The organism is Massilia sp. PAMC28688 (genome assembly GCF_019443445.1).
Classification (GTDB): Bacteria; Pseudomonadota; Gammaproteobacteria; order Burkholderiales; family Burkholderiaceae_D; genus Telluria_A.
Genome location: NZ_CP080378.1, coordinates 1,315,779 through 1,545,014 on the forward strand (window position 1 = coordinate 1,315,779; position 229,236 = coordinate 1,545,014).

The window sequence follows — 229,236 nt, forward strand, 5'->3', positions numbered from 1 at the left end:
GCTTGGCGTCCAGGTTCGAGAGCGGCTCGTCGAACAGGAACACGCCGGCCTCGCGCACCAGCGCCCGGCCAATGGCCACGCGCTGGCGCTGACCGCCCGAGAGCTGGGCAGGCTTGCGGTTCAGCAGCGGCTCCAGATGCAGCATCTCGGCGGCCCGCTGCACGCGCCGCGCGATCTCCGCTTTCGGCAGGCCGGCGATACGCAGGCCAAACGACATGTTCCTCTCCACCGTCATGGTGGGATACAGGGCGTAGGACTGGAACACCATACCGATGCCGCGTTCACTCGGATCGGCATATGTCATGTCGTCGCCCTTGATGGCGACGCTGCCGGAGGTGACATCGATCAGTCCTGCAATGCTGTGCAGCAGGGTCGACTTGCCGCAGCCGGAGGGACCGAGCAGGACGAGGAATTCGCCCTCCTCCACTGTCAGGTTGAGGTCCTTGATGATCTCGTTGCCACCGAGGTTGATGCACAGGTCCCGCAAACACACATTCGACATGAATTAACCTTTGACCGCGCCGGCGGCGATACCGCGCACGAACCAGCGCCCGGAAATGAAATAGATCGCCAGCGGCACCAGCGATGTGAGGATGGTGGCCGCCATGTTGACGTTGTACTGGCGCGTGCCGGTGGTGGTATTGATGACGTTATTGAGCTGCACCGTCATGGGCGCATTGTCGCTGCTCGCAAAGACCAGGCCCAGTAAATAATCGTTCCACACACCGGTGACCTGCATGATGGCTGCAACGACGATGATGGGCAGCGACATGGGCAGCATCACGTGGGCAAAGATCCGAAAGAATCCCCCGCCATCGATGCGCGCAGCCTGGAACAGTTCATGCGGCACGCCCGCGTAGTAATTGCGGAACAGGAGCGTCATGACCGGCATCGCAAAGATCATGTGGACCGCCACGATGCCGTACAGGGACCCGAACAGCCCCACCGCTGCCAGCGCCCGCACCAGCGGATAAATCATGACTTGCAGCGGAATGAAGGCACCGACCATCAAGATGCCAAACAGCAGGCCCGCGCCGCGCGGGCGCCAGAATGAGAGCGCATAGCCATTGATGGCGCCGAGCAGGATCGGCAGCACGGTGCTGGGCACCGCAATGGCGACCGAATTCCAGAACCCGCCACGAATGCCTTCACAGCTCATGCCGGTGCAGGCGCCGCTCCACGCCTGCCGCCACGGTTCCAACGTTACATCGAGCGGAAGCGCAAAGATATTCCCGGCGCGGATCTCTTCCATCGGCTTGACCGAAGTGGCCAGCATCACGTATAGCGGCAGCAGGAAAAACAGCGCTGCGGTAAGCAGAAAGGCATAGATGCCGATGCGCGCCGGGGTCAGGTGGCGCCTGTGCCTCATGGCCGCCCCTTGCGCTGCGCCTGGCCAAGGCTGCGTGCGTAGATGTAGGGCGCCACCAGCGCCAGCACGGGCAGCAGCATGACAATGGCGCCGGCCGAGGCCAGCGCAATGTTGGCGCGCCCGAACAGATGGTCCATGATGAATTTGGCCGGCACTTCGCTGGCGGTGCCCGGCCCGCCCTGGGTCATGGCCACCACCGCGTCGAACAGCTTGACCACGGCGGTGGAGAGCAGCAGCAGCACCGTGGCTACCGTCGGCCACAGCATGGGCAGCACAATGGAGAGGTAGACACGCCAGGCCGGGATGCCGTCAAGACGGGCCGCCTTCCAGATATCGCCGTCAATGCCGCGCAGCCCGGCCAGCATCATCGCCATCACCAGCCCGGCAGCCTGCCACACGGTGGCGATGACGATGGTGTACATGACCATGTCCTGGTCCACGATCCAGTCAAAGGTAAAGTCGGCGAAACCCAGCTGCACGGCAGCCTGCTCGATGCCGTTGCCAGGCGTGAGAATCCATTGCCACACCAGGCCCGTGGCCACGAAGGACATCGCGTAGGGATAAAGGAACACGGTGCGCAGCACGCCTTCGCCGCTGACATTCTGGTCAATGAACACGGCCAGCAGAAAACCGATCACCAGGCAGGCGCCGATGAACAATACGCCATACAGGGCCAGGTTCGACAGCGACAGCAGCCAGCGTTCGTTCTCGAACAGGCGCGTGTACTGGGCCAGCCCGACAAAGGTATCGGACGGGAAGCTGCGCGCATTGGTCAATGAGGTACGCAGCGACCACAGTACCGTGCCCAGGTAGCCGACAATGACAGTGAGCGCCATCGGCAACAGGGCGGCGAACGGAATTATTCTGCGCAGCGAACGCCGGCGAGCTGGGGCCATGGAGTCTCCTGATAGGCGGCATGCATCAGTCCCGCCTTATTGGAAACGTTCCCAATGCCATGTGCGAAATATAACACTCCAGGATTTTGAGTGTCAACGCATTCCGAAAAAGAGTACTGGACCGGGTTTAGCCGCCGTAGGTCATGCCGGACGCGCGGACGATATCGAACCACAATGGCTCCTGCCCTTCGAGGCTGCCAGTGCGCTTGTTGGGTGTGCTGAGAACGCGCATTGACACGTGCATGGGCACACCATAATTGGCAAGGTAGGCTGCAGCGGCACGCGTCGAGACTTCCCGTTGGACTTTCAGTCCCATTTCAACCCGGTACGCCATCAGCCGGTTTTTCCGCTCTTGAACCATTGCATCCTCCGTAGACAGCCAATATACACACCCCTGTCCAGTTTCACAATTGCTGGATCGCAACAGCAAATGATGCAGCGCGGCGCCTTGCGGGCTGGGGGCGCGCCGGTACGAAGCGGCGGGCACGCATGATATGCTTTCGCCATGACCAATACAATCAAGGGCGAGGCCCCGCTCGCGCCCCAGACACCCGGCGACTTCGGCAAGCCCCTCAGTGGCTGGCGGCGCCGGATCTACACCATCATTTTCGAGGCCGACACCCGCGCCGGCAGGCAGTTTGACGTGTTCGTGGTGGTGGCCATTCTGCTGAGCATTTTCGTGGTGGTCATCGGCAGCGTGCCGCGCATCGAGCGCAGCATTGGTGCCCAGCTCACCCTGATCGAGTGGGGCTTCACGATTCTGTTTACCGCCGAGTACATCGCACGCCTGTGCTGTGTGCGGCGCCCGGCCCGCTATGCGCTCAGCTTTTTCGGCATCATTGACCTGCTGTCGATCTTGCCGACCTATTTTTCGCTGTTCGTCCCGGAAGCGAGCGCCTTCCTCGACATTCGCATCCTGCGGCTGCTGCGCATTTTCCGCATTCTCAAGCTCACCCTGTATGTGGCCGAATACGTGCGGCTCGGGCAGGCCCTGCGCGCGAGCGGACGCAAGATCCTGATCTTTCTCTCCGTGGTGCTGATGGCGGTACTGATCTTTGGCACCATCATGTATGTGGTGGAAGGGCCGGAAAACGGCTTCACCAGCATCCCCATCGCCATGTACTGGGCCGCGGTCACCATGACGACAGTGGGCTACGGCGACATCACCCCGTATACGACGCTGGGACGCTTCATCGCCTCATTCATGATGCTGCTCGGCTGGGGCGTGCTGGCGGTGCCGACCGGGATTGTCACTGCCGAGATGACGTCCCAGCGCCTGTCGCAAAAGCCGACCACCCGCACCTGCGAAGCGTGCCTTAGCGAAGGGCATGAAGCAGACGCGCACTATTGCAAGGATTGCGGCGAGCCGCTGCCGGTCTACCGGCACGACTAGCGCCCGCCGCTGCGATCCTTATCCGCGTTTACACGCCGCCACGGGCGTCGGCGTCACCACGAATGCATGATGGGCGCCGTATTCGCCGCGAATGGGCTGGGTGCCGGAAGCGCCGGCATTCGGTCCGATGATGTAGGTGTTCGCCTTTGGAATGCCGGCATCGGCGTAAGCACCGATGTCGGTGGTGGCGTTGCCATATGCGCGGATGATGTTCAGGCCCACGACGTTGCGCAGGTAGCGCACATAATCGGTCTTGAACTGTTGCGTGTTCGGTGGAATGGGGCCGCCACTGTACGGGTTGGAATGGTAGTGCCAGGGGCCGATGCGCTGGATATTGAGCCACTCGCGTCCATCCTTGGTCACCCAGTACGGCCGCGCGGTCAGGTAAATGATCTGATAGCCCTTTTGCCGGTAGGTGTTCACGACCTCGGACGCATAGTAATACGGCGTTGCTGTCTTGATGCCAAGGTAGTCCGCGGCCGCTTCAAAGTCGTTGATGGTAAGGGTGCCGTCGATATCAAACAGCACCGCATCGCGACCGGGATCGACCACGCTCACGTAGCCGGACGTGGTACTGAGGTCGCCCTCGACCACGAAGCGCACCACATAGTCGCCAACGCGCCGCGCGCCGAGCGGCACGGCGATCTTGCCGTCGCTGTTGGTGACATAGCTGCCCACATACTCCCACCCTGCCATGCCGGTGCCGTACAAATAGGCATGCACACGCTCGCCCTCCAGGTCCTTGTGCAGGACCGCGTCATAATCGAACTTCGCTTCCATGGTGGCGCCGGAACCGGCCTTGACGATCACGTCGTGCGCCATATGCCAGGGTTTGTACCAGCTCGATAACAAGGTATTGCCAAACTTGGCAAAGTTCTTCTTGGCGGGGCCCGACAAGGTGGGCGGGTTATACGCGCTGACGTAATCGGGACATGCAGCATGGGCAGACAGGGCAGCAAACGCAGACAGCAAGGCGCCGGCAACGGACTTGAGCATGGAACTCTCCTGAGTAAAGGTTGTTTAATATCGTATATACAACCTTTCCATTGTAGTCACAGATTGTGGCACTGTAATGACAGCCGCCCGACAATATTTATTTTGCGCACGATTGGAGAAGATATTGCGAGCGCTCGCTCGTGATGGTAGCGACTCGGTAAATTCGCGTGCAACAACCCGGGACGGCCCGGGTTGCTGCGATTTTCCGATCAGGGCAGCGACTTCAGTGAGGCCTTGACCGGCACCGAGAAGTTGTAGCCGTCATGCTTGTCCCAGTTGATCGACCAGGTCATCACGCCGCGGAAGTCCGGATAGGCCTTGAGCGGCTTGATGGTCCCGCAGTTCAACAGCTGGGTCAGGCACTTGAGCGCATTGTTGACGTCCGCCGTGGTGGTAAAGCCCGAACCTGCCGAACTGCGGCCGGACGGCACGCCAAACCCTACCTGATCAGGCCGCAAACCAGCGAAGGTGTTGCCACCGTAAGTAAAGCCTTCAATCAGCATTTTTGCCGTGCCCACCAGCTGATCTGCGGAGCCGGCCTTTAGCGGCGCAGCGGCATACGGCGTGTAGACGTCGCCGTTGTTGTAGTACTGCGGGTGGAGCACAGTGAGCTCATTGCGCAGCGCATTGATCAGCGGGATGTAGGCGCCCCAGATCGATCCATAGCTCGTGTAGCCGCCCTCCACGTAGACCCATTCCGGCGCCATCGAGAGGTAGAAATTCGGTCCTACTTTCGCCTTCAGATTCTTGACAGCGATCGGCAGATAGGTCTGGATGGCCGCGCCCTGCGATACGCCGTTTTCCAGGTCAATGTCGATGCCGTCAAAGCCAAACTTCTGGATGATGGCGTACAGCGAATTGGTGAAGTTGGCCGCTTCGGCCGCCGAGCCAACCGATACAGAACCGTTCTGGCCGCCCAGCGAGAGAATGACCTTCTTGCCGGCCGCGCGCTTGGCCTTGATGTCGGCGATGAACTGCGCTTCAGTGCCTGCACCGGGGTCCACGGTCAGGCTGACGTTGCCGCCACCGGCATTGTCTGCGAAGGAAACGACGATCACATCCCAGTCGTCACTCACCTGGCTAATCGGATAGGTGGGGCCGCTCGGGTTGGTGAAATTGTGCCAGTAGCCGATCAGCGCGTGCCTGGCCAGGCCGGGTGTCGGTGTCGGTGTCGGCGTTGGTGTCGGGGTTGGGGTTGGTGTTGGTGTCGGTGTCGGCGTCGGTGTAGGCGTTGGGGTGGTACAAGTACCGCCGACGCTCCACAAAGTAGGCGAGTCCTTCGGATTCCAATTGGCGCCAACGTGGGCGGTATGCGTGACCAGTGCCTTGTACGACACACCAAGATAGCTCACCACCTGGCCGGCGGCATAGGATTGACCTTCCGTCCAAAGCGCGCATGCGGGCGCTGGCGTCGGTGTTGGTGTCGGTGTTGGTGTCGGTGTCGGTGTCGGTGTGGGTGTGGGCGTGGGCGTCGGGGTGGGTGTGGGCGTGGGCGTCGGGGTTGGCGTTGCGCCGCAGGCACTGGAGACAGTCCATGGTTTGCCGCTTCCCGCAGCGCCGTGACTGGTAGATGGATTGTCCCCCTGCGTCCAGTAGGCGGCCGTGTAATTCACACCGTTATAGCTTACGGTATGACCGCCGCTATAGGCAGTCGCGCTGTTCCACGCGGCGTGGCACGCAATCGTGGCGGCGAGCAGTTTGGGCTGTTGGCCGGAAGCGGTGGCAGGACTATTGCTGCCTCCGCATGCTGAAAGCGCGCCTCCCAGCAAGCTGACGATAAGGCCATTCATGACAGTTCGATTCATCATTACTCCGGAAAAAGTAGTTGGAAACCTGGGGCGTAGCGCCGAGGCCGGACACACTTGGCCGAAATAATGTTGAAAAGGCACTACTCAAGTACCAATATAACACCGGTTCGTAATTTTAAATACCAAAAGACGATTTGTTAAATACCAAAATAGACCACTGAGGGCGTCTTTACGCCACCCATGCTGGATGTGCGGTCACTCGATTTCGGGGGGGTAGATACGCGAAGTGCCCTGCACAAGCCTGCAACCGGCAGGCGTGACAGGGCATACTTATCAGGAAAACTGCGAAAAATCCGGCTTGCGCTTTTCAAAAAAGGCGGTGAAGGCTTCCTTGGCTTCCGGTGCCAGCAGCATGGCACCAAACAGCTTGTTCTCGGCGGCCATGGCCTCGTCTACCGCTGCAGTTCTGGTGCGCTTCATCAAGGCCTTGGTGGTGCGGATGGACGCAGCCGGCAGCGCCACCAGCTTGGCCGCCTGCTTCTGCGCGTAGGGCATCAGCTCGGCCAGCGGCAGCACTTTCGACACCAGTCCCATTTCATATGCTTCCTGGGCCAGGAATGCTTCGCCAAGCAGCAGCTTTTCCGCGGCGCGCGGATAGCCGGCCAGCTGCGGCAGCAGCAGCGACGAGGCAAATTCCGGGCACAGGCCCAGCTGCGCGAACGGCATGGAAAACTTGGCATTGTCAGCCGCGTAGACCAGGTCGCAGTGCATCAGCAGCGTGGTGCCGATGCCCACGGCGGCGCCGGAAACGGCAGCGACGACCGGCTTGGTACTGCCCGACAGCGCGCGCATGAACTGGAAAACAGGACGCGCTTCTGCCGGCACACCTTCAACCGGCCGTGAATTCTTCATGAAGTCTTCCAGATCGTTACCGGCGGTGAAAATTTCCGGTTTGCCGGTGATGAGGATGGCGCGCACGCTGCTGTCGCTTTCAGCCGCCACAAGGGCGTCTGCCATGGTCTGGTACATCACTGCGGTGATCGCGTTCTTGCGCTCCGGGCGGTTGAATTCGATCGTCAACACGCCGTCCGCAACGGTCGTCACAATTTCCATGCACTGCTCCTGAAAAGATAAGGAGCGCCGGGGGATACCGGCGCCCTGATGCCAATATTTTAACCGAACCCCTCTGTGCCAGTGCAGGCCGGCGGCATCAAACGACGACGAGCACAGACTGCATGGCAGCGCGGGGGACTAGAAGCGAAAAGTGGCTTTCACGCGCCGGGACATCATCATGTAGGGAACCCACACACATAAGGCGAACATGGCGCGAAACATTTCCTTTCTTGTTTCCGGGTCCATGACCGGCAAGTCCGGCCGCACCACTTGCAAGCCCAGCGAGTCCACGACCACGACCACCGGCGCGGCCACGTGGGCCCAGATGAACCACTTGGGGAATGCCTTTTTCTTGGAAAATAGCAGGTGGATCATGTAAGTCCAGGCCAACACCAGAGCAACATTGATCACGATTTCGCTCACCAGAAACGGGCCCCAGAACGGGTGAAACACGTCCGAACCCGGCGTGGTCAGAGCCTGCCAGGTACCCTCGCCAAAAATCGCCCCATAGTTCTTGTACATATCCCAAGCCATCCTGAAGGGCGAAATGACCACGCCCAAGGCCACCAGGATCAGCCAGCCGCGAATGCCTTCAAGTGCGGGGTCTGCCGGGGCGAGCGCGACCGGGGCTACCGGCGCAGCCACCGGAGGATCATAGGGGTTCGAGAGATTCATGGAAATGGCGGATTGATTGGCGGGAAGGTTGCAATGAAGGCCGGCATAAGCAGCGGCGCCAAGGCGGCTGCGTTTGTTAACAAATGGAAACAACCGTTAGTATAGCCCATCACGGCGCGCACCTTGACGCTGAGGGGAAGACGCGCCGGAATAAAAAACGCCGCTTCACCAGCGGCGTTTCTTCGGTACGGGCAGGAATCAGACGCGCTCGAAAATGCCTGCCGCGCCCATGCCGGTACCAACGCACATGGTCACCATGCCGTACTTGAGGTTATTGCGGCGCAGTGCGTGGATCACGGTGGCCGCGCGGATGGCGCCGGTCGCGCCCAGCGGGTGGCCCAGTGCAATCGCGCCGCCCATCGGGTTGACCTTGGCCGGATCGAGGTTCAGGTCGCCCATCACTGCCAGCGCCTGTGCAGCAAACGCTTCGTTCAGTTCGATCCAGTCCAGCTGGTCCTGGGTGATGCCGGCTGCGGCGCAGGCCGCAGGAATGGCCACCTTGGGACCGATGCCCATGATTTCCGGCGGTACGCCGCGCACGGCAAACGACGAGAACTTGGCCAGCGGGGTCAGGTTATGCTCGCGCAGGATCTTCTCCGACACGATCAGCAGCGCGCCCGCGCCGTCCGACATTTGCGAGCTGTTGGCAGCGGTCACGGTGCCCTTGGCGGCAAACACCGGCTTGAGCTTGCCCAGCGACTCCAGGGTCGAATCGGCACGTGCGCCTTCGTCGGTGTCGACGGTGCGGCGGCTGATGTCGATCTGGCCGGTGGACAGGTTGGGCGTGCGGGTGATGATTTCAACCGGGGTGGTCTCATCCTTGAAGAAGCCGGCCTGCTGGGCGGCGATGGCGCGGCGGTGCGACTCCACCGAGAACGCATCCTGCTGCTCGCGGGTGATCTTCCACTGCTTGGCCACGTTCTCCGCGGTCAGGCCCATGCCATAGGCCATGCCGACGTTTTCGTCGGTGAACATCTCCAGGTTCATCGATGGGTGGTGGCCCATCATCGGCACCATCGACATCGATTCCACGCCGCCGGCCAGCATCACGTCGGCTTCGCCCACGCGGATGCGGTCAGCCGCCATCGAAATGGCGGTGATGCCGGACGCGCAGTAACGGTTCACTGTCACGCCGCCCACGGTCTTCGGCAGGCCGGCCAGCAGCACCGCCATGCGGGCAATGTTGAAGCCCTGCTCCGCTTCCGGGAACGAGCAGCCGATGACGGCGTCCGTGATCAAGGCCGGGTCAAGGCCTGACGCCTGCGACATGGCCGACTGGATGGCACGCACCAGCAGGTCGTCCGGACGGGTGGTGCGGAACATGCCGCGCGGCGCCTTGCCGATCGGGGTGCGGGTTGCGGAGACGATGTAGGCGTCGGTAAGTTGTTTGCTCATGTTGTTCTCTCAAATATTCTGTGGTTCGAAATGGGATGACCGGATGCCGATGTGCTTACCGCTTTTCAGACAGATACCAGTCGACCTGCACCTGGGCCGCCAGCGTTCCCTGCTCGTCGTAGACATCGACTTCGACAGGAAACGCGATCTTGCCTTCAGCTTTCAGCGTGGCCTTCAGGGCCGCGATATCGCCAGGTACCCGGCCTTCGGCGCGCGTCGCACCCTTGGCCACTTTCTGGTACTGGATGCGTGACTCCTTGGCCACCGGGCGCAATCCCATGATCAGGTCAGCAAAGCCGCCTGCCATGGCCGCGCCCGAAGCCGTTTCGGCCAGCGTGAACAAGGCCCCGGCGTGCGGCGTGCCGAGGTGGTTGTTCAGCTTTGGGTCGGCCGGCATCGACACACGGCTGGTGCCGTTGCCGATGTCGTCGATACGAATCCCCAGCAACTGCGTGAATGGCAGGGTTTCCATCATTTGCTGCTTGATACGGTCATACACCATGCTTGGCCTCACGCGCAGTAATAACTTGAATGCTAAGCGGCCGATGCTTCGGGATGCAATCGACATCGCGGATACTTAATTGCGAACCGGTTTACCGGTCTGCATCATGCCCATGATCCGTTCCTGCGATTTCGGATGGTTCAGGAGCTCCAGGAAAGCCTTGCGTTCCATGTCGAGGAACCACTGCTCGGACACCACGCTGCCCTGGTCCACATTACCGCCCGATACGATCTCGGCGATCATCTCGCCCAGCTTGAAGTCGTGCGCGGAGATGAAGCCGCCGTCACGCATGTTCACCAGCTGTGCCTTGATGGTGCCGTAGCCGTAGCGGCCCGTCACGGTCACCGGCTTTTGCAGTGGCGGACGGTAGCCGGCGTCGAACATCGAACGCGCCGTTACCTTGGCCACGTGCAGCAGCTCGTACGGGTTGAAGACGATAATGTCGTCTTCCTTAAGGTAGCCCATCGCTTTTGCTTCCAGTGCCGACTTCGACACGTTGGCGGTAGCCGCATTGGTGAAACCGGTCTTGAGGAATTGCAGGATGTCGGTGCCCTTGGCTTCGTTGGACGCGCGTACTGCCGCTTCCTTCAAGCCGCCGCCCGCTGGAATCAGGCCCACGCCCACTTCCACCAGGCCGATGTACGACTCGATCGATGCCACGCGCTTCGATGCGTGCAGCGCCATTTCGCAACCACCGCCCAGTGCCAGGCCAGCCACTGCGGCCACTACCGGCACGTTCGAGTACTTCATGGCCATGAAGGTGTCCTGCAACAGGGCGATGCCAGGCTCCATGGCCTTGGCGCCGCCCTGCATGAACAGAGGCAGTGCCGACTGCAGGTCAGCGCCGGCCGAGAAAGCGCCACCGTCAGCGGCGTCGGTATTCCAGATGACCAGGCCCTTGAAGTTCTTTTCCGCTTCGGCTTGTGCCATCTTCAGGCCGTTGATCACGCCTTCGCCGATGACATGCATCTTGGTCTTGAGCGAGATGACCAGCACTTCGTCGTCCATGTGCCAGATGCGCACGGAGTCGTCTTCGTGGAAGGTGGTACCGGCGGTCTTGCCGTCAATGGCGCCGGCACCGAGCACTGGTGCACGGAACGGCTGACGCTCGTACACCGGCAGGGTCGAACGGGGCACATAGGCGTTGGCCGACGCGGAGAACGAGCCTTCGGCAGTGTGAACACCTTTCTCGGCCACAGGACCTTCAAACACCCATGCCGGCAGCGGGGCCGAGCACAGTGCGTTGCCGGCGTCGATGTCTTCCTTGACCCAGTTGGCGATCTGCGTCCAGCCGGCACTCTGCCACGTCTCGAACGGGCCGACCTGCCAGCCGAAGCCCCAGCGCATGGCAAAGTCGATGTCGCGCGCATTGTCGGCGATCGAACCCAGGTGCACGGCGATGTAGTGGAAAGCGTCGCGGAAGATCGCCCACAGGAACTGCGCCTGCGGATTGGTCGACTCGCGCAGAGCCTTGAATTTCTTGACCGGGTCTTTCTCTTTCAGGATGCGGCCAACGATGTCGGCAGCCTTGCCGCCACCGGCGACGTATTCGCCGGATGCGAAGTCCAGGCGCTGGATCTCCTTGCCAACCTTCTTGTAGAAGCCTGCGCCGGCCTTCTGGCCCAGGGCACCGGCTGCGACCAGCTTGGCCAGCACTTCCGGCGTCTTGTAGACGGCGAAGAACGGATCATCGGCCAGGTTGTCCTGCATGGTCTTGATGACATGGCCCATCGTGTCCAGGCCCACCACGTCAGCGGTGCGGAAGGTGCCGGACTTGGCGCGGCCAAGCTTGGCGCCAGTCAGGTCGTCGACCACATCCACCGACAGGCCGAATTTTTCAGCTTCGTGGATGATGGCCAGCATGCCGAAGATGCCGACGCGGTTGGCGATGAAGTTTGGCGTGTCCTTGGCGCGTACCACGCCCTTGCCCAGCGTCGTGGTCAGGAAGCCTTCGAGCTGGTCGGCGATTTCGGGGCGCGTGGCAGCGGTCGGGATGATTTCGACCAGGTGCATGTAGCGCGGTGGATTGAAGAAGTGAACGCCGCAGAAGCGCGACTTCAGCTCGTCGTCAAAGCCTTCGGACAGCTTGGTGATCGACAGGCCCGAGGTGTTGGTGGCGAAAATGGCGTTTGGCGCGATGTGCGGCGCGACCTTCTTGTACAGGTCGTGCTTCCAGTCCATGCGTTCGGCGATTGCTTCGATGATCAGATCGCAGCCGGCCAGCAGTTCCAGGTTGTCTTCGTAGTTGGCGACCTGGATCAGTGCCGCGTCATCCTTGTTGCCCAGCGGCGCAGGCGAGAGCTTTTTCAGGTTCTCGATGGCGCGCAGCACGATGCCATTCTTGTTGCCGTCCTTGGCCGGCAGGTCGAACAGCACCACCGGCACGCGCGCATTGGCGCAGTGGGCAGCGATTTGCGCACCCATCACGCCGGCGCCCAGCACGGCCACTTTTTTAACGATGAAATTGGTCATATTCTTATCCTCGTGTCTTAGAACAGATCGGCGTCGAGAGCCATCAGGTTGGCCGAGCCCGAACGCGCCTGGCGGATCAGGGTGGCGGTTTCAGGCTGCAGGCGCGCAAAATAGAAGCGTGCCGTGGCCAGTTTAGCTTTGTAGAAGTTGTCGCCCGAATCTTCCTTGGCCAGCGCGATCTTCGCCATCTGCGCAAAGAAGTAGCTGTAGATCAGGTGACCGACCACGCGCAGGTAAGGCACGGCTGCGGCGCCCACCTCGTCCGGATTCTGGAACGCCTTCATGCCGATTTCCATGGTCAGCTTGGTGACCTTGTCGCCCAGGTCGCCCAGCGGCGTGATGAACTCGGACAGCGCTTCATCGGTGCCGTTTTCTTCGACGAAGGTCTTGATCTTCTCGCCGAACTTGCGCAGCTTGGCGCCGTTGTCCATCAGGACCTTGCGGCCCAGCAGGTCAAGCGACTGGATGGTGTTGGTGCCTTCGTAGATCAGGTTGATACGCGCATCACGCACGTACTGCTCCATGCCCCACTCCGAGATGTAGCCGTGGCCGCCGTAGACCTGCATCGCTTCCGAGGTGGCGATCCAGGCGTTGTCGGTGATGAAGGCCTTGATCACTGGCGTGAGCAGCGCAACTTCATCGGCCGCTTCCTTGCGCACTTCTTCGTCAGGGTGATTCAGTTCGCGGTCGATCTGCAGTGCCACGTACGACGAGAAAGCGCGTGCGCCTTCGGCGTAGGCTTTGCCGGTCAACAGCATGCGGCGCACGTCGGCGTGCACGATGATCGGGTCGGCCTGCTTTTCAGGCGCCTTGACACCCGACAGGCTGCGCATCTGGATGCGGTCCTTGGCGTACACCAGCGCGTTCTGGTAAGCCACTTCGGTCAGGCCCAGCGACTGCATGCCCACTCCCAGGCGGGCGGCGTTCATGAATACGAACATGGCGTTCAAGCCCTTGTTCGGCTGGCCGATGATCCAGCCACGGGCGCCGTCCAGGTTCATCTGGCAGGTCGAGTTGCCGTGGATGCCCATCTTTTCTTCGATGGCGCCGCAGGTGATGTTATTGCGCTCGCCGATGGTGCCGTCTGCGTTTGGCAGGAACTTCGGCACCAGGAACAGCGAAATGCCTTTCGAGCCTTCCGGTGCGTCCGGCACGCGGGCCAGCACCAGGTGGATGATGTTCTCGGACATATCGTGCTCGCCGGCCGAGATGAAGATCTTGGAGCCGGTGATCAGCCACGAGCCGTCTTCCTGTGGCAGCGCTTTCGAGCGCAGCATGCCCAGGTCGGTGCCGCAGTGCGATTCGGTCAGGCACATGGTGCCGGTCCAGTCGCCCGATACCAGCTTTGGCAGGTAAGTCTTTTTCTGTTCGTCGGTGCCGTGCTCCAGCAGGCACTCGTAGGCGCCGTGCGACAGGCCAGGGTACATCGACCAGGCCTGGTTGGAGGAGTTGAGCATCTCGTAGAACGAGTTGTTCACCACGATCGGCAGGCCCTGGCCGCCGTATTCAGGGTCGCACGCCAGCGCTGCCCAGCCGCCTTCGACGTACTGCTTGTACGCTTCCTTGAAACCTTTTGGCGTGGTGACCGACTTGGTCGCGGCATCATAGTGGCAGCCTTCACGATCGCCCGAATGGTTCAGCGGGAACAGGACGTTCTGCGTGAACTTGGCGCCTTCTTCCAGTACCTGGTTGATGATGTCGGCATCGACGTCCTCGAACTTCGGCATCTGCTTCAATTCGTCGGTAACGTTGAGGAATTCGTGCAGCAGAAAGTGCATATCCCGAAGTGGTGCGACGTATTGACCCATGATTTATCTCCTGACGAACGTATGATTGAAACCCGGACGGCAACAGCGCCGTACCGGGCAGGTGTTTATTCCTGTGATGGCTTGCTTTGATTCTGATAATTTTCGATGAGGCGTTCGAATCCCGTGCGGGCCCGGTCGACGCTGCCCGGCATGCGCAGGAAGCGCGCATCGTGGTGCAGTGCCAGGATCAGGCCATACATCTCGTAGACCATCTGGTGCGGATCGGTACCGGCCTTGAGGTCGCCGATTTCGATGGACTGCTCGACACAGCGCAGCAAAGCGCCCTGCCAGGCACGCACCATCGATACCAGTTCCTCGCGAATCGGACCCGGGCGATCGTCGTACTCCACTGCGCCGCTGATATAAATGCAGCCGGAGGCAATTTCGACACTCACGCGCTTGATCCAGCGCGCATACATCGACGTCAGACGTGCAATCCCGCGTGCCTCTTTCACACTGGGGAAAAATACTTCCTGCTCGAAGCGGTGGTGGTACAGCTTGAGCACTTCCATCTGCAAGTCTTCGCGCGAACCGAAATGCGCGAACACGCCAGATTTACTCATGTTCATTTTGTCGGCGAGCAGGCCAATGGTCAGGCCTTCCAGACCCTCGCGGCTGGCGAGGTCCAGTGCAACGTCAAGGATGGCTGCCCTGGTGAGCTCGCCCTTGCGCATGAATTTGGCTGAAGTGTTGATAGTATTACCCACGTGGTTGAAAGTCGCAGCGCAAATGAAATATGAACGCTCGTACTATTATCCACTACCGGGTAAATGTCAAACGGGAACTTAGAAGTGAAGTTCTATTGGTGCGATGCACCAAATTACCGAGCATTTGTACGGCAAAACCAGGGCAAAAACTTGTCTTCTGCACTAGCATTTCCGCGAATCGCAGTGTTTTATTCGCTCGCCTTGCTGATGGCACGCCGGTCACGCTTGGTGGGGCGCCCCTTGATGGTGGTGCCCGGTTCGCGGTACAGCTTGCGCGCCTCCTGGTCATTCTCGCGCTTGGTCACGCTGGCCGATGTTTCTTCGTACAGCAGGCGGGCGACCGGGGCCGGGCCGCGCACATCCGATATGCCCAGCACAATCACTTCCCAGACCTCGGCGCCGTTATCGACCAGTAGCTTTTCGCCGATCTTGACGGTCCGTGCCGGCTTGATGCGCTCACCGTCCACCCGCACCCGGCCCGTATCGACGGCATCGGTTGCCAGCGAGCGGGTCTTGAAAAAACGGGCGGCCCAGAGCCATTTGTCGATGCGAACGTTGTCCATGTGCGAATGAGTTAAGTCAGGCGTAGCCGATGGCGAATACGCGCATGGCCATTCTATAGAAAAAATACGCGGTGCCGTACCCGGTTCGCCTGATCCAGCCCACGTTCTCGAAGTCGTTCAGGCAAATCTCCACGCCGTCGCCGATGCCATGCAGAATGTGCTCGCGCATGCTGGCCGCAAAGGCGGCATCCTTGACCACCACGTTGGCCTCCTGGTTGAGAAACAGCGACAAGCCGTCGCAGTTGCTGGAACCGACGGTTGACCAGTCATCGTCCACCACCGCCACCTTGGCATGCAGCTGGGTCTTGCGGTACTCATACACGCGCACGCCGCTGGCAAGCAGTTTGGGATAAAAGGAGCGGGCCACCATATCCTGCAGCACGATCTCGCCGACGCCGATCAGGAGCTTGACTTCCACGCCACGCTGGGCGGCCGTGGCCAGGGCGCGCCTGAACTTGTGGCCGGGCGCGAAGTAAGGGTTGACCAGCAGGACGCTCTTTTTGGCGCGGCCGATCGCCTGCAGGTAGGCACGCTGGATGGTGCGGCGGTTGCGCAGGCTGTCGCGCACGACGAAACCGGCCAGCATCGGCTTGTCGCCCGCGCTGGGCTGCTCGCGCATGCGCATCTCGCGAAACAGGCCGATACGCTTGATCAGTCCCAGGCGGCCCACGCGCGCCCACTGAGCCTGCACTTCCTGCACGATGGGCGAGAGCAGCGGCCCCTTGACCTGCACCGCAAAGTCCCAGCGCGGGGCGGGCAGGCGGCGGCTGATATCGTAGTCGCAGAACCAGTCGTCATTGATATTGATGCCACCGACAAAAGCCACCTCGCGGTCGACCACGGTGATCTTGCGATGGGTGCGGGCGACGCCGCGCCGGAACCAGCGGTTGAAGACGCGATAGCGCACGCCTGCTTCGGCAAAGGCCAGGCCCAGGCGCGTGCACTGGCCTTCGCCCGTGCCCCACCAGTCGGTCACCACGCGCACCCGCACGCCGCGCTGCGCCGCGGCGATCAGGGCTTGCTCCACCATGCGGCCGGTGTCGTCGTCGGCAAAGATGTAAGTCTCGAAGTAGATCTCGTACTGCGCCTGCGCGATCGCCTCCAGCATCGCGGGGAACAGTTCGAGTCCGGTTTCGAGCAGCGTGACCTCGTTATTGGATAGAAAGTTGACCGTGCGCATACAGCTTCAGGTAGGTCGCACGCCTCAGGCTAACTTGAGCGATGCGACGATGGGGGCGTGATCGGACAGCTTGGCCCATAAGGTACCGTGCAGCACCTGCGCCGTCTCCACCTTGAAGCCGCGCACATAAATGCGATCCAGCCTGAACCATGGCAGCGCTGCGGGAAAGGTGCGCGCCGGTGCCAGCGGCTTTTCGCGCCGTGCCAGGCCGCGTACCAGGTCGCCGATCTTGGAACGGGTTCCCAGCTCGTCAAATACTTCCACCACCCCCAGGGCCGTGCGCAGGCGGTCGCTCAGGGTATTGCGCCAGTCATTGAAGTCGCCGGCGATGATGACCGGCTCGCCATTGGGCGCGGACGCATTGACGCAGTCAATCAGTGCCTGGTTCTGGCGCCCCCGACCTGCCTCGAACAGGCCAAGATGGACGACAAAGCAGTGGATCGCCACGCCGCCGTTATTGACCACGCAATGCAGGATACCGCGCTGCTCGTATGCATGGTCAGAAACGTCGTGGTTGTGGCTTTTGTCGATGGGAAAGCTGCTCAGCAGGGCATTGCCGTGGTGACCATGGTCGTAGACCGCATTCATGCCATAAGCGGAATGCTCGTGACGCGAGTCGCCGCAGAAAAACTCGTGTTGCGACCGTTCCGGCCAGTGATGGTGCTCGCCATGGCTGGTGGTACCGTATTTGCCGTGGAAGCGGTCGTGGCGTCCCTGCACTTCCTGCAGAAACACAATATCGGCCTCGAACTGGGCGATGGCCTTCTTGAGGGCCACGACACGGGGCGTGCTCCGGATGGTGGAGACACCTTTGTGGATGTTATAGGTTGCAACTCGAATCTTCATGGGAACATTCTAACCCCACGTCGCTAGCCGTTTGACAAGTAAATCTATCGTGCGCTGAGCGCGGGCGGAGAATCCCTTCGCTGCACGGCATAAAACGGGGGACTTTGTCGGAAAATCTTACAGCCGGATACCGCAAAAATCACGGTCAGGGGCTTGCGTTTGCCGATGCTGTCGTGATTTCCACCCTCCGTCAGCCAGGCATCCTCCGCAACTGCCCAGCAGAAGAGCAACTGTCGAAATTCTTTACATCAGGCAAAAATCATTTCTCTGAAGAATTTCAGCAAGTGCTTGATTCATATCAATTTTAGTGCTTCCGGGCATTGCTGGCACAAGTATTGCTTAAAGACATTATCACTTACTTTAAACCAATGGATTGATCAATGTTCCCTACTCTTGCCAAATTTGCCGCCGTGACCGCTACCGTATCGAGCTTACTGCTGAGCAGCACCGCCGTCGCCGCTCCGTGGGAATTCACGACCACGGGAACCATCAGCTATGGCTATGATTACTCTGGCGTTTTCGGCAGCGCCGATCTGACCGGCCAATCCTACTCGCTGACGACCATGATCGATCCCTCGTCCTACTCAAATGGTTATGGCTATCAGGACAGCGTGGTCAACAGCCAGTACGGAAGCGTGAACGCTGCCGTGACCCAGAAAGTGACCATTGGCGGCGTCACCAAAAGCTACTCGTTCGACCTCACCGAGTACACCTGGGGCCACTCCTACCTCAATGACAGTGCCAATTTCAACCAGGCTTACCAGTATGTCAGTGGCACGACCACCGGCGCCGAGACCCTGACCGCCTATTCCTCTGTCTATTCGTACGCGAACAACTTCCTGACGACCCTGGACTTTGCACAGAACATGTCGTACACCGCTGCAACTACCGATTACGGCTACGCGTACTTCAACCTCATCGGCAACCGGGGCCAGACCTATTTCCAGGCTACGCCATCGACGGTGTCGATCAATGCTGCCGATGTGCCCGAGCCGGCGCCGCTGGCCCTGTTCGGCCTGGGGCTGGTTGCTCTGGCATACGCGCGCCGCAAAAGCGCCTGATTGCAGTCAGCGCGCCGAACACGCCTGCAAGGTTGACGCCTTGCAGGCGTTTTTCATGGCCTGTCAGGAAGGCGCCGGGCTCGCACCAGCCGGCGCTAGCGGCGCGCCGGCGCGTTGCTGTAGTTGTACCTGCGCTCGATGGCGGCCGAGATCCCCTCGCTGTTCATGGCGCGCAGCGCTGCATTCATCCGGATGATCAGCACATCGGGCACGGACCGGTTGCAGGCCAGGTAGAGGTCGGTGCGCCGGAAGGTCAGCACGGGAACGATTTTCCCGGTCCAGCCGTTCTCAGCCACGATGCTGCTTCCCACGCGCATGCTGGAAGCCCACAGGTCGATGCGGTTCACCAGCAGCTTGCGCGGGTTGGACAGTTTGTCCTGCACCGTGTCGACAATGAAGCCCTGGGCGATCAATGCTTCGCTGCGCACATCGCTGTTGTAGGCGCCAATGCGGTAGCGGCGCGCATCCTCGATGGTCGTGATGTAATAGTTGCGATCGGCCCGGCCAAACAGGGTCCAGTCGTTTTCGTGGGTGGGGCCCACCCACTTGAACAGGGCCTCGCGTTCCGGCACCCGGGTAGTGGAGTAGACGCAGGTATCGCCCCGGGTCTGGGCCGTCAGGTAGGCGCGCTTCCACGGCACCATGTCGATGTCATAGTCCACCCCGGCGCGCTCGAGCATCATGCGGATCTTGTCGGTGGCAAAACCGGTAATCCCATGCTCGCCCATCATGGCCGACGGCGGCGAACTTTCGGTCACAATGTGCAGGCGCGGGCGCGCCTGCACACGCATGCACAGCAGGACAAGGAGAGCAAGCAGAAGCAGTGGCCGTTTCATCAACTACTAGGATAGCGCATGGACCCGGCCGCGGCCAGCGGATTTACGGCGGCCCGATGGTGCCGGCCCGTTGCGGCAGCTGCAAGATCGCTTCCGCGTTGGAGGCCGAAAAGCAGCGGTCCGCCGCCTCCACATATGGCAGCCACGCATACTGCACATGCTCGCGCGGGCTGAGGATAATGGGAGTATCACGCGGCACACACACGCCGAACACGTTCTCGGTGTTGTACATCACGCCCGGACCATAGCGGTGGCGCCAGACCGGATAGATCTCATAGACATTCGACAGGTGCCAGTCGCTCAGCACAATGGTGCTGCCGTCGGCGATGATGCCGGTTTCCTCGCGCAGCTCGCGCGCGGCGGTTTCGATCAGGGGTTCGTCAGGTGTATCGATGGACCCGGTGACCGACTGCCAGAACCCGGGCCTGTCGGCGCGCTCGATGAGCAGCACCTCCAGCTCGGGCGAGTGGATCACGACCAGGACCGATTGAGGAATCTTGTACATGAAGGCTCCCGGGGCCGGCGCAGGACAGCACCGCCCCCGGGCATGGCCGTTTTCAGGAAACGACCTTTGGCTCGGCGTTGCGCAGGCGAATATGCAATTCGCGCAGCTGCTTCTCGTCCACTTCCGACGGTGCGTTGGTCAGCAGGCACTGGGCGCGCTGGGTCTTGGGGAACGCAATGACGTCGCGGATCGAGTCCGAACCGGTCATCATGGTCACGATGCGGTCCAGGCCAAAGGCCAGACCACCGTGCGGCGGCGCGCCGTACTGCAGGGCGTCGAGCAGGAAGCCGAACTTGAGCTGCGCTTCTTCAGCATCGATCTTGAGAGCGCGGAATACCTTGCTCTGCACTTCTTCGCGGTGAATACGGATCGACCCGCCGCCCAGTTCCCAGCCATTGAGAACCATGTCGTAGGCCTTGGCCAGGCAGGCACCCGGATTGGTCTCCAGCATGTCTTCGTGGCCGTCCTTCGGTGCCGTGAACGGATGGTGGGTCGCGGTCCAGCGGTCCGACTCTTCATCGTAGTCGAACATGGGGAAGTCGACCACCCACAGCGGGCTCCAGACGTCGTCGAACAGGCCGGCCTTTTTGCCGAAGTCGGAGTGGCCAATTTTCACGCGCAGCGCGCCCAGGGCGTCGTTGACGACCTTGGCCTTGTCGGCCCCAAAGAAAATCAGGTCGCCGTCTTCGGCGCCGGTCAGTTCCACGATCTTTGCCAGCACCTCCGCAGGCAGGAACTTGACGATCGGCGACTGCAGGCCTTCCGCGCCCTTGGCCTTCTCGTTGACCTTGATGTAAGCGAGGCCCTTGGCGCCGTAGATGGCCACGAACTGGGTGTAGGCATCGATTTCCGAACGGGGCATGTTGCCGCCCTGCGGTACCCGCATGCCAACCACGCGCCCTCCCGCCATGTTGGCGGCGGCGTTGAAGACCTTGAACTCGACCGACTTCATTTCTTCGGTCAGGTCGGTGAACTGCAGCTTGACGCGCATGTCCGGCTTGTCCGAACCGTACAGGCCCATGGCGGTGGCAAAGTCCATGACCGGGAACGGGTTGGGCAGGTCGATATCGAGGGTGTTCTTGAAGACGATACGGATCATGTCCTCGAACAGGTCGCGGATTTCCTGCTCGGTCAGGAACGAGGTTTCGCAGTCGATCTGGGTAAATTCCGGCTGGCGGTCGGCGCGCAGGTCTTCGTCGCGGAAGCACTTGGTGATCTGGTAGTAGCGGTCGAAGTTGGCCACCATCAGCAGCTGCTTGAACAACTGTGGCGACTGCGGCAGCGCGAAGAAGTTACCGGCGTTCACGCGCGACGGCACCAGGTAGTCGCGCGCGCCTTCGGGCGTGGACTTGGTGAGCATGGGCGTTTCGATGTCGATAAAGCCCAGCTGGTCGAGGTATTTGCGTACTTCCATGGTGACCTTGTAGCGCAGGCGCAGGTTGTTCTGCATTTGCGGACGGCGCAGGTCGAGCACGCGGTGGGTCAGGCGCGTGGTTTCGGACAGGTTGTCGTCGTCCAGCTGGAACGGCACCGGCACCGAGGCGTTGAGCACTTCCAGTTCGGTGGCAACGACTTCGATCTTGCCCGACTTGAGGTTGTTGTTGATGGTCGACTCGGTGCGGGCCGTGACCACGCCGGTGATGCGCAGGCAGTACTCGTTACGCACCGCTTCGGCCACCTTGAACATGTCTGCCTGGTCGGTATCGCAGACCACCTGCACCAGACCTTCGCGGTCGCGCAGGTCGATGAAAATCAGCTTGCCGTGGTCGCGGCGGCGATGCACCCAGCCGCACAGGCTGACGGTTTGGCCCAGCAGTTCTTCGGTGACGAGGCCGCAGTAGTTGGTACGCATGGAGGACATATTATTTTCAGTCTAGGTTAATTATTTGGTTGGCAGATGCTCGGGAGCGACAACGCCCATCGAGACAATATATTTGAGGGCGGCGTCGACCGACATGTCGAGTTCGATCACGCGGCTGCGCTCCATCATCAGGAAAAATCCGGACGTAGGGTTGGGCGTGGTGGGCACGTAGACACTCACGAAGTCGCCCGTCAGGTGGTTCTTGACGTCCCCGCCCGGCACCCCGGTGAGGAAACCGATGGTGTAGCTGTCGGCATGCGGATACGGCAGCAGCACGGCCTTGCGAAAGGCATTGCCGGACGACGAAAACAGCGTGTCCGAGACCTGCTTGACGCTGCCGTAGAGCGAGTTCACCACCGGAATGCGGTGCAGCAGGCGCTCCCACAGGCGCACCAGGTAGTTGCCGATCAGGTTGTTTGCCAGCAGGCCGGTCAGGAACACGATGGCAATGGTCAGCACCGTGCCCACGCCCTTGATGTGGTAGCCCCCAATGGTGGGGTTCTGCCATTGCTGGGGCAGCAAATACAGCGACTGGTCCATGGCGGTGATGATCGCATTGAGGACCCATACCGTAATGGCGAACGGGACCAGGATCAGCAAACCGGTGATGAAATATTTACGCATGTCGACTTTCGATGACGTGTCCAGCGGCCCCGGCTTCAATCGGAACCAGTGGCAGGCGCAGCCGCTGCCGGGGCGCTCGCGGCGCCATCCTTGGCCGCTGCCGGCGCGGCGGCCGCCGTCCCCGGTTCGGCCGGCGCCGGAGGCACCACGGTCGACGGCGCAGCCCCGCCACGGAAGTCAGTGGCGTACCAGCCCGTGCCCTTGAGCTGGAAGCCCGCGGCAGTTACTTGTTTCTTGAAAGCAGGCTTGGCGCAACTGGGGCAGACTGTCAGAACGGGGTCTGAAATTTTCTGCAGCACATCCTTGGCAAAACCGCATTCATCGCAGCGGTAGGCGTAAATCGGCATTGAATACTCCGCAAAAATCGTCAAAACCCTGAATTATAAGCCTTTTTTAAGCCCTCCAGCATAAAGTCAGCGCTACGGCTGATGCATTCCGCTGTCAAGCTGGTAAGATGCGCCCTGCTGCGTCGGCATGAGCCGGGCTAACTTAAAAAAAGGAAACTAACGATGTTGATGAAGTCTCGCGTTTTGATGGTTGGCGCCGCCTCTGTGCTGGCTCTGGCTGCCTGCACCAAAAAAGAAGCCACCACGGTGACCACGGCCGGTACCGCCAAGACCACCGCCACCGCCACCTCCAACGAAGTGGCAGCGACCGTGAACGGCACGCCGATCTACAAGGATACGGTCGATATCATGGTCAAGGAGCGCATGGCCCAGGGCCAGCCGGATTCGCCGGAATTGCGCAAGGCCATCATCGACAATCTGGCCATGCAGACGCTGGTGGCCAATGAAGCGGTCAAGAAGGGCCTGGACAAGCAGCCGGAAACAGCGCGCCAGATGGAGATGCTCAAGCAGTCGCTGCTGGCCCAGGCCTACGTGCAGGACTACATCAAGAACAATGCCGTGACCGACGAGATGGTCAAGGCGGAATACGACAAGATCAACGCCAAGGCCGGCGGCAGCGAGTACAAGGCGCGCCACATCCTGGTGGCCACCGAAGCGGAAGCCAAGGACATCATCGCCAAGCTGCAGAAAGACTTGAAGTCATTTGACAGCCTGGCCAAGTCCAAGTCGATGGATCCCGGCTCGAAGACCAATGGCGGCGACCTGGGCTGGTTTAACCCGGCCGGCATGGTGCCGGAATTTGGCGCCGCTGTGGCCAAGCTGGAAAAAGGCAAGTTCACCACGGAGCCGGTCAAGTCGCAGTTTGGCTACCACGTGATCGTGCTGGACGATTCGCGCCCGATCACCCCGCCGCCAATGGAACAGGTCAGCGACCAGGTCAAGCAGGGCCTGCAGCGCCAGAACCTGAAGGCCGTGTTTGACAAGATGAAGGCTGAAGCCAAAATTGACATCAAGGGCGAGCCAGCCGCGGCACCGGCACCGGCCGCGCCTGTCGCACCGGCACCAGCACCGGCCCAGTAATTCGGGCACGGCTGATCAAGCCCGCTTCGGCGGGCTTTTTTTATGCGCGTTCGTCATCATCTGCCACGTTTCCCCAGCTCGTCACCTTAGGCTAACAAGACTAGACTCGACTAACTGCACGGCTACAGGGGCGCAGGATGTTGACAGTAAACATACATCAGGCCAGGACACAACTTTCACCTTCGATCGCATTCTCTTGGCGCAGGCTACGGTAGAGGGCCTCACTTTGCTCTGCTCCCTGCCCGCACTGAACCCGGCGTAAGAAACCCCCGTCTGAACATCAGCCAGCGACGGGGCGACCATTGCGGCGCCAGACCTGCCAGCGCTCCTTGCCCGCGAAAACGGCAACCGAGTCGGACACCGCAACGTCTTCCACGCAATCGAAATGTGGCGCCATCAGTGTGCGCAACCGTTCCTGTGTGATGCCAAACGGCGGGCCCTTGGGCGCGTCATCAAGGAAAAAATAACCCGCCAGCAGAGCACCCGGCGCGAGCAACTCGGCCCAGCGCGCGGCGACCCGGTCCCACATGGCGCGCGGCAGCGCGCACAGGAAGGCGCGTTCATAGATCAGCTCCAGCGGCTGGGCGGACGTCCAGTGAAAGAAGTCTGCCTCGACCACGCGACTGTGCCAGGGCCCGACGGCGCGGCGGGCCGCGGCAACGGCCGCCAGCGAGAAATCGATGGCTACCGCATCCCACCCGGCCTGCGCCAGGTAAGCCAGCTCGTAGGCCGATCCGCAACCGGGAATGAGCGTGCGCAGTGGCCGCTGCTGGCTGTCGGCAAACGCGCGCAGCTGCTGCGGGACCCCGCCCCGGTCCCAGGGCGTGAATCCCTGCTCAAAGCGCTCATCCCAGAATCCTGGCGACAGCGGATCGCGGCTGGAAAACGCCGGCACGGATCAGCCGAGATACCAGCGCAGGTACACCTGCAGGCCAAGCACGGAAATACCGGCAGTGGCAATGAAGTACACGAAGAACGTCAGCATCCGGTTGGTCCTTTGCTGTTCGATGACGAGCAGGCGCAAAAGTTCATCGTTGACCGACGTCGGCTCGGCAGCCTGGCCGAGTGCCCGGTGAATCAGGCGCGGCAGCTGCGGAATGATGTGGGTATAGCGCGGCGCCTCGTCCTTGAGGCGCTCGATCATGCCCTGGATGCCCACCTGCTCGCCCATCCACCGTTCCAGGTAGGGCTTGGCCGTCTTCCACAGGTCAAGATCGGGATCAAGCTGGCGGCCCAGGCCTTCGATATTGAGCAGCGTCTTTTGCAGCAGCACCAGCTGGGGCTGGATTTCAACATTGAAGCGGCGCGAGGTCTGGAACAGGCGCAGCAGGATCTGGCCGAAGGAAATATCCTTGAGCGGGCGGTCAAAGATCGGTTCGCACGTGGCGCGCACGGCGGACTCCAGTTCGTCAACCCGTGTCTCGCGCGGGGCCCAGCCCGATTCAATGTGCGCCTCGGCTACGCGCTTGTAATCGCGGCGGAAAAAGGCGAGGAAGTTTTGTGACAGGTAATCCTTGTCAAAGTCGTTCAGCGTTCCCATGATGCCAAAGTCGAGGGCGATGTAGCGGCCCATCGTTGCCGGCGCCGTGGACACCAGGATATTCCCGGGATGCATGTCCGCATGGAAGAAGCCATCACGAAAGACTTGGGTGAAAAAAATTTCCACCCCATCGCTGGAAAGCTTTTTCAGGTCGACGCCGGCTGCCGCCAGGCGCTCGATTTGCGACACGGGAATGCCATGCATGCGCTCCATCACGATCACGCTGCTGGAGCAATAGTCCCAGTACATTTCCGGCACCATCAGCAGGTTGGACCCGGCAAAGTTGCGCCGCAGCTGGCTTGCATTGGCCGCTTCGCGCATCAGGTCCAGCTCGTCGTGCAGGTATTTATCGAACTCGGCCACCACCTCGCGCGGCTTGAGCCGCTTGCTGTCGGACCAGATGCGGCCGATCCAGTCAGCAGCAATGTGCATCAGCGCCACGTCTTCGTCGATCAGCTTTTTCATGCCGGGACGCAGTACCTTGACCGCCACTTCCGTGCCATTTTTCAAGGTTGCAAAGTGCACCTGGGCGATGGAAGCGGACGCCACCGGGGTGCGCTCAAAGGTGGCAAACAAGTCGTCCGGATGGGCGCGCAGAGACTTGGTGATCTGGGCAATAGCCAGCTCGGACGGGAATGGCGGCACGCGGTCCTGCAGCCGGGCCAGCTCGTCGGCCATATCGGGCGGAATCAGATCGCGTCTTGTCGACAGGACCTGGCCGAACTTGACGAAAATCGGACCCAGCTCTTCGAGCGCCATGCGCAGGCGCTCGCCGCGCGGGGCGGAAATGTCGCGCCAGAAAATGACGGTGTCGATCAGCTTGGCGGTACGGGGAACCTTGAGGCCGGAAATGGCGATCTCGTCGAGGCCGTATTTGGTGGCCACGCGCAAGATTTTGAGCAGGCGCTTGAATTTCAATATCATCAAAGGTCCAGATGTTGTTGTCCGGCCTTGCCGGTAGTCGTGTCAGTGGCCGCGCCGGGGGCAGTGCCGGGCGCCGCCTTGGGAGCGAGCAGCTTGTCGAGCCGGGCGATGCGCTTGGCGGTGCGCTCCACGTCGTCGCGCAGGCGGCTCACTTCGCCGCCAAATTCCTCCACCATGGCCGGCCGTACCAGCAGCGGTTGCTCGTCAATAAAATATTCGGCCACGTTCTCGGCCAATTTGCGCTGGGTGGCACGCGCTGCATCGACCACTCCGCGCGCGCCGCCCACCAGCCGGCTGGCGGCCATGGGGCCGATGAAACGCTCCAGGTCGTGCTCGGCTTCCCAGCGCAAGCCCTTGCTCAGCTGCGAGATGGTATTGGCAAACTCGGCGTCGCCTTCGATCTTAACGTAGGAAAACGCACGCTCGCGTTGTTGCGCCATCAATGGCAAGTCAGCCAGCTTGAAGCGGATCGTCACGTTCGCCACCGTGTCGGCCTGGCTTGCCTCCACCATGCCGCCCGCGGCTACGCGCAGGCGCACGCTCAGGGTGCCGGCATCGATCACCGCCTCCTTGCCTGCATGCATGGCCAGCGCATCCCGGGCCCAGGCTTCCTGGGCCAGCAAGTGATTGATGGCGGCGACAACGGGCGCGAGAACGGCGGACTGCGGCGTGAACGGTATGGAAGATGGCATGGGTTGGCTACGCTAAAAAAACAAAACCGCCCGGGATGCGGGCGGTTCGATCTTACCAGTTTGCCGGGTACATTTCCGACAGCACAAACACTTTCCTGAAGATTATTAGGAAAGCTGCTGGATTCCCGCCAGCAGCCAGCCCGAGCTGCCATCCAGCGGCTTGGCCAGGTTCCACACTTCCGCAAACGGCTCGGCCATGGCGTTGGGGGTGGACTTGATCATGCCATTGAACTTGACGCTGGCCAGGTAATGGTCGCCCATGGTTTCGATGCCCAGCATTTCCGCGCTGATGGACACCACTTCGGTCTGGTCCGGGCTGGGCCCCTTGGCCTGCACCTGTACCGACAATTCGGCAAACACCTGGGGCGTGGTGAACTTTTGCAGGTCAGTCGTATCAGCCTTGTCCCAGGCTGCCTGCATGCGCACAAAGCTCGACTTGGACTGGCGCAGGAAGGTTTCCATGTCGAAGTCGGTCGGGCCGCCCCACTTGGGTGGCGGTGGCGCAGCTGGCGCCGGAGCCGGCCTGGTGGCGGGGTTGGGTGCGGGTTTGAGGGCTGCCTTGGGCACGGCATTGGCTGGCGGCTTGGGCGCGGCCGTCTTGGGCGCGGCCGCAGGCTGCTTCGGTGGCAGCGGCTGGGTCTTGTTAGCCGGCAACGATGGATTGGCCGGGGTATCCTTGTTCTTGACCATGCGATACACGAACAGGCTGGCGCCGGCGATGATGACCACCATCAGTCCGCTGGCGACAAGTCCGGCCGCGTCCGGGCTCAGGCCCATGCTGGTCAGCAGGCCGCCCAGACCCAGGCCCAGCAGCGGCCCGCCGAAGGTGCTTGACACGGGCGCCGCCGTGGCCGCCGCCGCATCCAGCATCACCAGCATCGAGGACATGGTGATCAAGGTACTGCCATAACTTCTGCTCAACTTCTTGCTCATATTATTTTTCCTTTGAAAGCGGGACGCTTACAGCTTGATGCCGGTGTGCAGGGCGGCAACGCCGGCCGTCAGATTGAAGTACTGCACGCGCTCGAGGCCGGCCGTTTCCATCATGGTCTTCAGGGTCTCCTGGTCAGGATGCATGCGGATGGATTCGGCCAGGTAGCGATAGCTGTCGGCGTCGCCGGCAATTTTCTGGCCCAGCCACGGCAGCACCGAGAAGGAGTACACGTCATACGGTTTCTGCAGGGGCGCGGCCACCTTGGAAAACTCCAGCACCAGCAGCTTGCCGCCCGGCTTGAGCACGCGGTGCATTTCGGACAGGGCCTGGTCCTTGTGGGTCATGTTGCGCAGGCCAAAGGCCACGCTCACGCGGTCAAAGTAATTGTCGGGAAATGGCAGCTTTTCGGCATCGCACAGCATGGTCGGCGTGACCAGGCCGGCATTGAGCAGGCGGTCGCGGCCCACGCGCAGCATGGATTCGTTGATATCGGTAAGCCACACTTCGCCCGTCTTGCCCGCCTGTTTGGCAAAGGCCTTGGCCAGGTCGCCCGTGCCGCCCGCGATATCGAGCACCTTGAAGCCTGGCCGCACGCCGGCGTTGGCGATGGTGAACGTCTTCCATAGCCGGTGCAAACCGCCCGACATCAGGTCATTCATGACATCGTATTTGGATGCGACCGAGTGGAAAACCTTGGCCACCTCGTGGACTTTGTCGTCCTCCGAGACGGTCTTGTAGCCGAAATGAGTGCTGTTGGTCATAGTGGTGACGTCGTTTGAACTGCATGCATTATACAAGCGACATCGTTAACCCGGCGCGCAGGCGGCACCGGGTTTTTCCACTACGCCGGCAGGCTAGGGCTCCTTGACGTAGCGGCCGCGTATGGCAGTGTCCCCGGTTGGTACCAGGGCGCCTTTTTCCCGCTTCAGCTCCATACTCGCAAAGCCATTTTGCAAGACCTGGGGATTGGAGACAGCGAAAGCGGCGATGCGCGCTTTGCTGCGCGCAGCCGGGACATCCATCCACTGATACTGGCCGCTGGTGCCCTTGGGCCGCAGGCCGGCGCGCGCCCAGGTCTCGCTGGCGGGCATGTCGACGATGGCGTCGCCATTGGGCAAGGATGTGGCGGTGGCCGATTTGCCGGACTTCGCTTCAAAGCGCACCTCCACATCCGCTACCGGCCCCTGATGCGGCACGCCCACCACGGCCACCCACACGCCCGGCTTGGGCTGCTTCTTGAAGGTCAGCTCTTGTTCCGTGAACGGGCGGAACTTGACCGGTTCCCGGCGCGACGTCAGCAACACGTTCTGACCCTTGACTTCCCATACCCCGGCGCTGGCCAGGTCCTGGTTGCCGTAACTCATCATCCACTGGTACGTGCCATCCTTGTGCAGCGCCAGCAGGGACCCGACCTCCGTGGCGCCCTGGAGCGAGTAATTGCCAACCAGGGCGGCTTTGTCAGGCGCGGCGTGCGAAGCCGGTGAGAACAGGCAGAGCGAAAGCAGAGCGGTACGGAGCAGTGCACGCATGGAACCTCCTCGGGTCATTGTGCCAATTTGGCAATGTAGCCATATTAGCACCGCCACACGGGAGGTCAATGCACAATCAATGATTGTGGCCGCAACCTTTTGCCGCCGTGGCGCCGCCGGCCAGCACGGCGCCCGGCGCCCGGCCGCTGTCGCCTTCAAATCCGGCTGCCTGCAGGCGGGCAAGATAGTCGGCCCACAGCGTGGCCTGCTCGCTGCCGAGCTTGTAGAGGTAATCCCAGGAATACAGGCCCGTGTTGTGGCCGTCGGAGAAAGTGGGCTGGATCGCGTAGTTACCGACCGGCTCCACACCCGTGATCCCCACCTCGCGCTTGCCGACCTGGAGCACTTCCTGTCCCTGGCCGTGGCCGCGCACCTGCGCCGATGGCGAAAACACGCGCAGATATTCGAAAGGCAGAGAAAATTCGCGGCCATCGTCAAAGGCGATATCGAGCACGCGCGACTTCTGGTGGACGGTCAGGGCAGTAGGATTCAATTCAGGCTCCGAAGCGGCGCACGATGGCCGTTCTCAGTTGGGGCAGCAGCGCGCGGCGCTGCGCCAGGATGGCGTCGCCGGTGGTGCGGGCTGCTGCGGCCCACACCGGCGCAGGAAAGTGCGCATCGTCGGCAAAGCGCGGGATCACGTGCCAGTGCAGGTGCGGTACCACGTTGCCCAGGCTTGCCACATTGACCTTCAGCGGCTGCATCGTTTCGCGCAGCGCCTCTTCCACCTTCCACACGGCGTCATTGAGCAGCAGGCGGTCGTCCTGCGCCAGGTCGCTCATTTCCTTGATATGGTCGTGCCAGATCACCCGGCAAAAACCGGGATAGGCCGCGTCGTCCACCAGGATGACCGCGAATTTATCGTTGCGCCAGACCGGTTCGATCGCCAGATGACACAGCTCGCAGGTCATACCAGCACCCGCTCGATGCCGCCGCTGTTGGCACGGGCCACATATTCCGGCAGCCAGTTCTCGCCCAGCAGGTGGCGCGCGATCTCGATCACGATATAGTCTGCCGTGGTGCCGGCATCATCGTTGTAGCGCGACAGGCCCTGCAGGCATGACGGGCAGCTGGTCAGGATCTTGACGTCGCCGGTAAAGCCGTCGGCGCGCAGCTTGTCGGCCCCCTTCTCCATTTCGCCTTCCTTGCGAAAGCGCACCTGGGTCGCGATGTCGGGGCGCGACACGCCAAAGGTGCCGGACTCGCCGCAGCAGCGGTCATTCTTTTCGATCTTCACGTTATCCACCGTCGACACCAGCGCGTTGACCGTCTTGACCGAATCCTGCAGCTTCATCGGATTGTGGCAAGGCTCGTGATACATGTAGCGCGTGCCGTTGACGCCTTCGAGCTTGACGCCCTTTTCGAGTAGGTATTCGTGGATGTCCATGATGCGGCAGCCCGGGAAAATCTTCTCGAATTCATAGGTTGCCAGCTGGTCGTAGCAAGTGCCGCAGGAGACCAGCACCGTCTTGATGTCCAGGTAGTTGAGCGTGTTGGCCATGCGATGGAACAGCACGCGGTTATCCGTCATCATCTTGTCGGCCTTGTCGTACTGGCCGGCGCCGCGCTGCGGATAGCCGCAGCACAGGTAACCCGGCGGCAGCACGGTCTGCACGCCCACTTCCCACAGCATGGCCTGCGTGGCCAGGCCCACCTGCGAGAACAATCGCTCGGAGCCGCAGCCCGGGAAGTAGAACACCGCTTCCGTATCGGCCGTGGTCAGCTTGGGATTGCGGATGATCGGAATGACCTTGTCGTCCTCGATATCGAGCAGCGCGCGGGCCGTCTTCTTGGGCAGGTTACCGGGCATCTTCTTGTTGATGAAGTGGATCACCTGCTCGCGCACCGGCGGCTTGCCCGTGCTTGGCGGCGGCGCCTTGGTCTGCTTTTTCGCCAGCTGGCGGAACACGCGGTTGCCAAAGCGCTGGGCCTTGAAGCCCCAGCCGGCCATCACCTGGCGCGTGGCGTTGATGGTGGTCGGATCGGTCGCATTGAGGAAGAACATGGCCGCCTTGTTGGCCGGCTTGAAGGACTTCTTGTTCATCTTGCGCAGCAGGTTGCGCATGTTCATGGACACGTCGCCAAAGTCGATATTGACCGGGCACGGCGTGACGCACTTGTGGCATACCGTGCAGTGATCGGCCACGTCCTCGAACTCTTCCCAGTGCTTGATGGAGACGCCGCGGCGGGTCTGCTCTTCGTACAGGAAGGCTTCGATCAGGGCGGAGGTGGCAAGGATCTTGTCGCGCGGCGAATACAGCAGATTGGCGCGCGGGACATGCGTGGTGCAGACCGGCTTGCACTTGCCGCAGCGCAGGCAGTCCTTGATGCTGTTGGCGATCTCGCCAATGTCGCTTTGCTGCATGATCAGCGACTCGTGCCCCATCAGGCCGAACGATGGCGTGTAGGCGTTGCGCAGGTCGGCCTCGTATTCGGGCAGGTTCAGGAGCTTGCCCTTGTTGAAGCGGCCCTCCGGATCGATGCGCAGCTTGTAGTCGCGGAAGTCGCCGATTTCTTCCTCGGTCAGAAATTCCAGCTTGGTGATGCCGATGCCATGCTCGCCCGAGATGACGCCATCGAGCGAACGTGCCAGCTTCATGATGCGGCCCACGGCTTCGTGGGCATCCTGCAGCATGGCGTAGTCGTCGGAGTTGACCGGCAGGTTGGTGTGCACGTTGCCGTCGCCGGCGTGCATGTGCAGCGCCACGAACACGCGCGAACGCAGCACGCGCTGGTGGCGCGCCGATATCTCGTCGAGAATCAGCTTGAACGCCCCGCCGTTGAAGATCTGGCGCATCTGGGCGCGCACTTCCAGCTTCCACGAGATGCGTACCGTACGGTCCTGAACCACATCGAACAGGGTGGCATCGGGCTGCTGCGCCAGGCGCGCATCGAACACGACGTCGAGGCGCTGCAGGCCCAGTGCGTACAGGCGTTCCCTGGCCTCGGCCAGGGGCATGTCCAGGTTGGCCAGGATGAAGGTCCAGCGCGCACGCGTGGTGGCCAGCACTTCCTGCGCCTGCGGTACGCGGTCGCCCAGCATTTCCTGGTCGCCGATGCCCTCGCCCGCCGCGTCATCGCTTTTCGCGACCGGCAGATGGCCGGCGGCAAAGAAGTCGATCATCTGGTCGGCGAACTGCAGCTTGTTCTTGATCGACAGCTCGATGTTGATGCGCTCGATGCCGTCGGTGTACTCGCCCATGCGATTGAGCGGGATGACCACGTCTTCATTGATCTTGAAGGCGTTGGTGTGCTTGGCGATGGCTGCGGTGCGGGCGCGATCGAGCCAGAACTTCTTGCGCGCCTCGGCGCTGACGGCGACAAAGCCTTCGCCCACGCGCGTGTTCGCAATGCGCACCACCTCCGACGCGGCCTGCGCCACGGCGTTTTCATCATCGCCCACGATGTCGCCGAACAGCGCCATCTTGGGCAGCACGCCGCGCTTGGACTTGGTGGCGTAACCGACGGCGCGCAGATAACGCTCGTCCAGGTGCTCCAGGCCGGCCAGGCGGATCGTGGCAAAAGCGGGGCCGCCCTTGGCCGGCAGACCGTCGAGGTAATCCTTGATTTCCACGATCGATGGAATGGCGTCGCGCGCCTGGCCGAAGAACTCCAGGCATACCGTGCGCGCATGCGCCGGCAGCTTGTGCAAGATCCAGCGGGCCGAGGTGATCAGGCCATCGCAACCTTCCTTCTGGATGCCGGGCAGGCCGGAGAGGAACTTGTCGGTGACGTCCTTGCCCAGGCCTTCCTTGCGAAAGCGCTTGCCTTCAACGACCAGCATTTCAGTCTTGAACGGTGCATCTTTCGCTTCGCCGCGTGCGTTGGGATGGGTCCATTCGAGCTTGAAGGTGGCGGTCGGCGCGTCGTGGATCTTCGACAGGTTGTGGCCGATGCGGGTTACTTCCAGCCAGTCGCCGTTGGGGTCGACCATCTTCCACGATGCCAGGTTGTCGAGCGCGGTGCCCCACAGGACCGCCTTCTTGCCACCGGCATTCATGGCGATGTTACCGCCGATGCAGGACGCTTCGGCCGAGGTGGGATCGACCGCGAACACGAAGCCCGCCTTGTCGGCCGCATCGGACACGCGCTTGGTGACCACGCCAGCGCCGGAATAGATGGTCGCGTATTCGCGGTCCACGCCGGGCAGCGTGACCATTTCCACTTCGCCCAGCTGGATCAGTTTTTCGGTATTGATCACGGCCGACATGGGCGTGAGCGGAATGGCGCCGCCGGTGTATCCGGTGCCGCCGCCGCGCGGGATGATCGTCAGGCCAAGCTCGATGCAGCCCTTGACCAGGCCTGCCATTTCATCTTCGGAGTCAGGCGTGAGGACCACGAAGGGATACTCGACGCGCCAGTCGGTGGCGTCGGTCACGTGCGACACGCGCTTCATGCCATCGAAGCGGATGTTGTGCTTTTCCGTATAGCGGCCCAAGACCTTCATGGTGCGCTTGCGCAGGTCCCAGGTGGTGCGGAACTCGTTGCCAAAGTCTTCCACGGCCTTGCTGGCGGCCTTGAGCAGCTTTTCCACGTTGGCGCTGCGGCGTTTTGCTTCTTCCGAATCGGGAGCGACGCCGTCGGCCGCGTCAATCGTCATGCGGCGCTTGTCCACTTCCGCCAGGCGGTGATGGAGCGCGTCGATCAGTTCCTGGCGGCGCTTAGGGTTATCCAGCATATCGTCCTGCAGGTACGGATTGCGCCGCACCACCCAGATATCGCCCAGCACCTCGTACAGCATGCGCGCTGAACGGCCGGTCTGGCGCGAGCCGCGCAATTCGTCGAGCAGCTCCCACGACGACTCGCCCAGCAGCCGGATCACGATTTCGCGGTCGGAGAAGGACGTGTAGTTATACGGGATTTCGCGCAGGCGGGTGGCTGCGTGGCCGTTCGGCGTATCCGCCAGCAAGGCGGTGATTTGTGCGGGGGCGTTCATGTGGTGTGGACTCGGTGGACTGACCCTGTGGGAGGTCCATTCTAGCGTATTGCGCTGCACAACGTTGCCCGGCGGGGCATTTCAACATAGACAGAAGCAATCATCCCGCCACCAATTATTTGCCTGACTATCCAATCGGTCGAACAAATTTTGCCATTTACCAATTTGACATCGTACTTATTTGCCTGATTTCATCGAAAGGCAAAGCTTGTACAGTATCCGGCTGCCAACATCACACACCTGCCCATCCACCGGATTAATTTCCTTATACCAGGGTCAGACCACTTAAACGAGGCGAAAACAATGTTTTGGGCGACACAATTGGTGTTCATGCCCCGGCGCCGCAGCGGCGGTAAGCATTCCTACCTCTCGACTCAGCCTTTTCCGCCAAGTGGTCTGACCACTGCGTCAGTCCCGCCCGTCCCCAAATTAATTTCCTTATACCAGGGTCAGACCACTTAAACGAGGCGAAAACAATGTTTTGGGCGACACAATTGGTGTTCATGCCCCGGCGCCGCAGCGGCGGTAAGCATTCCTACCTCTCGACTCAGCCTTTTCCGCCAAGTGGTCTGACCACTGCGTCAGTCCAAGTGGTCTGACCACTGCGTCAGTCCATTACGTCATGGCTTGCATGGTCGAAACTGGCGGGCAGGAGTGACAGTGTCGCGCCGCACTTAGCGCTACCTGCGCCCGTCTTAGCCACCCAGCAGACGCGCCAAGTCTTTCCAGAAACCGTCGGGGATATAAAGCAGCGCGGAGGTCATGGTGAGATAGCGCATGAATTTGCCGATGGCCATGTAGCCCACGCTGGGCCAGAACGGCAGGTGCAGCCAGCCGCCCAGCGTGCACAGAGGGTCGCCAATCCCGGGCAGCCACGACAGCAGCATGGTCTTGGCGCCATAGCGCGCCAGCCAGCCAAACCAGCGGCTTTCGCGCTCCTTGGCAAAAGCCTTTTTGGCGCGGTAGCCAATGAAGTAGTCGAGCGCCCCGCCAAGAGTGTTGCCGAGCGTTGCCACCAAAATCGCCGGCCAGAACATGGCGCTGTTGCCCTTCACGACCGCAAACACGGCCGGCTCCGATCCCAGCGGCACCAGGGTGGCCGACACGAATGAAATGACAAAGACGGAACTGAGCCCTACTGCTGGCGCCGAGAGCAGCTTGAGCAGCCACAGGACAGCGCTTTCAATCATGGCAAGGCACGTGCTGCACGGGCACGGCAAAAAACGGCATGGTTGAAGGGAATTTGAACATGGCTGCTTCGGTGGCAACAGGACCGGTCCATTATAATGAGGAAAATGTATAGCATCGACACGATTCGTCCCGCCCGCCACCCGGGCTGGCGCATCGCACTGCACGCCTCGGTCATCAGCCGACAATTCAGTCCAGCGTCAACAACATCGCGATCCGGCTACGCCGGCCCAAGAATCACATTGTTCAGCAGACTATGACTATCGACTACCTGAAGAAAATCCTGACCGCGCGCGTGTACGACGTGGCATCCGAAACGCCGCTGGAATTGGCGCCGCAGCTGTCGCAGCGCATTGAGAACCGCATTTACTTCAAGCGCGAGGACATGCAGGATGTCTTCAGCTTCAAGATTCGCGGCGCCTACAACAAGATGGCCAACCTGCCGCCGGCGCAGCTGAAGCGCGGTGTCATTTGCGCCTCCGCCGGCAACCACGCGCAGGGCGTGGCCATGTCGGCCGCGCGCCTTGGCTGCCGCGCCGTGATCGTCATGCCCACCACCACGCCAAGCGTGAAGGTCGATGCCGTCAAGTCCTTCGGCGGCGCGGCGGTGGAAGTGATCCTGCATGGCGACTCGTACACCGACGCCTACAACCACGCGCTCACGCTGGAAAAGGAGCAGAAGCTGGCCTTTGTCCATCCCTTCGACGACCCGGACGTGATCGCCGGCCAGGGCACCATCGGCATGGAGATCCTGCGCCAGCATTCGGGTCCGATCCACGCCATCTTTGTCGCCATTGGCGGCGGTGGCCTGATCAGCGGCGTGGCCACCTACGTCAAGCAGATCCGGCCCGACATCAAGATCATCGGGGTGCAGTCGTTGGATTCGGATGCCATGGCGCGCTCGATCAAGGCTGGCGAGCGCGTGACACTGCCGGACGTGGGCCTGTTCGCCGACGGCACCGCGGTGCGCCTGGTGGGCGAGGAAACCTTCCGGTTGGCGCGCCAGTACGTGGACGAAATCATCATCGTCGATACCGATGCCATCTGCGCTGCCATCAAGGACGTGTTCCAGGATACGCGCAGCATCCTGGAACCATCGGGCGCGCTGGCCGTGGCCGGTGCCAAGGCATACGTCGAGCGCTCTGCGCTGTCGAAAAACCCGGTGCGCAACGAGACGCTGATCGCGGTGGCGTGCGGGGCCAACATGAATTTCGACCGCCTGCGTTTCGTGGCCGAACGCGCGGAGCTGGGCGAAGCGCGCGAAGCGGTATTCGCGGTGACCATTCCCGAGCAGCGCGGCAGCTTCAAGCGCTTTTGCCAGCTGATTGGCCCGCGCAATGTCACCGAGTTTAATTACCGGGTGAGCGATGCGCGCGAGGCGCACGTGTTCGTCGGCGTGCAGATTGCCAGCCGCGGGGAGTCCGGCGTGCTGGCACGCACCTTTGAAGAGAATGACTTCAAGACGCTCGACCTCACCCACGATGAACTGGCCAAGCTTCACATCCGCCACCTGGTGGGCGGCAAAAGCGCGCTGGCACAGGACGAGCTGCTGTATCGTTTCGAGTTCCCCGAGCGGCCCGGCGCCCTGATGCGCTTTTTGGCCAGCATGGCGCCGAACTGGAATATCTCCCTGTTCCACTATCGTAACCAGGGCGGCGACGTCGGACGCATCCTGGTGGGCCTGCAAGTGCCGCCCGCCGAAATGGATGCCTTCCGCCTGTTCCTGACCACGCTCGGCTATCGCCACTGGGATGAGAGCGCCAATCCCGTGTACAAACTGTTCCTGGGCAATTCATAAGTCAAGAAAGCACCACGCATGAGCAATACCGCTGATCAATCGCCACTGGGCAAAACCGCCGCGTACCAGACGTCTTACGCGCCGGAATTGCTGTTCCCTATTCCGCGCCAGCAGAAGCGCGATGAGCTGCAGCTGACGGGCCGCCTGCCGTTTTTCGGCGTCGATATCTGGAACGCGTATGAACTGTCATGGCTGAACATGCGCGGCAAGCCGCAGGTGGCCATTGCCACCATTACCGCGCCGGCCGACTCGCCCAATATCATCGAGTCCAAGTCGTTCAAGCTGTATCTCAATTCCTTCAACCAGACGCGCCTGGCCAACACGGACGCCCTGCTGGCCCTGCTGCGCGAAGATTTGTCGGCCGGCTTTGGCGCGCCGGTGCACATTGTGCTCACGCTGCCAGAAACGTTCGACAGGGTCCGCATGGGTGAACTCGAGGGCACCCTGATCGACCGCCTCGATATCGATATCGACCAGTACTCGCCCTCCCCGTCCCTGCTGAGCGCAGCCAGTGACGAAGCGCCGGTGGAAGAAACGCTGGTATCGCATCTGCTCAAGTCCAACTGCCTGGTCACGGGACAGCCGGACTGGGCCAGCATATCCATTTCCTACGTGGGACCGCAGATCAATGAAGAAGGCTTGCTGCGCTACCTGATCGGCTTTCGTGAACATAACGAATTTCACGAGCAATGCGTGGAGCGCATTTTCGTCGACATCATGCGCCAATGCGCGCCCACCAAGCTGGCCGTGTATGCCCGCTACACGCGGCGCGGCGGACTGGACATCAATCCCTGGCGCAGCAACTTCAGCGGCCCGCCACCGGCTAATCTGCGCACGGCAAGGCAATAGTTGAGGAGACTCAAGCACGACATCACGCACGCTTGACGGGATTGCCGCACAGGAATATGTTAGGCAGGAAGATGGGGTGTGATTTACAATAAAACAACGCCGTCGGACATTCAGCCTGCGGGGGTTTCCTTCCGGGGAAAATCCGGTCCGCGTGCGAATCTACTGGCGATTGTATTGTAGAACATGGAGATAACCGGGTTTTTGCGAGTGACAGTGCCGGGCGAGGCCTGATTCGCTTGTCGTGTTACCCGATTTGCCATGCATCTTTCAAAAGAACAATCTGCGTGCCAGAGCGCGAGCGACGAATTTGAATGTCAGTGACGAAAAACAGGCCTATAATTCTGGCTCGCAAGCACCTTTGTGCGTCGCACCATACGACTTAGTGTTATGACTAACCTCAGCAAAATCCTGTCGCTTGAGAACGTGTTGCTCGATCTCGAAGTGTCCAGCAAGAAGCGCGCCTTTGAACAGGCGGGTCTTATTTTCGAGAACAACTGCGGCATTGCCCGTTCCACGGTCTCCGATAATTTGTTCGCGCGCGAGCGTCTTGGCTCAACCGGGCTCGGCCATGGCGTCGCGGTCCCGCACGGCCGCATCAAGGGCAGCAAGAGCCTCAAGTCGCCGCTGGGTGCCTTCGTGCGCCTGGCCGAACCGATCCCCTTCGAGTCGCCCGATGGCCAGCCCGTCAACCTGCTGTTTTTCCTGCTGATTCCCGATCATGTGACGCAGCAGCACCTGGAGATTCTGTCGGAAATTGCCGAGATGTTTTCGGATGATGCCTTCCGCACAGCCTTAACCAATGATCCGGACCCGAAGTCGGTCCATGCGCGCATCACCAATTGGCAACCAAGCCTGCAGGCCTTGGGTTAAACTTTGCGTGCCGGGCGGCACCGCCGCCTTCACTCTCTGAAAAAGCCCGTCCATGCTGCAAACCCCGCTGACCATTCAACGTCTGTACGACGATAATCGCGAGAGCCTGCAGCTGGGCTGGTTCGCCGGCTTTCCGGGCGGCGAACGCCTGATCTCGGGGGACGTTGCGTCCGCCGCCGACCAGGTCGGCCACCTGAACCTGATCCACCCCGGCCGGATCCAGGTGTTTGGCCATCAGGAGCTCACTTATTATCACCGCCTCAAAAGCGGTTCGCGCAGCCATGTGATTGGCGAATTGATTGCAGGCGGCCCGCCCGCACTGATCATTGCGCAGGGTCTGGAGACGCCTGCCGACATCCTGGCCATCTGCGACGAGCAGAACATTCCCTTGTTTTCCACGCCCCTGCCGGCGGCGCAGGTCATCGACTTCCTGCGCGTGTACCTGTCCAAAAAACTGGCCCAGCGCATCATCATGCATGGCGTCTTCATGGACGTGCTGGGGGTCGGGGTACTGATCACGGGCGACTCGGGTCTGGGCAAGAGCGAGCTGGGACTGGAACTCATCTCGCGCAGCCATGGCCTGGTGGCCGATGATGCGGTGGAGTTTTCGCGCATTGCGCCCAACATGATCGAGGGCCGCTGCCCGCCATTGCTGCAGAACCTGCTGGAAGTGCGCGGGCTGGGACTGCTCGACATCAAGGCGATCTTTGGTGAAACGGCAGTCAGGCGCAAGATGCGGCTCAAACTGATCGTTCATCTGGTGCGGCGCAGTGCGCTGGAAGAGGAAGTGGAACGGCTGCCGTTCCTGTTCCCGACGGAAGACGTGCTGGGCCTGCCGGTGCGCAAGGTGGTCATTCCCGTGGCTGCCGGCCGCAACATCGCGGTGCTGCTCGAAGCGGCGGTGCGCAACACCATTTTGCAGTTGCGCGGCATCGATACGCTGCAGGAATTCATGGAGCGCCAGCGGCAGGCGATGTCGGGGGATTAGCGGCAGGCTAAGTTGGGCGACGAATCGTCCCGGAGGCCAGTGGACTGATGAGATGTCCGCGGCCTCAAGTTTCCAGCAACGATTTACTTGTAATCAGTGGTACAAATATAATTGCAAATCTTATCGCTGATCTTGGTCTTTGCTGTCGTACATTTTAAAAAGCAGTGAAGGTCCCACACTTTCGCTGCCTGTGCCGCTGATGCAGAGCCGCAAGTAATAACGATCACCATTTTTGCAAAAAACTGACGGTTCATATTGAATTCCATTCTTGAGTTAAGGGACCTTCATAATGATCGTATCAGCGTTTCCGACATTAATCTCCCGTAAGAATTAGTTCATAGTCGTGCAATCAGCGCTATTTGCTAATGAACGGCTCGCAAATCCGATTACATTCGGCCCTATCTTTTACTTCCGGCATGCATCGCTTAACACAAGCATCAAATTCTGGCTTCCCCGCTTGTGCCGTCACCGTCGCGACACTGAAGATGACTAAAAAAGGTACAAGATATTTTTTCATGACCATTCCTATCGTAGTTTTAAAGAGCTTCAGCGACTTACCAACCGGTCGTAAGCCGCGGCGTTATAGCCGATCAGCAATTCGGTTTTTGATACCAATATCGGCACGCTGCGCTCGCCGAGCTTTTGATACATTTGCTTTGCAGCATCTGATTGATCAATAACCTGGTCATTAAATGGAATGCCGGCTTTGACTAAATGCGCCCGGGCATGCGCACAGGCTGGACAAGTTGTGGTGCCATACAGCGTGAGCCTGTGCCGATGCTGCGTGACGTGCTGGGCGAAGTCGCCGCGGCGCTCATTGTCCATTCCCTGAAATTTTTGATACAGTGACGGCACCTGCCATCCGACCGCGATGGCGGCAGCAATGGTGGCCGCCATCGCCACCGCGTCCAATAGCACGCGCTTGGTTTTGCTTGTCATGGTATTCCTTGTGGCGAAGTATTGATTACAGACTGCTCTCGAACTGCACGCGTATGGTGGAAAATCTACGAGAGTCATCGTAGCGGCTGACGCGCTCATCATTAGTAATATATTGATGAATGGTGTGGCGGGTCCGTGGCGAAGCAGAACGCATTCCCACAATCAAGCGGCGATCCGGCGTCATCTGCCATTTGGCACTGGCCTCGAAAGTGAAGACCCGCGCAACATAGATTCTCTCCACGGCGCTTGTGCGGATCCACACCGAAGGGGCCCACGATGCATCGGCATCGAACGTAATCGGGAAACCTTCCATGCTGTAGCTGCTGCCCAGCTTTGCATTCCATGGTGTTTGCCGATCCAGCTTGTTTTCCGGACCCGGTACGTTCGACACCGTCGATTCTGCGATCCCCGCACTGCCGCGGATGGCCAGTTTGGGCGCCTCTGCGGCAATGTCGCGCAGCGCCAGCTCCATCTCCACGCTCAGCCCCAAACTACGGGCATCACCAAGATTGGCCGGCCGGATGACATGGCGGGGATCCGCCGACCAGGGGACACTCAGCAGGATAATTTCCTTGCCCATCTTGTCATCGATCTGGCGGCTGTACAGCTCCACATTGACATGGCTGCCGGCGCCAATGGCATGCTCGTATGATGCGGTCATACCCAGGGCCCGCTCCGGGCGCAAAATGGCGTTTCCCACCTTGTCAGCCGTCGCTGCTGAATTGGGGCCACAGGAGGCAGCCGAAATGCACGGTGCGAGCGGGTGAATTTCCGGATGCGCAGACAAATCGTCTTCTTCCACTTCCTTGAAACTGCGCGCGATGCTCAAGCGTAGGTGATTGGCATCGTCCTTGCCAATCTTGCGCGACAAATGCAGGGAGGGCGAGAGTATCCGCGATTCATTCCTGACCTGATAGCGATTCTCGCTTACCTGGATATCGGTGGCCTGGGCCGACATACCGGCATTGACATCGACCTTCTCGCTCAGTTCCCACTCATCCTGCACAAACACGCGAAAGCTGCGGTTGCGCCATGCGCTGCGCGCGCCGAGCAGATCGAAAGCAGATGCGCGGGCCCCATCAAGTTCGTACCGATGACGGATGACCTGTCTCATATGGCGAATTGTCGAACCCAATTTCACGTTGTGCCCGTTCGCCAGACGCGTTCGGTACGACATGTCGAGCGCTTGACTGCCACCGCGTCGCTTGTCCAGGCTAAGCCACTCGGATCCTCGCGCGCCTGCAATTGCATCGATTCCGCTGCTTGCACTGTTCGACCGGATAAAGGCGGTCATTACCGACACGTCGGCTTTGCTGGTACTTGACAGCTTGGATTCCCATCGCACCGGCACCCGCAACATGTCCAGCCGTATCCGGTCCCAAGCAGTGTCGGCGGATTCGACGCCACTAGCCGGCAGACGAATATCGCGCGCGGCATTCTTGTCTATCATGGTGGCAATCGAAGGCGACAGCGTCAGCGTTTCGTCATCGGCGCGCTGCCAAATCACGTCCATCGACCCGGACAGCATTTCCTGGCGCGACTTGCCGTCGCTTTGACCATGCCAGCGTAGCTGGTCGGACTGACCGCGAACGGCAATGGACTCGCTGATGTTGCTGCGCTCCAGCCCGGAGCCCGCTTCTGCGGAAAGCTGAAAACTGTACCGCAATGGCGATCCCTGCACTGAGCTGTTGCGCGACAGGTCCATCGTCACCTTGGGCTCGCCACCCGTGGTTTCAATGCCGGCAGCAATCTCGGTCTCTGTCTTGCGCGTCGTCTTGCGGGTGATGATGTTGATTGTCCCTGCAACGCCAAAGGGTCCGTACTCCGCCATGCTGGATTTGACAATTTCGATCTTTTCGACACTGACCAGGTCAAGCTCGGTGGGGGAACGCCCGACCGGCGCCTGCCCGTCGAGCAGTATCTGGGTATAGCCGGGCATGTTGAGAAGACCGATGCGCCCGTCACTGCTTACGGTCACGGCCGGTTCGCGCCGGAGCATGTCCTCGACCTTGCGGACGCCACTTTCCTCGATGCGCTTGCGCCCGATAATGATCTTCCCGGCGACGAACTGGCGCCGTGCCTCTGCATCACTTTGCGCGCCCGTCACCTGCACCACCGGCACCGCGGCCCCTGAAGCGTCATCGGCCCACACGGCAGCAGGCTGGCTAGCCAACAGCACAATGGCGATCGATCGATGCGTTATATTCACAGACATTTCCCCATTGTCGTTTGTGCACCCAGGCCGGCTCAAGCGCCAACGCCACGCCCGTCGATGCCGAGGGGAAATACTAGCAGCGGGAAAATCGTGAAACTTTGCGGCAAACGAGATTGGCATGCGGTTTCAGCCTCGCTACAACAGCTTCGCCGCTGCGATGACTAGCATGCTGCGGTTCGGTGCCGACACAGTGGACCGATCGGCCGACAGTTGCACGCGCAAGCGAAGCGCAATTGTCACGATAATCAACACCCTGCTTGCAAGACACGGGCCCCAGGCGCTCGCGCGGCGTCCAAACAGAAAATGGCCGCATGCGGTATCATCAAGGGCATGCGCATTGTTCTCATTACAGGTATTTCCGGTTCAGGTAAGTCAGTAGCTGTCAGGGTACTTGAGGACTCTGGATACTACTGCGTTGACAATCTCCCGCCCGCCCTGCTGCCAAGCCTGGTAAGCGCGCTCATTGCCGACGGTACCGAGTCGCTGGCGGTGGCAGTCGACGCCCGCAGCGCGCAATCGCTGGTCGAGCTGCCGGCCAATATCCGCATGCTTAAGGACGATGGGCACGACGTCAAGGTCATGTTCCTGACCGCCAATACCCATTCGCTGGTAGCGCGCTTTTCCGAAACGCGGCGTAGCCATCCCCTGTCGCACCAGCTGCGGCCCGACGAAAATCCCGCCTCGCGCCGCACCCTGATCGAATGCATCCTGGAAGAGCGCGAACGGCTGTCCGCCATCGAGCAGCTGGGACATGTGATCGACACCTCCGAACTGTCGGCCAACAAACTGCGCGCCTGGATCAAGGAGCTGGTGGCCATTGAGCGCGCGCCCATCACGCTGTTCTTCGAGTCGTTTGCATTCAAGCTGGGCGTGCCGCTGGACGCGGACTTCGTGTTTGACGTGCGTGCGCTGCCCAATCCCTACTACGACCTCACGCTGCGGCCGCTGACCGGCATGGACGCGCCGGTGATTGCCTTCCTCGACGCGCAGCCCAGCGCCGCCGAATTGCTGGAAGATATCCGCGCCTTTATCGCCAAGTGGCTGCCGTCATTTAAGACCGACAACCGCAGCTATCTGACGGTGGCGGTAGGGTGTACCGGCGGGCAGCATCGCTCGGTGTACATGGCCGAAAGGCTGGCCGCCTACTTCAGCCCGACCGAGCGCGTGGTACTGCGTCATCGCGAACAGAGCTAGTCCGCCCGCCACAGTCCGCAGGGGCCGCCCCCTTGAAGATCAGCCTTGCAAGTGCCGCAGCGGATGCGCGCTGTCCGGCCACACCGGCATGAAAAAGCGCGCCACCATGTCCTCGCTCACCTGCTCCAAAGTCGGCGGATTCCACTTCGGCGCATTGTCCTTGTCAATCACCAGCGCGCGCACGCCTTCCAGCACTTCGCCGTGTTCAAAGTTGTGCCGCACCATGGTGCGTTCCATGCGCAGGCAGCCCGCCACATCGAGGCCGGCACCGCGTACCAGCAGTTCGCGCGTTACGCACATCATCAGCGGTGAACGCTGGCGCATGGCGGCCAGCGCCTTTTGCGCGAAGGCACTGTCGTCGCCTTCGAGCGACAGCATGATGGCGGCGACCGACGGGGCGCCGAAATGGCGGTCGATGTCAGCGCGCGCTGCTGCCAGTTCACTGCTGCCAGACTGTCCAGCAAACGGCGCCGCAAAATTGCTGATCGCCTCGCGCAGCTGCGCCCCTGGCGTGGCGTCGATGAGCGCGCCAAGCGCTGCCATCTGCTCGTGCGGCACGAACAGGTCGGCCAGTCCCACGTACAGCGCATCGGCCGCACCGATGGTCAGCCCCGTCAGCCCCAGGTAGTTGCCCAGCTGCCCCGGCGCACGGGACAGGAAGTAGCTGCCCCCCACATCGGGAAACAGGCCGATGTTCACTTCCGGCATGGCCATCTTGGTTTTTTCAGTCACGATGCGGATGCGGCAATCCGGGCCGCCCTGCGCAATGCCCATGCCGCCCCCCATGACCACGCCATCCATCAAGGCCACGTAAGGCTTGGGATACAAGTGGATCAGGTGGTTGAGTGCGTATTCCTCGGTGAAAAAGTCTTCCAGCAGCGCGCTGCCTCCCATGGGCGTGGCATGACCGCACTCATGGAAAAAGCGGATGTCGCCGCCGGCGCACAGCGCCTTGGGACTGCTGCTGCCGATGACCACCGCATCGATCCCGGCGTCGTCACGCCACGCCTCCAGGATGGCGGTCAGGTCGCGCACCATCTGCAGCGACAGCGAATTGAGGGCCTTCGGGCGGTCGAGGGTGATGATGCCGGTTCGGTCGGCAACGCGATGCAGGACGTATGTGCTCATGGCAGGCAGTAGGAAAGAGAAAAGAGCGCTATTTTACCGCCGCACTGGAGCGCCACCAATTGCTTCCGGCAAGCCGCCCGGGCCCGCACCTGACCAGGGCGCCGGATGCTGACCGCGAACAGCAAAAAGGCGCCCTCGCGGACGCCTTTGGCTGTGGAACCCGGTGCAGTTACACCGCTTCCGGGCTCTGCTCTTCAGGCATGTGCTTGATGGCCTGGTGATTGTGGTCCTGGACCTTGCCCTTGTACTTCATGACCTGGCGGTCGAGCTTGTCGACCAGGCAGTCGATGGCCGCGTACAGGTCGTGGGAGAGGCTTTCCACATAGACAGTTTTGCCGGACAGGCGCAGATTGATTTCGGCCTTCTGGCGCTTTTCTTTTTCAGTGAGATTGTCGACGGTGAGAATCACGGCGATATCGATCACCTGGTCGAAATGGCGCTTTACGCGCTCGAGCTTGGCTTGTACGTATTCACGGATGGCTGGTGTCACTTCGAGATGATGTCCGCTAATTGTGAGATTCATACACACTCCTAAAGATGGTGTCACTTTCAGTTCATGCGCGTGCGCAGAGGAACAAGGCTTACCACCTGGCATTGCCAGGCAATACTGCAATCTACAGACACTTTCGGAGACTGACGGGCGGGATTTTGAGCGCTTCCCGGTATTTGGCAACGGTCCGGCGCGCAATGACCATACCCTGTTCCCCCAGCATGTCCGCAATCTTACTGTCGGATAATGGATTTTTAGGGTCTTCTGCTCCTGTCAATTGCACAATCAGCGCGCGAATCGCCGTCGAGGATGCTTCTCCCCCCGCTTCGGTGGCGACGTGGCTGCCGAAAAAGTACTTCAACTCAAACATGCCGTGCGGGGTCAGCATGTATTTCTGCGTGGTGACACGAGAGATGGTGCTCTCGTGCAGACCAAGTGTATCAGCAATTTCGCGCAGCACAAGTGGGCGCATGGCAACCGCCCCGTGCGAAAAGAAATTGCGCTGGCGCTCAACAATTGCCTCCGAAACACGCAGGATGGTGTCGAAACGCTGGCGCATGTTTTTGATCAGCCACTTCGCTTCCTGCAGCTGCGCGCTCATCTGTCCTTCGCCCTTGCCCTGCTTGAGCAGGCTGGCATACATATTGTTCACCCGCAGGCGCGGCATGACTTCATTGTTGAGCGATACCGACCAGCCGCCCTTGGCCTTGCGCACGATCACGTCCGGCACCACGAAGTCCGACACGTCCGACGCGAACACGGCGCCCGGATGCGGATTGCACTGGCGGATCACGGCCTGCGCCTCGCGCAGGTCTTCGTCATCGCAGTCGAGGGCCTTTTTCAGCTTGTTGAATTCGCGCTGCGCGAACCAGGCCAGGTGCTTGTCGACGATGGCCAGGGCCATGCGCCGCGTGACCAGCGGTACGCCCGGCATGGCCTTGATCTGCAGGCACAGGCACTCCGAGGCCGAACGCGCCCCCACGCCCACCGGGTCAAAGCTTTGCAGCAGCGCCAGCGCGGTCTTCATTTCGTCGAAGTCGATCTCCAGTTCGGCCGGCAGGCGTTCGTGGATCTCTTCCAGCGTTTCGGTCAGGTAGCCATTGTCGTCGAGCGCATCGATGATCAGCTCCACCAGTGCGCGGTCGCGCCCTTCGCTCACCGTTACCCGCATCTGCTCCATCAGGTGCTCGCGCAGCGTGGTCGACGACGCTTCCAGCTGCGGGCGCGAGTCTTCATCGTCCGAGCCCTTGGCACGGGTCTGTTCGCCCCAGTCGGCGTCGCCTTCCGGTCCCTGCGGCGCTTCGCTGTCCGGCGCATCGCCACCCTCCGCTTCGGCCGGCGCCGGTGCATCCTGGGCGCCCGGCTCCGGCGCCGCTTCGCCCGGCGTGGCATTGCTGCCGATGGCGCCGTCGGCCAGCAGGCGTACCGAGTGGTCAAGCGGATCGTCCAGGCGTTCGAGCAGCGGATTGTCGGTCAGCAGCTGCTCCAGTTCCTGGTGCAGCTCCAGCGTGGACAGCTGCAGCAGCCGGATCGACTGCTGCAGCTGCGGCGTGAGCGCCAGGTGCTGCGAGGTGCGTAGTTGAAGTGACTGTTTCATCGCTTACATGCGGAAGTGTTCACCAAGGTAGACGCGCCGTACCGATTCGTCCGCGATGATGTCGTCTGGCCGTCCCGACGCCAGCACCGCACCCTGGTTGATGATGTAGGCGCGGTCGCAGATGCCAAGCGTCTCGCGCACATTGTGGTCGGTGATCAAGACGCCGATGCCGCGCTCTTTCAGGAAGCGCACGATGCGCTGGATCTCGATGACGGCAATCGGGTCGACGCCGGCAAACGGCTCGTCGAGCAGGACAAAGCGCGGGTTGGTCGCCAGCGCGCGCGCGATTTCCACGCGCCGCCGCTCGCCGCCGGAGAGCGACATGGCCTGGCTCTCGCGCAGCTTTTCAATCTGCAGGTCGGCCAGCAGGTTGTCGAGGCGCTCGTTGATCTCGGTCTTGGAGAGCGATTTGCCATCCACCTTTTGCAGTTCGAGCACGGCGCGGATGTTTTCTTCCACTGTCAGGCGCCGGAACACCGAAGCCTCCTGCGGCAGATAGGACAGGCCGAGCGTGGCGCGGCGATGAATCGGCATGGTCGAAATATCGACCCCGCTGATATCGATACTGCCCGCGTCCGACGGCACCAGGCCCACGATCATGTAGAACGAGGTGGTCTTGCCGGCGCCGTTGGGGCCCAGCAGGCCCACGACCTCGCCGCACTCCACCTGCAGCGAGACGTCGCGCACCACCAGCTTTTTGCCATAACTTTTCTGCAGCCCGCGAACGATCAGCGTGCTGCCGCAGCGTTTCGGTTCCATGCTCAGGTCCCCGGCGACTGTGACGGAGCCGGAGCCGGAGCCGGAGCCGGAGCCTGCGCAGGCGTCTCCGTTGCGGCGCGCGGCCGGCGCGGGGCGATGATCAATTGTCCGCGGCCGCCGCCAGGCTTGCTGGCGCCGCTGGCATCATTGCGGGCCGTGAATACCTCGCGCAGACTGTCGTAGGAAATGTATTCGCTCTGGATTTCGTCAGTCAGGCGCGTGCCTTCCAGCTGGCGAATGCGGGCGCCGGAAAACAGCTTGACCAGGGCGCTGCGCTCGTCGTACTCGATGCGCGCCGCCTCCCCTTCCACCCACAGATTGGGGCCACCGTCGCGCTTCTGGCGGAAGGTCGCAGGCTTGCCACCGTTGCTGGTCATGGTGATCTGCATGTAGTCGTCGGCCGTGCGCTTGATGACCACCCGTTCGGCGCGCAGCACCAGCGTGCCCTTGGTCACAATGACGTTCCCGGTCAGGATGGTGGTCTGGTTGACTTCATCGACCACCAGGTCGGTGTAGTCGATCACGGCGGTCTTGCCCGCGTCTGCCTTTTCGGCCGAGGCGGACAGCATGGCCAGCCCCATGACGGCGATTGCGATAATTTTTTTCATGTTCTTGTCAGTCTGTTTGTTTGGTCTTGCCCGATGCTAGCGCGCCGCCGGTGGCGGATACACCATCCTGCCGCGGCCCATCGTGATCTGGCGCGTGGCGTCGTTGGCCTGCATTCCCATGCCGGTAATGGTGGCGCTGCCCATTGTCATCTTGACCTGCTGGTCCGTTTTCATGCGGTCTTCGTCCGGCAGCACTGTCAGCGCCTCGGTCTGCATCTGCATTGCGCGCGTGGTGGCCGATGCCGGACGGCTGATATCGACATTTCCCAGCAGGTCCACCTCGTTGTCCTGGTGCCGGATGCGCGCGCTGTTGGCCCTGGCCGTCATGGGCGGCGCGCCCGGGGTCAGGTTCTTCAGGATCGGCCGCTCGACGATGGACACGTCGCTGTGCGGCCGGTGCGTGAGGCGCTCGCCATGGAACAGGTAGCGCGGCTTGCCGTCAGGAGTCATGCGCACGAAGCTGAATTTTTCGATGATGTAATCCGGCTCGTCGCCCGCATCGGGGTTGAAGCTCACATCCGGCCGGTTCATGACCTGCACCAGCCAGAACGAACCGGCGGCCAGGAACACCCCGGCCGTGATCATCGCCAGCAGCGGCCAGCGGTGGGCTGTGCGCTTGTGTTTATCCATCAGGCGAAATACGGCGCCAGCGCCGCCTCGTACGTACCCTGGGCACGCATCACCATGTCGCACACCTCGCGCACGGCGCCGCGCCCGCCCCCCGCGCGCGTGACGTAATGGGCGCGGTGCTGCACCTCCGGGTGGCCGGTTGGTACGGTGACGGCAAAGCCCACCTGCAGCAGCAGCGGCAGGTCGATCACGTCGTCGCCGATATAGCCGCACTGGTCGGCCGTCAAGCCGGTTGCCTCCAGCAGGCGCGCAAAGGCCACCCGCTTGTCGTGGATGCCCTGGTGCACGTGCTGTATGCCCAGGTCGGCCGCGCGCCGCACCACGATCGGCGAATTGCGGGCACTGATGATGGCGGTCGCCACCCCGCTTTTCTGGAGCAGCTGGATGCCCAGGCCATCGAGCACATTGAAGGTCTTGGTCGCTTCGCCATCCGGGCCGTAGGTAAGGCTGCCGTCGGTCAGTACGCCGTCGACGTCAAAGATCATGACCTTGATGGCCGCAGCGCGGCGCATGTGCGCAAGTTCGGTGCGGGGACGCTCTGCCGCGATGTTGTTCGGGTCAGTCATCAGATCACCTTTGCGCGCGTGAGGTCGTGGATGTGCAGGGCGCCCACCAGGCGATCTTCATCATCGACCACCAGCATCTGGTTGATGCGGTTTTCTTCCATCACGTGCACCGCGTCCACGGCCAGCTGCTCCGGCCGCACGCGGCGCGGATTGGCGTGCATGACGTCGCGAATGACGATCTTGGTGAAGTCCTGGACCCGTTCGATGAGGCGGCGCAGGTCGCCGTCGGTGAACACGCCGATCGGGTGGCCGGCTTCATCGACCACCGCCGTCATGCCCATGCCTTTCTGGGTGATTTCAAGCAGGGCCGTGGCCAGCGGCACGTCGGCCAGCACGCGCGGCACCGCCTCGCCGCTGCGCATCACGTCGCGCACGTGGGTCAGCAGGCGCCGGCCCAGGGCACCACCGGGGTGGGAGCGCGCGAAGTCTTCTTCCTTGAAACCACGCGCGTCCAGCAGAGCCACGGCCAGGGCGTCGCCCAGGGCCAGCGTGACCGTGGTGGAAGCGGTGGGTGCGAGGTTGAGGGGGCAGGCTTCCTTGGCCACCGAAACATCGAGGTGGACGTCGGCCAGCAGCGCCAGCGAGGACTTGGGATTGCCCGTCATGGCGATCAGGGGCGCACCCATGCGCTTGATGATGGGCAGGATCGACATCAGTTCTGCCGTTTCGCCGGAATTGGAAATGGCGATAAAGGCATCCTGCGCCGTGACCATGCCCAGGTCGCCGTGGGCAGCTTCTGCCGGATGGACAAACATGGCCGGGGTACCGGTGGACGCCAGGGTGGCGGCGATCTTGCGCCCGATGTGGCCGGACTTGCCGATGCCCGACACCACCACCCGGCCACCGCAGGCAAGCAGCAGGCCCACAGCCTTGCCCACGCTGTCGTCGCCGAGCAGGCGCCGCTGGAGCGCGTGCATGGCGTCGACTTCGATGTCGAGCGTCTCGCGCGCCATGTCCATGGCCCGTTCGAGCGCTTGCTGGTCAAAACGGTCAAAAGCTTTCAGCATTGTTTTTTCATCGGTTACACTCATGGAAAGCAGTATAAACGAATTGCGAAAGCAAAAAACTTGCCAGACGTAACAAACAACGATTTCCGCGTACGCGGTCCCCACATTACTTCATTGGCAAAGCATGGTGTCAGGTCTCGAACAAACGCTCTTATTGCTGGGCAGCGCAGTGCTGGGCGTAGTCGCTTTCCGCTCTCTCCACCTGCCTCCCATGCTGGGCTACCTGGCCGTCGGCATCCTGATTGGTCCCCACGCGCTGGGGCTGGCCGAAAATAACGACACCACCCACACCCTGGCCGAATTCGGTGTGGTCTTCCTCATGTTTTCAATTGGCCTGGAGTTTTCGCTGGCCCAGCTCATGGCCATGCGGCGCGTGGTGTTCGGCCTGGGGACGGCGCAGGTTGTATTGACAATCGCCTCCACCATGATATTCGGCTGGCTGCTTTCCACCCAGCTGCCGCCGGCCTACCAGGTCAGCTGGCAGGCGGCTTTTGCCCTGGGCGGGGCGCTGGCCATGTCCTCCACCGCCATCGCCGTCAAGATGCTCACCGAGCGGCTGGAACTGGAAAGCGAACATGGGCGCAAGATCATCGGCATCCTGCTGTTCCAGGATCTGGCCGTGGTGCCGCTCCTGATCATGATCCCGTCGCTCGGCAAGCCGCCCGAGGAACTGGCCGAGACGCTGGCCTGGGCCGGCCTGAAGGCCATTGGCGTGCTGGTGCTGCTGCTGTTCATCGGGCAGAAAATCATGCGCAAGTGGTTCACGCTGGTGGTCAAGCGCCGCTCGCAGGAGCTGTTCATGCTCAACCTGCTCCTGATCACCCTGGGCGCGGCCTGGATCACCGAGCGCGCCGGCCTGTCGATGGCGCTGGGCGCTTTTGTGGCCGGCATGCTCATTTCGGAAACCCAGTACAAGCATCAGGTGGAAGAAGACATCAAGCCGTTCCGCGATGTGCTGCTGGGGCTTTTCTTTATCACCGTGGGCATGCTGCTCAACGTCCAGCTGGTGATTGCGCACTGGTGGCTGGTGCTGATCCTGCTGTGCGGCCCGGTGCTGGTCAAGTTTGCTCTGATCGCGGCGCTGACCAAGTTGTTTGGTTCCTCCGACGGGGTCTCGATCCGCACCGGCCTGGCGCTGGCGCAGGCCGGTGAATTCGGCTTCGTGCTGTTGACGCTGACCTCGGGCGCGAACCTGATCGATCCTTTCATCATCCAGCTGGTGCTCGCCTCCATGGTGCTGTCGATGCTGGTGGCGCCCTTCCTGTTCGAGAAATCGGACCGGATCGTGATGAAGCTCTCGTCCAACGAATGGATGCTGCAGTCGCTGCAGCTGACCCAGATCGCTTCGCGCACCATGGCCGCGCAAAAGCACGTGATCATTGCCGGCTTCGGCCGCAGCGGGCAGAGCCTGGCCACCCTGCTGTCGGATGAAAAAATCGCCTACCAGGCGCTGGACCTGGACCCGGAGCGGATCCAGGAAGCGCAGGCCGCCGGTGCCAGCGTGTCGTACGGCGACGCGGGCCGCAAGGAGAGCCTGGTGGCGGCGGGCCTGTATCGCGCCAGCGCCCTGGTGATCACCTATGCCGACACGGCGTCGGCGCTGCGCGTGCTGCACCTGGTCCACGAGCTGGCCCCGGCCCTGCCGGTCATCGTGCGCAGCTACGACGACACCGACCTGGATTTGCTGAAGAAAGCTGGCGCCGCCGAAGTGGTGCCGGAGGCGCTCGAGGGCAGCCTGATGCTGGCCTCGCACGCCATGGTCATGATGGGCGTGCCGCTGCGGCGCGTGGTGCACCGCGTGCAGCTGGCGCGCGACGAGCGCTATGCCTCGCTGCGCGGCTTCTTCCACGGCGCCGGCGACGCGGGGGACGATCCCGAGCACACCTACGTGCGGCTGCATTCGGTGATCCTGCGCGACGATGCCGGCGCCATCGGCAAGCGCGTGGAAGAACTGGAGCTGCACGAAGTGGGCGCGGAAGTGACCACCATCCGACGCGGCAAGGACCGGGTGGAGGTCAAGCCCCGCACCGAATTCAAGATGGGCGACGTGGTGGTGCTGCGCGGCTCGGCCGACGCGGTGGACCGGGCCGAGAGCCGCCTGCTGCATTAGGCACGCGCGCAGCACGATTGCGGCGGGGCCACGCAAAATTGGTTAGGATGGGCGTGACGGGAGCCGTGCCGTCCCGGCTCTTCTCCGCCACCCAGGACCCGCCCTTCCATGAAACTGCATCAGGAACTTATCGCCACCAACGGCATCAAGCTCAATGTCGCGAGCGTGGGCGCCGGTGCGCCCATCGTGCTGCTGCACGGTTTTCCCGATACCCACACCAGCTGGCGCAAGCAGGTGGCGGCACTGGTCAATGCGGGCTACCGCGTGATCATGCCGGACCTGCGCGGTTATGGCGCCAGCGATGCGCCGCCGGGAACCGATGCCTATCACGTCAAGGTGCTGTGCGCCGACATCATTGGCCTGCTGGACGCCATGCAGCTTGAGCGCGTCTACCTGGTGGGCCACGACTGGGGCGCCGTGGTGGGCTGGCACGTGTGCATGGCGGCGCCGCAGCGGGTGGAGCGGTTTGCCGCGCTGTCCGTGGGCCACCCCAACGCCTACGCCGGGGCAGGCATCGCCCAGAAACTGAAAGCCTGGTACGCCGGCTTGTTCCAGCTGCCGGGCGTGGCCGAAGCCATGGTCCGGGCCGGCGACCTGATGGCGCTCAAGCCGCAGGCGGTGGACGAGGCGCAGCTGGACGACTGGCGCGCCAACTTCAGCGGCGAAGGACGGCTCACGGCCGCCCTCAATTACTACCGCGCCAACAGGCATCTGGCACTGGGGGCAGAGTACCCGCCGGTCACCGTGCCGGTGCTGGGCGTGTGGAGCGAAGGCGACCCGGCGCTGACCGAGGCGCAGATGCAGGATTCGGCAGCCTGGGTCGCGGGATCGTTCCGCTACGAGCGCCTGGACGGCGACATCGGACACTGGCTGCAGCTCAAGGAGCCGCGCCGCGTCAACAAGCTGCTGATTGGTTTCGGCGCGGCCTGACGGCCCCTATTCGCCGGCAATGACGCGGTTGCGCCCCGCTTCCTTGGCCTTGTACAGGGCGCTGTCGGCCTTGGCCAGCAGGGCCTGGCCCGCGCCTTCGGCCGCGTTGTCGCGCGCAAAGTCGTCCAGCGCGGCAACGCCAATGGACACCGACACGGTCTGCGTATTGCCGCTTGAGAGGGCAAACGGGCGGTTGAAGATGCTGGTGCGAATGCGCTCAGCCACCACGCTGGCGTCTGCCAATTCGGCATTGATCAGCAGGACCACGAATTCCTCGCCGCCGAAGCGCGCCAGGGCATCGGAAACGCGCAACTCAGCCTTGATGCGGGTGGCCACTTCACGCAGCACTTCGTCGCCGCCCTGGTGGCCCATGGTGTCATTGACCTGCTTGAAGTGGTCGATGTCGATGTACATCACCGAAATGCGGTACTGCTGGCGGCGGGCGCGCGCCACCTCTTCGGTCAGGCGGCGGTCGATGTAGCGGCGGTTGTAGACGCCGGTCAGCGAATCGGTCAGCCCGATGTACTTGAGCATTTCGTTGCTGATGACGTTTTCGAGGCAGATGGCGATAATCGAGGCCATGTGCTCCACAAAGTCGGTCCCCATGGAGGGCGTGAAACGGGTGCCGTCCAGGCTGCCCAGGTTGAGGCTGCCAATGAGGCGCTTGTTGCGCAGCAGGGGGACCAGGGCAATGCTTTGCAGGCCGGCCGGGGCATGCGGGAACATGGGCTGGTGGCTGGCCGGAATGTACGGCCCCAGCAAGGGACGGGGCGGCCCGGTGAGCAGGTCGCTGCGCGATGGCACAAACCCCAGGGCCGGTGCATTTTCCACGAACACCAGGTGCGGGTAATCGTCGAAATCGACGCCAAGGCGCGTCATGACGGTGCGGATATCTTCGCCTTCATCAATCAGGCACAGGCTGACAATGTCGAGCTCGGAGATCACGGGCAGGCTGCGGAAAATGGTGCTGATCAAACTGGGGAAACTGTCGGAGCCCACAATTTCCAGGTCGAACGCCTGATGCCGGCACATGATGCCGTGGTTGCGTTCGGCCTGCTCCATCATGTGCGCCATGCTCGCGCGCAGCGATTCGTTTTCTTCCGTCAGATCGCGCCCTGCAACGCCCGCGTCGTGCATATCGTTCCTTCCCGTTTCATCTTGCTGGTACGTGTATCACATTACGCCATCCTGGCGCGAATGAAAATGAAAATTGGCAACAACGTGTCGTTTGTCGCGCATTATTATGCACCGGGAGGGTGGGCGCCGCCGCCCTGCTGAATCAGGCAATCCCAGCCGTGGCTCTCAGAACGCGAGCGTCATGGTGACCGGCATGCCCACGTACAGGCGCTCGCCGTCACCGGCGGTAATGATGCAATTCATGCCGAAACAGATGGCGTCATTCATGGCAGGCCGGGTTCGAAAGCTGCGCATGATATCGAGCGGATCGGGACCGGGCACACCGGTGGCCTGGTCGACGGCAGGAATGGGGCAACGCCCGCATGGCTTGACCGGCTTGAGCTGCGCCGCGCCGAGGGCAAAGTGGTCGGCAAAGTCTTCCTCAAAGGCGCCGATGCCGTCGATGACGACGTTGGGACGGAGACGGTTCATGGGCAGTGGCGCACGTCCTGCCGCCACCATCTTGTCGTTGAGCTCGGCCAACGAGGCCGAGCCGGCCAGCAGCACCGGGTATCCGTCCGAAAACAGGGTGGGCGCTTCGATACCGCCGGTCCACTTGGTGCTGGTCACGCGCGAGGCGCCGGCATGGAAGCGTACCAGCCGGCACGGCGCGCCAATGGCGCTGGAAAACCAGGCCGCCGTCAGGTCGTCGCAATCGTAGGCCAGCACCTTGTCGTCCCAGATCGACACTTCCAGCGTGCGTTCGTGTTCCGGATCGGGCAAGCCAAGCGGAATTTCCAGGCGCAGCATGCCGGGCGCGCGCACTTCCAGCGTCTCGCTGCGAAGACGCGGCGCGATGAGGGCCATGCGCGGATGTTCGCGCTGGGTCAGGTAGCAGCCCTGTTCATCGACCAGCATCCACTCGCGGTCATACACGGCATCGACCGACAGGCCGGCCGTGGTCAGCGTTGCTTCCTTGACCGAAATACCGGCACAGGATTTGATCGGATACAAAGTCAGTTCGGACAAAATCGCCATGCTGTGCTATTTCTTGAGAGGAAGTTGGCCGCCAGTATGCCTCAGATCTCACGGGCGGAATAAGTGGGAATTGTCGCCGAAACGGTTTAATATCCGCAATGTTGAATTTTTAATAAAGAATGGGATGGTTTCATGTTCAAGCTTCGTATGGCCGCCGCTGCCAGCGCCCTGCTGGTGTCATCGTTCACGCACGTCATGGCCGCGCCACCGGCTGGCGTAAAAGGCGCGCTCGACGGCGAGCGTATCGGCCTTCTGCCGTCGGAAAACTTCCGGCTGCGAGACGGCAAATGCGCAGACTGCGCCACTCTGCCCCAGGCGCTATGGTATTTCAGGGATGACGTGCTGGCTGTTCCCCAGCCGGCCCAGCCTATCTCGGGTTTTGGCAGCTACACCGGCATTGCGCAGGACGTGAAGGCGTGGTCGACCTCCCAGCCCGCCCTCAAGCTCGAGAACCCGGGCCTGGTCTGGCTGGGTGCACCGCACATTTTCGACGATGCCACCTTGCTGCCGGACGGGCGCCAGGTGCGCGCCGCAGACGGCAGTGTCAGCCCGCTGGCCCTGGTGCCAAAGATCCCCGCCAACCTGTCGTACTGGAACGACAAGACCAGCGCCTTTTTTGCCGCGCGCCAGGTACGCATGCGCGGCACGCTCAAGGAGGTCGATGGGCAATCTGCCTTCGTTGCCCGCACCGTGTGGCCCAAGGATTTTGCCATTGACGGGCCGTCCATGGTAGCCCGTCCGCTGGCTGCCAACGAGACGCTGGCATCGTTCGTGCAGGAACACGGGGGCGGGGCCAGCAGCCCGTTTGCCACCCGCCTGCTGTGGGAGCGCAACGCGAGCAAGGCGCGCGCGTGGCAGGACAAACCGGTGATCGGCATCATGCTCAACGGTGCCCAGGGCGACGATGATGAAGCCTATGGCGGCCACTTTGCCATCGCCACCGGCACCATGGGCAAGCAGGGCCAGTGGTCGGACTGGCTCGTGAACAATTTCTACAATCTTGATTCGTTCAGCGAAAAGGGCATTGTCGCCGCGCCGGTGCCGATGGATAACTACCTGATGGACTTGAACAGCGGCCAGCAGTATTACCGGCCGTCCTACATGCTCGTTGCGGTGCTGAACAATCCGCGCACGGCGGCGGCCTACCAGGGTGGTGTGCAACGCGTGTTCAACCATTTTTACCGGCATGATTTCACCTACCGCCATGCAGCCGCCAACTGCGCCGGCATCAGCATGGATGTGTTCAAGGGCCTGGGCTGGCATGTGCCGGAACGCGGTCCCACCAGCAGCCTGAAGGCCATCGGCGCATACGGCTACGTGGCGGGCAAGGAGCAGAGCCTGACCAAGGGGCGCCAGATCTATGACTACCTGACCGAAGAGCAGGTGCGCCTGTATCCGGCGGTGGCGTTCGAGGCGGCCGGCAACGACCTGATGCAGCTGGTGGGCGCAACGCCCGTGAAAAGCCCGCGCGAGCTGACCAGCTATGAAAAGCAGTTGCGCGACGATATCGAAGCGCTGGTGCTGGTTCGCATTCCACAAGTGCCGTCGAGCCGCGTCATGGGATCGAATCCCGTATTTTCATTTGATGAATTCATGGCCCGCACCCCGCCCGACCAGAAGGACTGGAAGATCGTGCCGGTCGGCCCCCGCCCCTTCCCCAAGGAGCTGCGCGGCAACGTACCGGAAGTGGCATCGCCAAGCCCGGTGCCGCTGCCGGTGGCCGGCATTGGTGCGCTGGGGCTGGTGGGAATTGGCGCGCTGGTGCGCCGGCGGGCCAGGAAGAAGTCGGCACGGTGAGCGGCTATCCCGCCTGAAGAACGAGAATCGCCGCCTGCAAGATGGATGCATGGCGGTGCTGGTGACGGTCGCATCGTTCTGGATCTCGAACAGTGCGACATTTGCTGTGCAGCCCTTCAGCCGGATCGTCTGCATCTTGTTGGATCCTGATGCATGTCGTCAGTGCAGGAAGGGCAAAAAAAAATCGCGCCAAAAGCGCGATTTTTTTCATTCTTGGTCAGCCCGGCCGCAACGACAGAGCGGCAAAGCCATCAGACGTTGAACAGGAAGTTGAGCACGTCACCGTCCTTCACCACGTATTCCTTGCCTTCGGCGCGCATCTTGCCTGCTTCCTTGGCGCCGGACTCCCCCTTGTACGCAATGTAATCGTCGTAGGCAATGGTCTGGGCGCGGATGAAGCCGCGCTCAAAGTCGGTGTGGATCACGCCGGCCGCCTGTGGCGCCGTGTCGCCGATGTGGATGGTCCAGGCGCGCACTTCCTTCACGCCCGCCGTGAAGTAGGTCTGCAGGCCCAGCAGCTTGTAGGCGGCGCGGATCAGGCGGTCAAGGCCCGGCTCTTCCATGCCCATGTCGGCCAGGAAGGCGCCCTTGTCGGCGTCGTCCAGATCGGCAATCTCGCTTTCGATCGCCGCGCAGATGGCGACGATGGGCGCGTTCTGCTCCTTGGCGTAGGCGGTCAGCTGGTCGAGCAGTGGATTGTTGGTGAAGCCGGTATCGGACACGTTGGCCACGAACATGGCCGGCTTGGCCGTGATCAGGCACAGCGGCTTGATGAGCGCCATTTCGTCGGCATCCAGGCCCATCGAACGCACCGGCTTGGCATCGTTGAGGAAGGGCATCATGCGCTCCATCACCGCGACCAGCTTGGCGGCATCCTTATCGCCCGAACGCGCCTTTTTGTTTTCGCGGTGGATGGCTTTTTCCACGGTGCCCATGTCGGCCAGGGCCAGTTCGGTCTGGATGACTTCGATATCGTCCAGCGGGCTGATCTTGCCAGCGACGTGGATCACGTTGTCGTCTTCAAAGCAGCGCACTACGTTGACGATGGCATCCGTTTCGCGGATGTGGGACAGGAACTGGTTGCCCAGGCCCTCGCCCTTGGACGCGCCCGCCACCAGGCCGGCGATGTCGACAAACTCGACAATGGCGTTGACCATGCGTTCCGGCTTGACAATGTCAGCCAGCGCGGCCATGCGCGGATCCGGCACTTCGACCACGCCCACGTTCGGCTCGATGGTGCAAAACGGATAGTTCTCGGCCGGAATGCCGGCCTTGGTCAGCGCATTGAAAAGGGTGGACTTGCCGACGTTAGGCAGGCCGACGATGCCGCATTGGAGACTCATGGGAAAACTTTCAGATTCGGTGAACAGGGGCACGCAAGACGCAAGCGGCCCGAAACCCCGTATTGTAACCTCGGCGGGGGGCCAGGGCGCTTTTTTGTTGGGGTGGCAACTGCGATATCGCCGTCGCGTGCGCCCGCGAAAGGACGCGCACTAGCCAGGCTAAGCCGCGTAACTATTCCACAATGTCGGTAAACTGCCTCGCGACAAGGACTGCGCCACAGGCCGTTTTCATGCCGGCCACGGCGACGCCTTTCCCATAAAGGGTCGTTGTCATCACGCCTTCCACAATGGGGTATGTACCCTTGCACTGCGGGCACTGGGTCTTGTGACCGATGTATGCGATGGGCTTGCCCATGCAGATATCGGTTTGCGACCCTTCCAGTACGGTGCCGCCGTGGCTGGTCTTGTCGCCCATCCGAATTATTTCGCCTGCCATGCTCTTCTCCTACGATACCGGCCATCGGCCCGAATGGGCAGGCGCGGAATGATGCAATATTATACAGCTTACAATATGATAAACATCATCAATCCCAACGCTGGAATATCGCCTACAGGGACTGAAGCCGGCTCATGTCCGGGGCCTGCACAAATGCTGCCAGCTCGTCGCGCAGGCGCCCGCCTTCGCCAATGGCATGCCGCCAGTTGCTGATGCGTGCATCGTGGTCAGTGCCATGGAACTTGAAGTCCTTCCGGTCAGGCAGCTTGCCGCGCGGGAGGGTGCGCAAAAATTCAGGCGTTGGCGCTACGATCAGCACATTGTCCATCCACCCGCGATTGGGGCCGCGTCCGGCCCAACGCCAGGGCATCGACTTATCGAGCCAGCCCGGCACAATGTGCGGCGTGAAATGCGGATACAGCACAATTTCCTGCTCGTCCAGGCGGGAATACGGCAAGGCCAGGTGATAGTCGATGATGCCACCATCCCAGTAACTGCCCTGCGGGGCATCGGCCAGCGAGCGCACCGGCGCCATGATCAAGGGCAGCGTGCCTGACGCGAGCAAGGCCGTGCCCAGGTTGTTTTCGGTGAGGGGTGCAAAGTGGGTAGTGAACTTGTCGAAGCCCGATTGCATCCAGTGCGGCGCCCCGCGTAGGTCGCTGACGACTACACGCTCAAGCAGGTGTGCAAGGCGCTCGCGCGAGGCAAGATTGAGCAGCGATGCCACGGCAAACCCGGTCAGTTCTGCGCGCGCATGGGGCGGCGCGGCCAGCGCGCGCAAACCTCGCACGGTCAGCAAATGCAGGCGGTAATCCGGGTGATTGACCACTTCGCGCTCGTAGCCACCGATAAAGTCGGCAAGCAGGCGCTGGCACACCCTGTCAATTTCCTGGCGGTCAGGCTTGGCGCTGTAGCGTTGATTGGTATAGAGCTCGCCCAGCCGGGCAAAAGCAGCGACCGGATCGGCGTGGCAGGCGGCGGCCATGCGCCAGGCCCCGATGGAGGAGCCGATCAGCGAGCGTTCGCGCGGCGAGGCCGGTAGCCACGTGCCGAACAGCCATTGGTCCAGCGACTGGAAGATCAGCCCTTTCGGGCCACCGGCAGCGGCCGGGACCACCGCCACATCGGCGGCGCGCAGGCCATGAGCTCGGATATGCGCCAGCGCCCGCGGACCAGCATGGAAGGATAAAGCGTTCATCGTTCAATTATACGGGCGGCACGGTGCCCTTGCGCCGACGCCGCTTTGTCGCGATTACCCCGGGTTGTTACGCCGCTGACCCATCCGTGGTCATTAACGAATATGCGCAGCTCCTTGCCATCATCCAGAGGAGAGCCGAAGCCGGGGACCAGCTGGTCGGGCGCCACACCTTGTTGCGCCACACGCCACTGCTTCCATTAAAAGACGTCAGGCAGTATGCAGCTGCATGGTCGCGATATCAAACTTGCCTTCAATGGCCAGCGCCAGCACGCGCAGGCTTTTCTCGATCGATTCTTCGATCAGCACCTGCTCTTCCTTGCGCGGGCGGTGCAGCACGAAGTCCGCCACCGGCTGCTGCAAGCCCATGGTGCGCGGGTGGCCAATGCCGATGCGCAAGCGCCAGTAATCCTGGGTGCCGAGCGCGGCAGTAATGTCCTTGAGGCCATTGTGGCCGCCTGAGGAGCCACCCTTCTTCATCTTGACCACGCCGGGCGCCAGGTCCAGCTCGTCATGCACCACCAGCACTTCGTCCGGATTGATCTTGAAAAAGCGCGCCAGCGCGCCCACCGACTGGCCGGAGCGGTTCATATAGGTTTGCGGTTCCAGCAGCCACACTTCCTGGCCCTTGATCACGCTCTTGGCGACCAGGGCATTGAAACGCGATTCGCGCTGCAGGCGGCAACCAGGCAGGCTGTTGGCGAGGTTGTCCACCAGCCAGAAGCCGGCATTGTGGCGGGTCAGTTCATATTCGGGGCCGGGATTGCCCAGGCCGACGATGAGGCGGATTGGCATGGAAGTGGTCATCGAAAAAAGAGTGTGCAAGGATAACAGACGTTAAAAAACCCGCGGGGCAACATGCCGCGCGGGTCCTCGTGCGCACCGTCCCGCAGGGACGGCGGCGACTATTACTTCTTGCCTTTTTTGGCAGGCGCAGCTGCTGGTGCTTCAGCAGTGGCTTCAGCCGACACCACGCCAGCCGGTACCGAAGCGGTAGCGATGGTGATGTTCTTGCTGGCCTTGAGCGGGGTCACGCCGTTTGGCAGCTTCAGGTCGTTCAGGTGGATCGAGTGGCCAACGTCGATGGTCGACAGGTCAACGGTGATGAACTCTGGCAGGTCGTTGGCCAGGCAGGACACGTCCAGCGACTCCATCACGTGCGAGATGGTCGCGCCGTGCAGCTTGACGGCTGGCGACACGTCGGCGTTCACGAAGTGCAGGGCGATCTTCTTGTGCACCTTGCTGTTGGCGTCAACGCGCTGGAAGTCAGCGTGCAGGACCAGTTGCTTGAACGCGTGCATCTGGAAGTCGCGCAGCAAAACTTGCTGGCTGGCGCCGTCGATTTCCATCTCGAGCACGGAACCGTGGAAGGCTTCTTTTTTCAGCGCGTGGTACAGGGCGTTGCCGTCCAGGGCGATCAGTGCCGGGGCTTCGCTGCCACCGTAGATGATGCCAGGCGCCTGGCCCGAATTACGCAGGCGGCGGCTCGCTCCGGACCCCTGCAAAGTGCGATTGAATGCGATAACTTTCATGTGTTGCTCCAAAAATTGCAGGGCTTGATTGCCCTGCGGGGTGAGTTCCCCCGCGACCAGGGGAACTCGTGGTTGAGTGCGAACATCGCACCCAAGAAAACTGCACGCACGGAAAAAGCGCAAGGCCCGGCGCCCTTGAAGGACTGCCGAGCCTGCATGTTCACCGTGCGCGGTGTAGCAACTACGCTACCAAATTCTGTATGACCGTACTGCCTGCATCGCCTCAGTCAATGAACAGCGACATGACCGAGTCGCCCTTGCTGATGCGCTTGAACGTTTCAGCCAGCAGCGGGGCACAGGTCAGCTGGCGGATCTTGCCGCAGGCCTGGCCGGCGGCCGACAGGGGAATCGTGTCGGTCACGACCAGTTCATCGAGCGGCGACGCGCTGATGCGCTCGATGGCCGGGCCGGACAGCACCGGGTGGGTGCAATACGCCACCACTTTCTTGGCGCCGCGCTCCTTGAGCACTTCGGCTGCCTTGGTCAGGGTGCCGGCGGTGTCAACCATGTCATCCATGATGACGCAGTTGCGCCCTTCCACTTCACCGATGATGTTCATCACTTCCGACACGTTCGCCTTTGGGCGGCGCTTGTCGATGATGGCCAGGTCGCAGCCGAGGCGCTTGGCCAGGGCTCGGGCGCGTACCACGCCGCCCACGTCCGGCGACACCACCAGCAGGTCGTCGTAATTGCGCTTTTGCAGGTCGCCCAGCAGGATCGGGGAAGCGTAGATGTTATCTACCGGAATATCGAAAAAGCCCTGGATCTGGTCGGCATGCAGGTCCATGATCAGGACGCGCTCGACGCCGGCCTTTTCCAGCATGTTGGCCACCACCTTGGCCGAAATGGCCACGCGGGCCGAACGGGGACGGCGGTCCTGGCGGGCGTAGCCAAAGTAAGGGATGGCGGCCGTGATGCGGCCGGCGGACGCGCGCTTGAGCGCGTCAACCATCAGGATGATTTCCATCAGGCTGTCATTGGTCGGCGCGCAGGTCGACTGCAGGACGAAGACATCCTTGCCGCGCACGTTCTCGTTGATTTCCACCATGACTTCGCCATCCGAGAACTTGGACACGACTGCCTTGCCAAGTGGGATGCCGAGATTTTTTGCGACTCCTTCTGCCAGCGCGGGGTTAGCGTTGCCGGTAAAAACCATCAGGTTTTCGTAAGCCATGGGAGTCCCAAGAGGTAAGCGTTGATTTTCTGGAATGACGACTGCTGGTGAAGGCTGCCGCTTGTCGTTCAAAGATGACTCGCGAGAGCGAGGCCATCGAGTCCGCCTGCTGGACGCTGACTTCGCATCGACAGACCAGGCAAAACGAATGGCAGGGGAACAAGGATTCGAACCTTGGTATGCTGGAATCAAAATCCAGTGCCTTAACCAGCTTGGCGATTCCCCTACGCAACTGACTGCTTGTCGTCACACTTGACATTTTATCGTCAAATCCAACGCCAGGCCAAATTCTATTCTATAACGCCACCAACTTGCAACACGACTTGTAAGGGGTGCCGCGCCAGCGCTTGTGCTTTCCAGGCGGTCCAGATGCCAGGCATTGCTGCCAGTACTGCATCGGCTTCGCGTTCACTGGAAAACGCGCAAAACACACACGCTCCGGAGCCAGTCATCCTGGCGTCGCCATATTGACCCAACCATTCAATCGCCTGTGCCACCGGCGCAAACAGCTTTGTCGCTACAGCCTGCAAATCGTTTCTGCCAAACCCGCTCATGTCTGTTCGACCGCTGAGGTGTCTGGAAAAGTCCGTTATTCTGACGGGTTTCGTGTTCCTTGTCAAATCCTCGGCACAAAAAATTGCGGGGGTCGGCACCGCGACGCCTGGTTCGATCACGACAAACCAGCACGCCGGCGTATCCACCGCTTGCAGATCCTCGCCCACCCCTTCGGCAAAGGCATTTTCGCCAAAGATAAAAAACGGAATGTCCGCTCCCAGCGGCAAAGCCAGGGCCATCAGTTCCTCGCGCGCCAGGCCGCTGCCCCACAGGGCATTGGCCACCATCAGCGCCGTGGCGGCATCGGACGAACCGCCGCCCAGGCCGCCGCCCATGGGCAGGCGCTTGTCGATGGCCACATCCATGCCCGGGGGCAGCGCACCGTGGCGGGCCAGGTGGGCCGTTTGCAGCAGGCGCAGGGCACGGATGATGAGGTCCTGCTCTTCCGGCACCCCGGGGACATCGGTCGTGCGGCACAGGCGCTCGTCATCGCGCAGGTCAAAATCGAGCACGTCGCCATGGTCGATCAGCTGGAACACCGTCTGCAGCAAGTGGTAACCGTCGGCGCGGCGGCCCGTCACGTGCAGGAAGAGATTGAGTTTGGCCGGCGCCGGGCAGCCATGCAGGGAACGCACCATCGTCTTCAGCCTGGCTGATCGATCACGATGCGCAGCGCCAGTTCGCTCACGCCGGCCGTGGCCACGCGCTGGGCATCAATGCGCCTGGGCACGGGCTGGCCGGCCATTCCCTCTTGCCAGTTGACAAAGGTCAGGCGCCAGCCATCGCGCGTGGTGACGGTATTGTTGGCTGGCGAGGCGGCGTAGCGCTGGCCGTCGGCGGCCACTGCATAGCCCTGCAGCCAGTCGCGCAAGCCCGACACCGGCAGCGACCAGCCCAGGGTCTGGGCCGTCAGGCTGTCGATATCGCGCGCTGTGCGCGGCGCCTTGCCCGACTGGGTCAGCGTTGCCGACAGGGGGGTGACGGCAATGGTGGCAATGGTCTGGCCGAGCGGCGAAATCAATTCCACATCCACATCGCCCGCGCGCTGGTTCCAGGTGAATTTTCCCGACAGCGTTTCCTGCCTGCCATCCTTGTCGTAGTTGACGGACAGGCGCCCGGCCAGCTCAATCACGTCGCGGTAGGCAGCCACGGTCGCTTCCGACGGCGGCGTGGCAGGGGTGGTGGCGCACGCCGACAGGAAGGCGCAGGCGCTGGCCAGCACCACGTTGCAGAGCAGCTTGGTATTCTTCATGTGCGATCTCGGTAAAACGGGCAAGGCCCCGGGATGCGCATTATCGCGCATCCGGGTCGCATCGACTTACAAGCTCAGCTGCAAGCGTGACAGGGTACTGCGCAGCGCATCGTTGGTGGGGTCCTTGGCGCGCGCCTCGCGCAGCACCTTCCGGGCTTCTGCCTTGTCACCCTTGTGCCACAGCACCTCGCCGAGGTGGGCAGCAACATCGGCGTCGGGCCGCATGGCATAGGCGCGGCGCAGGTAGGATTCCGCTTCGGCCATATTGCCGAGCCGGTAATGTACCCAGCCCATGCTGTCCATGATGAAAGGGTTGTCTGGCGCAATCTGCAGCGCCTTGGCAATCAGTTCCAGCGCCTCATGCAGGCGCACATTGCGTTCGGCCAGGGAATAGCCCAGCGCATTGTAGGCGTCGTGGTTGTTGGGCGCCTGCTTGATAATGGCGCGCAAGGTCTTTTCCATCACGTCCCAACGGCCCGTCTTTTCGGCCACCAGGGCAAAGTCGTACAGCAGCTCATTGCTGGCCGGATAGCGCCGGGCGCCCTCGGCCAGCAGCTTGTAGGCAGCCTCGAGCTGGCCGGCGCCGCGCAGGATCTGGCTTTCCACCAGCACCATCTGGGCCCGCGATGACGGCGCCTCCGGCGTCAAGGCCGCAATCAGCTTGCGCGCCCGGCCAAGGTCGCCCTGCCTGGCCACCAGCGTGGCCCGCACCAGCTGCGCAGCAAAGTACAGCTCAGCATCGCGCTCGCTGATCTTTTCTACCCACCGCAGCGCCGCCTGGTGGTCGCCACGGTCGCTGGCCAGCTGGCTGAGCAACAACAGCACCCGGCCCAGCTCGCGCTCCTCACCCCCGCCCTGCTCCCCCTGTTCCATCACGGCGACGTAATGCGCCAGATGGCGGTCGGCCGCCACACGGTCACCCATTTCCACTGCCACCAGTCCCAGGCCATACAGGGTGCCCGGGTGGTCCGGCTGCGCTGCCAGCAGCGTCATGAATTGCTGGCGCGCCGCGTCATAGTGCTTGTTGGCCAGCAGCACACGCGCATGGGCCAGCCGCACTTCGCGCGAGCCGGGATTGGCCGCCAAAAAATCCGTCAACACGGCATTGATCGCCTGGGGATCCTTGCTGACCTGTGCCAGCGTCAGCACGGCCACTTCGGAATCCGGTTTCAGCCGCAGCGCCGTGCGGGCATGCTCGGCTGCCATGGCATTGTCGCCGCGCGCGTGGGCGTTTTGCGCGAGCAGCACACGCGCCTCGAAGGTCGCGGCATAGGGCTGCAGCAGCCTGTCGAGCAGGGCCGTGGCGCCCTTCCTGTCCGGCGCGCGCATGAGCAGCTGCTGCGCCTGGTACATTGCCATGCCCCGTGCCTGCGGTGCAGCCTGTTGCAGGCGCCGCGCCAGCAGCGGCTCGGCCTGGGCCAGGTCGCCGCCCATCACCGCCAGCGCCAGCATGTACTGGCCCGCATCTTCCGCCCCCGGCGCCAGCTCGCGCCACAGCTTGACCGCCGCCAGCGCTTCCCCTTGCTGGCGCGCGTGCACGGCCAGTTCCGCGGCGCGGCGCGCCAGGCGCGGATCGCGCGTCTTTTTAGCAAGCGCCAGCAACCCCTTGTAGCCTGCCTGCGTGTTGCCCTTGCGGATGTCGAATTCGGCCTTCAGCAATTGGTACAGCAACGCGCTGGTCAGCTCCACCCGCGGCAGGCTCGCTTCCTGGGCCGCGTCTTGCGCCGCCTCGGTAATGGCCAGGGGCCCTGGGTCGGAAGCCTCCTGCGCCGGCAGCGGTTCAGCGGTGTTGCTGACCGGGGGCAATTGCTGCTGGGGAGGCACAGCGCACGCCGTCAGCAGCCCGCTCAAGGTTACAATGGCGAAAGCGTTTTTCAAGGCATTTCCATAATGACAGCGCAGCCAATTCCGCGCCTGTTCTCCAATTTACACCAAATCGCCTGTTCCATGCCTGAACTGCCAGAAGTCGAAGTTACCCGGCGCGGCGTCGCGCCCCATCTCGAAGGCCGCGTGGTCGAGCGCGTGCTGCTGCGCCGCGCCGGCCTGCGCTGGCCTTTCCCAACAGAATTGTCGAGCATTCTGGCCGGTCACCGCGTCGTGTCCACTTCGCGCCGCGGCAAATACCTGCTGCTCAACTTTGAGCACGGCACCCTGATCATCCACCTGGGCATGTCGGGCCACCTGCGGGTACTGCCGCCCGAAACCGCAGTGAAAAAGCATGATCATTTCGATCTCGTGGTCCATGGCCCGGAGGGCAAGCAAGTCCTGCGCCTGAACGATCCGCGCCGCTTCGGCGCTGTGCTCTGGCATGGTGTCAACGATGGCGAACTGGCGCGCCACGAATTGCTGCGCGGCCTGGGCGTCGAGCCGCTCGAAGAAGGCTTTGACGGCGCCCTGCTGTACCGTGCGACGCGGCGCCGCGCCGCCCCCATCAAGCAAGTCTTGCTGGCTGGCGATATCGTCGTCGGTGTGGGCAATATTTACGCGTGCGAAAGCCTGTTCCGTGCCGGCATCAATCCGAAGACTTCGGCCGCTCGCATCGGGCGCGCACGCTATGACAAGCTGGCTATTGCCATTCGTGACATTCTTGCCGAAGCGATTGTGCAAGGAGGCAGCACTTTACGTGACTTTATTGCCGTCAACGGCCAATCGGGCTATTTCCAACAGACATATTTCGTCTATGATCGTGCTGGAGTACCTTGCCGTCTATGTGGCTCGGAAATACGTCAGATCAAGCAGGGACAGCGGTCTACTTTTTATTGTGTCATTTGTCAAAAATGACAACCATGCCGGGTGAGCAAAGCTCCCCGGCGCGTGAGGTGAATTTTGAGCATCATGGTTGAGGATTTCAAACAGTACACGTCCTGGCGCCAGGCCGTCGTAGGGGCGCTGGAAAACTACCAGCGCTGGGTAGCGTCGGCCGAACTGACCGATGCCGCCACCGACCAGCGCATCGCGCGCGCACTGGCACGCCTGGCCGACGACAAGCTGTCGGTCGCCTTCGTCGCTGAATTCTCGCGTGGCAAGTCGGAACTGATCAACGCCCTGTTCTTTGCCGACTACGGCCAGCGCATCCTGCCGTCCGCGGCCGGGCGTACCACCATGTGCCCGACCGAACTGATGTACGACGCGTCGCTGCCGCCCTCGCTGCGCCTGCTGCCGATCGAAACGCGCGCCTCCCACCAGTCCACCAGCGACTTCCGCGATGATCCCAAGGCCTGGACCGTGCTGCCGCTGGCGCTGGACGCGGGCGATGAAATGAGTGAAACGTTCAAGCAGGTCAGTGCCACCAAGATGGTCACCATTGCCGAAGCGAAGACCTACGGCCTGTACGACGAGACCGATCCCGATGTCGCCGCCACGCTCGACGACCAGGGCATGATTGAAATTTCGCTGTGGCGCCATGCCATCATCAATTATCCGCACCCGCTGCTCAAGCAGGGCCTGGTCATCCTCGACACGCCGGGCCTGAACGCCATCGGTACCGAGCCGGAACTGACGCTCAACCTGATCCCGAGCGCGCACGCGGTGCTGTTCATCCTGGCCGCCGAAACGGGTGTGACCAAGAGCGACATTGAAGTGTGGCGCACCCACATCGGCCCTGGCGCCGGGCGCATCGTGGTGCTCAACAAGATTGACGCCATGTGGGACGAGCTGAAAAGCGAAGCGCACAACAATGCCGAGATCGTGCGCCAGCAAACGAGCGTGGCGCACATGCTGGCGCTGGAGCCGCGCCAGGTATTCCCGGTGTCGGCCCAGAAGGCGCTGGTGGGCAAGATCAACCAGGACTTCGCGCTGCTGGAAAAGAGCCGCCTGGCCGCGCTCGAAGGCGCCCTGTTTAACGAAATGATCCCGGCCAAGCAGGAGATCATCCGCAAGCAGCTGGCCGACGACCTGGGCGCCCTGGTGGCCACCCAGCAGGGCATGCTGGCCGCGCGCGTGCGCGACATCGTCGAGCAGCTGCAGGAACTGAAAAGCCTGCGCGGCAAGAACAAGAGCGTCATCTCGCACATGATGAAGCGGGTGGAAGTGGAAAAGAAGGAATTCGACGGCAGCCTGTTCAAGCTGCAGGGCACGCGCTCCGTGTTTGCCAAGCTCTCGACGGAACTGTATACCACGCTCGGCATGGACCTGATGCAGCAGGAGATCATCAAGGTGCGCGAAGCCATGGAAGCGACCCGCTTTGCCACCGGCATGCGCGGGCCGGTCAAGGAGTTCTTCGAGCAGGCCCGGGCCAACCTGGACGCCTCGTCGGTCAAGATCGGCGAAATCAGCGCCATGATGGAAACCATGTACAAGCGCTTCGCGGCCGAGCATGGCCTCACCCTGGCCGTGCCGATGGCTTTTTCGATCGACAAGTACCGGCGCGAGATCGACAAGATCGAAGAGGTCTACCAGAAGCAGTTCGGCACCACCACGCTGCTGGTGACAAGCCGCAGCTCGATCGTGGAGCGCTTTTTCGATTCGATCGCCTCGCGCGTGCGCCGCACCTATCGCGCCGCCAACGCTGACGTGGAAGCGTGGCTCAAGGTGATCATGGCGCCGCTGGAAGCGCAGATCCGCCAGCACAAGGACCAGCTCAAGCACCGCCTGGCTTCGATCCAGCGCATCCACGAAGCGAGCGACTCGCTCGAGACCAAGATCAGCGCCTTTGAAACCAGCCAGGCCGAGGTGGAACAGACGCGGCGCCGCCTGACCGAACTGGCCGACGCCGTGACCGCCGCCATGAACGTGCGCGCGGTGGCACTGCACGAAGTGGCCTGACGCCGATCAGGAGAAAACGCGGAACACGTGAAGCAGCTGATCGAATTCGACACCCTGGCCGACCCTTCGTTTTCCAGTGCCGTCATCACCTGGCAGAAAAGCCATGGCCGCCACGCGCTGCCATGGCAAAACACGCGCGACGCCTACCGCATCTGGCTCTCCGAGATCATGCTGCAGCAGACCCAGGTCGCCGCCGTGCTGGGCTACTATGCGCGCTTCCTGGAGCGCTTCCCTACTTTGCATGACCTGGCCGCGGCACCATCGGAAGACGTGATGGCCCAGTGGAGCGGGCTTGGCTACTACACCCGCGCGCGCAATCTGCATGCCTGCGCCAGGCGCGTGGTGGCGGAATACGGCGGCGTGTTCCCGAGCGACCCGGCGCTGCTGGCCGACCTGCCGGGCATTGGCCGTTCGACAGCGGCCGCGATCTCGGCGTTTTCGAGCGGCACCCGGGCGGCGATTTTGGACGGCAACGTCAAGCGCGTGTTTGCGCGCGTCTTTGGCGTGGACCAGTATCCTGGCGAAAAGCGGGTGGAAGACGCGCTCTGGCGGCGCGCCGTGGCCCTGCTGCCGGAGCAGGACATCGAGTCCTATACCCAGGGGCTGATGGACCTGGGCGCCACGCTGTGCACGCGCAGCCGCCCGGATTGCGCGCGCTGCCCGCTGCAGGAGCGCTGCGTGGCCTACGCCACCGGCCGTACCGAGGAGCTGCCGGTGCGCAAACCGAAAAAGACGATTCCAGAAAGGCAGGCCGCCATGCTGCTGCTGGTGCACGGCGACGAAGTGCTGCTCGAACAGCGCGCCGACAGCGGCATTTGGGGCGGCCTCATGTCGCTGCCGGAAGTGGGCGGCCATGGCGCGCGCGGCGCCATCGATGAACATGCGCTGGTGACGGCGGCCGGCCGTTTCGGCGACGTGGACGAGATGTCCGCCCTGCTCCCGCTGGTCCACGTGTTCACCCATTACAAGCTGCACATCGCGCCCTACCGCGTGGCGCTGACCGCGCGCGGCGAGCCGGTGCCGGGCCACCTGTGGTGGAAAATGAGCGCCATCGAACAGGCGCCGCTGCCGGCCCCGGTCAAGAAGCTGCTGGCCGAACTGGCCCGGCCCACCCTTTTTAGCTGACGCGCCGTTCCGGCTAGAGGTCTTCGAGCGAGAAAATGCGCCGGTGTTCGCGAATGGCGAAGCGGTCGGTCATGCCGGCGATATAGTCGGCAATCTTGCGCGCCTGCTTGGAGACGTCGCCTGTCCGGTCCTGGTAGTCCGGCGGCAGCAGCACCGGTTCATCCATGAATGCCTGGTACAGCTCGCGCACGATGCGGCTGGCCTTGACGCGCATGCGGTTGACCTTGTAATGCCGATACAGGTTGGCGCGCAAGAAGCGCTTCAGTTCCGTGGCATCCTTGCGCATCGGGTCGGAAAAGCGGATCAGGGGAGCACTGGCACGCACCGCTTCCACATCGGCCGGCGCGGCGTCGGCCAGCAACGCGCTGGAGGTGGCGATCAGGTCGTCGGCCAGCATGGTGATGAGGCGGCGCAGCGTTTCGTAAATGGCGCGCCGGCCCGACAGGCCCGGGTAAGTGGCTTGCACGTCATGCCACAGGCGGCCGAAAAATGCGACTTCTTCCAGCTGGGCGATGGTGATCAGGCCCGAACGCAGGCCATCATCGATATCATGGCTGTTGTAGGCGATTTCGTCGGCCAGATTGGTTAGCTGCGCTTCCAGCGTGGGCTGGGTACGGTCGATGAAGCGCTGCGCCACGGGACCGAGCTCGCGCGCATGCGCCAGCGAACAGTGCTTGAGGATGCCTTCGCGCGTGTCGAACATCAGGTTCAGGCCATCAAAGGCGCCGTAATGCTCTTCCAGCGTATCGACCACGCGCAGGCTTTGCAGGTTGTGCTCGAAGCCGCCGTGCTCGCGCATGCAATCGTTCAGCACATCCTGGCCCACGTGGCCGAAAGGCGTGTGCCCGAGGTCATGCGCCAGCGCCAGGGCTTCCACCAGGTCTTCATTGAGGCGCAGATTGCGCGCCATGGAACGCCCTACCTGCGCCACTTCCAGGCTGTGGGTCAGGCGCGTGCGGAACATGTCGCCCTCGTGATTGAGGAACACCTGAGTCTTGTATTCAAGGCGCCGGAACGCCGAGCAGTGGATGATGCGGTCGCGGTCACGCTGAAACTCGCTGCGCGAGGCGTGCGCCACCTCCGGGTGGCGCCGCCCGCGCGCCGTGTGCGATTGGGCCGCGTAGGGCGCCAGGTGCGCGTCCGGGGTCATGGCGTCAGCGCGCGGTCCACGCATGCGTCCAGGGTGGCCAGCAGCAGTTCCTGCGGCACGCTCTGGATGCTGGGACTGCCAAGGGGCTTGAGCAGGATGAACTTGATCGCCCCGCCTTCATTTTTCTTGTCCACTTCCATCAGCTCCAGCCAGCGCGCCGTGCCCAGGTCAGGCGCGGCGGTCGGCAGGCCGGCGGCGGCCACCAGTGCCTTGACGCGCGCCACGCTGGCCGCGTCGATCAGGCCGGCGCGCTGCGACAGGTCGGCCGCCATCACCATGCCGCAGCCTACCGCCTCGCCGTGCAGCCAGGCGCCATAGCCCATGCCCGCTTCGATCGCGTGGCCGAAGGTGTGGCCGAAGTTGAGGATGGCGCGCAGGCCGCCTTCACGCTCGTCCTGGCGCACCACATCGGCCTTGATTTCGCATGAGCGCGCAATGGCGTGCGCCAGGGCGGCCGGGTCGCGTGCCATCAGGCGCGCGATGTTCTGTTCGATCCATTCAAAAAACGCGGCGTCGATGATGGCGCCATGCTTGATCACTTCGGCCAGGCCGGCCGACAGTTCGCGCGCCGGCAGCGTGGCCAGGGTATCGGTGTCGGCCAGCACCGCGCGCGGCTGGTAGAAGGCGCCAATCATGTTCTTGCCCAGCGGGTGGTTCAGGCCCGTCTTGCCGCCCACGGAGGAGTCGACCTGCGACAGCAGCGTGGTGGGAATCTGCACAAACGGCACGCCGCGCATGTAGCTGGCGGCGGCAAAGCCGGTCAGGTCGCCCACCACCCCGCCGCCCAGCGCCACCAGGGTGGTCTTGCGGTCGCACTTGTTGGCCAGCAGTGCATCGAAAATCTGCATCAGGCTGGACCAGTTCTTGTGTTCTTCGCCATCCGGCAGCACCACCTCCACGACTGCGCGCCCGGCCTCGCGCAAGGGCGCGGCCACGCGTTCCAGGTACAGGGGCGCGACGGTGGTGTTGGTGACGATGGCCGCGCGGCTGCCGCCCACATGCTGGAGCAGCTGGGCGCCGTCGGCAAGGATGCCGCGGCCAATGGCGATCGGGTAGCTGCGCTCGCCCAGGTCAACGTTCAGGTAAAGAGGAGAAGGCTCGGTCATTGCGGTGCGGTTGGCTGTGGGGGGTCTGGTGCGCGCAGGCCGGGCGCGGGATTGCTCCAGGGCCGCGAGCTGGGCCAGGATGGTCTGCACCATCGATTGTACGTTAGGACGGCCGGTATCGATGACCAGGTCCGCGATCTCGCGGTACAAGGGCTCGCGCTGGGCGGTCAGTTCTTCGAGTTTCTTGCGCGGATCGGCAGTTTGCAGCAGGGGGCGGTTCTTGTCGTGGGCGGTGCGCAGCAAGATGCTGTGCACATTGGCACGCAGGTAGATCACGCGGCCACGCGATTGCAAGTATTGTCGATTCTGGGAGTTGAGGATGGCGCCGCCGCCGGTGGCCAGGACAATGCCCTGCTGGGCGGTGAGGTCGCGGATGACTTCCGCTTCGCGCCGGCGAAAGCTTTCTTCGCCTTCAATTTCGAAGATCCAGGGAATCGAGGCGCCGGTACGGGCCTCGATTTCATGGTCGGAATCGATGAAGCGTTTTCCTAATTTTCTGGCCAGGAGGCGACCGATTGTTGTCTTGCCCGCCCCCATCAGCCCTACCAAAAAAACGTTCTCCATCGATTCCTGTCACTGGTTCGCCAATATGGGGACTTCGTCCGCAAACTCATGGCGGCCGCTGCCAATCACGTGGCATGGCGCGTCCGGCGAAACAGTATATCCCACATGGCTGGCACACGAGCAAACGGACTCATCCTGGAACGATTATCCAGGCAGACATGCGTGGCAAGATTGTCGGGGTGAAGATGCAAGGCCCCTTGCATCAGGATCGCAAGCTGTAAGTGGCGCGGGACCGGGAACACCAAGTTTCCCGATCCCGCGCAGCTACAAAAACGCAATAAGGCGGCTGGTGGAACTGCATCTCCACCCGCCCTGGCTGGCCTACATCACGGCGCCGTGAAATTGTAGGTGTACTTGACGTCGCCGCCGCCGGCCGCCGTTGTCGTCAGGACCACGGCGAACGAACCCTTGCTGCAATCGGTCGCCGGCTTGATCAGCACGTGATGGATAGTGCCCCCCACGGCAGCAGTCGATGGCACCACGTTAGGCGATGGGGTACTCGTGCTGACTTTGTTCAGTTCACCGGTCTCCACCTTTGTCTTATGGGGCAAAGGATTGTTGTTGACGTCAGTCAGACGGAAGCTGAGCAATTTCGGGGCCGGGCACGAGCCTGGCGCACCACCGGTGAGGCCGCTGATTTCATTGACGTTACCATCGGCCACAGTCCAGTCGCGGCAGCTTGCGCCATCGCAGTTCAGACGCGTCAAGGTCGGCTCGTCGTCGCTGAAAGTAATTTCCGTCGTTGCGCGGATATAGTTCAAACCCCACTTGCCGTTGCCCGTGCCGCTGTAGGTGCTGCGGTTGTAAGGGAATGGCAGGTCGCCCTCAGCAGCATCGTAAGAGCCGTCAAAGGTATTGAAACGGTTTTGATACTGGAAGCCGGTGGTCGCGCCCTTGAAACCGACGTCGAGGAATGGATCACCCATATCACTGAATGGTTCGCCACCACCGTTACAAATGTCAACCAGGGGACGATACACCACAGGCACCGTCCCATCAGGGGAGACGAAATTGGTGCAGCTGTACTGGCCATCGCCATTGCTGTCGATGAAGTCCTCGATGCCCTGGACATAGGCCAGCACGGTGACCCGGCCATTGAGCGGACGGAAGTTCTGGCTCTTCAGGGTGACGCTGCAACCGCCATTGGAGGTCGTGCAGCCGCCCTGGGCCGAGGTGCCAATCGCACCACCCTCGGTCACGAAATTCACGGCGGTGCCGTCAGAAATAGGATTGCCGTACTGGTCTGCCATGCGTACCGTGACGTTGGCGATCACGCCGTCTTCGTCGGCACCCTTGATATTGTAGCTATCGACGCTGAGCGACATCGATTTCTGGATCGGCAGGCCAGTCGAAATGATCACGGCGTCCGACAAGCCGGTAATGATCTTGCCGTTGCGGGTGGCTTGGGCCAGCACCCGCACCGGCGTCGGGATGGTGCCCGACGACACGGTGGTGGTGACCGCGCCGGTGGCATCGGTGACGCCGCTGGTCGGCTGCACGGTCAGGCCACCGGTCGAGGTGGAAGGCGCGAACGTGACGTTCACGCCGGCCAGACCGGCATTGCGCTCGTCGAGCACGCGGAAGGTCAACAGGGCCGATTCCTGGCGGCCCTGGCCGCCGGAACCCTTCAGCACGATCGACTGGTTGGCCGGGCTGGAGCCGGCAAACTGAATGGTACCGATGGAGGCGGCATCCACGCCCACGCTGGTGCTCATGCTGGAGCCGCCGACCGTGGCGGTAATGACGTCCGTGCCCCGGCCGCAACCCTTGTTGACGTAGGTGGCAGTCTGGACACCATTAGTCAGTGTGCCGAGGGTCAGTGAGGCCGCGCCATCGTTGACGCACAGCGAGCTGAGGACCAGACCGTCCGCGGCGGCGGCAGGCCGGCCACCGGCGGTGAGGCCAACATTGAGCGAGGCCGTACTTTCAGCCGGCAGGGAACCGGTCGGCGCAGGCGAGAATGCAATACTCGAGACGGTCAGCGGCGCAGCCGAGACCGACAGGTTGGTGGTCGACGCCGTGGTCTTGCCGGCAACCACGGCAGTAGCGGTCACGGCCACAGCGCCAGCCGACGCAATGCTGGCTGGCACGATCACGATCTGGGCCACGCCTTCGGCATTGGTCAGTGCCGATCCCGATTGCGGCGTAAATTTCAGCAGTGGGCTGCTGAGGGTGTACTGAACAATGACGTTCGGTGCGATGTTTCCGTTGCTATCCTTGATCAGGCTGCGTACGGTGGCGCTCTGGGTGCCCGACAGCGTACCGACCGGCTGGCCCGACTCGTCCAGGACCGACAAGGTCGTGGTCGGCTCAAACACCACGCTGCCCGGGCCTACGGCCAGGTTGGTGCTGGCCGTCACGGCTTGGGTGCCAACGGTGGTGGTAGCGGTAATGGACACTGCACCGGCAGAAGCGCTGGTAGCAGGCTTGATGGAAATGACGGCCACGCCATCGGCATTGGTCAGTGCCGAGCCCGATTCTGGGGTGAAGGTCACCAGGCTATCCGATGCACTGAACTTGACAATGACGTTCGCTGCAGGTGCGCCCGCCGCGTCCTTGAAAGTGGCGCGCACGGTACCGGTGCTGGTGCCGGCAATCGACGTCATGGCGCTCCCGTCGGCATTGGTCAGCGTCAAGGTGCCGCTGGGCGCCGGCACCGGGGTGGTGGGCGTGGTCGGCGTGCCCGGCGTGCCCGGCGTGCCGGGATTGACGGTGTTTCCGGTAGCCCCAGGGCTGCCCCCGCCGCCGCCGCAAGCGGCCAGCGCCAGCGTCAGCGAAGTGACCAGCGCCAGACGCGCGGGGTGCGCCGCGGCGCGGCGAAAAGTGTTGGACGACATGATGAGTTTTCCTGAAATTGTTTTTGAATTTTGTATTAACGCGTCGAGATGCGCTCGGCGATGATCTTGGGCGTAATAAATACCAGCAACTCCTGCTTGCTGTTATTGCGCGACGAGGTCTTGAACAGATTGCCCAGCACCGGCAGGTCGCCCAGGAACGGCACCTTCGCCACATTGCTGGTCTCGGTCTGCTGGTAAATGCCGCCCAACACGACCGTGCCGCCGTTTTCAACCATGACCTTGGTTTTCACGCGCTGGTTATTGATGGCAAAACCGGCGCGCGTCTCTTCACCCTTGGAATCCTTGGTCACGTTCACGTCCAGCATGACGTTGCCGTCAGGCGTGATCTGGGGCGTCACTTCCAGGCGCAGGTTGGCCTTCTTGAAGCTGATCGAGGTCGCGCCGCTGCTCGATGCTTCCTGGTACGGCAGTTCCACGCCCTGCTCGATGATGGCGACATTCTTGTCTTCCGTCACCACGCGCGGGCTGGAAATGATCTTGCCCTTGCCGTCCGCTTCCAGTGCCGACAGTTCCAGGTTCAGGAAGCGGTTGGCCGCGGCCGAGAACAGGCTCGCTGCCAGCGTGCCGGGGCTGTTGCCGCCGATCGGGTTGGCCGGCAGATCGATCATGGTGGTATTGGAATAGCCGTCCTCGTCGGCGCCATCGGCCTGCCGGGTCACCTGGCCAATGCCAAGCAGATTGCCGCCAATGGCGAGGCGGTTGTTGCCACGCACCTGGTATCCCGCGTCGCCGCCGCGGATGCCGCGCAGGTCGGCAAAGCCAAGCTTGGCGCCGAGATTGCGCGAAAAGCCATCGTTCGCTTCCACCAGGCGCGCTTCGATCAAGACCTGGCGCGATGGAATGTCGGTCTTGGCCACCAGGCGGCGGATGTCATCGAGGCGCGACGGAATGTCGGTAATGAACATCTGGTTGGTGCGCGGATCGATGATGGCGCTGCCACGCTTGGACAGCACGCGGTTCTGGCTGGCGCCACCGCCGCCTTCCAGGCCAAACACGGTCCGGAAGGACTCGACTTTCTGATAGTTCAGCTGGAAGATTTCCGAGCGCAGCGGTTCCAGGTCGGCGATCTGCGCCTTTTGTTCCAGTTCCAGCTTTTCCTTGGTCAGCAGTTCTTCCTTCGGTGCAATCCACAGCACGGTGCCATTCTTGCGCATGTCCAGGCCCTTGGCCTGCAGCACCACGGCCAGCGCCTGGTCCCATGGCACTTCCTTCAGGTTCATGGTCAGGTTGCCGGAGACCGAATCGCTGGTGATGATGTTCAGGCCAGAAATATCGCCGATGGCTTGCAGGGCGGCGCGCACTTCCACGTTCTGGAAGTTGAACGATACTTTCTCGCCGCGGTAGCCCTGGGTGCCCTGCACCAGGGCATTCGGGTCTTCCTTGATCGGCTTGACATCGATGATCAGCTGCGACTCGCTCTGGTACATGCTCTGTTCCCACAGGCCGCGCGCTTCAATCGTCATGCGCACATTGTCGCCCTGGGGCACGGTGGTGATCTGGGCCACCGGGGTGCCGAAGTCGGTCGTGTCGAGGCGGCGGCGCAGCGTTTCCGGCAAGGCCGTCTTCATGAAGTCCACCACGATCGCATTGCCCACCTGGCGCATGTCCACCGCCACCTGGTTGTTGGGCAGGTCGACCACGACCCGGCCTTCGCCGTTGGGGCCCTTGCGGAAGTCGAGATTCTTGAGCATCTGGCGGCCCGGGGCGGCAGGCGCCGCGGCGGCCACCGGCACCCCGGATGCATTGACGGCCTGGGCCAGGCCGCCGGAGCCGTCAACCGTCACCACCACCGACTTGCCATCAATGGCCATGGCGTAGTTGAGCGGGCGCTTGAGGCTCAACACCAGGCGCGTCCGTTCCCCGGCCTGGACCACGTTCAGGGCGCGCACATCGGCCAGATTCAATTCCTGCGACGTCTTGCCGGTGCCATTGCTGGTGGAGGCGAAGTCCAGGGCGATGCGGCTCGGATTGGCAATCGAAAAGCCCACCGGCAGCTTGGTCGGCGGGTTGGCCATGGCGATGTTGACCACCACGTTATTGCCCTGCTGGCTGGCCGTGATCGACTCGATCGTGTTGTCCTGCGCCAGGGCGGCCTGGCTTCCCAGGGCCAGCGCCAGCATGGCGCCGGCGCGAAGTACCTTCCCCATCAGGGCGGTGGTGTATGTTTTCAATGCGCTCATTTCGTGGTCTCCTTACTTTCCTGCAATTCCAGCTTCGTGATGCGCTCGACCCACTCGCCGCCAGCGTCCTGAACTGTTTCCTTGACACTGATGGCAGTATCCGCCACCCCCGTGACCAGGCCAAAATTCTGGCCCAGCCTTTGTCCTGCCTTTACCTGGTACACCGAGCGGTCAATCCGGATCAGGCCCCAGGCCGTGCCGCCCTTGTTCATGGTTCCCACCATGGTCATGCCGTCCAGCGGGAACGTTTCGAGAAATTCCTTGCGCCGCGTGGTGTCGGGCTTGAGCGGGTTATCCGTGGCCGCCGCCTGGCGGGCCAGCTCGGCCAGCAACTTGTTCGGATCGAAAGGATCGATTTCATCGCGCACGCCGTAAGCGAAGGGAATGAAGGTCGTGGGCTCGCTGATCGGCTCGACCGACACTTCGGTACTGGCCTCGGTGGTCTTCATCCATTCCTTCACCTCGGCCACATCGCTGTCGCTGCAGCCCGACAGCAGCGCCGCGCTCAAGGCCAGCGGCAAGCCATATCGTAGGTTCATCATTTTTTCTTGTTCGCTTTCTTGGCGGCGGAGGCCAGCTTGCGCTGTTCCTGGACCTCGTCATCTTCCAGGTAGCGGAAGGTCTTGGCCACGGCGTCCAGCGTCAGCACGCCATCCTTGCCGGTCGACAAGCTCATGTTGTTGAGCGTGACGATGCGCGGCAGGTTGGCCATATCGCTGGCAAAGGCGCCGACATCATGGTATTTGCCCACCACCTGGATCTGGATCGGCAACTCGGCATAATAATCCTTGACCAGCACGCTGCCGGGCTTGAACAGTTCGAACGTCAAGCCGCGTCCCACGCCGGCCTGGTTGATGTCCGATAGGAGGGCCGCCATTTCAGCCTTGCTGGGGAGCTGCTTTTGTAGCCGCTCGACATAGGTGTTGACCTGGACGCGCTGCTCTTCCAGGGCCGGCAGGTTGATGGCCTGCTTGATCTTGTCGCGGTAATCGTCCTTGAGCTTGACTTCGGACTGGGCTGCTCTGTCATATTCGTCTATCTGGTCGCTCCAGTACAGGAAGTAGCCGGCCGTCACGACCGCCACCACCACGCCCAGGCCGCACAGCAGGCGCGGGGCCAGGGGCCACTGCCCGGGCGGTCGCCCCGACAGGTTCTGGAATTGCCCGCTCAGCGACTGGCCGAGCGCTTTGATGTCAATATCGAGGTCAATATTCATGTCTTGTCCGTTCTCGCCTAGTTCGCCTGCTCGGCCTTGTCCCTGGCGCCCGCTTTTCTCTTGCCCTTGGCACCCGCGGCGCCACCGGCATCCTCCTTGGCATCCTTGTCGCGCGGGCGCTTGATGCCGACCGCCATCGTGAATTCGCCCACCTTCTTGCCCGTCTTGGAGCCGGGCAGATTGACCGAACGCACTTCGATCAGCTGGGGCGCTTCCAGCCAGGCCGAGCCGCTTGACAGGTTGCGCAGCAATTCGGCCACCCGTTCCTGCGACTGGGCATAGCCGGTCAGGGTCACGCGCTGGGCTTCCTGCTTGAAGGAGGTCATGTGCACGCCCTGGGGCGTCTGGCGGACCAGCTCTTCCAGCAGATACACAGGCTGGTTGCGGTCGCCCTGCAAGTCTTCCACGGCTTGCTGGCGGGCCTTGAGCGCTTCGATTTCCTGCTCCAGGTCGGCAATCTTGGCAATCTTCTTGTCCAGTTCGGCATTGGCAGCCGTGAGCACGGCATTACGCTCGTTCTGGATCGAAATGCGGCTGGCGTTGTAGCCGCCCACAATCATCACCACCACCCCGCCGACGAGGGCGGCGGCCACCATCATGGCGATAAAGGCTGTCTTCTTGAGCTTGCGCTTGGCTTCCCGGTGGGGAAGTAAGTTAATCCTGATCATTAGCCAAACCTCCGCAGGGCCAGCCCGCAGGCCACAATATAAGCAGGCGCCTCGGTGCGCAGCTGCTGTTCACGCACCGACGGCCCGAGCGACATGCCCTTGAAGGGCGAAACGACGGCGCTGGAAATCTTGGTGCGACCGGCAACCATGTCGAGCAGGCCGGGGATCATGGCGCAGCCGCCGGCCAGGAACAGCTGGTCGATGCGGGTGTAGGGCGTGGATGTATAAAAGAACTGGATGGCGCGCGTGATTTCGAGCGCCGCGCTCTCGAGAAACGGCATCAGCAATTCCGACTGGTAACTATCGGGCAGATCGCCCGATTTTTTCTTGGCGTCCGCATCTTCGAACGAGAGGCCGTAGGCGCGCACGATATCCTGGGTCAGCTGGTTGCCCCCGAATGGCTGCTCGCGCTCGTAGATGGTTTCGCCGTTGAGCATGACGGAAATGTGGGTGACCTGGGCACCGATCTGGAACAGGGCCACGATCTGGCCGTCGCCGGCATTGGGCATCTGCGCCGTGATGCGGTCGAGGGCGGCGCGGGCAGCGTAGGATTCGATATCCATCACGACGGCCGTCAGGCCGGCCGCTTCGGCAATGGCCACCCGGTCTTCCACCTTTTCGCGGCGCGAGGCGGCCAGCATCACTTCAATGTCGTCGGCCGAGTTGGCAGCCGGCCCGATGACATCGAAATCCAGGCTCACCTCGTCAAGGGCAAAGGGAATGTATTGACTCGCTTCCGATTCCACCTGCACTTCGAGCTGGTCTTCCGTCAGACCGGCCGGCAGGATGATTTTCTTGGTGATGACGGACGCCGGCGGCATGCCCAGGGCCACCAGCTTGACGCGGGTGCCGCTCTTTTTCCACACCCGGCGTACCGCTTCGGACACCAGTTCCATATTTTCGATGTTGCCGTCTACCACGGCGCCGCGCGCCAGCGGCTCGGAGGCATAGCGTTCCAGACGCAATTCACTCTTGCCGATCACCACCAACTCCACCAGGCGCACACCCGACGTGCTGATATCGAGCCCCACCAGGGGTGGGCTGGCCTGACCGAACAAGGAACCAAGATTTACCATCGAGCGTACTCCCTCACCTGCCAACTAATTACAAGAAACGCTGCCACCGTCACGTACAAACGTTTCGTTGCAGAACGATTAATGAAAACGCCCTCTGGTGGTAATTTGTTATAAAACCGCCATTTAGACTGCACTCATAAGACACTACATTAAATCGTAGCAACTATCGTCTGGACATGTAAAGGTATTTCTACAGTGGAACTTCATCCGAATGGGCGGGAAAGCCACACTCTGTGAACGTGAAAACATCATAGTTGTCCACAGGTAAATCTACTTTATGGCCGCCAATGCATGACAGTTGTCCACAGATTAATGTCGATTGCTTAAGGCAATCCCAGGGCAGTGCGCCGTTGCGGGGGACTAGGCTTTATAATGCGCAGCACCTCTACCTGAAAGATTCCAAAGAGCATGGCCACTACCCCTTCGGACGCATCGACCCCTTCCAAGCCGGGGCCGCGCCGCCCCGCCTCCTTCAAACGCATCGCGCTGTTGTTTATTGGCGCGGTGACGGGCACCATGCTGGTGGGCCTGCTGATCATTGTGTTCGCGCTGGCCATGGCTTACCCCAATCTCCCTGCGCTGGACACCCTGACGGATTACCGGCCCAAGATGCCGCTGCGCATTTTCTCTGCCGATGGCGCCCTGATCGGGGAGTTTGGCGAAGAGCGGCGCAACCTGGTGCGCCTGAAGGACATCCCGGACGTGATGAAGAAAGCCATCCTGGCCATCGAAGACGACCGCTTCTACGAACACGGCGGGGTCGACTACAAGGGCGCCGTACGCGCCTTTCTCCACAATGCGAGCAATAGCGGGGCACGCCAGGGCGCTTCCACCATCACCCAGCAGGTCGCGCGCAACTTCTTTCTGTCGTCCGAGCAGTCATACAAGCGCAAGGCTTATGAAATTTTGCTGTCCTGGAAAATCGAGCAAAACCTGACCAAGGACCAAATCCTCGAAGTCTATATGAACCAGATCTACCTGGGCCAGCGGGCCTACGGCTTTGCCTCGGCGGCCCAGATCTATTTCGGCAAGAGCATTACCGACATCACGGTGGCGGAAGCGGCCATGCTGGCCGGCCTGCCCAAGGCGCCGTCAGCCTACAACCCGGTGGTCAATCCCAAGCGCGCGCGCACGCGCCAGCAGTACATCCTCCAGCGCATGCATACGCTGGGCTACATCACGCCGGCCCAGTACGCCGCGGCCAAGGATGAAGAGCTGCGCATCAAGACCGACAGCAGCGAGTTTGGCGTGCACGCTGAGTACGTGGCCGAGATGGCGCGCCAGCTCGTGTACGAACAGTTCAAGGAAGAGACCTATACGCGCGGCCTCAATGTCTTTACCACCATCACCAAGGCAGACCAGGACGCGGCCTACCTGGCCTTGCGGCGCGGGGTGATGGACTACGAACGGCGCCACCCCTACCGCGGCCCGGAAGCGTACATCGACATTCCCAAGTCCAAGGAAGAAGCCGACGAAGCGATTGAAAACCAGCTGGCAGAACACCCCGACAGCGACGACATCGTGGCTGCCGTGGTCCTGAGCGCGTCCCCCACGGCCATTACCGCCGTGACGGCATCGGGCGAAGAGATCAAGATCACCGGCTCGGGCCTGAGCTTTGCCCAGAACTGGCTGTCGGCCAAGGCACCGCCGAACCGGCGCGTCAAGCGCGGCGCGGTCATCCGCGTCAGCCAGGATGGGGGTACTGCCTGGAGCGTGACGCAGATGCCGGAGATCGAATCGGCCTTCGTGGCGGTCGACCCCAGCGACGGCGCGATCCGCGCTCTGGTGGGCGGCTTTGACTTCAACCGCAACAAGTTCAACCACGTGACGCAGGCATGGCGCCAGCCAGGCTCGGCGTTCAAGCCCTTTATCTATTCTGCTTCGCTCGAGCGCGGCCTGTCGCCGTCGACGCTGATCAACGACGCGCCCATTTCGTTTGACGCCGGCCAGACCGGTGGTCAGGCATGGGAACCAAAGAACTATGACGCCAAGTACGAGGGGCCGATGAGCATGCGGCGCGGCCTGACCAAGTCCAAGAACATGGTCTCGATTCGCATCCTGCACAAGATCGGCGCCAAGTATGGCCAGGAATACACGACCCGCTTCGGCTTTGAGCCGGCCAAGAACCCGCCCTACCTGACATTGGCACTGGGCGCCGGTGCGACCACGCCGCTGCAGCTGGCCGGTGCCTACGCCGTGTTTGCCAACGGCGGCTACCGCGTCAGCCCTTACCTGATCACCAAGGTGACCGACGCCAGCGGCAAGATCCTGTCGCAGGCCAATCCGGATGAGGCCGGGGTAGAGAGCAACCGGGTGATTGATGCCCGCAACGCCTATCTGGTCGACAGCATGCTCAAGGACGTGGTGCGCTATGGCACTGCCACCAAGGCATTGTCGCTGAAGCGGACCGATATTGCTGGCAAGACCGGCACCACCAATGATTCCATCGATGCCTGGTTTGCCGGTTACACCAGCAAGCTGGTGGGCGTGGCGTGGATTGGCTATGACCAGCCAAAGAACCTGGGCAACAAGGAAACAGGCGGTGGCCTGGCCCTGCCGATCTGGATTGGCTATATGCAAAAGGCGCTCAAGGACGTGCCGGTCGAAGAGCGCCCCGTGCCTGACAATATGATTCAGGTTGGAGGCGAGTATTACTATGCCGAGAATCCGCCCGGTACTGGCGTGCAGAGCCTGGACGTGGGCGGGACCCGCGCGCCGGCCGAGGAAAAGGTCAATGACGCGGTGAAAAACGACTTGTTTTAATAAGAGGGGCGCAAGCCCCTTTTTCATTGCCGCGGACACCAGGGCGATCTTGCGGCGGTGGCGATGATGTCAGCTTCGATCGGGGGTCACGTCATTGGGTGCCATTCGACAAGCATGGTGCCGGCAGCTTTGGGATAAGAGGCGTGCGGAATGAGCCGGGCACGATCGATCCAACACGATGGCCCAGCACGATGGGCCTGGCCAATAAGCCGCGTCAGCGACCGCCGCGCTGGAAAGCGTGCCATGGTGCGGGTGCCCTCCCTGGCTCCGCGCTTCGAGGTTTGGGCACCAGCCAGTGTTTGATGCGTCGGGACCCGTTGAGCTCTGGTGTTATTCGGTCAGATCACCGATTGCGATGAGGGCTTTCGAGTCCAGCTGAATGCTGCGTCAGATGGCCGGTCCAGCGCCGGTCCCTTGGACCTGAACGGCCCGCGCGCGCGCGTCCGCCACCGCCGCTGCCGCACGACAGATCAGGCTGATCATCCCGTACTACATCATCGCGGTAGAGGATGGCGCGCAGCGAGGCGCCATGGACCGCACCGGGGTAACGGTAAGGCGGGTTCCCTATGGGGAGCCCGGGAGGGAACGGAGCAACGCACGATCCTGAATCATCTGGATCGGAGCAAGGGCTAGCGGCGGTGTCGAGGGCGGGAGAGCTGGCGGGGCGAATCCGCTCCTCGGGACGGGGAACCGGCTCTGTGGAGCTGCTGTTCCTGCCATGGCCAAGATGATTGTTGCGCCCCGCGAGAGCGGGCGTGCCAGGGGAACTTCCTGCGGCCGAGGTGGGAGCAGCGCTTGGGGAATCAGCTTGATTGAACACCATGAGGAAGTATTTGGCTGGGTCAAGTTCTTCCTCGATCAGGCCGTGACGATTCTCGCAAAGTGCTGCGTCGGCTTGATCGTCCCGTGGATCGCGCGGTCGTAAGCTGTGTAGTGAGTCGCCTCGTAAGTCAGCGCCTAGGTCAGGCCGCGCGTCGGGCTGAGCATCCGGTCGAAAATCCGGTCGAAAATCAGGTCGAGAATCAAGTCGAGGGTCAAGTCGAGAGTTGAGTCCAGAGCTTAGCCCCGCGTTACATTCTTCGTCCAGGTTCTCGACGCCAGGAGCCTTAGCGACCTGTTTGCCATTAGCGCAATCTTCGACAATTTCGGAAGCAAGCGGCTCCCCCTTGCCCACCGTGCCGCCCCCTTCGTCTGCTGCAACAGCCGCCGACTCCGCCGCCCCCACTGCCTGGGCGACCGGACCGTCGCAAGGAATGGGCTCATCGTTCCTTGCCACAGGAGCGCGTTCCCGCTGCGCCTGCAATCTATAGTGGTTCATATCATTATGGCTTGCCACATCCACCCCTCGCGGGTGGCGCCCGGTGGGTACGCGCCGCAGAATGAGGCGGCGCGTGTCGGCAAGGTGCCAACGGAAATCGCCCGGACTGCGCAGCCATAGCTCGCGCCACGCGTTGCGAACCGTGCCCGTCACATGCAGCAGTAACTGGCGTGGCGAATAGGCACGGCCGTTATAGACAAGTGCGTCTCCGCGCACGTCGGCGTAGTATGTCTCGCGTTTGTACTGGAAACGTACACGTGTCCCCTCCGGCAAAAACAAGCTCTTCCACTGATAGCCGCGCGTCTCCGCCTGCGCGACATCGGTATCCTCGCGCGCAATCTTTTCGATCCACGCCTGGAAGGCATCTTCAACCACCCACTCCGGTTTGCGATGGTCGCCGCGCGCCCGTTGCAAGCGCATGACGGCAGCGCGGGTCTTCGATGTGAGATTCAACTGCTTGGTCTCGAACATGCTCGTCTCCTCATGTCATGGGGGCGCCGCGTTGTTACCTCACTGGTTTGACAGGAAGTTCGCCAACCGGTTCCCCCGCTCGGATCGACTCAGGAGTGCCAGAAGCGGAAGCGGATGCAGGCTCACGGTGCCGACGTCGGCGCCAGGCAACATCGCTGGCGTGGCATGTGAAAATTTGACCTCGGAGAAAGTGGCTAATGAAAATTGACGACACGAACAAGAAACGAGCAAAAACGAGACCAAGGAGCGGCGAATCCTTAAGCCACACCCTCGGTGGTGCATTGATTAGTAGAAAGAACGGAAAAAAGCGGGAAGCAACGACAGGGCAGAAACTGCTGAAGCGCAACTCCGGTCACGGAGACCCTTCGCAAGCCAGAACAATCAAGGTGGCGCCTTCGCGGTCACTGCCGGCGCAGAACGATTTTCGCTCTGCCGTGCAGTTCCTTGCTTTGCTTGCGATTCGGCGCATGCGTTTACAAGCTCAGGCCATGGTGCCTGACGCAAGCCGGCTGGCGGCCGCAGCCCCGGCGAAAGCGAAGCACGGTATTATGGAATTCATATCCGGCACTTTTGGGCAGGCACCGGTTGAACAGTCTCTTCACGCGATCCGTCTGGGGTTCCTCGCGCGCGGATAACTAACTGGAAGCAGGAACCTCTTGGAAGGGACTTCTTGGCCGCTGCTTTTTGGCAGCAACCTTTGGCAGCAACCTTTGGCAGCAACCTTTTGCAGCAACCTTTGGCTGCAGCTACCGCTTTCAGCCACCTCTGCAGCCACCTTTTTGACAGACACTTTTTGACATACATTTTGGCAAGTGCCTCTTGGCAGATATCGCATGCCAGGCACCTCGTGGCAGACACCCTCGCCCTGCCCGAAGACCTCGCGCCTGGAGTTACCCTGCGTCGCTGACCGTCACTTCAGCGCCACCTTGAGCGCTGGCAAGGCTCGACAGCGCGGCGAACAGTTCACTGCCGTCGCGCGTGTTAAGCCACACGCTGCCGTCGTGCCGATAGTGGTACCCGCCGGCCCGCGCTGCCACCCACATCTCCTGCATTGGCGCCTGGCTGTTGATGATGATCTTGCTGCCGCTATCAATGAATTCGATCTCCAGCACATTGCCGCTGCGTTTGCATTCCACGTCGATCACATCTTCATCATTAAGGCGGTCCATGGCTTCCTCAATCGTGTTCAAGGTCGTTTCGGCCAGGTCCAAAAATTCTTTTTCGGTCATGCTACACTCCAGAATCATCATCCAACCGTGATTCTAATCGTGAAGTCTCCTTTTGCGCGCAATACTGGCATTGCCGCTGTGGTCTTATCCGGACTGCTGCTGGCAGCTTGCGGCCAACCTGGCCCGCTCTACATGCCAAAACCTCCCGCCAAACCAGTGCAGAAACCCGGCGTGCCGCCCGAACTTCCTCCGCCTTCCACGCCGACCACCGCCCCCGAAAACCCTTAATTTATGTCGCACTTCTTTCACCTCGACGGCGTGCTGCACGCCGACAGCGTCGCCCTGCCCGCCATTGCCGCCCAATTCGGCACCCCCACCTACGTCTATTCCAAAACCGCCCTGCTGGAGAACTTCGCTTCCTTTGCCGATGCGTGCGAAGGGCGCGACGCGCTCGTGTGCTATGCCATGAAAGCAAACAGCAACCTGGCCATCCTCGACCTGCTGGCCCAGCGCGGCGCAGGGTTCGACATCGTGTCCGGCGGCGAACTGCTGCGGGTGCTGGCCGCTGGCGGCGATCCGCGCAAGGTGATTTTCTCGGGCGTGGGCAAGAGCAAGGCAGAAATGCGCCTGGCACTCACGCACGACATCCTGTGCTTTAACGTCGAATCGATCCCCGAGCTGCACCGCCTCAACGAAGTGGCCGGCAGCATGGGCTTGACGGCGCGCGTATCGCTGCGCGTGAACCCCAATGTCGATGCCAAGACCCACCCTTACATTGCCACTGGTCTGAAAGCCAACAAGTTCGGCGTGGCCTTTGACGACGCCCTGGAAGCTTACCGCAACGCCGACGACCTGCCCCACCTGGAGCCGGTCGGCATCGACTGCCACATCGGCTCCCAGCTGCTCGACGACGCGCCCCTGCTCGAAGCGCTCGACAAGCTGATCGAACTGGTGGACGCGCTGGCCGCCGAAAACATCGTCCTGCATCACCTGGACATGGGCGGCGGCATCGGCATTCGCTACGGCGAAGATGGCGAGACCGAGCCGGTACCGGTGGCCGACTACCTGGGCCGCGTGTTTGCCCGGGTGGACCAGTGGCGCGCGGAGAAATACGCAGGCGCGCCGATCAAGGTGATTTTCGAGCCGGGCCGCGCCATCGTGGGCGACACGGGCGTGCTGCTCACGCGCGTGGAATACACCAAGCCGGGCGCGGAAAAGAACTTTTGCATCGTCGACGCGGCCATGAATGACCTGATGCGCCCTGCCCTGTACGAAGCGTGGATGGACGTGCGCGAAGTCGCGCCCCACGATGGCCCCGCCATGCTGTACGACGTGGTGGGACCGGTATGCGAATCAGGCGACTGGCTGGCACGCGAACGCGCGCTGACCGTCAAGCAGGGCGACCTGTTGGCCATCATGCAGGCCGGCGCCTATGGCCTGACCATGTCCTCCAACTACAACACGCGCGGACGCGCGGCCGAAGTGATAGTCGATGGCAGCGAGCTGCATCTGGTACGCGAGCGCGAAAACCCGGCCGACCTGTTCGCGCTGGAGTCGCTCATCAAATAACCGGCGCCAGGGGTCAGGCAGCCTTGCGCGCCTTGACCCTGCTCCAGTAAATCCGCATCCCCAGCAGCAGCGCAACGATCGCGCCAAACAGCATCGGCTCGGCAAAGTCGTTTTTGCCGGCTTTCATCCACCAGAAATGCAGGATTCCCAGCGGCGCGACCACGTAAATGAGGCGGTGCAGCCACTGCCAGCGTTTGCCGCCCAGGCGCTTGATCATGCCGTTGGTGCTGGTCACGGCCAGCGGAATCAGCAGCACAAAGGCGATGAAGCCGACCGTGATGAAGGGCCGCTTGACGACATCGGCCCACATTTCGCCGAAGTCAAAGAAATGGTCAAACCACAGGAACGCGAGGAAGTGCAGGAACGCGTACAAGAAGGCAAACAGGCCCGCCATCCGGCGCAGCTTGATGACCCAGTTCCAGCCGGTGAGGCGGCGCAGCGGCGTGATCGCCAGCGTGATGCACAGCAGGTACAGGACCCAGTCGCCGGTGCCGCGCGTGATCGCTTCCAGCGGTTCGACGAACTGCTGCGTCACCGTCAGGTACACCAGGCGCGCCAGGGGCAGCAGCGCCAGCACGAACAGGACCGACTTGATGCCGGTCAGCTGCCCCGGCGTGGGGTTGAAGGTGCGCCAGCTCGCCGCCATCAGAAGAACTTCTTTAAGTCCATGCCGGTGTACAGCGACGCCACTTGGGGATAGCCATTGAACATGAGCGTCTTGCGCTTCTTGGTGAAAAAGCCGTCTTCACCAATGCGCCGCTCGCTGCCCTGCGACCAGCGCGGATGATCGACATTCGGATTGACGTTGGAATAAAAACCATACTCGGACGGCGCCGAATCGTTCCACGCAGTCCGGGGCTGCTCCTTGACGAAGCGGATCTTGACGATAGACTTGGCCGACTTGAAGCCGTACTTCCAGGGCACCACCAGCCGCACCGGCGCGCCGTTCTGGTTGGGTAGGGTCTGGCCATACATGCCCAGGCCCAGCAGCGTGAGCGGATGCATGGCCTCATCGATGCGCAAGCCTTCCACGTACGGCCAGTCGAGCACGCGGCTGCCCAGGCCCGGCATCTGGCGCGGATCGGCCAGGGTTACGAACTGCACGAATTTGGCGTTCGACGTGGGTTCCACTTTCTTGATCAGGGCCGACAGTGAATAGCCCACCCACGGAATGACCATCGACCAGCCCTCCACGCAGCGCAGCCGGTAGATCCGCTCTTCCAGCGGCGCGAGCTTGAGCAGCTGGTCAATGTCGATCGTCAGCGGTTTCTTGACTTCGCCCTCGATGCTCACTGTCCACGGCCGTGTCCTGAGGGTGTGCGCATTCTTGGCCGGGTCGTCCTTGTCGAGACCAAACTCGTAATAGTTGTTGTACCCGGCGGCATCCTTGAACGGCGTGGCCGTATCGGGCACCACATAGGCCGGATTGCGCCTGGCCGGCAGCTTGAATGCGGGCGTCTGGGCAAACGCTTCGCGGTTGGCCATTTCCCACAGCGCACTGCCGGCCACGGCACCGGCGCCTAGCTTGGCGATGAACTGACGGCGCGATTCGTACACCGCCTGCGGGGTGATCTCGGACGAATACGGCAGGTCGATACCGTTGGGGCTACGTTTGATCAGCATGGCGTCTCCGGCACAAAAAAAATCAGATGGCAGTCCGGGAAGTGCCGGACTTCCTCAAACATACACCATCTGACATTTTTCGGCTGCCAGGCCGCGCGGACGTGTTTACACGGCCGCCCGCATCACAGCTTGCCGTAGGAATGCAAGCCCGACAGGAACATGTTCACCCCCAGGAAAGCAAAGGTGGTCACCAACAGGCCGCCCACCGCCCACCACGCGGCCACGCGCCCGCGCAGGCCCGAAATGAGGCGCATGTGCAGCCAGGCCGCGTAGTTGAGCCAGACGATCAGGGCCCAGGTTTCCTTCGGATCCCACTGCCAGTAGGTGCCCCAGGCGTCGGCCGCCCACAGCGCGCCCAGGATGGTGGCCACGGTAAAGAAGGCAAAGCCGACCGAGATGGCCTTGTACATCACGTCGTCCAGCACTTCCAGCGCCGGCAGGCGGTCGGCCAGGTAGCCGCTGGTCTTGAGCAGGTAGGCCGTGGCCACCATGGCCGCCAGCGCAAAGGTGCCGTAGCCGATGAAGTTGGCCGGCACGTGGATCTTCATCCACCAGCTTTGCAGGGCCGGCACCAGCGGCTGAATGCCGGCCGCATCGCGCGAGACCGTGTACCAGAGCAGGAAGGCCACGGCGGCGGCAATGACCAGCATGACAAAGGCGCCCAGCTGGCGCGTCGCATAGCGCTCTTCGTAATACAGGTAGAACATGGCCGTGATCATGGCAAACAGGATGAACACTTCATACAGGTTCGATACGGGAATGTGGCCCACATCCGGCCCGATCAGGTAAGACTCGAACCAGCGCACCATCATGCCGGTCCAGCCCAGCACCACGGCCGCCCAGCACAGCTTGGACCCCACGGAATTGCCGAAATTGGAGCGGCTCAGCAGGCCGACCAAGTAAAACACGGTGGAAAAGGCAAACAGGGTGCTCATCCAGAGGATGGCAGACTGGCTCGACAGCATGTACTTGAGGAAGAATTTGGTCTGGGCCGCGTCCAGGTTGCCGTCATACAGCGACACGGCCCACAGCGACAGCAGCGCCACCAGGGGCATGAGCCAGCGCACGGCCTTGAAATGCCAGCCCAGCGCGACAAAGGTGGGCACCGAGGCCAGCAGGATGACCTTTTCGTAAATGTCCATGAAGCTGCTGTAGCGGGCCAGGGCCACGCCGGCGCCCACGCACAGCAGCAGCGCAAACAGCCAGTCGGCCAGCCCCAGCCTTTGCAGATAGCCCGGGGCCCGCTGGTAGGTGGGGGATGTGGTTGGTGATGGTGACAATTCCATGGTGTTCTCCAGATGCCGGCCTGCCTAGCTTACGCCGATTGGGGCAGCTTTGCCTTCAGGTCGTTAAATTCGTGCTCAAAATCAAGTGTCTTGCGCTGGGTGCTCATGGCCATGAGGGCATGCGCACCCTGGCCATCGTCGGCGCTGCGCACCCATACCCACAGGCGCCGCTCGCGGATGTAAAACATGGCAAATACGCCCAGCACCAGCAACAGCGATCCGAGATAGACGATGAACTTGCCGGGCGAGCGCGTCACCTGCAGCACCGAGGCCTTCACTTGCACAAAGTCGTCAAGCTGCAGGTAGACCGGCGCGCCGTAAAAGAAACTGTCGGACAGGGCGTTGGTGGCCAGGGCCAGGAAGCGGGCATGGGTCTGATCAAACTCCAGGGCCGGCAGACCATCTTTCTCGCGGGCTGCCTGCCACAGCTCCCACAGCGCGCCGTTGAGCAGCTTCATGAAGATGTCGGCCTGCTTTTTTTGCTCGGCGGCGGGAATCCGGTCCAGGAAACGCGACACGGCCACGTAGCCGCCTTCGGCGCTGCCCACCCCGGCAAACATGTCGAGCGCCCTGGCCACCGAGTCTTGCAGCTGGCGCGCCAGGCCCTCGGCCGGGCTGGCGGTCGTGGCCGGCATGGCGCGCCGGGCAAAGCGCTCGGCCGCCAGGGCCCGCAGGGCGGGATCGGACAGGGCGGCGCGCAGGCGCATCCATTCCTTGACGGTATGGGCGTCGTCGGACGGGATGCGCAGGTAGCTGAACGCATCATTGGGATTGCTGCGCACCCCGGCCAGGAAGACTTCGGCGCCGTCAATCGTCACCGGCTGCATGTAGTTCTGGTATTCGCGCGCCTGGCCGGTCTTGTCGCGCAGCTTGTACTGCACGCTCGGGCCCACGTTCTTGAGGTTGGCGTTGGCGGCCACGTTGGCGGCCGAACCGGAATGCTTGTCGAGCGTGACGGCAAATTGTTCCGACAGGCTCTGGCGCTGCTTGACGCCCCGTACATCCTCGGCCCCGACCACGTTTTCCACGTTAAAGGCGCGGAAGTCGCTCCACTCCACGTCGTAGCCGCCACCGGCCTGGGTCAAAGGGGTGCTGGTATTGATTTCGCCCTGCATGGCAAACGGCGCGGCGCTGGTGCCGCTCATGGGAAAACCGGTCAGGGTGAGCTTGGTGCCGCCATCTTCAAAGCTGGACTGGTAGATGGCCACGCCCTTGTAGATCAGCGGCTCGTTGACGCGGATGGTGGAGGCGAAGCGCTTGCCGGTTTCGTGGTCGCGGATCACGACATCGCTGGCAAACAGTTTGGGCATGCCGGTGCTGTAGAAATCGATCACGAATCGCTTCAGTTCGATGGTAAACGGCAGCGGCTGCAGCAGCGAGCCGTCGCCGCGGCTGATGATGGCGATGTCGCTCGACTGCCCTTCCGGGATCATGGTGTTGGCGCGGTAGGTCGGATTGTTGACCGACAGGCGGTGCTGGGCCGGAATGGCCGAAATCAGGCCGCCGCCCTGGAACGCCGTCTTGCCCAGGAAGCGTTCCTGGAACTGGATGGGCAGGTCGGAATCGAGCATGCCGCCCACCAGGATGATGATGATGGCGCTGTGGGCAAAAATGTAGCCAAACTTGTTGGCCGCGCCCTTCTTGGCCGCCACCAGGATGCCATTGCCCTTGTCGACGATCTTGGCGCCATAGCCGGCATCGTGCAGGCGCGCGGCGGTCTGCTCGGCCAGGGCGCGCGGCGCCAGCGGCGCTACCCACTCGCTCTGGTGGTGGAAATTACGCAGCGACACTTCACGCACGTTTTCGCGCCAGCTGCGCATGTCGCGCAGCATTCTGGGGGTATTGCGCAGGATGCAGAACGTGGTCGAGAGCAGCAGCAGCGCCAGGATCAGGATGAACCACCAGGTCGAATAAATGGCATACAGGCCCAGGCTGCCGAAAATCTCGAACCAGAAGGGACCAAACTGGTTGACATAGTTCGGCATGGGCTGGTTTTGCGTCAATACCGTGCCGATGATGGATGCAATCATGATCATGACCAGCATCGTGATGGCAAAGCGCATCGACGACACCAGTTCCACGGCTTCGGCAAACGCGCTGCGGCGCCCGCTGGACGGGTCGCTTCTCAATTCAATTCCGGTGGTGCTCATACTCGTGATTCCCTCTCGGCGGCTCCGTGGCCTGTCCACGCAACCGGCGAGGATACCAATAAAAAGGGCAGCCTGCTTGCGCCGCTGCCCTCATCGATACCGCGTGTACGCAGCGCCGGGGCGCCGCGCCAGCGTATCTGCAGTAAATTACTTGAGGCCGGCGATGTAGTCGGCCACGGCCTTCATTTCTTCGTCAGACATCCGGCGCGCGATGGTGGTCATCTGCGCACTGTTCTTGCGGGCGCCGCCTTTGAACGCCTGCAGCTGGCCGAAGGTGTAGTCCTGGTGCTGACCGGCCAGGCGCGGGAACAGGGCCGGCATGCCGTTGCCGTTGGCGCCATGGCAGCTGGCGCAGGCCGCCACGCCATTGGCGGCGATGCCGCCGCGGTAAATACGACGCCCCAGTTCCAGTGTATCCTTGTTCTTGGCAGCGCCCTGCTTGGGCACCTGCAGGGCCAGGTAGACCGCGACGTTTTTCTTGTCGTCGTCCGTGAGCATCTTGCTGTACGGGGTCATGATCGGGTTCTGGCGCGCCGGGGTGGTGAAGTCGACCAGCTGCTTGTAGGTGTAGGCACTCATCTGGGCCGACAGCTTGGGATTGACGGCAATGGTCGAATTGCCGGCTGCGCCGTGGCAGGAGACGCAGGCAGGCAGGCCGCGCGCGGCGTCGCCGCTGTCATACAGCGTGGCGCCCTTGGCCGGGTCGGCCTTGGCAGGAGCGGCAGCAGGTGCGGCGGCGGAGGCGGCGCCGGAGATGGCCAGGGTGGCTACCAGCAAGGATTTCACTAAAGAAGAAAACGCACGATTCATTCAAACACCCTGAGACAAGTCAAAAATTGGTTCTATTGGGAGGAAAACACGTCCAACACGGGCCCGCGTGGGTCCTGCTTGGGTCCTGCTTGGGTCCAACAATATACGGCTGACGACCTTGCATGCGCGCGATGGCTTTTGCGGCGCAACAATTCGTAACCCCTTATTGTACAATAGCTTGGTGGCGATATCGCGCCCCCATTCCCGAAATCTTGCATTTTCTCCCCATTCCATGTCCAAACTCTGGCAAGCCCGCTTCTTTACGACCGTCAACCAACTGCGCGACTTGCCCGCCACGCAGGCGCCCGAAATCGCCTTCGCAGGGCGCTCGAATGCGGGCAAATCGACGGCCATCAACATCCTGACCAATCAAAAAGGCCTGGCCTTCGCCTCCAAGACCCCGGGCCGCACCCAGCACATCAATTATTTTTCCATCGGCGGCGCCCATGTGGGCCAGCACCGCAAGGACCCCACCATTGTCGAGGAAATCGAAGCGCTGCTGGTCGACCTGCCCGGCTATGGCTACGCGGAAGTGTCCGGCTCGGCCAAGCTGCACTGGCAAAAGCTGCTGGGCGACTATGTCCAGCGCCGCGAGCAGCTCGCCGCCCTGGTCCTGATCATGGATTCGCGCCGTCCCTTCACGGAACTCGACGTGCAGATGCTCGAATGGTTCGCCCCCACCGGCAAGCCGATCCACTGCATCCTGACCAAGGCCGACAAGCTCAACCGCAACGAATCGACCAATGCCCTGCGCCAGGCGCGCATGATGCTCGACAGCTACGTCGACGAAGATGGCGCAGGCTTTCCTTTCACGGTTCAGCTGTTCTCGGCCTTGAAGCGGATCGGCATCGAGGAAGCGAACGACAAGATCATCGACCTGCTGGGCCTGACGCCGATCCCGGCCGATCCCGACGCCGTGCTGGTCGACCCGGTCGACAGCGACGACTGATCGGCCATTTGCTCAACCATTCTTGACTCCACCGCCATGTCCAGCCATCAGAACCTGTTCCTCGCCACCCGCATGCGCCGCATGCGCCGCGACGCCTTTTCGCGCGCCATGATGCGTGAAAACACCGTCACCGCCTCCGACCTGATCTATCCCGTCTTCATCCTCGATGGCGCCGGCCAGCGCCAGCAGGTCGGCTCCATGCCGGGCGTGGAACGCCTGTCGGTGGACCTGCTGCTGCCGGTCGCGGAAGAATGCGTCAAGCTCGGCATTCCAGCCATGGCCTTGTTCCCCGTCATCGACGCCAGCCTCAAGACGCCCGACGGCATGGAAGCGCTCAATCCAGAGGGCCTGGTGCCGCGCGCCGTGCGCGAACTGAAGCAGCGCTTCCCCGAGCTCGGCATCATCACCGACATCGCGCTCGATCCCTTCACCAGCCATGGCCAGGATGGCTTGATTGACGAGCAGGGCTACGTGCTCAATGATGAAACGATCGACATGCTGGTGCGCCAGGCCCTGTGCCAGGCAGAAGCCGGGGTCGATATCGTGGCGCCCTCGGACATGATGGACGGGCGCATCGGCGCCATCCGCGCCGCTCTCGAGCAGGAGCGCTTCATCCATACCCGCATCATGGCCTATTCGGCCAAGTACGCCTCCAGTTTTTACGGCCCCTTCCGCGACGCGGTCGGTTCCTCCGGCAACCTAGGCAAGAGCAACAAAAACAATTATCAGATGGATCCGGGCAACAGCGACGAAGCCCTGCGCGAAGTGGCGCTCGACATTGCCGAAGGCGCCGACATGGTCATGGTCAAGCCCGGCATGCCCTATCTGGACGTGGTGCGCCGCGTCAAGGATGAATTCAAGGTGCCCACCTTTGCCTACCAGGTCAGCGGCGAATATGCCATGCTCAAGGCGGCCGCCCAGAATGGCTGGCTGGACCACGACAAGGTCATGATGGAAGCGATGCTGTCGTTCAAGCGGGCCGGCGCCGACGGCGTGCTCAGCTACTTCGCGCTCGACATCGCGCGCCTGCTCAAGGCCGGCGCCCAGGGCTAGCAGCGGGGCGCGGCCGGCTCAGCGGCTGCGGCGGTGGCCGGGGAATGCTTCCTTGAACAGGAAGGTTTCCAGCACTTCATTGTCTTCCACCCGCGCGCTCAGCGTCACGTCGCGCTGCTGGCGCTCGGAGCGGAAGATGAAGTCGCCCTTCTTTTCCTTGCGGATCAGCTGCACCATCTTTTTGATGATGGCCGTTTCGATATCGGGCTCGTTCCCCAGTTCAATTTCCAGGTCCTGCAGCCAGGTGCGGTTGAAATTCTTGTTGAAGCCATTGAACTTGAGCTGGGCGCTGAAAGGCGAATGCACTTTCCAGGTAAACAGGCCGCCGGTGCCGTTCTGGTCGTCGCCGCGCCCGGCCTTGTTGGCCGCGGCAATGTTCTGGCGTGCCAGGCGGTCGCCCCGCTGGGCCGCGGTTTCCTGCTCCTCCACCCCGTTTTCGCGCGCCCGCGCCCGGCGCCGCGCCGCAATCATCTCGCTCATGTCGATCGCCGGGTCGACTTTCTCGATTTCCGGCGGCTTGGGCTGCTCCACCGGCTTTTGCTCGACCACTTGCTCTTCCGGCACCGTGATGGTGTCGGGCAGGCGCACCATTTCCACCCGCTCCGGGCGCGGCGGGGCCGGCCTGGGCTTGACCTTGGGCGGCTGGGGCACGGGCGGCGGCGGGGGAATGGCCTTGGGCGGCAGCACGTAGGTCAGGTCGGTCACCGAGGGCGGCGGCTCGCGCTTGGGCTTGTCCGCCGGTTGCCAGTACGCCAGCAGCACCACGAGCACGTGCAGCAGCACCGTCACCGCAATGCCGGTACTGTTGACGCGCTTGTGGTCGAAACTGGTCGTCAGGACCGGCTCCATCCCGCCGGGCGCCCGGACGTCGTCTGGCTGCGCCTGCATGGGCAGTAACTGTTCTCGCAAAATGGCTGCGTTCCTCAAGTTCTGGTACAAGGCCCGCAGTCTATCCGGTTTGCCGGCATCGCGCATCAGCGTCGCTCGCGTGGCCATGGTCGCTTGAGCAATTTACAAGATACCGCCCCGGCGAGGCGCCAGCAAGGGCACCGGCCGACGCACAAGGCACGGGCACGCCTGCGCGCCGCATGCGGTTTTCAGGCAGCCTGGGACAAGTGCACCGCTTGCGTGCCACGCTGGAGGTCGGCATCGCTGAGCGGGCCGCTGCCGCTGTACTTGTCCAGATACAAGTAAATCACGGGGGTAATGTACAGGGTGATGACCTGGGAGAAAATCAGGCCGCCCACCACGGCCAAGCCCAGCGGCTGGCGCAGTTCGGCGCCGGCCCCCAGGCCCAGGGCAATCGGCAGCGCCCCCATGAGTGCGGCCAGGGTGGTCATCATGATCGGCCGGAAACGCAGGATGCAGGCTTCGCGGATGGCGTCGAATGGGGTCATGCCCTCGGTGCGCTGGGCATGCAGGGCAAAGTCAATCATCATGATGGCATTTTTCTTGACGATACCGATCAGCATCAGGATGCCGATGATGGCAATCATGGTCAGGTCCATGCCGAACAGGCGCAGCGTGAGAAGGGCCCCCACCGCCGCCGAGGGCAGTCCGGCCAGGATAGTGATCGGATGGATGAAGCTTTCGTACAGCACGCCGAGCAGCACGTAAATGACACCGAGGGCGGCGATGATCAGGATGATCTGGGCCGACTGCGAATCCTGGAAGACTGCCGCGTCGCCGCCATACTTGGTAATGATCGACGGCGGCAGTTTCATGTCCACGCCCATCTGATCGATCTTGGCCGTGGCCACGCCGAGCGGCACGTCGGCCGGCAGGTTGAAGGACAATGTAATGGCCTGCAGCTGGCCCTGGTGATTGACCGAGGTCGGCCCCACCGTACGCTCGACAGTGGCAAATGAGGACAGCTGCACCAGCTGGCCGGGCTTGCTGCGCACCGAGACCCGGCCCAGCGCCTCTTCCGACTGGCGGTCGGCAGCATCGGCTTCGAGAATCACATTGTAGGCTGCCGCCGGAGCGTAGATGGTCGAGACCTGGCGTTCGCCATAGGTTGCATACAGGGCGCTGCGCACGTCGGCCAGCTGCACGCCCATGGCGTTGGCCTTGTCGCGGTCAATGCGCAGCGTGGCCTGCAGGCCGCGCTCCTGGGAGTCGGAGGTGACGTCGCGGAAGGCCGGGTCGGCGCGCATGCGTTCCAGGTAGCGGTTGGCCCAGTCGCCCAGCGCGTCCGAACTGACGCTTTGCAGCGTGTACTGGTAGCGGCTCTTGCTGGGACGCCCGCCCAGCTGCAGGTTCTGGACCGGCGACAGGTAGACCGACACGCCGGCAATCTGGCGCGTGGCGCGGCGCAGCCGCTCCACCACCACCGGCATCTTGTCGCGCTCGGCGCGCGGCTTGAGCGCAATGAAGCCGCGGCCCGTGTTGCCGCCACCGGTAAACGACGTCACATCCTGCACGTCGCGGTCGGCGCGGATGGTGTCGACCACGCGCTGCTGCAGCGCCGTCATGGCCTGGGTCGAGGTATCTTCGGCCGCCTCGATACTCATGCGCATCTGGCCCAGGTCTTCCTCGGGGAAGAAGCCCTTGGGGATGGTGGTGTAGAGCAGCACCGTGAGCACGAAGGTGCCAAGGGCCACCATCAGCACGAAGAAGCGGTGCGCCAGGGCCCAGTCGAGGGTGCGGGTGTAGCCATGGCGCACGCGCGTGAAACCGGCCTCGAAATGGCGGCCGATAAAGGATTTTTCGCCTTCGCCATGCGCGGCGTGCGGCGGCAGCAGGCGGCTGGCCAGCATCGGCACCAGGGTCAGCGAGACCAGGGCCGACACCAGCACCGCCAGCCCCACCACCACGGCAAATTCGTGGAACAGCAGGCCGATCACCCCGGGCATGAAGAAGATGGGGATGAAGACGGCCACCAGCGAAATGGAGATGGAGACGATGGTAAAGCCCATTTCGCGCGAACCCACCAGGGCCGCATCGACGGGCTTCTTGCCCATTTCGATATGGCGCACGATATTTTCCAGCACCACGATGGCATCATCGACCACCAGGCCCACGGCCAGGGTAATGCCCAGCAGCGACACGTTGTCCAGGCTGTAGCCAAACCAGTACAGCAGCGACAGTGCGCCCAGCAGCGAGATGGGCATGGTCACGGCCGGGATGAAGGTGGCGGCGGCGCGGTGCAGGAACAGAAAAATGACCAGCACCACCAGCACCACGGTAAAGGCCAGCGTCAGGTTGACGTCGTGGATCGATTCGCGGATCGAGACCGAGCGGTCGTTGACCAGGTTGATCTTGATCGAGGCCGGCACCTGGGCCTGGAACCGGGGCAGCAGTTCGCGCACCGCGTCCACCACCTGCACCGTATTGGCATTGGGCTGGCGCTGCACCAGCAGCACAATCGAGCGCTCGCCATTGTAGCTGCCGGCCGCCTTGACCGACTGGTAGCTGTCTTCTACCTGCGCCACGTCGCGCAGCCGCACCGGTTCGCCGTTGCGGGTGGCGACGATCAGTTCCTGGAACTCGGCCGCGTTCATGAGCTGGGGATTGCCTTCGATGGTCAGGGTCTGGCTGGGACCATCGATGACTCCCAGCGGCGCATTCGAATTGGCCGATCGTAGCGCCTGCGCCAGTTCGTCCATGGTCAGGTCGCGCGCCTTCATGCGCTCGGCGCTGGCGCGCACCCGCACCGCAAAGCGCTTCTGGCCATTGACCGTCACCTGGGCCACCCCGGGCAGCGTGGACAGGCTGGGCGCGATCAGGTTTTCCGCGTAGTCGTTCAGTTCCGACAGATCCATCGACGGCGAGGTCATGGCCATGAACAGCACCGGCGCGTCGGCCGGGTTGACCTTGCGGTAGGACGGCAGTTCCGTCATTTCCTGCGGCAGCGCGCGCTGGGCCCCGAGCAGTGCCGCCTGGACGTCGATGGCAGCCTCGTTGACGTCAATGCTCTCGTTGAACTCCAGCGTCAGCGAGGTCGATCCCTGGGTGCTGGTGGACGTGATGACGTTGATGCCGGCGATGGTGGAAAACTGCTTTTCCAGCGGCAGCGCGACCGACGACGCCATGGTCTCGGGGCTCGCGCCTGACAGGTTGGCCTGGACGTTGATGACCGGCGTGTTGTAGCTCGGCAGGGCCGCCACCGGAATCTGCAGGTAGGACAGCACGCCGACCAGCACCAGGCTGATCGACAGCAGGATCACCATCACCGGGCGCCGGATGCACAGTTCTGACAGGTTCATGGCGTTTCCCTGGACGGTGCGGGTGCCTGGGCCAGGCGTACCTTGCCGCCCGGCCGCAGGTTTTGCTTGCCCTCGGTGATCACCTGCTCATTGCCGTTCAGGCCAGTGACCACGGCATCGGTGCCGGCCACGTGTACGCGGCTGACAGGCTTGGACAGCGCGGCGCCGTCGGCCACCACGTACACCGAGGTACCGCGGGTATTGGTGATGATGGCCGACTGCGGAATCACGACCGCATCCCTGAGCGTGCGCAGCGTGACGCGCACGGTGGCGTACTGCCCCGGCCACAGGCGTTCCTCGCCATTGTCGAACAGCGCCTTGACGCGGATGGTGCCGGCCTGCGGGTCGACGGTATTGTCGATGAAACTGAGCTTGCCCAGCACCGGCTGGGCGGTCTCGCCCACGCTGGCCTGCACCGGTACCTGGCCCTGGCGCTGCGCCGCCAGCAGGTCGGCCAGTGCCGACTCGGGCAGCGTAAACGCCACATTGACCGGGTCGAGCTGGGTGACGGTGGTCAGCAGCGTGGCAGGCTGCACCAGGCTGCCGGGATGGACATCGATGGCGCCCACCCGCCCGGCCATGGGCGCGCGGATGGTGCCGTAGCTGGCGGCCACGCGCTCGGCCGCCAGGGCGGCGCTGCCGGCCCCCAGGGCCGCACGGGCTGCCTCGACCTGGCTGCGCAGGGTGTCGAGCGCACTCCTGGCAATGAATTTTTGCTCGAACAGTTCTTCGCTGCGCTGGTACTGGCGCTCCAGGTCGGCCAGGGCCGCCCGCTCGCGCGCAATCTGGGCCCGGGCCTTGTCCACATTGGCTTCCTGGCTGCGGTCGTCCAGCGAAAACATGAGCTGCCCCGCTTTCACATACTGGCCTTCCTTGATGTGGACCTTGCGGATGGTGCTGGTGGTTTGCGGATGCAGCGCCACGCTTTGCACCGGCGCCACGGTACCACTGGCTGACAGCACCACCGGCACGTCGCGCCGCGCCGGCGACACCACGTTGACCACGGTCGGCGGCTGACCTTCCCTGCCGCCTTTTGCCGCCTGCGGGGCCGCCGTTTTTGCGCCCGGCCAGTACCAGAATGCAGCGGCGGCGGCCAGCGCCAGGACGATGAGGATGACGATTTTCTTGTTTTTCATGGTGTCGTGCGGCCGCTGACGGCGGCCTTTCAGTGATGCGTTGTTGTGGTAATTCCCCGGGCCGCCGGCGCGCAGCGCCTACTTGCCCGCGTAGTACTCGGGCAGCACGAGCGTGACTTCCAGCCCGCCCGCGGGATGGTTGGCCAGCGACAGGGTGCCGCCATGCTGTTCAGCGATATTACGGGCGATGGTCAAGCCCAGTCCAGTGCCGCCGGACTCGCGCGAGCGCGAGGTCTCGATGCGGTAGAACGGCTCGAATACGCGCCCCAGTTCGGACGGATCGATGCCGGGACCGTTGTCGCGGATCCGGATGCGGGTGGCGCCGCCGCTGCTCTCGACCGAAATGACGGCTTGCTGCCCATACTTGACGGCATTGTCGATCAGGTTGACCAGGCAGCGGCGCAAGGCCAGCGGGCGCCCCATCAGCGCGCGTTTGGCGCTGCCGCGCACTTCCACCTGCTGGCCGGCGTCGGTGGCGTCGCAGCACACGCTGCCCAGCAGCGAGTCCAGGTCGAGCGCCTGCATAGTTTCGGTACTGTCCATGCTGCGCGCCAGGTCCAGCCCTTCGCGCACCATCTGCTGCATGGCCGACAGGTCGCCGATCAGGCGCTGCTGCAATTCATCGTCGCTGACCTTTTCCAGCCGCAGGCGCATGCGCGTGAGCGGGGTCTGCAGATCGTGCGTGATGGCGGCCAGCATCTGGGTGCGCTGGAAAATATGCTGGCGAATCCGCGCCTGCATGGCGTTGAAGGCGGCGCTGGCCTGGCGGATCTCGCTGGCGCCGGCCAGCCGCAGCGGTGGGTGGTTGATGTCGTTGCCCAGGTCCTTGGCCGCCTGGGCCAGCTGCTTGAGCGGACGGGTCGTCATGCGCGCCACCACATAGGCCAGTACCGTGATACAGATGAGGAACATGGCCAGGATCATGCGATAGTCGGACAGTTCGGCCAGCACCGAGCCGGCCGGTGGCAGGATCTGCAGGCGCAGCAGTTCGCCGTCGCGCATGCGCACGTTGATGCTTTCGCACACGCCCGGCCACACGCGCAGGCTGGGGCCGAACATGCTGTGCTGGATGCGCGGGACGGAACAGGCCGCTGGCCGGATCGCCAGCGTCTGCAGCTTGTATTCACGGCCGATGCGGGCGGCGAGCTTGCGTGTAAAGTCGGACGGCGTCGCCGCAATCGCAGCCTGGTCCGGCGCTTCCTCGAGCCGGATACCGGGACGGTTGGCCGAGAGCAGGTAGGCCGCGCGGGCCGAGGCCGGCACGATCTCGGCCGAGTAGATCAGCTGTTCGGAGCGCTCGAGCGCCTGGTTGTCGCGGTAATCGCGGAAAATCTGGTAATGCTGGTCTTCCACCAGCAGCTGGGTGAGGATGGCGGAAATGACGGTGCCGAGCAGGAGCGTGAGAAAAACCCGCCCCGTCATGGAACTGAAAAAAGCCTTCACGCGGGCGGCTCCACCGTCACCTGGCCGGCCAGGACGTAGCCGCCGTTGCGCACGGTCTTGATGATCTGCGGCAAACGCGCATCTTCGCCCAGCTTCTGGCGCAGGCGGCTGATCTGGATGTCGACCGACCGGTCGAAGGGATCGGCGTCGCGCCCCTGGGTCAGATTGAGCAGCTGGTCGCGGTTGAGCACGCGGTTGGGGTGCTCCAGGAATACACGCAGCAGGCGAAATTCCGCGCCGGACAGCATGATGACAATGCCTTCCGGATTGAGCAGGTGGCGCGCCGTCAGGTCCAGTGTCCAGCCCGCAAAACGCATTTGCTGGGCATTGTCGGATGGCGTGTTCGACGGCATGGCGTGGCTGCGGCGCAGCACGCTGCGAATGCGCGCCAGCAGTTCGCGCGGCTCGAACGGCTTGGGCAGGTAATCGTCGGCGCCCATTTCCAGCCCCAGGATACGGTCCAGGGGCTCGTTGCGCGCGGTGAGCATGATGACCGGCAGCGACGACGTGGCGCGCAGCTTGCGGCACAGGGTCAAGCCATCGTCGCCCGGCAGATTGAGGTCAAGCACGATCAGTTCCGGGCGCGCTTCGTCCAGCACTTTCCACATGCCGGTGCCGTCGGCGGCAGCTAAGGCGCGGTAACCGTTCGACTCCAGGTAATCGGCCAGCAGCGAGCGGATGTCGCGGTCGTCATCGACGATGAGAATGGTAGAGGGATTATCCATGTTCGCAATTATGTCGAAGTCACACCGCCCTGAATAGCGTATTTGTATCGGTATGTATATACGCGAGGGGTCGAAACAAACTGATACAAACTGTGTGGCACGGGAAATGCCTTGCTTACACCTTAGGCGCAACATGGGTTCTGCGTTGAATACATCGGCGCATTCTTCCACGGCACAGACAAGGAACACATATGAACACCATTCGCAAAAGCATCGTCATTGGCCTGACCGTTCTTGGCCTGGCGGGAAGCACGTTCGCCGTCCAGGCGCAGGACAAGAGCGCAGTGGCGGCCGCGCAGGCAGAAGGCAAGGGCCACGGGCACCAGCATGGCCACAAACATGGTCACAAGCACGGCAACTGGGCGGAGCGCCAGGCCCAGCGCGCGCAAAAGCTGCATGATGCACTCAAGCTGACCCCGGCACAGGAAGGCGCCTGGGCCAGCTACAGCGCTGCCATCAAGCCGCAAGCGCGCCCCGAGCGGGGACAGAAAGGTGCCTGGCAAGCCATGTCGGCCCCCGAGCGCATGGAAAAGCGCCTGGCCCGGGCCCGGATGAAAGTGGAAAAGATGGAAGCGCGCCTGGCCGCAACGGCAAGCTTTTATGCCACCCTCTCGCCCGAGCAGAAGAAGGTGTTTGACGAAAACAGCATGCGCCGCGGCGGCCATCGCCACCACATGAAGCACGGCATGGCGTCCTAAGTCACGCTTGTCCCGCGATCCGGCGCCCCCAAGGCGCCGGATTGTATTGGTGTATACAACTCGTAATAAAAAGCAACGCCAATGTCGATAACACTGGACCATGCAATTGTCAGAGGGTATCCTCAAAGCTCTGTCTGAGCGGCAATATTTGTATTTTCAGGATCGAATATGGACAAGCACATTTACGACAAGTCTGATAAGGGGCGCGAAGAAATCGCCACCCGCAAATATCACCTCCCCTCCAAGCTGCGCTCGCTGCTGGTCATGATGGATGGCCATCGCCCCATTGAAGAGCTGATGAAAAGCTTCGGCCCCCTGGGGCTGACGGTCGAGCACGTACAGGAATTGCTCCGCGACGAGTACATTGTTTTGATCGATGATGGGGTGCCGGAGGAAGCGCCGGAAGCGGCCGTGGCGCACCGCCCGGGTATGACGGCCCGTGCGCGCCAGCTGGCCAGGCGGGAAATGAGCGCCCGTGCCCACCACCAGCAGCTGGACGGGCCCGAAACCGTGCCCCACACACTGGAAGGGGTGGCGGCCGATTCAATGGCTGAAGGCGAGCGCATCACGGCCATCAATGAGTTCTATACCCAGACCATCAAGAGCACGCTGGGGCTGCGCGGCATGATGCTGCAGCTCAAGGTGGACAAGTGCGTGGGCATGGACGACTACCGCGAATTGCGCGATACCTACCTCGAAGCCGTGCTCAAGGCCAAGGGGCGGGAAATGGCGCTGTCGCTGTCAGGCCGCCTGGACCAGCTGCTGGGCATCGAGCAGGGCGAGCGCGCCCTACCCTGACCAGTCAGCGCAATTTCTGCAGCGAGGCGCGGAACTTTTCCGCGTTTTGAAAGCCGATGACGCGGCTGTCGGCAATTTCCTTGCCGTTGGCATCGAACAGGATGATGCCCGGCGGCCCGAACAGCTTGAAGCGCTTGAGCATGGCCTTGTCGTCGGCATCATTGGCCGTGACATCGACCTGCAGCAAGGTGGTGTTGGCCAGCAGCGCCTTGACGCCCGGATCGACAAAGGTCAGTTTTTCCATCTCGATGCAGGACACACACCAGTCGGCATAAAAATCGAGCATGACCGTCTTGCCGCCGGTGTCGGCCAGCGCAGCGTCCAGTTGGGCCACGGTCTTGATGCGCGTAAATGGCAGGCCATGCTCCTGCTCGCCAAAATGGGCCAGCGGCGAGAGCGGATCGCGCCCGCCCGTAACCAGGCCGGCCAGCTGCAGGCCGCCCAGCGTCACGAACAGGGCGGCGACCGCCAGCGAGACGGCGTGGCGCGAACGCATGACCAGGTACACGGCATAGCCGACGCCCAGCAAGCCCCACGCGGCCATGGTCAGCGCCTTGGGGATGACGGGCGAGACCAGCCACACGGCCATGGCCAGCATCAACACGCCAAAGAAACGTTTTACCGAATCCATCCAGGCACCGGCACGCGGCAGCAGGGCGCCGGCCGACAGGCCCACCAGCAGCAATGGAATGCTCATGCCGACCGCCATGGCGAACAGGGCCGAGCCACCGAGCACGACATCGCGGGTCTGGCTGATATAGACCAGGGCGCCGGCCAGGGGCGCGGCAACGCAGGGCCCGACGATCAGCGCCGACACCGCCCCCATGATGAATACGCCAAGCAGCTTGCCGGCGCGCTGGCGGGTGGAAAACTCGACCAGGCGGCTTTGCAGGGATGCGGGCAGCTGCAGTTGATACACATTGAACATGGACAAGGCCATGGCCACGATCAGCAGTGCCACCACGCCCAGCACCCAGGGGTTTTGCAGGGTGGCCGACAAGCCCTCCCCGATCAGGCCGGCGGCGATGCCAAGCGCCGTATAGACCACGGCCATGCCCAGCGAGTAGGACACTGCCAGCACGAAGCCGCGCCCGCGTTTGGCCTGGGCACCCTCGCCGACGATGATCGACGCCAGGATCGGCACCATCGGCAGCACGCAAGGCGTAAACGACAGGCCCAGACCCAGCAAGATGAAGGCGGGCACGATCACGAGCAGCTTGCCGCCGCCGAGAATGGCGGCAATGCCGGACAGGTCGGAGGTTGGCACGGCACTGTCCGAGGCCAGTACCGCACTGCCGGGCGTGGACATGGCGCCGGTGCCGGCCGCCCCCACCAGGCGCGCGCTGGCATCCTGGGGCGCGTAGCACAGGCCCGCGTCGGCGCAGCCCTGGGAAGTTGCCACCAGCGTGAACATGCCGCTGGCCTGCACGGGAATGGTGATGGTGACGCGGCCGCGGTGGGTTTCCACGTCTTTCTGGAATGTTTCGTCGTATTTGACCTTGCCGGCGGGGATCTTCGGCTCGCCCAGGATGGCGCCCTCGGCCCGGAACTTGAAGCGTTCCCGGTACATATAGTAACCGTCCGCGATGTCATAGGAGATCGCCACCGTCTGCGGGTCCATCATCCGGGCCGAGAACTTGAAGGCGACGTCCGGCTCCAAATAATCTTCCGCCGCGGCGGGGGGCGCGGCAAACAGGAAAGAGAAAGCGAGCAGGAGCAGCGCACAGGCGGCCCGGAGGGTCTTGCTGAACATGAAAACCTTTCGTCGACGAAGCCGAATAGTACACCCCGGGAACACTTTGCGTCTGAGGCTGGACTTAAGAAGATGGCTTCGGGTTCTCCACCACCTGGACCATGGCGACTTGCAGATGGTGGCGGCCGCAAGCAAACCCTTTTCGCTCATGACAGGAACTCGGCGTGCAGAAGCTGGTCTGACAGTGATGCCAACACAGCCAAGGAGCCGCGATGTCGCAAGTTTCTCAGATAGGCGGCGCAGGCAACCCACCGGGTAACGGTGGCATGGAAGCCCGGCTCGCACGGGTTGAAGAGAATGTTGCGGCCATCCAGGCAGACGTTCACATCATAAAAATGACCGGGGCTACCAAGCTGGATATCGCCGAGTGCAAGACCTTAATCGCCGAGACCAAAGCCTCGATACTCATGTGGGTCGTGGGCTCCATCTTCCTGGCTCAACTTATACCTGAGTTCATACGCTTCCTTAGAACCGTATGAAATCCGCCCCTGCAACTTGATCTTTGAGAGCGCCCAGCTCTTCCATGCATTCACGAAGCAAACAACAAAAAGCCCGATGCGAACATCGGGCTTTTCAGTATAAGCGGGCTATTCAGCCTGGCTGAAAATTACTCAGCGGTTGGAGCTTCGTCGGCCGAAGTGACTTCTGGACGGTCCAGCAGTTCAACGTAGGCCATCGGTGCATTGTCGCCAACACGGAAACCCATTTTCAGGATACGCAGGTAGCCACCGTTACGGTTGGCGTAGCGCGGGCCCAGTTCAGCGAACAGCTTCAGGACCATTTCGCGGTCACGCAGACGCGAGAAAGCCAGGCGCTTGTTTGCCAGGGTGTCGGTCTTGCCCAGGGTCAGGATCGGCTCGATAACGCGGCGCAGTTCCTTAGCTTTTGGCACGGTGGTCTTGATGGCTTCATGACGCAGCAGGGAAACAGTCATGTTGCGCAGCATGGCCAGGCGGTGGGAAGAAGTACGGTTCAGCTTGCGAAGGCCGTGACGGTGACGCATGGTAAATCCTTTCGAGTTGTTTAAATCCAGCTCTTCGATCGTCGCTGTATGAAGAGCGACGCGGGCCGGTTGAATAGGGGTAAATTAAAAAATACACGGGACGCATCCCGCTTTTGCTACGCTTTTGCTACGCTTTTGCTACCCAAAAAAGATCTGGCTTTGCCAGGCTTTTTTGGCTGGCACCACACGAAAGTAGGTGTGTACTTTCGTGTGTAAACTCGTTCTGGCTTTGCCAGGCTTTTTTGGCTGGCACCACGCGAAAGTAGGGGTGTACTTTCGCGTGATTGATTTTACTTTTCCAGCCCTGCAGGTGGCCAGTTTTCCAGCTTCATGCCCAAGGTCAAGCCACGCGAAGCCAAGACTTCCTTGATTTCATTGAGCGACTTGCGGCCCAGGTTTGGCGTCTTGAGCAGTTCGTTTTCCGAACGCTGGATCAGGTCGCCAATGTAGTAGATGTTCTCTGCCTTGAGGCAGTTGGCCGAACGCACGGTCAGTTCCAGGTCGTCGACTGGACGCAGCAGGATCGGATCGACCAGCGGAGCGCGCGATGGCGCTTCGGCAGCCGCTTCCGTGCCTTCCAGGGCAGCAAATACATTCAACTGGTCCACCAGAACGCGGGCCGACTGGCGGATCGCTTCTTCCGGCGTGATCACGCCGTTGGTTTCAATGTTGATGATCAGCTTGTCGAGGTCGGTACGCTGTTCCACGCGAGCGGACTCGACGAAGTACGACACGCGACGCACTGGCGAGAACGAAGCGTCCAGGATGATGCGACCGATGGTCTTGTTGGTGTCTTCCGACAGGCGGCGCACGTTACCAGGAACATAGCCACGGCCCTTCTCGACCTTGATCTGCATGTCCAGCTTGCCACCGGCGGTCAGGTGAGCAATCACGTGGTCCGGGTTGATCAGTTCAACGTCATGCGGCAGGTCGATGTCCGATGCCAGGATCGCGCCTTCACCTTCCTTTTTCAGGGTCAGGGTGACGGAATCACGGTTGTGCACCTTGAATACCACGCCCTTGAGGTTCAGCAGCAGGTCAACTACGTCTTCCTGCACGCCGTCGAGCGACGAGTACTCGTGTACCACGCCGGCGATCGTCACTTCGGTGGGCGCGTAGCCGACCATCGACGACAGCAGTACGCGGCGCAACGCGTTACCGAGGGTGTGGCCGTAGCCACGCTCAAACGGCTCCATCACGACTTTGGCGTGACCGGCACCGAGGGCTTCAACATCGATAATACGTGGCTTCAACAAACTGTTTTGCATGAAATGTCCTTTTCAATACCCTCGGCTCGTTACGCCGATAAGGCTGATGGCATTAGTGAAAACGCCCACTCCATCAGGAGCGGGCGGGAAAGACGACTACGGTACCTGCGATTAACGCGAATACAGTTCGACGATCAGCGATTCGTTGACGTCGTTAGCGATTTCGTTACGCTCTGGGAACGAACGGAAAGTGCCTTCCATCTTCTTGGAGTCAACCGACACCCAGCTCGGCATGCCGATCTGTTCAGCCAGCGACAGGGCTTCAGCGATACGAACCTGCTTCTTGGCCTTTTCACGGACAGCGATCACGTCGCCGGTACGCACAGCGTAGGAGGCGATGTTGACGACGTTGCCGTTCACGGTGAATGCCTTGTGGCTGACCAGCTGGCGCGCTTCGGCGCGGGTCGAGCCAAAGCCCATGCGGTAGCAGACATTGTCCAGGCGTGCTTCGAGCAGGCGCAGCAGTGCTTCGCCGGTATTGCCCTTGCGGCGATTCGCTTCAGCGAAATAGCGGCGGAACTGGCGCTCGAGGATGCCGTACATGCGCTTGACTTTCTGTTTCTCGCGCAGCTGGTTGCCGTAGTCCGAGGTGCGGGCACCCGACTTGACGCCGTGCTGGCCTGGCTTGACGTCCAGTTTGCACTTGGAGTCGAGGGAGCGGCGTGCGCTCTTGAGGAACAGGTCCGTGCCTTCGCGACGGGACAGTTTTGCTTTAGGTCCGATATAACGTGCCACAATGCTTCCTTTAAAAAAATGACGCCCCGGCGCTACAAAGCGCGGGCGCTAGTCCGGTTTCAGTGAACCGAACGTGGCTTACAAGAAGTACATGCTGCGAAAACGCGGCATGCAAGAACAGCCGGGCAGTATACCCTCTCGGGTCCTGCTCCGGCAATCACAATTTTGCTAACGACAGCCAAGTACCAGACCTGACCATCAAACGTACAACACTTCTTAATCGCTACAGGCCACAAAGAGGCCCGTGGCAGACTTTAGATGCGACGACGCTTCGGAGGACGGCAGCCGTTGTGCGGTACTGGCGTCACGTCCTGGATCTCGGTGATCTTGATGCCGAGGTTGTTCAGTGCGCGAACGGCGGATTCACGACCAGGACCTGGGCCCTTGATGCGTACTTCCAGGTTCTTCACGCCGCACTCGACTGCAACTTTACCTGCTGCTTCGGCCGCAACCTGCGCTGCGAACGGGGTCGATTTACGCGAACCCTTGAAGCCAGCACCACCCGAGGTCGCCCACGACAGAGCGTTGCCCTGGCGATCGGTGATCGTGATGATGGTGTTGTTGAAAGAAGCGTGTACGTGAGCGATGCCTTCGGCGACGTTCTTTTTAACTTTTTTGCGAACGCGTGCTGCTGCGGCGCTGCTTTGTTGCTTGGCCATAGTCGTTTCCTATTATTTCTTAAGCGATTGTGCGGCTTTGCGCGGACCTTTGCGGGTACGGGCATTGGTGCGAGTACGCTGGCCACGGCAAGGCAGACCCTTGCGATGACGCATGCCGCGGTAGCAGCCCAGGTCCATCAAACGCTTGATGTTCATGGACAGCTCACGGCGAAGATCGCCTTCAACGACGAACGTGCCAACTGCATCACGCAGTTTTTCCAGTTCGCTGTCGTCCAGATCTTTGACCTTCTTGTTGGTTGCAACACCCGTCTCGGCGCAGATCTTCTGTGCGCGTGGACGGCCAACACCGTAGATGGCGGTCAGGCCAATGACGGTGTGCTGATGATTTGGGATGTTAACCCCTGCGATACGTGCCATTCGTTATCCTCAATAAATAACGTTAATTAACCTTGACGCTGCTTATGACGCGGTTCCACGCAGATTACGCGGACAACGCCTTTGCGCTTGATGATCTTGCAGTTGCGGCAGATCCGCTTGACTGATGCGAGAACTTTCATAATTTGCCTCTATTTAGTTTATCTTCAACTTGCGGGGCTGGAGGGCGGCTGCAACACCCTCCCCCAGCCCTCAACTGACTAGAACTTTCAGGACCGAACCCGGCATCATACGCTAGTGCAAGGTCCTTGACTGATTTTTTACTTGGTCCGGAACACAATGCGGGCCCGGGACAGGTCGTATGGCGTGAGTTCCACCGTCACCTTATCGCCTGGCAGGATGCGGATATAGTTCATCCGCATCTTCCCGGAAATGTGCCCGAGCACTACGTGCCCGTTTTCCAGCTTTACTCGAAACGTTGCATTAGGCAGATTCTCAAGAATCTCGCCCTGCATTTGGATAACGTCGTCTTTTGCCATTCGGTCTGTGTACTCCGCAGTGCAGTCTCCAGCCGCTTAACGCGACGGGATACCACCCTTGAAATTTGCCTTGCGCAGCAGCGATTCATATTGCTGCGACATGACGTAGTTTTGTACTTGAGCCATGAAATCCATGGTGACAACCACAATGATCAACAGGGAAGTACCGCCAAAATAGAAAGGCACTTTCCAATAGCCCTGCATGAATTCCGGCAGGAGGCACACGGCAGTGATATACACGGCACCGGCCAGGGTCAGGCGCATCAGGATCTTGTCGATGTAGCGCGCCGTCTGGTCACCAGGACGAATCCCGGGCACGAACGCCCCACTCTTCTTCAGGTTATCTGCCGTTTCCTTGCTGTTGAAAACCAGCGCGGTATAGAAGAAGCAGAAAAACACGATCGCCGCTGCCATGATGATGGCGTGAATCGGCTCGCCCGGCGCCATGGAACCAGCCAGATCCTTCATGAAGCCAATGAACGGGCTGGTCGAATCGGCACCCTTGGTGGCCCAGTCGATGATGGTCGACGGGAACATGATGATCGACGAGGCGAAGATCGGCGGGATCACGCCGGCCATGTTCAGCTTCAGGGGCAGATGGCTGGTTTGACCGCCATAGACCTTGTTGCCGACTTGCTTCTTCGCATAGTTGACCAAAATTTTCCGCTGGCCGCGCTCCACAAACACCACGCCAAAGGTCACGAAAATGACCAGCGCAATGATGAACAGCAGGGTGATCTCGCTCATGGCATCGGTCGATACCAGGTTCAGCAGCGCCGCCAGACCCGAAGGCAGACCCGCCACGATACCGGCAAAGATGATGATCGAGATACCGTTGCCCAGACCGCGCTCGGTGATCTGCTCGCCCAGCCACATCAGGAACATGGTACCGGTCAGCAAGGTCACCACCGTGACAAAGCGGAACACGACGCCCGGCTCAATGACCAGGTTTGGCTGCGACTCCAGCGCCACGGCAATGGCAAACGCCTGGAACAGTGCCAGCACGACCGTGAAATACCGGGTGTACTGGGTGATCTTGCGCCGTCCCGACTCGCCTTCTTTTTTCAGCGCTTCCATCTGCGGCGAAACGATCGACACCAGCTGCATGATGATCGAGGCCGAAATGTAAGGCGTAATACCCAGCGCAAAGACTGCAAAGCGCTCCAGCGCGCCGCCCGAGAACATGTTGAACATGCCCAGGACGCCGCCCTGGTTTTGCTTGAACAGTGCTGCCAGCTGTGTCGGGTCAATGCCTGGAACAGGCACGTGCGCACCGAGACGATAGACGACTAGCGCGCCCAGCAAAAACCAGAGACGCGCCCAGGGAAAACCGGCAGCTGCACTTTTACCAAGTTGTGAATTAGTCGCCAATGTTTGCTCCGATCAAGCGATTCGCCTGCAACTTAAGCTACCGAGCCGCCAGCAGCTTCGATGGCCGCTTTCGCGCCGGCAGTTGCCTTCAAGCCCTTGAGGTTCACCGCTTTGGTGACTTCGCCGGACAGGATGACGCGCACATCGCGGGCCAGCACTGGCAGGATGCCTGCTTGCTTCAGAACCAGGATGTCGACATCGCCGACAGGCAGGTTGTTCAGGTCCGACAGACGCACTTCGGCCTTGAAAGTGGCGTTGAGCGACTTGAAACCACGCTTTGGCAGACGGCGCTGCAGAGGCATTTGACCGCCTTCGAAGCCGACCTTGTGGAAACCGCCCGAACGCGACTTCTGACCCTTGTGGCCACGACCGGAGGTCTTGCCCAGGCCGGAGCCGATACCGCGGCCTACGCGACGCTTGTAATGCTTGGCGCCTTCAGCTGGTTGAATTGTGTTCAATTCCATGAATTTCTCCGTGACTTAAGCCCGAAGGCTTAAGCGACAACTTTAACGAGGTACGACACTTTATTGATCATGCCGCGCACGGATGGGGTGTCCTGCAACTCGGAAACCGAGTTGACACGACGCAGGCCCAGGCCGCGAACAGTGGCACGGTGATCTTGACGGGTGCCGATCAGACCTTTGACCAATTGTACTTTGATGGTGTTTGCCATGATGGTTCCTCTTAGCCCAGAATCTCTTCAACCGACTTGCCGCGCTTGGCAGCGATATCGGAAGCGGTACTCATTTTCGACAGGCCGTCGAGCGTTGCACGCACCAGGTTGTAAGGGTTGCTCGAACCGGTGGATTTCGCCACCACGTCGGTCACGCCCATTACTTCGAAGATTGCGCGCATTGCGCCACCAGCGATGACGCCGGTACCTGGCTTGGCAGGCATCATCATCACTTTCGAGGCGCCGTGGCGGCCCGAAACCATGTGATGCAGGGTGCCGTTCTTGAGCGGTACCTTGATCAGGTTGCGGCGGGCTTCTTCCATTGCCTTCTGCACACCAACTGGTACTTCCTTCGACTTGCCCTTGCCCATGCCGATGCGGCCATCGCCATCACCCACAACGGTCAGTGCTGCAAAACCCATGATACGACCACCCTTGACCACTTTGGTCACGCGGTTGATCGCGATCATTTTTTCGCGCATGCCATCATCCGGCTTGTCGCTTTGCATTTTCGCTTGCATTTTTGCCATGACGATCTTTCCTTAGAACTTCAGACCGGCTTCACGCGCGGCTTCTGCCAACGCCTTCACACGGCCGTGGTAACGGAAACCGGAGCGGTCAAACGCGACTTCGGTAATCCCTGCTTTCAGTGCCTTCTCGGCGACGCGCTTGCCTACCAGTGCAGCAGCGGCAGCATTGCCACCGGCGCCGGACTTGCCTGCCAGTTCGGCACGCACTTCGGCTTCGGCGGTCGAGGCCGATACGAGCACCTTGGCGTCCGGGCTGATCAGGTTGGCGTAAATGTGCAGGTTGGTACGATGTACCGACAGGCGATTTACTTTCAGCTCCGCAATCTTGATGCGGGTCTGGCGTCCACGACGCAGACGTGATTCTTTCTTGTCCATGGTCAGCCCTATTATTTCTTCTTGGTTTCTTTAAGCTTCACCACTTCGTCCACATAGCGGACGCCCTTGCCCTTGTAAGGCTCAGGGGAGCGGTAAGCACGCACTTCAGCAGCAACCTGGCCAACCTGTTGACGATCGATACCCTTGATGATGATCTCGGTCGGCGTCGGGGTGGTGGCGGTTACGCCCGCTGGCATCTGGTGCGCAACAGGGTGCGAGAAACCCAGCGACAGGTTCAGCTTGTCACCTGCAGCCTGGGCCTTGTAGCCCACGCCGACCAGCGACAGCTTCTTCTCGAAGCCTTTGGTCACGCCGGTCACCATGTTGTTAACCAGGGCACGCATGGTGCCCGACATGGCGTTCGACTCACGGCTGTCGTCGATCACGTCGAACGACAGGGTGCCATTGTTGTTTTCAATCTTGACCAGGCCGTTCAGGCTCTGGGTCAGGGTGCCCAGCGGGCCCTTGACGGTGATCGCTGCTGCAGTGATCGCCACTTCGGCGCCAGCTGGGACAGCGATCGGCATTTTAGCTACTCGGGACATCGTCTACTCCTTAAGCCACGTAGCAAATAACTTCGCCGCCGACACCGGTGGCGCGTGCTTTGCGGTCGGTCATGACGCCTTGCGGAGTCGACACGATCGCCACACCCAGGCCATTCATGACGGTAGGAATCTCATCTTTGCCCTTGTAGATACGCAGGCCAGGACGGCTTACGCGCTCAAGACGCTCGATGACCGGACGGCCTACGTAATACTTCAAACCGATCTTCAGTTCCGCCTTGCCACCATCTTCGGTAACGGCGAAATCTTCAATGTAACCCTCGTCCTTGAGGACGTTGGCAATCGCTACTTTGACTTTCGACGATGGCATGGCCACGGTCGTTTTTTGTACGCCTTGTGCATTGCGAATGCGGGTCAGCATATCGGCGATAGGATCGCTCATACTCATTGCATATTCTCCTATTACCAGCTTGCTTTGGTCATACCCGGGATCTCACCACGCATGGCGAATTCACGGAGCTTGATACGGGCCAGACCGAATTTACGGAACGTGCCACGTGGACGGCCGGTGACGGCGCAGCGGTTACGCTGACGGGTCGGGGCCGAGTTGCGCGGCAGGGCCTGCAACTTCAGACGTGCTTCGTAACGCTCTTCTTCCGACTTGGACTGGTCGTCGATGATGGCTTTCAGAGCTGCACGCTTAGGGGCAAATTTTGCCACCAGGTCTGCACGCTTCTGTTCGCGATTAATCAGTGCTAGTTTTGCCATGATCTCAGTTCCTGAACGGAAATTTAAAGGCGGCGAGCAGAGCTTTCGCTTCGTCGTCGGTCTTGGCGGTCGTCGTGATGCTGATGTTCAAGCCACGCAACGCGTCAATCTTGTCGTACTCGATTTCAGGGAAAATGATCTGTTCCTTGACGCCGATGTTGTAGTTGCCACGACCGTCAAACGAGCGGCCATTGACACCACGGAAGTCACGCACGCGTGGCAGGGCCACGGTGATGAAGCGATCCAGGAATTCATACATGCGCGCGCCACGCAGGGTGACCATGGCACCGATTGGGTAGCCTTCGCGAATCTTGAAGCCTGCAATTGCCTTGCGTGCCTTGGTGGTCACTGGCTTCTGGCCGGCGATCTTGGTCAGGTCGCCAGTTGCGTGCTCGATGATCTTTTTATCAGCGATCGCTTCGCCAAGGCCCATGTTCAGGGTGATCTTGGTCAGGCGTGGCACTTCCATTGCCGACTTGTAGCCAAATTTGGCGACCAGGTCAGCAACGACTTTGTCTTTGTAAAACTGTTGGAGACGGGCCATGATTAAACCTTCACTACTTCGCCGGAGGACTTGAAAACGCGGACTTTCTTGCCGTCTACGTCTTTGAAGCCCACGCGGTCTGCCTTGCCAGTCGCTGCATTGAACAATGCAACGTTGGACACGTGAATCGGCATAGTCTTATCGACGATACCACCAGTTACGCCGGTCATTGGGTTAGGCTTGGTCGCTTTTTTAGCGACGTTGACGCCTTCAACCACGACGTGCTCGGCGCCTACGCGCTGCTGCACAGTACCGCGCTTGCCCTTGTCTTTACCGGTCAGAACGATGACTTCGTCGTTTTTACGAATCTTATCCATTACGACTCCTTACAGAACTTCAGGTGCCAGGGACACGATCTTCATGAACTTCTCAGTACGCAGTTCGCGCGTGACTGGTCCAAAAATACGGGTACCGATCGGCTCGAGCTTGGCGTTGAGCAGGACGGCGGCATTGCCGTCGAACTTCACCAGGGAGCCGTCTTGGCGGCGCACACCTTTAGCGGTACGCACAACCACAGCGTTATAAATTTCACCTTTTTTGACACGGCCGCGTGGCGCAGCAACCTTGACGGTTACCTTGATCACGTCGCCAATGCCAGCATAACGGCGCTTGGAACCGCCCAATACCTTGATGCACATAACTTCCTTGGCACCCGTATTGTCGGCCACTTCGAGCCGGCTTTCAGTTTGAATCATAGTGTTCTCTTTCCCAACTTAAGCCGAAGAATCCCCACAGCGTGGGCCTGCGGTCAGTCTTGGTCCCGCCAACAACTCCTGCTGGAATTGCTGATTGGGTGATGGACTTTCCTAAAACTTTCGTTTTTTCCGGCCGCTGCCACCTGGGTGACTAATATGCGGCGTTACATGAACGAAGCCCGCTAGTATCACACAATACTGGCGGGCCCGCAATAACTATTTATCCGGAAGCTGGACGCAGCGTTGTTTTGCTGCTTCCCCATCCGGCACTACTGGGTACTGCTTGCTTCTAATTCCTGGTCAGGTCGAGGACAGACCACAAGCGTGAAAACCGTGGTCTGTCCCGCTCCAGGAATCTAAGCGCCTGAGCGCTTAGATAACGGGCGCGGCTTGCACCACGCGCGTTACGGTCCAGGCCTTGGTCTTGGAAATCGGACGGCCTTCCTGGATCTCAACGGTGTCACCCATCTTGACTTCATTGTTTTCGTCATGCGCGTGATACTTGTTCGAACGCATGATGATCTTGCCGTACAGCGGGTGCTTGACGTGGCGCTCGATCAGGACGGTAACCGTCTTGTCCATCTTGTCCGAGACAACTTTACCAACCAGCGTACGCTTGAGTTTAGTAGTTTCGGTCATTTGGCTTCCTTCGAGTTCATTACCGTCTTCACACGCGCGATGTCGCGGCGTACCTTCTTGAGCTGGGAGGTGTTGCTCAGCTGCTGCGTAGCGATTTGCATGCGCAGGCCGAACTGGGCCTTCAACAACTCGGACAACTCTTTTTCGAGAGCTGGCTGGTCCTTGCCGCGGAGTTCTGATGCTTTCATTTACAACTCCTTATTAAGTGCCTACCTGGCGTACGACAAACGTCGTGGCCAGTGGCAGTTTGGCGGCAGCCAGGCGGAACGCTTCGCGCGCCAATTCTTCTGCGACGCCGTCCATTTCGTACAGTACTTTGCCAGGCTGGATTTCAGCGACGTAGTACTCTGGATTACCTTTACCGTTACCCATACGAACTTCAGCTGGCTTGTTCGAAATTGGCTTGTCCGGGAAAATACGGATCCAGATACGGCCGCCACGCTTGATGTGACGGGTCATGGCACGACGTGCCGCTTCGATCTGGCGCGCCGTGATACGGCCGCGGGCAACTGCCTTCAGACCGAATTCACCGAACGATACCGCGGTTCCGCGGGTGTGCGAAATGCCGGTGTTACGGCCTTTCTGCTCTTTACGATACTTCCTGCGTGATGGTTGCAGCATGCTTATTCTCCTGCTTTCTCAGCTGGTGCTGCAGCAGCGGCTTCAGGCTTCTTCACTGCGACTGCAGGACGAGCCTTGACCACTGGGGCGCCAGTTGCGTTGGAACCCGGACGGCCAGGGGCGCCGGCTGGACGCGGACGGCCAGCTGGTTTGCCATCGTCACGGCGCGGGCCGCGGCTCTTCTTCTCGTCGGCCGGGGTATCGATCACTGGTGCGTCGCCGTTGGGAGCGCGGTCGCCTTTGTAGACCCATACCTTGACACCGATGATGCCGTAGGTCGTTGCCGCTTCGCTGGTACCGTAGTCGATATCGGCGCGCAGGGTATGCAGAGGCACGCGGCCTTCGCGGTACCACTCTTTACGTGCGATTTCGATGCCGTTCAGACGGCCCGACGACATGATCTTGATGCCCAGGGCACCCAGACGCATGGCGTTTTGCATCGCACGCTTCATGGCGCGGCGGAACATGATCCGCTTTTCCAGCTGCTGCGAAATCGAATCGGCGATCAGCTGCGAATCGATTTCCGGCTTGCGGATTTCTTCGATATTGACGTGTACAGGTACACCCATGATCTTGGTCAGGGCCGACTTCAGTACTTCGATGTCTTCGCCCTTCTTACCAATGACCACGCCTGGACGCGAGCTGTAAATCGTGAAGCGCGCATTCTTGGCAGGACGCTCGATGACGATGCGGCCAACCGAAGCGTTCTTCAGTTTCTTTTTCAGATAAGCACGTGCTGCGAGGTCTTCGTTGAGCATTTGGGCAAAGTTACCATTGCCCGCGTACCAACGCGACGCCCAGTTACGGGTTACTGACAGGCGAAAGCCTGTTGGATGAATCTTCTGTCCCATCGTGACCCCTTAGTTGCCGACAGTCACGTAGATGTGACAGGATTGTTTCGAGATACGATCACCCCGGCCCTTGGCGCGTGCAGTGAAGCGCTTGAGGATCGGACCCTTTTCAACGTAGATCTGAACGACTTTCAGCTCGTCGATGTCGGCGCCATCATTGTGCTCGGCGTTCGCGATAGCGGACTCGAGGACCTTCTTGATGATGGTCGCACCCTTCTTGGGGCTGAACTGCAAGATGTCGAGTGCTGCGCCGACTTTCTTGCCGCGGATCAGATCTGCCACCAGGCGACCTTTTTGGTCGGACAGGCGCACACCTTTGAGGATAGCTTTGGTTTCCATTATTTCTTCGCCTTCTTGTCAGCGGCATGGCCCTTGAACGTACGGGTCAGTGCAAACTCGCCGAGCTTGTGACCAACCATGTTCTCGGAAACATACACTGGCACGTGCAGCTTGCCATTGTGAACCGCGATCGTCAGGCCGATGAAGTCTGGCGTGATGGTCGAGCGGCGCGACCAGGTTTTGACTGGCTTCTTGTCTTTGTTCGCTTGCGCGGTTTCGACTTTTTTCACCAGGTGGGCGTCCGTGAACGGCCCTTTTTTCAATGAACGTGTCATGTCTTATCCTTATTTCTTGCCGCGGCGCGAGACGATCATCGAAGTCGTACGCTTGTTACGGCGCGTCTTCTTACCCTTCGTCTGTTGGCCCCAAGGCGACACTGGATGACGACCAGCTGCGGTTTTACCTTCACCACCACCGTGCGGGTGATCGACCGGGTTCATGACCACACCGCGAACGGTAGGACGAACACCGCGCCAGCGCATCGCACCGGCTTTACCAATCTTGCGCAGGCTGTGCTCGGCATTGCCGACTTCGCCAACGGTAGCGCGGCACTCGATGTGCACGCGGCGTACTTCACCCGAACGCAGGCGAACCTGGGCGTAGGTGCCTTCGCGGGCCATCAGCACGACGCCGGCGCCGGCGGTACGGGCCATCTGGGCACCCTTACCTGGCAGCATTTCGACACAGTGCATCACGGTACCGACCGGGATATTACGGATAGGCAGGCAGTTGCCCGACTTGATCGGTGCTTCCGAACCGTTCATCACGCTGTCGCCAACGGCCATGCCCTTGGTAGCGATGATGTAATGGCGCTCGCCGTCGGCGTAGCACAGCAGGGCGATGTTCGCGGTGCGGTTTGGATCGTATTCGATACGCTCGACCTTTGCCGGAATGCCATCCTTCTGACGCTTGAAGTCGATCAGGCGATAGTGCTGCTTATGACCACCGCCGATGTGGCGGGTGGTGATGTGACCGTTGTTGTTACGGCCAGCAGTCTTCGATTTCTTTTCAACCAAGGCTGCGAACGGACGACCCTTGTACAGGTCTGGATTCACAACCTTTACCATGCCGCGACGGCCTGGCGAGGTTGGCTTCATCTTTACGAGTGCCATTATTTAGCCTCCTCGACAAAATTGATTTCCTGGCCGGGCTTCAGGCACACGAAAGCACGCTTGGTATGGTTGCGACGGCCATTGAAACGGCCCGAACGCTTTTGCTTACCTTGGCGATTAACTGTCTGCACCGACAGGACTTCAACCTTGAACAACAGTTCAACGGCTGCCTTGATTTCAGGCTTGGTCGCATCCGGCAATACGCGGAACACGATCTGCTCGTTCTTTTCCGCGACCATGGTGGCCTTCTCGGAAATGACCGGCGCCTGGAGCACCTTCATCAGGCGCTCTTCGCTGAATTTGATTACGCCGCTCATGCGAACATCTCCTCGATCATGGTCAGTGCTGCCTTGGTGACCACGATTTTTTTGTAGAACACCAGCGACATCGGATCAGCGTGACGCGGCTCGACCACCAGCACGTGCGGCAGGTTGCGCGAGGCCAGCATCAGGTTCTCGTCCGTGGTGTCGGTGATGATCATGACCGATTCCAGGCCCATGCCCTGCAGCTTTTGCGACAGCAGCTTGGTCTTTGGGGCATCGATGGTCAGGTTTTCCACGACCACCAGGCGCTCTTCACGAGCCAGCTGGGACAGGATCGAGCAGATACCTGCGCGATACATCTTCTTGTTCACTTTGTGGGTGAAGTTCTCGTCAGGCGAGTTCGGGAAGATGCGTCCGCCGCCGCGCCACAGTGGCGAGGACGACATACCGGCACGAGCACGGCCCGTACCTTTTTGACGCCATGGCTTCTTGGTCGTGTGATGAACTTCTTCACGATCCTTCTGCTTGCGGTTGCCCGAGCGTGCGTTGGCAGCGTAGGCGACGACGATCTGGTGGATCAGGGCTTCGTTGTAGTCGCGGCCGAAAACGGTATCGGCTGCAGCGACATTGGCGCCTGCTTGACCTTGCTCATTAAGAAGCTTAAGTTCCATAATCAAGCTCCTTTCTGTGCTTTGGTTTTGATGGCTGGCGAAACAACGACTTGGCCATTTTTCGCGCCTGGTACGGCACCCTTGACCAGCAACAGCTGGCGCTCGGCATCGATACGGGCGATTTCAAGATTCTGTACGGTACGGGTAACATCACCCAGATGACCGGTCATGCGCTTACCAGGGAAAACACGACCTGGATCCTGCGCCATACCGATCGAGCCCGGCACATTGTGCGAACGCGAGTTACCGTGGGTAGCACGGCCCGACGAGAAGTGGTGACGCTTGATGGTACCAGCGTAGCCCTTACCGATCGTGACGCCCTGAACGTCGATCTTTTGACCGACTTCGAACAGCGAAGCGGCAACAACATCGCCAGCTTTCATTTCGGCTGCTTTGCCAGCATCTACGCGGAATTCGCGCAGCATGGTGCCAGCTTCAACGCCGGCTTTGGCGTGGTGACCCGCAACTGCCGAAGTCACGCGGGATGCGCGACGCTGACCGAATGCGACCTGAACAGCGGAGTAACCGTCTGTTTCAGGAGTTTTGACTTGCGCAACACGGTTGTTCGATACGTCGAGCACGGTTACTGGGATCGAATCCCCGTCATCCGTGAAGATGCGCATCATTCCAACCTTGCGACCGAGAAGGCCTAGGCTCATTTTTTCTCCATTCCCACCTGCGATTGGGCGGGGCTGATGTTTAACTACCAAAAACTACAAGTAATGGACGGACTCAAAAAGGACGAATCCATACCGAAGCCGGCTAGTATAGCGCGCTAAAGGGCTTGACGCAACATATTAGTTGGGGGTATGTCGATGTGTTGTACGCATGGTTGCGCACGCGGCGGCGGCGCCATGACCGTCCCGGCAGCCGCCCCCGGATCACGGTAGCCGGCGCGACTTTTTACCGGTGAAAATAATGGTCAGAACGTCTACAGTACATGACTGGACGGTGACCCGGGCAGCCTGACCGGCATGCCCAGGCGCCGTACCAGCCGGATGGCGCGCAGGCGCAGCGATTCACGCACCTTGCCACGCGGCGGCACGGTCTTGCCCGCCAGCGGCACGGCAAGTTCCCATGAAACGGGCCGGGTTCCGTTGACTTTCGTATAATGAGTGAGGACGGTGATGGTGGCCTGCCCGGCAAAGTCGAGATGGCGGTCCGGCATCAGGATGAACATGGGTGCCAGCTGTGCTGTGTTGGTGCGCACGTGCACCTCGACGCAGGCGGGCAGCACGCTGCCATCGGACAAGGTTGCCGTCGCGCCCACCACGAAGTGGCCGGGCATGCCGAGCGGGACACTGTCGAGCGAGGTCGGGCGCAGGATCGATTCACCCTGCCCCAGCGACTCCTCTTCATTGATGGCCCATTCCCATACCGGATAGGCCGCGAAATCGGCGCGCGAGATCAGGCGTACGGGGCGGCGGGTTTCGAGGTCGAGGGTCATGGCGGAGGCAGTGCGGCGGGGAAGAATTCAGTCTACGTGGAAGCGGAATTTCTGTCCAGCAACGCACGCCAGGGTGTTGTTGCGGCGCAGGGAAAATAGATTGCTTGATTGATTACATAATGCACCCATCTAGGGTTGTTGTAGCAAGCCTGGCAAAGCAGGCTTTTCCGAAACTTAAGATTACTCAAGGAGATTAGTATGGCTATCAGTTTGCAAAAAGGCGGCAACGTCAACCTGAGCAAGGAATCACCGGGCCTGTCCAAGGTCATGATCGGCCTGGGCTGGGATCCGCGCGCCACCGATGGCGCCGCCTTCGACCTCGACGGCAGCGTATTCCTGCTCAAGACCGACGGCAAGGTGCGCGGCGACAGCGATTTCGTGTTCTATAACAACCTCAAGTCGACCGACGGCTCGGTGGTGCACCAGGGCGACAATACCTCGGGCGAAGGCGAAGGCGACGACGAAAAGGTGCTGGTCGACCTGACTAAAGTGCCGGCCGAGATCGACAAGCTCTCGTTTTGCGTCACCATCCATGAAGCCGAGTCGCGCAAGCAGAACTTTGGCATGGTCAGCAAGGCTTTCATCCGCTGCATGGATGCCAACGGCGAGAAAGAAATTGCCCGTTACGACCTGTCGGAAGACGGTTCGACCGAAACAGCCATGATCTTCGGCGAAATGTACCGTGCCGGCAGCGAGTGGAAGTTCCGTGCCATAGGCCAGGGCTTCAAGGGCGGCCTGGGACCGCTGGCGCGCTCGTTCGGCGTCAACGCTTAAGTAATAGTTGTACTGTCGTATCAGCACGGGCGAGCGCCAGGCGCGGCCCGTGCTGTTTTTTGTCTGGTACCGAATTCAACCTTTTCCGCTAACTGCTAACGACACTGGAGCATGATGGAACAGTTATCAAGAGGACAGCGCCTGCCGCTGGCCAGCCTGTCCGACAATGGCAAACTCGTCATTACGCTGGCAGCGTCCGGCGTGCCGCTCGATTTTTCGTGCTTTGGCGTCGGTGTCGACGGCAAGCTGGTGAGCGAAGCGTACATGACCTTCTTCAACCAGCCATCCACGCCCTGCGGCGGCGTCACCATGAGCGCGCAGGGCAGCGGCGCGGTCTTTACCATCGACACCGCGCGCCTGCCTGCGACCATAGACCAGGTGGTGGTCACGGCCAGCGTTGACGGTTCCGGCTCCCTGGCCCAGCTGGGCGCCAGCGCGCTGCGCCTGGGCGACAAGGCCAGCTTCGACTTTTCCGGCAGCGACTTTGCCCAGGAGCGCGCAGCCATGCTGGGCAATCTGTACCGCAAGGACGGTCAGTGGCGCTTTACCATCGTGGGCCAGGGCTTCAATGGCGGCCTCGATGCGCTGGTGGCGCACTTTGGCGGCGATGTCGCGGCGCCTGCAGCGGCGCCGGCGCCCGCCCAGCCTGCCCGCATTTCGCTCGACAAACGCATCGAAAAGGAAGCCCCGCAGCTCGTCAACCTGGTCAAGGCAGCCGGCGTGTCGCTGGCCAAGGCCGGGCTCGACACGCACCGCGCCAAGGTCGCGCTGGTGCTCGATATTTCCGGCTCCATGACCAGCCTGTACAGCAAGGGACTGGTGCAGCAGTTTGCCGACCGCATCCTGGCGCTGGGCTGCAAGTTCGACGACGACGGCGAGATTGACGTGTTCCTGTTCGGCGCCAATGTCCACCAGCCCGAGCCCATGTCGCTGGCCAACGCGCCCACCTATATCAAGAAGGTGATCGCCAAGCACCCGCTGGAAGGCGACACCCGCTACGGCCGCGCCATGGAAGCCGTGCGTCGCTACTACTTCCCGGACGGGAACGCCGCCGAGCGCAAGGCGCCGGTGGGCGGCAAGACGCCGGTGTACGTCATGTTCGTGACCGACGGCAGCACCTCCGACCAGCCGCTGACGGAAAAGCAGCTGCGCTGGAGCAGCCGCGAGCCGATCTTCTGGCAGTTCATGGGCATTGGCAAAGGGCGCAAGTCAAAATCGAAAAAACTGTTTGCGTTCGCCGACTCCGATTTCCCCTTCCTGGAAAAGCTCGACGGGCTTGATGGCCGCCTGATTGACAATGCCGACTTCTTTTCCGTGGCCTCGCCCGACGAACACAGCGACAGCGAACTGTACGACCTGCTCATGACCGAATACCCCGGCTGGCTCAAGCTGGCCAAGCAGCACGGCGTGCTGTCCTGACCCTATTTTTTATCGAAGCTCTATTTATTAACGGTTTTTTGAAAGTCATTCATGCGTGTCTGGTTTAACAGGACGTTTTCGTCCGTGTACGCGGCCATCAACCTTATCCGCGAAGCGGATAGCGAAGGCCGCTTCCACATCATCTACAGCAATGCCAACCCGCACGTAGCGGCCGCTCGCGCCGCCCACGAGTTCCATGTCGAACCCACCGGCATGGAGCGCGAAGAATACATCGAGTGGTGCCTCCAGTTCTGCCGCGAGCAGCGCGTGGATATCTTCATCCCGGGTCGCGAATCAACGGTGCTGGCCGGGATGCACGCGCGCTTTGAAGCGCTGGGCACGCGCGTGCTGTCTGCCGGGTCGGTGGAGGCGCTCGAACTCATTCACGACAAGGCCCGTTTTTACAGCGACGTGGACCTGACAATGGCGCCGGTGGCCGAAACGCGCATCTTCGAGACGGTGGAAGCGTTTGACGCCGCCTACGCCGACCTGCGCCAGCGCCACGCCAAACTGTGCGTAAAGCCTTCGCAATCGGTGTTTGGCCTGGGCTTTGCGGTGCTGGACGAAGAGCGCAGCAGCGCCGCCCTGCTGCTGGCCGGCGCCGAGTACCACATTGGCCTGGCCGACATGCGCCGCGGCCTGGCCGAGATGGGCACCTTCCGCACCATGCTGCTGATGGAGTACCTGGACGGGCACGAGTTCAGCGTCGACTGCGTGGGCGACAAGGGCCGCCTGGTAGCTGCCGTGCCGCGCAAGAAGCCGAAAAAGGCGGGGCGCGGCCAGTTGATCGACATGCGCCAGGACATCCTGGACGCCACCGCCAAGCTGTGCGCCGACTTTGGCCTGAACGGCTGCTTCAATGTGCAGTATCGCGAAGGCGGCGAGGAACTGCGCCTGCTCGAAATTAATCCACGCATGTCGGGCGGTATCGGCATGGCCTGCGTGGCCGGCCCCAACCTGCCCTACATTGCCCTGCGTGGCTTTGCCGATGGCTTTGACAAGGTGCAGGTCGCACCCGTGCGCGACGGCATTCGCGTGGCCGAATTAACTACACCCGTGGAACTTGCATGAACAACCCCGCCATCATCGAACTGCCAACCGGCAGGCTGGAACTGACCATCACCGATTCGCAGTACCCGAGCGACGAACTGCTCGGCTTTGCCGCGCGCGCCAACGCCAAGCGCGGTTTCCTGTTCTTGTCCAAGGTGCTGGGCAAGCACTGGCCGGTAAAACCGTCGCTCATGCGCGAGATTCATACCCGCATCGCGGCCTCGGTGCCGGAAGTGGCCGGCCCGGTCGTCTTCATCGCCATGGCCGAAACCGCCGTGGGCCTGGGCCAAGGCGTGTTTGAAGCCTGGCTGCTGGCCAATCCCGGGCGCGAAGCGCTGTTCATCCACACCACCCGCTATCACGTGGGCGGCGTCGACACCATCGAATTTGAAGAAGCCCACAGCCACGCGCCGCGCCAGTTCCTGCACATGCCACCGGACGCGCACAAAAAGGAACTGCTGCTGCGCGCGAAGACCCTGGTCATGGTCGATGACGAAGCCTCGACCGGCAACACCTTCCTGAACCTGTCACATGCCGTGCGCAGCCTCAACCCGGGCGTGGAGCGGGTCCATTTGGCCGCCATCGCCAACTTCATGGGCAAGGAGGCCACCGCCGCCCTGTCCCAACGTTTTGGCGTGCCGGTGACCATGTCCGCACCCCTCAATGGCGAATACCAGTTCATCGCCGGCGAAGCGCCGACCGAAGGACCGCCCGCCCAGCGTTTTGACGCCACCGCCGACCGCGGCGCCAGCAGCGCCTTTGGCCGCTTTGGCATGGAGCGCGCCATGGCCATCCCGGAAGGACTGGCAGCGCGCCTGGCCGAGCAGGTCCCGGCCGGCGACAAGGTACTGGTGCTGGGCACCGGAGAATTCATGCATGCCTCCTTCCTGCTCGGCGCCCAGCTCGAACAGCGCGGCCTGGACGTGAAGGTGCAGTCCACCACCCGCTCGCCCATCCTGAAATGGGGCGCCGTGTCCGAAGCCCTCGCCTTCCAGGACAATTATGGGGAGGGCGTCACAAACTTCCTGTATAACGTCAGCCCGGACCAGTATGACCACGTGTTCATCTGCCACGAAACTGCCCCGAACCAGGCCTTGAGCGACCTGGCCGACGTGTTCGATGCACGCCTACTCCACTTTATTACCGAGACACACGTTGAAGAAGTTTCAGAAATTCCTGTTCGCTGACCTGGACGACACCCTGTTCCAGTCACTTGAAAAATGCCGGTCCGCGGAGGGCCTGCAGGCGACCGCCTTCCTGAAGGACGGCAGCCCGATCTCGTACACCACGCCCGCGCAGCGCGCGTTCATCACGTTCGCGCAGGATGGCATGACCATCATCCCGACCACGGCGCGCAACCTCGACGCCTTGAACCGGGTCGATGTGCCGTTCATGAGCTGGTGCGTGATCGACTACGGCGGCATCGTGCTGCATCCTGACCGCAGCGTGGACCAGTTCTGGCTGGCCCACATGCAGGCCAAGATGCAGGCCGCCCTGCCGGGCATGCAGGAACTGACGCGCGTCATCGACGACTGGGCAGAGCGCACCGGTTACGGCGGGCGCACGCGCCTGGTGGAAGACTTCGATACGCCGTTCTATTTGGTGATCAAGGACCCCCACAAGATAGGCGCCAACCTGGAGCCGATCGAGCGCGAAGTGGTGGCGCCGTGGATCGCCGACGGCAACCGCGACTACTTCATTCACCGCAATGGCAACAACCTGGCCATTTTGCCGAATGCCCTCAACAAGGCAAATGCCGTGGCTTACGTGACGCAAAAGCTGCGCGAGCAGCATGGCGACATCATCACCTTTGGCATGGGCGACAGCAAGTCCGATGCGCGCTTCATGGCGGCCTGCGACTATGCCATTGTCCCGCCGCGCACCCAGCTCGCTGGCCTGACGCTGGAGGCGCTATGAATTTCTCCGGCAGCTACCGCAGCGGCGATGTGAGCTTTTTGCTCAAGCCCCTGGTGATGCAGGACTTTGTCGATGTCGAGCAGAAGGAAAAGCTGATCCAGAGCGGCAAGCGCCATTACAGCGAAATGCTGTCGCCGGAGTCGCTGCCGTCGGCGCGCTACCTGGACGTGTTCCGCCAGGCTTGCGACGCCAACCTGGCACGCATGGCCCGTGACTGCCTGGCGCTGGCCGGGCTGATTACAGCGCGCCGCAGCGGCGCCATCACGCTGGTGTCGCTGGCGCGGGCCGGCACGCCGGTTGGCGTGGTGCTCAAGCACCTGCTGGCGCGTGTGATGCAGCGCGAGGTGGCGCACTACTCGGTATCGATCATTCGCGACCGCGGCATTGACCAGGTGGCGCTGGAACATATCCTGGCGCAGGGCCACGCCCCCGAATCCATCGTCTTCGTGGACGGCTGGACCGGCAAGGGTGTGATCTCGCGCGAGCTGGAAGCGGCCATTGAAGAGTTCAATGCAAGGCGTGGCACCTGCATCGATGGCGGCCTGTATGTGCTGTCCGATCTGGCCGGCACCGCCGCCTGCGCGGCATCGTGCGATGACTACCTGATCCCGTCCAGCATCCTCAATGCCACGGTATCGGGCCTGGTCAGCCGCTCGATCCTCAATGATGCGATTGGCCCGAACGACTTCCACGGCTGCGTGTATTACGAGCAGTTCGAGGCGCAGGACCAGTCGCAGCGCTTTGCCGATGAACTGGTGGACCTGGCCATGGCTATGGCGCCACTGCAGGGTGAACCGGCGCCCATGGACAAGGCGCTGGCCGCTTCTGTTTCGCGCGCCTATATGCAGGCCGCATTGGCCACGCACGGCATCACCGACGTCAACATGGTCAAGCCGGGCATTGGCGAAGCCACCCGCGTGCTGCTGCGCCGCAGTCCGCGCCTGTTGATTGTGCGCGAGCGCGACTCGGTCGACGTCGCGCACCTGGTGCTGCTGGCCCAGGAAAAGAATATTCCCGTGCTGGTCGACCCTGCGTTGCCATACCATGCTGTATCGTTGATTAGGAGTGCACTTGATGGCTAAGTCGATGGGCGCCTCGCTCTACATCCCCGCCAACCACAAACACCTGATGGAAGTGGCCGACGGCGACCGCCTGGGGCACACCCGCTCGCTGATTTTCTGCACCGAAGACGCGGTGGCGGACAGTGACCTGAGCTGGGCACTGTTCAACCTGTCGGTGGTGTTGGCCAACATGAAGGCCAATTCGCACAGCGAGCGTTTTGTACGGGTGCGCAATCCCGAAGTACTGGCGCGCGTCCTCGCCATGCCAGGCGTGGAAAAGCTGACAGGCTTCGTCATCCCCAAGTGCACGCGCCACAACTTTGACGCCTACTTCAAGCAGGTACGCGGCACCGAGCATATGCTCATGCCCACGCTGGAGACGGCCGACGTCTTCAATGATGAAGAGATGCGCCTGTTCCGTGAAGTGCTGGAAGCGCCGGGTGTACGCAGCCGCATCCTGGCCCTGCGCATCGGCGGCAATGATCTGCTGGCCCTCCTTGGACTGCGCCGGCCGCGCACCATGACCATTTACCGCACGCCGCTGGGGCCCGTGATTGCGCGCCTGGTGACCACCTTCCGCCCATACGGCTTTGTGCTGACCGCGCCCGTGTTCGAGCACCTGGACCTGCCCGAACTGCTGGACCAGGAAGTGGCGGAAGACATGGCCTACGGCATGGTCGGCAAGACCGCGATCCATCCCAGCCAGATCGCCCCGATCGAGCAGCACTACCGCGTCAAGGCGCGCGACCTGGAAGCGGCACGCGCGATTTTGGACGAGGACAGCCCGGCCGTCTTCAAGATGCACGAATCCATGTGCGAGGTGGCCACCCACCGCGCCTGGGCGCAGCGCATGCTGGAACAGTCCAAGGTCTTCGGCGCGCATTCCAACGACACCGCGGCGCCCTGAAACGGCGCTGTATTCCCCTCACTGAAAAAGGACGGCATTGTGAACATATTCTCGCGTGGACAAAAGGGCAAACTCGCCGACCTGGGCTGCCCGTCGCAATTTCCGATTGTGCTGGACATGAATGGCCCCGGCCTGACGATCGACGTGTCGTGCTTTGGCCTGGACGGCGACGACAAGCTGTCCGACGAGCGGTTCATGGTCTTCTATAACCAGCTGGCCGCGCCAGGCAACGCCATCACGCTGGCGATGGATGGCGGCAAGGCCAGGTTCAACGTCAATCTCGACGCCCTACCTGCCTCCATCGCCAAGATGGTGTTCGTGGCCGCGGTTGACGGCAACGGCACCATGCGCTCGCTGGGCGCGAGCACCATGAGCATAGGCGACGTTGTGCAGTTTCCGATCAGCGGCGGCGACTTCCAGGATGAGAAAGCGGTGATCGTGGGCGAGGTGTACCGCAAGGATGGCGTGTGGCGTTTTGGCGCCAATGGGCAGGGCTTCAACGGTGGCTTGTCGGCACTGCTCAAGCACTTTGGCGGGACCGAGGCGGCGGCGCCAACGCCGGCACCGGCAGCGCCAGCACAGGGCAAGGTATCGCTGTCCAAGGTCACGCTGGAAAAGCGCGGCGACAAGGTATCGCTGGACAAGGCGGCAGGACGCGGCGGCTATGGCCGCGTGCACGTGAACCTGAACTGGAACCGCAGCGGCAGCGCGCCGGCCAAGACAGGCTTTTTCGCCAAGCTGACAGGCGGCAGCAGCACGGTGGACCTGGACCTGGCGTGCATGTACGAGATGAGCGACGGTACGCGCGGCCTGGTACAGGCGCTGGGCAACTGCTGGGGCGAGTACGACCGCTACCCGTTCATCAAGCTCGAAGGCGACGACCGCACCGGCCAGAACGCCAACGGCGAAAACATCCTGATCAACGGCGACCAGTTCAACAACATCAAGCGCGCACTGATTTTTGCCTTCATTTACAAGGGCGTCCCAAACTGGACCAGTACCGACGGCGTGGTCACGATCGACATGCCGGGCCAGACGCCGATCGAGGTCAAGCTGGACCAGGGTGGCAATCAGATGATGTGCGCCATCGCCATGATCGAGAACCGCGGCGGCAGCATGCAGGTGACCAAGCTGGAAGAGTACTTCAGCCAGCAGGGCAGCATCAGCGCCCACCAGATGATGGACCAGCGCTTTGGCTTTGGGCTGCGCTGGACCACCGGCTCGAAAAGCTGAGGTTCCCGGTTACGGAGCAGTCCAGGCGTCACCCCAGTGTGCGCCCACGCCCGGCTCGTATTGCGTCGAGCTGGCCGACCAGATCGTGCACCAGCCGCTGTATGGGTAAGGCTTGCAGGTATAGACCTTGCCGTCCTTCGGCTGCAGTACCCGGGTGCCCGCCTTGTAGATGCCAAGCGAGGCCGGGAACACGTGATCGTGCGCAGCCGTGCCTTCCGCCGTCATCGTCAGATTGAAGGTCTTCTGCACCGGCGTACCGCCATTGGCGGGCACGCCCTTGAGCACCAGCTGATGGGCTCCCGCTGCAGGCTCGTTCAAAGCAATCGACAAGCCGGCGCTGCTACTGGCGAGCGGCGTTGAATCGAATCCTTTGGAGACCCCGGCCTGGTCATACACGTAGGCACTTACATCCATTGCTGTATTGGCGCTGACGCTGAAATCGATCGTCAGCGCGCCACCTTTGATGATGTAGGCGCTTTGCAGGCCAGTGACCGTGATGTCGGCTGGGGGCACGACATCCTTCGTGATCTGCACCTCCACGCGCGTGAGGCCGCTGCCCGATTTACTGTAGATCGTGTTCTGCCCGTAGACCGGCATGATGCTCCCGTCCTGCCCCAGCTGGCCGGCGCGCAACAGTGGCTGCTCCGCGTTCACGCGGGTGGCGAGCTTGAAGGCCCAGTTGTTGCGCAAACCTTCCGTGGCACTGCCGATGTGCAGCGTCGTCTGCAGCTCCCGCTTTTCGCCATTCGCGTCAAACACCCGCGTCGCCACGCTGTCGCCGGCTGCCAAGTCGACGGACGGATAGATGACGCCGCGCTGCGTCCACTCAGGCGCAGTCGTGCTGTCGTTGAACATCACATCGACCAGGTTGTAAAAGCTGTTGGGCGTGTCTGCCACTTCCCATACACCCAGGATGATCTGGTAGCCGCTGCGCTTGGGCACAACGCAGGAATGGTTCACCACCATCGGCGGCTGCGCGTTATTACCGCCCACCGTGCAAAATGGCGTGAGGTCGAACGCGGCGCGCGTCAGCTTCTGGTTGGGATTCCAATCAGGCTTGGTGATGTAGTAGCGCCAGTTGCGCGAGGCGTGATTGGCCGTGAACTGCCAGGAAAAGGTATTGAGGCCGGCCTGCATTGGGCGCTTGTTCCAGCGGCTGCTGGTCTGCTCATTGAGTTCGCCAAACTGCGGCAGCGCAGCGCTGGCGATGGCGCCATCGGCCGGCCCTCCGGATGGAAATCCGGAAGAAGCCTCCAGGCTTTGCGGCTCCCACTGTATGGCGCCGCAGGCGCTGTTGGCGCCCTGCTTGCATAGCAGGTTGCGCGACGCAGGCTGGGAAATATAACCATGGGCCCAGATACCGGAACTGGCCAGCAGTGACAGAGCGCCAAAGAGCATACTGATTTTTTTCACGTTGATATCCTTCGATAAAGGTGACAAGCAGGAGCACGGGTAGTGCCTGACGGCTAGCTAGCTTTTTTAGGATGCAAGTGAAAAAATCGAGCGTCAACTGGTTTAAATCGTTGCGCCATGATGCGATACCAGTGCACGAAAGCACCGGCTGTTCCGAAGCGGCGGGGCGCTGGCAAGTGGCATTTGCGTAGTGATTGGGCTAGGACCACTTCATAACCTGGGCGCGAGTGGTATGCGCGGGCGGCGCTGGCTACTTGGAAGGCGACGGCCTTTCAGCGACGTGCGCGCCATCGAGAGGGCCAGCAGAAGCGCCTTCCCCCAGATGATGGACCAGCGCGAGGATCCGGCGGCGCTGGTCCTCGCGCTCCAAACCGGGCCGTCCTTATGGTGTCGTCACCTCCGGCGGCGCCGCGCGCGTGATCTGGTACCAGTCCACTTTGCGGGTGGCGATCATGACTGCGGCCAGCATGGCGAACAACAGCAGACTGCCCATCACCAGCGCATTATTCTCCGAGATCAGCAAGCCATACAAGGCACCGTAAAGCAGGGTGAGCGCGCCACCGAAAGCCATGCCGCGGGTCCAGTCGCGCAGCACAAATGAGAGGTAGAAGCCGAGCAGCAGTATGCAGGCCACGCTGGCGGCCAGGTACGCCAATGCAAACGCGATGTGCTCCGACAGGCTGACGAGCAGCAGGAAGAACAGCGCCAGGGCGAGGCCCACCAGCAGGTACTGCACGGGGTGGATCGGCAGGCGCTTGAGCATTTCAAACATGAAGAAGGCGGCGAAGGTGAGCGCCACGAACAGGAAGCCGTACTTCACCGCGCGCCCGGCCAGCGTGTAGATGTTGACCGGCTCAATGAATGCTACCGTGAAGGCTTCGACCTGCATGTGCGGCTGCTCGCCGCCGGCAGTGCGCGACAGCTCCATGTCGCGCAGCTTTTTCTGTGACATGGTGGAGAGCGACGAGATATTCCAGGTCGCTTCGAAGCCCGTATCGTCAATGCGCCGTTCGCTGGGCGATGGCAGGAAGTCGCCACCGAACTGCGGGTGGGGCCAGTCCGACTTGACGGTGACCTTGTTGCTCTTGCCGATCGGGACAAAGTGTTGGCGTTCGATGCCATCGAGTCCCAGCATCATGCTGAACTGGACAGCGGCGGGCGACTCCATCGTCATGGGGGCAAGCTTGGCGTGCAGGCCGGCGGGCGTGGACAGCAGCCCCGTGCCCTGTTCAAATTCGGCGCTGCCATCACCCCATTTGATGGTTGGAATATTGCGGATGCCGCGCACATCGCTGATGCCCATTGCAACGCTGGGCCGCCCGATGGTAATTCTGGAATCCGGCTTCGCGCGGGGCAAAGCATTGACGGCGGGGATGGCGAAGTCACCGCTGATGTCGTGGGTGCCGCCGTAGACCAGCACCTGGTGAATGCCGCGGTAGCGGCGGTCGGTCTTGACCTGGCTGGTAATCTTGAGCTGCTCCGGAAACACCAGATGGGTGCGGCGTGCCGTGTGGGTAACCGTTTCCGTCTTCTTTGTGCCGCCTTCCTCCTTGACCAGCTGTTCCTGATACTCGTCAGTGTAGGGAATGACGAGGACCGGCCCCATGATGGTCTGCTCGCGCACAGAGGTGGCAGCGATGCTGGCGACCGCCTCGTGCCGGAACTTGCCGCGCTCTTCGATGGTTTCTTCGATCATGCTGAGCGGGATACAGATGAGCACAGCGAGTGCCAGCACGATGATGGTCTTGAATAGCAGTGTTCTTTGCATGGCGACATTTCCTTGAAGAGTGATGTCGCAAGTGTAGGAATGCTGTGTGCGAACAGTGTGCGGTCGGTGTGAAGCGCCAGTAAAACATTGAATCCGGATGAGGGAATGCCGGCTGGATGTCTACTAACCGCCATTTGTTTGATCTAACGCAAGTCTTGGACAGAAGCGATTGCGTCTTATCACGTTAATATCAAACGTTCAAAATTCCACTGGGGCTCTGTGTCAATTTCCGAAAGTATCCTGTCATGGTTGAATCTCGCGCCACTGAACGAGCTCGACGCAACCAAACGTGCGCTTGCGCAGTCCAATGAACAGATTGGTAGCTTAAAAATTGCAAACAGCGATTTGCAGAAGCGCGTGGCGCGCTTGGGCAGCGACCTTGCAAGCATTGGCCGCGAAGTTACAAGCTTGAATCGCCATGTGAGTCTAGCGAATGCACAGCAACTCTGGTGCAAAGCATCGCTAACTGAGCTACCGCCCGATACGCCTGATGCTATCCGGCGCCACACCACGAAGGACGCTGCGACCATCCTGAGACAAGCGGAGACGCTCTACGATTTGATCGATCCTGCGAACTTTTCTACTTCGGCCCAGTGGGCCTTGTACTGGTGCCTCGCGCATGCTTCGGCGGCAGCAATCACGGCGACACAAGCCGCGAAACGCGAAGATGGCATATCGGGAGACTTTCTGAATGAACTGGCAGCGCAAGCACGCGGCCTTCCACAGGTGAGCGCTGAAACAGGGCTCCAGATCGCCTATAACGCGATCTTTGAGCAATGCGAGCCGGCCCTCAAGGAAGCACAGGTTGGGGCGGATATACTTTTGATCGTGGCGGGAAGTTCTTTGGTCCCCGATGGACTGGCCCGACTTTTTTGGATTCAGGCCAAACGAGAGAAGACTTCAGCATTCAAACTCCATTACGAGCAGGCCAATACCGGTGGATACCAGGTTGACGCGCTGGCCAAGATGTCGTCTGAAGCGCAGGGTTCATTCGCGCTCTACATGCAGTACGCCGGATCGCTGACTTTCGTGCCAGCTGTGCCGGTAGCGAAACTTGGCCGGACAAGCTATACGGCTGACCTGGCGCTCTTAGGGACCCGTTTGCCCGAATATATTGTGGCCTCCAGCGCCAAGGCAAATGCAGGCACGTTCAAGAACGTAAAGGCCATCCTTGCGTTCCTGGATAAGGCATCCGACAACAAGCCCTTATATGTCGTTACGATTTCCGCAGGTGATAGGCAGCGCGACAAAGAGCTGACGCAACTGCTAACGACGGTGTCGGACTATTACCTTGAGAAGCTTGGGATGTCAAAGGAACGTAATAAAGGTAAAGACCGGGGCATGGAGCGATAGCCGTTGTGCCAGGTCGCTGGCAGAGCAAAGTGGGGCAGAAACGACGCGGCACTGATCCCGTTGAACCCGTGTCGGGATGTCGGCACTGACTCCGTTGCGGTCCCGTTGGTCGGATCTCCCATCTGCAACCACTTCAGCTTTTCGGACCCGTATCCGCTATTTGCGCGCGATGAGAGTGCCACCAGGAATTTTTTCCCGTCGATTTCTGATTGAACCCGCCGCTTCATGCGACAAGCGCGGCCAGGAGGGGAAGCGCTACCTCTACTTGATGCCCCTACTACGCGCCCATCAACACTAATCCATATCCCGTTTTGGTGATGTCACATGCTGTTGTACCGTTAAAGTGACTGATGTTTCGTAAGCGTGGCATCAGTACCGTCTTGACGCCCGCTTACTTCCGGCCCCAGCCATTCCAAGCCATGCGCAGCAGCGTCGCGTTCGCCATTCGCTGATCGAAGGCCTCTGCGTCGAAGCTGCCGCCCACCCATCTCAAATAGTCCTTTGCTTCCTGGCTCTTCGGTTCGTCCCGCAGTGTCGTGAGGAAGTCGTCGTAGCCGCCGATGCCGCCGACGTCTTCAGGCGGGCATGCGCGCTTGCCATCGATGATATAGGCACTGCCCATTGGCTCTGGACGTTGCTCAATTTTTTCGACGTGAATTTCATGCTGCCAGCTGTCCCCGAAATCGTATTGGTAGGTGAAGCGCTGGCCGGTGTACAGCAATCGATTCAGCTTTCCTTTTCGGTCATCGAACATTTCCTCGTCGCTGTCGTAGCTGCCCTCAAGAACATGCTCGTTGTCAAGCATGCTGTAGGTGCGGCCCTCAACACGAAACTCATGAAGATGGGCGTCGGTCCAGCCAAACGCGGCCTGGATGATGTGATGAAGCGCACGCAAGCTGAGGTCGCCGTCGACGACGATACGGCGCCAGATTGGCGGCGTGATGTCTGCGATGCTGATGCGCAAAGTGATGACGATATTTTTCTTGGCCATGAGAGTTTCGTTCAATGCGCGCAATTACCATCACCGGATGTGACGTTACAACTACGCGCTGACAGTGCTCAGTTTATCAGCCAGATTCCACGGCAACAAATCTTCAACCCGATTGACCGGATAGTCGGCGATGTGGGCCAGCACATGGCGTAGATAAGCCTGCGGATCGATGCCGTTGAGCTTGGCGCTGACGATCAGCGAGTACATCGTTGCAGCGCGCTCGCCGCCGCTGTCTGCGCCCATGAACAAGAAGTTCTTGCGGCCAAGGCAGCAGGTTCTCAACGCGTTCTCGGCGATGTTGTTGTCGATCTCGGCCAAGCCATCTTCGCAGTAGTACACCAGCGCCTGCCACTGATTGAGCAAGTAGTTTATGGCTTTCGTAGTGTCGGACTGGGTCGATAGTGTGAGCAGCCGTGCCCGCAACCATACTTCAAAGTCGTCGAGCAAAGGCCGCGCTTGTGCTTGCCGTATTCGCTGTCGATGATCAGGCAGCTGGCCGCGGATCTGTTCTTCGATTGCGTACAGTTCGCCGATCCGCCGCAACGCTTCTGTCGTTGTCACGGTCGCCTTGCGCGCATGCAGATCATGGATCTTGCGTCGCGCATGCGCCATGCACGCTGCTTCGCGCACGCGGCCATCGGCGAAGATTTTATCGTAGCCTGGAAACGCGTCGGCCTGTAGAACCCCAGTGAAGTTGGCCAGGTGCGACTGTGGATGCTGGCCTTGGCGATTCGGCGTATAGGCGAACCATGCGGCCGGCGCCGCAGTCGAGCCGGAGCGCCTGTCGTCGCGCACGTAGACCCACAGGCGTGCTGTCTTGGTTTGGCCGTTCCCCGGCGCAAGCACAGGCATCGGCGTGTCATCCGAATGGATCTTGCCGGGCTGGAGCACGTAGCGCTGCAGTGCGTCGACCAGGGGGCGCATCAGGGCCCCGCACGCACCTACCCAGCGCGCCATCGTGGAACGATCAAGCTCGACGCCGTCACGTGCGTAGATGGCGGACTGGCGGTACAGTGGCAGATGGTCGGCGAACTTGGCGACGAGTATGTGCGCCAGCAAGCCTGGTCCTGCGATGCCGCGTTCGATGGGGCGGCTAGGCGCTGGCGCCTGCACGATGTGATCGCAGCAGGCGCATGCCTTCTTGCGGCGTATATGCCGAATTACCTTGAAGGCCGAATTGATGAGCTCAAGCTGCTCGGATACATCCTCGCCCAAGGGCTTGAGTTTGCCACCGCATTCGGAGCAGGCCTGGTCCGGCGGCTCAATGATATTGTCTTCGCGCGGTAGATGCACCGGCAGCGGCTGGCGCGCAACCTTGCGCGCGTGCGCAGCGGGCAATGTCGCTTTCTGCTCGCCGGCGCCATCCTCGGCAATGAGATCCTCCAGCCGCGTTTCCAGCAGTTCGATCTTGCGGTCGAGCTTCTCGGACTTGCGGCCAAACTGCATTCGCTTGAGCTTTGCCAACTGGAGTTTGAGCTGCTCGATTTCGAGAGAGCGGACATTGAGGGCCTGCTCCAGCGTCGTGACGGTATCGCGCAGTTGTTGCACTTCGCCGTCGCGCTGCAGCAGCAGCGCTTTTAAGGCTTCGATATCGTCGGGAAGTGAGGTAGGGCTGGAAGGCATGCGCGCAGTTTACGCGCATGTTTAAACGTTTACAACACCGACATGAGGGGCGCGGTGCGTTCGGGCTGTTTCCAGTTGATGCCTTCGAGGAGCATCGACAGTTGGGCCGGCGTCAGATGGACCTTGCCGTCGGTTGCTTGCGGCCAGACGAAGCGGCCATGCTCGAGGCGCTTGGCGAACATGCACAGGCCATCGCCACTGGACCACAGCAACTTGATGACGTTGCCGCGCCGACCACGGAACGCGAACACGTGGCCGCTGAATGGGTCGTCCAGCAACGCACTCTCCACCTTGGCCGCCAGGCCGTTAAAGCCGCAGCGCATATCCGTGAAGCCTGCAGCGATCCAGATACGTGTGCCCGCCGGCAGCCCGATCATGGTCGCAGACTCTGGAAGATCGTTCTGAGCAGCGCAGCGTCGACGCCCTCGTGAACACGCACGACCGCGTCGGCGAAGATGATCTCGACCGTGCTCAGGTTGGCGGCAGGCGACGCCGCTTGGGCGATCACCGCCGGCGCCACCATCAACGGAGTATCCGCAATAACGACCGGCAGCAACGTTGTGCTTGCGTCCGGTATATTGTCAAAGAGACCTGCGCGATACTCGCGGCGCCACTTGAACACCATGTTGGCGTTGACGCCGTTGGCCATCGAAAGCTTCGAAACCGACACCCCGGCTTCGCACGCCGCAGCGGCAAGGCGCCGCTTGAACTCGACCGGATAGTTCGGCCGCCCTTTCCGGTTTCCCGGCTTCATTTCAGTATCCAAAGTAGTTCCCATCATAAAAGTAGTGGGAACTACTTTGGCGGGCATGCCTACTTGCGTCCAGACGGTGCTGGCGTCACGCTTACGATGTTTCCAAGAAAGACATTCCGGCCTTTAGCCACGGCTGTCATCAGCATCCCATAGTAGTACTGATATTGCGGGTGATTCGCTGGCACATACATCGTCAGTGAATGCCAGTCCGGCTTGCAGTATGTTTGTGCGGCGGTGGTATCCATGGCGAACCACAATGAGCCATCCTCCGCGAGGTGCAAGCGTTGGATCGGGCCTGAGATATCTACACCGGCGACAGCTGCGGTACTGGTTGCAAGCAGAGAGGCGACGGCAAGTACCTGCAATAATTTCTTGACGATTTTCATAAGGTTAGTGATCTAAAAATAGGGCCGATGACTCAGCTTTCTTGTTGTGAAACGAGTGTTGCCACTAGCGCGTTTGATTTCGTGATGGTTTTAATGCTGAGCCCGTGTCGAGATGTCGGCACTGAACATCCCGCCAGAATTTGCAATCGAAATTGTCACGTATTGATAGAGGGATTTCGGGCGCCGCCAGCTTCGTGGCAAGATTTTGGCGTGAATTCCCCCCAATGCATGTAGCATCAGTCCCGGGCCGTTCGCATGCGCTCGCCGGGGATGAACCCGGCGACCCGCCCAGTGGCGGGCAAGGCGCAGCATGCGAACGCGACGCGCCAGTGGTGGCTTTTAAGTTTTAGGTTTGGCAAGAATCGATTTCTGGCGTCACCGAGTTAAGGTAGGCGGCCTGGTAGTCGCGCCCTCTATTGACCATCGACCAAATAATCCGCACGAGCTGCCGGCCTACGCAGCGGACTGCTTGGTTGTGTCCTTTCCCCTCTGCGCGCTTCCTGGTGTAATAGCGCAACGACTCTGGGACGAGCTTCACATGCCGCGCCGCTGCGGTCATCATTGCAAACTTGGCGTGACGGTTTACTTGTCGCGGCCGCTTGCTGCCCTGGTAAGTACCGGAGCTGTTTGTCAAGGGCGCCATCCCTATATAGACCGCCAGCCCAGCCTCACTTTCGAAGCGGCCGAGCGCGCCGATTTCACCCGCCAGCTCGGCACCACATACCAAGCCAAAGCCCGGGATGCTTTCGATGCGCCGCGCCAGTTCCGACTCAACGGAGATCGCAGCGATCTGCCGTTCCAACTCCTTAATTTCACGTCTCAGAGCAAGCAAGCGCATCGCGTCCGAGTACAGCATCGGGCCGACCCACTGCACATCGTCGGCCAGCCGCGCTTCTTGTTGCCATGTCTTTATGAGCGCGGCATATTTCTTACCGACGCCTGGCAAGCCACGCAAGGTGGTAAGGCGCAAACCGGGCAATTTACGCATGTCTGTGCGGGCCGTAAGCAGGCTGAGGAACCACACATTGTCGACTGCCCCGGTGAGCGCCAACAGCCCAGGACAAAGCGCCTGCAGGGTGCCGCTCATACGCGCGATGATCCTTATCTTGTCGTTGACGAGTTGGCGCCGGCGGCGAGTAAATTGCTTGAGCTTGTCGTTTTCCGGCGGCGCGGCGACAACCAACTGCAGCACATCGCGCGCCACATGAAGCGATTGCCGCGCGCGGAACAGCTCCAGTATCCGCAGACTATCAATGTTGTCTGACTTTGCTGGCGCCGGAAAGATTTCTTTGTAACGGGCAAGCTTGAGGTTATTGACGTTGAAGAGCTGCCAACCACGGGCCAGGATGCGCTGGTCCAAGGGGCGCGCCCATCCATTGTAACCTTCCATCGCGACTGCGACCGGGCCATGCGACAGCACCTCAATGCGGTCGAAGAAGGTGTCCATCCCGCGGGCCGTGTGATGAACATCGAATTGATCTAAGATGTCGCCGTCAGCGTCACCCACCGCAACGCGGTGCACGCGGCTGCCAACGTCGATTGCCACTTGGAGTTCGGTTTCCATGAAAGCATGCTCCTTAGGAAAACAAGCAAATCGGAATTCATCCGAACGTCTCGTCTACCTAAAGAGCCACACTTACGGCACCATCCCGGAGGGCGTCACGGATGACGCAGGGGACGGAGGCGGCAATTCAGATGCGAGTGGTCGATAGCGATGCCACGGACCCCAGGAGCCACACCCCCGTCCCATTACAGAATAGACCATGAGACCGGGGCCGTCACCTACAATTCCGATAGTAGACCCCGTCGATTCCTGACCCCGTCGATTCCTGACCCCGTCGATTCCTGACCCCGTCGATTCACTGGGACTAGCGATGGCGCTACCTGAACTGGCAACAGCGCGGGCCCGGCCTGCGGGATGGTAATGCGGCGCACCCAATAGCTCACCTGGTGCTCGGAGAGATCGTGCTCCATCGCATACGCTCGCTGCGACATGCCACTGGCCTTTAACTGCGCGACGCGCTCTTGCCACAACAACTCACGTTCCTTGTTTGCCTTGTTGTCCAACGCCCCCTCCTGAAATAACCAAGGAGAACAGTGTGGCGCTACAGGTCAAGAAATCATAGGGGGTGGGCCGGACGCTTACGTTCCAAATTGTCGCTTTGCCGGACCTGACCCCGTGTCCCCATGCCCGATCGCCGGACCCCGTGCCCTGCGAATGCGGGACGCTCTCCAGTGCCTCTGCCCGAGCGGGCCTTTACTTCACTCGAACGAAGCAAGTCAGCCCCTCACCGTCAAGGCAAATTTTTGGAGAACTACCTTCGATGTCGATCTTCATAAATCCATTGCCCGCTTTTGGATCCGTAGCGTCCCAAATAATCCCGTTTAAGTAAATTGACCGGCCCCGCCCATCCTCATCTTCCCACCGCCCTCGAATTACGTTAGCCGGCATGTTTGAGCTAACTATTGTGATTGAGTAGGTGCCTCCGCGGTTCAATTCGAGGGTGTAGGTCGTTGCGTTGGTTTTTAGAAGGTACGTCCCAACTGGATCTATTTTACCTGTGCATCCAAACAGTAGGACCATCAATGCGCCAGCAAGAAGCTTTTTCATCGCGTCACAGGCTCCTTCCAAGTGTAAGTTTGTCGCATATTTCCGAACATTGGAAATGTCTCCCTTTCCCACTCTGGCCCAATTCCATATAGAAACGACTTGAAACTCGAATTGCTCTGAATTTGGAATTGAATTTGATCGCCTGCGACTGGAATTATATCGAGACGATAACTGCCGATAAACTGTTGCGTCGGATTAGTTCCGGCATGGTAAAGCAAATCCGTAAGACCGAATGATCCCTTCCAATTTGTTAGCGGCGCAAGCGGTTTTTTCGCTGCCAAAGCCGCGGCAGTTTTCTTGTAGAACGCATCGCGACCCGTGACAACGCGGCGCGCATACTTCATGTTCGCCGACGACGCACTACTTTCGTCATAATGCCGGTTTGCAGATCCAGTACCAAAAACCCAGTCAAGCGTCATGAACGTTGCACTGCGCCAACCATTACTGCCAGCCTTGTCCGGATTTTGGCCATACATTTGAACCCATTGAATTGTAGGGTCGCATTTATGCATTAATTGATTAGGCACCGATTCCGTGTTTGCCGAGCTATTGCCATTGCCTATAGGCGCTGCGGTGTACTTCACTCCCTTCGGAACTGCCGGCGCAGGGGCGCTTCCATATGAGCCTGCCGTGAAAAAGTTCCAGAAATCTAACCCGCCGCCGCCCGGGAGATAGATAGCGGTGTTCACAAAGTTATAGGTCGATGTGTTGGTTGTCGAAGTTGTTGCAGTTGTCGAGGCGCCGACCGTCGTTCCGAACCAATCGATACCTTTTTTGCCAGTGTCGTCATACCCGTCCATGTCCACCGACGTCAGCGGATTGTTGCGGGTGTATGCATACCGGTTGAGCGACTGCATATCGCCCGCATCGGGTACGGTAGGGTCCGCACTGAGGAAGCGTCCCAGCATTGGATCGTAGACCCGGCCGTTCATATGGATCAAACCAAGGGAGTCCAGGTGCTGATGCGAAGTGTATCCACGGTCGGTTAGCCCGCCCTTGATGGCGCCAGCAGGATCCAGGCCGCCCGCTGGATAGCGCCGCTTGCCAAACGGTTCGTAGGCGAATCGCTCAGTGACAGTGCCGCCCTCGTTGCTCATGGCCGTCACCGAACCAAGATTATCGTGGTGCATATAGCTGACGGTTGAGGCACCGGCCTGATTTTTCGTGATCAAGGCGATCGCCTGCCCGCCGACGGTGACGAAATAGCGGTGTTCTACCGACAGGTCTGGCTTCGTGTCACGCTCATACATCAGCCCGCCCGAGTTATCGGGATGAACGAAAACCGTCGTCGTGCCGAGCGCCGTCATCCTCGTGCGCTCGTGGTCGGGACCATAGTTGAACATGATGGCCGCCGTCGACGATGCGGTCTTGCGCGGCATGTTGAAGCTCGTGTAGCTGGTGCAGCGTGATTTTGCCGGTTCCAGTTGATTGTTCACGTTGAACTGCCGCTGGTAGTTCATGTTCCCGTTTGCGTCATAACGGAAATAGGAAGTGCCGCCGCCGGCCAACGCAATATTGTCAATGCCATGCGGGCGAGCGTTCACGGCACCGGCATTATAGCTGCCGACGTCGGAGCGCAGCTTGATATTGCCGATGCTGTCATAGTCGTACGACAAAGTGCGTGATTCCGCGCCGGGCGCGTTGACCATTGCAGTCTTCAGGCGCCGCAAAGCGACGTAGTGTAAGCGGCCAACGCGCCCACCTTCCATTGGCGCCTAGCGCTGTGTAGAGTTTGCGAACGGTAGCAGCGAATCGATCTTGCTGTTGGGGCAGGTGGGAAGTTTTTCGAGAGTGTCGGCTAGCCAGCGTGCAGGATCGAGACCATTGAGTTTGGCGGTAGCGAACAGGCTTTGGATGGCGGCGGCGCGGCGGCCCGCTCGCTCGGAGCCAGCAAACAGCCAGTTCTTCTTGCCGATGGCGATGGGACGTATCGCGTTCTCGACCGGGTTATTGTCGATCGGCAGGCTGCCCGAGCTGGCATAGCGCTGCAGCGCTGGCCAGCGCTTGAGGGCGTGCTCGATGGCCTTGGCCGTGCCGCTGCCGACAGCAACGCTGCGCTGGGACGCCAGCAGCCACGCGTGCAGGTCGGCCAGGGCCGGGAGGGCGTGCTGCTCACGCAATGCGGCCCGCTGTTGCGGCGTCATGCCCGCCGCTTGTTGCTCGATAGCGTACAGCAGCCCAATGCGCCGCAGCGCCTCCTCGGCAACCGGGCTGCCGCTGGCGGCGTGCATGTCGAAGAATTTTCGTCGAATGTGAGCCAGGCAAGCGAGTTCGGTGGGGCCTGCCGTAAACAGCGCTTTATAGCCGACGTAGTCGTCCACCATCAGATGCCCGCGCCAGTCCTGCAGGAAGGCGCGGGCATGGGCGCCAGCCCGGCTGGCCTGGTAATCGAACACGACCATTGAAGGTCCATCGTCGAGCGCATTGGAGCGGTAGGCCCACAGATAGGCGTGTTTGGTCTTGCCGCTGCCGGGATCGAGCTGGCGCACCGGTGTTTCGTCGGCATGCAGGCAACTTCGTTCCCTGAGCAGTTCGGCCAGCCGGTCAGCCAGCGGCTGCAAGGCCACGCCGATGCGTCCGATCCACTCGCCCAGCGTGGAGCGTGCCAGCGGCACACCGTCGCGCGCCGCGATCTGCTCGATGCGGTACAGCGGCAAATGATCAAGGTACTTGCACACCGCGATCCAGGCCAGCAACCCAACAGCGGCCATGCCGCCGTCAATGACCGCTGGCGGGATCGGCGCCGCCGTCACCGTCTCGCATGGCCGGCACGCATACTGCGGGCGGATGTGGCGATGCACGAAGAAGCGCGCAGGTTCCACGTCCAGCTGTTCGCTGACGTCTTCGCCGATCTTGACCAGGTCGGCGCCACACTGGCCGCACTGGCACGACTCAGGCTCATGGTGGTGTTCGATGCGCTCCAGGTGCGCTGGCAAGGGCTGGCGACCAGCGCGCTTGCGCTGCCGTTTCACCGGTGCCTGCACTTCCAGTTCCTCGTTGATGGCTGCCAGATCCGTATCGACCGTTTCCTCGAACAGCAGGCGCTGCTCCCCGACCAATGCTTCGCTGGCCTTGCCGAAGCGAACCCGCTTGTAGTACGCCAGTTCGTGCGTCAGCGCGGTGATCTTGAAGTTCTTCTCGGCCAGCACTGCATCGCGCTGCGCCAACAGCGCCTGCACTCTCGCCATTGCGGCAGGGGCGATATCCAGATCGGCAAGTTCGGCAGGCAGGTTCATGGCTCAGTAGTTTACAGAGCATGGACGATGTTTACAAGCGAAACAGTCTAGGTCCTCACAGTTGCCACTGCGCCGGGGCCTGTGCCGACAGGCGCTGCCAATCCACCCCGGCGACCAGCCATTGCCATTGCTCGGCGCTCATTTGCCAGCAGGCGTCGTCGACCTGGGGCCAGACAAACTGACCACGGTGCAGGCGCCGCAGGCACATCCAGACGCCAGTGCCATCCCAACAGACCATCTTCAGGCGGGTGCGGCGCCGGTTGGCGAACACATACGCCGTGCCATCGCAAGGCGGCCGCCCCAGCGCCTGCTGCACATGCAAGGACAGCCCGTCGATGCCGGTGCGCATGTCCACCGCCGCCGTCGCTAGCCAGATCGCATCGGCCGACAGCTGCATCAGAGGGCCCGCATCACTTCGGCCAGCCAGCTGGCGGGCACATCGCCAGGCAGCAACAAGGTCCAGCCGCGCTCATTGCGCAGGCTGATCGTCGGCACCGCCGCAGCCACGCTGGCCACCCGTACCGGCAATAGCGCTGGCACCTGCGCGCTCGTCAAGCGCCGAACCCAATACCCAACCTGGCGTACCGGCAAACCTTGTTCAATTGCGTACGCGCGTTGCGACAGGCCGCTTGCCTGCCATTGCGCTACCCGCTCCTTCCATACCTGCTCGCGTTCGACGTTGTTCACACTGTCCTCCAAAGTTCGAGGAATGCAGTGTCGCTAATTGAATTGAGAAATCATAGGTGGGCGGGCTGGCCGCTTACGACGTAGTGGAAAGTTTCGCTGAGCAGCTGGGTGGCATCCGCACGGCTCAGCATATTGCCAACGTCGTCGTAAGTGAAGGTGAGGTTTTGAACGCTGTTGCCCGCGCCGGCGAAGACGTTTTTCAACTCGCCCGTGTTAGGGTCAAACACCTGTTGGGTTTCGATGTTGTTGCCGTATTTTTGGCGCAGCAGTTCACCGGCCGCGCCCAATTCGACCGCGCTCCAGTACACCTTGGCACTTGCCTTATCGCTGACAGTATTCAGGTAGCCCAACCCTGTGTAACCATACTTGACTGCGAAGCCGCCAGGATAGGTCAGCGTATCAAGCCGGCCGTGGGTGTCATATGTGAAGCCTGAAGCATGGCTGCCATCGATATTCCTGGTGTTGGTGGAAAGGCGACCAAGAGCATCGTGCACATTCGTGCTGCTAAATCCATTGTCGGTGGAACTGGAACACAACCGGCCGATGCCGTTGTTGCAGTTGTCGTAGACCCAGGTGCTCTTCAAATCGACTTCATCGCGGTTGGTCAAGCGCCCGAGCTTGTCATAGGCGAACTTGGTTACCTGCAGTTTCGCATCCTTGTCTTGCACGCGCGCGCCGAGCACGTCGTTCTCATAGTTCCAGTCGCCCAGGTCCGGGTCCACCATGCGCCCCATACAGACTGACAGACAAACCTGATTGTTTTTGCCGGACTGAGCAGCCGTGGCCAGCAGATGCCGGGTTTAGAAGGACGCGCTTGGACCCAATGAAGACAATCCTTGCGTGCAAGATTGCTATGATCAACCTGCTCGTACGGCGACGGGAGTAGCATGACCACACCAGACGAACTGCTCGGCATGAGGTCCCGGTGTTGGTCAGGCGTCACAGTAACCGACGCGACACGGGCGAAAAAAGTACCTCTGGCCTGAAGGAAGGTTTCTTCACGATCTTCAAAACGATGGTTTTCATTTACCCAATCGCAGAAGACCCGCCAAACGACGCGCTGACTAGCACGTCCAACATGGTCCAAGGCCCGTCAGCTCTGTGAGGGTGGCGCCCGACATACCGCGCCTGATACTGTCGCGTCAGCCTTTCAGCGCAGGTTGCCCATTGGGCTGAGGAAATGCCAAACCGTCCAGGCGAAGAATGCCAGCGCGGCGGCGGCAGTCAAAGCGAAAGATACCTTGGCGCCACGCGAGGGCACACGGTTCCCTTTGAAGAAATCCTTGTGGACGGCTTGGACGACCCCAAGCAAGCCAATCTGCGCGACTACGATGCCAAGGTAATTGTCAGCCTCGATAAAACTCATCGCGGTGCTGTACATAAAACCCCAGCAAAACAATGGAATGATGAACAGCAGTACCTTCACGTCACTTATCCTTTTTGCCATGAGCGGCATCGACTCCATCATACACTTGAAGCATGTTGTACCCTTTCATCCCATACTGGGCCGCGGGAGACCAAGCGCTGTCGGCCGCCATCGATCGGGCAGAGAACCATAATGTTTCGGTCGGCACGCGGCCAGCGGCCAGACCCAGGAAGAGTCCAGTTGCATCGGCGTAACGCTGTGCGCTCGGATTATTGGGCGCAATGAGCGACGCAGTTACACGTGGGATCGAGCTCCAGTTTTCCGGGAACGTGACGGTGCTCCAGCCCATCCCCTCGGAAAATTCGAGCGAACTGCCGGTAAAGCCATACATCCCGTCAGCGATCAGATAGGTCCCAGCGACCTTTGTCAAAAAGGTTGGCTCTGGTGCACCCAGAAGAACCCAGCCAGCCGCTACACAACCGCCATTGCCCGCCATCCCCACCGCCCCTTTGATGACCTTACCCCATTTAATGGGCGCCTTGTAGTCTTTTGGCAAGCACGGCCCGATGCAACCCTTAAACATGGGGTTGGTGACCAGCTGCGGGCCAGAACGTGTTTCCTGCGCGACCCGCTCTTCATTCAGCATGATCCATGCGTAGTAGTTCTGAAAAAATATGTCGCGGTCCAGGGTATTCCCGCGCACGCCCTGATCGTTTAAATGAAGCTCTTGCTGCCCAGGTCAGGATCGATCACCTGCGACTTGTTACCGCGGATATCATAGGCGGCAGTATTCGTATTGCCGGCTGCGTCGGTGATCTTGTACATGTTGCCAAAGGCATCGTACTGGAACGTCAGAGGCCCATTCTTGGCGTCGGTGATTGTCGAGGCGCGGCCCAAGTCATCTAGCGACGTGCTGCGCACTTCATTGTCGGCGGTGCGCAGTGTAGTCAGGCTGCCAGCGTAGCTGTACCTGACGACGCTGTTGTCCGGCGCCGTGACGCTCAAGACGCGACGGTGCGCGTCATAATCGTACGTATCCCATACCGGCGTTTCGTTGGGCAAATATGGCCGGGCCACCTGATAGATGCGACCTCTGCTGTCATACCGGGTTTCCGTTTTTTGACGACCGAAACCCCGTCAAAACCTGCCGTCTCAGTGGCAACTTCTCGTGCAAGCTCATCCATGTAGCGCTTGGACCAAGCCCCATTAGGGGCGCCGGCGGCGTTAGTTGGCGAGGTTACTTCCACATACCTGGCCACCCCGGGGCAAATCACCGGCGTACCGCAGATGCTATAGTCGAACCTCCTAGTACGTACTTGTCGGATTCATCGGGAACAATGCTGCTTAGCCATTTTGTTAGGAGTACGATGGGCATGGCCGAAAGATCATGGAGATCCGTGGCGACGGCAATCGGCGCCGCTGGCTTGGTGATACGGCGCACCCAATAGCCGACCTGGTGTTCAGAGTAGCCATGCTCAACTGCATACGCCCGCTGCGTCATGCCGCTGGCCTGCAACTGGGCGATGCGATCACGCCACAACTGTTCTCGTTCGTCGTTTGCCATCCTCTTCCCTCGAAAACTATTAAGGAGAACAGTGTGGCGCTGTCGATCAGAAAATCATAGGTGGGTGGGTGGGCTGGGCGCTTACTCCCTATCGGCCTGTTCTTTCCGATGAACTCCCAACCTGCCCAAACAGCAGAATCAATTTGCTGCTACCGTTCGCAAACTCTACACAGAGCTGACGACCGATGGAAGGTGGGTCGGCTGGCCGCTTACCGATGGAAGGTGTGTGGGCTGGCCGCTTACGATCCTTCAGCAATCTCAGGCGACCGTAGGCGATGCGCCTAACCGTTGGTGGCGCAGGTGGTCACGAAGCCCTTGCCATACTCTAACAACTGAACGACTGCCATTTTCGGTACACTCAGGCTGAAACATGGGGTCACTCAGCTGAGGCGCACCTTCACCCAGGGACCCTCCTCAGCGAGAAATTGAACGCCTGTCAAGTTGGCTTTCTCGATAGCCAACTTCAAGCGCTCCGACACAATCATGGCCGCGTTGGAAAGCGTGAAAAAATCAACAATATCCGGAAACGAATTGTTCAAGTAGATTTCCTCATACTGGAGGAGCCGATGACTATTCACAAATTGTTTCTTTTCTTCTGCGTCGCTGAATGTATAGACTGTTTTCGGCCCTATCAGGCCACCCAAGCTAAAGGTGGATTTGGCGAAGTCAATCATCTCGTCCGGTATGCTCTCTATGAAAGGCAGCCGGTACGAGTAAGAACTCTTACGGTCTATTACTTGAGCAGGCCACAGTCGGACCCCGTAATGTACAAACTTCACCAACACTTCGAGTGCCCGTTCCGACACTAGGAACGGACAGAACATCAGTGCGGGGCCAAAATGCAGAAAATCTGTCAGCTTGGCCTTCGGTAACAATCGGACGCACTGCAGGTCAAATTCCATCCCTGGAATTTGCTTGCGGCAACTCCAAAACTCTTCAGAGCCGAGCAGCCTGGTGATTTTTTCATACTCGTCTTTGTCCTGAAAACCTGACCGATCAATTTCTGCCTGAGTGACACCGTTCTTGAACCCAATAACGTCAGGATCGGAAACCCGGCGCATCACGAAATAGTTCATGATCAATATCCCATGCTCTGGTAAAAATCATTAAGCTTGCTATAGCCTTGCTGCTGAATACTTTATATCTCGTCGCCTAGACGTCTCTGCAAGTCTACCATGTCATCCATTTTGATAGTCAGCGACGATCTGCGTGAAATTGGGGAGCAATGCGGCATCAACCGCGTCCACCGGCTGATGCAATCGGCCGGGATTCGTTCACAAACCGGCTACGCCAAGCGCAAATATAAACGCGGCGGTGCACCATCTCTCGTGGCGCCCAATCACCTGCAGCGCCAGTTCAACGTTGAGGAACCGAATCGCGTCTGGGTGACGGACATCACGTACATCCGCACATATGAAGGCTGGCTCTATCTGGCCGTCGTCCTCGATCTGTTCTCGCGACAGGTGATTGGCTGGTCGATGAGTTCGCGCATTGACCGGGAGCTGGCTATGAACGCGCTTCTGATGGCCGTCTGGCGACGGCAGCCGAAGAATACGGTAATGGTGCATTCCGATCAGGGAAGTCAGTTCAGCAGCTACGACTGGCGAGACTTCCTCGACGAGCATAACCTCACTCAAAGCATGAGCCGGCGTGGGAATTGCCACGATAACGCGGTCGCTGAAAGCTTCTTCCAGCTACTGAAACGCGAGCGGATTCGACGAAAAATCTATGGCACTCGGGACGACGCGAAGCAGGATGTGTTTGATTACATCGAGATGTTTTACAATCCAAAGCGCCGACACAGCTTCAGCAATGACTTGTCGCCTGTCGAATATGAAAAGCAGTATTTCCAACGGCTCGCAAGTGTCTAGCAAACTCGTGGCGATTCAAGCTGGCTTGTGCAGTCCGTATTCACCTCTGCGCCCGAGGTGAAGAAACGGCGACATGATCGTGCTACGCAGTTGTCGTGCTCGACGCCAGCATTACACACAAGCCGCAGCGCTTATGAGGCCGTCATCAGCGCGCAGCGGCTGCCATTGCCCCCGCGCCAGCACTAAGCAGCCAACTCACCAGCAGCAGGAACGCCACCAGCATCGCAAACAATGCCGACACGCCTCGGCGCGTCTCATGGTCTCCAAACAGCGGCTTCTTCCCATATTCCATGCCGATGAAGTAAGCGCCGAACACGGTAGCCAGGTAATGCACCGCGCCGAAGGTTTCTCCCAGCTCGCCCTTGCGCTCGTGTTCCACCACCAGGTGGGACAGCGCCACCAGCACCAGATAGGCAATCGACGCTTTCAGCGGCGGCAGGTACAGCCCCATGGACTCCACCCAGTGCTTCACACCAGGCTTCCAGCGCGCCACCAGCGGCAGGATCAGATTGTGGGTGATCCCGGTCAGAAAAATCAGCTTGAGTAATACCGTCTTGTGTAGGCTTGCACTGCCCAGGGCCAGGTTGTGGATATTGGTCTCCGCCTGGCGGTTATTCTTCGCAAAATACTCGGGCGAAGCCACGTTGAGGATACGCTGGAACCAGCTGATTTCCTCCAGCGCCGCCAGCGCCACCAGTCCACCAAGCCCAAACAGCACCAGCAGCTCGAACGCGGACGTGTCACCCCGCCCCCAGCGCCGCGCGCCCACATAAAACAGCATGGCCGATATCACGGTAAAGCACAGGAACTGCAGCCATTCGATGACGCCGTCCTCCGTCAGCAATTGCGCCATGGCTGCGGGATTACCCGAAAAGGCTACCGCCGCAATAAGTATCAGCAGGTTCACGCCAATGGCCGTGGCCAGCACCGGATGGGTGTAAGAAGATTTAAGCGACACGCAATGGACTCCTTGGTTGATATGTCAGTAGTAGCTTTAGCCGGCCGGCAGCGGGACCGCGCCGCGCGCAAGCCGCGCACGCAGCAGCGACACCAGCGCCGCGCACGACCAGATCCACAGCAGCGGATCGAGCAGCGAATCCCACAGGTTACCCGATGGCAGGCGCAGTAGTGTGAACAAGGCGAGCGCCATGAACAATGCCAGCGTGGTCACCCGCGCGCCGCGCATGGCGATGGCGCCCGCACAGGCCAGCATTCCCAGCAGCGCGGCGCCAGGCGCGAGCGCGGGGCCAAAGCCCCAGAAATAACTGCCCTGCGCGAACACGCCGATGGCGTCAAGGTACAACAGCAGCCCCACAGGCGCCAGCACGATGGCCAGGACAGGTGGAAGCCGGTACCGCCCCGGCTCACCACGTACGCGCCACCAGATGCTGGCCAGGCAGCAGCCCACCAGCAGGCCGCTGGGATACTGGCACGCCAGCCCCACCCAGTAGGCATACGATGCCTCGCCGGGCAGTAGCGCGGCGCATGCTGCGGCCAGCATGACCAGGCCCGCATGCCAGTACGTCAGCGGCCGCGCGCGGGGCCACCAGTAAATAACGATGGCTGACGCGACAACGGCCCAGCCGATACGCCCGTAGCCGATCTGCAGCGCGAGTTCTGGAAGGTTCATGGTGAAGCGCTCGAATGAATACGAAAACGGTGATGCGCAATGGCCTGGCGCTGATGGGTATAGGTGACATGCAGCTCGTCCCCTACCTGCTGCAGCGTCGGATATGAAAATTCGTCGCCTGCACTGCCTTTCGCGATATCGACCACATGCTCCCATGTATGGGCATCGCTGGAACTGGACAGGCGCAGGATGCTGCGCGAGCTGCCACCGGCCACCACATGATTATGCAGCATCAGGAACTTGCCGCTGGCAAGGCGCACCGTGGCCAGCGAAGTATTGTCATTGGGGAGATCAAGCGCGGGCAAGTCTTCCCAGTTTTCGCCGCCATCGCGGCTCAGCGCTTGCTGCACGCGCTTGTCGTCGCTCGCGTCGCGCATCCAGGCCCGCACTTCCGACGCCGAGATGGCGGCAATCGTCGGCTGCAGCGTGGAGTCACTCTCGCCGATCCGTGCAAACCATTTGGGCTCGCCCTCGGGGTCAAAGGAGATCATCATGGGGTACTTGATCCCCATCTCGAAATACGCCGGCAGCCACCAGCCGCCGTCGGTCAGGCCCACCGGCGACGTGCGTACCAGCGCGCTGGTGTTGAACATCGGTGACAGGGGCAGCACGCGCCGCACGGCAAACCTGGCGCCTTCGCTGGTGGAACTCAGATGCACGATGCGCGACGCCGCCCAGCCGCCAAGGCCGGTGGCCACCACGTACAGGTGGATGGTGCCGCGATGATCCGTCCATGCGACCGGGTTGCCGATGCGGCGCACGCCAAAGCCCAGTTCCCGGGCCAGCGAATCGCGGCTGGCCACTTCCCAGGCGGCGCTCCAGCTGCTGCCGGACCAGCGCGAGGCATATACCTTGACGTTGGGCCCACTTTCCCGGCTGCCCGCCCACCAGAACGCGAGCATGTGTTCCCCCGGCAGGGTCGCCAGCGTGCTGGCGTGGGCCGATGGCGTATCCGGGGGCATGGGAATGAGCGAGCGCGAAAGCTCCTTGAGCTCCACGTCTACCGCCTGGCCGCCCACGCTGACGGCAGGCGTGGCCCTGTGCATGGTCGGGTGGGACCAGCGCCATGCTTCCACAGCCGCGGCACCGGCCGTGATCAGGATGGCAATGGACAGTAACAGCGCCTTGCCGCGCCCTTGCATCAAGCCTGGCATGCCGGGTGTGCCCTACATTGTTGAGGCCGCATTGCTTGGTCCTTCATTGCGGAGAGAGGGAAAGTGCTAAGCGGCACGGTAGACGCATTCCTGCACATCATGTTTGCCTGCTTGTTAATGCCGTTGCGCAGTTGCAATGCGCGGAACGTAACCGCGGAGTCTAACCCAGCATCTCAAATTGCGTCAACGCAAATTGGCTGCGGCATCCGGGAGTGAGGCACTAAGCAAGCGGCAGCACCACAGTGGCCACGGCGCCGCCGTGTTCGCCATTTGCCACACTTACACTGCCACGGTGCAGGGCCACGGCTTCTCGCACAAATGGCAGGCCGAGCCCGGTACTGCGGGCGCCGTCCGGCCGCGGCAGGGAATAGAAGCGCTCGAACAGCCGCTCCTGCGCAAACGGGGGAATCCCTTCGCCCTCGTCACGCACCGTGATCACGGCGCTGTGATCGAGCCGGGACACTGTCAGCGCGATCTTGCCGCTCTGGGGTGAAAAATCGATGGCGTTATCGAGCAGGTTGCCCAGCGCCTGGCGCAGCAGCAGCGCGTCGCCGGGCACCGTCAGGTCGTCCGCCGTCAAGGACAAGGTGAGGTCACGCGCGGCAAGGCGCGCGGCGCAATCGTCCTGCACTTGCGCTGCCAGCTCGCGCAGACTCACCTGCCCCGGCGCGTCCAGGTGCTGCTGCTTTTCCACGCGAATCAGCGCCAGCAGCTTGTCGATCAGCTGCTTCTGGCGCGCGTTCTGGTTGAGGATGTTGGACAGGAAGTGCGCGCGTTCGTGCGCCGGCATCTCTTCGCGCATCAACTCGGCCGAACCCTGGATCGCGGCAATGGGGCTTTTCAGTTCGTGGGCCATGGTGTGCATCAGTTCTTCCACGTACTCCTTGCCTTCGAGCTTTGCACGCATGGCGGCCAGCGCCCGCCCCAGCCGGCCAAACTCATTGTTACCCAGGTCCGGCAGCGCCACCTTCTTGCCTTCTTCGACGGCGGAGATATACAGCATCAGTTTGTTGAGCGAATGCGACAGCCACCACGCAAATGCCGCACCGATCAGGAGCGACATGATCAGCAACAGCGCGCCCCGCTCACGGATCACTTTCTGGCTGCGCTCCACGAACGGCTGCACCGCCAGATTGGGCTTGGCCACGGTGAGCACACCGATGATGCGGTCACCATCCTTGACCGGCGCCGCCACATGCATGACAGTGCTGTTTTCGTCGTAGCCGGCGCGGGTACTGCGCGCGCCATACTTGCCGCGCAAGGTGAGGTACACATCGTTCCAGCGCGAATAGTCACGCCCCACGTCCTGGCCTGCCGAATCGTAGATGACGATGCCGCGCGTATCGGTGATGTAGAAGCGCAGCGCCACGTCGGGCCTGGAAAAGCCAGCAATGCGCACATCCACCGTGCGCTTGCGCAGCGCGTTGATGCGGCTGATGACAACCGATTCACTCAGCGTACCGGCCTTGACGTCGTCGGCGAGAATGACCGCGAGCAGATGAGCGGTGTCCACCAGCGCATCTTCCTGCGTGGCGCGGACGCCCGGCTTGACCTGCTGCACAAACACGGTCAGCAGGAACCACGCGGCCAGTCCCACGATGAGGAAGTAGCCGAGCAGGATGCGCAGGCCGATTTTCATGCGCGCAGCAGGCTGTATCCCATACCACGGTGCGTGTGGATCGGATCGGTGGCGGGATCGATCAGGCGCAATTTGGCGCGCAGGGACTTCACGTGCGCATCCACTGTGCGGTCCAGCGTGTCCGGCGCATCAGCCCATACGCGGTCCATCAGCTGGGCGCGCGAAAGCACGTGGCCGGGATGCTCCAATAGTGTCTTGAGCAGCAGGTATTCGTAGCGCGTCAGGTCGAGCGTGTGGCCACAGTAGATGATGCGCGCCTCCAGCGCCCGCAGTTCGAAGCGTGCCGGCGCCGGGGCGGGCACGGGCGCCGGGGCCAGGCGCCGCAGCACCACGCGGATGCGCGCCACCAGTTCCCGCGGCGAGAAAGGCTTGGTCACGTAATCGTCGGCGCCAATTTCAAGACCGACGATGCGATCGATTTCGTCGCTGCGCGCCGTCAGGAAAATCACCGGCACATTGGAGAACTGGCGCAGCGAACGGCATACCTCGAAGCCGTTCATGTCCGGCAGGCCCACGTCAAGCACGATCAGCGCGGGCGCCGCATCACTGCGCAACAGTTCCAGCGCCTGCTGACCAAGCGCCACATGGACGGGCGTGAAACCGTCCGTGCGCAAGGCGTAGGCAATGCTGTCGGCAATCGCCAGTTCGTCTTCGACAATGAGGATGGTGCCGGGCATCGCTTGACCTATCAATGTAAAGCGCCAGTATCACGGCTGCCTGCGCATGCGTCAATGAATCCCGCGGCCACGCAGGCTGGCGGGTTTCACTTTTCCTGCAACAGAATTTGCACGTCCCGCGAATAGCCAGGCGCGGTCATGGTCAGCGTCGTGCCAATGCCGCCCACGGTGGTGTAATTGCCCTGCGCCGAGCCTTTTACCTGGCGCGTCTCGTAGACCATGCCGTCAAACACCAGCGTGAGCGCGGGCCGCTGGAAGGTGCCCGTCACGGTGATGGGAACGGCGGCCGGTGCACTTTCTTCCTTCATGGTGCCGGTGCCGCTGACCTGCCCATTGCTGCCTTCCTGCAGCCGGAATTCCAGCCGAATCGCATTGGGACCGTTGACAATGCCGGTCCAGTCGCCCGCCACCGATTGCAGCGTGGCGTTGAGCGAATTGTTGATGTCCTGCTCGGTCGGCCCGCCGCCACCACCACACGAGGAAGTCAGCAGCGCGACTGTTAGTCCGGTGGCAATTGATAAGCGGCGCATGGCGTTGTCTCCTCGTGAATTGGCGTTGGCAGGCAATTATATGTGCAGCCAGGCACGTTGCATAAAAATTTGGCATTCGGCGCCTGCCCCTTGGCGAACCTGACGCCTGAGGTCCAGACAGAAGCCGCTGCATGTATGATGTCCGCCATCGGTGCACGGGCTTTCATACCGTGGCCGGGGTACGTTCACTGTTGACCGCACGGTTGGAGACCGATCCAGGTATGAATGCAAAGAGAAATGATGTTCCCGCCGCCGACTTCCAGTCGCCCGTGACGGCGTTTGCCGAGTCGCCGCTGGGAGGGACGCTGCTCAAGGTGCTGGCAGAAGGCTCGGCTGCCAATCGTGCCATTGCCGACTACCTGCTGCGCAACCAGATCAGGGTCACGGCATGGGGCATCGAAGAACTGGCGGAACACTGCAAGGTCTCCACCGCCAGTATCAGCCGCTTCGCGCGTGACATCGGTTTCAAGAATTATTCGGCCATGCGCAACGAGGTGGCACTCACGCTGCAGTCAGTGCTGCAGCCGGTGGAAAAGCTGCGCAACAATATCGGACGTCCGGCCGGCGGCACCCATCCCGCGCTCGAAAGCCTGGAGTACGCCGCAGCAAACCTCAACGCCTGCAAGCAGTCGCTGGACGCGGCGCAGCTCGACGCCATTGTCAGCGCCCTGTCCAAGGCACGCACCGTGTACGTGATGGGATTTGGCCTGTCATCCCAGCTGGCGGCAATGCTGGCACTGCACCTGCAGCCCTTCTGCCAGCATGTCATCGACGTGGCCGGCCAGGGCGGGACCGAGATCGCGGCCGGCCACCTGGCCCATATCACGGAGCGCGATGTGCTGGTGGTGATCTCGTTTCCCCGCTATTCGCTGGACGTGATCCGCCTGACAGGGTTTGCGCGCGAGCGCAATGCGTGCATCGTATCGATCACCGATTCGCCGGCTTCGGCGCTGGCCGGCCTGGCCACGCATGCAGTCTACGCCCAGAGCGAGCATCCGGTCCTGCCAAGCAGCGCAACCGCGGCCATGGCGATCATCGAAGCACTGGTTGTGGCGCTGATGGTGTCGAACAAGGAAAACGTGGCCAAGGCAGCACGGCTGACCGATGCGCTGTCGGCGTGGCTGTACGGACCAGACGCGGGTGCGGGACAGCGCCGGCCGTCTCGATCAAGCGGAGACTGACCGGCCCTTTGCTTATGCTGTCCCGCTAACGCTTGATTCCCAGCTGCGCCGGCGCATGCACCACCTTGTCGGTGAAGGTGATGCTGTGTACACCCTGCTGACAATGGGGGCCATCATTGCTGCGAAACTGCAGCTTGATGCTGGCATCGGCTCCCTTGACGCGCAGGGTGATCATCTCTGTCGAAGGCTGGCCTGCCTCCACCGCCCTGGCCTCGACATCGACATCGGTCGAGGCCACGCCAGTCATGACGACATTGATGCGCCGGCGTTTGACGATGTCTTCGCTGTCGTAGCAGCCGTGGAAGTACTTCACTTCATGAACTCCCGGCGTGGCGCGGAATACATAATCCTGCTTGACCGATGCGCTGGCCGCCGGCGCCAGAAGGACGGCCGCCGACAGCACCGCCAGTGTGAAAACTCGTTGCATGATCTTCTCCTTGTGATGAGCCGCGCTCATTTGGTCGCCCATGCGCCGTTGTTGGAACTCCAGTAGCCGGTGGTGCCGCCGCTGCCGGTCCAGTTGACGAGATTGAAGCTGTTGGCGCCCGTGGCGGTGCCTGGCACCTTGTACACCCGCAGCGCGTCGCCTGCGCGATACCAGGTCAGGGGCGTTGAAGGCTGCAGCACTTCAGGACTGTTGGTGCCGCGCACAAAAAGTGCATTGCCGGTGCCGTACACCCGCGCTGCGCCTGCCGCATCAATCGCCACGGCCGTGTTTTCATCCGCACCCACGCCGCTCATCGCGGCCCACCCAGCACCGTAGTTATAGATGCTGCTTGCCATGAAGGTCGCGAGCCGCGGCTGCCGGTTGCGCTCGGTGAAGTGGGTATCGGTCACCAGGTTGGCCAGGAGCGGATTGGCGAGAAAGCTGTTGCCAATCGTGACCGCGGTGGGATTCTGGAGCACTGCCGTGGTATCAGGCGCGCCGCCCGGATGGTAGTACTGCCCCAAAATAGCCATGCCGGCGCTGGTGCCGCCCACGGGCGCGCGCTTGGTGCCGATCAGGTAATTGAGGGCGTTGCCGACGCCCTGCCCTTTGAAGTAATTGATGTAGTCGGCCTGGTTGCCGCCGGCCATGAAGACCGCGCCAGCATTCTTGATGGTTTGCACCACGCAGGCGTCGTTGGCCTGGGTGGTGTTGGTGATCAGGAGGGTCTGGACCGAGTTGACGCCCCCAAGTCCGTAGATGTACTCGTTGTAGGCATTGGTACCAGTGGAACGCAGCACCACGAAGTCGCCACCGCCTGCGCGCGCGATCATCCATTTAATGGCTTCATCCACGTCCGGGCCGCCACCCATCATGACCGTGCCGCCGATGGTGGTGCTGGCCTTGGGCGTCGCGTTGCCTGTCTTGCCGAGATTGACCTTGCTTGGCAGCGTGCACGCCGTTGGCGTACCACCGCCGCCGCCCGGGAGCGTGACATTGAGGCTGTACGACCCTGTGCCGGCGTAGCGCTTGACGCGCAAATAGTAGGTGCCGGTGGAAGTGGCGTTGTAGCTGCCTGTTTCGGGATTGCTGGAAGTGGAACGATAGGCCACGTAGCTGCCCGTTGCCTTGTACAGATACCAGTCTAGATCGATCCCGGCCGCGTGCGACATGCTGATTGAGATTGTCCCTGTAGCGGGGACTTCAAACCGGAACCAGTCGTAGTCGCTGCTGGAACTGATCGTGCCGGATACGGCCGTTCCCGAGCACAGGCCAGAATTGGCCTGCGTGTCGGTATTGTTGGGTTCTGTTTCGGTTGCAAGGCAGGCTGCCAACGCCGTATTGCCCAGTGCTAGTGCACTTAGTAGCGACAGTTTCCTGACCAGATTTTTTGTCTTCATTGTTGTTGTCTCCGCTATTGCCGGACTACGGTCGCGGTCCGGATTCTTCTTTTCTGCTGTTGCGCAATGGCCTTGTTGCCCACCTCCTTTGATGCAAATATTTATTCACACACCGGTTCAGTGAAAGGATTTTTACACAAATATACGGCAAACATGTTCGCCGCTCCAGCGTTTTTCCATTCGTGTTGAAATACGCCACAGTGTCAAAGGCGATGCAGCAGCGGCTACCGCCGCCGTCGCCGCGGGCGAGTTGGTCAGAAAGGAAAGCGCAATGACCAGTTCATCGCTACGGCTCTGCGCTATGCGCCAGCGATTCGGCTGGCGGTGCGATGATTCCCGTTTGTTCGGATCGTCTGCGCCGGGTCACCCGCGCGGGCCGTTTCCGCTCAATCGTCGAAATCACCCCAGTCGTAACCTGTGTCGCTTGCGTCACATAGATCCATGTCGGCATCGCAGCCCTCGCCATGCTCACAGAAGATCCAAAGGAACACGGACGCGGTGACCGCGAAGACGAGGGCGCATGCGGCAACGGTTGCGGCGATTTCGCCAAGAGACCAGGACACAAAGTGCGGTCCCACGGCAATCGTGCCGACGAGTGCCCCCAGTAGTCCCGCATAGAATGCTCCGCTACTCAGAAATGTCGCTGGTGAAGGCTTCTTGCATAGTTCACAGACGGTAGCGCGGCCCATAAAAATCTCCCTGTTGGCACAACGATGATTGGGTGAAGCTGTACCCAATGTAGTGCAAGCCAAGGAATAAGTAAAACATCATTTTATGATCACCACCATTCAGAAAATGGATATCTTGGGAGTGTGACGGTGGGCCGCTGTCAGGAGCGGCCCCGGCGCGGCGGGACCAGCACCCAGCTGACCAGCACAAGCAGCGCGAATAAGGAATAGGCTGCAATAAACACCCAGGACGGTGCTTCAAAGAACAGCAGCTCGCGCAGCCAGAAGGCAATGAAGTCACCTTCATAGGTCAGCTGCCCACCGCGCAGGCGCAGCCAGAGTTCAAGCGTGGTCAGGGGGCAGACGATACCGAGCCATGCCTCCATGGCGACGTAGGCAATGGCGGCCAGGTGCATGGCGCGGAACCAGAAGTTGCGCACCCATGCCCATCCCAGCCAGCCGCCCATCAGCGTCAGGATCAGTGCGCCAATAATGAACAACACCACCCCCACATGCGCAACAAGCACGGCATTGGCGAGGACAATATAGGAGTCAGGAGAGAGGGTCACGCTTGCCATTGTAAGCGCCTGTGGGCGTGGACGGCAGGCACGCCACCCTTGAAACAAACGGGGCCGGACCCGTGCGCAGCATGTGCGACGTAGTCCGGCCCCGTTACCTCCGCGCAGTGCCGCGCGGATGGTGAGAAGACTTATTGCAGCTTGATTTCGACGTCCACGCCAGCTGGCAGGTCCAGCTTCATCAGTGCGTCAACAGTCTTGTCGGTTGGGTCAACAATGTCCATCAGGCGCTGGTGGGTACGGATCTCGAACTGGTCGCGCGAGGTCTTGTTCACGTGCGGGGAACGCAGCACGTCAAAACGCTGGATGCGGGTTGGCAGTGGAACCGGACCCTTGACGACGGCGCCGGTACGCTTGGCGGTCTCGACGATTTCCAGGGCGGACTGATCGATCAGCTTGTAATCGAAAGCCTTGAGGCGAATACGGATCTTCTGGTTTGCTGCGGACATGGTAATTCCTTCAAAGAGCGAACCGGGCGGGGTGCACCGGCAATAAGTAGGGAGCCTGTCTGCCATTTCGGGCAGGGCGCACAGTATATCCTGTTTCAAGCCTGAAATTTCATCCCCACCGATATTTGTTTTCGGCGCATCAATCCGCCACGCGCCGGCTATGCCGATTTCGCGGTAATGACGACGACGCCGGCACAAGACAGCGGCTGCAAGCTCGTGCAACCTTGCTGGTTTGTTAAATTTATAGAGGTTGAGAATGACAGGTAAAACGATGCGCCTGGCCGCTGCGCTGTTGCTGGCCGTGGCCAGCCTGGGTGTCCAGGCGGGCATTCCGTACAACAATCACGCTTACAACTTCCAACAGCCGAGCGGCGAAGTGTTGCGCGTGCTTGTGGACGGCAATGACTACTATGCGGAAGAACGGACCGCCGACGGTGCCTTGATCATTTACGACCCGGCGAAGAAGGGGTTTTGCTACGCGCACGTGAATGCGGCGGGCACTGCCCTCGTTTCCACGGGCGTCCTGGCGAGCAATGCGCAGCTGCGCAGCATGAACGGCAAGATGGACAAGCAGCCGGGCCTGAGCACTGCGGCAAAGGCATTGAAGGCACGCCAGCGTTATCAAAAGCTGCACGGGCATGCGCCAGAGGCGGCCAATGACAAGCTGCGCAAGGCTTCCACGCAGGCCGCATCAACGGGCATGTCGCCCATGGCGGTCGCCACTGGCGCCATGCGTGGCCTTACCGTCATCATCGACTTCTCCGACGCGCCGGCGACGATCAGCCAGGCACAAGTGTCGTCCTTCCTCAATGATGTGCCCTACACCGGCTTCGGCAATGCCCAGTCCGTACGCGGCTACTTCCAGAGCGTTTCGGGCGGCAAGCTCGACTACCAGAATACGGTCACCCGCTACTACCGGGCGCGGCGTCCCAAGTCCTATTACGCCGATGCCAGTTTGGATTCGGGCGTGCGCTCGCAAGAGCTGATCACCGAGGCCCTGAACTGGCTGAAAGCGCAGAACTTCGACTTCGCCACGCTCAGCAGGGACAGCTACAACCGCATCAAGGGCCTCAACTTTTTTTACGCCGGCCAAGCCAACAGTCCGTGGGCCAAGGGCTTGTGGCCGCATATGGGAACTTTGTGGCCCCAGTTCTGCTCGAACGGTATCTGCACCAACACCTACCAGATTTCCGACATGGGGCCGCAGCTGGCTATCGGCACCTTTGCCCACGAAACGGGCCATCTGCTCATGGACTGGCCAGACTTGTACGATTACGACGGCAGCTCAGAAGGATCGGTGGCCGACTTTTGCCTGATGGGCACCGGTGGCGTGGGTTACCAGAGCCAGTTCCGGCCAGTGCCGCCCAACGGATTCTTTCGTTATCTGTCCGGCTGGGCCAGTGTGACCGAACTCAATCCCGCCATCAACCGCACGCCGCCCACCGGGCGCTTGAGTCATACCTCGGGCAGCCACTCCCTGTATCGCTGGAGCAATCCGGGTAACCCAAGTGAAGCGTTTTATGTGGAAGCCCTGCACAAGAGCGACCAGAACCTGTATCAGCCGGACCAGGGCCTGGCCATTTTCCACACCGACCCGAGCGGTGACAACAGCAGCGAGTGGAAGCCCTATGTGCAGATGGAACACGCCGATGGGCGGCGTGATCCGGAGTACAACGTGAACCGCGGCGACGCAACGGATCTGTTCGACGGCGCCGCCACCAAGAGTTTCAGCGACACGCTGCCCAATGCCCTGACGGCGCGCGGCACCAACTCCAAATGGTCGAATGGCTATGGCTCGGGACTGGCGCTCCATAACATCAGCACGCCGGCCAGGACGATTTCCTTTGATGTTGGCGCAGCCGGGGCCGGTGTGAGTTACACCGGTTCGCTGGCAGCCGGGGCCCGCGTCATCCACCCTGCTCCCTGGTTCGAATACGCGGGCGGCACCATCAAGGCCACCCTGATCGGACCGTCGACGGCCGACTTCGATTTGCTGCTCGAACGCTGGAATGGCAGCGCCTGGGCGAAGGCGGCTGCAAGTGAGTCGCACACATCGAGCGAAGTGATTTCCTACGCGGCGTCGGCCGGCTACTACCGGATCACCGTGTATTCCTACAGCGGTTCCGGGGCCTACAAGCTGCTTGTCTACAAGTAGCGCAAGCGAATCATTTCGCCTGAAGTAACAATGCCGCAGCCCGTATGGCGGGGTGCGGCATGTGCATTGCGCAAACCGGTCGACTTACTTCAGGGTCCACACATACTGGACAGGCTGCCATGACCTGACCGCCTCGCCACCTTTAATGGCCGGGCTGAACCGGCATTTGGCAATGGCTACGCGCGCTGCCTCGTCAAGGTCGGCATGGCCGCTTGAGGTCTTGACCTTGGCATCCTCGGTCTTGCCGTCGGTGCCCACCAGGAAGGCAACAGTCACGGTGCCCTCGCGCTTGTTGGCCAGCGCGTCCTTGGGGTACATGGGCTTGGCGCAGCTATTGAAATCAGCGACGGCCGGGCGGTCGGCGTCGGCAGCCAGCGCAGGCGCCGCGCAGCCTGCCAGGGCCAGCAGCACAGCCGGGGCCAGCATAAAACGGTGGGGTAGTTGCAGCATGATGATCTCCTCTAATGGTTGGTGTAGAAGTAGAATATCTTGTCTAGACACGAATGTCTAGTACCGCCTGCATAGGCGCCACAAAAAATCAGGGCCGGAGACATTCGCGTTGTGCGCGAACCTCTCCGGCCCTGAATGCCCCGCGAGCGCGAGGCAGGAAACGGTGGTGATTACTGCAGCTTGATCTCGACGTCCACGCCAGCTGGCAGGTCCAGCTTCATCAGTGCGTCAACGGTCTTGTCGGTTGGGTCGACAATGTCCATCAGGCGCTGGTGGGTACGGATCTCGAACTGGTCGCGCGAAGTCTTGTTCACGTGCGGGGAACGCAGCACGTCAAAACGCTGGATGCGGGTTGGCAGTGGAACCGGACCCTTGACGACGGCGCCGGTACGCTTGGCGGTCTCGACGATTTCCAGGGCGGACTGGTCGATCAGCTTGTAATCGAAAGCCTTGAGGCGAATGCGGATTTTCTGGTTTGGTGCGGACATGGTATTTCCTTAAAGAGCGAACCGGGCTGCGAGGCACCGGCAATATGTGAGTGCTACCGTAAAACAAACAGAAGCGGGCCGTGGCCCGCTCCTGTCACGCCGAACTTACTATCGAATTACTTCGACGCTTCGCCCAGGATCTTTGCAACAACGCCTGCACCAACGGTACGGCCACCTTCGCGGATAGCGAAGCGCAGACCTTCTTCCATCGCGATCGGGTTGATCAGCTTGACGGTGATCGACACGTTATCGCCTGGCATGACCATTTCCTTGTCCGCTGGCAGTTCGATCGAACCGGTCACGTCCGTGGTACGGAAGTAGAACTGTGGGCGATAGTTGTTGAAGAATGGGGTGTGACGACCGCCCTCGTCCTTCGACAGCACATAGATCTCGCCGGTGAAGTGGTTGTGCGGCTTGATCGAACCTGGCTTGGCCAGAACCTGGCCACGCTCCACGTCTTCACGCTTGGTGCCGCGCAGCAGCAGACCAACGTTGTCGCCAGCCTGACCCTGGTCCAGCAGCTTGCGGAACATTTCCACGCCGGTGCAGGTGGTCTTGACGGTGTCCTTGATGCCGACGATTTCAATCTCTTCGCCAACCTTGATGATGCCGCGCTCAACACGACCGGTCACCACGGTACCGCGGCCGGAGATCGAGAACACGTCTTCCACTGGCATCAGGAAGGCGCCGTCCACAGCGCGCTCTGGCGTCGGGATGTAGCTGTCCAGTGCTTCGGCCAGGGCCATGATGGCCTGCTCGCCCATTTCGCCGGCGTCGCCGTCCAGGGCCATACGTGCCGAACCCTTGATGATTGGCAGGTCGTCGCCTGGGAACTCGTACTTCGAGAGGAGCTCGCGCACTTCCATTTCAACCAGTTCCAGCAGTTCTGCATCGTCGACCAGGTCGCACTTGTTCAGGAACACGATGATGTAAGGAACGCCAACCTGGCGTGCCAGCAGGATGTGCTCGCGGGTCTGTGGCATTGGGCCGTCAGCAGCCGAGCATACCAGGATCGCGCCGTCCATCTGGGCAGCACCGGTAATCATGTTCTTGATGTAGTCGGCGTGGCCTGGGCAGTCAACGTGCGCGTAGTGACGGTTGGCGGTCTCGTACTCGACGTGGGCGGTGTTGATGGTGATGCCGCGTGCTTTTTCTTCTGGTGCTGCATCGATCTGGTCGTAAGCTTTTGCTTCGCCGCCGAATTTCTTCGACAGAACGGTAGCGATAGCTGCAGTCAGGGTGGTCTTGCCGTGGTCGACGTGGCCGATGGTGCCGACGTTGACGTGCGGCTTGGTCCGTTCGAATTTACCTTTTGCCATTTTTCAAGTTCCTTAAAGTTTATTATTTGCGGGACAGAGCACGGTGTTCACGCTTGTGCTCTGTCCTCAACTGACTAGATTTTTCTGACTAACGAATTACTTGCTCTTGGCCGTCACGATTGCATCGGTAACGTGCTTAGGCGCTTCCGAATAGTGCTTGAATTCCATCGTGTAGGTTGCACGGCCTTGCGTTGCGGAACGCAGCGAGGTCGAGTAACCGAACATTTCCGACAGAGGCACTTCGGCTTTGATGATCTTGCCACCGCCGCCCGGGATTTCGTCCATGCCCTGCACCATACCACGGCGGGACGACAGGTCGCCCATCACGGTACCGGCGTAGTCTTCCGGCGTTTCCACTTCCACAGCCATCATCGGCTCGAGGATGACTGGCGATGCTTTGCGGCAGCCGTCCTTGAATGCCATCGACGCGGCCATCTGGAACGCGTTTTCGTTCGAGTCCACATCGTGGTACGAACCGAAGAACAGCGTGACCTTGACGTCCACCACTGGGTAGCCGGCCAGAACACCGGTGTTGAGCGTGCCGCGCACACCCTTTTCAACTGCAGGGATGTATTCGCGTGGAACGGTGCCGCCCTTGATGGCGTCAACGAACTCGAAGCCCTTGCCTGGCTCTTGCGGCTCGATCTTCAGCACCACGTGACCGTACTGACCACGACCACCGGACTGCTTGACGAACTTGCCTTCAGACTCTTCGCACACCTTGCGGATCGTCTCGCGGTAAGCCACTTGTGGCTTGCCGACGGTCGCTTCGACGCCGAATTCGCGCTTCATGCGGTCAACGATAATTTCCAGGTGCAGCTCGCCCATACCACCGATGATGGTCTGGCCCGACTCTTCGTCGGTCTTGACGCGGAACGAAGGATCTTCCTGTGCCAGGCGGTTCAGGGCCAGGCCCATCTTTTCCTGGTCAGCCTTGGTCTTCGGCTCAACAGCCTGCTGAATGACCGGCTCAGGGAATACCATCTTTTCCAGCGTGATGATGGCCGATGGATCGCACAGGGTTTCGCCCGTGGTTGCATCTTTCAGGCCCACGGCTGCGGCGATGTCGCCGGCGCGTACTTCCTTGATTTCTTCGCGCTGGTTGGCGTGCATCTGCAGAATACGGCCAAGACGTTCCTTCTTGTTCTTGATCGGATTGTAGACGGTGTCGCCCGAATTGATGGTGCCCGAGTAGACGCGGAAGAAGATCAGCTGGCCCACGAACGGGTCGGTCATGATCTTGAATGCCAGCGCGGCGAATTTCTCGTCGTCGGCAGCCTTGCGGGTCGTTGGCTGGTCATCTTCGTCCGTGCCGCCCACTGGTGGAATATCCACTGGCGATGGCAGGTATTCGATCACGCCGTCGAGCATGGCCTGTACGCCCTTGTTCTTGAACGCGGTGCCGCACATCATGGGAACGATTTCCGACGCGATGGTACGCTGGCGCAGGGCGGCCTTGATCTCTTCTTCCGACAGATCGCCTTCTTCCAGGTACTTGTTCATCAGTTCGTCGGTCGCTTCAGCAGCGGTTTCGACCATCTTCAGGCGCCACTCGTTGGCCTGCTCGACCAGCTCCGCAGGAATCTCGCGGTAGTCGAACTTCATGCCCTGCGACGCGTCGTCCCAGTAGATGGCTTTCATCTTGACCAGGTCGACCACACCCTTGAAGTTGTCTTCAGCGCCGATAGGAATCTGCAGCGGGATCGGGTTGGCCTTCAGGCGAGCGCGCATCTGCTCGTAGACCTTGAAGAAGTTCGCACCGGTGCGGTCCATCTTGTTGACGAAGGCCAGACGTGGCACCTTGTACTTGTTAGCCTGGCGCCAAACGGTTTCCGACTGAGGCTGAACACCGCCCACAGCGCAGTAAACCATGCAGGCACCGTCGAGCACGCGCATCGAGCGCTCAACTTCAATGGTGAAGTCAACGTGGCCCGGGGTGTCGATGATGTTGATGTGGTGCTCAGGGAAGTTGTTAGCCATACCCTTCCAGAAGCAAGTCGTTGCAGCCGAGGTAATCGTGATACCGCGTTCCTGCTCCTGCTCCATCCAGTCCATGGTGGCCGCGCCATCATGCACTTCGCCGATCTTGTGGTTCACGCCCGTGTAGAACAGGACGCGCTCGGTCGTGGTGGTCTTGCCAGCGTCGATGTGAGCGGAGATACCGATATTGCGGTAGCGCTCAATGGGGGTCTTGCGTGCCATAATTATTCCTAAATCTTTTAATGGACAAAACCGAGCGGCATTTTGAATTCAAAATGCCCCCGGCCTCGAACAACAGATGCGAACCGCGCCCGGGTCTGTTGCAACCCGGGAATGGCCACTTGATTAGAAGCGGAAGTGCGAGAACGCCTTGTTCGCTTCAGCCATGCGGTGAACTTCGTCACGCTTCTTCATTGCACCGCCACGCATTTCAGCGGCTTCCATCAATTCACCACCCAGACGTTGCGGCATGGATTTTTCGCTGCGCTTGTTTGCGGCTTCGCGCAACCAACGCATGGACAGCGCCATACGACGTACTGGACGAACTTCCACTGGCACCTGGTAGTTGGCACCACCAACGCGGCGGGATTTCACCTCGACCATTGGCTTGGCGTTGTTGATCGCAGTAGCGAATACTTCAAGCGGGTCCTTGCCGGACTTTTGCTTGATGTGCTCGAACGCACCGTAGATGATGTTTTCAGCAACCGACTTCTTACCCGACAACATCAGAACGTTGACGAATTTTGCGACATCCTGGTTGCCGAATTTTGGATCAGGCAGGATCTCGCGTTTGGGGACTTCACGACGACGTGGCATTTCAATTCCTTTCAGTCTTCAGTTGAGCGCGCTGAGGCAGCACTCGCGGGTGGCCATCATAACCATCCACTTACTCGACCAGGTACGGCCGGTTCAACTATCTAATGGGTAAAAAGTAAATTACTTCTTACCAGCTTTTGCGCGCTTCGTACCGTACTTGGAACGAGCTTGCTTACGGTCTTTAACGCCCTGGGTATCCAGTGCACCGCGAACCATGTGGTAACGCACACCCGGCAAGTCCTTCACACGGCCGCCGCGCAGCAGCACGACACTGTGTTCTTGCAGGTTGTGGCCTTCACCGCCGATGTACGAAATGACTTCGAAACCGTTGGTCAGGCGAACTTTGGCGACCTTACGCAGAGCCGAGTTTGGCTTCTTTGGAGTCGTCGTGTACACACGGGTGCAAACACCACGTTTTTGCGGGCTGTTTTCCAGCGCCGGCGATTTGCTCTTCACGGTCAGGGCGACACGTGGGTTGCGAATCAGTTGATTGATGGTTGGCATCGTTATTAATCCAACAAAATTACAACGTGAATAACCCGGGCAAACGCCCGGGGACTAAAACTGAGTCCGGAACAAACCTGCTGCGGAGGCGCCGAAAGCCACTCGCAGGGAGCGGCTGGGGTGCGCACACGATGTGCAGAATAAATTCGAGAACTCGCGAGTATAAGGGGGATGGCAGGGCTGGTCAACTTGTTTACCGGCCAGCGGGGAACTTTGCGGGGCGAAGGCGGCCGGGGGACGGGTAATGCGTGGCCATCCGGACACAGGCAGGGGATACAGGAAGTCTACCCGCCAATGCTGGCCCGGCGCAATGAAAAAAGTATCGGGGCGCGGCAAACCGGCTGATAATACGGCCTCCTCACGATCTGTCCGCCCTGCTTCCATGCTTGCACTGCTGCGCCGCCCCGCCAATCTGTATCTGCTGCTGACCTACCTGGCGCTGTCGGCCGTGCCATTTGTGCCGCTGCTGCTGGGCAAGCCTCTGGAACGGCCGGGACAAGTGCTGGGCGTGGCGTGCGTGGCGTGGGTGGCGGTGTGGGCTGTGTTCAAGCGCCCGGCCTACTTTCACTGGCTGCTGATCCCGGCGTTCCTGGCACTGCCCACCGAGATCTATCTGTATACGTATTACGGCCAGGGCATTTCGACCCACCACCTGGGCATTATTGCCGAGACCAGCCCCAGCGAAGCGATGGAGTTTCTGGGCAGCACCGTCTGGCTGATGCTGGCGGTGATGCTGACATCCCTGGCATGGCTGGTGAGCTCGTGGCGCGCGGCCATCCTCACGCGCGACCTGGACTGGGACGACGCGTCGCGCTGGGCGGCGCTGGCGGTGCTGGGCGTCGGCGCTGGCGTGCTGGCGTATGGGTACGAATTCGGCATCGCCGGCAAGCCCACAGCTCCGGCGGTGGCACAATCGGCGGCGCATACCATTCCTGCCAACAGCAGTGCGAGCACCCGCAACACGCCATCGGCACGCGTGGAGGGCGCCCATGCAGTCTCCGAGGCCGCGTCTGCGAAGGGGGCGGATGGCGCGTCCCAGGCCGCACAAGCGAAGTCGGCCCGCCCCGCAGTAAAGCCTTCCATTCCCCCTCAGGACAGGCCGGTACCCGGCGCAAACCTTACCGGCATGAAATTGCCGGCCCTACCCCACATGGCCAAGCTGCCGGTGGAATACGATGCCTTAGCCAACTCGTGGCCATTCGGGCTTGCAGCCCGTGGCCGCGCCTTTTACAAGGAACGCCAGTACCTGGCCGAGCTTGGCGAGCGCAACAGCAAGTTTTCGTTCGGCGCGCGCCAGCAGCCAGCCGACTCCCGGCCGGAAATCGTGCTCATGGTCATTGGCGAATCGTCGCGTGCCGACCGCTGGAGCCTGAACGGCTACGCGCGCGACACCAACCCGCTGCTGAACAAAGAGGCCAACCTCATTAATCTTCCGGACGTGATCACCTCCGTCTCGGCCACGCGCCTGTCCGTCCCCGTGATGATTTCGCGTAAGCCGGCCACGCAAAGCCTGAAAAATGGTTTTTCGGAAAAGTCCTTCCTGACCGCTTACAAGGAAGCGGGATTCAAGACCTTCTGGCTGTCCAATCAAGTGTCATTTGGTGAGTTTGATACCCCCGTGTCCGTGTTTGCCAAAGAAGCCGACGTAGTCCAGTTTTTGAATCTGGGCGGCTTTACCAACCACTCCAACTTCGACGATGTGCTGCTCGGCCCGCTGAACCATGCCATTGCCGACGAGGCCGTGAAAAAACTGATCGTGCTGCACACGCTGGGCAGCCACTGGAATTACAGCCAGCGCCATCCCGAACAGTTCGACCGCTGGCAACCTTCCTTGTTCGGCGTAGACAAGCCAGTTGTGACCGACATCAAGATCAAGCTAAAACTGAACAACAGTTACGACAACACGATCCTGTACACCGACTGGTTTCTGGCCACTGTGATTGGGCGACTGAAGCAATCGGGCCAGCGCAGCGCCATGATGTATATGGCCGACCACGGGCAAGCCCTGTACGACAACAGCTGCAAGCTGGTGTTCCACGGCCACAATACGCAATATGACTTCCATGTGCCGGCCTTTGTCTGGCTGTCCGATGCCTACCTGGCCGACCGGCCCGACAAGGCAGCGCTCCTGCGCAAGCACCGCAAGGCTCGCCTGTCGACCGAAAACGCGTTTCATACGCTGCTGGACCTGGGCGACATACGCTATCCGGGCGAGCGGCCTGAGCGCAGCTTCGCAAACGAGCATTTTCGAGAACACACGCGCTATGTGGACAGCTACGGCTGGTCCAATTACGACAACGCCACGCGCCGGGGCGACTGCCGCGAGATCATCGACAAGGGCAAGCCGCTCAAACGTGAGAAATAGCCCGCCCGATCAGGCCCGGCGCGCTTCGGAAACGGGGGCGAGCACCAGCGCGGCGTGCGGTGGATGGGCGAGATAGCCATCAAGCCAGTCGAACACGCGCGCCGCGCCAGCCTCCACTTCCGCACCAAAGCCGCGTTCTGCCAGCAGGGCAATGCCATTGGTATGTGCCAGAACGCCCGGTGACAGCGACAGCTGGCCATGGACATCCTTTGCCACGCACATGGGCGCGAGCCGGTGACCGAGCAAGGATGCCAACATCAGATTGTGAGACGAGACCACCACCAGCCCCTTCGCAGCGAGCACGTTGAGGACCGCCGCCGCCGCAGAGACCGACTCCAGGTGGTTGGTGCCCCTGAATATCTCGTCAATGAGATAAACGCCCGGATGCGGGCCGTCGGCGGCGGCCAGCAGTTCCCTGGCGCGCCGCAGTTCGGCCATGTACAGGCTTTCGCCGCCCAGGATTGAATCTTCGCTCTGCATGCTCGAATACACCGGCAGCATCGATGCGCACGCCCGGCTCGCGTAACAGAAGCCGAAAGCACGCGCGCCGACCAGGTTGATGCCAATGGTGCGCAGCAGTGTGCTTTTTCCGATGCCGTTTTGGCCGGAGATGAAAGCGCCGCGCTCGGCCAACTGCACCGTCATCGGCTGCGCCTCCCCGAGCAGTGGATGGACCGCGCCTTCCAGCACCATTGCGTCGCGCGCGGCCAGGCCTGACCAGCACCACAGCCGCGTGTGCAGCAGATGCCGCGCCAGTGCCACGTCGGCCTCCAGGCTCGCGATCTCCAGGAAACAGCGCTGGAGGAAGCCCTTGTGCAGCGCAATCAGCTGGTGACACCTGAAAAAATGGCTCACATTCTTGAGCGCGAACCAGTCCTGGTACGCGGACAGCCCCGGCGTCAGGGCGGCATAGGGCGAGCGCGTGATGCCGCGATTGATCACGCCAGCCCTGGCCGCATCCTCGCCGCCGCGCAGCGAAACGACCCGCAGCAGCATCTGCAGCGATACGTTGGAGCGCGCCCAGGCTTCCACCGCGCGGTGGTAGCGCATCTGGTTGGCCATCAAAAAATACAGCAGCACCACCACAACGATAAGAGCGGCCTGGTACCAGAGCGACGCCGCCACTGCTGCTGCCAGCAGTATCGGCAAGAACCACACCTTCCCTGCCCAGGCTGGCGCCACCGGCGAGGGCTCCTCAAACAGCAAGGCTGCGATTTCAGTATCCGCATGGCGCAGCGATTTGCAGGTGCTGCGCGTTTGCTCCAGCAGCTGGGGGTTGGCGATGAACTCCTTCACCCGCGTCACGCTGCCCTCCGCCATGCCTGTCCGAAGCCGCTGGTACAAAGCCTGCTGGCCGAAGATGCTTACCTCATGCGACAGCTGCGCGCAATACTGCGATAGCAGCAGGTCTTTCCACGTTGCGTCATCGATGGCCGCCTGTCCTGTGTCCCGCAGCCGATGCAGCTCGGCGATATCCGTCTCGCTGAATGGATAGTCCAGCGGTTCCGGCTCGGTCACGCGGAACCACCGCTTCATTCCGATCCCTGCCTGCCTGCCCAATTGCGCAAGCCTCGATACAAAAGCGGACATACAACCTTCATCTTATGGGCGTGAGATGGCCATATGTGGCCAATTTGACAAAACAAAAGAGCTGGGGCGCAAAAGAGCCGTGCGCGCCAGATGACCGGCCCACCTCTGTCGCCGCTGCGTCCGTCCGCCGTCCGCGCCTGCCTGTACGGACACGCCGGACAGCGAACGCGGCATTACTTTATCTGCAATATCAACGACTTAGCATCTGGCACGCTTCCTGCATAAGGAGGTGCATTGCTTTCAACATTGATGCCCATGATCCGCGATACCTCATCCCAAGACGCCGTCATTGCCGTGCCGGCCGCGCACAAGAACAAGCGGCGCGCGATATTTGCTGCAGCCGCCGTGGCCGTGGCGCTCGGTAGTGTCTTCCTGGTTTCCAGCTGGCGCTCAAGCGAGCATTCCATCAACGCTTCGCGCATCCGGATCGCTGAAGTCACGCGTGGCACCCTGGTGCGCGACGCTGCCGTTAATGGCCGCGTGGTCGCGGCAGTGAGTCCCACCCTGTACTCCACTGCCCCCTCCACCGTGACCCTGAAAGTGGCAGCCGGCGACACCGTCAAGCGCGGCCAGGTCCTGGCGGTGCTGGAATCGCCCGATCTGTCGGACGCGCTCAAACGCGAACAATCGAGTTACCAGCAGCTGGAGGCCGAGGTGGCGCGCCAGCAGATCCTGGCCCGCAAACAGAAGCTGCTGGCGCAGCGCGAGGCCGACACCGCTGAAATCGACCGCCTGTCCGCCCAGCGCACGCTGGAACGCTACCAGGCTGTCGCCAACGAAGGCGTGATCGCCAAGATCGACTTCCAGAAAGCGAAGGATGCTTTGAGCTCGGCCGAGATTCGCGCCCGCCATGCCTCCAAGGCCGCGGTGCTGGAAAACGACGACGTGGGCCTGTCGCTCAAGACCAAGGTCAATGAACTGGATCGCCAGCGCCTGTCCATGGCCAACGCCCAGCGCCGCGTGGACGAATTGACGGTGCGCGCCCCCGTGGACGGCTTCATCGGCACGCTGTCCGTGCAAAACCGCAGCGTGGTGGCGGCCAACGTGGCGCTCATGACGCTGGTCGACCTGTCGCGCCTGGAGGTGGAGCTGGAAGTCCCGGAGAGCTACGTGGCAGACATGGGCCTTGGCATGAAGGCGGAAATTCAGCTGGGCGGCACCACCGCCACCGGCACGCTGTCTGCCCTGTCGCCGGAAGTGGTCAAGAACCAGGTACTGGCGCGCGTGCGCTTTGACGGCCCCCAACCCAAAGGACTGCGCCAGAGCCAGCGCGTGAGCGCCCGCCTGCTGATCGAAGAAAAACCCAACGTCCTGCTGCTGCCGCGTGGCCCGTTTGTGGAGAGCGAAGGCGGACGCTTCGCCTACCTGATGCAGGATGGCGTGGCCGTGCGCACCCCCATCACGCTTGGCGCCACCAGCATCTCGGCGGTCGAAATCCTTGCGGGCCTCAAGCCCGGCGACCAGGTAGTGGTCTCCGGCACCGATACATTCGCAAACGCCGCCCGCGTTTCCATCAACAAGTAAGCACTCAACAACACCAACAGGAGATCCCATGCTGCGCATGAAAAATCTGAGCAAGGTCTATCGCACCCACATGATCGAAACGCACGCCCTGCGCGGCTTTGAAATCCAGGTCAACAAGGGCGAATTTGTGACCGTCACCGGCCCTTCAGGCTCGGGCAAGACCAGCTTCCTTAACATTGCGGGCCTGCTCGAGGAATTCACCGATGGCGAGTATGTGCTCGACGGTGTCAACGTCAAGGGCATGGACGACAATGCCCGCTCGCGCCTGCGCAACGAAAAGCTGGGCTTCATTTTCCAGGGGTTCAACCTGATTCCCGACCTGTCGCTGTTTGATAACGTGGACGTACCGCTGCGCTACCGCGGCTTTAACGCTGCCGAACGCAAGGAACGCATCGAGGACGCACTGGCCAAGGTGGGACTGGCCTCGCGCATGAAGCACTACCCGGCAGAGCTGTCGGGCGGCCAGCAGCAGCGGGTGGCCATTGCGCGCGCCCTTGCCGGCTCGCCCAAGCTGCTGCTGGCCGACGAGCCCACCGGTAATCTCGACACCCAGATGGCGCGCGGCGTTATGGAACTGCTCGAAGAGATCAATGCCCAGGGCACCACCATCCTGATGGTGACCCACGATCCGGAGCTGGCCGTGCGCTCGCAGCGCAATGTCCACATCATCGACGGCCAGGTGTCGGACCTGGTGCGCAAGTCGCCCACGCTGGTGGACCAGAAAGCCGCCGGCGCGGCCCACGCCTGCTAAGGAGGGCGCATGTTCAGCTATTACTTCAAGCTTGGCCTGCGCAGCCTGCGGCGCAATCCCGCGCTGACGGCGCTGATGGTCCTGACGCTGGCCGTTGGCGTGGCAGCCAGCATTTCCACCCTGACCATCCTGCACGTAATGTCGGGCGACCCCATTCCGCACAAGAGCGACCGCCTGTTCGTGCCAGTAATGGACGTTGGCCGCCCCGACGACTATTCGCCCGGGCAGCGGCCCGACGACCCGCAAATGACATACACCGACGCGCGCAACCTTCTCAACTCGGGCCTGGGCGAGCGCCGCACCGCCATTTACGGCGTGGGAGCCGCGGTGGAAGCGCCGCGCAAGGACCTGAGTCCCGTCGCGGCACAGGGCCTGGCTGCCACGCGCGACGCATTTTCCATGTTCGACGCGCCTTTCCTTCACGGCCAGCCATGGAGCGAAGCAGACGACACCAGCGGCACCAAGGTGGTTGTCCTGTCGCGCAGCCTGTCCGAGAAAATGTTCGGCGACGCCAATCCGGTCGGCCAGCGCCTGCGCATGATGGATGGCGAATTTCAGGTCGTCGGCGTGCTTGACAACTGGCTGCCTGTTCCGCGCTACTACCGCCTGATTGGCGGGCCTGGGGCCTTTGGCCTGGAAGACGATTACTGGATTCCGTTCCAGACCGCGATCAACGGCAAGAACCGCAACCAGGGCAGCACCAACTGCAGCGGCGATGTGGATGCCGGCTTCCAGGCATTTATCGATTCCGATTGCACCTGGATCCAGTTCTGGTTCGAGGCCAAATCAAGCAGCGGCCGTGCCGAGATCGAAGACTACATCAAGGCCTACAGCGCCGAACAGCTCAAGCTCGGACGCATGAAGCGCAATGCCCCCACCCACGTCTACAACGTCATGGAGTGGCTGGAATATAACAAGGTAGTAGGCAACGACAGCAAGCTGTCGGCCTGGCTGGCCTTTGCCTTCCTGCTGCTTTGCCTGGTCAACGCAGTTGGCCTGCTGCTGGCGAAGTTTTCGGTGCGCGCCTCCGAGGTGGGCATCCGCCGCGCCCTGGGCGCGTCACGGCGCGAGATCTTCCGCCAGTTCCTGATCGAGACAGCGGTCGTCGGCCTGGCGGGCGGTGTCCTCGGCCTGGCCCTGGCGTTTGGTGCCCTCAGCCTGATCGCCATGCAGTCCAAGCAGATGGCGGTCATCGCCCAGATGGACTGGGTCATGCTGATCTTTACCTTTGTGCTGTCGGTGGTTGCAGCCATGATCGCCGGCCTGCTGCCGACCTGGCGCGCCTGCCAGATCACGCCGGCCATCCAACTTAAATCGCAGTAACCGGGAGCTTTCATGGAAATCCGTCCAATCATCTCCACGCTCGTGCGGAACAAGACCGGCCCGATGCTGGTGGCCATCCAGATCGCCATCAGCCTTGCCATCCTGTCCAACGCGCTTCATATCGTCAACGTACGCCAGGCCGTCGCCGCCCGTCCCAGCGGCCTGGTGGACGAGTCGTCGCTGTTCCAGCTCCAGACGCGCAACATCCACGAGGCCAACCACAGCGTGCAGCTGGCCACGCAAAAGCAGCAGACCGCCATCCTGCGCGCCGTACCCGGCGTGGTCTCGGTGGCCCGCGTCAACATGATTCCGCTGTCGCGCAACGGCAGCACTACCACGGTGGCTGCCGGCCGTGAAGACAGCGCCCTGACGGCTGATTCAGGCTACTACGTCTCGCCCGACCCGCTGGTACAGACCTGGGGCCTGAAGCTGGTGGAAGGGCGCGACTTTGTACCCGCCGAGCGCACGGAAATCGACAGCACGGTAGAAGACGAAAGCCCCAAGCACGTGCTGGTGACGCGCGCACTGGCCGCCAAGGTATGGCCGGACGCGAGTAGCTATGTCGGCAAGACCCTGTACTTTGGCCGCGGCGACAAGGCGACGTCTGCACAGGTCGTGGGCGTGGTCGAGCACCTGCAAACCCAGCGCGCCGAACTGGGGCCCTCGGCTGACCAGAACGTGATTTCGCCGGTACGCACGACGTTCGAAGCCTCGTTCTCGCTATTTACGATCCGCGCCGAACCGGGCCAGCGCGACCGGGTCATGAAAGAAGCCGAAGAAGCGCTGCGCAAGCACTCGGGTTTCCCGGTCCTGATCCGCATGAAGAGCATGGACGAAGTGCGCAGCGACCGCTATCGCGCCGACACTGCCCTGTCGTGGATGCTGATCACGGTGAGCGTACTGCTGCTCTTGATTACCGCCAGCGGCATTGTGGGCATGGCGAGCCTGTGGGTGCAGCAGCGCCGCAAGCAGATTGGCGTGCGGCGCGCACTCGGTGCGCGGCGTGTGGATATCATGCGCTACTTCCTGACCGAGAACGTCATGATCACGGCCGGCGGTGTGAGCGCCGGCCTGCTCGGCGCAATCGGCCTCAATCAGCTCCTGGTCAGCCAGCTCGAAATGGCGAAGCTGCCACTGCCTTACCTGCTGGGCGGCAGTCTCCTGTTCTTTGCACTTGGCGTGCTGGCGGTGTATGGCCCGGCCTGGCGCGCAGCCAGCATCTCGCCGGCGATGGCCACGCGCAGTGCCTGAGCCGGCACCACCGGTGATATGCTAGCGCCATGCCTACCGTACTGATAATTGACGATAACGCCGCCGTTGCCATCGCACTGGAAGTGCTGTTTTCACTGCACGACATCCACGCGCTGCACGCGGCATCGCCTGAGGAAGGCCTGGACCTGCTCGCGCGTGAAGACTTTGACCTGGTCATCCAGGACATGAACTTCACGGCGGACACCACTTCCGGCGAAGAAGGCGTGGCGCTGTTTCGCGAGATCCGGCAGCGCCATCCAGACCTGCCGGTCATCCTGCTGACTGCCTGGACCCACCTGGACGCCGCGGTGGACCTGATCAAGTCCGGCGCCGCCGATTATCTGTCCAAACCGTGGAACGACAACCGGCTTATTGCCACCGTCACCAACCTGATCGAACTGGGCCAGGCCAACCGCGCGCTGCGCCAGCACGCCCAGCGCGCAAGGCGCCAGCGGCGCGACCTGGAGCAGGGCTTCGACCTGCGCGGCATGGTATGGCAGGATGCCGCCACCGAGCGCATCCTGCACCTGGCGTGCCAGGTCGCGCGGGCCGACGTGCCGGTGCTGATCAGCGGCCCAAATGGCACCGGCAAGGAACGCATCGCCGAAATCATCCAGGCCAATTCTGCAGTGCGCGACGGCCCCTTTGTGGTGCTCAATTGCGGCGCCCTGCCGTCGGAACTGATCGAGGCGGAACTGTTTGGCGCCGATGCCGGGGCTTACACCGGCGCCTCCAAGGCGCGCGAAGGCAAATTCGAGGCGGCGGACGGCGGCACGCTCTTCCTCGACGAAATCGGCAACCTGCCGCTGGCCGGGCAAATGAAGCTGCTGCGCGTATTGGAAACCGGGCGCTTCGAGCGGCTGGGCTCCAATCGCGAGCGCCAGGTGAAGGTGCGGGTGATCAGCGCCACCAACGCAGATTTGCCCGCCATGATCCGGGCCGGCACCTTCCGCGAGGACCTGTTCTATCGCCTGAACGTGATCGAACTGCGCCTGCCGCCGCTGGCCGCGCGTCCGGCCGACATTCTGCCGCTGGCGTCGAGCTTTCTGGCCAATGGCAAAAAGCTCGACGCCGGCGCCCAGGCTTCGCTGCTGGCGCATGGATGGCCGGGTAACGTGCGGGAACTGAAGAACGTGATGGCGCGCGCCTGCCTGCTTGCCGCGGGCGACACCATCAAGGCAAGCGACCTTGGCCTGCCCATTTCGCCCGTGGTCCCGAGCGAAGCAGAGCCTGACCGTGATGCGATTACCCAGGCGCTGGCGCGCGCCAGCGGTGTAGTGGCGCAGGCTGCGGCGGACCTTGGCCTGTCGCGCCAGGCGCTGTACCGGCGCATGGAGCGCCTCGGAATCGCCAGGCCCTGATGGACAAGCCACGCGGCCTGCGCCTTTCGCTCGTCACGCGCTGGTCGGCGCTGGTGGCCACGCTCATGATCCTGGGCGTGGTCATTGCGCTGGTCCTTGATCATTTTTTGCCAGACCAGCCGCTGCTGGTGGGAGCGCTGTGCATGGCATGCGTGATTCCGATGGCGGTCATCACCATCCGCGCGCAGATCCAGCCCATTCTTTCCATGTTCCGCGCGCTGGAAGGCACGGTGACCAGTTACAAGGATGGCGACTTTTCCTTCGGCCTGCACTGGGACCAGAATGACGAAATGGCCGACCTGGTGCGGGCTCACAACGCCCTTGGTGAAGTGCTGCGCGAACAGCGCCTGGCGCTGGTGCAGCGCGAACTGCTGCTCGACACCATGGTCCAGAACACGCCGGTGGCCATGCTGCTGGTAGGTGACGCATCGAGTGCCGGCGCCATCATGTACGCCAACCTCTCGGCGCGCCAACTGCTCAACCAGGGGCGCAAGCTGGAGGGGCATCACCTGAGCGAAATCATGGAGACCGCAGCGCCGGCCCTGGTCGACGCGCTGGCGCGCGGCGGCGATGGGCTGTTCACCGCTGGTGAAGGCGACGAAGAAGAGGTGTACCACCTGGCTCGCCGCACCTTTACCCTGAATGGACGGCGCCACGAACTGCTGCTGCTGCGCCAGCTGACGCAGGAATTGCGGCGCCAGGAAGTACAGACCTGGAAGAAGGTCATCCGCGTCATCAGCCACGAATTGAATAATTCGCTGGCGCCCCTTACCTCCCTTGCGCACTCGGGGGCAGAGCTGGTACGGCGCGGCCAGACCGAGCGCCTGCCGCAGATATTGCAGACCATCGAAGAACGCACCCGGCACCTGGAAACCTTCATCCTTGGCTATGCGCGCTTTGCCAAACTCCCCACGCCGCGCATCGAAGCGTGCGATTGGAAGGTGTTCGTTGCGCGCCTGGCTTCGGAGGTGAAATTCAAGCTGGCTGGTTCGCTGCCGACCGAGCGGGCATGGTTTGACCAGGCACAGATCGAGCAGGCGCTTCTGAACCTGCTCAAGAACGCCCACGAATCGGGCTCCTCGCCGGAGCAGGTGGAACTGCACATCAAGAGCGCCATGGGCATGCTGCGCATTGAAGTGGCGGACCGTGGGCACGGCATGAATGATGCGGTACTGACCAACGCGCTCGTACCGTTCTATTCCACCAAACGCAGTGGCACGGGGTTGGGCCTGGCCCTGGCGCGCGAGATTGCGGAGGCCCATGGCGGTCGCATCACGTTGGCCAACCGCGACGGCGGCGGCCTGACCGTGACGCTGATCCTGCCGATGCCCATGTAAAATGGGGCATGCCCGACCTTTCGCCTGCCAGCCATTTTGACGCCCCGGGCCACCCGCCCGCCACCATCACCGAGTTTCGCGGGGTTCGCTCGCTGCACCTGGGTACCTCCTGGGTACAGGGCGCCATGCGCCTGGCAAAGCCCGACCACATCGAACTGGAATACGTCCAGATGATGATGATGTGGATGCTGTTCCTGGACCAGCCGCGCCACATTGTGCAGCTTGGCCTGGGCAGCGCCGCCCTGACCAAATTCAGCTACCAGCGTTTTCCGACCGCGCGCGTGTCGGTGGCCGAACTCAATCCCAACGTGATCGGGATCTGCCACGCCATGTTCGGGCTGCCGCCCAACGACGCGCGCCTGAACGTGCGCGAGATGGACGCCATGGATTTTGTGCTCGACAAGGCCAACCACGGCACGGTGGACGTGCTGCAGGTGGACCTGTACGACGAAGAGGCACGCGGCCCGGTGCTGGACTCGCAGGAGTTTTACCAGGCGTGCTTCGACTGCCTGACGGATGACGGCATCATGACCGCCAACGTGTTTGGCGACTTCAGCAACTACGACAAGAACCTGCTCAACATGGAACTGGTGTTCGATGCGGTGGTATGGCTGCCTGAAGTGCACGATGCGAACATCGTCGTCATCGCTTTCAAAAAGGCGCCGCAGATCGACTTCAGCGTGCTGTATGAGCGCGCCAATGCCATCAAGAAGACCATGAACCTGCCGGCCAAGAACTGGGTGACGGGCCTCAAGGCGTGGATGGCGGAACAGTAGAGTAATCCAGGCCAGCCAGTGACCCGCGCCTGAACGAATTGCGCTTGACCGGCGCGCCGCCTTGGCCGATCATCGCTGGGGCAGCGAAAAGCGCTACCTGTTCGCAGCACCCTACTCATCAACGGAGGCATAAATACATGAAACGATTGATTCTGGCCGCAATGCTGGCCACCGGGATTGCAGGCACGGCACACGCTGACGACGCGCTCAAGGCCGCTATCGCGAGCAAAGACCGCACCCCGGCCAACGTGGCACGCGACGGCGCCCGCCATCCCTACGAGACGCTGACCTTCTTCGGCATCAAGCCGACCATGACCGTGGTGGAGCTGAGCCCGGGCGGCGGCTGGTACACGGAGATCCTCGCGCCCTACCTGCGCGACAAGGGCAGGCTGATTGCAGCCGGCGAAGAGCCGACTTCGCCGAGCGAAGGCGCACGCCGCTACGCCGGCAACCTGACCAAGAAACTGGAAAGCAACCCGGCCATGTTCGCCAAGGTGCAGCGTGGCGTGTTCGAGCCACCGCGCGCCTTTAATATCGCGCCAGCGGGCAGCGCAGACATGGTGGTCACCTTCCGCAACCTGCACAACTGGACCAACCCTCCGGAGAAGGTCCAGGAGATCCTCAAGCAGGTGCATACCGTGCTGAAGCCAGGCGGTGTGTTTGGCGTGGTTGACCACCGCATGCCAGCATCCAAGCCTGCCAAGGACGGAAGCGGTTACCTGCACGAAGCAGAAGTGATCAAGATGATCGAAGCGGCCGGCTTCAAGCTGGAAGCCAAGTCCGAAGTGAACGCCAATCCAAAGGACACGGCGGATCACAACAAGGGGGTCTGGTCGCTGCCACCGGTACTGGCCAATAAGGACGTGGACCGTGAAAAGTACATGGCCATTGGCGAGAGCGATCGCATGACGCTCAAGTTCGTCAAGAAGTAATCAAGTCTGCCGGCCCTCAGAGGGCCGGTTTTTTTCAAGCTTCACATTCTTACGCCAGACATCAACATGACCGCTTCGCGCATCATCGCCGCGCTTGTACTTGCCGCTACCAGCCACCTGGCCGTTGCCCAGGAAACGCCTCGGGTCGAATCATCGGTGCCGGTGCCCGCCCAGGAGATTCCACCGAGTCTCGAGAACTCCGTCGTCAAGGTGTTCGCCACCCTGCGCCGGCCGGACCCGTTCCGGCCGTGGGGCAAGGCAGCGCCGGCGGAAGTGACCGGTTCCGGCGTGGTCATCGAAGGCCGCCGCATCCTGACCAACGCGCACGTGGTTGGATACGCGAGCCAAGTACAGATCCAGGCCAACGAAGCAGGCGACAAGGTATCGGCCACGGTGGTCGCGGTGGCCCGCGACATGGACCTGGCGGTGCTGAAGCTGGACGACGAATCGTTTTTCGACACCCATGCGCCGCTGCCCCGCGCCAGCGTGCTGCCCAATGTCCGCGACCAGGTATTCGCGTATGGCTACCCGACCGGCGGCACGTCGCTCTCGATCACCAAGGGCATCGTGTCCCGTATCGAATTTGTGAACTACAGCTTTGACACGGCGGGCCTGCGTATCCAGATTGACGCGGCGATCAATTCCGGCAACAGCGGCGGGCCCGCAATCGCCGGCGACAAGATGGTGGGACTGGCCTTTGGCGCGGCATCAAACGCGCAGAGCATCGGTTACATCATCCCCAATGAGGAAGTCGAGCTGTTCCTGCGCGACGTAGCCGACGGTCGTTACGACGGCAAGCCTGCGCTTCTGGCCGACACGCAGACCCTGGAAAATCCTACTTTGCGCGCGTTCCTCAAGCTCGATAAATCCGTGACCGGCGCCGTGGTGCAAAGCACCGGTGTGGACGACCCGGCCTTTCCGCTCAAGGAGTGGGATGTGATTTCGAAGATCGGCAATTCATCGGTCGACAACCAGTCCATGGTGCAGCTGGGGAGCAACCTGCGCGTACGCTTTCAATACCGGGTGCAGCAGCTGGCCAAAAACGGCAAAGTGCCCCTGACGATTTACCGGGACGGCAAACGGATGGAGCTTAACGTGCCGGTGGTGACGGGCCGCAAACTCCTGATTCCGGACCTGAACGGCGGGTATCCCTCGTACTTCATCTATGGCCCGATCGTGTTCTCGCGCGCCACTGCGGAGTTCCTCAACTTCATGGCGGGGAATCCTAACGCGCTCAATTCATATGGCTGGGTAGCCAGCCCGCTGGTGACGCGCCGCAGCGACGAGCCGACGCCCGAGCGCGAAGAACTGGTGGTGGTGAGTTCTCCGTTTTTCCCGCACAAGCTGGTGACGGGCTACAGCAACCGTTTTGGTTCGGTGATCTATTCGATCAACAAGGTCCCGGTGCGCAGCCTGGCACACCTGGTGACGCTGCTGCGCGATGCGACCGATGACACCATCGTCATCCACTTCGACCAGCGCGGTGGCGAGAACATGGTGCTCAAGCGCGAGGACATGCTGGCAGCGACGGAAGAGGTGTTGTCCGATAACGGCATTCGACTTCAGGGGACGAAGGATATGATGGATATTTGGAATCGCAAGAAGTAGCGTGAAGCGTCACTGCAGCGGCAACAGTTCCGGCGCAGCCCTTCGCTTCCTTTCAAACGAGACACTAGCGATCAGCTTGTACCGGGATGTCGGCTACGCCCCTGTTGCTTCGCACTAGTCGCCGCGATTCCGGAAAGTGATGAACCCCTAAGCAGGACAAGAGTTTGGTAGCGTCGCCGCAGACTGCGAAAGTTGACCGTGGGTACATGTGCGGTTGCGATGAGTCCGCGATCAGGACATTTGATCCAGCCCGTTTCATACAACCCAAGAGGAACGTATGGCCCATCATTTAAGGAACAGAATTAAGGGCGCGACTGTTGGAATATGGATCTGTTTTTTTCGGTAGGGGTTTTGTCGACACGTCTGCAAGCAGCTTGTGTCGAGATGTCGGCGCATACACTTTGATAGTGCGCTTGCAGGCGCGGCTGCTTCATAGTGTTTTCAATATACGACAACGAGGCCGGGCCGACCTTTTTTAGCTTCCATCGCTTAAGAATAAATCACGAAGCGCCGCTTCCGTAACTTACTTAATCCCCATTCGAAGCCGCTATAAAATCCAATGCTATCAGTCCGGTCCTTGAACGAAATAGACACTCGGTACGGCTCCCCAGCTTGGAAGCGTGGTGCAAGTCATACCATTTGGGTTGTAAAAAGTAGTGACCGTCTTGCCCGAAATTCGAGCTGCAAGTAACGATGCGTACACAATTTTGCAACTCGCAACTTTCATGTTAAAGCTGCCCTGGTCAGCGACATTGCAGATTCCGTGGGTCGGCGTGCCTCCGACGGCTACCATGATAGTCCCACCCTGGTCGATGCCCAAATAGTTTACCGGACCTGTGCAACTATAGTTTGCTAGACACGTTGGCGAAACGAGCAGGCTTACCAGGCCAAGCACCGCAGCTGACTTTTTTACTTTGTGAAGCGTATTCATTTTTCTCAAATCACTTTCGCTAGCTATTCCGAGGTCATGTCAAAGCATACCCGCTTCATCGACCATTGCTCAAAATTTTGCTGAACCGGCGCGGATCGTAACATGGAAGTTGAGCAAAAGATATTATTTATTAGAGAGGGCGGATCGATGCAATCAAAGTACGCCTTGTATGCCGCTTCTTACAGCGACCCTGGCAAAAATGCTCCCTACTTCGCTTGCTTGACAGGCGTCAGCGCCAAATCCGCAAAGTCAAAACTAAAGTCCGTCTCGTCCGACACCGGCGCCATCTTCACCCGGTCGATACTGCCATCAGGATTCAGCTGGAACGTTACGTAAGCATCAGCGCGGAAGGAGCGCTCATTCCAGCGCACGATGAACGTGTCGTGCTGGAAGTGTTCCAGCTCACCTGTCAGGCTAGGCGTCTTCGAGAAGCTCATCACCTGCTTGTTGCCGACCTTCTTGATCGTCACATCGCCATACCACGGGTCCACGTAGGTGCCTTCATATGACGCCAGCGGCAGCGATGGCGACGAGCGCGCCGGGCGCGTACCCTTGACCTTCTGCTGCTGCGCCAGGTCCTTGGCTGCGGCTTCCTTCTCGGCGTCGTTGAACAGCTTGATCCAGTCCGTCGCCGGCACCTTCAGGTAGTGATCCATGATGCGATACGACAGCGACGTCATGACGCCGCCGTTTTCGGCATTGGTCAAAATCGCGATGCCGAGATTCTCTTCCGGGACCATCAACACGCGCGAATAAAAGCCAAACAGCGCCCCGCCATGCATGGCCAGCTTGCGTCCCTTGTAGTCGCGCAGCTGGAAGCCCAGGCCATACGCGAAGAAGTTCGGCTTGGTCGAGGCCAGCGCCTTGGACGGCTCGCCGATCTTCATCGGGGTCTGGGCAGTCCACATTTCGCGGCTTTGCTTGGCGCTGAACAGGCGCTGCTCCTTGCCTGCCGCATCCTTGCCAATTACACCCTCATTCATCAGCACCATCATCCACTTGGCGATGTCTTCGGCATTGGTGTTCAGGCCAACGGCGCCGACAGCGTTATCCACCGGCATGGGCGTGACGACGCGGGTCGTGCCATCGACTTTGCTGTGCGGACTGGACACGTTGGCCCGCGCCGCGTTCTCCGCCAGGCTCACGGTCGTGTCGTTCATGCCCACGGGTTTGAGGATACGTTCGCGAATGGTCTCGCCCCAGCTCTTGCCCGACTTTTGCGCGATGATCTTGCCTGCCACGATATACAGCAGGTTGTCGTACGCGTAGCTGTTGCGAAAGCTCGTCGCCGGCTTGATGTAGCGCAGGCGATGGATGATGTCGTCCGTCGAAAACTGTGTGGTCGGCCACCACAGCAGGTCACCGGCGCCCAGCCCCAGGCCGCTGCGGTGCACCAGCAGGTCGCGCACCGTCATTTCGTGCGTGACGTACGGATCGTACATCTGGAAGTCCGGCAGGTGCTTGGTGACCGGGTCATCCCATTTCAGCTTGCCCTCATCCACCAGCATCGCCAGCGCCGCGGCGGTGAACGCCTTGGAGTTCGAGGCGATCTCGAAGATCGTCTTGCCGTCCACCGGCGTGGGTTTACCCAGCTCGCGCACGCCAAAGCCGCGGGTTGCCACTACCTTGCCATCCTTGACAATGGCGATGGCGACTCCCGGAACGTCGAACACCTTCATGGCGCGCTGGACATCCGCTTCCAGGTCGTAGGCGCTCGCTGGCGCGGTAGCGCTCACCGGTGCGGCGGCGGGTTGGGCCAGTGCGCCGGCGGCGCTGAAGGCGAAGACGAGTGCTGCTGCGATGCGGGTCATTGAATGCACGGTACGGTTCCTTAGTTGCTGGCCATTTGCTTGTCGACGCTCTTTTGCGTGGCCGGGTGATAACGCTCGCGCGCCTTTTTATAGACTGCGTCGGCCCATGCCTTGTCCTGCGGCTGCTTGCGCAGCGCCGTGTACAAGGGCACCACAAACTTCTGGCGCCCCACGCTCATGAGGAAGTCGTTGAGCGGCGCGCGAATGTCGCGGTTGCCGGCGTTGATCGAGGCGCGGTAAAAGCGGAAAGCCACTTCGTTGTTGCCGGTCCTGGCAAGGCCAAACGCCTGGTCCAGTTCCTTGAGCTGCGCGGCAGTGGCCTTGCCATCGATATCGTTGAGGAACTTCATCCACTCGGTGGCGTTCCACTTCTTCGTATCCAGTTTGGCGGTAGCCAGTTCGCCCTTGAGCCATGCGGCGCGGGCAGTGTCGAGTGCCGCCAGGCGCTGCGACACGGCGCGCGGCGCGCTGGCCGGTATGCCCGGTCCATACAGCCACTCGTCCAGTTCCTTCTCCGTCATCACGCCGGGATTTTTGGCCAGCAGGTGCTTGCGCAGGTAGTCCACAAACTGCTCGGTCGTCACGCTCTGGAAAGCGTGCGAATCGAACCAGCTGCGCAGGAAGGGATCAAACTTGGCGCGGCCGGCGCGCTGCTCCAGCGTGCGCAGGAACCAGGCGCCCTTGGGGTAGACCAGCCCGTCGTCGGTATAGGTATCAGCCGAGGTATCCGGGTCGCGCGTGACCAGCGCCTGCTTGGCAGGTGCAATGGTGGCCAGCGACGCCAGCGCTTCTTCCTGCTCCAGCTGCAGGTTCATGGTCGCGACTTCCTCGCCATACATCGATTCCAGGATGCGCGTGGTGACGTAGGTAGTGAAACCTTCGTTAAGCCAGAAGTGCTTCCACGAGGCGTTGGTCACCAGGTTGCCGGACCAGCTGTGCGCCAGTTCGTGCGCCACCAGGTCCACCAGGCTGCGGTCGCCGGCGATCATGGTCGGCGTCAGGAATGTCAGGCGCGGGTTCTCCATGCCGCCAATCGGGAATGATGGCGGCAGCACGAGCATGTCGTAACGTCCCCAGCGATACGGGCCGTACAGCGACTCGGCGGCCTTGATCATCTTTTCGGTATCGGCAAATTCGTATGCGGCAGCCTTGATGCGCTTGGGCTCCGCGTACACACCAGTGCGCGGGCCAAGCGTGCGCACGTCGATCTCGCCGATGCCGATCGCCAGCAGGTAAGAAGGAATCGCCTGCGGCATCTTGAAGCGCCAGCCACCCTTGCCTGTTGCCTTGGGATCGTTATCGGCGCTCATGACCACGCGCAGGCCTTGTGGCGCATCGATGCGGGCGCTGTAGGTAAAGCGCACGGCAGGCGTGTCCTGCACCGGCACCCATGAGCGGGCATCGATGGTTTGCGACTGGCTGAACATGAAAGGCTTCTTGCCCGACATGGTCTGCACCGGGTTGAGCCACTGCAGGGCACTGGCCGTGGGCGCCGTGCGGTAGTGAATGCGCACCTTGCGCGGCTGTCCGGGAGCGGCGATGTGCAGCGCCTGCCCTTTTTCAGCATCGCGTGCATCGAGCTTGTAGGTCACAGGGGTCCAGCTGCCGTTGGCGCCAAGCGCTTCGATCTTGCTGATCGCCAGGTCGCGCGTGTCCAGGTCCAGGGTATTCGCCTTCTTGTCGATCCAGTCGAGCGACAGCTCGGCAAATCCGGACAGCGTCCTGGTGCCGAAATCGGCCTTCAGGTCCATGTGCAGGTCGGTGGTTTTCACCTGGTCATAGCGAGCGTAGCTAAGGGGATCCTGGGCGAATGCAAAGGCACTGCACTGGGCGATGAAGAGGCACGCGGCGGCGCGCAAGGTGCTGATGGTGTACATGTCGTCTCCTGTTGGGCGCAGGCAGAATATCACTTTCACCAATCGAACGAAAGCGCCACGGCATTGTCCATACAGCACACGAAAAAAAGCCCGCCTTCGAAAAAGCGGGCCCGAAGAGAAAAGCAAACTGTATTTACTGGGTCGTCAGCGTCACGTCATCGATGATGAAGGAAGTCGGCACGGTCGATCCTTCCACGCCCAAAAAGTACAGGCTCACCGTCTGGCCCTTGTAGGCCGTGAGGCTGAAGCTCTTTTCCAGGAACGAGGTGCCCTTGTTCAGGTTGGAATACGTTGCCAGCGTGGCCAGGACGGTGCCGCTGGCATTGCGCACCTGGACCTTGAGCGTGTCGTAGGGGTTGGTGGTCGTCGTTTCGCTGGACGACACCTTGAGCCAGAACCGGAGCGTGGCGGAGGTCACGGTCGATGGAATCGTCACCTGCTGGTACAGCGAATCGGTGCGCGCCGTGCCGTAACCGTTCAGCCATGCCTTCCAGGTGCCACTGCGGGCGGCCTGGCCGCTGTCGTTGGTGATCACGCCGCTGGTCGCGGTCCAGGAGGTGCCGCCGGACTCGAAGCCGGGGTTAAGCACCAGCTGCTTGGTCACCGAGGTGGTGTTATTGACCGAGAAGCTCACTGGCGCCGACAGCGTGCTGTTGTTGGCCGCATCAAAGGCCTTGGCCGTCAGCGAATGGCTGCCATTGGTGAGCGTGGTCGAGTCAAGCGCCAGTGAGTAAGGCGCACTGGTGTCGGTCCCCTTGAGTACATTATCGACGTAGAACTCCACTTTCGACACGCCCACGTTGTCGCTCGCGGTGGCCGACAGCGTGATGGTGCCGCTGGTGCCACTCTGGCTGGCCGAGACGGTCGGCTTGGTGGTGTCGCCGCCGGTGGAACCGGTTTGCGTGACCCACACCGGGGCCGACCACAGGATCTTGCCGTCGCCCTGGGTTACCTTGGCGTAGTAATAGTGCTCGCCCACGGCCGGGGTGATGGTGGTATTGGCCGTGGCGGAGAGCTGGGTCGGCGTGCCGTTGCGGCCGGGTACACCTTCGACGATCGACACGGTCGCAGCGCTCTGGCCGGCAGTGTTGGCAAAGTTGGCCACCAGGTTGAGCGGACCGCTGTTGGTGAAGCGCTCGCCCATGATGCGGCCGTTCGCGGTCAGCACCAGCTGCGAGTTCTTGTCCATGGTCGCGAACACGCGGCGCGCCTTGAGCGCGTCGACAAAGCTGGCCTGTGTCAGCGGGGTACCGTTGGGGATCAAAACGCCGGTGCGGTTGGTGTACGACGCGCCCCAGTTGGCGCAGTGGTTATCCTGGTTGGTGCTGAAGGCGATATGGAAACCGGCTTCCAGGGCCTTCTTGCAGCCGCTTTCGTAGGTGCTGCGACCAGTCTCGGTTTCGGTGGTGTTGGTGGAAAACGCGGATGTGTTGAGCACCTCGCACAGGACCATGGCCTGGTCGCCGTCGGCGGTGTACCCAAGCGGCACACCGTTGACGAGGAACTGGCCGCTGCTGGCGGGATGGTTGAACTGGCCGATATAACCGCGCTGGCGCATCAGCGAGTACAGGCCCGCATAGTCGGTCTTGTCGGTGAAGGTATCACCGAGCAGCTGGCCGCTGCTGTTGTATTCCCAGTTCAGCAGTTCCGGCGAATTGAGGATGTTGAGGTGGCCGCCGTTGTTGATCACACCCCACTCCATGCCATACACGCCCAGGAAGTTGGGATTGGCTGCGTTGAAGCTAGCGGCTGCATTCAGGCCGGCCTGGTACAACGATTTGGCAGTGGTGGGACTGGCCGAGGTGTTGCTGCCGGAGGAGCCGTCGTACATGTGGTTGTGTTCCGACGTCATCAGGATGTCAAGTCCGCGGCCCTTGGCATAGGCAAATGCGTCGGCCGGTCCGTAGGGTGCGGCCAATGGCACCTGCGAGCCGGAACAGTTGTTGACGGCGCCGCCGCCATCGCTGTGATTGGTCTGGCTGTGCAGGTTCGCGAAATAGACGGTGTAGGGCAGCGAAGCGGGGGCCGGCGCCGACATCGCCACGGGCATGCCATCGCCGGGCCGCGCCGCTGGCTTCGTGGTGGGCAGGGCATGAAAGGCCGGCATGGCAGGCTTGGCCACCGCACCAATCTGCAGGTCCCACGATTGTTCAATCACCGCTTCCGGCGCGGCGGCCAGGGTTTGCTCGACGCCGATCAGCGAACCGTCGGCCGCGCCCTGCGCCGGCGCTTCATTGGCCACCGCCTGCATGCGCACCTGGTACACGCCGTCGGGAACGCTGACGCTGTCCGTACGGCCGGCCCAGCGCACCTTCACTTCCACCGCCTTTTTCACCAGCCGCTGCACGCCGGACCACTGCTTGACCACTTCTCCGGCCGGGCTGATGATTTCCAGCTTCCAGCTCACGTCCTGTGGTTTTTGGACGTAGGGATATTCAAAATCGAGGGTAAATGTGCGGGCATTCGTCTTCGCTTCCGCCTTGTCGGCCTTGTAGGGCACATGCAGGCTCGCTTCAAATTCGCGGTGGTCGAGTTCCGACGCAAAGCCGGCCGCGCTGGCAGTCAACGCCAGGAAAACTGCTACGTGTGGCAGGAGCTTTTTGATGTTGTTTTGTTGCATGGTTTTCCCCGGGTTGATGTGCATATATCGACAATTTATTCTCCTTACTTTGCATGACGACAATATGACGTACAAATTCGATTTGCCTTTCTTATTGAGACTAAATTGATATAAATTAACTAAAATGGAAGGGTGATTTCCAGAAGGAAATCGCACCAGCAGGGGCGCAAGCCAGGAGAGGCGTGACGCGCCAGATCGTTGCGATCCGAAACGTGCAGCAAAGAATTATTTAACGTTGTTGTGGAAATGATGAAAATGTCCATAACAAGACATTCTCACCAATTCCAACAATAAATTAACAGCCCGGGCAGGCGCCCGGACCGGGATTACGACGCCACTTGCAACTCCACGCGGTGGGTCATGCCGTCATCGACCATGGTGATGACATTGCCTTCGTGAGGGCTACCGTCGACCATCATGCCGGCCGCCGCGCCGCGGCTCACCACAATCGCGTACGTCGATCCGCGGTAGCGGTAGTCGAGCGCGAAGCCCGGCCAGTCTGCTGGCAAGTGCGGCGTGATGGTGAGGCGGTCACCGGCCAGGCTCACGCCCAGCAGGGACTCGACGATCAGGCGATACATCCAGCCCGACGAGCCGGTGTACCAGGTCCAGCCGCCGCGCCCGATGTGCGGCGAGACTGCGTACACGTCCGCTGCCACCACATACGGCTCCACCTTGTACAGCGCGGTCGCTTCAGGGGTGGACCCGTGATTGACCGGATTGATCATGCGCAGCAGCTCCCATGCGCGCTCGGTGTCGCCCATCTTGGCAAAGGCCATGGCGGTCCAGATGGCGGCGTGGGTGTACTGCCCGCCGTTCTCGCGCACGCCCGGCACATAGCCACGGATGTAGCCGGGATTGAGCACGCCGTCGTCAAACGGCGGATCGAGCAGCTGTATCAGGCCAAAGTCGCGCCGCACCAGGCGCTCGTCCACCGCCTTCATGGCCGACGCGGTACGGGTCTTGTCGGCCGCGCCCGAGATCACACCCCAGCTTTGCGAGATGGAGTCGATCTGGCATTCATCGTTGGTGTCGGACCCAAGCGGCGTGCCGTCATCAAAGTAGGCGCGCCGGTACCACTGGCCATCCCACGCGTTTTCCTCGACATTCCTGGCCAGTTTGGCCGCTTCCTCCAGGCAGAAGGTGGCAAAGGCCGGGTCCCCGTGCACGGTCGCCACTTCGGAGAAGCGCTGCAGGACTTCATAGGTGAAGAAGGCCAGCCATACGCTTTCGCCCTTGCCTTCGTTGCCCACGCGGTCCATGCCATCGTTCCAGTCGCAGGTGCCGATCAAGGGCAGGCCATGCACGCCAAAGCGCAGGCCGCGCTTGATGGCGCGCACGCAGTGCTCGTACAGGTCGCCGCTCTGGCTGGAACGGTGCGGCATGTCGTAGTAGGACTCTTCTTCCTGGGTCAGCATGCGCCCTTCCAGGAAGGGTGCCACCTCTTTCAGCACGCCGCTGTCGCCGGTGCCGATGACGTAGCGGTGCGTTGCCAGCGGCAGCCACAGGAAGTCGTCCGAGCAGTGGGTGCGCACGCCCCGGTCCGACGGCGGATGCCACCAGTGCTGCACATCGCCTTCCACAAACTGGTGGGCGGCGCACAGCAGCAGGTGGTCGCGCAGCAGGTGTGGTTCGGTGTGGATCATGGCCATCGCGTCCTGCAACTGGTCGCGGAAGCCGAACGCGCCGCCGGACTGGTAGTAGCCGCTGCGCGCCCACAGGCGGCAGGCGATGGTCTGGTACATGAGCCAGCCGTTGGCGATGACGTCCATCGCGGGGTCCGGCGTCTGCACGCGGATCGCGCCGAGGGTGTGATCCCAGTGCTTGCGCACCTTGTCGAAAGCGTCGGCCGCGGCGGGGCTGCCGTTGTACTGCTGGATCACGCCGCTGGCATCGGCATTGCGGCGCCCGCCCACGCCAAGCATGAACACCAGCTGGCGCTCTTCGCCGGGCTGCAGTTCCAGCATGACCTGGATGGCCGCGCACGGGTCGAGCGCCGCGCCCATCTTGCCAGACAGGCGTGAACGGGTCATGGCGGCAGGATTGGCGAGCGTGCGGTTGCGGCCAATGAACTCGGTGCGGTCTGCCGTCACGGTGCGTGCAGGCGCGTCCACGTGGAAGAAGCCCACGCGCCCCGTGAACTCGGTGTTGTAGGCATTGCGGGCAAAGACAGCGCCGCTGACCGGGTCAAGTTCAGACGTCACGTGCATGGACGACTTGTTGCGCAGGTCGCCCAGCACCCATTCCACATATCCGGTTGCCGACAGGCGGCGCGGAACGGTGCTGTCATTGCGCAGCTTGATGACCGAATACTTGATCGATGCGTCCAGCGCCACGAAGGTAATCAGCTCGCTGTGGATGCCCTCTTCCGCATGCTCGAAGATACTGTAGCCAAAACCGTGACGGGTGATGTATTCGCCATCCGTACGCACTGGCAGCGCGGTGGGCGACCAGAATTTGCCGGTGGCTTCATCGCGGATGTAGAACGTTTCACCGCTGCGGTCCGACACGGGATCGTTGTCCCACGGCGTGAGGCGGAATTCGTGCGCGTTTTCGGCCCAGGTATAAGCCTGTCCGCTCTCCGACACCACGCTGCCAAAATTGGGATTGGCCAGCACATTGACCCACGGCGCGGGCGTGCGCTTGGCGCCACTGGTGCGGATGATGTATTCGCGCCCATCCTGGCTGAAGCCCCCCATGCCATTATCGAGAATCACCTCGTAGTTCGGCATCGGCACGTCGGTGCGCAGCTGGTACGGCTCGCTGCGGCTGTCCACGGACAAAAGCGGCAGCCGGGTGAGGGCCGGTGTGGCGCGCTTGACCTGATCGGCCAGGGTGCCCTGGCTGTCGGACACGATGGCGCGTGCCACCGACTGCATCAGGATGCGGTCTTCCGGCGAGATCTGGTCGAGCAGGCGCACGAAAATGCCGCCTGGCCGGTCGATGGCCTGGGCATCGATGCCCGAGGCGATCAAGCCCATGATCTGGTCGTGCAGCGCCTGGCGGTAGCCCGACTGGTCTTCGTACCAGATCACCAGGTCCACCACCAGGCCCTTGAGGCGCCAGTAGGCGTGTGCCTGCACCATCTGGCGCGCCAGGTCGATGTTGGCCGGATCCTTGATCTGCATGAGCACAATCGGCAGGTCGCCAGAAATGGCGTACGCCCACAAGCCGGACTGGCCGCGGTTGTTGCGCGTCAGGATGGCGGCGTCGGCGCGCAGCGCGGCGTTCGGATAAATGACCATGCTGGCCAGGCGGCTGTACAGCTGCGCGTCCGACTCGCTTGCATTGAGCTGGCGCAGTACCACCTGGCTATGGGTCCATGCCAGTTCAAACACGCGGTCGGCCAGGTGGCGATCCTGATACTTGTCGATCAGGTGCAGCGCGGCTTCGCGCGTTTCGGTCATGCCCAGCACCACGTCAAGCGTGACGGTTTCATCCGGCTCCAGCGTGACCTTGTAGCGGATAGCCGCCACCGGATCGAGCACCGAGCCCTCCATGCCGCCCAGCGCCTGTGGCTCCAGCATGGCGCGTGGTGCCACGGTGCTGTTGCCGCGGCCAAGGAAATCCGGCCGGCTCGTTTCAAACGACACATCCTGCAGCGCGCCGTCGTGAATGGTCATGAGGTTGAGCAGCCATGGCATCTGTTCGCCCTTGTGGCGCGGGCGGCGGGTGCACAGGATGGCATTTTCGTTGCGCAGGATTTCGGTCTGCACAAACAGCTTCTGGAACGCCGGGTGCGCCGAATCGGCGGCCGGTGGCGCCATCACCACCTCTGAATAACTGGTGAACTCGATAATCCGCCTGACCGACGACTTGTTGGTAATGCGCGTGCGGCGCATTTCAATGTCGTCTTCCGGCGAGACCACGATTTCGGTATGCAGGTCGATGCCGCGGTCGTGGCGGCGAAATTCCGCGCGACCTTCCGAGAAGATGACTTCATAGCTCTTCGGCTCCACCAGGGTCGGATGATAGGCAGTGGACCAGAAATGGCCGCTCTCCACATCGCGCACATAGCAGAAGCTGCCGTAGTCGTCGGAGGTGGTATCTTCGCGCCAGCGCGTCACCGCCAGGTCCTTCCAGCGGCTGTACGAACCACCGGCGCCGGTGACCATTACATGGTAGCGGCCATTGGAGAGCAGCTGCACATCCGGCTGCGCCGTGGTGGTCTGGGTAATCACACGCATCGGCGCGGCAGCTGCTTCCTGCGCCGGGGCGCGGATGGCCGCCAGTTCCGCAGTGTTGGAATAGAAGGCGCCTGCACGCGGCACGCGCTCCTGCAGCACCAGCATGGTGGCCTGGAACAGTGGATCGGCCTCGAAGCGGCGCTGCATCGGGCGGTCATGCAGCAGGTAGGAAATGGCGAGCAAGCCCATGCCCTGGTGGTGCGCCATGAAGGACTTGACGATGGCGAAGTTCTGGCCGCGCGGCAGGCGCGATGGCGTGTAGTCGATCGCTTCGTAGAAGCCGTGCTTGCCCATGAAACCCAGTTCGGCCATGCGCTGCAGGTTGGCCACGGCTTCTTCCGGCTTGACCATGAGGCTCATCATGGTGGCATATGGCGCGATGACCACGTCGTCGGCCAGGCCCCGCTTCATGCCGGTACCCGGCACGCCAAAGGCGCGGTACTGGTAATTCATGGACGCGTCCACGGTGTTGTAGCCGGACTCCGAAATGCCCCACGGGATGTCGCGCTGGCGCGCATAGTCGATCTGCGCGTTGACGACCGAGTGGTAGGTCTGGTCGAGCAGCGTGTTTTTATAGGTCGGCATGACCAGCAGCGGCATGAGGTACTCGAACATCGAGCCACTCCATGACAGCAGCAGCTGCTCTCCGCCGACGATGCACAGCTGGCGGCCGAGGGCAAACCAGTGCTCCTGAGGGAACTGGCCCTGGGCAATGCCCACGAAGCTGCACAGCCGCACTTCGGACGCCAGCAGGTCGTAGCAGGCGGCATCCATGCGGCGGTCCGAGACGTTGTAGCCAATCGCAAGCAGGTCGGTCGTCTTGTTGTACAGGAAACGGAAATCCATATTGGCGAAATCGCGCGCTTCCGCCGCGAGGCGCTCGATCTGTTCGATGCGGCGCGTGGCGCGCTCGCTGCCGCGCTCCACCAGCGCTGCCAGCACCTGCTGGCGATCGCGTTCGGCCGGTGCCAGGTCGGTTACCGGGCTGCCCGCCAGGACAAACCCGGACAGCTCGCGCAGGGTCGGGATGCGGGTGAGACTCGAATCGAATACGTATTCCTGGGCCGACTGCATCCACGGCGCCAGTTCCATCAGCTCCGCATAGGCCACGCGGCACTGGTCGGCCAGCTTGTCGGCCCACCACTGCAGGTTCGGTTCACCGGCCGGCAGCATGGACGCGATAATGGCATCGGCAGCACTTGACAGGCGGCGCAGCGCATCCACCGCGCCGGGCAGCGTATCGACGTGCTTGAGGCGGTCGGGCGCCAGTTCGGCGGACATTGCATCGATGGCGCTCTTGACGCCACCCGGCGCTTCGGCAGCATGTTCCTGCACCACGCGCAGCGTGATGGCGATGCCGTGCATGGTCTGGGGACTGACGATTGGCCGCTCGGCCAGGTCCTGCAGGCCGGGGGCCAGGGTGAGCAGGTGGCCGGCCAGGTTGCCGCTGTCAACCGCGGAAATGTAGCGCGGGTGCAGCGGTGCCAGGGTCTGGGTGTCGTACCAGTTGTAGAAGTGGCCCAGGTGGCGTTCCATGCGGCCCATGGTGCGCAATGTGTCTTCGCAGCGCTGCAGTACCTGGCCTGCGGTGATGAAACCGAAGTCCCACGCGGTCAGGTTGGCCAGCAGGCCCATGCCGATATTGGTGGGCGAGGTGCGGTGGGCCACCACGCTCTTCGGATGCTCCTGCATGTTGTCGGGCGCGAGCCAGTTGTCTTCGGCGACCGAGAAGGTTTCAAAGAAGCTCCAGGTCTTGCGCGCCAGCGACTCCAGGAACACGGTCTGCGGGGACTCAAGCTGCGCCGCGTCGCGCGCCACCGGAAGGCTGATCCACCACGCAATGGCGGGCGAGAGGAACCACAGCAGCAGTACCGGCACGGCTACCGGCATGGCTTCGGGCCGGTAAAGCTGCAGCAGGATGGCGGTGACGATGGCCAGCGCGGGGCCAATCCACATGGTGCGCACGTTACTGGCCAGGTCATTGGCCGAGCGGTGCATGCTCGACGCTTTCCACTCCAGCAGCTTGCGGCGCGATACCAGCATGCGGTACAGCGCGCGGCAAATGGCATCGGCGCTGAAATATGCTTCATACGGCAGGAAGGCAAAGGACAGGAAGGAGTGGCCGAACATCAGGCGCGTCCCCTTCATGGAGGTCGCGACATGCTGGCGCCATAGCACATCGTGCGGCTTTTCCGTCAGGTCCCAGACCGCGCTGATCAGGGTTGGCAGGAAGATCACGGATGCCACCGCCACGGTCCAGAAAAGGGGTGCGGGCATGAGCGCCCAGCACAGGAGCAGCAAGGTGGTCAGGATGACTGGCACCACGCTGCGGCGCAGGTTGTCGAGCAGCTTCCAGCGCGACAGGACGCTGAGCGGGTTGCGTTCGCGCTTGCCGGCGGCATTGGTCACGGACGGGAACAGCCAGCCGGCGAGCTGCCAGTCGCCGCGCGTCCAGCGGTGGCGGCGGCTGACATCGTCGGCGTAACGCGAGGGATATTCTTCATACAGCTGGGCGTCGCTCAGCAGTCCGGCGCGCAGGTAGCAGCCTTCGATCAGGTCGTGGCTCAGGATCTGGTTGTCCGGGAAGCGGTTGCCAAGCACTGCCTCGAAGGTGTCGAGATCATAAATGCCCTTGCCGACGAATGAACCTTCATAAAAGACGTCCTGGTACACGTCGGACACGGTACGGGTGTAGGGATCGATGCCTGGTTCGCCGCCGCACATCATTTCGTAGCGCGAGGCGTCTTCGCCCGGCAGCGCGGCCGTCACGCGGGGCTGCAGGATGCCGTAGCCTTCCACCACGCGGCGGTCACGCATGTCGATCTGCGGCCGGTTCAGCGGGTGGACCATGGTGGCGATGAATTTCTTCGCCGCGTCGCGCGGCAGCATGGTATCGGTATCGAGGGTAATCACGTAGCGCACGCTCTGCAGGTGATAGGTGTCACCGACCACCACCGAGAACTTGTCGCGCGCGCCGCCGCGCAGGAAGGCATTGAGGTCGGCAATCTTGCCGCGTTTGCGCTCTTCGCCAATCCAGGCGTTCTCGGTTGCGTTCCACTTGCGCGGACGGTGCAGCAGCAAAAAGGGCTCGAAGCGCTGCACCGCAGTCTGCGGCACGCCCGTGTCCGACAGTGTTTCGTGTTTGGCCAGGGTGCCGTACTTGGCATTGAGTTCCGTGATCGCGGCGCTGGCCAGTTCCACCAGTTCGTCGTCTTCGGGCATATGCTCGCTGGGGGCGTCCGCAAAATCGGTCAACAGGCAAAAGCGCAGGTTGGGATCGCGGTTGGCGAGGTAGCGCACTTCCAGCCCTTCGACCAGGGAGGCGACGTTGTCGCGGCTGTAGAGCAGTGTTGGCACCACCACGATACTGTCGGCGTCGGACGGAATGCCGTGTTCAAAGTCCATGCGCGCCAGCGGGTTGGGGTGCGTGAGCTGGGTCGTCATCAGGTTTACCAGCGCCAGCGCGAGCTGGCTCGATCCAATCGCCGACAGGATGCCGATGATGACGAGCAGCGCGCCTTCCACATCGGCCAGCCAGGCGTGGCGCACCACGCTCGCGGTGAACAGGGCGGTAAAGATGATGATGGCGCCGAGGTAGCTCGACACCGGTGAATTGTGCGCGTTGCGGCGAATGGCTTCGCCAATGCCGAATTTGGCGCACAGGCGCCGCTCCAGCAGCGGCAGGCCCTTGCCCACCAGGTAGTAGCCCACGTGGCGGGTACGTTCATCCAGGCCGCCGGCCGTCAGGTCGCGGTTTTCGAGTGCCAGCGCCAGCGCATGTTCGGCCACCTGTACTTCCGAAAACTGGCAGCGCTTGGCCAGCTTTTCGACCACGTGGCGGTAGTTGTCGCGGGTGGCGAAATCCATCCTGCCATACGTTCCGTGCGGGTCCTGGCGCAGGGTTTGATCGACCACGCTCATGGACTCGACGAACTCCTGCCAGTCCATGGTGCCCAAAAAGCGCAGGCTGCCGATGCTGTTGCTGATTGAAACCTGGTCAGCGGCCTGCTGACCAATTTCGGCCTGGATCTGCTGCTCGATCGTCAGGCCGGCTTCGGCCAGGCGCGTGGTCACCCATTGCAGTGCCAGTGTCAGGGCCGGACTCTGGCCCTGCAGGCGGCGGGCCAGTTCGGCCACGAAGCCGCTGTTCATGGGCTGGCCCGAGCGGGCCATGTCGGCCACCAGCAGGATCAGGTTACTCGGATTTGTCTCGGCCGTCTCGGCCATGTCATCGGCCCAGGTGTTGGCGCGGTCGCGCTCCATGCGGTTGTCATACACGCGCGCGGCCACGCGGCGCAGGTTCTCGATCAGCGCGAGGCGCAGCATGATCGGGATCGCCCATAGCTCGCCCAGCTTGAGCGTGGCCCCGCCCTGGTAGGCTTCCACGAAGCGCGTCAGGCTCTCTGGATCGACGCGGCCGTCGCCATGCGAAATGATCTCGAGCGCCAGCTGGTACACGCGCGGCATGCCGGCCGCATCCTCATTGGCCAGCCGCGGCAGCTCCTTGCTGTAATCCTTGGGCAGGTGGCGGCGCGCGGTGCGGATCTGCTCTTCGATCAGGTAGAAGTTATCAAGCAGCCAGTCGGAGGCCGGGGTAATCTGACGGCCGGCCTTGAGGGCAGCAGTCAGCTCGTGGCAGGTATCGGAAATGACGGTGGCGTTTTCGGACAGCCGGGCAAGCAGCTTGTCTGGTCCGCCCTTGGTGCTGAGCACATGGCGGCTGGCCAGGGACTTTCCGTGCGCGGCCATCTGGGCGGCACTGAAAAGTTCCGAGCGTAGCGGGAAATCGTCGGCCGCCTGATTGTCCTCATCGGTGGCATCGCGCCAGGAAGGGAGGGTATCGGCCAGGGTGGTTTTTTCTTCGTTCAACAGGGGACCTCGCGTGGGCGTGAGTAGCCAACACGCTGCAGACACAGCGCGTTGCGGCCGGGTCGGACGGCTGTTTCCATAGTAAAACGACGACAACATTCCCACTGTGCGCTAACGAACACAGGGGGAAATGGAATGACCGCCAATTTGGCGAAAAAGACGCTTAGTTAGCGAAAGTTAATGCGCAAATGCAAGACTGCCCGGGTTTTTCGCGCGCGCGACTGTGCCGTCAGAAAAATCATGGGGCCGGTTCAAAGTCGGAAGGCGCGATGGTGCCGGCAACGGTTGCGCCGGCCGGCGCCGGGGGATACAGCCAGCAGAAGACCAGCGTGGCGGCGGTAGCGCCGAGCAGCTGGGCGGCGATGAAACCCGGCGCATCGGCCGGACGGATACCGGCAAAGGTATCGGTGGCGGCGCGGGCCAGCGTGACGGCCGGATTGGCAAACGAGGTCGAGGACGTGAACCAGTACGCGGCAGTAATGTAGGCAGCCACCGCGAATGGCGTGACCGCCGGGCGGCTGCGCGAACACCCGATGATGACGGCAATGAGGCCGAAGGTGGCCACGAATTCGCTCCACCACTGGGCGCCGCCGGTGCGCACGTGCGTGGAGGCGAACAGCAGCGGCAGCTCGAACATCCCATGGGCGGCCGCCACGCCGGCAAAGGCACCGGTAATCTGCGCCACAATATAAGGCAGCACTTCGCGCGCCGGCATGTTGCGCTGCCACGCCTCCGAGAGCGTCACGGCGGGGTTGAAGTGGGCGCCGGAGATGGTGCCGAACATGAGGATCAGTGCCACCAGGCCCGCCCCGGTTGCCACTGCGTTGGCGAGCAGGGCCAGCGCTACGTTGCCGCCAGCTAAGCGTTCGGCCATGATGCCCGAGCCGACCACCACGGCCAGCAGCAGGGCCGTACCGAGGGCTTCCGAAACAAGTCTGCGTGCGAAGGTCATTGCGGCTCCGTCAAAGCGTGTGATCGGCGGTTGCCCCGGCGCTGCACTGCTTGGCAGCGGAGGGCGCACAAGGATTGCCGCCGCAGCAGTTTTCAGTCAGGAAGGCGAGCAGACTGTTCATGGCCTCGAAGTTGGCTGAATAGATGATGAAGCGGCTTTCCTGGCGTGCGCTGATCAATCCCGCGTGGCTCAGTTCCTTGAGATGAAAGGACAGCGACGACGAGGGAATCCCCAGCTCTTCGGCAATGCGGGTGGCCGCCATGCCGGCGGGCCCGAGCTTGACCAGCAGGCGGAACACCGCCAGCCGCGATTCCTGTGCCAGCCCGGTCAATGCCGCCAGTGCCTGGGATGTATCCATGCCTTCCTCCACGATTTTCACTATTCTACATTCATGGAAATGTAGAAGTACAGTTCAAAATTGAAACAGGGAGAGCTGTTGCTACGTGTCCGTACCGGCGCCGCCGCTGAGCGCGATGCCGCCTGCCAGATGCCAGGCACTGGCAAATCCCAGCCGCTGCATGCACTCCACCGCTTTTGCGCTGCGCGCGCCGCTGCGGCAAAAGAACACCAGCGGTATGGCAGGCTCGGTGAGCCAGGACCCAAGCCGCTCCGCAAGGCGCGACAAGGGGACATTCTGCACGCCCTGGAAACCAGTGTCGCCAGCGGCGTGTTCAAACGGTTCGCGCACATCCACCAGCCGTGCCTGTGGATGGTCCGCCAGCAGGCGCGCCAGCGCGGCGCGGTCCAGTTCACGCTGCGCGGCGCAGGCGGCACGCATAGTCTCGCGCGCGGCCAGCGTGGTGCAAGGCAGCCTGCCAGTGTCGCGCGAAGAACACAAAATGGTTTGCGGGCCCACCACGGCCGGCAGCAGCGGCGACATGGCGGCCCCGGTAAAGGCGTGGGTCACTGCGGCCGACGCCAGCAGGCCCGCCGGGTCGCAGGTGCCGAGCAGGTAGCTCACTCCAGCGGCATCGGGCAGGCGTACCAGCACCCTGGCGCCAAGACCGATGGCGTCCAGCGCGCCGTGCGCGGTCATCACCGTCGTGCAGTGTGGGGGCCAGCCGGCGCTGCCGGCGGTGCTGAGGATGGCGAGCGTGTCGCAGGCGTGGCTGCGCACGAAGGCATCGATGCGCTCGGCCAGGGCTGGCACAGGATCGATCACGATGCAGGAGCGCTGCGTCTTGTCCAGCACCAGCCATGTCACGTGGCCGTCGTGCGTCATCTGCACCAGGCCGGTGTCGGCGCAGATGTGGCGCAGGGCCTGGCCACAGAGGACAATGCGCCCGCATGCGGCATCGATGAACGCATCGTCGGCCATGGGCCCGAAGGACATGCGCACCGCCGCAGCCGTGCGCCAGCCTGGCAGCTGCATCGCTTCCAGCACATAGCTTGGCACTGCCAGCGCCGACGAGCATGCCGATCCCGCGCTCACGCGCACGCCGGCGGCATCGAACAGATTGAGGAGCTCCTTGCTGCTCAATCCCGGTACGGAGAAGTTGAGCGTGGTGGGCAGAGACTTGTCAAAGGCGCAGTTGAAAACGATATCCGGCATCGCTGCCCGCAGGGCATCAGCGAGCCGCGCGCGGTAGGCCACCAGCACGTCATGGGAGCGAAAGGTACTGCCCTCTTCCAGCGCGGCCAGCACTGCGCCCAGGGCGGCCACGCCGGCCATGTTTTCGGTCCCGGCGCGCAGGCCCGCTTCCTGGCCACCGCCGCACATCAGCGGTGTGTAGGGCGCCCCGTCACGCACGTACAGCATGCCGATGCCCTTGGGCGCATACAGCTTGTGGCCGGAAAACGGCGCGTAGTCGATGGCACTGGCGGACAGGGTGAGAGGCAGCTTGCCCAGCGCCTGCACGCTGTCCACCATCCAGTAAGCGGGACTGATTGTCTCGCGCAGCACGGCGGCGATGCCGTCCAGGTCGGAAATGGCGCCGGTTTCGTTGTTCGCGGCCATGGTGCAGACCATGGCCGCGCGCGGGGCCAGTTCACGCAGCACGTCCAGCCGGTGCTGGCCGTGTTCATCCACCGGCAGTTTTACCAGCTCCAGCCCGGTGCCGAGCAGGCGGTTCCAGTGCGCCAGGCTTTCCGGCACCGCCTTGTGCTCGGTGGCGCCGTAGACCAGCAGCTGGCCAGTCGGTTCGCCACGTTCGCGCGCATCGCGCACCGCGCACAAGGCGGACAGGATCGCGGTCTGAATACCTTCGGTGGCGCCACTGGTAAAACTGATGCGGCCACTGTCGGCACCGAGCACGCGGCGCGCGCGGGCGCGCACGTCGTCAAGCAGGGCACGGGCGCGCAGGCCGGTGCCATGCGTGCTGCTGGGATTGCCGAAGCCTTCGCGCAGCGCGCCCGAGGCGGCGGCGATGGCCGCTTCCATGACAGGCGAGGTGGCGTTGGCATCGAGGTAGATTTCCGGATTCATGGGGACGGCAAAAAGCTGCGGGAGCGATCATGGTAGCTGGCCATCCGCGAAAATACTTTCCAAAATATTCCGTATTTACCTATAATTAAGCATGCTTATGCTAAAAAACTGGAAAATATAGAATGAACGATCTCGACAGGATCGATCTGGCAATGCTGGATGCTCTTCAGCACGACAGCACCCTCTCCATTGCGCAGCTGGCCGAGAAAGTTGGCCTGTCCAGCAGCCCGTGCTGGAAGCGCCTCAAGCGGCTCGAAGACGAGGGTTACATCGAAACGCGCGTGGCCATCGTCAACCGAAAAAAGGTGGGGCTGCCGGTGACGGTATTCGTCAGCATCAAAACTTCCGCACACGACGAGCAGTGGCTCAAGCGCTTCGCGGCCGCCGTCATCGCCCTGCCGGAAGTGATGGAGTTCCACCGCATGAGCGGCGAGATTGATTATCTGCTCAAGGTGGCCACCACCGATATCGACGGATACGACCGCTTTTACAAAAAACTCATCAAGACTGCGCAGCTGTCGGGCGTGTCGTCCGCGTTTTCAATGGAGCAGATCAAATTCACCACCGCCCTGCCCCTGGACCTCGTGTCGCGCGGCCTGCCGGCCTGACTCGTCACGGCGGCTGCCGCACGCCACCACACGCTATGCTGCGCCGCCCTTCACCAGTACAATCGTGCGATCGCCATCGCGCCCACCGGAGAATCACCCCATGCCGTCCACCACCACTGTACACACCCTGACCGCCGCCACGCTGCTGGTCGCTTGCGCCACTGCGGCGGCGCAGGCCCAGGTCGTCAAAATCGGCGTATCCGGGCCGCTGTCCGGCGCCAACGCCTTTGCCGGCAAGGACAATGAAAACGGCGTGCGCCTGGCAGTGGAAGAACTCAACGCCCGCAAGATGCACATCGCCGGCAAGCCCGTCACGTTCGAGCTGCTGTCCGAAGACGACCAGGGCGACCCCAAGGCCGGCGTGACCGTGGCGCAGAAGTTCGCCGATGCGGGAGTGGGCTTTGTGCTTGGCCCCTACAACTCGGGCGTGGCAATTCCCGCTTCGCGCGTCTACAACGACGCCGGCATCATCATGTCCACGGTGGGCACCAATCCCAAGATCACCAAGAGCGGCTATAACAATGTGTTTCGGATTGTCGCCAGCGACAATCAGGTCGGCTCCTCGGTTGCTGCCTATGCCGCCAGGCAGCTCAAGCTCAAGACCGTGGGCGTGATTGACGACCGCACCGCCTTTGGCCAGGGAGTGGCGATGGAATTCACGCGCCAGGCGCGCGCCTCCGGCATCAAGGTGGCGGGCCACGAGTTCACGACCGACAAGGCCAGCGACTTCGCCTCCATCCTCACCAAGCTCAAGGCGAAGAAGGTCGACGCCATTTTCTTTGGCGGCTACGCGCCACAGGCCGCGCCCATGGTGCGCCAGATGCGCGCGCTGGGCATGAAGGACGTCAAGCTGCTCGGCGGCGACACCTTGTGCAGCCCGGAGATGGCCAAGCTCGGGGGCGACGCCGTTGGCGAAAACGTCCTGTGCGCCCAAGGTGGGGCGATGCTCGACAAAGTAGCCGCAGGCCCGGCATTCCAGAAGCGCTACAAGGAGCGATTCAAGGTGGCGCCGGACGTCTATGCGGCCTCGTTCTATGACCAGACCATGTTCATCGCGCAGGCCATGAAGGCGGCCAATTCGGTCGACCCATCGGTGGTGGGCAGCACCATGCACAACACCAGCTACAAAGGCGTGGTCGGCAACTACGCATACGATGCTGCAGGTAACATGAAAAAATCAGCCGTCACCATTTACACGTTCAGAAACGGTGCACCGGTGCCGCTGGCGAGTTACTGATAAAACAGGCAGCCAAATAAAAAAGCCGCGACCCGGAGGTGGCGGCTTTAATGGCAGCGGCGCATGGTTCCAGCGCGGTGCGCTACAGAACCCGGCATGCCTTGTCCGGAGGGCATAGTTTGCAGCTTTGCCGTCTCGGGGAACCTGTCGTTCAGACAGTTCAATGATCATACCCTTCGCTGTTGCACGGCGGGAGTGATTGTTTAAATCGGAGCGCGTGGTATCGATATGACAAAACTATCGACCTTTAGCCTTGTGCCAACTTGACGTATCCTGATGCGCTTCCCGTCATCATTCCATCGTACGGACCAACCATGAAAAAAAGCCTCACCCTGACCGCGCTGTGCGCCACACTCGCGCTAAGCTTCATTCCCGCTGGCGCCGCGCCCGCGCAGCCACCGGACGCCAAGGTGTCCGGCGTGGTATCCGAGCTGGCCCGCAAGAAGCTCGATGCGATCGCCGACGAGTATTACGAATCGAAGGCGCGCCACGACCCCGTTGGCGCGACCGACAATGGCGACAACCGGTTTGACGACCAGATTGGCATGGCCATCGCGCCCAAGGTGCGCGCGCGCCAATACGCCAGGTACCACGCCTTCCTCAAGCGCCTGCAGGACATTGACCGCATGGACCTCGATACCCGGGCGCAGACCAATTACGACGTGCTGAAATACGAGCTTGAGACCGCGCTCACGTTCGAAAATATTCCCGAGCATCTGCTGCCTTTGAACCAGATGGACAGCATCCCCATGACCCTGGCCAATTACGCCAGCGGTGATGGCGCCCAGCGCCTGACCACGGTCAAGGAATACAAGGCATACCTCAATCGCCTCAACCAGCTGCCGGCCTGGATCGACCAGGCTATCGCCAATATGCGCGAAGGCATGCGCCAGGGGATCGTGCTGCAAAAGGCAGCGCTCACCTCCGCCCTGCCCCAGTTCCAGAAACTGGTGACGCCGAAGGTGGAGGACAACATCTTCTACACCCCGGTCACGAAGATGCCCGCCACTTTTTCGGCCAAAGAGAAGGCGGAACTCACCCGCGCCTACCGCACCACGGTGGACAACAGGCTGTCGCCGGCCCTCAAGCGCCTGGCGACCTTTTTGGAAAAGGAATACCTGCCGGCGGCGCGCACCAGCACCGGCTGGAGCGAGCTGCCGGGTGGACCCGACTGGTACAAGGCCAACGTGCGTGCAGCCACCACGACCACGCTCACGCCTGAAGAGATCCACGCCATCGGCCTGCGCGAAGTGGCGCGCATCCAGGACGAATATGGCGTGGTCGGCCCAAAGATGGGCTACACGGGCCCCGCATCGGGCCTGCCGGGATGGGTAGCGCAGCAGGACAAGTACCGCCCCTTCAAGACCGAACAGGAAATCCTCGACGTCTACGGCAAGCTCGATGCACAGCTGCGCGCCAAGCTGCCCGCCATGTTCACGCTCATGCCGAAAGCACCGCTGGATGTGCGCCTGGAGCCGGAGCTCACGCGCGCCACGGCATCGGACCACTACACCGCACCGGCATCGGACGGTTCACGTCCCGGCGTGTTCTGGACGGTCGTAAACGATCCCACGAAGTACGGCAGCACCGGCATGGTCACGCTGTTCCTGCACGAAGGGCACCCCGGCCACCACTTCCACATCGCGCTGCTGCAGGAAATGGGCCTGCCCAACTTCCGCAAATTCGGCGGCAATAACGCCTACACGGAAGGCTGGGCGCTGTACGCCGAAACGCTGGGCAAGGAGATGGGCCTGTTCGAGAAGCCGGAAGACTATTTTGGTCACCTGAACGATGAAATGCTGCGCGCGGCGCGCCTGGTGGTCGACACCGGCATGCACGCCAAGGGCTGGAGCCGCGAGAAGGCCATCCAGTATTACAAGGATACGCTGGGCTACACCGAACCGCTGGCACGCAGCGAGATCGAGCGCTATATGGTGTGGCCGGGCCAGGCCCTGAGCTACAAGATTGGTTCGCTGAAGATTGCGGAACTGCGCAAGCGCGCCACCGATGCGCTGGGACCAAAATTCAGCCTGCCCAAGTTCCACGAAGTGGTGCTGCAGGATGGGACCTTGCCCCTTTCTCTGCTCGAGGCCAAGGTCGACCGCTGGATTGAAAAGAACAGGGAGCAGTAACAATGACGGGGAGTTCGGCTCCCCGTTTTTCATCGCGTCCGGTAGACTTGACGATCCTTCCCGCTGATGTTTGACCACTCAAGGAGAAACATAATGGTAAGCAAGAACACGGTATGCCTGTGGTACAACGGGGACGCGCTCGACGCCGCCAATTTTTATGCAAAGACCTTCCCTGACAGCTCGGTTGACGCGGTCCACCGCGCGCCGGGCGACTATCCATCCGGCAAGGAAGGCGATGTGCTGACGGTGCAATTTACCGTCGCTGGCATTCCCTGCCTGGGGCTCAATGGCGGCCCGGGCGTCGAGCATGGCTTTGCGTTTTCGTTTCAAATTGCCACCGACGACCAGGAAGAAACGGACCGCCTGTGGGACGCCATTGTCAGCAATGGTGGGCAGGAAGGCCAGTGCTGCTGGTGCACCGACCGCTGGGGCGTGTCGTGGCAGATCGCGCCGCGCGCGCTCACCGCGGCCATCAGTGACCCGGACACCGCGGCGGCCAAGCGCGCGTTCAACGCCATGATGAACATGACCAAGATCGACATTGCGGCGATTGAGGCAGCGCGCAGGGGTGATGGCGGTGCGGTGAGTTGATTAGTCGCACTTGTCATCACCGGCGGGTCGGTTTGCAGTGGTCGCTGAAGCTGTCGAGTCCGTCCATTGACCCGCCTGACGCCTCGGCAAGTGACCACAAAGAATAACGTCGGTCGGACGAACTGGCTACTGAATAGCCACTGGACTGCTGGCCTTGAACAAGCTCATGTAAAGTGGGGCGACGCAGCCGACCGGCGACATTCGGCCCAGGAGTCGACATTTGGTCGTATGCTTGGTTGATCTATGGGAAAACAGACAGCTATCGCACTCACTGAGAAGGACGAATCCCTTTTCCTGGATTTTTTACGTGCATCCGCTTCGATTGAGATTTACCGCACAACAGCGCCCTCAGATGATTTGCTAAAGATCGATCAATTCCCTCAAAGGGGCGCGAATGAATGGTGTTATCTGATTGCGAACACAAGTTTTCACTGGGTACCCGAACTCCGATTTGTCTCCGACCATGCCCCTATCGTCAGTCGTCGAGGTTGGACGTATATCGCCAATAGCAGCGTCGCTCCCGTGCTCGAATATTCGCGCCACAACTTCGACAACGATCTCTCGTACGGCCGAATCTATTGGGCAAAGAATTTCGCTGCCCCCGACGGCCCGCAATACGATCAGGATGCATTCAACATTTGGTATCAGAAAATTGTTCGTTGGCTACGCAAGAACGGCCAACGAAGATCAAACGACCCGTACTCAGTTTATTTCCTACCGGATGCGTGGAATCGCTACAATGGCCAGGCCTAAGTAGACGGGCGTCGGCGTCGGAGCCAGAAGCAGACGCATGCGGATTAACTGACGCGTTCCGCTCTTGTTAGCAAATATCGAAATCGCGGTAGTACTAGCTGGGAGGCATCTGGCTCATAGCGATTTTTCGGGATGGCGTGACATCCAGCTTGCTCCCGCATTTGAAGACGATCTTTGGCGCATTCGCATTACTTGACGATGACTCTGGATCCTCATGACAATTTTTGAAAACCGCTGCCACATGCCGCGCCTTGCCTGCCTGCTGACTGGACTTCTGCTGCCGCTGGCCGCTCCTGCTCAAAACCTGATTAGCTCCTTGGAAGGGGTATACAAAACCCGCGGGCAAAGTGGGATAGTAATGGGACCTGGAACAGAGGACGAGATTGTTCAGGTCGAAGATGTCCTCGAGATTGTCCGCTACGATGACAGACGTGCCTATTTTCGCACGCGCTTGAACTTCTATAACGGGCATAAGTGCGCACTGTGGGGTATCGCTGAACAGCGTGGCAGCGAGCTTTTCTACCAGCAAACTGCCGATATCTATCCGGGGCTACCGGTCTGCGCGCTTAAAATCAAGCGCGTAGGCGGCACCGTTAAGCTCACGGACTATTGGGATGAAAACTTGAGCACTAGCTGCAGCGTTCACTGTGGTGCACGCGGCTCCTTTAGCAATGTGAGCTTCACCCTGGCAAGCAAGCGCCCCATTCGTTACTTGAAGCGGATGAAGGGTGCCAGCGAGTATAAGGAAGCGGTTGCAGAGCTACAGGGCAAGCTCTCGGTGCGCTGATAGAACATGGCCAGCGATGATTCTTTCGCCACCGAGAATGCCTTGGAGTAGCCGCGAAGCGATCGCAGTCAGCGAATTTACTCTCATCGCGGTTCGGGCCTTGGTGGCCATTCCCGACAGCTGGTCACGGTCGCTGCCGGTATTGGTGACCTCGTGCTCGACGATCAGATGGTGTTTGGCGTCGACCGCGGTTTGCACGTTGTAGCCCACGATGCCTGAGCCTCGCATCATCATGGAACGGGCATCTGGATCCCTCAGTGAGATCTGCGTTTAACCAGTCGCTTCCAGCGCGCTTCAATTCGGTTTCGAGTGGTCACGACCAACGCGTAGTTCACGCGCCACGTACATTCGGCCAACAGCAGACATCACCAGACTATGCGTACACCTAAGACGTAAAGATCGGAGTGCTTATGACGATGTTCACCAGCCACCAAGCGTACCTCGCCATGTATGTTTTTCTAGTGGAAGAATATAAGCTGACCGGGTCAGGTGAGATTGGCGGCCTGTTAGGAGGAATGTCATTGCTCGTCGATGGGCATACCGCAGACCCTGCAGCAGAAGAACAGTGGAATGAGGCCGTTCAGCGTGTACTTGCTGGACACGTCGATGCACAACTTAGATTTGTCCCCCTGGGCGGCGAGGCGCCCGGATGATGCCGGACATCGGACGGCTGCAGCCGCTAAAGTTTGGATGTTCGAACACGGCCGCGAGCAGCCGGTAGCAAGGCTGTTGCGCTCGGGTTGATGTCGGCGAAACAGTCAGGAATAGCTTGTCACAAGCATTGGAAGGAAAGCTTTGCGACGAGCCCGCCGAGGTAGCGAAGGGGCATAGTGAGGTGTAAAGGGCTTCGGTTGCTGCAGCGGTGAAGGTCCGGTATGGGGCGATAGCTGCCTGTCGAGGCCGGCTGCGAACTTTACGTATGGGCAACTGATATCATGTGACGAACGGCCGAGAACGGGCAGAATCGGACGGTCGTGGCGCGGCACCCCCTGAGCAAATTACTCAAAGTCAGCATGAGCTTTATCCAATCGATAAGGGAGCGGAATGGTTCAAACCAATAGCTTGCCCAACCTCAACGAGGATGTACGGCTGCTCCGAGGCATAATCCCTTTGTGGCATGCGGAAATGGCTTGGGCCAAGGAGCTACTAAAGAGATCATTTGACTTGGATGATCCACAGGATATCCTGCGTCGCGAGTTTCGGGGCACTCATCAGATTCCCGGAACGACCTGGTTCTTTTATACCCATGGAATCGGAGTCAACGTCTACCGGACTTCAGATGTCGGCGGCATTGACTTTGACTTCGATAAGAATGATCCCGATGCATGGAGGCTAGCTATATTTTTGGAAAAGCAGGTTAATGACGGTACCCTTTCGTTTGAAAAGTACCGTCACCTTGTTGATGACGACGAACGACTAAAAGCCGCGCTCGACGCGATTATTGTATCCGTCTGATTTCGGCCCAGGCTGTGTAAAAACGTGATCCCATGTAAACGGATTTTCCACGGTAAACGTTGAGCCAGTATCTCATCAATACTGGTGCTGTATGAAACGTTTTATTGAAGGCGAGGACCGTGGACAAGGCACGCTACTCCCCGAGCTTTTGGACGACTACGTAACCGAGGACAACCCTGTCCGCGTAGTCGATATCTTCGTTGAAGAACTTGACCTGGCCGCGCTGGGCTTTGCACGAGTTCTCCCAGCAAAGACAGGGCGGCCTGCCTATCACCCCGCTGTGCTCCTGAAGCTCTACATCTATGGCTACCTCAACCGCATCCAGTCGAGCCGCCGGCTCGAGCGCGAAGCGCAGCGCAACGTGGAACTGATGTGGCTGACCGGCCGCCTAGCTCCCGACTTCAAAACTATCGCGAACTTCCGGAAAGACAATGGCAAGGCCATCCGCAGTGTTTGCCGGCAGTTTATCGTGCTGTGCCAGCGACTCGATCTGTTTCAAGATGCGGTAGTGGCTATCGACGGCAGCAAGTTCAAGGGCGTCAACACCAGTGACCGCAATTTCACGCACGGGAAACTCAAGCGTAGGATGGAAGAGATCGAAGCAAACATTGGCCGCTACTTAGCAGAACTGGACACCGCCGATCGGCAGGCACCGGCGACGGCACAAGCACGATCGGTGCGTTTAAACGAGAAAATCGCGGCGATGAAGGGACAGATGGCCGAGCTTAAGAAAGTCGAAGCACAGCTGCAAGCCTCTGGCGAAACGCAAATCTCGCTGACCGATCCCGATGCACGGTCAATGATCACGCGCGGTGACGGCATCGTTGGGTACAACGTGCAAACTGCCGTCGACGCCAAGCATCATCTCATCGTTGAACACGAAGTTACGAACATCGGCAACGACCGCGATCAACTCTCTGTCATGGCTAAGAAAGCTCGCGCTGCGATTGGTACCGCCAAGTTGACGGCAATCGCCGACCGCGGCTACTTCAAAGGCGAAGAAATCCTGGCATGCCGCGAGGCCGGTATTGAACCGTTGGTCCCTGCGACCAAGACCTCCAACGCCAAGGCGGAGGGCCGCTTCGACAAGGCTGATTTCATCTACGATCAGCAGAAGAATGAATACCGGTGCCCGGCGGGTCAATCGCTGATCTGGCGCTTTGCCTGCGTCGAAAAGGGTATGACGCTCAACCGTTACTGGAGCTCGAATTGCAAGGGCTGCCCGCTCAAGGACAAGTGCACGCCGAGCCAGGCGCGACGCGTGACGCGCTGGGAACACCAGGGCGTGCTCGATGACATGCAGGTTCGTCTTGAGCAGCAGCCCGAGACCATGCGCATTCGTCGCTGCACAGTCGAGCACCCGTTCGGAACCATTAAGTCATGGATGGGGGCAACGCACTTCCTGACCAAGGGGTTAGAGCGCGTGAGGACCGAGATGAGCCTGCATGTGCTCGCCTATAACTTCAAACGATTGCTCGCGGTATTGGGCATGACCAGGATCATCGAAGCAATAAGGGCGCAAGCCCTATTTATGACTCTGCTACGCGTCGTATGGGCCTTTGCGATGCTGATGATCCCGCTAGGTCCGGGAAAAACTCCGCTGGCCTTAAGGGCCTGCGGCGGCCTCCAGATGAACCCTTAAAGGTAAAATGTGGGTACTGGAGTTAGTGCGTCTGTTTTTACACGGCCTGGGCCAGAAGCGGACCTTCCCAGCGGGTCTGTGCCCGACAAGTTTAGTGAACCTTTTTCTGCAATTTCAGCGTAAGCGGCCAGCCGGCCCACCTATGAATTCCTAATCACACTGGCCACACTGCATCCCTCGTACTTTAGGAGGACAGTGTGAACAACGTGGAACGCGAGCAGGTATGGCAGGAGCGGGTAGCTCAATGGCAGGCAAGCGGCTTGTCCCAGCGCGCCTACGCAATCCAACATGGTTTCCCAGCGCGCCAGGTCGGCTACTGGGTGCGGCGATTGACGGGTGTGCAAACGTCGGCGCTGCTACCGGTGCGGGTGGTGGGCGTGCCGGCGGCGATGCCGACGATCACGCTACGTAGTGAGCGCGGCTGGACCTTGACGCTGCCCGGCGCGATACCGGCCAGCTGGCTGGCCGAAGTGATGCGGGCGCTTTGATGCAGCTGTCGGCCAATGCAATCTGGCTGGCGACGGCAGCGGTGGACATGCGCATCGGCATCGACGGGCTGTCCTTGCATGTGCAGCAGGCGCTGGGGCGGCCGCCATGCGATGGCACGGCATACGTGTTTGCCAACCGTCGCCGTACGCGCCTGAAGATGGTCTGCTGGGATGGCACGGGCGTGTGGATGTGCCTGCGCCGCCTGCACCGGGGCCAGTTTGTCTGGCCCCAAGTTGACGACGCCTGCTGGCAGATCAGCGCCGAACAATGGCAATGGCTGGTCGCTGGCGTGGACTGGCAACGCCTGTCGGCACCGGCACCAGCGCAGTGGCGACTGTGAGGACGTAAACTGTTTCGCTTGTAAACATCGTCCGTGCTCTGTAAACTACTGAGCCATGGACCTGCTCAACGAACTCGCCGATCTGGATATCGCTCCTGCCGCCTTGGCGAAGGTGCAGGCATTGTTCGAGCAGCAGCAGGCCAAGCTGGCACAGCGCGACGCTGTGCTCGCTGAGAAGGACTTCAAGATCACCGCGCTGACGCACGAGCTGGCGTACTACAAGCGGGTTCGCTTCGGCAAGGCCAGCGAAGCACTCGTCGGCGCGCAGCGGCTGCTGTTTGAAGAAACGGTCGATACGGACCTGGCAGCCATCGACGAGGAACTTCAAGCGCAGGCCCCCGTAAATCGGCAGCGCAAGCGCGCCGGGCGCCAACCGCTGCCAGCGCATCTGGAACGCATCGAGCACCGTCATGAGCCCGAGTCGTGCCTGTGCGGTCAATGCGGCGCCGACCTGGTCAAGATCGGCGAAGACGTAAGCGAACAGCTGGACGTGGAACCGGCGCGCTTCTTCGTGCATCGCCACATCCGCCCGCAGTATGCGTGCCGTCCTTGCGAGACGGTGACGGCGGCGCCTATCCCGCCAGCCGTCATCGACGGCGGCATGGCCGCTGTCGGGCTGCTGGCCTGGATCGCGGTGTGCAAGTACCTTGACCACTTGCCCCTCTACCGCATCGAACAGATTGCCGCGCGTGACGGCGTGCCACTGGCCCGCTCTACGCTCGGCGAATGGATCGGGCGCATCGGTGTGGCCTTGCAGCCGCTGGCTGACCGCTTGGCCGAACTGCTCAGGCAACGAAGTTGCCTGCATGCCGACGAAACCCCGGTGCGCCAGCTCGATCCTGGCAGCGGCAAGACCAAACACGCCTATCTGTGGGCCTACCGCTCCAACGTACTCGATGACGGGTCGGGCATCGTCGTGTTCGATTACCAGACCAGTCGCGCTGGGGCGCACGCTCGCGCCTTCCTGCAGCAATGGCGCGGCCATCTAATGGTGGACGACTATGTCGGCTACAAGGCGCTGTTTACGGCAGGCCCCACCGAGCTCGCTTGCCTGGCCCACATCAGGCGCAAGTTCTTCGACGTCCACGCTGCTAGCGGCAGCCCGGTGGCCGAGGAAGCACTACGGCGCATTGGGCAGCTGTACGCCATCGAGCAGCAAGCGGCGGGGATGACGGCGCAACAGCGCGCAGCGTTGCGTGAGCAGCTCGCCATGCCAGTGCTGGCCGACTTGCATGGCTGGCTGGTGGCGACCCAGCGCAGCGTCGCTGCTGGCAGTGGCACGGCCAAGGCCATCGAGCATGCTCTCAAGCGCTGGGCGGCGCTGCAGTGCTATGCCAGCTCGGGCAGCCTTCCGATTGACAATAATCCGGTCGAGAATGCGATACGCCCCATCGCCATCGGCAAGAAGAACTGGCTGTTTGCCGGCTCCGAGCGCGCGGGCCGCCGCGCCGCTGCCATCCAGAGCCTGTTCGCTACCGCCAAGCTTAACGGCCTGGACCCGGCTCGCTGGCTCGCCGACACCCTCGCAAAGCTTCCCACCTGCCCCAACAGCAAAATCGACTCGCTGCTACCGTTCGCAAACTCTACACAGACTTAAACGCTGGTAGAAGGTGGCTGGGCTGGCCGCTTACATTTCAGCGACATCAATCGAGTATGGAAATTCGCCTTGCGTGGGAACCAGAAAACGCTACCCCCCTTGCAGAAATCGAAGAACGCATGCGTTCTTACCCCCGTTGGCCAGGTTAAATTCCCCCACCTTTGGCCAGGTCAAACTCCCCCAGGCAGGACAGTCCGGATTGTAGTCCATGTTCCTGCCGGCAGCTTTGTCAGTCCTGCTTAACGTCGGCAGACGTCAAGCGCGTCAGCCGTGACGCTGCCTCCTTCAGCCGGTAGCTTTTCCCCTCGAACTCAAGGATGTGCGCCCGATGCATGAGCCGGTCAAGGATGGTGGTGGCCATGGTGTTGTCGCCGAGGTACTTGCCCCAGTCCTGCACGACCCGGTTGGAGGTGACCACGATGCTGCGCTTGAGCTTGTAGCGCTGGTGCACCAGCGTCTGTAGCAGCTCGCCGGCCTTGTCGCTGATGCGGCGCGCGAGGAACAGATCGTCCAGCACCAGCAGGTCGGCGTCTACCAGGGTGCGTAACTGCTGCCGCTGCTCGTCCTCGCTCCCGAGCGCATAGGCCGCGAACGCGCCATCGGCCTCCAGGTAGCGCACGTTGTGCCCTTGCAGCGTTCCCTGGTAGGCCACGGCCTTGGCGATGTGGCTCTTGCCCGTGCCCGGTCGGCCGATGATTAGCGCGTTCTGCCCCTCGGCGACGAACTTGAGGGTGTGCAGATCGAAGCACGCAGCCCTTGGCACCTTGGGGTTGAAGCGCCAGTCGAAGTCAGCCAGCGACATGCGCTCATCGAGCCCGCTCTGCTTGTAACGCCGCTCCATCAGGTGCGAGCGGCGCCGGTCAAGTTCGTCCTGCAAGATCAGCGCGAAGGTGTCGAGGAAGGGCTCCTGGGTAGCCTGTGCCTGCAGGATGCGGGTGTCAAGCGTGGCGCGGATGCCGGACAGGCGCAGCTCGCGCAGGGCGCGTTCGATTTCGTTCATGCTCATGCTCATGGTGTCTCCTGGGTCGTATCAATGGCGGCGCTGGCGGTGGCCGCGCGCGCAAACAGGTCGGCGTAGTCCTCACCTTCGCCGATCAGTGGATGGTGCTGTTCCAGATCCAGCTCGGCCTGCAGTGGCGCGTCAATCTCGGCCAGCGCCTTCGCCAGCAGGCGTTCGGTGAGGTTCTTGATCGACTTGTAGTTGCGTACGTTCTCCTGCAGGGCCTGAGCGCACGCCTGATCGATCAGGCGGCGCGGGAAGCGCTTGGCCAAGCCCACCACGCCGCGCAGCTTGCGCTGGCCCACCCTGCCTTCATGCTCGAACCATTGCTGGCACAGCGCCAACGTGGCGTCGCCGATGTCGCCGGCCTGCGCCAGGATGCGGCGCGTCTCGCGCGAGGGGTTGAAGGGCCGCTCGTCGTCGGGCAGCAGCACGCTGCCAGGGCGCTGAGCGCGCGGGTGCGTGCGCAGCAGGCCCAGCGTGAGGCGGTCGCGGATCTCGACGTGGCGCTCGAACAGGCGCACCAGCACCCGGCTGCCGATCTTCGCCGGGCGTGCCGCGTAGCTGCTATGGTCGATGCGGATGCAGGTGTCGTCGGCGACGGTGCGCTCGCACTCGGTGTAGTAGCCGAAGCCCTGCAGCGGCAGCGCACCGAGGTGGGCGCGCTCCTCCTGGAACATGGCCTCGACCTGGCGCCTGGCACTGCCATGGATGCGCGGCGCGGCCCACTTGGTTTCCCACTGTTCCAGGAACGTGTTCTGCTCGTCGATGGTCTCGAAGCGCCGGCCCTTGAGCGCGGTGCTCTGGGTATGCTGGATCGCGTTCTCGACCGTCCCCTTGCGGTTGGGATCGCGCACCCTGGCAGGGTCGGCGACGACGCCGTAGTAGGCCAGCACGTCCCTGTAGACGGGGTTCAGTTCCGGTTCGTACAGATCGGGCTTGATGACGCCTTCCTTGAGGTTGTCGAGTACGACGTAAGCGGTGGTCCCACCGAAGTACCGAAAGGCCTGCTCGTGCAGCTGAGCCCAGGTCTCCTTCGACGAGTTCCAGACCACGCGGCGGAAGCTGCGCCGCGAGTAGCGCAAGGTCATGACGAACAGGCGCGGCCGGCGGTAACGGTCACTGCCGGGGATGCGCGTCAGCGCGCCCTCACCGTAGTCGACCTGGGCCTCCTCGCCGGGCCCGAACTCAAGCCGGTCGAACTGCTCCGGCTCGCGCTGCACCAGCCGGCCGGCGAAGCGCTTGACGCTGTTGTAGCGGCCCGTAAAACCGAACTGGTCGACCAAGTCCTGGTAGATCGACGTGTAGTTGCGGCGCAGGCGTAGCTGGGCCTCGATGAAGACGCGGTGTGGTTCGCACAGCGATTGCGGTCCGCTGTCGATTGCCGGTGGCCGGGGTGGGGGAATTTCAACGCCAGAGCCGGTGGCCGGGGTGGAGGAATTCGGTGCGGCTGCGCCGGTGGCCAGGGTGGGGGAATTTGGCTCTGGTCCCGTGCGGTCCAATGCCAGGCGGCGGATTGTTTTACGGTCTACCCCGGTGAGCCGCGCTATCTCGCGCTGACTAGTGCCGGTGGCCAACAGCGTGGCCACTGTGGTTCGTTTGTTTGGTTTCAAGACGTTCACCCTCCATGCCCCCTTCGATGGTCGAAGGGGTAAGGTTACGTCCTGCCAACGGGAATGCCCTCCGGCGACCAGGTGCCGGCTTTAAGGCGGCGCTAAACGGTCAGGAGGTGGGGGATTTTGACCCGGCCAGGGGTGGGGGATTTTGCCCGGCCAACGGGGTTCTTACGGAGTCGTCGACGGCGTAAGCGTGTTAGGCAACGGGACTTTGCTCTTCATAAAGCCTGCAAATGACAACGAAGCTAGCGCCCGCACTGCTGTGGATGAGGCTAGATTTATCACCGATTTCCGGACGGTTTCTTTGAAGGAAGGAGGGTATATGGTCAAATTCCACTCAGCTGTTGCCGTGTTTGTCGGAGCCAACGAGTTTAAGCATATGCGACAGGAAATTCAGAGCCGAATCGCTGAGTTGCGCTTTCCGGGAGAGCACTTTTTTGTTCCGGATGGCGTATCAAACGATGAAACCCTCGTAGGGCTGTATGCAAGAGGTAAGCTACAGCGCGATTGTTATCACTTTCATCTCTATATACGTATTTAGCTTGCCGTGAAGTCACTACTTTGCGTATGCCCCAACAGGCTGGCGAGAGCATTCACTTGTCCAAGTGACCGGTTTGGGGCGATAACAGGCGTTCAGGTGGCAAACTGGTTGCGGCCGAAAGCGGCTGCTCATCATTGAAGGCGACCGTGAATTTTAAGAAGCAATATGTGGTCCGGTTATCATGTATCTTGCAAAGTTTGAGCCAATGCTGAACACACGCCTATTCATGTGGCCAATTCTCGCCGCTTCCTATGGGGACTTGATCGCTGCCACTATTCATACTTTGTTGGGAAACTGGTCAGGTGCGGCGTCACTCGGTATGCTGTTCGCCGTTTTCGTAGGCACACCGACTCTCGTGGGGTACGCTGGATACCTATGGCGGAAGAACATGCTTCGTGGTCTCGCTCGAATAGAAGCGGCGCTCTGCGTCATGCTGCCCCTTGCTATCTTTCTGTTGATCGTTCTCGCGATTAGGCTTGGCAGATAATTGACGGTTGAGGCAGGCGAATCAAAGAGTCGGGCCAACTAAATGTTGAACTCGACCGTTCAGAGGTCGCCAAGGTCCGCAAAGGGGCGGTAGCTGCCGATACGGACAGTCAGCGACTTTTCAGCTCGGCAACCTGCTATGCTTGGGCGGACGACCGAGATCGGGCACTAGTTTCACACGGCTTGGGCCGGAAGCAGTCATTTACCTTGAGCCGACCATATCAACGTGCCCGCGGCACGTCCAACAGCAGGGTCAGGGCAACCTCAAAGATTAGAAAAAGAGTTTTGGATATTAATCATGAACTATTTTGTTATGCGACGAGTGTCGGACCCGAGGGTTTTGGGGGTCAATAACGGGATTTGCCAAGCTCACATCCAAGAGGATGGATTCCACTGCAAGGACGAATATACTAAAGTCATGCGCTTTCTAGGGTCAAATGAGTTCTGGGGGCATCGAGGACAGATCCCGACGATGGAGTTCGACCTGCAGTGCGTTCGCTTGATTCCAAAAGCTAAGCTAACCGATTTCTTGCAGTACGGCCCGGTTCTGATGTTGTGTCCTTTCCTTGTGTCGGGTCGGGTAAAGGACTTGTTAAATCAATTTAATGCCTACGGCACCCGATATTGGCCCGCCCGGGTCGAAGACAGCAAGACTGCGCACGAATACTATCTGTCGTTCATCGAAAATATTCCTGACGACATGATAGATTTCACCCGGTCGACATTTTCCGTCGGTGGGCCGGTATTAAAGAAAACTACTCATACATTTGCGGATGCGGCTGAGAAAAAGGAATTTATGAAGACCCATCGGCTCGTGGACTTCGAGGAAATCTATCTGAATGGTACTTTTCCTGCTGACACAGACTTTTTTCGTTTTTCGAACGCAACAATTATGGTGTCGGAGCGGTTGAAGCTTGCGATAGAGGACCTCAAATTGACAGGTGCCAGAATCTTGCCTGCTAATGGGACGTGGGAGAAGGTTTATGCGGTACGGCGGAATCTTCTTCGGGATGAGTTCGTTCCACGCGTGGAGAAGTATTAAGAATGGCTGGAACATGCGAGGAGACAACGAGGGCTTCCACAACCCCGCTGTTCGCGTGGATAGCAAGCAAGTTGCTGATTTCCTCGCTCTCCTGCTCGCAGCGTACCGCTGGCTGTAATCTGTAGGTCTGCTTTGGGGCGGTAGCCACCTGTCGAGACTGCCTGATGCTTTTTGCGCCTCGGCAACTGATATCATGTGGCGAACGGCCGAGATCGGCCAAGACCAGCCGGTCAGAAGCTAGACACGGACATCGGCTTCAAGGACACACACAAATGACCACTTCTCGCTCTTTAACCATGCGCTTAGCGCTTCGGGCAGCCGCCGCTGGCACGCTCGAAGGTGGCTGGCTTTTTTTGCCGAGCTCAGAGAACCCCGGACTCGACACTGTTTGCGTACTCGTCACGAGTGACGGCGAAGACAGTGCTTCTATTGCTAGCGCGCTTGGCTTCCCTCAGGAAGGCCTCGACACTTCCACCATTGAAGACACAGCAAGTACTGCCCGTCAATTCCAGGATGCACCATCTGATGAACTTCTATTGGAATCATTTGTTTATTACTGGCGCTTCGATGCTTGGTTACCAGAGCCTGGCGCCTCTGAACCACCACCTTGGGAGGAAACGAAACTAAGACTGGATAGAGAGTTCTTCGACGATCTTGGTGCGGAGCGCCATGATGTCGCATGCAAGGCGGAAGGATGTTCGAAAGGTGCAGTGCAGTACAGTGTTCTTTGTCGTATTCACCATTTTGAAATGATTAGGAAAGAACCCTGTCCTTTCATAGAGTAAATCTGTAGCCCAATCCGTCATAAGGTCTCGACAAGATTCTCGCTCTGCCAGAGTGACTGCGGACGCAGCCTCGAAGGTCGGCTTTGGGGCGAAAGCTGCCTGTCGAGACCGCCCGGTCCCTTACGCAACTGATATCATTTGGCGAACGGTCGAGATCGGCCATGAGCCGACATTTGCACGTCCAATCAACATTGCGAAAGATTCCCCATGAGTTCACTGGAAAAAGTGTGGGCATTCCGGGAAGAGACGTTGTATCCGCAGCACTTCGGTGTGGCAAGCAGGGGCATCTTCCCTCTGGATGTTGAACTGTTCTCGAAGACCTTCGGGCAAAACGAAGTCGATCCCCGCTGGCTGCACCTGGGTGTATTTGAATTTGCACCGACCGCCAGCAGGCCATCCTGGCTGTACGTCTCTTCCGGCGGATCGACGCCGTGGGAGACCGAGCCCGGCGAGTACAATATTGATGACTATTCGTGGCTAGGTGTCGAGTTCGTGATGGAAGCCCCCGCTCAGGCTGATTGGCCGATCCGCGCGTTACAACGTTTGCTGGCCTACCAAGTGCTGTTGGCACACGGTCGCCTTGGCGATTACACTCCGCTCGATTACGGTCACCGCGTTCCGGCAGGGGGCACAGTCGACGGCAGTGCAAGTTCAAAGCTGACCTTTTGGGCGATCGCAAAGGCAGATCACTATCCTTCTTCAGATACGCTGCCTTCGGGGAGGTTCGATTTTTTGCATGCCGTCGGAATAACCGACCAAGAGCGTGATTTTGCGAAGGCGACATCTACGGGGGAATTGATAAGGATTCTCAGTTCAAACAACGCCTTCCCGCTAACAGACCCGGCCCGGCCCGGGTTGTCGTTGTAGGCGAACTGAGAACGGCCACCGCCGGCCGGTCCAGCGGGTAGGCCTGTCCACAAAAGGTAATGAAAACGACGAATATGACGAATCGAATGCGACTTGTAGCAGCTGGAAACACGCTTTCCCCAGCTTTGAGCGTATTGCGAAAACTCGGCTATACCGTGACACGCGAAGCATCAGGCGAGCAACAGTATCGGGCGGAAAACGAAACCTGTATTTTTTCCGCTGATGACCCACTGACTCTGCTTGGTCTGGTCAAGCTATATGAGATTCGGGGTATCGATTGGCAGCCAAGTGATGAAGAAGTTCAGCGCTTTTTGTTGCTTGAGACCGATGAGGATTAACAGTCTTGAGTCGGCCAGCAGCGGACCATCGGAACGACTACAGACGATTTACATAGAACATGATGAACTCTTCAGCTGATCCAAGGCTTTACGAAGCTGCACAGAATGGATGCGTCTCTTACGCGCTGTTGCAGGAGGCCGCAATTCAGTCTGGGCTAACCGCCCCTGATCTGCTTGATGAGCTCTCCTATGTCGTGGCGTCGCGATACTCTGCCAATGAAATAGATTTTGAGGAAGCGGACGCGGTGATGAATGCCCTCTGGGCCGTCTGTGTTTCCAGAGAGTTTTGGGCAGATTACGACCGAACTATTCCGCCTGTAACCAATGCCGTCTACTTAGCGTTTGATGCTGGGGAATACCACCGAGAGAGCGATTCGCCAAGTACTGATCCAGAGATCAAGTACACACGACCGTTGATTGACGCGCTCCTTGCTGAGCACGTTCCAATAGGATCACGCCTGTAGCCAGTTAGACACCCGCCACTTTTGCTTTTTTCTATAACACGGCGGATTTCCTCGCTACGGGTAACTACGTCTATGCGCTAGGAGGAAATGCTCCACTCATGGTGAGCAGGTTGACTGGGGACATCAAGGAAGCAGGAACCGCTCTTCCTACGGAGCACTATGTTCGCGAGTTCGAGGCCATGCGTAGAAGGTCGGCTTAGGGGCGACAGCCGCCTGTCGCGCCCATCCGCGACCTTTTCATTTCAGCAACCTGCTATGCTTACACGAACGGCCGAGTTCGGCCAAAACCCGACCCTCGAACGACGCCAGCAACGTGGAAAACTTGATTATGTACCGGCTCGGACACCTAGTTAATAACGAATGGCAGGCTCATTCGTACCCACCCGTTTTTGAGATTGACGGCCGCATTGTCGCGTGCGTCCCAAATGGAGACCCGGTGGTATTTGAGACCGTGGTTGAATGCCTGAAGCCGCCGTACTACCTACCCTACATCTTGCATACGTCGCGCGGAGAAGGGCAGCCCGGACGGTATCAAAGTCCTGCGCTTACTCTTTCTGAGGTCAAAGCATTCTTAGCGCGGTTCGGCCCATTTCTTTCAGCAGATGCCCGCTTTGATCTTTGGGCGCACTCAACCAGCGATAAAGGCACTGTGGTCTGGGATCGTCATGACCAACTTTTTGCATACGGGCCGCTCGATCGCTTCGCGTCCGCGCTACATTTGCTGGGTTTCACCAATGGCGCCGCAGAGATCCCAGTGCCACACGAGCATCACTATCGGAAAGAGTTCGATCATCTTGCCAAAGACTTGTTGGCGGCAATTGAATGGACTTTTTCGCCACTTCGACCGGAGGACGAGCAATGAGTCCGCTTCGTCCGAAATGCATTCCAGCCGACGCCTTTGGCGCGTCTGAATTAACACGTTGGACCAAGCAATGCGTGTCTGCAACGGGGCCAGGCCGTGTAAAAACAGACGCACTAACTCCAGTACCCACATTTTACCTTTAAGGGTTCACCTGGAGGCCGCCGCAGGCCCTTAAGGCCAGCGGAGTTTTTCCCGGACCTAGCGGGATCATCAGCATCGCAAAGGCCCATACGACGCGTAGCAGAGTCATAAATAGGGCTTGCGCCCTTATTGCTTCGATGATCCTGGTCATGCCCAATAACGCGAGCAATCGTTTGAAGTTATAGGCGAGCACATGCAGGCTCATCTCGGTCCTCACGCGCTCTAACCCCTTGGTCAGGAAGTGCGTTGCCCCCATCCATGACTTAATGGTTCCGAACGGGTGCTCGACTGTGCAGCGACGAATGCGCATGGTCTCGGGCTGCTGCTCAAGACGAACCTGCATGTCATCGAGCACGCCCTGGTGTTCCCAGCGCGTCACGCGTCGCGCCTGGCTCGGCGTGCACTTGTCCTTGAGCGGGCAGCCCTTGCAATTCGAGCTCCAGTAACGGTTGAGCGTCATACCCTTTTCGACGCAGGCAAAGCGCCAGATCAGCGATTGACCCGCCGGGCACCGGTATTCATTCTTCTGCTGATCGTAGATGAAATCAGCCTTGTCGAAGCGGCCCTCCGCCTTGGCGTTGGAGGTCTTGGTCGCAGGGACCAACGGTTCAATACCGGCCTCGCGGCATGCCAGGATTTCTTCGCCTTTGAAGTAGCCGCGGTCGGCGATTGCCGTCAACTTGGCGGTACCAATCGCAGCGCGAGCTTTCTTAGCCATGACAGAGAGTTGATCGCGGTCGTTGCCGATGTTCGTAACTTCGTGTTCAACGATGAGATGATGCTTGGCGTCGACGGCAGTTTGCACGTTGTACCCAACGATGCCGTCACCGCGCGTGATCATTGACCGTGCATCGGGATCGGTCAGCGAGATTTGCGTTTCGCCAGAGGCTTGCAGCTGTGCTTCGACTTTCTTAAGCTCGGCCATCTGTCCCTTCATCGCCGCGATTTTCTCGTTTAAACGCACCGATCGTGCTTGTGCCGTCGCCGGTGCCTGCCGATCGGCGGTGTCCAGTTCTGCTAAGTAGCGGCCAATGTTTGCTTCGATCTCTTCCATCCTACGCTTGAGTTTCCCGTGCGTGAAATTGCGGTCACTGGTGTTGACGCCCTTGAACTTGCTGCCGTCGATAGCCACTACCGCATCTTGAAACAGATCGAGTCGCTGGCACAGCACGATAAACTGCCGGCAAACACTGCGGATGGCCTTGCCATTGTCTTTCCGGAAGTTCGCGATAGTTTTGAAGTCGGGAGCTAGGCGGCCGGTCAGCCACATCAGTTCCACGTTGCGCTGCGCTTCGCGCTCGAGCCGGCGGCTCGACTGGATGCGGTTGAGGTAGCCATAGATGTAGAGCTTCAGGAGCACAGCGGGGTGATAGGCAGGCCGCCCTGTCTTTGCTGGGAGAACTCGTGCAAAGCCCAGCGCGGCCAGGTCAAGTTCTTCAACGAAGATATCGACTACGCGGACAGGGTTGTCCTCGGTTACGTAGTCGTCCAAAAGCTCGGGGAGTAGCGTGCCTTGTCCACGGTCCTCGCCTTCAATAAAACGTTTCATACAGCACCAGTATTGATGAGATACTGGCTCAACGTGTACCGTGGAAAATCCGTTTACATGGGATCACGTTTTTACACAGCCTGGGGCGAAAGCGGTCTGATGGGTAGGCGCAGTTCACCGTCGAGTACAATCGGCAATTATCGGCCAATAGCCGTCGGTCGGGAGTCAAGCTGCCCATCTCTTCGTGCCATCTTGGCCTCGTGCCAATGCCAGACGCGCAGCAGAAGAATCGCCGGTTAGCGTATTTCTTTGAAGGTCTTCTTGAAAATCATTTGTTATGGTCCGTTGGTTTTTCCAGTTCCTCTACGGCTCAGTCCCGGTTCGGTTCGTAAGCCAATATTCCATTGCCGAAGCGATCCTACGCCTGTCGAAAGTCGTGAAGCCTTCGGTTCTGAGTTCGTTTGCGGGTCAGTGTGCCGTAGGCACGGTCTCGCAATCGAAGGTTCGGGTTGAACGAGTAATTCCGTTTGTTGGAAACGCCTGGAAGCCGTTTTTCTATGGCACATTTACCGCTGGCGAAGCCGGCGCCGTTTTAGAAGGAGCATTTAAGTTTTCGGCATTCACTCGCATTTTCATGTCAATCTGGTTCGGCTTTATTCTATTTTGGACCCTTCTGGCCACGGTCGCCATCCTTCAAAACTCGCCGGCCGATTTATGGTTCCCGTTAGCTGGTGTTGGTATGTTCGCAGCCGGTGTTGCTATGGTTCGCGTTGGCAAATGGTTCGCTAGAAACGACGTGGCCTGGCTAACTCAGCTAATTGCTCAAGAACTCGGGGCAAATAGCTACCAGTCCACCGGTTAAAGCGAAGTTCGGCGCACGGCCGGACAGTTCCCGATGATTGGTCTGCTTCTACCGCCCCGGCAGCTCTGCGGTGAAGTCGCTTTTGCGTTCTTATGATGGTTGTGGATTCAACCGGTCGTGGCAGTTCGTGACTATTCGAGTATGCAAGATGCTATGCTTCTTCTAACGGCCGAGTCCAGCTAAAACCGCACCTACCGGAAGTCGCCGGTAGGTCGCCCACGGTGTTTCCCCATCCGCAGTATCGCCGCCATTTCCCATCTATATCTAAAATGACCCTTCGCTATCATCACTTGAAAACTAGAATATTCTTTGCAACCATTTTTGCCATCGTTGGGGTACCGGCGATAGTCGAAGGGGTCTCCAATCATCAGATAGGCACTACGCTCACCGGAACAGGTTTACTTTTGTTGGGTGCAAGCAGCTGGTTTAATCCGATTGACCTCCGAAAGCCTATTGGAAGCATTCTTATAAACCCACCCGCCCCAGTCGGTTCTTCACTCCTTCGCCTGGTGCTACTGCTCGCGGCCTTTGTATGTATGCTGGCGGGCTTGCTGGTTAAATACGTCTTTTAATTCGCGCTCGTATCGCACTACCGTCCAGCACGGCTGCGCGTAGGCGGCTTTCGGCGTTCCTAGATCAAGTTCACCAAGTCGCTGCCTCGGCATGAAGGTCGGCTTTGGGGGCGGTTGCAGACACTCCGTTCGCTTTGGCTAGGCTGATCGGGCTTTCCCTATCACCAACAATTCCGGTAGACTGATCGCTTTGTGAACGTCGCCTGTCGAGCTGGGTAGGATGCAATCGAATACGGGCACATCCGACAACGAAATAATCTGGCTGTGGCGAATTTCTGAGCGAAATAAGGGGAATGAATGGACTCATCGCCAGGACCGGTCGCTGTCGCAATAGCCCGCGTCTTTTTGGTAATCATTGGATTTGCCGCGTTAGGACTCGCAGCCGGTCTATATTTTTCGGGCACCGAGGCACCGTTGTGGATATGGGCACTGCTCATTGGTATTGGTATATCAGCAATACTGTCCGCCTGCTTTGAGTCCAGCTCAGGCGTCGTGGCCACGGCCTTCACGTTCTTTTCTCCCCTGAGTTGACGGCACCGTTCATTTCTCGTCGCCGCATCTCCTTGCGTCGGTTCCCGCCATGCGCGCCGAGAATCTCCATTTGCAGGCTGATATCATCGCTCGCCCCGGATTTCGGCCAAAACCGGACGACTTCCCATCTATATCCAAAATGACCGTTCCCCTTTGCCCTTGGTAACCTTGTCCACTGGCGTCTTCATGTTGTCGTAGATGCCCCGGCGCGGCACACCGCCCACTGCAGCGAACGCACGGGTGCGGGCATCGAACAGCATCTCGTGCCCCTGGCTGGGATGGGCAACCAGCCAGGAGGCACGGCTTGCAGAGAGCTTCAGATGCGATACCTGCATGCGCCGGAAAATCCCGCGACCACCGGCCCCTCACACCTGGGTCAGTTTTCGGTCGGCGCGAAGCCTATAGGTGGGTCAATTTTCGGTCGGCGTCAACAGGATAAGGTTCAAAGGCTACCGAGCAATCCGGAAACCCAGGTGATTTTCACGCGCGTAATCGCCCACCGAGTTGTAACCGATCCCCGTCATCGCCTGCGCGTTGGTAAGCCAGGCGCCGCCGAAATACAGATACTTCATGCATGTCTGGCTGCCCTTGCTTCGTGAGGGAATGCAGTCGCTGACCCATTCATTCACGTTGCCGACCATGTCAAACAGGCCAAAGCGGTTCGGCTTGAACGAGCCGACGGGGGCGGTCTGGCGGTTGTCCCACTTGCTGCCGCAGCCATCGCAATTGGCCTTGTTTTTGCCGAGCTTGTCGCCCCAGGGAAAAGCGGTACGGGCGCCAGCGCGAGCCGCGTACTCCCATTCCACGGCGCTGGGCAGGCGGTAGCTGGCACCGGTCTTGCGGTTGAGCCAGTCAATATAAGCTGCCGCGTCCTTCCAGCTTACATTGACCACGGGAAGCTCGCCACGCCCCCAGCCTTCATCGAAAGGGTAATTGCACGGACCTTCCGGTGAGCAGGGAGGCTTCGGCTCGCGATTCTCGAACGCCCAGCTCGATGGCGGGCTGACGCAACCACCATCGGCAACGCAGGCATCATACTGTGCGAACGTGACCTCGGTGGCACCGAGTTCAAACGCCGGAACC

At 61.1% G+C, this 229,236-nt stretch carries 212 protein-coding genes, 1 tRNA gene and 6 pseudogenes (2 of these 219 running past the window's edge); 65 read left to right on the forward strand and 154 right to left on the reverse strand.

Annotation, left to right across the window (positions count from 1 at the left end; all coding sequences use genetic code 11):
- The 4 genes from KY495_RS05830 to KY495_RS05845 all read right to left on the reverse strand — a co-directional run.
- On the reverse strand, window positions 1–502 hold the 5' end (the start) of the coding sequence (locus tag KY495_RS05830; protein WP_219882777.1) for an ABC transporter ATP-binding protein. It extends 557 nt beyond the left edge of the window; 502 of the gene's 1,059 nt are visible here — the first part of the coding sequence; the start codon lies at window positions 500–502; the stop codon falls past the left edge of the window.
- Window positions 503–505: 3 nt separating this feature from the next.
- Entirely contained in the window at window positions 506–1,369 is an 864-nt protein-coding gene (locus tag KY495_RS05835) for a carbohydrate ABC transporter permease (RefSeq protein WP_219882778.1), read from the reverse strand.
- Complete coding sequence (locus KY495_RS05840; RefSeq protein WP_219882779.1) at window positions 1,366–2,265, reverse strand: carbohydrate ABC transporter permease; 900 nt, start codon at window positions 2,263–2,265, stop codon at window positions 1,366–1,368. Before KY495_RS05840 ends, KY495_RS05835 begins: the two co-directional genes overlap by 4 nt.
- Before the next feature lie 127 nt (window positions 2,266–2,392).
- A complete protein-coding gene (locus KY495_RS05845) occupies window positions 2,393–2,626 on the reverse strand; it encodes a hypothetical protein (RefSeq protein ID WP_219882780.1) in 234 nt (77 codons plus the stop codon).
- Between the two features lie 144 nt (window positions 2,627–2,770).
- On the opposite strand from KY495_RS05845, the gene KY495_RS05850 reads away from it, so the two are divergent.
- Window positions 2,771–3,658, forward strand: a complete 888-nt coding sequence (locus KY495_RS05850; protein ID WP_219882781.1) for an ion transporter — start codon at window positions 2,771–2,773, stop codon at window positions 3,656–3,658.
- 18 nt (window positions 3,659–3,676) lie between these two features.
- On the opposite strand, the gene KY495_RS05855 is transcribed toward KY495_RS05850, so the two are convergent.
- From KY495_RS05855 to KY495_RS05915, 13 genes and pseudogenes are all read right to left on the reverse strand, one after another.
- Window positions 3,677–4,654: a lipin/Ned1/Smp2 family protein gene (locus KY495_RS05855; protein WP_219882782.1), complete on the reverse strand. Its 978-nt coding sequence runs from the start codon at window positions 4,652–4,654 to the stop codon at window positions 3,677–3,679.
- A gap of 209 nt (window positions 4,655–4,863) precedes the next feature.
- Complete coding sequence (locus KY495_RS05860) at window positions 4,864–5,730, reverse strand: chitinase (protein ID WP_229518608.1); 867 nt, start codon at window positions 5,728–5,730, stop codon at window positions 4,864–4,866.
- A gap of 243 nt (window positions 5,731–5,973) precedes the next feature.
- Window positions 5,974–6,462, reverse strand: a pseudogene (locus KY495_RS24350) (carbohydrate-binding protein); the annotation flags it as partial.
- Between the two features lie 273 nt (window positions 6,463–6,735).
- Window positions 6,736–7,515 carry an enoyl-CoA hydratase gene (locus KY495_RS05870; RefSeq protein WP_219882783.1) on the reverse strand — a complete coding sequence of 260 codons (780 nt, stop codon included), beginning with the start codon at window positions 7,513–7,515 and terminating at the stop codon, window positions 6,736–6,738.
- A 138-nt stretch (window positions 7,516–7,653) separates the two neighbouring features.
- Complete coding sequence (locus tag KY495_RS05875; RefSeq protein WP_219882784.1) at window positions 7,654–8,190, reverse strand: DUF2569 domain-containing protein; 537 nt, start codon at window positions 8,188–8,190, stop codon at window positions 7,654–7,656.
- A 198-nt stretch (window positions 8,191–8,388) separates the two neighbouring features.
- On the reverse strand, window positions 8,389–9,585 hold the full coding sequence (locus KY495_RS05880; protein WP_219882785.1) for an acetyl-CoA C-acyltransferase: 1,197 nt from the start codon (window positions 9,583–9,585) through the stop codon (window positions 8,389–8,391).
- 55 nt (window positions 9,586–9,640) lie between these two features.
- Window positions 9,641–10,087 carry a PaaI family thioesterase gene (locus KY495_RS05885; RefSeq protein WP_219882786.1) on the reverse strand — a complete coding sequence of 149 codons (447 nt, stop codon included), beginning with the start codon at window positions 10,085–10,087 and terminating at the stop codon, window positions 9,641–9,643.
- 75 nt (window positions 10,088–10,162) lie between these two features.
- Entirely contained in the window at window positions 10,163–12,559 is a 2,397-nt protein-coding gene (locus KY495_RS05890) for a 3-hydroxyacyl-CoA dehydrogenase/enoyl-CoA hydratase family protein (protein ID WP_219882787.1), read from the reverse strand.
- Window positions 12,560–12,576: 17 nt separating this feature from the next.
- Complete coding sequence (locus KY495_RS05895; RefSeq protein WP_219882788.1) at window positions 12,577–14,367, reverse strand: acyl-CoA dehydrogenase C-terminal domain-containing protein; 1,791 nt, start codon at window positions 14,365–14,367, stop codon at window positions 12,577–12,579.
- Between the two features lie 65 nt (window positions 14,368–14,432).
- Window positions 14,433–15,041, reverse strand: coding sequence for a TetR/AcrR family transcriptional regulator (locus KY495_RS05900; protein WP_219882789.1), 609 nt, complete (start codon window positions 15,039–15,041; stop codon window positions 14,433–14,435).
- Window positions 15,042–15,262: 221 nt separating this feature from the next.
- Window positions 15,263–15,637, reverse strand: a complete 375-nt coding sequence (locus KY495_RS05905; RefSeq protein ID WP_219882790.1) for an RNA-binding S4 domain-containing protein — start codon at window positions 15,635–15,637, stop codon at window positions 15,263–15,265.
- A gap of 16 nt (window positions 15,638–15,653) precedes the next feature.
- Window positions 15,654–16,817 carry a cardiolipin synthase ClsB gene (clsB, locus tag KY495_RS05910; protein ID WP_219882791.1) on the reverse strand — a complete coding sequence of 388 codons (1,164 nt, stop codon included), beginning with the start codon at window positions 16,815–16,817 and terminating at the stop codon, window positions 15,654–15,656.
- 24 nt (window positions 16,818–16,841) lie between these two features.
- A complete protein-coding gene (locus tag KY495_RS05915; protein ID WP_219882792.1) occupies window positions 16,842–17,663 on the reverse strand; it encodes an endonuclease/exonuclease/phosphatase family protein in 822 nt (273 codons plus the stop codon).
- Between the two features lie 380 nt (window positions 17,664–18,043).
- On the opposite strand from KY495_RS05915, the gene KY495_RS05920 reads away from it, so the two are divergent.
- A complete protein-coding gene (locus tag KY495_RS05920) occupies window positions 18,044–18,724 on the forward strand; it encodes a PEP-CTERM sorting domain-containing protein (protein ID WP_219882793.1) in 681 nt (226 codons plus the stop codon).
- 95 nt (window positions 18,725–18,819) lie between these two features.
- Here the strand turns inward: KY495_RS05920 and KY495_RS05925 are convergent, their stop codons facing one another.
- The 5 genes from KY495_RS05925 to KY495_RS05945 are packed head-to-tail and all read right to left on the reverse strand — an operon-like array spanning window position 18,820 to window position 22,897.
- Window positions 18,820–19,560 (reverse strand): ABC transporter substrate-binding protein, encoded by a 741-nt coding sequence (locus KY495_RS05925; protein WP_219882794.1) that lies wholly within the window; start codon window positions 19,558–19,560, stop codon window positions 18,820–18,822.
- 43 nt (window positions 19,561–19,603) lie between these two features.
- Complete coding sequence (gene nudB / locus KY495_RS05930) at window positions 19,604–20,065, reverse strand: dihydroneopterin triphosphate diphosphatase (protein ID WP_219882795.1); 462 nt, start codon at window positions 20,063–20,065, stop codon at window positions 19,604–19,606.
- A 52-nt stretch (window positions 20,066–20,117) separates the two neighbouring features.
- Window positions 20,118–21,917 carry an aspartate--tRNA ligase gene (aspS, locus tag KY495_RS05935; RefSeq protein ID WP_219884128.1) on the reverse strand — a complete coding sequence of 600 codons (1,800 nt, stop codon included), beginning with the start codon at window positions 21,915–21,917 and terminating at the stop codon, window positions 20,118–20,120.
- Window positions 21,918–21,947: 30 nt separating this feature from the next.
- Complete coding sequence (locus tag KY495_RS05940) at window positions 21,948–22,550, reverse strand: DUF502 domain-containing protein (RefSeq protein WP_219882796.1); 603 nt, start codon at window positions 22,548–22,550, stop codon at window positions 21,948–21,950.
- Window positions 22,551–22,585: 35 nt separating this feature from the next.
- Window positions 22,586–22,897, reverse strand: coding sequence for an FmdB family zinc ribbon protein (locus KY495_RS05945; RefSeq protein ID WP_219882797.1), 312 nt, complete (start codon window positions 22,895–22,897; stop codon window positions 22,586–22,588).
- A 162-nt stretch (window positions 22,898–23,059) separates the two neighbouring features.
- Between KY495_RS05945 and KY495_RS05950 the strand changes: the two genes are divergently transcribed.
- Window positions 23,060–23,977, forward strand: coding sequence for a peptidylprolyl isomerase (locus tag KY495_RS05950; RefSeq protein WP_219882798.1), 918 nt, complete (start codon window positions 23,060–23,062; stop codon window positions 23,975–23,977).
- A gap of 280 nt (window positions 23,978–24,257) precedes the next feature.
- Here the strand turns inward: KY495_RS05950 and KY495_RS05955 are convergent, their stop codons facing one another.
- The 10 genes from KY495_RS05955 to KY495_RS06000 form a co-directional block, all read right to left on the reverse strand.
- Window positions 24,258–24,872, reverse strand: coding sequence for a methyltransferase domain-containing protein (locus tag KY495_RS05955; RefSeq protein WP_219882799.1), 615 nt, complete (start codon window positions 24,870–24,872; stop codon window positions 24,258–24,260).
- A gap of 3 nt (window positions 24,873–24,875) precedes the next feature.
- Window positions 24,876–26,441 (reverse strand): ubiquinone biosynthesis regulatory protein kinase UbiB, encoded by a 1,566-nt coding sequence (ubiB, locus tag KY495_RS05960; protein WP_219882800.1) that lies wholly within the window; start codon window positions 26,439–26,441, stop codon window positions 24,876–24,878.
- The gene (locus KY495_RS05965) at window positions 26,441–27,133 is read right to left on the reverse strand and encodes an SCP2 domain-containing protein (RefSeq protein WP_219882801.1); all 693 of its coding nucleotides are present in this window, start codon (window positions 27,131–27,133) and stop codon (window positions 26,441–26,443) included. Before KY495_RS05965 ends, ubiB begins: the two co-directional genes overlap by 1 nt.
- A gap of 105 nt (window positions 27,134–27,238) precedes the next feature.
- On the reverse strand, window positions 27,239–28,066 hold the full coding sequence (locus tag KY495_RS05970) for a Tim44 domain-containing protein (protein ID WP_219882802.1): 828 nt from the start codon (window positions 28,064–28,066) through the stop codon (window positions 27,239–27,241).
- A 27-nt stretch (window positions 28,067–28,093) separates the two neighbouring features.
- Window positions 28,094–28,828 carry a bifunctional demethylmenaquinone methyltransferase/2-methoxy-6-polyprenyl-1,4-benzoquinol methylase UbiE gene (gene ubiE / locus KY495_RS05975; RefSeq protein ID WP_219882803.1) on the reverse strand — a complete coding sequence of 245 codons (735 nt, stop codon included), beginning with the start codon at window positions 28,826–28,828 and terminating at the stop codon, window positions 28,094–28,096.
- Window positions 28,829–28,921: 93 nt separating this feature from the next.
- On the reverse strand, window positions 28,922–29,596 hold the full coding sequence (locus tag KY495_RS05980; protein ID WP_219882804.1) for a hypothetical protein: 675 nt from the start codon (window positions 29,594–29,596) through the stop codon (window positions 28,922–28,924).
- A gap of 76 nt (window positions 29,597–29,672) precedes the next feature.
- Window positions 29,673–30,089 carry a gamma-butyrobetaine hydroxylase-like domain-containing protein gene (locus tag KY495_RS05985; protein ID WP_219882805.1) on the reverse strand — a complete coding sequence of 139 codons (417 nt, stop codon included), beginning with the start codon at window positions 30,087–30,089 and terminating at the stop codon, window positions 29,673–29,675.
- Window position 30,090: 1 nt separating this feature from the next.
- Window positions 30,091–30,507: an HIT family protein gene (locus KY495_RS05990; RefSeq protein WP_219882806.1), complete on the reverse strand. Its 417-nt coding sequence runs from the start codon at window positions 30,505–30,507 to the stop codon at window positions 30,091–30,093.
- Window positions 30,504–34,532, reverse strand: a complete 4,029-nt coding sequence (locus KY495_RS05995; RefSeq protein ID WP_219882807.1) for an FAD/FMN-binding oxidoreductase — start codon at window positions 34,530–34,532, stop codon at window positions 30,504–30,506. The genes KY495_RS05990 and KY495_RS05995 overlap by 4 nt, the downstream gene beginning before the upstream one ends.
- A 695-nt stretch (window positions 34,533–35,227) precedes the next feature.
- On the reverse strand, window positions 35,228–35,722 hold the full coding sequence (locus tag KY495_RS06000; RefSeq protein WP_219882808.1) for a YqaA family protein: 495 nt from the start codon (window positions 35,720–35,722) through the stop codon (window positions 35,228–35,230).
- Between the two features lie 146 nt (window positions 35,723–35,868).
- Between KY495_RS06000 and ilvA the strand changes: the two genes are divergently transcribed.
- The 4 genes from ilvA to hprK all read left to right on the forward strand — a co-directional run bounded on the left by ilvA (window position 35,869) and on the right by hprK (window position 40,225).
- Complete coding sequence (ilvA, locus tag KY495_RS06005) at window positions 35,869–37,518, forward strand: threonine ammonia-lyase, biosynthetic (RefSeq protein ID WP_374041007.1); 1,650 nt, start codon at window positions 35,869–35,871, stop codon at window positions 37,516–37,518.
- Between the two features lie 18 nt (window positions 37,519–37,536).
- Complete coding sequence (queF, locus tag KY495_RS06010; RefSeq protein ID WP_219882810.1) at window positions 37,537–38,367, forward strand: NADPH-dependent 7-cyano-7-deazaguanine reductase QueF; 831 nt, start codon at window positions 37,537–37,539, stop codon at window positions 38,365–38,367.
- A gap of 387 nt (window positions 38,368–38,754) precedes the next feature.
- Entirely contained in the window at window positions 38,755–39,237 is a 483-nt protein-coding gene (locus KY495_RS06015) for a PTS sugar transporter subunit IIA (RefSeq protein ID WP_219882811.1), read from the forward strand.
- Window positions 39,238–39,289: 52 nt separating this feature from the next.
- Window positions 39,290–40,225, forward strand: a complete 936-nt coding sequence (gene hprK, locus KY495_RS06020) for an HPr(Ser) kinase/phosphatase (protein WP_219882812.1) — start codon at window positions 39,290–39,292, stop codon at window positions 40,223–40,225.
- A gap of 355 nt (window positions 40,226–40,580) precedes the next feature.
- Here the strand turns inward: hprK and KY495_RS06025 are convergent, their stop codons facing one another.
- The 3 genes from KY495_RS06025 to KY495_RS06035 are packed head-to-tail and all read right to left on the reverse strand — an operon-like array spanning window position 40,581 to window position 43,373.
- Complete coding sequence (locus tag KY495_RS06025) at window positions 40,581–40,742, reverse strand: hypothetical protein (RefSeq protein ID WP_219882813.1); 162 nt, start codon at window positions 40,740–40,742, stop codon at window positions 40,581–40,583.
- A gap of 29 nt (window positions 40,743–40,771) precedes the next feature.
- Window positions 40,772–41,164, reverse strand: a complete 393-nt coding sequence (locus KY495_RS06030; protein WP_219882814.1) for a glutaredoxin family protein — start codon at window positions 41,162–41,164, stop codon at window positions 40,772–40,774.
- Window positions 41,165–41,189: 25 nt separating this feature from the next.
- Window positions 41,190–43,373, reverse strand: a complete 2,184-nt coding sequence (locus KY495_RS06035; protein ID WP_219882815.1) for a TonB-dependent siderophore receptor — start codon at window positions 43,371–43,373, stop codon at window positions 41,190–41,192.
- Window positions 43,374–43,709: 336 nt separating this feature from the next.
- Here KY495_RS06035 and rapZ point away from each other — a divergent pair, with 336 nt between their 5' ends.
- Entirely contained in the window at window positions 43,710–44,573 is an 864-nt protein-coding gene (gene rapZ, locus KY495_RS06040; protein ID WP_219884130.1) for an RNase adapter RapZ, read from the forward strand.
- 39 nt (window positions 44,574–44,612) lie between these two features.
- On the opposite strand, the gene KY495_RS06045 is transcribed toward rapZ, so the two are convergent.
- The 8 genes from KY495_RS06045 to KY495_RS06080 form a co-directional block, all read right to left on the reverse strand.
- On the reverse strand, window positions 44,613–45,701 hold the full coding sequence (locus KY495_RS06045; RefSeq protein ID WP_219882816.1) for an enoyl-CoA hydratase/isomerase family protein: 1,089 nt from the start codon (window positions 45,699–45,701) through the stop codon (window positions 44,613–44,615).
- A 169-nt stretch (window positions 45,702–45,870) separates the two neighbouring features.
- On the reverse strand, window positions 45,871–46,224 hold the full coding sequence (hpf, locus tag KY495_RS06050; protein WP_219882817.1) for a ribosome hibernation-promoting factor, HPF/YfiA family: 354 nt from the start codon (window positions 46,222–46,224) through the stop codon (window positions 45,871–45,873).
- Window positions 46,225–46,315: 91 nt separating this feature from the next.
- On the reverse strand, window positions 46,316–47,788 hold the full coding sequence (locus KY495_RS06055) for an RNA polymerase factor sigma-54 (RefSeq protein ID WP_219882818.1): 1,473 nt from the start codon (window positions 47,786–47,788) through the stop codon (window positions 46,316–46,318).
- 3 nt (window positions 47,789–47,791) lie between these two features.
- The gene (gene lptB, locus KY495_RS06060) at window positions 47,792–48,547 is read right to left on the reverse strand and encodes an LPS export ABC transporter ATP-binding protein (RefSeq protein WP_219882819.1); all 756 of its coding nucleotides are present in this window, start codon (window positions 48,545–48,547) and stop codon (window positions 47,792–47,794) included.
- Window positions 48,548–48,549: 2 nt separating this feature from the next.
- The gene (gene lptA / locus KY495_RS06065; RefSeq protein WP_219882820.1) at window positions 48,550–49,155 is read right to left on the reverse strand and encodes a lipopolysaccharide transport periplasmic protein LptA; all 606 of its coding nucleotides are present in this window, start codon (window positions 49,153–49,155) and stop codon (window positions 48,550–48,552) included.
- 36 nt (window positions 49,156–49,191) lie between these two features.
- On the reverse strand, window positions 49,192–49,785 hold the full coding sequence (gene lptC / locus KY495_RS06070; RefSeq protein WP_219882821.1) for an LPS export ABC transporter periplasmic protein LptC: 594 nt from the start codon (window positions 49,783–49,785) through the stop codon (window positions 49,192–49,194).
- Entirely contained in the window at window positions 49,785–50,297 is a 513-nt protein-coding gene (locus tag KY495_RS06075; protein ID WP_219884131.1) for an HAD family hydrolase, read from the reverse strand. Before KY495_RS06075 ends, lptC begins: the two co-directional genes overlap by 1 nt.
- A 53-nt stretch (window positions 50,298–50,350) precedes the next feature.
- Window positions 50,351–51,382 carry an SIS domain-containing protein gene (locus KY495_RS06080; RefSeq protein WP_374040991.1) on the reverse strand — a complete coding sequence of 344 codons (1,032 nt, stop codon included), beginning with the start codon at window positions 51,380–51,382 and terminating at the stop codon, window positions 50,351–50,353.
- A gap of 100 nt (window positions 51,383–51,482) precedes the next feature.
- Here KY495_RS06080 and KY495_RS06085 point away from each other — a divergent pair, with 100 nt between their 5' ends.
- Together KY495_RS06085 and KY495_RS06090 are read left to right on the forward strand one after the other, a co-directional pair.
- A complete protein-coding gene (locus KY495_RS06085) occupies window positions 51,483–53,468 on the forward strand; it encodes a monovalent cation:proton antiporter family protein (RefSeq protein WP_219882823.1) in 1,986 nt (661 codons plus the stop codon).
- A gap of 108 nt (window positions 53,469–53,576) precedes the next feature.
- On the forward strand, window positions 53,577–54,398 hold the full coding sequence (locus KY495_RS06090; protein ID WP_219882824.1) for an alpha/beta fold hydrolase: 822 nt from the start codon (window positions 53,577–53,579) through the stop codon (window positions 54,396–54,398).
- A 6-nt stretch (window positions 54,399–54,404) separates the two neighbouring features.
- Here the strand turns inward: KY495_RS06090 and KY495_RS06095 are convergent, their stop codons facing one another.
- A complete protein-coding gene (locus tag KY495_RS06095) occupies window positions 54,405–55,535 on the reverse strand; it encodes a diguanylate cyclase (RefSeq protein WP_219882825.1) in 1,131 nt (376 codons plus the stop codon).
- Window positions 55,536–55,700: 165 nt separating this feature from the next.
- Window positions 55,701–56,552, reverse strand: coding sequence for an MOSC domain-containing protein (locus tag KY495_RS06100; protein WP_219882826.1), 852 nt, complete (start codon window positions 56,550–56,552; stop codon window positions 55,701–55,703).
- Window positions 56,553–56,684: 132 nt separating this feature from the next.
- Here KY495_RS06100 and KY495_RS06105 point away from each other — a divergent pair, with 132 nt between their 5' ends.
- Complete coding sequence (locus tag KY495_RS06105) at window positions 56,685–58,349, forward strand: hypothetical protein (protein WP_219882827.1); 1,665 nt, start codon at window positions 56,685–56,687, stop codon at window positions 58,347–58,349.
- A gap of 251 nt (window positions 58,350–58,600) precedes the next feature.
- Here the strand turns inward: KY495_RS06105 and ychF are convergent, their stop codons facing one another.
- From ychF to KY495_RS06155, 10 genes are all read right to left on the reverse strand, one after another.
- Entirely contained in the window at window positions 58,601–59,692 is a 1,092-nt protein-coding gene (ychF, locus tag KY495_RS06110) for a redox-regulated ATPase YchF (RefSeq protein WP_219882828.1), read from the reverse strand.
- Between the two features lie 172 nt (window positions 59,693–59,864).
- Window positions 59,865–60,128 (reverse strand): PAAR domain-containing protein, encoded by a 264-nt coding sequence (locus KY495_RS06115; RefSeq protein WP_219882829.1) that lies wholly within the window; start codon window positions 60,126–60,128, stop codon window positions 59,865–59,867.
- Window positions 60,129–60,240: 112 nt separating this feature from the next.
- Window positions 60,241–61,326, reverse strand: a complete 1,086-nt coding sequence (locus KY495_RS06120) for a patatin-like phospholipase family protein (protein ID WP_219882830.1) — start codon at window positions 61,324–61,326, stop codon at window positions 60,241–60,243.
- A gap of 207 nt (window positions 61,327–61,533) precedes the next feature.
- The gene (pth, locus tag KY495_RS06125) at window positions 61,534–62,118 is read right to left on the reverse strand and encodes an aminoacyl-tRNA hydrolase (RefSeq protein ID WP_219882831.1); all 585 of its coding nucleotides are present in this window, start codon (window positions 62,116–62,118) and stop codon (window positions 61,534–61,536) included.
- 113 nt (window positions 62,119–62,231) lie between these two features.
- A complete protein-coding gene (locus tag KY495_RS06130; RefSeq protein WP_219882832.1) occupies window positions 62,232–62,855 on the reverse strand; it encodes a 50S ribosomal protein L25/general stress protein Ctc in 624 nt (207 codons plus the stop codon).
- Window positions 62,856–63,078: 223 nt separating this feature from the next.
- Window positions 63,079–64,029 carry a ribose-phosphate pyrophosphokinase gene (locus tag KY495_RS06135; RefSeq protein ID WP_219882833.1) on the reverse strand — a complete coding sequence of 317 codons (951 nt, stop codon included), beginning with the start codon at window positions 64,027–64,029 and terminating at the stop codon, window positions 63,079–63,081.
- A 149-nt stretch (window positions 64,030–64,178) separates the two neighbouring features.
- Window positions 64,179–64,255 (reverse strand) — tRNA-Gln (locus tag KY495_RS06140).
- Window positions 64,256–64,319: 64 nt separating this feature from the next.
- Window positions 64,320–65,222, reverse strand: coding sequence for a 4-(cytidine 5'-diphospho)-2-C-methyl-D-erythritol kinase (gene ispE, locus KY495_RS06145; RefSeq protein WP_219882834.1), 903 nt, complete (start codon window positions 65,220–65,222; stop codon window positions 64,320–64,322).
- Between the two features lie 5 nt (window positions 65,223–65,227).
- Complete coding sequence (locus KY495_RS06150) at window positions 65,228–65,836, reverse strand: outer membrane lipoprotein LolB (RefSeq protein ID WP_219882835.1); 609 nt, start codon at window positions 65,834–65,836, stop codon at window positions 65,228–65,230.
- A 66-nt stretch (window positions 65,837–65,902) separates the two neighbouring features.
- Window positions 65,903–67,714: a tetratricopeptide repeat protein gene (locus tag KY495_RS06155; RefSeq protein WP_219882836.1), complete on the reverse strand. Its 1,812-nt coding sequence runs from the start codon at window positions 67,712–67,714 to the stop codon at window positions 65,903–65,905.
- Window positions 67,715–67,783: 69 nt separating this feature from the next.
- Between KY495_RS06155 and mutM the strand changes: the two genes are divergently transcribed.
- Genes mutM through mutY form a run of 3 tightly spaced genes read left to right on the forward strand, consistent with a single transcriptional unit; the run spans window position 67,784 to window position 71,725 of the window.
- Window positions 67,784–68,617, forward strand: a complete 834-nt coding sequence (gene mutM / locus KY495_RS06160; protein ID WP_219884132.1) for a bifunctional DNA-formamidopyrimidine glycosylase/DNA-(apurinic or apyrimidinic site) lyase — start codon at window positions 67,784–67,786, stop codon at window positions 68,615–68,617.
- Between the two features lie 54 nt (window positions 68,618–68,671).
- Window positions 68,672–70,600 carry a dynamin family protein gene (locus KY495_RS06165; RefSeq protein WP_219882837.1) on the forward strand — a complete coding sequence of 643 codons (1,929 nt, stop codon included), beginning with the start codon at window positions 68,672–68,674 and terminating at the stop codon, window positions 70,598–70,600.
- A 27-nt stretch (window positions 70,601–70,627) separates the two neighbouring features.
- On the forward strand, window positions 70,628–71,725 hold the full coding sequence (gene mutY / locus KY495_RS06170; protein ID WP_219882838.1) for an A/G-specific adenine glycosylase: 1,098 nt from the start codon (window positions 70,628–70,630) through the stop codon (window positions 71,723–71,725).
- 13 nt (window positions 71,726–71,738) lie between these two features.
- Here the strand turns inward: mutY and KY495_RS06175 are convergent, their stop codons facing one another.
- The 8 genes from KY495_RS06175 to KY495_RS06210 all read right to left on the reverse strand — a co-directional run bounded on the left by KY495_RS06175 (window position 71,739) and on the right by KY495_RS06210 (window position 82,543).
- A complete protein-coding gene (locus KY495_RS06175) occupies window positions 71,739–72,899 on the reverse strand; it encodes a deoxyguanosinetriphosphate triphosphohydrolase (RefSeq protein ID WP_374040992.1) in 1,161 nt (386 codons plus the stop codon).
- Window positions 72,872–74,545 carry a bifunctional shikimate kinase/3-dehydroquinate synthase AroKB gene (gene aroKB / locus KY495_RS06180; RefSeq protein WP_219882839.1) on the reverse strand — a complete coding sequence of 558 codons (1,674 nt, stop codon included), beginning with the start codon at window positions 74,543–74,545 and terminating at the stop codon, window positions 72,872–72,874. The genes KY495_RS06175 and aroKB overlap by 28 nt, the downstream gene beginning before the upstream one ends.
- A 326-nt stretch (window positions 74,546–74,871) precedes the next feature.
- On the reverse strand, window positions 74,872–77,382 hold the full coding sequence (locus tag KY495_RS06185) for an Ig-like domain-containing protein (RefSeq protein ID WP_219882840.1): 2,511 nt from the start codon (window positions 77,380–77,382) through the stop codon (window positions 74,872–74,874).
- A gap of 35 nt (window positions 77,383–77,417) precedes the next feature.
- Window positions 77,418–79,583, reverse strand: coding sequence for a type IV pilus secretin PilQ (gene pilQ / locus KY495_RS06190; RefSeq protein ID WP_374040993.1), 2,166 nt, complete (start codon window positions 79,581–79,583; stop codon window positions 77,418–77,420).
- On the reverse strand, window positions 79,580–80,125 hold the full coding sequence (locus KY495_RS06195; protein WP_219882841.1) for a pilus assembly protein PilP: 546 nt from the start codon (window positions 80,123–80,125) through the stop codon (window positions 79,580–79,582). The genes pilQ and KY495_RS06195 overlap by 4 nt, the downstream gene beginning before the upstream one ends.
- Window positions 80,122–80,799 (reverse strand): type 4a pilus biogenesis protein PilO, encoded by a 678-nt coding sequence (locus KY495_RS06200; protein WP_219882842.1) that lies wholly within the window; start codon window positions 80,797–80,799, stop codon window positions 80,122–80,124. Before KY495_RS06200 ends, KY495_RS06195 begins: the two co-directional genes overlap by 4 nt.
- Before the next feature lie 17 nt (window positions 80,800–80,816).
- The gene (locus tag KY495_RS06205) at window positions 80,817–81,467 is read right to left on the reverse strand and encodes a PilN domain-containing protein (protein WP_219882843.1); all 651 of its coding nucleotides are present in this window, start codon (window positions 81,465–81,467) and stop codon (window positions 80,817–80,819) included.
- Window positions 81,467–82,543 (reverse strand): pilus assembly protein PilM, encoded by a 1,077-nt coding sequence (locus KY495_RS06210; RefSeq protein ID WP_219882844.1) that lies wholly within the window; start codon window positions 82,541–82,543, stop codon window positions 81,467–81,469. Before KY495_RS06210 ends, KY495_RS06205 begins: the two co-directional genes overlap by 1 nt.
- Window positions 82,544–82,951: 408 nt before the next feature.
- Between KY495_RS06210 and KY495_RS06215 the strand changes: the two genes are divergently transcribed.
- Window positions 82,952–85,306, forward strand: coding sequence for a penicillin-binding protein 1A (locus KY495_RS06215; RefSeq protein WP_219882845.1), 2,355 nt, complete (start codon window positions 82,952–82,954; stop codon window positions 85,304–85,306).
- Between the two features lie 343 nt (window positions 85,307–85,649).
- Here the strand turns inward: KY495_RS06215 and KY495_RS24010 are convergent, their stop codons facing one another.
- On the reverse strand, window positions 85,650–87,095 hold the full coding sequence (locus KY495_RS24010; RefSeq protein ID WP_229518513.1) for a hypothetical protein: 1,446 nt from the start codon (window positions 87,093–87,095) through the stop codon (window positions 85,650–85,652).
- A 197-nt stretch (window positions 87,096–87,292) separates the two neighbouring features.
- Between KY495_RS24010 and KY495_RS06225 the strand changes: the two genes are divergently transcribed.
- Entirely contained in the window at window positions 87,293–87,730 is a 438-nt protein-coding gene (locus KY495_RS06225) for a hypothetical protein (RefSeq protein WP_219882846.1), read from the forward strand.
- A 255-nt stretch (window positions 87,731–87,985) separates the two neighbouring features.
- On the opposite strand, the gene cyaY is transcribed toward KY495_RS06225, so the two are convergent.
- Window positions 87,986–88,324, reverse strand: a complete 339-nt coding sequence (gene cyaY / locus KY495_RS06230; protein WP_219882847.1) for an iron donor protein CyaY — start codon at window positions 88,322–88,324, stop codon at window positions 87,986–87,988.
- Between the two features lie 78 nt (window positions 88,325–88,402).
- Here cyaY and KY495_RS24355 point away from each other — a divergent pair, with 78 nt between their 5' ends.
- Together KY495_RS24355 and lysA are read left to right on the forward strand one after the other, a co-directional pair.
- Window positions 88,403–88,552, forward strand: coding sequence for a lipoprotein (locus tag KY495_RS24355; RefSeq protein WP_374041008.1), 150 nt, complete (start codon window positions 88,403–88,405; stop codon window positions 88,550–88,552).
- 3 nt (window positions 88,553–88,555) lie between these two features.
- Entirely contained in the window at window positions 88,556–89,833 is a 1,278-nt protein-coding gene (gene lysA / locus KY495_RS06240; RefSeq protein ID WP_219882849.1) for a diaminopimelate decarboxylase, read from the forward strand.
- A gap of 13 nt (window positions 89,834–89,846) precedes the next feature.
- On the opposite strand, the gene KY495_RS06245 is transcribed toward lysA, so the two are convergent.
- From KY495_RS06245 to KY495_RS06265, 5 genes are all read right to left on the reverse strand, one after another.
- On the reverse strand, window positions 89,847–90,479 hold the full coding sequence (locus KY495_RS06245; protein ID WP_219882850.1) for a sulfite oxidase heme-binding subunit YedZ: 633 nt from the start codon (window positions 90,477–90,479) through the stop codon (window positions 89,847–89,849).
- Complete coding sequence (gene msrP / locus KY495_RS06250; RefSeq protein WP_219882851.1) at window positions 90,479–91,456, reverse strand: protein-methionine-sulfoxide reductase catalytic subunit MsrP; 978 nt, start codon at window positions 91,454–91,456, stop codon at window positions 90,479–90,481. The genes KY495_RS06245 and msrP overlap by 1 nt, the downstream gene beginning before the upstream one ends.
- A 122-nt stretch (window positions 91,457–91,578) precedes the next feature.
- Window positions 91,579–92,742, reverse strand: a complete 1,164-nt coding sequence (ccsB, locus tag KY495_RS06255; RefSeq protein WP_219882852.1) for a c-type cytochrome biogenesis protein CcsB — start codon at window positions 92,740–92,742, stop codon at window positions 91,579–91,581.
- Between the two features lie 29 nt (window positions 92,743–92,771).
- Window positions 92,772–94,892, reverse strand: coding sequence for a cytochrome c biogenesis protein ResB (locus KY495_RS06260; RefSeq protein WP_219882853.1), 2,121 nt, complete (start codon window positions 94,890–94,892; stop codon window positions 92,772–92,774).
- A gap of 147 nt (window positions 94,893–95,039) precedes the next feature.
- A complete protein-coding gene (locus KY495_RS06265) occupies window positions 95,040–95,702 on the reverse strand; it encodes a cytochrome c (protein WP_219882854.1) in 663 nt (220 codons plus the stop codon).
- Window positions 95,703–95,934: 232 nt separating this feature from the next.
- Here KY495_RS06265 and yihA point away from each other — a divergent pair, with 232 nt between their 5' ends.
- Together yihA and hemB are read left to right on the forward strand one after the other, a co-directional pair.
- Window positions 95,935–96,651 carry a ribosome biogenesis GTP-binding protein YihA/YsxC gene (gene yihA, locus KY495_RS06270; RefSeq protein ID WP_219882855.1) on the forward strand — a complete coding sequence of 239 codons (717 nt, stop codon included), beginning with the start codon at window positions 95,935–95,937 and terminating at the stop codon, window positions 96,649–96,651.
- 36 nt (window positions 96,652–96,687) lie between these two features.
- On the forward strand, window positions 96,688–97,704 hold the full coding sequence (gene hemB, locus KY495_RS06275; RefSeq protein ID WP_219882856.1) for a porphobilinogen synthase: 1,017 nt from the start codon (window positions 96,688–96,690) through the stop codon (window positions 97,702–97,704).
- Between the two features lie 18 nt (window positions 97,705–97,722).
- Here hemB and KY495_RS06280 read toward each other — a convergent pair whose 3' ends face one another.
- The 5 genes from KY495_RS06280 to KY495_RS06300 all read right to left on the reverse strand — a co-directional run bounded on the left by KY495_RS06280 (window position 97,723) and on the right by KY495_RS06300 (window position 105,216).
- A complete protein-coding gene (locus KY495_RS06280; RefSeq protein WP_219882857.1) occupies window positions 97,723–98,592 on the reverse strand; it encodes a hypothetical protein in 870 nt (289 codons plus the stop codon).
- 209 nt (window positions 98,593–98,801) lie between these two features.
- A complete protein-coding gene (locus tag KY495_RS06285; protein ID WP_219882858.1) occupies window positions 98,802–101,912 on the reverse strand; it encodes an efflux RND transporter permease subunit in 3,111 nt (1,036 codons plus the stop codon).
- Window positions 101,909–103,048 carry an efflux RND transporter periplasmic adaptor subunit gene (locus KY495_RS06290; RefSeq protein WP_219882859.1) on the reverse strand — a complete coding sequence of 380 codons (1,140 nt, stop codon included), beginning with the start codon at window positions 103,046–103,048 and terminating at the stop codon, window positions 101,909–101,911. Before KY495_RS06290 ends, KY495_RS06285 begins: the two co-directional genes overlap by 4 nt.
- A 78-nt stretch (window positions 103,049–103,126) precedes the next feature.
- A complete protein-coding gene (locus KY495_RS06295) occupies window positions 103,127–104,491 on the reverse strand; it encodes an ATP-binding protein (protein WP_219882860.1) in 1,365 nt (454 codons plus the stop codon).
- The gene (locus tag KY495_RS06300; protein ID WP_219882861.1) at window positions 104,488–105,216 is read right to left on the reverse strand and encodes a response regulator; all 729 of its coding nucleotides are present in this window, start codon (window positions 105,214–105,216) and stop codon (window positions 104,488–104,490) included. The genes KY495_RS06295 and KY495_RS06300 overlap by 4 nt, the downstream gene beginning before the upstream one ends.
- A gap of 191 nt (window positions 105,217–105,407) precedes the next feature.
- Between KY495_RS06300 and KY495_RS06305 the strand changes: the two genes are divergently transcribed.
- Together KY495_RS06305 and KY495_RS06310 are read left to right on the forward strand one after the other, a co-directional pair.
- A complete protein-coding gene (locus KY495_RS06305) occupies window positions 105,408–105,914 on the forward strand; it encodes a Spy/CpxP family protein refolding chaperone (RefSeq protein ID WP_219882862.1) in 507 nt (168 codons plus the stop codon).
- Window positions 105,915–106,082: 168 nt separating this feature from the next.
- A complete protein-coding gene (locus KY495_RS06310) occupies window positions 106,083–106,712 on the forward strand; it encodes a hypothetical protein (protein ID WP_219882863.1) in 630 nt (209 codons plus the stop codon).
- A 4-nt stretch (window positions 106,713–106,716) separates the two neighbouring features.
- On the opposite strand, the gene dsbD is transcribed toward KY495_RS06310, so the two are convergent.
- On the reverse strand, window positions 106,717–108,465 hold the full coding sequence (gene dsbD, locus KY495_RS06315; protein WP_219882864.1) for a protein-disulfide reductase DsbD: 1,749 nt from the start codon (window positions 108,463–108,465) through the stop codon (window positions 106,717–106,719).
- Between the two features lie 212 nt (window positions 108,466–108,677).
- Here dsbD and KY495_RS06320 point away from each other — a divergent pair, with 212 nt between their 5' ends.
- On the forward strand, window positions 108,678–108,944 hold the full coding sequence (locus tag KY495_RS06320; RefSeq protein WP_219882865.1) for a hypothetical protein: 267 nt from the start codon (window positions 108,678–108,680) through the stop codon (window positions 108,942–108,944).
- 128 nt (window positions 108,945–109,072) lie between these two features.
- Here KY495_RS06320 and rplQ read toward each other — a convergent pair whose 3' ends face one another.
- The 29 genes from rplQ to KY495_RS06465 all read right to left on the reverse strand — a co-directional run bounded on the left by rplQ (window position 109,073) and on the right by KY495_RS06465 (window position 124,407).
- Complete coding sequence (gene rplQ / locus KY495_RS06325) at window positions 109,073–109,468, reverse strand: 50S ribosomal protein L17 (protein WP_219882866.1); 396 nt, start codon at window positions 109,466–109,468, stop codon at window positions 109,073–109,075.
- Window positions 109,469–109,758: 290 nt separating this feature from the next.
- Complete coding sequence (locus tag KY495_RS06330) at window positions 109,759–110,736, reverse strand: DNA-directed RNA polymerase subunit alpha (protein ID WP_073222604.1); 978 nt, start codon at window positions 110,734–110,736, stop codon at window positions 109,759–109,761.
- A 111-nt stretch (window positions 110,737–110,847) separates the two neighbouring features.
- A complete protein-coding gene (rpsD, locus tag KY495_RS06335; RefSeq protein WP_219882867.1) occupies window positions 110,848–111,471 on the reverse strand; it encodes a 30S ribosomal protein S4 in 624 nt (207 codons plus the stop codon).
- A gap of 254 nt (window positions 111,472–111,725) precedes the next feature.
- Window positions 111,726–112,130 (reverse strand): 30S ribosomal protein S11, encoded by a 405-nt coding sequence (rpsK, locus tag KY495_RS06340; protein WP_008444339.1) that lies wholly within the window; start codon window positions 112,128–112,130, stop codon window positions 111,726–111,728.
- Between the two features lie 12 nt (window positions 112,131–112,142).
- A complete protein-coding gene (gene rpsM, locus KY495_RS06345; RefSeq protein WP_166870766.1) occupies window positions 112,143–112,508 on the reverse strand; it encodes a 30S ribosomal protein S13 in 366 nt (121 codons plus the stop codon).
- 26 nt (window positions 112,509–112,534) lie between these two features.
- Window positions 112,535–112,648, reverse strand: a complete 114-nt coding sequence (gene rpmJ, locus KY495_RS06350) for a 50S ribosomal protein L36 (protein WP_010394471.1) — start codon at window positions 112,646–112,648, stop codon at window positions 112,535–112,537.
- Window positions 112,649–112,786: 138 nt separating this feature from the next.
- Window positions 112,787–113,005: a translation initiation factor IF-1 gene (infA, locus tag KY495_RS06355; RefSeq protein ID WP_005663428.1), complete on the reverse strand. Its 219-nt coding sequence runs from the start codon at window positions 113,003–113,005 to the stop codon at window positions 112,787–112,789.
- A gap of 36 nt (window positions 113,006–113,041) precedes the next feature.
- Window positions 113,042–114,376, reverse strand: coding sequence for a preprotein translocase subunit SecY (gene secY / locus KY495_RS06360; protein WP_219882868.1), 1,335 nt, complete (start codon window positions 114,374–114,376; stop codon window positions 113,042–113,044).
- 32 nt (window positions 114,377–114,408) lie between these two features.
- Window positions 114,409–114,840: a 50S ribosomal protein L15 gene (rplO, locus tag KY495_RS06365; RefSeq protein WP_219882869.1), complete on the reverse strand. Its 432-nt coding sequence runs from the start codon at window positions 114,838–114,840 to the stop codon at window positions 114,409–114,411.
- Window positions 114,841–114,869: 29 nt separating this feature from the next.
- A complete protein-coding gene (gene rpmD, locus KY495_RS06370) occupies window positions 114,870–115,049 on the reverse strand; it encodes a 50S ribosomal protein L30 (protein WP_073222594.1) in 180 nt (59 codons plus the stop codon).
- Between the two features lie 11 nt (window positions 115,050–115,060).
- A complete protein-coding gene (gene rpsE, locus KY495_RS06375) occupies window positions 115,061–115,579 on the reverse strand; it encodes a 30S ribosomal protein S5 (RefSeq protein ID WP_219882870.1) in 519 nt (172 codons plus the stop codon).
- 12 nt (window positions 115,580–115,591) lie between these two features.
- Window positions 115,592–115,954, reverse strand: coding sequence for a 50S ribosomal protein L18 (gene rplR, locus KY495_RS06380; protein WP_219882871.1), 363 nt, complete (start codon window positions 115,952–115,954; stop codon window positions 115,592–115,594).
- 11 nt (window positions 115,955–115,965) lie between these two features.
- Window positions 115,966–116,499 carry a 50S ribosomal protein L6 gene (gene rplF / locus KY495_RS06385; RefSeq protein WP_219882872.1) on the reverse strand — a complete coding sequence of 178 codons (534 nt, stop codon included), beginning with the start codon at window positions 116,497–116,499 and terminating at the stop codon, window positions 115,966–115,968.
- Between the two features lie 10 nt (window positions 116,500–116,509).
- On the reverse strand, window positions 116,510–116,905 hold the full coding sequence (gene rpsH, locus KY495_RS06390) for a 30S ribosomal protein S8 (RefSeq protein ID WP_219882873.1): 396 nt from the start codon (window positions 116,903–116,905) through the stop codon (window positions 116,510–116,512).
- A 14-nt stretch (window positions 116,906–116,919) separates the two neighbouring features.
- A complete protein-coding gene (rpsN, locus tag KY495_RS06395; protein ID WP_219882874.1) occupies window positions 116,920–117,225 on the reverse strand; it encodes a 30S ribosomal protein S14 in 306 nt (101 codons plus the stop codon).
- Window positions 117,226–117,229: 4 nt separating this feature from the next.
- The gene (gene rplE / locus KY495_RS06400) at window positions 117,230–117,769 is read right to left on the reverse strand and encodes a 50S ribosomal protein L5 (RefSeq protein WP_219882875.1); all 540 of its coding nucleotides are present in this window, start codon (window positions 117,767–117,769) and stop codon (window positions 117,230–117,232) included.
- Window positions 117,770–117,771: 2 nt separating this feature from the next.
- Complete coding sequence (gene rplX, locus KY495_RS06405) at window positions 117,772–118,086, reverse strand: 50S ribosomal protein L24 (protein ID WP_219882876.1); 315 nt, start codon at window positions 118,084–118,086, stop codon at window positions 117,772–117,774.
- Between the two features lie 9 nt (window positions 118,087–118,095).
- Window positions 118,096–118,464, reverse strand: a complete 369-nt coding sequence (rplN, locus tag KY495_RS06410; RefSeq protein ID WP_008444317.1) for a 50S ribosomal protein L14 — start codon at window positions 118,462–118,464, stop codon at window positions 118,096–118,098.
- 372 nt (window positions 118,465–118,836) lie between these two features.
- Complete coding sequence (gene rpsQ, locus KY495_RS06415) at window positions 118,837–119,103, reverse strand: 30S ribosomal protein S17 (protein ID WP_219882877.1); 267 nt, start codon at window positions 119,101–119,103, stop codon at window positions 118,837–118,839.
- A complete protein-coding gene (gene rpmC / locus KY495_RS06420; RefSeq protein WP_219882878.1) occupies window positions 119,100–119,291 on the reverse strand; it encodes a 50S ribosomal protein L29 in 192 nt (63 codons plus the stop codon). Before rpmC ends, rpsQ begins: the two co-directional genes overlap by 4 nt.
- 13 nt (window positions 119,292–119,304) lie before the next feature.
- Window positions 119,305–119,724 carry a 50S ribosomal protein L16 gene (gene rplP / locus KY495_RS06425; protein ID WP_025603569.1) on the reverse strand — a complete coding sequence of 140 codons (420 nt, stop codon included), beginning with the start codon at window positions 119,722–119,724 and terminating at the stop codon, window positions 119,305–119,307.
- A 2-nt stretch (window positions 119,725–119,726) separates the two neighbouring features.
- A complete protein-coding gene (gene rpsC / locus KY495_RS06430) occupies window positions 119,727–120,575 on the reverse strand; it encodes a 30S ribosomal protein S3 (RefSeq protein WP_219882879.1) in 849 nt (282 codons plus the stop codon).
- Between the two features lie 9 nt (window positions 120,576–120,584).
- On the reverse strand, window positions 120,585–120,917 hold the full coding sequence (gene rplV, locus KY495_RS06435; protein ID WP_219884135.1) for a 50S ribosomal protein L22: 333 nt from the start codon (window positions 120,915–120,917) through the stop codon (window positions 120,585–120,587).
- Window positions 120,914–121,189 carry a 30S ribosomal protein S19 gene (gene rpsS / locus KY495_RS06440; RefSeq protein ID WP_025603566.1) on the reverse strand — a complete coding sequence of 92 codons (276 nt, stop codon included), beginning with the start codon at window positions 121,187–121,189 and terminating at the stop codon, window positions 120,914–120,916. The genes rplV and rpsS overlap by 4 nt, the downstream gene beginning before the upstream one ends.
- A gap of 9 nt (window positions 121,190–121,198) precedes the next feature.
- Window positions 121,199–122,026, reverse strand: a complete 828-nt coding sequence (gene rplB / locus KY495_RS06445; RefSeq protein ID WP_219882880.1) for a 50S ribosomal protein L2 — start codon at window positions 122,024–122,026, stop codon at window positions 121,199–121,201.
- The gene (gene rplW / locus KY495_RS06450) at window positions 122,026–122,343 is read right to left on the reverse strand and encodes a 50S ribosomal protein L23 (RefSeq protein ID WP_219882881.1); all 318 of its coding nucleotides are present in this window, start codon (window positions 122,341–122,343) and stop codon (window positions 122,026–122,028) included. The genes rplB and rplW overlap by 1 nt, the downstream gene beginning before the upstream one ends.
- Window positions 122,340–122,960 carry a 50S ribosomal protein L4 gene (rplD, locus tag KY495_RS06455; RefSeq protein ID WP_219882882.1) on the reverse strand — a complete coding sequence of 207 codons (621 nt, stop codon included), beginning with the start codon at window positions 122,958–122,960 and terminating at the stop codon, window positions 122,340–122,342. The genes rplW and rplD overlap by 4 nt, the downstream gene beginning before the upstream one ends.
- 2 nt (window positions 122,961–122,962) lie before the next feature.
- A complete protein-coding gene (rplC, locus tag KY495_RS06460; RefSeq protein ID WP_219882883.1) occupies window positions 122,963–123,619 on the reverse strand; it encodes a 50S ribosomal protein L3 in 657 nt (218 codons plus the stop codon).
- A gap of 272 nt (window positions 123,620–123,891) precedes the next feature.
- Window positions 123,892–124,407, reverse strand: a complete 516-nt coding sequence (locus tag KY495_RS06465; protein WP_219882884.1) for a hypothetical protein — start codon at window positions 124,405–124,407, stop codon at window positions 123,892–123,894.
- Window positions 124,408–124,605: 198 nt separating this feature from the next.
- Between KY495_RS06465 and KY495_RS06470 the strand changes: the two genes are divergently transcribed.
- The 8 genes from KY495_RS06470 to KY495_RS06505 all read left to right on the forward strand — a co-directional run bounded on the left by KY495_RS06470 (window position 124,606) and on the right by KY495_RS06505 (window position 132,768).
- A complete protein-coding gene (locus KY495_RS06470; protein WP_219882885.1) occupies window positions 124,606–125,181 on the forward strand; it encodes a TerD family protein in 576 nt (191 codons plus the stop codon).
- Window positions 125,182–125,292: 111 nt separating this feature from the next.
- Window positions 125,293–126,600: a VWA domain-containing protein gene (locus tag KY495_RS06475; RefSeq protein ID WP_229518514.1), complete on the forward strand. Its 1,308-nt coding sequence runs from the start codon at window positions 125,293–125,295 to the stop codon at window positions 126,598–126,600.
- A 51-nt stretch (window positions 126,601–126,651) separates the two neighbouring features.
- Window positions 126,652–127,671, forward strand: a complete 1,020-nt coding sequence (locus KY495_RS06480) for an ATP-grasp domain-containing protein (RefSeq protein WP_219882886.1) — start codon at window positions 126,652–126,654, stop codon at window positions 127,669–127,671.
- Complete coding sequence (locus tag KY495_RS06485) at window positions 127,668–128,837, forward strand: phosphoribosyltransferase domain-containing protein (protein WP_219882887.1); 1,170 nt, start codon at window positions 127,668–127,670, stop codon at window positions 128,835–128,837. Before KY495_RS06480 ends, KY495_RS06485 begins: the two co-directional genes overlap by 4 nt.
- Window positions 128,806–129,567, forward strand: a complete 762-nt coding sequence (locus KY495_RS06490) for a hypothetical protein (RefSeq protein WP_229518515.1) — start codon at window positions 128,806–128,808, stop codon at window positions 129,565–129,567. The genes KY495_RS06485 and KY495_RS06490 overlap by 32 nt, the downstream gene beginning before the upstream one ends.
- Window positions 129,564–130,649 (forward strand): cysteine protease StiP family protein, encoded by a 1,086-nt coding sequence (locus KY495_RS06495; RefSeq protein ID WP_219882889.1) that lies wholly within the window; start codon window positions 129,564–129,566, stop codon window positions 130,647–130,649. The genes KY495_RS06490 and KY495_RS06495 overlap by 4 nt, the downstream gene beginning before the upstream one ends.
- Complete coding sequence (locus KY495_RS06500) at window positions 130,642–131,535, forward strand: HpcH/HpaI aldolase/citrate lyase family protein (RefSeq protein ID WP_219882890.1); 894 nt, start codon at window positions 130,642–130,644, stop codon at window positions 131,533–131,535. The genes KY495_RS06495 and KY495_RS06500 overlap by 8 nt, the downstream gene beginning before the upstream one ends.
- Window positions 131,536–131,574: 39 nt before the next feature.
- Window positions 131,575–132,768 carry a TerD family protein gene (locus KY495_RS06505; RefSeq protein WP_219882891.1) on the forward strand — a complete coding sequence of 398 codons (1,194 nt, stop codon included), beginning with the start codon at window positions 131,575–131,577 and terminating at the stop codon, window positions 132,766–132,768.
- 9 nt (window positions 132,769–132,777) lie between these two features.
- Here the strand turns inward: KY495_RS06505 and gbpA are convergent, their stop codons facing one another.
- Complete coding sequence (gbpA, locus tag KY495_RS06510) at window positions 132,778–134,181, reverse strand: N-acetylglucosamine-binding protein GbpA (RefSeq protein ID WP_307728253.1); 1,404 nt, start codon at window positions 134,179–134,181, stop codon at window positions 132,778–132,780.
- A 382-nt stretch (window positions 134,182–134,563) separates the two neighbouring features.
- The gene (creD, locus tag KY495_RS06515) at window positions 134,564–135,949 is read right to left on the reverse strand and encodes a cell envelope integrity protein CreD (protein WP_219882892.1); all 1,386 of its coding nucleotides are present in this window, start codon (window positions 135,947–135,949) and stop codon (window positions 134,564–134,566) included.
- Between the two features lie 219 nt (window positions 135,950–136,168).
- Here creD and KY495_RS06520 point away from each other — a divergent pair, with 219 nt between their 5' ends.
- Window positions 136,169–137,302, forward strand: coding sequence for a hypothetical protein (locus tag KY495_RS06520; protein ID WP_219882893.1), 1,134 nt, complete (start codon window positions 136,169–136,171; stop codon window positions 137,300–137,302).
- 391 nt (window positions 137,303–137,693) lie between these two features.
- On the opposite strand, the gene KY495_RS06525 is transcribed toward KY495_RS06520, so the two are convergent.
- The 16 genes from KY495_RS06525 to KY495_RS06600 all read right to left on the reverse strand — a co-directional run bounded on the left by KY495_RS06525 (window position 137,694) and on the right by KY495_RS06600 (window position 151,596).
- Entirely contained in the window at window positions 137,694–138,293 is a 600-nt protein-coding gene (locus KY495_RS06525) for a plasmid pRiA4b ORF-3 family protein (RefSeq protein WP_219879845.1), read from the reverse strand.
- Between the two features lie 51 nt (window positions 138,294–138,344).
- Window positions 138,345–139,916 carry an IS66 family transposase gene (locus KY495_RS06530; RefSeq protein WP_219879846.1) on the reverse strand — a complete coding sequence of 524 codons (1,572 nt, stop codon included), beginning with the start codon at window positions 139,914–139,916 and terminating at the stop codon, window positions 138,345–138,347.
- 29 nt (window positions 139,917–139,945) lie between these two features.
- The gene (gene tnpB, locus KY495_RS06535; RefSeq protein WP_119784802.1) at window positions 139,946–140,293 is read right to left on the reverse strand and encodes an IS66 family insertion sequence element accessory protein TnpB; all 348 of its coding nucleotides are present in this window, start codon (window positions 140,291–140,293) and stop codon (window positions 139,946–139,948) included.
- The gene (locus tag KY495_RS06540; RefSeq protein ID WP_229518289.1) at window positions 140,290–140,670 is read right to left on the reverse strand and encodes a transposase; all 381 of its coding nucleotides are present in this window, start codon (window positions 140,668–140,670) and stop codon (window positions 140,290–140,292) included. The genes tnpB (KY495_RS06535) and KY495_RS06540 overlap by 4 nt, the downstream gene beginning before the upstream one ends.
- A gap of 59 nt (window positions 140,671–140,729) precedes the next feature.
- On the reverse strand, window positions 140,730–141,056 hold the full coding sequence (locus KY495_RS06545; RefSeq protein WP_219882894.1) for a hypothetical protein: 327 nt from the start codon (window positions 141,054–141,056) through the stop codon (window positions 140,730–140,732).
- Between the two features lie 346 nt (window positions 141,057–141,402).
- Window positions 141,403–142,620, reverse strand: a complete 1,218-nt coding sequence (locus tag KY495_RS06550) for an IS110 family transposase (RefSeq protein ID WP_219882895.1) — start codon at window positions 142,618–142,620, stop codon at window positions 141,403–141,405.
- A gap of 1,043 nt (window positions 142,621–143,663) precedes the next feature.
- The gene (locus tag KY495_RS06555) at window positions 143,664–145,316 is read right to left on the reverse strand and encodes an RHS repeat domain-containing protein (RefSeq protein WP_219882896.1); all 1,653 of its coding nucleotides are present in this window, start codon (window positions 145,314–145,316) and stop codon (window positions 143,664–143,666) included.
- Window positions 145,317–145,382: 66 nt separating this feature from the next.
- Window positions 145,383–146,903: an IS66 family transposase gene (locus KY495_RS06560; RefSeq protein WP_219881120.1), complete on the reverse strand. Its 1,521-nt coding sequence runs from the start codon at window positions 146,901–146,903 to the stop codon at window positions 145,383–145,385.
- Between the two features lie 55 nt (window positions 146,904–146,958).
- On the reverse strand, window positions 146,959–147,300 hold the full coding sequence (tnpB, locus tag KY495_RS06565; protein ID WP_219881119.1) for an IS66 family insertion sequence element accessory protein TnpB: 342 nt from the start codon (window positions 147,298–147,300) through the stop codon (window positions 146,959–146,961).
- Window positions 147,300–147,590 (reverse strand): hypothetical protein, encoded by a 291-nt coding sequence (locus KY495_RS06570; RefSeq protein ID WP_219881118.1) that lies wholly within the window; start codon window positions 147,588–147,590, stop codon window positions 147,300–147,302. Before KY495_RS06570 ends, tnpB (KY495_RS06565) begins: the two co-directional genes overlap by 1 nt.
- Before the next feature lie 50 nt (window positions 147,591–147,640).
- A complete protein-coding gene (locus tag KY495_RS06575; protein WP_219882897.1) occupies window positions 147,641–148,315 on the reverse strand; it encodes a hypothetical protein in 675 nt (224 codons plus the stop codon).
- 425 nt (window positions 148,316–148,740) lie between these two features.
- Window positions 148,741–149,016 (reverse strand): hypothetical protein, encoded by a 276-nt coding sequence (locus tag KY495_RS06580; RefSeq protein ID WP_219882898.1) that lies wholly within the window; start codon window positions 149,014–149,016, stop codon window positions 148,741–148,743.
- A gap of 1 nt (window position 149,017) precedes the next feature.
- Window positions 149,018–149,659 (reverse strand): hypothetical protein, encoded by a 642-nt coding sequence (locus KY495_RS06585; protein ID WP_219882899.1) that lies wholly within the window; start codon window positions 149,657–149,659, stop codon window positions 149,018–149,020.
- 11 nt (window positions 149,660–149,670) lie between these two features.
- The gene (locus KY495_RS06590) at window positions 149,671–150,018 is read right to left on the reverse strand and encodes a hypothetical protein (protein ID WP_219882900.1); all 348 of its coding nucleotides are present in this window, start codon (window positions 150,016–150,018) and stop codon (window positions 149,671–149,673) included.
- A 208-nt stretch (window positions 150,019–150,226) separates the two neighbouring features.
- Window positions 150,227–150,520 carry a hypothetical protein gene (locus KY495_RS06595; protein WP_219882901.1) on the reverse strand — a complete coding sequence of 98 codons (294 nt, stop codon included), beginning with the start codon at window positions 150,518–150,520 and terminating at the stop codon, window positions 150,227–150,229.
- A gap of 380 nt (window positions 150,521–150,900) precedes the next feature.
- Window positions 150,901–151,596: a hypothetical protein gene (locus tag KY495_RS06600; RefSeq protein WP_219882902.1), complete on the reverse strand. Its 696-nt coding sequence runs from the start codon at window positions 151,594–151,596 to the stop codon at window positions 150,901–150,903.
- A gap of 117 nt (window positions 151,597–151,713) precedes the next feature.
- On the opposite strand from KY495_RS06600, the pseudogene KY495_RS06605 reads away from it, so the two are divergent.
- A pseudogene (locus KY495_RS06605) lies at window positions 151,714–152,391 on the forward strand (IS3 family transposase); the annotation flags it as partial.
- Window positions 152,392–152,536: 145 nt separating this feature from the next.
- Here the strand turns inward: KY495_RS06605 and KY495_RS06610 are convergent.
- The 6 genes from KY495_RS06610 to KY495_RS06635 all read right to left on the reverse strand — a co-directional run bounded on the left by KY495_RS06610 (window position 152,537) and on the right by KY495_RS06635 (window position 158,021).
- The gene (locus KY495_RS06610) at window positions 152,537–153,349 is read right to left on the reverse strand and encodes a hypothetical protein (RefSeq protein WP_219882903.1); all 813 of its coding nucleotides are present in this window, start codon (window positions 153,347–153,349) and stop codon (window positions 152,537–152,539) included.
- A 36-nt stretch (window positions 153,350–153,385) separates the two neighbouring features.
- On the reverse strand, window positions 153,386–154,021 hold the full coding sequence (locus KY495_RS06615) for a hypothetical protein (RefSeq protein ID WP_219882904.1): 636 nt from the start codon (window positions 154,019–154,021) through the stop codon (window positions 153,386–153,388).
- Complete coding sequence (locus KY495_RS06620) at window positions 154,018–155,175, reverse strand: sialidase family protein (RefSeq protein WP_219882905.1); 1,158 nt, start codon at window positions 155,173–155,175, stop codon at window positions 154,018–154,020. The genes KY495_RS06615 and KY495_RS06620 overlap by 4 nt, the downstream gene beginning before the upstream one ends.
- Before the next feature lie 220 nt (window positions 155,176–155,395).
- Entirely contained in the window at window positions 155,396–156,814 is a 1,419-nt protein-coding gene (gene creC, locus KY495_RS06625; protein ID WP_219882906.1) for a two-component system sensor histidine kinase CreC, read from the reverse strand.
- Window positions 156,811–157,491, reverse strand: a complete 681-nt coding sequence (gene creB / locus KY495_RS06630; RefSeq protein ID WP_219882907.1) for a two-component system response regulator CreB — start codon at window positions 157,489–157,491, stop codon at window positions 156,811–156,813. Before creB ends, creC begins: the two co-directional genes overlap by 4 nt.
- Window positions 157,492–157,577: 86 nt before the next feature.
- On the reverse strand, window positions 157,578–158,021 hold the full coding sequence (locus KY495_RS06635; RefSeq protein ID WP_219882908.1) for a hypothetical protein: 444 nt from the start codon (window positions 158,019–158,021) through the stop codon (window positions 157,578–157,580).
- A gap of 221 nt (window positions 158,022–158,242) precedes the next feature.
- On the opposite strand from KY495_RS06635, the gene KY495_RS06640 reads away from it, so the two are divergent.
- Window positions 158,243–159,202, forward strand: a complete 960-nt coding sequence (locus KY495_RS06640) for a MurR/RpiR family transcriptional regulator (RefSeq protein WP_219882909.1) — start codon at window positions 158,243–158,245, stop codon at window positions 159,200–159,202.
- 25 nt (window positions 159,203–159,227) lie between these two features.
- On the opposite strand, the gene KY495_RS06645 is transcribed toward KY495_RS06640, so the two are convergent.
- From KY495_RS06645 to rpsJ (KY495_RS06665), 5 genes are all read right to left on the reverse strand, one after another.
- On the reverse strand, window positions 159,228–159,629 hold the full coding sequence (locus tag KY495_RS06645; RefSeq protein WP_219882910.1) for a hypothetical protein: 402 nt from the start codon (window positions 159,627–159,629) through the stop codon (window positions 159,228–159,230).
- A gap of 26 nt (window positions 159,630–159,655) precedes the next feature.
- On the reverse strand, window positions 159,656–161,029 hold the full coding sequence (locus KY495_RS06650; RefSeq protein ID WP_219882911.1) for a pre-peptidase C-terminal domain-containing protein: 1,374 nt from the start codon (window positions 161,027–161,029) through the stop codon (window positions 159,656–159,658).
- A 386-nt stretch (window positions 161,030–161,415) separates the two neighbouring features.
- Window positions 161,416–161,718: a hypothetical protein gene (locus tag KY495_RS06655; protein WP_219882912.1), complete on the reverse strand. Its 303-nt coding sequence runs from the start codon at window positions 161,716–161,718 to the stop codon at window positions 161,416–161,418.
- 140 nt (window positions 161,719–161,858) lie between these two features.
- The gene (locus tag KY495_RS06660; RefSeq protein WP_219882913.1) at window positions 161,859–162,275 is read right to left on the reverse strand and encodes a DUF2784 domain-containing protein; all 417 of its coding nucleotides are present in this window, start codon (window positions 162,273–162,275) and stop codon (window positions 161,859–161,861) included.
- A gap of 131 nt (window positions 162,276–162,406) precedes the next feature.
- Window positions 162,407–162,724 carry a 30S ribosomal protein S10 gene (rpsJ, locus tag KY495_RS06665; RefSeq protein WP_219882914.1) on the reverse strand — a complete coding sequence of 106 codons (318 nt, stop codon included), beginning with the start codon at window positions 162,722–162,724 and terminating at the stop codon, window positions 162,407–162,409.
- A 256-nt stretch (window positions 162,725–162,980) separates the two neighbouring features.
- Between rpsJ (KY495_RS06665) and KY495_RS06670 the strand changes: the two genes are divergently transcribed.
- Window positions 162,981–164,879 carry a M6 family metalloprotease domain-containing protein gene (locus tag KY495_RS06670; RefSeq protein WP_219882915.1) on the forward strand — a complete coding sequence of 633 codons (1,899 nt, stop codon included), beginning with the start codon at window positions 162,981–162,983 and terminating at the stop codon, window positions 164,877–164,879.
- An 84-nt stretch (window positions 164,880–164,963) separates the two neighbouring features.
- On the opposite strand, the gene KY495_RS06675 is transcribed toward KY495_RS06670, so the two are convergent.
- The 6 genes from KY495_RS06675 to rpsL all read right to left on the reverse strand — a co-directional run bounded on the left by KY495_RS06675 (window position 164,964) and on the right by rpsL (window position 170,436).
- Window positions 164,964–165,329 carry an energy transducer TonB gene (locus KY495_RS06675; RefSeq protein WP_219882916.1) on the reverse strand — a complete coding sequence of 122 codons (366 nt, stop codon included), beginning with the start codon at window positions 165,327–165,329 and terminating at the stop codon, window positions 164,964–164,966.
- 170 nt (window positions 165,330–165,499) lie between these two features.
- Window positions 165,500–165,817 carry a 30S ribosomal protein S10 gene (gene rpsJ / locus KY495_RS06680; RefSeq protein ID WP_010394389.1) on the reverse strand — a complete coding sequence of 106 codons (318 nt, stop codon included), beginning with the start codon at window positions 165,815–165,817 and terminating at the stop codon, window positions 165,500–165,502.
- A 116-nt stretch (window positions 165,818–165,933) separates the two neighbouring features.
- Complete coding sequence (gene tuf / locus KY495_RS06685; protein ID WP_219882917.1) at window positions 165,934–167,136, reverse strand: elongation factor Tu; 1,203 nt, start codon at window positions 167,134–167,136, stop codon at window positions 165,934–165,936.
- 96 nt (window positions 167,137–167,232) lie between these two features.
- A complete protein-coding gene (gene fusA / locus KY495_RS06690) occupies window positions 167,233–169,338 on the reverse strand; it encodes an elongation factor G (RefSeq protein ID WP_219882918.1) in 2,106 nt (701 codons plus the stop codon).
- 123 nt (window positions 169,339–169,461) lie between these two features.
- Window positions 169,462–169,932, reverse strand: a complete 471-nt coding sequence (gene rpsG, locus KY495_RS06695; protein ID WP_054265804.1) for a 30S ribosomal protein S7 — start codon at window positions 169,930–169,932, stop codon at window positions 169,462–169,464.
- A 120-nt stretch (window positions 169,933–170,052) separates the two neighbouring features.
- Window positions 170,053–170,436, reverse strand: coding sequence for a 30S ribosomal protein S12 (gene rpsL, locus KY495_RS06700; protein ID WP_025603541.1), 384 nt, complete (start codon window positions 170,434–170,436; stop codon window positions 170,053–170,055).
- Between the two features lie 382 nt (window positions 170,437–170,818).
- Here rpsL and KY495_RS06705 point away from each other — a divergent pair, with 382 nt between their 5' ends.
- Window positions 170,819–172,801 carry a phosphoethanolamine transferase gene (locus KY495_RS06705; protein ID WP_219882919.1) on the forward strand — a complete coding sequence of 661 codons (1,983 nt, stop codon included), beginning with the start codon at window positions 170,819–170,821 and terminating at the stop codon, window positions 172,799–172,801.
- A 9-nt stretch (window positions 172,802–172,810) separates the two neighbouring features.
- Here KY495_RS06705 and KY495_RS06710 read toward each other — a convergent pair whose 3' ends face one another.
- Window positions 172,811–174,337, reverse strand: coding sequence for a DNA mismatch repair protein MutS (locus KY495_RS06710; protein ID WP_219882920.1), 1,527 nt, complete (start codon window positions 174,335–174,337; stop codon window positions 172,811–172,813).
- 288 nt (window positions 174,338–174,625) lie between these two features.
- On the opposite strand from KY495_RS06710, the gene KY495_RS06715 reads away from it, so the two are divergent.
- The 9 genes from KY495_RS06715 to KY495_RS06755 all read left to right on the forward strand — a co-directional run bounded on the left by KY495_RS06715 (window position 174,626) and on the right by KY495_RS06755 (window position 185,254).
- Window positions 174,626–175,915 carry an efflux RND transporter periplasmic adaptor subunit gene (locus KY495_RS06715; RefSeq protein WP_229518516.1) on the forward strand — a complete coding sequence of 430 codons (1,290 nt, stop codon included), beginning with the start codon at window positions 174,626–174,628 and terminating at the stop codon, window positions 175,913–175,915.
- Between the two features lie 28 nt (window positions 175,916–175,943).
- Window positions 175,944–176,666: an ABC transporter ATP-binding protein gene (locus KY495_RS06720; protein ID WP_219882921.1), complete on the forward strand. Its 723-nt coding sequence runs from the start codon at window positions 175,944–175,946 to the stop codon at window positions 176,664–176,666.
- A gap of 9 nt (window positions 176,667–176,675) precedes the next feature.
- A complete protein-coding gene (locus KY495_RS06725; protein WP_219882922.1) occupies window positions 176,676–177,989 on the forward strand; it encodes an ABC transporter permease in 1,314 nt (437 codons plus the stop codon).
- Between the two features lie 12 nt (window positions 177,990–178,001).
- Complete coding sequence (locus KY495_RS06730; protein ID WP_219882923.1) at window positions 178,002–179,240, forward strand: ABC transporter permease; 1,239 nt, start codon at window positions 178,002–178,004, stop codon at window positions 179,238–179,240.
- A gap of 29 nt (window positions 179,241–179,269) precedes the next feature.
- The gene (locus tag KY495_RS06735) at window positions 179,270–180,601 is read left to right on the forward strand and encodes a sigma-54 dependent transcriptional regulator (RefSeq protein ID WP_219882924.1); all 1,332 of its coding nucleotides are present in this window, start codon (window positions 179,270–179,272) and stop codon (window positions 180,599–180,601) included.
- Window positions 180,601–181,938 carry a PAS domain-containing sensor histidine kinase gene (locus tag KY495_RS06740; RefSeq protein ID WP_219882925.1) on the forward strand — a complete coding sequence of 446 codons (1,338 nt, stop codon included), beginning with the start codon at window positions 180,601–180,603 and terminating at the stop codon, window positions 181,936–181,938. Before KY495_RS06735 ends, KY495_RS06740 begins: the two co-directional genes overlap by 1 nt.
- A gap of 8 nt (window positions 181,939–181,946) precedes the next feature.
- On the forward strand, window positions 181,947–182,714 hold the full coding sequence (locus KY495_RS06745; RefSeq protein ID WP_219882926.1) for a spermidine synthase: 768 nt from the start codon (window positions 181,947–181,949) through the stop codon (window positions 182,712–182,714).
- 137 nt (window positions 182,715–182,851) lie between these two features.
- Window positions 182,852–183,646 carry a class I SAM-dependent methyltransferase gene (locus KY495_RS06750; protein WP_219882927.1) on the forward strand — a complete coding sequence of 265 codons (795 nt, stop codon included), beginning with the start codon at window positions 182,852–182,854 and terminating at the stop codon, window positions 183,644–183,646.
- A gap of 66 nt (window positions 183,647–183,712) precedes the next feature.
- On the forward strand, window positions 183,713–185,254 hold the full coding sequence (locus KY495_RS06755) for a S1C family serine protease (RefSeq protein WP_219882928.1): 1,542 nt from the start codon (window positions 183,713–183,715) through the stop codon (window positions 185,252–185,254).
- A 1,137-nt stretch (window positions 185,255–186,391) separates the two neighbouring features.
- Here KY495_RS06755 and KY495_RS06760 read toward each other — a convergent pair.
- From KY495_RS06760 to KY495_RS06790, 7 genes are all read right to left on the reverse strand, one after another.
- On the reverse strand, window positions 186,392–187,996 hold the full coding sequence (locus KY495_RS06760) for a serine hydrolase (protein ID WP_219884139.1): 1,605 nt from the start codon (window positions 187,994–187,996) through the stop codon (window positions 186,392–186,394).
- 20 nt (window positions 187,997–188,016) lie between these two features.
- Entirely contained in the window at window positions 188,017–189,873 is a 1,857-nt protein-coding gene (locus tag KY495_RS06765; protein ID WP_219882929.1) for a M1 family metallopeptidase, read from the reverse strand.
- 133 nt (window positions 189,874–190,006) lie between these two features.
- Window positions 190,007–192,493: a CehA/McbA family metallohydrolase gene (locus tag KY495_RS06770; protein WP_219882930.1), complete on the reverse strand. Its 2,487-nt coding sequence runs from the start codon at window positions 192,491–192,493 to the stop codon at window positions 190,007–190,009.
- A 326-nt stretch (window positions 192,494–192,819) separates the two neighbouring features.
- Window positions 192,820–201,549, reverse strand: coding sequence for a GH36-type glycosyl hydrolase domain-containing protein (locus tag KY495_RS06775; RefSeq protein WP_307728254.1), 8,730 nt, complete (start codon window positions 201,547–201,549; stop codon window positions 192,820–192,822).
- A gap of 238 nt (window positions 201,550–201,787) precedes the next feature.
- On the reverse strand, window positions 201,788–202,501 hold the full coding sequence (locus KY495_RS06780) for an MIP/aquaporin family protein (protein ID WP_219882931.1): 714 nt from the start codon (window positions 202,499–202,501) through the stop codon (window positions 201,788–201,790).
- Between the two features lie 10 nt (window positions 202,502–202,511).
- Window positions 202,512–202,859, reverse strand: coding sequence for a helix-turn-helix transcriptional regulator (locus KY495_RS06785; RefSeq protein ID WP_219882932.1), 348 nt, complete (start codon window positions 202,857–202,859; stop codon window positions 202,512–202,514).
- A gap of 81 nt (window positions 202,860–202,940) precedes the next feature.
- On the reverse strand, window positions 202,941–204,926 hold the full coding sequence (locus tag KY495_RS06790) for an aminotransferase class V-fold PLP-dependent enzyme (RefSeq protein ID WP_219882933.1): 1,986 nt from the start codon (window positions 204,924–204,926) through the stop codon (window positions 202,941–202,943).
- A gap of 122 nt (window positions 204,927–205,048) precedes the next feature.
- Between KY495_RS06790 and KY495_RS06795 the strand changes: the two genes are divergently transcribed.
- The 6 genes from KY495_RS06795 (at window position 205,049) to KY495_RS06820 (ending at window position 211,034) form a co-directional block, all read left to right on the forward strand.
- Window positions 205,049–205,534, forward strand: coding sequence for an Lrp/AsnC family transcriptional regulator (locus KY495_RS06795; RefSeq protein WP_219882934.1), 486 nt, complete (start codon window positions 205,049–205,051; stop codon window positions 205,532–205,534).
- A 100-nt stretch (window positions 205,535–205,634) separates the two neighbouring features.
- Window positions 205,635–206,771, forward strand: coding sequence for a branched-chain amino acid ABC transporter substrate-binding protein (locus KY495_RS06800; protein ID WP_219882935.1), 1,137 nt, complete (start codon window positions 205,635–205,637; stop codon window positions 206,769–206,771).
- Between the two features lie 314 nt (window positions 206,772–207,085).
- The gene (locus tag KY495_RS06805) at window positions 207,086–208,903 is read left to right on the forward strand and encodes a DUF885 family protein (protein ID WP_219882936.1); all 1,818 of its coding nucleotides are present in this window, start codon (window positions 207,086–207,088) and stop codon (window positions 208,901–208,903) included.
- Between the two features lie 93 nt (window positions 208,904–208,996).
- Window positions 208,997–209,494, forward strand: a complete 498-nt coding sequence (locus tag KY495_RS06810; RefSeq protein ID WP_219882937.1) for a VOC family protein — start codon at window positions 208,997–208,999, stop codon at window positions 209,492–209,494.
- Window positions 209,495–209,737: 243 nt separating this feature from the next.
- The gene (locus KY495_RS06815; RefSeq protein ID WP_219882938.1) at window positions 209,738–210,247 is read left to right on the forward strand and encodes a hypothetical protein; all 510 of its coding nucleotides are present in this window, start codon (window positions 209,738–209,740) and stop codon (window positions 210,245–210,247) included.
- A 214-nt stretch (window positions 210,248–210,461) separates the two neighbouring features.
- On the forward strand, window positions 210,462–211,034 hold the full coding sequence (locus KY495_RS06820) for a hypothetical protein (RefSeq protein ID WP_219882939.1): 573 nt from the start codon (window positions 210,462–210,464) through the stop codon (window positions 211,032–211,034).
- Between the two features lie 6 nt (window positions 211,035–211,040).
- On the opposite strand, the pseudogene KY495_RS06825 reads toward KY495_RS06820, so the two are convergent.
- Window positions 211,041–211,301: pseudogene (locus tag KY495_RS06825) on the reverse strand (IS5/IS1182 family transposase); the annotation flags it as partial.
- 143 nt (window positions 211,302–211,444) lie between these two features.
- On the opposite strand from KY495_RS06825, the gene KY495_RS06830 reads away from it, so the two are divergent.
- The 6 genes and pseudogenes from KY495_RS06830 (at window position 211,445) to KY495_RS06855 (ending at window position 216,557) form a co-directional block, all read left to right on the forward strand.
- The gene (locus KY495_RS06830; protein ID WP_219882940.1) at window positions 211,445–211,687 is read left to right on the forward strand and encodes a hypothetical protein; all 243 of its coding nucleotides are present in this window, start codon (window positions 211,445–211,447) and stop codon (window positions 211,685–211,687) included.
- A gap of 391 nt (window positions 211,688–212,078) precedes the next feature.
- Entirely contained in the window at window positions 212,079–212,489 is a 411-nt protein-coding gene (locus tag KY495_RS06835; RefSeq protein ID WP_219882941.1) for a hypothetical protein, read from the forward strand.
- A gap of 91 nt (window positions 212,490–212,580) precedes the next feature.
- Window positions 212,581–214,008: pseudogene (locus KY495_RS06840) on the forward strand (IS1182 family transposase); the annotation flags it as partial.
- A gap of 320 nt (window positions 214,009–214,328) precedes the next feature.
- Window positions 214,329–214,619, forward strand: coding sequence for a hypothetical protein (locus tag KY495_RS06845; RefSeq protein ID WP_219880375.1), 291 nt, complete (start codon window positions 214,329–214,331; stop codon window positions 214,617–214,619).
- Window positions 214,619–214,960 (forward strand): IS66 family insertion sequence element accessory protein TnpB, encoded by a 342-nt coding sequence (gene tnpB / locus KY495_RS06850; protein WP_219880374.1) that lies wholly within the window; start codon window positions 214,619–214,621, stop codon window positions 214,958–214,960. The genes KY495_RS06845 and tnpB (KY495_RS06850) overlap by 1 nt, the downstream gene beginning before the upstream one ends.
- Window positions 214,961–215,015: 55 nt before the next feature.
- Window positions 215,016–216,557, forward strand: coding sequence for an IS66 family transposase (locus KY495_RS06855; RefSeq protein WP_219880373.1), 1,542 nt, complete (start codon window positions 215,016–215,018; stop codon window positions 216,555–216,557).
- Window positions 216,558–216,786: 229 nt separating this feature from the next.
- Here KY495_RS06855 and istB read toward each other — a convergent pair whose 3' ends face one another.
- Window positions 216,787–217,563 carry an IS21-like element helper ATPase IstB gene (istB, locus tag KY495_RS06860; RefSeq protein ID WP_219884141.1) on the reverse strand — a complete coding sequence of 259 codons (777 nt, stop codon included), beginning with the start codon at window positions 217,561–217,563 and terminating at the stop codon, window positions 216,787–216,789.
- A gap of 2 nt (window positions 217,564–217,565) precedes the next feature.
- Window positions 217,566–219,179, reverse strand: coding sequence for an IS21 family transposase (istA, locus tag KY495_RS06865; protein WP_219882942.1), 1,614 nt, complete (start codon window positions 219,177–219,179; stop codon window positions 217,566–217,568).
- Between the two features lie 187 nt (window positions 219,180–219,366).
- Here istA and KY495_RS06870 point away from each other — a divergent pair, with 187 nt between their 5' ends.
- From KY495_RS06870 to KY495_RS06900, 7 genes are all read left to right on the forward strand, one after another.
- Window positions 219,367–219,714 carry a hypothetical protein gene (locus tag KY495_RS06870; RefSeq protein ID WP_219882943.1) on the forward strand — a complete coding sequence of 116 codons (348 nt, stop codon included), beginning with the start codon at window positions 219,367–219,369 and terminating at the stop codon, window positions 219,712–219,714.
- A gap of 784 nt (window positions 219,715–220,498) precedes the next feature.
- Window positions 220,499–221,242 carry a double-CXXCG motif protein gene (locus tag KY495_RS06875; RefSeq protein ID WP_219882944.1) on the forward strand — a complete coding sequence of 248 codons (744 nt, stop codon included), beginning with the start codon at window positions 220,499–220,501 and terminating at the stop codon, window positions 221,240–221,242.
- 272 nt (window positions 221,243–221,514) lie between these two features.
- Window positions 221,515–222,027 carry a hypothetical protein gene (locus tag KY495_RS06880; RefSeq protein ID WP_219882945.1) on the forward strand — a complete coding sequence of 171 codons (513 nt, stop codon included), beginning with the start codon at window positions 221,515–221,517 and terminating at the stop codon, window positions 222,025–222,027.
- A gap of 207 nt (window positions 222,028–222,234) precedes the next feature.
- Window positions 222,235–222,894 (forward strand): suppressor of fused domain protein, encoded by a 660-nt coding sequence (locus KY495_RS06885; protein ID WP_219882946.1) that lies wholly within the window; start codon window positions 222,235–222,237, stop codon window positions 222,892–222,894.
- A gap of 59 nt (window positions 222,895–222,953) precedes the next feature.
- Entirely contained in the window at window positions 222,954–223,232 is a 279-nt protein-coding gene (locus tag KY495_RS06890; protein ID WP_219882947.1) for a hypothetical protein, read from the forward strand.
- A gap of 59 nt (window positions 223,233–223,291) precedes the next feature.
- A complete protein-coding gene (locus KY495_RS06895) occupies window positions 223,292–223,696 on the forward strand; it encodes a hypothetical protein (protein ID WP_219882948.1) in 405 nt (134 codons plus the stop codon).
- 436 nt (window positions 223,697–224,132) lie between these two features.
- Window positions 224,133–224,558, forward strand: coding sequence for a hypothetical protein (locus KY495_RS06900; protein ID WP_219882949.1), 426 nt, complete (start codon window positions 224,133–224,135; stop codon window positions 224,556–224,558).
- A 262-nt stretch (window positions 224,559–224,820) separates the two neighbouring features.
- Here KY495_RS06900 and KY495_RS06905 read toward each other — a convergent pair.
- A pseudogene (locus tag KY495_RS06905) lies at window positions 224,821–226,248 on the reverse strand (IS1182 family transposase); the annotation flags it as partial.
- Window positions 226,249–226,525: 277 nt separating this feature from the next.
- On the opposite strand from KY495_RS06905, the gene KY495_RS06910 reads away from it, so the two are divergent.
- Complete coding sequence (locus KY495_RS06910) at window positions 226,526–227,050, forward strand: hypothetical protein (protein WP_219882950.1); 525 nt, start codon at window positions 226,526–226,528, stop codon at window positions 227,048–227,050.
- Between the two features lie 1,252 nt (window positions 227,051–228,302).
- On the opposite strand, the pseudogene KY495_RS06915 reads toward KY495_RS06910, so the two are convergent.
- Both KY495_RS06915 and KY495_RS06920 read right to left on the reverse strand, forming a co-directional pair.
- A pseudogene (locus KY495_RS06915) lies at window positions 228,303–228,503 on the reverse strand (IS21 family transposase); the annotation flags it as partial.
- Between the two features lie 99 nt (window positions 228,504–228,602).
- Window positions 228,603–229,236, reverse strand: partial view of an SUMF1/EgtB/PvdO family nonheme iron enzyme gene (locus tag KY495_RS06920; protein ID WP_219882951.1) — the 3' portion only. It continues 176 nt past the right edge of the window; only the last 634 of its 810 coding nucleotides appear in the window; its start codon lies off the right edge, out of view; its stop codon occupies window positions 228,603–228,605.

Bases quoted from the DNA above. Each gene is read 5' to 3' on its own strand.
- KY495_RS05835 (WP_219882778.1), bottom strand. From the start codon at position 1,369: ATGAGGCACAGGCGCCACCTGACCCCGGCGCGCATCGGCATCTATGCC.
- KY495_RS05840 (WP_219882779.1), bottom strand. From the start codon at position 2,265: ATGGCCCCAGCTCGCCGGCGTTCGCTGCGCAGAATAATTCCGTTCGCC.
- KY495_RS05845 (WP_219882780.1), bottom strand. From the start codon at position 2,626: ATGGTTCAAGAGCGGAAAAACCGGCTGATGGCGTACCGGGTTGAAATG.
- KY495_RS05850 (WP_219882781.1), top strand. From the start codon at position 2,771: ATGACCAATACAATCAAGGGCGAGGCCCCGCTCGCGCCCCAGACACCC.
- KY495_RS05855 (WP_219882782.1), bottom strand. From the start codon at position 4,654: ATGCTCAAGTCCGTTGCCGGCGCCTTGCTGTCTGCGTTTGCTGCCCTG.
- KY495_RS05870 (WP_219882783.1), bottom strand. From the start codon at position 7,515: ATGGAAATTGTGACGACCGTTGCGGACGGCGTGTTGACGATCGAATTC.
- KY495_RS05875 (WP_219882784.1), bottom strand. From the start codon at position 8,190: ATGAATCTCTCGAACCCCTATGATCCTCCGGTGGCTGCGCCGGTAGCC.
- KY495_RS05880 (WP_219882785.1), bottom strand. From the start codon at position 9,585: ATGAGCAAACAACTTACCGACGCCTACATCGTCTCCGCAACCCGCACC.
- KY495_RS05885 (WP_219882786.1), bottom strand. From the start codon at position 10,087: ATGGTGTATGACCGTATCAAGCAGCAAATGATGGAAACCCTGCCATTC.
- KY495_RS05890 (WP_219882787.1), bottom strand. From the start codon at position 12,559: ATGACCAATTTCATCGTTAAAAAAGTGGCCGTGCTGGGCGCCGGCGTG.
- KY495_RS05895 (WP_219882788.1), bottom strand. From the start codon at position 14,367: ATGGGTCAATACGTCGCACCACTTCGGGATATGCACTTTCTGCTGCAC.
- KY495_RS05900 (WP_219882789.1), bottom strand. From the start codon at position 15,041: ATGCGCAAGGGCGAGCTCACCAGGGCAGCCATCCTTGACGTTGCACTG.
- KY495_RS05905 (WP_219882790.1), bottom strand. From the start codon at position 15,637: ATGGACAACGTTCGCATCGACAAATGGCTCTGGGCCGCCCGTTTTTTC.
- clsB (WP_219882791.1), bottom strand. From the start codon at position 16,817: ATGCGCACGGTCAACTTTCTATCCAATAACGAGGTCACGCTGCTCGAA.
- KY495_RS05915 (WP_219882792.1), bottom strand. From the start codon at position 17,663: ATGAAGATTCGAGTTGCAACCTATAACATCCACAAAGGTGTCTCCACC.
- KY495_RS05920 (WP_219882793.1), top strand. From the start codon at position 18,044: ATGTTCCCTACTCTTGCCAAATTTGCCGCCGTGACCGCTACCGTATCG.
- KY495_RS05925 (WP_219882794.1), bottom strand. From the start codon at position 19,560: ATGAAACGGCCACTGCTTCTGCTTGCTCTCCTTGTCCTGCTGTGCATG.
- nudB (WP_219882795.1), bottom strand. From the start codon at position 20,065: ATGTACAAGATTCCTCAATCGGTCCTGGTCGTGATCCACTCGCCCGAG.
- aspS (WP_219884128.1), bottom strand. From the start codon at position 21,917: ATGCGTACCAACTACTGCGGCCTCGTCACCGAAGAACTGCTGGGCCAA.
- KY495_RS05940 (WP_219882796.1), bottom strand. From the start codon at position 22,550: ATGCGTAAATATTTCATCACCGGTTTGCTGATCCTGGTCCCGTTCGCC.
- KY495_RS05945 (WP_219882797.1), bottom strand. From the start codon at position 22,897: ATGCCGATTTACGCCTACCGCTGCGATGAATGCGGTTTTGCCAAGGAT.
- KY495_RS05950 (WP_219882798.1), top strand. From the start codon at position 23,060: ATGTTGATGAAGTCTCGCGTTTTGATGGTTGGCGCCGCCTCTGTGCTG.
- ubiB (WP_219882800.1), bottom strand. From the start codon at position 26,441: ATGATATTGAAATTCAAGCGCCTGCTCAAAATCTTGCGCGTGGCCACC.
- KY495_RS05965 (WP_219882801.1), bottom strand. From the start codon at position 27,133: ATGCCATCTTCCATACCGTTCACGCCGCAGTCCGCCGTTCTCGCGCCC.
- KY495_RS05970 (WP_219882802.1), bottom strand. From the start codon at position 28,066: ATGAGCAAGAAGTTGAGCAGAAGTTATGGCAGTACCTTGATCACCATG.
- ubiE (WP_219882803.1), bottom strand. From the start codon at position 28,828: ATGACCAACAGCACTCATTTCGGCTACAAGACCGTCTCGGAGGACGAC.
- KY495_RS05980 (WP_219882804.1), bottom strand. From the start codon at position 29,596: ATGCGTGCACTGCTCCGTACCGCTCTGCTTTCGCTCTGCCTGTTCTCA.
- KY495_RS05990 (WP_219882806.1), bottom strand. From the start codon at position 30,507: ATGACCTGCGAGCTGTGTCATCTGGCGATCGAACCGGTCTGGCGCAAC.
- KY495_RS05995 (WP_219882807.1), bottom strand. From the start codon at position 34,532: ATGAACGCCCCCGCACAAATCACCGCCTTGCTGGCGGATACGCCGAAC.
- KY495_RS06000 (WP_219882808.1), bottom strand. From the start codon at position 35,722: ATGATTGAAAGCGCTGTCCTGTGGCTGCTCAAGCTGCTCTCGGCGCCA.
- queF (WP_219882810.1), top strand. From the start codon at position 37,537: ATGAGCAATACCGCTGATCAATCGCCACTGGGCAAAACCGCCGCGTAC.
- KY495_RS06015 (WP_219882811.1), top strand. From the start codon at position 38,755: ATGACTAACCTCAGCAAAATCCTGTCGCTTGAGAACGTGTTGCTCGAT.
- hprK (WP_219882812.1), top strand. From the start codon at position 39,290: ATGCTGCAAACCCCGCTGACCATTCAACGTCTGTACGACGATAATCGC.
- KY495_RS06025 (WP_219882813.1), bottom strand. From the start codon at position 40,742: ATGAAAAAATATCTTGTACCTTTTTTAGTCATCTTCAGTGTCGCGACG.
- KY495_RS06030 (WP_219882814.1), bottom strand. From the start codon at position 41,164: ATGACAAGCAAAACCAAGCGCGTGCTATTGGACGCGGTGGCGATGGCG.
- rapZ (WP_219884130.1), top strand. From the start codon at position 43,710: ATGCGCATTGTTCTCATTACAGGTATTTCCGGTTCAGGTAAGTCAGTA.
- KY495_RS06045 (WP_219882816.1), bottom strand. From the start codon at position 45,701: ATGAGCACATACGTCCTGCATCGCGTTGCCGACCGAACCGGCATCATC.
- hpf (WP_219882817.1), bottom strand. From the start codon at position 46,224: ATGAATCTCACAATTAGCGGACATCATCTCGAAGTGACACCAGCCATC.
- KY495_RS06055 (WP_219882818.1), bottom strand. From the start codon at position 47,788: ATGAAACAGTCACTTCAACTACGCACCTCGCAGCACCTGGCGCTCACG.
- lptB (WP_219882819.1), bottom strand. From the start codon at position 48,547: ATGGAACCGAAACGCTGCGGCAGCACGCTGATCGTTCGCGGGCTGCAG.
- lptA (WP_219882820.1), bottom strand. From the start codon at position 49,155: ATGAAAAAAATTATCGCAATCGCCGTCATGGGGCTGGCCATGCTGTCC.
- lptC (WP_219882821.1), bottom strand. From the start codon at position 49,785: ATGGATAAACACAAGCGCACAGCCCACCGCTGGCCGCTGCTGGCGATG.
- KY495_RS06075 (WP_219884131.1), bottom strand. From the start codon at position 50,297: ATGCGCCGCGCTGCGGCCATCAAGGTCATGATCTTTGACGTCGACGGC.
- KY495_RS06080 (WP_374040991.1), bottom strand. From the start codon at position 51,382: ATGAGTGTAACCGATGAAAAAACAATGCTGAAAGCTTTTGACCGTTTT.
- KY495_RS06085 (WP_219882823.1), top strand. From the start codon at position 51,483: ATGGTGTCAGGTCTCGAACAAACGCTCTTATTGCTGGGCAGCGCAGTG.
- KY495_RS06090 (WP_219882824.1), top strand. From the start codon at position 53,577: ATGAAACTGCATCAGGAACTTATCGCCACCAACGGCATCAAGCTCAAT.
- KY495_RS06095 (WP_219882825.1), bottom strand. From the start codon at position 55,535: ATGCACGACGCGGGCGTTGCAGGGCGCGATCTGACGGAAGAAAACGAA.
- KY495_RS06100 (WP_219882826.1), bottom strand. From the start codon at position 56,552: ATGGCGATTTTGTCCGAACTGACTTTGTATCCGATCAAATCCTGTGCC.
- KY495_RS06105 (WP_219882827.1), top strand. From the start codon at position 56,685: ATGTTCAAGCTTCGTATGGCCGCCGCTGCCAGCGCCCTGCTGGTGTCA.
- ychF (WP_219882828.1), bottom strand. From the start codon at position 59,692: ATGAGTCTCCAATGCGGCATCGTCGGCCTGCCTAACGTCGGCAAGTCC.
- KY495_RS06115 (WP_219882829.1), bottom strand. From the start codon at position 60,128: ATGGCAGGCGAAATAATTCGGATGGGCGACAAGACCAGCCACGGCGGC.
- KY495_RS06120 (WP_219882830.1), bottom strand. From the start codon at position 61,326: ATGAACGCTTTATCCTTCCATGCTGGTCCGCGGGCGCTGGCGCATATC.
- pth (WP_219882831.1), bottom strand. From the start codon at position 62,118: ATGCCAATCCGCCTCATCGTCGGCCTGGGCAATCCCGGCCCCGAATAT.
- KY495_RS06130 (WP_219882832.1), bottom strand. From the start codon at position 62,855: ATGAAAGTTATCGCATTCAATCGCACTTTGCAGGGGTCCGGAGCGAGC.
- KY495_RS06135 (WP_219882833.1), bottom strand. From the start codon at position 64,029: ATGGCTTACGAAAACCTGATGGTTTTTACCGGCAACGCTAACCCCGCG.
- ispE (WP_219882834.1), bottom strand. From the start codon at position 65,222: ATGGTGCGTTCCCTGCATGGCTGCCCGGCGCCGGCCAAACTCAATCTC.
- KY495_RS06150 (WP_219882835.1), bottom strand. From the start codon at position 65,836: ATGAAGAATACCAAGCTGCTCTGCAACGTGGTGCTGGCCAGCGCCTGC.
- mutM (WP_219884132.1), top strand. From the start codon at position 67,784: ATGCCTGAACTGCCAGAAGTCGAAGTTACCCGGCGCGGCGTCGCGCCC.
- KY495_RS06165 (WP_219882837.1), top strand. From the start codon at position 68,672: ATGGTTGAGGATTTCAAACAGTACACGTCCTGGCGCCAGGCCGTCGTA.
- KY495_RS06175 (WP_374040992.1), bottom strand. From the start codon at position 72,899: ATGCGTGGACCGCGCGCTGACGCCATGACCCCGGACGCGCACCTGGCG.
- aroKB (WP_219882839.1), bottom strand. From the start codon at position 74,545: ATGGAGAACGTTTTTTTGGTAGGGCTGATGGGGGCGGGCAAGACAACA.
- KY495_RS06185 (WP_219882840.1), bottom strand. From the start codon at position 77,382: ATGTCGTCCAACACTTTTCGCCGCGCCGCGGCGCACCCCGCGCGTCTG.
- pilQ (WP_374040993.1), bottom strand. From the start codon at position 79,583: ATGAGCGCATTGAAAACATACACCACCGCCCTGATGGGGAAGGTACTT.
- KY495_RS06195 (WP_219882841.1), bottom strand. From the start codon at position 80,125: ATGATGAACCTACGATATGGCTTGCCGCTGGCCTTGAGCGCGGCGCTG.
- KY495_RS06200 (WP_219882842.1), bottom strand. From the start codon at position 80,799: ATGAATATTGACCTCGATATTGACATCAAAGCGCTCGGCCAGTCGCTG.
- KY495_RS06205 (WP_219882843.1), bottom strand. From the start codon at position 81,467: ATGATCAGGATTAACTTACTTCCCCACCGGGAAGCCAAGCGCAAGCTC.
- KY495_RS06210 (WP_219882844.1), bottom strand. From the start codon at position 82,543: ATGGTAAATCTTGGTTCCTTGTTCGGTCAGGCCAGCCCACCCCTGGTG.
- KY495_RS06215 (WP_219882845.1), top strand. From the start codon at position 82,952: ATGGCCACTACCCCTTCGGACGCATCGACCCCTTCCAAGCCGGGGCCG.
- KY495_RS24010 (WP_229518513.1), bottom strand. From the start codon at position 87,095: ATGTTCGAGACCAAGCAGTTGAATCTCACATCGAAGACCCGCGCTGCC.
- KY495_RS06225 (WP_219882846.1), top strand. From the start codon at position 87,293: ATGAAAATTGACGACACGAACAAGAAACGAGCAAAAACGAGACCAAGG.
- cyaY (WP_219882847.1), bottom strand. From the start codon at position 88,324: ATGACCGAAAAAGAATTTTTGGACCTGGCCGAAACGACCTTGAACACG.
- lysA (WP_219882849.1), top strand. From the start codon at position 88,556: ATGTCGCACTTCTTTCACCTCGACGGCGTGCTGCACGCCGACAGCGTC.
- KY495_RS06245 (WP_219882850.1), bottom strand. From the start codon at position 90,479: ATGGCGGCGAGCTGGCGCACCTTCAACCCCACGCCGGGGCAGCTGACC.
- msrP (WP_219882851.1), bottom strand. From the start codon at position 91,456: ATGCTGATCAAACGTAGCCCCAACGGTATCGACCTGCCGTATTCGTCC.
- ccsB (WP_219882852.1), bottom strand. From the start codon at position 92,742: ATGGAATTGTCACCATCACCAACCACATCCCCCACCTACCAGCGGGCC.
- KY495_RS06260 (WP_219882853.1), bottom strand. From the start codon at position 94,892: ATGAGCACCACCGGAATTGAATTGAGAAGCGACCCGTCCAGCGGGCGC.
- KY495_RS06265 (WP_219882854.1), bottom strand. From the start codon at position 95,702: ATGAATCGTGCGTTTTCTTCTTTAGTGAAATCCTTGCTGGTAGCCACC.
- yihA (WP_219882855.1), top strand. From the start codon at position 95,935: ATGTCCAAACTCTGGCAAGCCCGCTTCTTTACGACCGTCAACCAACTG.
- hemB (WP_219882856.1), top strand. From the start codon at position 96,688: ATGTCCAGCCATCAGAACCTGTTCCTCGCCACCCGCATGCGCCGCATG.
- KY495_RS06280 (WP_219882857.1), bottom strand. From the start codon at position 98,592: ATGCAGGCGCAGCCAGACGACGTCCGGGCGCCCGGCGGGATGGAGCCG.
- KY495_RS06285 (WP_219882858.1), bottom strand. From the start codon at position 101,912: ATGAACCTGTCAGAACTGTGCATCCGGCGCCCGGTGATGGTGATCCTG.
- KY495_RS06290 (WP_219882859.1), bottom strand. From the start codon at position 103,048: ATGAAAAACAAGAAAATCGTCATCCTCATCGTCCTGGCGCTGGCCGCC.
- KY495_RS06300 (WP_219882861.1), bottom strand. From the start codon at position 105,216: ATGGATAATCCCTCTACCATTCTCATCGTCGATGACGACCGCGACATC.
- KY495_RS06305 (WP_219882862.1), top strand. From the start codon at position 105,408: ATGAACACCATTCGCAAAAGCATCGTCATTGGCCTGACCGTTCTTGGC.
- KY495_RS06310 (WP_219882863.1), top strand. From the start codon at position 106,083: ATGGACAAGCACATTTACGACAAGTCTGATAAGGGGCGCGAAGAAATC.
- dsbD (WP_219882864.1), bottom strand. From the start codon at position 108,465: ATGTTCAGCAAGACCCTCCGGGCCGCCTGTGCGCTGCTCCTGCTCGCT.
- KY495_RS06320 (WP_219882865.1), top strand. From the start codon at position 108,678: ATGTCGCAAGTTTCTCAGATAGGCGGCGCAGGCAACCCACCGGGTAAC.
- rplQ (WP_219882866.1), bottom strand. From the start codon at position 109,468: ATGCGTCACCGTCACGGCCTTCGCAAGCTGAACCGTACTTCTTCCCAC.
- KY495_RS06330 (WP_073222604.1), bottom strand. From the start codon at position 110,736: ATGCAAAACAGTTTGTTGAAGCCACGTATTATCGATGTTGAAGCCCTC.
- rpsK (WP_008444339.1), bottom strand. From the start codon at position 112,130: ATGGCCAAGCAACAAAGCAGCGCCGCAGCAGCACGCGTTCGCAAAAAA.
- rpsM (WP_166870766.1), bottom strand. From the start codon at position 112,508: ATGGCACGTATCGCAGGGGTTAACATCCCAAATCATCAGCACACCGTC.
- rpmJ (WP_010394471.1), bottom strand. From the start codon at position 112,648: ATGAAAGTTCTCGCATCAGTCAAGCGGATCTGCCGCAACTGCAAGATC.
- infA (WP_005663428.1), bottom strand. From the start codon at position 113,005: ATGGCAAAAGACGACGTTATCCAAATGCAGGGCGAGATTCTTGAGAAT.
- rplO (WP_219882869.1), bottom strand. From the start codon at position 114,840: ATGGAATTGAACACAATTCAACCAGCTGAAGGCGCCAAGCATTACAAG.
- rpmD (WP_073222594.1), bottom strand. From the start codon at position 115,049: ATGGCAAACACCATCAAAGTACAATTGGTCAAAGGTCTGATCGGCACC.
- rpsE (WP_219882870.1), bottom strand. From the start codon at position 115,579: ATGGCAAAAATGCAAGCGAAAATGCAAAGCGACAAGCCGGATGATGGC.
- rplR (WP_219882871.1), bottom strand. From the start codon at position 115,954: ATGGACAAGAAAGAATCACGTCTGCGTCGTGGACGCCAGACCCGCATC.
- rplF (WP_219882872.1), bottom strand. From the start codon at position 116,499: ATGTCCCGAGTAGCTAAAATGCCGATCGCTGTCCCAGCTGGCGCCGAA.
- rpsH (WP_219882873.1), bottom strand. From the start codon at position 116,905: ATGAGTATGAGCGATCCTATCGCCGATATGCTGACCCGCATTCGCAAT.
- rpsN (WP_219882874.1), bottom strand. From the start codon at position 117,225: ATGGCAAAACTAGCACTGATTAATCGCGAACAGAAGCGTGCAGACCTG.
- rplE (WP_219882875.1), bottom strand. From the start codon at position 117,769: ATGGCCCGTCTCCAACAGTTTTACAAAGACAAAGTCGTTGCTGACCTG.
- rplX (WP_219882876.1), bottom strand. From the start codon at position 118,086: ATGGATAAGATTCGTAAAAACGACGAAGTCATCGTTCTGACCGGTAAA.
- rplN (WP_008444317.1), bottom strand. From the start codon at position 118,464: ATGATTCAAACTGAAAGCCGGCTCGAAGTGGCCGACAATACGGGTGCC.
- rpsQ (WP_219882877.1), bottom strand. From the start codon at position 119,103: ATGACCGAAACTACTAAACTCAAGCGTACGCTGGTTGGTAAAGTTGTC.
- rpmC (WP_219882878.1), bottom strand. From the start codon at position 119,291: ATGAAAGCATCAGAACTCCGCGGCAAGGACCAGCCAGCTCTCGAAAAA.
- rplP (WP_025603569.1), bottom strand. From the start codon at position 119,724: ATGCTGCAACCATCACGCAGGAAGTATCGTAAAGAGCAGAAAGGCCGT.
- rpsC (WP_219882879.1), bottom strand. From the start codon at position 120,575: ATGGGACAGAAGATTCATCCAACAGGCTTTCGCCTGTCAGTAACCCGT.
- rpsS (WP_025603566.1), bottom strand. From the start codon at position 121,189: ATGACACGTTCATTGAAAAAAGGGCCGTTCACGGACGCCCACCTGGTG.
- rplB (WP_219882880.1), bottom strand. From the start codon at position 122,026: ATGGCACTCGTAAAGATGAAGCCAACCTCGCCAGGCCGTCGCGGCATG.
- rplW (WP_219882881.1), bottom strand. From the start codon at position 122,343: ATGAGCGGCGTAATCAAATTCAGCGAAGAGCGCCTGATGAAGGTGCTC.
- rplD (WP_219882882.1), bottom strand. From the start codon at position 122,960: ATGGAACTTAAGCTTCTTAATGAGCAAGGTCAAGCAGGCGCCAATGTC.
- rplC (WP_219882883.1), bottom strand. From the start codon at position 123,619: ATGAGCCTAGGCCTTCTCGGTCGCAAGGTTGGAATGATGCGCATCTTC.
- KY495_RS06465 (WP_219882884.1), bottom strand. From the start codon at position 124,407: ATGACCCTCGACCTCGAAACCCGCCGCCCCGTACGCCTGATCTCGCGC.
- KY495_RS06470 (WP_219882885.1), top strand. From the start codon at position 124,606: ATGGCTATCAGTTTGCAAAAAGGCGGCAACGTCAACCTGAGCAAGGAA.
- KY495_RS06475 (WP_229518514.1), top strand. From the start codon at position 125,293: ATGATGGAACAGTTATCAAGAGGACAGCGCCTGCCGCTGGCCAGCCTG.
- KY495_RS06480 (WP_219882886.1), top strand. From the start codon at position 126,652: ATGCGTGTCTGGTTTAACAGGACGTTTTCGTCCGTGTACGCGGCCATC.
- KY495_RS06485 (WP_219882887.1), top strand. From the start codon at position 127,668: ATGAACAACCCCGCCATCATCGAACTGCCAACCGGCAGGCTGGAACTG.
- KY495_RS06495 (WP_219882889.1), top strand. From the start codon at position 129,564: ATGAATTTCTCCGGCAGCTACCGCAGCGGCGATGTGAGCTTTTTGCTC.
- KY495_RS06500 (WP_219882890.1), top strand. From the start codon at position 130,642: ATGGCTAAGTCGATGGGCGCCTCGCTCTACATCCCCGCCAACCACAAA.
- creD (WP_219882892.1), bottom strand. From the start codon at position 135,949: ATGCAAAGAACACTGCTATTCAAGACCATCATCGTGCTGGCACTCGCT.
- KY495_RS06525 (WP_219879845.1), bottom strand. From the start codon at position 138,293: ATGGCCAAGAAAAATATCGTCATCACTTTGCGCATCAGCATCGCAGAC.
- KY495_RS06530 (WP_219879846.1), bottom strand. From the start codon at position 139,916: ATGCCTTCCAGCCCTACCTCACTTCCCGACGATATCGAAGCCTTAAAA.
- tnpB (WP_119784802.1), bottom strand. From the start codon at position 140,293: ATGATCGGGCTGCCGGCGGGCACACGTATCTGGATCGCTGCAGGCTTC.
- KY495_RS06540 (WP_229518289.1), bottom strand. From the start codon at position 140,670: ATGAAGCCGGGAAACCGGAAAGGGCGGCCGAACTATCCGGTCGAGTTC.
- KY495_RS06545 (WP_219882894.1), bottom strand. From the start codon at position 141,056: ATGAAAATCGTCAAGAAATTATTGCAGGTACTTGCCGTCGCCTCTCTG.
- KY495_RS06550 (WP_219882895.1), bottom strand. From the start codon at position 142,620: ATGGAAACCGAACTCCAAGTGGCAATCGACGTTGGCAGCCGCGTGCAC.
- KY495_RS06555 (WP_219882896.1), bottom strand. From the start codon at position 145,316: ATGGTCAACGCGCCCGGCGCGGAATCACGCACTTTGTCGTACGACTAT.
- KY495_RS06560 (WP_219881120.1), bottom strand. From the start codon at position 146,903: ATGAACCTGCCTGCCGAACTTGCCGATCTGGATATCGCCCCTGCCGCA.
- tnpB (WP_219881119.1), bottom strand. From the start codon at position 147,300: ATGCAGCTGTCGGCCGATGCGATCTGGCTAGCGACGGCGGCGGTGGAC.
- KY495_RS06575 (WP_219882897.1), bottom strand. From the start codon at position 148,315: ATGGTGGACCCGGACCTGGGCGACTGGAACTATGAGAACGACGTGCTC.
- KY495_RS06595 (WP_219882901.1), bottom strand. From the start codon at position 150,520: ATGGCAAACGACGAACGAGAACAGTTGTGGCGTGATCGCATCGCCCAG.
- KY495_RS06600 (WP_219882902.1), bottom strand. From the start codon at position 151,596: ATGAACTATTTCGTGATGCGCCGGGTTTCCGATCCTGACGTTATTGGG.
- KY495_RS06615 (WP_219882904.1), bottom strand. From the start codon at position 154,021: ATGAACCTTCCAGAACTCGCGCTGCAGATCGGCTACGGGCGTATCGGC.
- KY495_RS06620 (WP_219882905.1), bottom strand. From the start codon at position 155,175: ATGCCAGGCTTGATGCAAGGGCGCGGCAAGGCGCTGTTACTGTCCATT.
- creC (WP_219882906.1), bottom strand. From the start codon at position 156,814: ATGAAAATCGGCCTGCGCATCCTGCTCGGCTACTTCCTCATCGTGGGA.
- creB (WP_219882907.1), bottom strand. From the start codon at position 157,491: ATGCCCGGCACCATCCTCATTGTCGAAGACGAACTGGCGATTGCCGAC.
- KY495_RS06635 (WP_219882908.1), bottom strand. From the start codon at position 158,021: ATGCGCCGCTTATCAATTGCCACCGGACTAACAGTCGCGCTGCTGACT.
- KY495_RS06640 (WP_219882909.1), top strand. From the start codon at position 158,243: ATGAATGCAAAGAGAAATGATGTTCCCGCCGCCGACTTCCAGTCGCCC.
- KY495_RS06645 (WP_219882910.1), bottom strand. From the start codon at position 159,629: ATGCAACGAGTTTTCACACTGGCGGTGCTGTCGGCGGCCGTCCTTCTG.
- KY495_RS06650 (WP_219882911.1), bottom strand. From the start codon at position 161,029: ATGAAGACAAAAAATCTGGTCAGGAAACTGTCGCTACTAAGTGCACTA.
- KY495_RS06655 (WP_219882912.1), bottom strand. From the start codon at position 161,718: ATGGGCCGCGCTACCGTCTGTGAACTATGCAAGAAGCCTTCACCAGCG.
- KY495_RS06660 (WP_219882913.1), bottom strand. From the start codon at position 162,275: ATGGCAAGCGTGACCCTCTCTCCTGACTCCTATATTGTCCTCGCCAAT.
- rpsJ (WP_219882914.1), bottom strand. From the start codon at position 162,724: ATGTCCGCAGCAAACCAGAAGATCCGTATTCGCCTCAAGGCTTTCGAT.
- KY495_RS06670 (WP_219882915.1), top strand. From the start codon at position 162,981: ATGACAGGTAAAACGATGCGCCTGGCCGCTGCGCTGTTGCTGGCCGTG.
- KY495_RS06675 (WP_219882916.1), bottom strand. From the start codon at position 165,329: ATGCTGCAACTACCCCACCGTTTTATGCTGGCCCCGGCTGTGCTGCTG.
- rpsJ (WP_010394389.1), bottom strand. From the start codon at position 165,817: ATGTCCGCACCAAACCAGAAAATCCGCATTCGCCTCAAGGCTTTCGAT.
- tuf (WP_219882917.1), bottom strand. From the start codon at position 167,136: ATGGCAAAAGGTAAATTCGAACGGACCAAGCCGCACGTCAACGTCGGC.
- fusA (WP_219882918.1), bottom strand. From the start codon at position 169,338: ATGGCACGCAAGACCCCCATTGAGCGCTACCGCAATATCGGTATCTCC.
- rpsG (WP_054265804.1), bottom strand. From the start codon at position 169,932: ATGCCACGTCGTCGTGAAGTCCCCAAACGCGAGATCCTGCCTGATCCA.
- rpsL (WP_025603541.1), bottom strand. From the start codon at position 170,436: ATGCCAACCATCAATCAACTGATTCGCAACCCACGTGTCGCCCTGACC.
- KY495_RS06705 (WP_219882919.1), top strand. From the start codon at position 170,819: ATGCTTGCACTGCTGCGCCGCCCCGCCAATCTGTATCTGCTGCTGACC.
- KY495_RS06710 (WP_219882920.1), bottom strand. From the start codon at position 174,337: ATGAAGCGGTGGTTCCGCGTGACCGAGCCGGAACCGCTGGACTATCCA.
- KY495_RS06720 (WP_219882921.1), top strand. From the start codon at position 175,944: ATGCTGCGCATGAAAAATCTGAGCAAGGTCTATCGCACCCACATGATC.
- KY495_RS06725 (WP_219882922.1), top strand. From the start codon at position 176,676: ATGTTCAGCTATTACTTCAAGCTTGGCCTGCGCAGCCTGCGGCGCAAT.
- KY495_RS06730 (WP_219882923.1), top strand. From the start codon at position 178,002: ATGGAAATCCGTCCAATCATCTCCACGCTCGTGCGGAACAAGACCGGC.
- KY495_RS06735 (WP_219882924.1), top strand. From the start codon at position 179,270: ATGCCTACCGTACTGATAATTGACGATAACGCCGCCGTTGCCATCGCA.
- KY495_RS06740 (WP_219882925.1), top strand. From the start codon at position 180,601: ATGGACAAGCCACGCGGCCTGCGCCTTTCGCTCGTCACGCGCTGGTCG.
- KY495_RS06745 (WP_219882926.1), top strand. From the start codon at position 181,947: ATGCCCGACCTTTCGCCTGCCAGCCATTTTGACGCCCCGGGCCACCCG.
- KY495_RS06750 (WP_219882927.1), top strand. From the start codon at position 182,852: ATGAAACGATTGATTCTGGCCGCAATGCTGGCCACCGGGATTGCAGGC.
- KY495_RS06755 (WP_219882928.1), top strand. From the start codon at position 183,713: ATGACCGCTTCGCGCATCATCGCCGCGCTTGTACTTGCCGCTACCAGC.
- KY495_RS06760 (WP_219884139.1), bottom strand. From the start codon at position 187,996: ATGACCCGCATCGCAGCAGCACTCGTCTTCGCCTTCAGCGCCGCCGGC.
- KY495_RS06765 (WP_219882929.1), bottom strand. From the start codon at position 189,873: ATGTACACCATCAGCACCTTGCGCGCCGCCGCGTGCCTCTTCATCGCC.
- KY495_RS06770 (WP_219882930.1), bottom strand. From the start codon at position 192,493: ATGCAACAAAACAACATCAAAAAGCTCCTGCCACACGTAGCAGTTTTC.
- KY495_RS06780 (WP_219882931.1), bottom strand. From the start codon at position 202,501: ATGACCTTCGCACGCAGACTTGTTTCGGAAGCCCTCGGTACGGCCCTG.
- KY495_RS06785 (WP_219882932.1), bottom strand. From the start codon at position 202,859: ATGGATACATCCCAGGCACTGGCGGCATTGACCGGGCTGGCACAGGAA.
- KY495_RS06790 (WP_219882933.1), bottom strand. From the start codon at position 204,926: ATGAATCCGGAAATCTACCTCGATGCCAACGCCACCTCGCCTGTCATG.
- KY495_RS06795 (WP_219882934.1), top strand. From the start codon at position 205,049: ATGAACGATCTCGACAGGATCGATCTGGCAATGCTGGATGCTCTTCAG.
- KY495_RS06800 (WP_219882935.1), top strand. From the start codon at position 205,635: ATGCCGTCCACCACCACTGTACACACCCTGACCGCCGCCACGCTGCTG.
- KY495_RS06805 (WP_219882936.1), top strand. From the start codon at position 207,086: ATGAAAAAAAGCCTCACCCTGACCGCGCTGTGCGCCACACTCGCGCTA.
- KY495_RS06810 (WP_219882937.1), top strand. From the start codon at position 208,997: ATGGTAAGCAAGAACACGGTATGCCTGTGGTACAACGGGGACGCGCTC.
- KY495_RS06815 (WP_219882938.1), top strand. From the start codon at position 209,738: ATGGGAAAACAGACAGCTATCGCACTCACTGAGAAGGACGAATCCCTT.
- KY495_RS06820 (WP_219882939.1), top strand. From the start codon at position 210,462: ATGACAATTTTTGAAAACCGCTGCCACATGCCGCGCCTTGCCTGCCTG.
- KY495_RS06830 (WP_219882940.1), top strand. From the start codon at position 211,445: ATGACGATGTTCACCAGCCACCAAGCGTACCTCGCCATGTATGTTTTT.
- KY495_RS06835 (WP_219882941.1), top strand. From the start codon at position 212,079: ATGGTTCAAACCAATAGCTTGCCCAACCTCAACGAGGATGTACGGCTG.
- tnpB (WP_219880374.1), top strand. From the start codon at position 214,619: ATGCAGCTGTCGGCCAATGCAATCTGGCTGGCGACGGCAGCGGTGGAC.
- KY495_RS06855 (WP_219880373.1), top strand. From the start codon at position 215,016: ATGGACCTGCTCAACGAACTCGCCGATCTGGATATCGCTCCTGCCGCC.
- istB (WP_219884141.1), bottom strand. From the start codon at position 217,563: ATGAGCATGAACGAAATCGAACGCGCCCTGCGCGAGCTGCGCCTGTCC.
- KY495_RS06875 (WP_219882944.1), top strand. From the start codon at position 220,499: ATGAACTATTTTGTTATGCGACGAGTGTCGGACCCGAGGGTTTTGGGG.
- KY495_RS06880 (WP_219882945.1), top strand. From the start codon at position 221,515: ATGACCACTTCTCGCTCTTTAACCATGCGCTTAGCGCTTCGGGCAGCC.
- KY495_RS06885 (WP_219882946.1), top strand. From the start codon at position 222,235: ATGAGTTCACTGGAAAAAGTGTGGGCATTCCGGGAAGAGACGTTGTAT.
- KY495_RS06890 (WP_219882947.1), top strand. From the start codon at position 222,954: ATGAAAACGACGAATATGACGAATCGAATGCGACTTGTAGCAGCTGGA.
- KY495_RS06895 (WP_219882948.1), top strand. From the start codon at position 223,292: ATGATGAACTCTTCAGCTGATCCAAGGCTTTACGAAGCTGCACAGAAT.
- KY495_RS06910 (WP_219882950.1), top strand. From the start codon at position 226,526: ATGGTCCGTTGGTTTTTCCAGTTCCTCTACGGCTCAGTCCCGGTTCGG.